Below are 230,686 nucleotides of genomic sequence, written 5' to 3'. Positions count from 1 at the left end.
AGTCGAGGACACCAAGCTCGCGCGTTCGGAGAAAGTCACCGCGGTGCTGCAGCTCGCCGCGTACGCCGAAGAACTTACGAGGGCCGGCGTCGACGTCGACGACACGGTCACGCTCCTTCTCGGCAATGGAGAGCCATCGCATCATCGGGTCGAGGAGCTCCTCCCCATCTACCGAGTCCGGCGTCGGCGGCTGAAGACGATCCTTCGATTGCGAGATCAGGAGGGTGTCTCGGGGTTACCGATTCTTTGGGGCGACCAGCGGTTCTCGATCTGTGGCTCGTGCGAGCACTGCGCGGCCGAGATCAATGCGTCCGACGATGTGCTGAAGGTCGCAGGTCTCACGCGCAGTCAACGCGAGAAGCTCCGGAGTGCCGGCGTCGAGTCGGTGACAGAGCTCGCGGCGTCCGAGGGCGATATTCCGGGGATCGGATTGCGCACGCTCGCGTCGCTGCGACTGCAGGCGCGACTTCAGCTCAGGGCAGTGGTCGGAGAAGAGCCGCCGTACGAGATCATCGACGCGGCGCCGATCGTTGCGCTTCCAGCGTCAGACGCCGGAGACATTTTCTTCGACTTCGAAGGCGACCCGCTGTACACGGAAGGCGACGGCAGTGTGTGGGGCCTCGACTATCTCTTCGGGCTCGTCGAAGCGGATGGCACCTTCCGCGCGTTCTGGGCTCATGACTTCGCCGAGGAAGCCGTCGCGCTGCGGGAGTTCCTCGACTATCTGACGACTCGGCGATCGCAGCATCCTCGGATGCACGTCTACCATTACGCGTCGTACGAGCGCACGCACCTCGCGAGTCTCGCCATTCGGCATGGATACGGCGAGGACGTCATCGACGATCTCTTCCGACAGCACGTGCTCGTTGATCTCTACCCTGTCGTCCGAGGTTCAATCAGGGTGGGTTCGCCGTCCTATTCGATCAAGAAGCTCGAGCCCCTGTACATGGGCGACGATCTGCGGGATGACGAGGGCGTCACCACTGCCGGCGACTCGATCGTCGAATACGCGCGTGCGATCGAACTGCGCGAGCGCGGCGACTATGACGCTTTCGACCGCAAGCTGAGGGATATCGCCGAATACAACGAGTACGACTGCCGCTCGACTCTGCGTCTCGACGAATGGCTCCGATCGCAGATTGCGAGCGACGGCGGTCAACATGAATCATCGCCCAGTGGTCAACCCCGGGAGCCGAGTGCAGACGCCGTCGCGGAAGCGGAGCTCGCCCGGCGTCTCAACGGCATGGCTGGCGATCTGGCGACCCTTCACGATGACCCAGACCGTCTGGCGCTCGCATTGGCGGCCGCCGCCGTTGGGTACCACGTCAGAGAGGACAAGAAGCAGTGGTGGGAGCACTTCGCTCGGCTGCTGCAGCCGCTCGACGATTGGGTCGACACCCGTGGAGTATTTGATGTCCACACGGTGACGGTCGACCGGGACTGGTACAAGGAGGGACAGCAGCGAAACCTGCGCAGGGGGCTCACGCTCCGCGGGTCTGCGGCTCCGGGGTCAGCATTTAGGGCTGGTGATCGCGCGAGTGCCTATTTGTTATACGAGCCTGACAGCAGCCTCTCGAGAGGGATCGAGGACCCCGGTGCAAGAATCCCGCGCGAAGTGAGGATCACTAATGTCGGAGAGGATGGGCTCTCCGTCGAGGAAGTTCTCAAAACGGGACATGATCCGCACTCAGAGCTGCCGATGGCGCTTGTCCCAGGCGGCCCGATCTCCTCCAAGAGCCAGCGTGTGGCGATCTTCGAATGGGCCGGCCACGTCGCGGACCGATACCCTGACTGGCCCATGGGCGCGGCGTCTGACATCCTGCGGAGGGTGCCTCCGCGCACGCGGACCGGCAGTCTTCGTGCTATCGAACAACTTGATCCTGCAGGCCTCGCTGCCGCGATACGCGATCTCGATCGGTCGTACCTCGCGGTGCAGGGCCCGCCAGGTACCGGGAAGACATACGTCGGAGCTCGCGCCATCGCGGCGCTGGCAGATGACCTCGCGATCGGTGTCACGGCCCAGTCACACGCAGTTATTGGGAACTTCCTCGAGGGCGTCGTCGACGCAGGCGTCTCCTCGGATCGGGTGGTCCACATCGGAGAAGACTGCGGACGGGGACATACTCACGTGGACTCTGCGCGGATCGCAGCATGGATCAGCGAGCACTCTGGCGCAGGATATGTGATCGGCGGCACGGTCTGGGCCTTCTCTAATCCGAACCAGATCGCGCGTATGAGTCTCGATCTCCTTGTCATCGATGAGGCAGGTCAGTTCTCCCTCGCCAACACAATTGCAGCCGTCGCAGCAGCGAGCAACGCCCTCCTTCTCGGCGATCCGCAGCAGCTGCCTCAAGTGACTCAGGGGTCACACCCTCAGCCCATCGACGAGTCGGCGCTCGGATGGATCATGCGCGGTGCCGATGTGATGCCGGCTGCGCACGGCTACTTCCTCCCGACGACGAGGCGCATGGTGCAGGAGCTGACGGATCCTGTCTCTCGCCTCTCCTATCGAGGTAGATTGCAGGCGCACGAGTCAACGCGGGGCCGGGCCCTCGAGGGGATCGCTCCCGGCCTCCGTACCGCGCCGATCGCGCATCGGGGCAGCTCGGTGTCCTCTCAAGCCGAAGCAGACGCCGTCGTCTCGATCGTGCAGGACCTCATCGGCCGATCATGGACCTCTCCCTCTGACGAGCGTGAGGGCGACCCGCTCGGTGAGTCGGATTTCATCGTCATTACGCCGTACAACGCCCAGCGTGAGCTGATCGTGAACGCCCTTCGACGCGCAGGCCTCGCGGATGTACCGGTGGGTACCGTCGACAAGTTTCAGGGGCGTGAGGCGGTCATCGCCATCGTCTCTCTCGCGGCATCCGACGCGGCCGAGGTGCCGCGAGGGATGGAATTCCTCATCAACCGGAACCGTCTGAACGTCGCGATCTCGCGGGCGAAGTGGGCCTCGTGGATCGTCTACTCACCCGCACTCGTAGAGCACTTGCCTGCGAGTGTGAGCGGTGTGAAGGAGCTCAGCGCCTTTATCGGTTTGGTCGGAGCAGATGGCAACGACTGACGGATGGAAGGTACCGTCACCGCCGACTCATTCGGGCAACCGATTCTCGTTATCGACGACACCGGCCGAGCGAGCTGTCGCCACGTCAGAGTCAGCATCCCTTCGAGCACTCACCGCGTGTGATGTAGAACTCGCGGAGCTAATGCTCCAGAGTCGATAGGAGTCAGGGTGCCTTGATAACCCGCTGTAGGTACTCGTAGAGGTCGTCGAAGAACGCCTTGACGTTGGTGTGATCACCTTGCCATTCCTGCGCAGCGGTCGAGGTCCCGGCAAGGGCGGATGGCTTGTCCGCGATCCATCGCCAACAAGCCACTTGACGGATGTCACTGAACTCGACGGCCAGGGGTCCCGGGAGAAGCGGCCGGTTGAGCTCGAACACTCGGCTCACCCCGCGCATCGCCTCGTCCCACCGGCGGGCAACGTCCCCAGCGTCACGGTAGACCTGTCCGCGACCGATCTGGACTGTCGCTCGCAAGTCGTTCTCGGAACACGCCCAGGTCCACGCGTACGAGTTCGCGCCGTGCCCACCCATGGACACGGCGAAGCCCTCGGTCACCTCGTCCGCACGGAGCCGATTGGTGATCGCGTCGAAGGTATAGAGGTCGTTAGCGGTCACACCGCTCCATGCGGAACTGTGGAACAGCATCCCTTCTCCCCACACGATGTCGAAGTCCTCTTCTAGGGGCACGTACGGCAAAGCGATACCATCCTCGATGAAGCTGGCGAACATCTCGGCTCGGGTTTCCTCATCCGATGTGAGCCACCCGGGTGCCGCTTCGGTCCAGCGGACGCCCTCGAGGACGCACTCGTCGAATCGCGTCCCTTGAAACTCTGCGGCTTCCCCATTGGCATCGGTCAGATCGCAGCGCAGGAGGATCGCCCCGTTGAGGCGTGCGTTGGTCAGGTTCGCGCCGCGGAAGCCGACGTCCCGCAACCGCGCTGTGCGCGGTTCGGCGGGCATGAGGAAGATTGCCGCGGGCGAAGGCGCTGCGTACGATTCGGTGAAGTCGGCGCGGGAGAGGTCGGCATCGTCGAAGATAACGTTCGACAGCACCGCGTCCGTGAAATCGGCATCTGACAGATCCGCGTGGGCGAAGACGGCGCGGTCGACCGATGCCGCAGTGAAGTTTGCCCCGTCCAGCCGGGCTCCCGGCCAGGTTATTCCCTGGATCTTCGCCCCCGAGAAGTTCACGATCGGCAGGACGATGTCCAGCGTGCCCTCGTCCGCCCAGGTGAGTTCGTCTAGCACCGCCTCCCGAAAGTCCGCAGCCTCGCCTCGGATGAAGTTGAACCCGGAACCGACGAGCCGGGCGAACCGGAACGATGCCCTGTCCACCCGGGCGCCGTCGATCACCGAGTCGCTCATGCGGATCATCGTCAGATCCGCGGCGGTGAGATCTACCTCGGCGAAGCGTGCTCTAGAAATGACGGCGCCTTCGAGCGAGGCACCGCGGAGGTCCACGCCCTCGAGACGTGCACCGCTGATTGAGGTGAACGCCAGCGACGCTTTCATGAGGCTTCCGCCGATGAACTGGGTGTCGTCGAGGATCGCCTCGGTCAGGTCGCGCCCGGACCAAGTGAGATCGATGAACGTGGAACCGGTGAAATCCAGACCCTTGAGGTCGACGCCGTCCAGATCGTTCCCTCGGAACGTGCGGTTCCGGTAGTCATTGATCGCGCCGGTGCCTCCCGTGTCTGGGTGAGACGGCGTCCGAAGGTGCTCAGTCCATGCCGCACCGTCCCAGTACCGCTGGTTTCCGCTTCCGTCCGGGTACCATCCCGCAGGCGCTTGCTGACTCACGGATTCATAGTGGCATGAATGAGAGTCCATCGTGCTGTCTGCAGCCGCGGCATCGTTCGTGAGAACTCGCGGCTGACACAGGCTAACTACCCGGGCACCCGTGCGTTCGCTCTCTCACCCACCCGCCGGCAGCCCGAACGCGACGCTCGCATGGTCGGTCTGGGGCGCTCGTCCGTCGGATGTCGCTGACCGTCTCCCCGACCGAATCCGGTAGCAGCGGATCGTGGTCTATCGAGAGTCATCGGTGCCCAACGTTCGAGTGCTCCTGCCAGAGGTGCCGGGGTTCAGTAGGCTTCTGAGCCTCGCTTCAGCTCGATGACAACGAGCTGGCCGTTGCTTGACAGCGCGAGGGCATCGGGACGCTCGCGCGCCTTCGGCTCATTCTCGAGGCCGGACCGATCCAGCAACGGCAGCGTGTAGCGGCGCTCTGCTTTGAAGTCAGGCACGTGACCGACGTCGAGGCGGTTCACCGCATCCGGTGCCGAGTTCTCCCAACCGCCGCCTTTGCGTAGGTCGCGATCTGTGGCGTGCAGGTACGCGTCGCAGGCGAATCGTCGGATATCGCCCTGGATCACGAAAACATGGCCGGTCATGGTTTGATCATGGCATCGGCATCGGCATGTGCTTCGGCGTCGCTTTCGCCGCAACGAGCGCTTCCCCGTTCGGACCTTCCATGCCGCGGTAAGTAAAGATCCAGAAGCCGTCCACCTGCGTCTCGCTCGTGCACTCGTAGACGGCGAACAGGCTGAACTGATGCGGTTCGCTCAGCGGCACCTTCGACACGGTCCCGGTCAGCTTCTTTCCCGACATGACGGTGGGCAGGTCGCCGGTCTTGAAACCGTCGCGCGGACCGCCGAAGTATGCGCAGTACAGCGTCGGGTCCTGATTCTTCGCGGACTCGTAGGTGGTCATGATGTCTCCTTTTTCTGATCGTTCATGATGCGGCTGACGGCGTCGCGCAGGAACTGCTGCGGGGCGAACTCCGGCAGCGCTCCGCGGATGTCGTCCCATGCGCGGTGTAACGGGATGCCGCGATGTCGAGCGCCGTACAGCGTCGATACCGCCGCGGTTCTGCTGCGCCCCTCGGCGCAGTGCAGGAAGACGATCTTCCCCTCCGCGCGAAGTGCGGCTACAGCATCCGCTGCGTCGGCCAATACGAGGTCGAGGTTCGCGTTGCGGGCAGGCTGGTCGATGAGCCAGACCTGAACGCTCTCGACCTCCTCCGAGAGCTGCGCCGCGCCGACGCGGCACAGCGATACGACGGCATCGATATCGATGGGCAGGCGGTCGAGAGCGGCGAGGGATCCGATCCATACCCGATCGTCGTGCGGATGCTGCTCGAAGGTACCGCGCGATGCGTGACCGGGCTGCGCCAGGCGATCGGCTGTCGGCCAGCCCTCGCCGTCTGCCTGGCCTCCCCGGGCTGCGAGTGCCGCCTGACGCACGAGGTCGTTCGCGGTGTACCACGGCCAGCCGTGCAGCTTCCGCTTCCAACTCAGCGGCACCGCCGATCCGCCCCACAGTGCTCCAGCAAGCGAGCCCGCGATCGCAGCCACAGTGTCGGTGTCGTTCCCTCCGCGGACCGCGCGCTCGACGGCATCCGTAAGCGAGGCCGCTCCTGCGACTGCCGCGAGAGCGCCCTGGAACGCCCGAACCACCCACCCGTTGCTCTGCCTGAAGTCGCGCGGATGGGCACCTGGTGCAAGCGCCTCATCGATCAGGGCGCTCCAACGTGCGGCATCCGAATCCCGGAGTAGAGGGAGCTGTCCTCGTACGTCGAGCTCGCCCGTGAGAATCGCGTGGCGGATCGCAGCCGACCAGATGATGCACGCCGAAGCGCTGTCGGCTTCCCAATGAGTGAGCTCTGACACCGCTCGCGCGGCATCCGCGAGGTCGGTGACCGGGCGGTTCAGATAGCCGAGCGCCACAGGGCCGGTGCGCATCAGAGCTCCGTTGCCCGCACTGCGACCCGTCCGTTCGTGAAGGGTACGCGAGGCCGTGCGGACATCCTCCTCGGAGAAGCTCGCGGGGACACGGGACAGCACCGAGCGGGTCTGGGCGCCGACGTCTTTCGCGGTGCGCGCCCACTCGATCCACCGTCCGGCGATCTCTTCGCGTGAGACGACGTCGTCGAGACGATCTCCGCGGGCGAGTACGTCGAGGATCGGAATGGCCATGCTCGTGTCATCCGTCCACTCGCCGGGGCCATGCCCGAACGCTCCCTGCCCGAACAGCAGGGTCGTGTCGTCCGGCAGCGCGGGGCCGAACTCGTACTGGGAGCCGAGTGCATCGCCGGCGGCGGATGCCAGCACGGTGCCGATCGCCCGGTCGAGCTGGATGCTTGTGAGACTCATGGTGCCCTCCTCGGATTAAAGCTGATTTGCGTTAAATCTGTTGAGATGATCATGCACCCGACCTCAGACATTGCGCAACTATGCGTAAAGTAGTTGTCATGACGAGTTCCTTGGACGCCTTTCCGCGTCCATCCGTGGCCGTCGACACGGCCGTGCTGACGGTCGCGGACGGACGACTCGCGGTGCTGCTGTTGGAGGCGACCGACACGCTGCCGGTGAGACTGCCCGGGACCTTCCTGCACGAAGGCGAGACCCTTGCCGCCGCCGTGCTCCGCTCGCTACACGAGAAGGTCGGCGTGCGGGGGCTCCGGCCGCAGCAGTTGCATGTGTTCGACGCCGTCGACCGCGACGATCGGGGTCGCGTGCTGAGCGTCGCATTCGTCGATGTGGTGCGTGACTCGCTGCTGCCGCCGGAGGCGTCAGTCGTCGCGGTCGACGAGTTGCCGCCGCTGGCGTTCGACCACGACAGCATCGTCGCGTTCGCCGTCGCAGCGGTGCGCTCCTCCTATCTCGACACACCTGACCCGCGGGGCCTACTCGCGGAGCCGTTCACTCTGCGCGATCTGCGCGGCATTCACGAGGCGGTGGCCGGGGAGCGGCTGCTGCCGGATACGTTCCGTAGGACGATGTTGCCGAAGCTGCGCGGGACGGGGGAGCTCTCGCGTGAGGGACGAGGACGGCCAGCAGAGCTGTATCGGCGGGTTTGATGCAGTTCAGGCGCGCGGGAGCGCAGCCAGGTATCTCAGCTGTACGACGGTCGTTCCCGTCAGCGTCTCGTTCACGTTCTCGACCCGGTAGCGGCCGCCCGCGATCAGCTCGCGTTCGGACGACTTGATCTCGGACTCCGTCCACGCGGCGATGGCGGGGAACGAGCCCACCAGTTCGAACTGGAAGCCGGTCCCGAACGAGCGTGCGACGTCTCGGTCGAGGCTCAGACCCCACAGGGGCATGCTCAGGATCCCCGTCGCCAAGGTGGCTCGGATCTGGTCGTCCTGGGCCCCGGGTTCGATGCCACGCCCAACCCATGCAGATTCGTAGGCGACTGTCTTGCCCCAGCCATCGGCGTGCATCTGCGGCGCTGCGTCCAGCGCGTCGAGCAGCGCTGCCGCACGCTGCATGGTGCGCGGATCGGCCGCGGCGTCCCGTTCGTATCGTTCGATGAACTCGGCCTCGAAATAGTGCTTCGTCGCAGTGAGCACACGGGCGGCCGCACGGATCGGTGACGATCCTCCGTCGCGGCCCCCTTGCCATGCGATGCACGCGTCGCGGAGCCCTGATGCAGGTGATTGAGCATCCATCGGTGTCCTCTCGTTGGCAAGACTCTAGGGGGTTCGCGCACTTAGGCGATAGGAGAATTCTCGTCGGATGAGAAGTGGGTGGGGCGCCCCTCCGCCCCACCCGGGTGGACGAGATCCCAGCACCTCGTCCATGGCGAGCGGCCTCCCCCGACCGCCCGCCCGCTCGTACGCCCTACGGCTGAACGAACACCTCGTCAGCCAGCATCCCCGGGCTGACCCGGATCACGATGGTCTCGCCGTCGGGCACGAGGAACGCCTGCGAGCCCGTGGCTGAGGCGCCGTCGTACAGTTCGTCGAGTCCGAACTCGTCCGCGAGCACAACGAGGCTGTCGTAGCTGTTCACGACGTTGCCCGCGCCCGTGACGACGTCGACTCCGACCTCCATCGAAGTGCCCGACTCTTCCCCCGTGTACGTGACCGTGTAGTTCACGAGCTCGTAGTGCGAGCCAGCAGGCGCGGCGTCGTTGAACATGTTGCCTTCTGCGACCGCCGCAGCGCCGTCAGCCGTGTGGCTGTTCACGACGACCGTCCAGTCGGACGAGCTGATCGTCGACCCGAGCGGGTACGGGTTCTCACGCGTGCCTTCGGCCGCAGCATCCGCCGGCTCCTCCTCGGCTGCGGTCTCGGCATCCTCGTCTGCGGGCTGTGAAACCACGGTGTCGCCGCTGCCGAACGCCTCCTGCGCAGCGTTCGCGACCACGGCGAAGAAGACCGCGAAGCCGACGATCGTCCCCACGATCGACAGCACGAGACCGACGACGCCCATCCATTTGCGGTCCCCCTTGAGGAACAGCGACACGATACTGATCACGAACGCGATCGGCAGCAGGATCCAGCCGACGATCAGCGCGCCCGGGATGCACGCGAACAGGAAGCCGACGGCCGCGGTGACCAGCGCGATCAACGCGAGAACGTTCGTCTTCTTCGGTGCGGTCACCGCCTGGTCGACAGGCGGCATCGGAGGGGGCAGCTGCTGCGGCGCGGGAGCTGCGGGAGGGTTGGGTACGGACATGTGATTCTCCTTGTGGAGTGTGCGTGGAGCACCGGCCTGCCCCACGACGGATGCCGCAGGGCGCCGACCGCACGCACGACGAATAACGCCCCAGGCAGGGCGCGATTCGGGAGCTCGAATGGGCTCCGGGGTCCGTGCGGACCGGCTGAATCAGACCATAGAGAAGGGCTCGGACATTCGTCTAAAACCACCTGGCGAAAGGTCAAGACAAGGTCGCGGCAGTGTCCCTTCGGCCCGACCTGGTGAGGTCGGGCCGTCCACGATGGATGCTTTCGTGCTCAGCGCCGGCGAACGTGGTCGTGCTCGCCGGGATGATTCACCCTCGATCCGAGATCCACGACTGCCAGTGCGCCGGCCATCAAGGAGCCGTGTACCCACCATCCACGAGGTGATAACTGCCGGTGATGAAGCTTGCGGCGTCGCTCGCCAGGAAGACGATGAGGTTCGCGACCTCGTCGGCCTGCCCGAGCCGGCCGATCGGATGCTTCGACACGAGGAACTCTCTCGCCTCAGCATCCATCTGCGCCAGTAGAGGGGTGTCGATGAAGCCGGGACCGACCGAATTCACGCGCACGCCCTGCGCCGAGTACTCCAGCGCGGCCGTCTTGGTCATTCCGACGACGCCGTGCTTCGCCGCGACGTACGCGGGGGAGGTGGCGAAGCCGACGCTGCCCAGGATCGATGCGACGTTCACCACAGAGCCGCCGCCGTTTTCGAGGATCGAGGGGATCTGCGCCTTCATGTTGCGGAACACCGCGTTCAGGTTGATCGCGATGACCTTGTCCCAGTCACCGTCCGCATACTCGGCGGTCGGCGCAGCCGCGCCGCCGATGCCGGCATTGTTCACGCCGATGCGTAGAGGGGCTAGATTGTTCGCCTGCTCGACGGAAGAGGCGATCCATTCGGCGTCGGTCGCGTCGCCCGCAGACGCTTCGGCGACACCACCTGCGGCGCGAATCTCGTCGACCACCGACTGGGCCGCCTCGGCATTCAGGTCATTCACGACCACGGACGCACCGTTCTGCGCCAGCAGCAGCGCGGTGGACTTGCCGATGCCACTACCTGCTCCTGTGACGATCGCCGAGCGGTCTGAAACGTCGTACTGAGCCATGACGACTCCCTCCAGGGCGAGCACGGCACCGGGAGAGCTTCTCGGTCGGTCCGCCCTCCTCGACCATACGTTGCGTGGGCATTCGTCGCCGTGGCCTTGACATTGACCGGTGCGCACCGCTCGGCCAGCGGCCGATGCGGCGACGCCCGCCCCTAGTACTGCTCGCCCGGAACCTCCGCCCCGACGAACTCACCCTCCCGGGCCCCGCGCCGGTTCGGCGCTTCGACCTCGGCAGCATCCACGAACGCACGCGCGACGATCGCACCATCGGCATCCGTCGCCCAGATCAGGAACCGTCCGGCGTCGGTGCGGGCAGGAACGGCGAGCGACACCGCATCCGACAGCCGGAACGGCTGAACCTCGACAGACCCGGCCGACACGACTCCGACCTCCGCAACTACGTGGGTCGGTGACCCAGCAGTCACCCACGCGCCATGCACGGTGACTGACAGCCCAGAGCGCCCGTGATGCGAGACCTGCATGCGGAGATCGAATCCAGAGACCGGCGTCGCAACATCCGCGCCGGCCCGTGCCGGGACCATGTCCAGCACGAGCACCGTGTCGGCGTTCACGTTGACGGGGATGAGTCCGCCCCAGTCCTTCGTCCGACGGTCCTCTGTTAGAAGACCCGCGCACTCGTGCTCGACATCCGAGAACTCCGTGTACACGTACCCGGCGTAGCGATCATGGCGGCGCAGCTCCTGCGTCTCCCACCGCAGGTGCCAGGCGCGCTCTAGGCTCGTGAACCCCTCGCCGTACTCGCTGTTGAGGATCGGCACCCCGGTGCGCGGGAACGACGCCGAACCGTAGAACGACTTGTCGACGGTGAAATCGGGGCCGAGCCGCACGGGGAACGTCTCGCGCTCGCCGGCGGCCAGATCGGCGACGGCCTGCTTCCACGTCGCCAGATCCGGCTCGTAGTAGTGCCAGTCGACGAGGTCGCTCTTCACGTGCGACCAGCCGGAGTTCTCCACGATCGGCCGCGTGTCATCGAGCGATCGCAGCAGGTCGTACGCCCGAACGGCAACGTCGGCGCGAGCGGCGCTGCCCGGGATGTCCCAGTCCAGACCCCACTCCTCGTTGTACAGGCCCCAGATGATGATGCTCGGGTGGTTGCCGTCGCGTTCGACCATCGCGGGCAGCTGCGCCTCGAACGCCTCGGCTGCAGCCTCAGAGAAGCGGCTCGGGCAGGCCGGCTCGGCCCACACGAGCATGCCGGTGACATCGGCCTCATGCAGCCAGATCGGGTCTTCGAACTTCAGGTGCTTGCGCACGAGGTTGTAGCCGAGCTCGCGCGCGAGCGCGATGTCGCGCCGCAGCGCCTCGGCATCGGGTGCCGTGAGTCCAGTGTCGGGCCAGTAGCCCTGGTCGAGCACGCCGCGCACGTACAGCCGCGACCCGTTCAGCACGAGCTCCTCGCCGCGCGTCTCGATGCGGCGCAGGCCAGTGGTCGCGACGACGCGGTCCGCGAGCTCGTCGTCCCCGACGGAGACCTCCACCCGGTACAGGTGCGGATCCTCTGGCGACCACAGTCGCGGTTCGGGCAGTTCGATCCTGCCTGACGCCTGGCCGGCGGCATCCGTCGTGATCTCGATCTCGACACCCTCGACCCGTGCGCGCACGACAGCACCGCCGATTTCGTCACCCTGCAGAGCCACCGAGACGTCGATGCCGGCCAGGCTGTCTCCGCGCAGCGCGACCTCACGGGCATAGGTCCGTCCGCGCGCCTCCAGCCAGACCGACTGCCAGATGCCCGACGTCGGCGTGAACGAGACGCCGTCGTAGTCGTCCCGCGGGATCGACCGCTGCTTGCCGTGCGCGATCGCGCGCTTGTCGGCAGGCGCCTCGACCTCGACCTCGATCTCTGACGCGACGCCGGGAACCAGGAAGTCGGTGACGTCGAACTCGAACGACTCGTATCCGCCGACGTGCTCGCCGACGACCGAGCCGTCGATGCGGACGACCGCGCGGTGATGCACGGCTCCGAAGCTCAGCACGACGCGGCGCCCCTCCCACTCGACCGGCACGACGACCTGTCGACGATACGTGCCGCGTTCGAGCCAGACGCGGCGGATGCCGGACGCCTCGCTCTCCCACGCGAACGGCACCGTGATATCCGCCTGGATGCCATCGGCCTCGAAGTCCCAACGCCCGTTGAGCGTCAGCCAGCGCTCGGAGCGGTCGCGATCGGGCCGGGGGTACTCGGGACGCGGGACGCCTCCGGTTTCGGAGGAGACGAGGGCCCGGTCGGTGATGGAGAGTGACACATTCAGCCTTTCACGCTGCCGGCGAGGATGCCGTTGATGAAGTGACGCTGGAGCACGATGAAGAGCACCAGCAGGGGGATGAGGGCGATGGAGCTCGCCGCAAGAAGCTCGCCGGTGACCGTCGCGTAGTCTGCGCCGATCCGGTTGCCGGTGATGTTCTGCGCGAGCGTCGACAGGACGACCTGAAGGGTCGACATTCGCTCGGAGCTGGCGACGATCACCGGCCAGACGAAGTCGTTGTAGATGTTCATGATCGTCAGGACCGCAAGCCCAGCGAGCCCCGGACGGATGACGGGAACGATCACGCGCCAGAAGATGCCGAACTCACTGCAGCCGTCGACGCGCGCGGCATCCAGCAGCTCGTCCGGGACGGCGCTGATCACCTGGCGCATCCAGAAGATCGCGAACGCGTCGATCGCGCCGGGCAGAATCAGCGCCTGGTAGGTGTTCACCCAGCCCAGCGCCTTCATCTCCAGCAGCAGCGGGATGATCAGCACGATCGTCGGCAGCATGAGCGTGATGAGGACGGTGCCGAAGATCAGGTTCTTGCCGATGAAGCTGTACTTCGCGAACGCGAATGCCGCCAGCGGTGCGAAGAACAGCGTGATGCCGCCCTTGACCACGAGCACGATCCCGGTGTTGAGGAAGCCCTGGGCGATCGGGACGTCCTGGAACATCGCGGTGAAGTTGTCGAGTGTGAAGGTGGTCGGGTCGAACCCGAGTGGATCGCGGATGATGTCGTTCGGCTGCTTGAACGATGAGACGATCGCCCACGCGACCGGTGCGAGAAACGCGATCAGCAGCAGCATGAGGAAGACGTGCGATCCGATCCGCAGGCTCGGACGGCGCTCGGTTCGGGTGCGAGGGGCGGATGCCGCGGCAACCGTCTCGGGGCGGGTCAAGGTATCGGTCATGATCAGTCCTTGGCTCTCAGCATCCGGACGAAGAACAGCGACAGCACCATCACGAGGATCACCAGCAGGAAGGAGTTCGCCGCCCCGGTACCGAGATCGCCGCGCGTGATGTGGTTGTAGAGGTAATAGCCCGCCGTGGTCGTGGAGTTGTACGGCCCGCCCTGCGTGACGACGAACGGCTCGGCGAACATCTGGAAGACGGCGAGAGTCTGCAGCACGACGGCGAACATGATGGTGCGACGCAGCAGCGGCACGGTGATGCTCCACAGCTGCCGGAGCTTCGACGCGCCATCGAGCTCCGCGGCTTCATACATCGAACCGTCGATCGACTGCAGACCCGACAGCAGGATGATGATGATGAAGCCGGTCGTTTTCCAGAGGAACAGCAGCGCGAGCGTGGGTTTCGCCCAAGCGCTGGTCGTGAGCCAGCCGATATCCGGGATGCCGAACACACCGAGGAACGCGTTGATCGCACCGTATTGCTGGTCGAACAGCACCACCCAGATCTGGGCGACGGCGACCAGCGGCGTGACGAACGGCACGATGAACGCGACGCGGTACAGGCCGCGGAGCTTGAGCTTCGCCGAGTTGAGCAGGACGGCGACGATCACCGCCAGCACGATCTGGATCGGGACGATCAGCAGCCACAGGACTGCCGAGTTGCCCAGCGAGCTCCAGAACGCCTCACTGGTGAGGAGGTACGTGTAGTTGCCCCAGCCCACCCACTCCGCGGCACCGGATCCGCGCCAGTTCGTGAAGCTCAGTCGCGCGGTGAAGATCAGCGGATAGACGCTGAAGGCGACGAAGATCACGAGGAACGGAAGGACGAAGAGGTACGGCGCTGAGCGTCGTCGGAGCTTCGCCATTCCGTTCCGACGCGTGCGCGACGGGGTCGCGTCACGGCCGGATCGCGGTGGTGCCGCGGAGGGGAGGGTGGAGGTCGTCATCGTCGAAGGTCCGTCACTGCCTGTCGATCAGGTTGGTCTGGATCGCGTCGGTCGAACTGCTGATGACCTCGGCCGGAGTCAGATCGCCGTCGAGCATCTTCTGGAGATCGTTGCCGAGGTAGTCGACGGCGCCGTTCCACCACGAGGGGATCGAGGTGCCGCTGGGGATCTGCGCCCCTGCGGTCGTCGCGACCTCCCAGAGATCCTGCCCGCCCAGAGCCTCGATCGGATCGAAGAGGGGCCCCGCCGGGTCGGCTGCGGGAAGGTACGCGGGGATCGACGTGTTCAGCCCGGCCGGGTAGATGTCATTGATGCCCCACACCGCGCTGTATCCGGCCTCGTCGTACATGAGGAACTCGTAGAACAGCCAGGCGAGGTCGGCGTTCTCCCCCTCCTTTGGCAGGACGAATGAGGACCCGCCCATCGCACCGCTGCGGGCTCCGCCGTCCTCCCAGGCCGGAAGCTCCATGGCTCGCCAGTCGCCGCTGGTCTCGGGGAGCAGCTGCTGAGGGGCGAAGTCGAACCAGATCGCCCAGGGGTAGAACACCTGGTTGCCGTTCTCGAGCTCGGCGATGTCCGTCGGACTCAGGTACTCGGCGCGTGTGCCGAGGCCATCGGACTGCACCGTGTCGAGGAACGTCAGGATCTGTTCGTACTCCGGGCTGTCCAGGCGCAGTTCGCCGTCGGCATCAGCGATCGAGGTGCCCAGTTGGCTGGCGTACATCTCGAGCTGCAGCTGCCCGAGGAACGGGCTCTGCTCGAGATGGATCGGGTGCGACTCCGGCACTGCCTCCTGATACGCACGCGCGGCGTCGAGAAGATCGTCGTAGGTCTCGATCGTCGTGGCATCGACACCGGCCGCTTCCAGCGCTGCTGCGTTGTAGAAGAGCAAGCCGGGGTTGAGGTCGTAGGGAACACCGTAGATGCCATCGCCGACGGTTGTCGCATCGATCTTCTGGGGTGCGATGTCGTCGGCGTACGGAGCGAGCACATCGGTGAGGTCCCAGAGGTGGTCGGCGAACCCGCCGACGAGCGCATCGTCGAGGAAGACGCCGTCGGGCACGTCGGTACCGGTGATCAACGTGTTCTGCAGTTTGGCGTTGATGTCGACGGCCTCATGGTTGACCTTGATGTCGGGGTACTTCTTATTGAAGTCGTCGATCACGGCGTCGAACACCTCGTACAGGTCGCCGGAGCGATCCCAGATGGTGATCTCGCCTTCCGGCTTATCAGCCGAGGGCGCCTGCAGACGGTCGGACGTTGCTTCGTCGTCGGCACCGGCTGTGATGTCGGGGCCGCACGCGGTCAGGGCCAGTGCGGCGACGGCGGTGACGCCGACTGCGGCCAGGCGCAGGGCCGGCCGCTTCGGGTTGCTGTTCATGACACTCCTTTGTGTTTGCGGTACTGGGTGTTGAGAAGGCACGGTCGGGTGTGGTGCAGTTCGTGTTTGCCAACGTATGCAAACTGTAGCCGACGTTTGCATACGTTGCAAACGATATGATGACGACATGCCAGCCACACTTCGCGACGTCGCCGAGAGGGCGCAGGTGTCGATGCGCACGGTCTCGAACGTGGTGAGCGGCTACACGCACGTCAGCGAACGCATGCGCGCGAAGGTCCAGGCCGCGATCGAGGAGCTGGACTATCGCCCGAACCCCGTGGCCCGCACGCTCCGGACCGGTCGGACTGGAATGCTCGCCCTCGTCGTCCCGGAGATCGACGTGCCCTACTTCAGTGAACTCGCTCGCGACGTCATCGAAGCTGCGGCCGAGGTCGGCTATCGAGTGATGATCGATCAGACCGGCCACGATCATGAGCGCGAGCGGCAGTTGCTCACCGGTGAAGACCGGACGATGCTCTTCGACGGTCTGCTGTTCAGCCCGCTGGTCACGAAGTCCGAGCTCCTCGACATGCACGGCGCCTCACGGATGCCGTTGATCCTGCTCGGCGAGCATGACTTCGACGGCCGTTACGATCACGTCGCGATAGACAACGTCGCCGCTGCTCGGGATGCCGTGAACCACCTCATCGCCACCGGGCGCACGAGGATCGCCGCCATCGGATCGCAGCCGTTGGAGGAGTACGCCACACCGCTGCAGCGCTCCGCTGGCTACGAGTCGGCACTAACCGACGCGGGCATGCCGGTTCGCCCGGACTACGTCACGACGGCTGCGCATTACTCGCGCACCGAGGGCTACGAGGCGGCGCGCGCGTTGCTCGAGCTCGACCCGCGCCCCGACGCGATCTTCTGCTTCTCCGACCTGCTGGCGATCGGCGCGATGCGCGCTGTCTTCGATGCGGGGCTCAGCGTGCCAGAGGATGTGGCAGTGATCGGGATCGATGATGTCGAGGAGGGACGATTCGCGCGCCCGTCGCTCAGCACGATCTCGCTGGACACACCGTTCATCGCGCGCGAGTCGGTTCGCCGGATCATCGAGCGGATCGACGACCCCGAGTCGCCCGCGACCGAGATCGTCGCACCGCACAAGCTCGTGGTGCGAGAGAGCACAGGCGGCAGCTGAACACGGCGAACTAGGCTCATTCCCGTGCCCTGGCGATCCATCGAGCTCCGCGTCGACCGCGACAGCGTCGCGATGGGCGATGACGTCCAGCCCCACGCCGGCGTCATGTCCGTCCCCCGCGGCACGTTGCTCAGCGCAGCCCTCGAGCGATCTTCTCCCGAGATCCGGTCCCGGGGCTGGTCGTGGGTCGCCGTCGTCGACCGCGAGGTCACCGCTGTCTGGTCCGTCGACCACGGCGTCCGAATGCTCGTGCCAGACCGCGAACTCACCCGCGGCCCGGTCGACATCCACTTCCGCTACTTCGTTCAGATCGACCCGGCGTGGCTGTTCGATCGGCTGTCCACCGGTGCCACCGCCAACCGGCGAGAACTCGAAGCGGAGTACGCACCGATCGCACGCGAGAAGTACCGCGCCGAACTGCGTCGTCGTGAGCGCGAGATCGATGCCCGCTTGCTGAGCGCTGAGTGCATCGAGGCGATCCGCCATTACGGGGCCGACGTCACCCTGCACGCTGACGTCGCCTGCGACTTCACCCACGCAGGCGAGACATGGGCGGTGCGTCGCGCCGACACGATGCTCCAAGTGTTCCGCGGCAGCGGAGGACCCATCGCTTCCATCCGGCCTCACGCCCTGGGTGAAGCCTGGCTGGTTGGGATGCTCGGCGCCTCAGTGCGCCGCGCGTCGGGTCTGCCGGAGCTGCCTGCCGCCGACCGCCTGCCCGGGCTCGAATTCACGCAGGCCGGCGGGCGATGGATGTCGCGCGGAGCGACCGTCGTTCAGGTCGACTCCGAGCACGCAGCCGACGTCGCAGGCCTCGTGTTCGGGCGGTCGATCGCCGAGATACGGACGCTTCTCGAGGGCTGAGCCCGCTACCCGAGAACGCTCCCGGCATCCGCGCACTCCACGAGCTTGCCGTTCTTGAGCACTGCGACCCGATCGGCGGACAGCAAGAGGCCGCGTCTGGGTCTTTGAAGTCTCCAATCAAAGGGTGTATCGTGAGGCGATACCCGATACACAAATCGATGATCGTCAGTTTCCGACACAAGGGGTTGGAGATGCTCTATCGAGAAGATTCGAAACGTGGCATCCAGCCCGCGCACGCCGCCAAGCTGTCGCGAATACTCGCGGCCTTGGACGTTGCACTGGACCCGTCTGATCTGACGATCCCGTCGTTTAGGTTGCATCCGCTCAAGGGAGCGCTTGCTGAGCACTGGTCGATCTGGGTGAACGGGAACTGGCGAGTCACGTTCCGTTTCACTGGTCAAGATGTCGAACTCGTCGATTACCGGGACTATCACTGAAGGAGAAGCTCATGATGAAGAACCCGCCGCATCCTGGCAGCATTCTTCGCGAGGACGTCATCGCAGAGCTGGGCCTCACGGTTGCTGAGGCTGCGGTACGACTCGGCATGTCGAGAGTTGCGCTCAGCCGGGTGCTGAACCAGCACGCGGCCATCAGCGCGAACCTTGCGGTGCGGCTTGAGTACGCGGGAGTCGGCACTGCACGTTCTTGGCTTTCCATGCAGACGAATTATGATCTCGCCCGCGAGCTGGCAGAGAACGAGCACACTGTGCGCCCGCTCTCCACTGCCGGGTAGGGCGCGCTCGCTCACCGAACGCGAGGTAGGCGAGCAGGAAGATCGCGGCGAACGTGTCGGCGCGCTCGGTCGCGGGGATGCGAGGAGCGAGCATCCAGCTCACGGATGTGCTCTTCGCCCTCAGCGACCCCGATCGTCTCGCGATCGCGCGTCAGCTCGTCGACGGGCCGCTCGACATGGCCGCGTGCCACGCCACCGACCCGAATCTGCCGAAGTCGACCAAGTCGCACTTCATGAAAGTGCTGCGCGAGGCCGGCGTCATCCGCAACGAGCCCAACGGTCGCCAGCGCACGCTGACGCTGCGGCGGGAGGATCTCGATGCCCTGTTCCCTGGGCTTCTGGACTCGGTACTGCGGGGTTAGGCGAGTCGCTTCCGCTCGTGTCGGACCTACTCGTCTGCATCGGGCTCCCACCGCAACAGATCGCCCGGCTGGCACTCGAGTGCCTCGCACAGGGCGTCCAGCGTCGTGAACCGCACGGCCTTCGCGCGCCCGTTCTTGAGCACGGCGAGGTTCGTGGGGGTGATGCCGATGCGTTCGGCGAGCTCGCCGACGGCCATCTTGCGGCGGGCGAGCATGACGTCGATGTCGACGATGACGGGCATCAGATCACCTCGCCGAGCTCGGTGCGCAGCGTCTGAGCCTCGTCCTCGCGGTCGATCGCCTGGCGCAGCAGCGCCTTCATGACGACCATCAGAAGCGCCATGCCGCCGAGCACCAGTGCGGCGCCGCCGACGAGTGTGACGAGACCCGGTGCGATCTCGGTGGGCTTCAACACGAGCGCCATCGCCAGTGCCAGCACCGCGGCCGCGCCGAACGCACCGATGATGACGTCGACGTAGCGGAACGACGACCTCTGGAAGATCGACGCTCGTCGCACCTTCGTCAGTAGCATCCACACGCACACGGCGAACACCTGCATCGTCAGCACGCCCAGGACGACGATGGTCACGAAGCCGACGCGGAACCACGTTGGCGCGCCCACGAGATCGATCCAGATCAGCGGCACGATCACGGTCTGCACGACCAGCGAGCCGGCCAGTGCCAGCGCGATCACCACGCGCAGGATCACGATCGTCGTTCGTCCCATGGTTGCATCCTCTCGTCGACGGACAGAGAGAATCTATCGTTAATCGTTCGATATCGAAAGTCCGTCGATTGAGCGTCTCGCGACGTCGATCCGCCCGCGGAACCCTTCCGGATCCACACGCACCAGCGCAGCAGCCCTCTGACGGCTTCGAAGAAGTAGGCTCGAGGAGAGGTCGAAGACGACCTCGAGGCACCGCCGAAGGGACGATCGGACTCATGGCGAACGCAATCGGATCCGCTGAGCTGCGAGAGGCGATCGCGGCTCTCGACCCCGACGTCAGGTCCGGCGTCGAGAGCCTGATCAGCCGGCTCGACGCCGTCGATCTCGAGGAGCGCGAGCCGCGCGACGTCGTGGGCGCTGCGCTCTCGATGCGCGCTCTCGCCGCCCAGCGCCGTCGCGGCGAGATCAGCGTGTCGGTGTTCACACCGACGCTCAGCGAGCACGGCTGGACCTCGCGCCGCACCATCGTCGACATCTGCACCGACGACGCCCCGTTCCTGGTCGACTCGGTCACCGCGGCGGTCGCGCGACAGGGCCTGGCCGTGCATCTTCTGCTTCACCCGATGGTGTCGGTGCGTCGGGGCGACGACGGCGAGCTGCTCGAGACCGACGCGCACGGCGGCGAGCTCGAGTCGTGGATCCACCTCGAGGTCGACCGCGTGCCCACCGAGGCGGGGCGCGCGGCGCTCACGGAGCGGCTGCTCTCGGTGCTCGGCGACGTGCACGCCGCGGTCGACGACTGGCCGGCCATGCGCCGCGCCTGCCTCGACCTGGTCACCGACCTGCGCACCCAGCCGCCGGTCACCGCCGACCCGGCCAGCGTGGGACCGACCGTCGACTTCCTCAGCTGGCTCGTCGACGACAACTTCACCTTCCTCGGCTACCGCGAGTACTCCCTGGTATCGGATGAGCACGGCGAGGACGTGCTCGTCCCGATAGAGCACACCGGGCTGGGCATCCTGCGCAAGCCCACCACTGCGGTCGCACACCTGCGCCCTGAGGCGCAGCGCACGGCTCGCGAGCCGCGGTTGCTCACGATCACGAAGGCCAACTCGCGCGCCACCGTGCATCGCGACGTCTACCTCGACTACATCGGCGCGCGGATGTTCGACGAGGCCGGCGAGGTCATCGGCGAGCGCCGGTTCCTCGGCATGTTCACCTCTGCCGCCTACGCCGCGTCGGTGACGACGCTTCCGATCGCCGCAGCCAAGGTGCGCGCCGTGCTGGAGGCATCCGGGTTCACACCGCTCTCGCACACCGGTAAGGATCTGCTGCAGATCCTCGAGCAGTATCCGCGGGACGAGCTGTTCCAGGACTCGGTCGACCACCTGCTCAAGGTCGCTTCCGAGGTGAGCCGTCTGAACGGACGCCGGCGCTCCCGCATGTTCCTGCGGAGCGATGAGTTCGGCCGATTCGTCTCGGCCCTGGTCTATCTGCCGAAGGACCGCTACAACACCCCGGTGCGGCTGCGCATCGAGGCGCTGCTGCGGCAGTTGTTCGAGGCCGAGCACGTCGACCACGCCACGCGGGTCACCGACTCCCCGCTCGCCCAGCTGCACTTCGTCGTGCGCGTGCCGCGCGGAGCATCCCTTCCCGACGTCGACGAGCGCGAACTGCAGCGCCCACTGGCCGATGCCGTCCGCGGATGGGATGAAGGCCTCGTCGACGCACTGCACCACGCCCACGGCGATGACGAGGCCGCGAGACTCCTGGCTGACTACGGCGAGGCCTTCCCCGCGGTGTACAAGGAGACGGTCACCCCCGAGGAGGCGGTCGACGACATCCCCCTGCTGGAGAGCCTGGGCGAGCGCGAGCTCGCGGTGCGACTGAACGTGCCAGAGCGCGACGTCCCAGTCAAACGCGTCTTCACACTGGTCTCGCGTCAGGAGTATCCGCTCACTCGCGTGCTTCCGGTGCTCACCGATCTCGGCGTCGACGTGGTCGACGAGCGCCCATACGAGATCTCCCTCGAGGGCGGCGAGAAGCGCTACATCTCCGACTTCGGCCTCACCGCCGAGGGCGTCGAGCGATGGAACGACGCCTCGTGGGGCGGCGTGTTCGAGGACGCGTTCACGGCCTGCTGGACGGGCGCGGCTGAGAGCGACCGACTGAACACGCTGGTGCTGCACGGCGACCTGGACTGGCGCCGCATCGTGATCCTCCGCGCCATCGCGATGTATCTGCGTCAGATCGGGTCGGCGTTCTCGGTGGAGTACATCGAGAACGCGCTGGCGTCGAACCCCGACCTCGCCCGCGACCTGGTGCGCCTGTTCGAGCTGCGATTCGACCCGTCTGTCACCGGCGACCGCGCCGCACAGGTGGAAGCGGCCGAGGCCGATCTGCTGCTCGCGCTTGACCAGGTCGCCAGCCTCGACGACGATCGCATCCTGCGCTCCTTCGTCGGAGTGATCAAGGCGACCTGGCGGACGAACTACTACCAGCCGGCTGCCGACGGCTCGCCGAAGCCGTGGGTGTCGATGAAGCTCGACTGCGCCAACGTGCCAGGGCTGCCGAAACCGCATCCGATGGCCGAGATCTGGGTGTACTCGCCCGAGGTCGAAGGAGTGCATCTGCGGTTCGGAAAGGTCGCGCGCGGCGGCTTGCGGTGGAGCGATCGGCGGGAGGACTTCCGCACCGAGGTACTCGGCCTGGTCAAGGCGCAGATGGTGAAGAACGCTGTGATCGTCCCGACCGGGTCCAAGGGCGGATTCTTCGCCAAGCGGCTGCCCGCCCCGAGCGACCGCGGCGCGTGGCTCGAAGCGGGGAAGGCCGCGTACAGAACGTTCATCCGCGGGCTGCTCGACATCACCGACAACCGGGTCGGCTCCGAGATCATGCCGCCGGCCGACGTCGTGCGCCACGACGGAGAAGACCCCTACCTGGTGGTCGCCGCCGACAAGGGCACGGCCTCGTTCTCCGACATCGCCAACGGGATCTCCGAGGAGTACGGGTTCTGGCTCGCCGACGCCTTCGCGTCGGGCGGGTCGGCAGGCTACGACCACAAGGCGATGGGCATCACAGCCCGCGGCGCCTGGGAGTCGGTGAAGCGGCACTTCCGCGAACTCGGCCTCGACACTCAGTCCGAGGACTTCACCGTCGTCGGCATCGGCGACATGTCGGGAGACGTGTTCGGCAACGGAATGCTGCGATCCCGGCACATCCGGCTGGTCGCAGCCTTCGATCACCGCCACGTCTTCGTCGACCCGACCCCGGATGCGGAGGCGACCTTCGCCGAGCGGGAACGCCTGTTCGCACTGCCGGGGTCGTCGTGGGACGACTTCGACCGCAGCGTGATCTCCGCCGGCGGCGGGGTGTATCCGCTCTCGATGAAGTCGATCACCGTCACGCCCGAGATGGCCGAGGCTCTCGGTCTCGACCACGCGGTGAAGAAGATGACGCCGATGGAGCTGAAGAAGTCCGTGCTGCTCGCGCCGGTCGATCTGCTCTGGAACGGCGCCATCGGCACGTACATCAAGGCGAGCGACGAGAGCGACGCCGACGTGGGCGACCGCGGCAACGACGCCGTCCGCGTCGACGGCGGGCAGCTGCGACTTCGGGTGGTCGGAGAGGGCGGCAACCTCGGCGCCACCCAGCGCGGCCGCATCGAGGCTGCGTCTGCCGGCATCCGGATCAACACCGACGCCATCGACAACTCTGCCGGCGTCGGCACATCCGACCGCGAGGTCAACATCAAGATCCTGCTCGGCATCCTGGAGCGCGAGGGCCGTCTCGACCGCGAGGCGCGCAACGAGCTGCTGCAGTCGATGACCGACGAGGTCGCAGTGCAGGTGCTGCGGGACAACTACGAGCAGAACGTGCTGCTGGGCAACTCCCGGGCCAACGCCGGCGTCATGCTCCCCGTCCATGAGCGGCTGATGGAGTGGCTCGAGGAGCGCGACGAACTCGATCGCGACCTGGAATTCCTGCCCGGCCGCGCCGAAGTGGCCGACCGGATCGCCCAGCAGCAGGGGCTGACCAGGCCGGAGTTCTCGGTGCTGGTCGCCTATGCGAAACTCGCCCTCAAGGGCGATCTCGCCGCGACCGATCTGGCGGATGACCCCTGGTTTACTCGAACGCTGGCCGAGTACTTCCCCGCGCCGATCAGAGAGGCGTACGCCGGCGATCTGGATGCCCACCCGCTGCGCACCGAGATCATCGTCAACTCGGTGGTGAACTCGATGGTGAACCGCGGTGGGATCACCTTCGGCTATCGGGCGGCGGACGAGACGGGAGCATCCAGCGAGGAGATCGCGCGCGCCTACGTGGCCGCGCGCGAGATCTTCGATCTGCACGGCTTCGTCGTCGCCGTCGAGGCGACCGACAACATCGTCTCGACGGATGTTCAGACCGACCTCTATCTCACCTTCCGCCGACTGCTGGATCGCGCCACCCGCTGGTTCGTGCAGCACCGTCCAGACGGCGTGGACATCGGCGCGGAGATCGAGCTGTTCCAGGGGCCGGTGACGCATCTGTCGGCGAACGTCGACCGGTGGCAGCAGGGAGTGGATCTGGAGCGCTTCGGGTCGCGGACGCAGGAGCTCCAGGACGCCGGCGTGCCGGAGGATCTCGCCAGGCGCGGGGCCGGGTTGCTCGACGTGCTCTCGCTGCTCGACATCGCCGAGTTCTCGCGCACAAGGGGCTGGGATCTGGAGGAGCTGGCGGCGCTGTACTTCGCGATGTCGGCGCGGATGTCGTTCGAGCAGACGCTGACGAAGATCAGCGCCCTGCCGCAGGACGACCGCTGGGGATCGATGGCCAGGGCGAGCATGCGCGACGACCTGTACGCGGTGATGATCGAGCTGACCGCGACGGTCGCGCAGCAGACCTCTCCCGGCGAGCCGGACGCGCGTATCGAGGCCTGGATGGAAGCGGGCGGCTCGTCCATGCGGCGTGCCGTGGACGAAGCGATCGCGGCCGCACAGGCGCAGGACGGATCTGGGCTGGCCACGCTGTCGGTCGCGGTGCGGCGACTGCGCTCCCTCGTCAGATGACGCCGGCGCGACTGCATACGCTTGTCCATATGACGTCTTCGGCCACGCTCGACCCTGCCCTCCGCCGCGCCCGGGTCGGCGTCGCGCTGCTGTTCCTCACCAACGGTGCGCTGTTCGCCAACATCCTGCCGCGCTACCCCGAGATCAAGGCCGAGCTCGGTCTGGATGCCGCCACCTACGGCCTCGCGATCGCGGCCTTCCCCGCCGGGGCGATCGTCGCAGGGCTCGCCGCCGCGATGTTCATCCGCCGGTTCGGATCGGCGAGAGTCGCGGTCGCCGGAACCATCATCACGAGCCTCGGCATCCTCGCCGCCGGCTTCGCGCCGTCGGTCCTCTTCTTCGCGCTCGGCCTGTTCCTCGGGGGAGCGGCGGATGCCATCACCGACGTCGCCCAGAACGCCCACGCCCTGCGCGTGCAGCGCGGCTACGGCCGCTCGATCATCAACTCCTGCCACGCGATCTGGTCGATCGGCGCGGTTCTCGGCGGATCGATGGCGGCTGTCGCGATCGCGATCGCTCTACCCCTCGGCATCCACCTGATCATCTCGGCCGTGACCTTCGGCATCGTCTCGCTCATCGCCCTGCGGCTGTGCCTGCCCGGCCGCGACCGCGAGACCGATGAAGATGCGGTCGCCGGCGGCGAAGAGATCGGCGGCGCGCTGCAGCGCATCACGGTGAAGGTCGTCATCATCCTCACAGCGCTCGTGCTGATCTCGATCGCCGGCGCCCTCGTCGAGGATGCCGGCATGTCGTGGGCGACCCTGTACCTGGCCACGTCGCTCGAGGCTCCGGCGGCCCTCGCCGCCACCGGATACATCGCCCTCGTCGGCGCACAGTTCATCGGACGCATCGTCGGCGACGGCCTCACCGACCGGTTCGGGCAGCGCGCCGTCGCGCTCAGCGGTGGACTCATCACCGCGGTCGGAATGGGCCTCGCGCTCGCGTTCCCGTCGATCCCCGGCACGATCATCGGCTTCGCCGCGGCGGGATACGGCGTCGCGACGCTCATCCCGGCCGCCATGCACGTCGCCGACGAGCTGCCTGGTCTCAAGCACGGCGCCGGCCTCACGATCGTGTCGTGGCTGCTGCGACTCGGATTCCTGTTCTCGCCGCCGCTTGTGGGTCTCGTGGCCGACAGTGCCGGACTGCGGACGGGCCTGCTCGTCGTGCCGATCGCCGGGGTGGTCGCCGTGCTGTTCGCGTGGTCGCTGCAGGGGCGGGCGAAGCGTGGGCTCTAGCCCCTCGCGGCATCCGCATCGGCGAGCCCCCGCCGCATCGCCTCGCGCGATGCAGCATCCCACGGGCCCGAGCACGCGAGCGGGATCTCGGTCATGTAGCGGCGCTCAGGTTCCGGCATCCGCTCGGCGAAGCCGGCCGGGTCGGACCCCGCCGTCGCGTACAGGTCGGGTCCATCCGCGAAGTAGAGATCGCAGGCGACGAGGCGGCCGTCGCTGCCGCGCATGATGTTCGACGGATTCTGGTCGAGCGGACCGCACCAGGGAAGCTCGCGGACGGCGTCGGCGTGGATGCGGCGCACGATGTCGACGAGCTCGGCGACGTGCGGTTCACGATCGGCGATCGCGGTGTGGAACGCCACGGCATCCTGCTCGTCGATGTCGCCGAGCCACTCCATCACCTGCAGATCGCCGCCGCCGGCGAGTCGGCGATGCGCGAACAGCTGTGGAACCTGACGGGTGTGCGCCGCCTCGCGATACAGGGCGGCGGTGTACGGACCGACCGGATCGAACGGACTGATCCGCACGGCGGCCGCTCCGTCGGGGGAGCGCAACGCGATCGCCCAGTCGCCCTCCCCGCACGGTGTCCAGCCGGCGTCGCGGAACGCACGCTCGGCGTCGCGGTGGGTGGCGTCTGCGGGCAGGCTGTCGACGATGGCAGTCATGAGTCCATTCTGAACGAAATGCAACATGGCAAGGTCAAGTGCAGACTGAGTTGCATAACAACAATCAATCGTTATCTCAAACTTCACATAATGATGCTCGGTTTTGCGAGCAGGGCCGCGCGGGTCGATACTCATGGCGAAACCAGAGCGCCACCGAAAGCTCTTCTGGCCCACTATGAATCAGACAGACACCCTGAACCCTGCACGCGCGAGCGTCGCCGTCATCGGCTCCGGCCGCCTCGGCGGCGTGCTCGCGCGTGCCCTCCGCGCGGCCGGGCTCGACGTACTGGGACCTTTCGGTCGAGACGGCACTGCTGCCTCGGGTACCGTGCCCGCCGTCGACATCGCGCTGCTCTGCGTTCCTGACGCCGCCATCGCCGTCGCCGCTGACGCCGTGAGGGATCGCGCGCGGTTCGTCGGTCACGTCTCGGGCGCCACGGGTCTGGATGCTGTCGACTTCAGCCTGCACCCGCTGCAGACGTTCACGGGAGATGAGAAGCCGGACGTCTTCCGCGGCATCGGCTGCGCCGTCGATGCGCACACCGATGAGGCGCTCGCCGTCGCGACCGGACTTGCCGAGGTGCTCGGAGCGCGCGCCTTCCGCGTGGGCGATGCGCAGCGCGCCGGCTATCACGCCGCGGCATCCACGGCGTCGAATCTGGTGCTCGCAGTGCTGGATGCCGCCGAGCAGCTCGCCGTGGCCGCCGGCCTTCCGTCGGCCGACACGCGCGCTCTGCTCGCACCGCTCGTGCGCCGCACGGTCGAGAACTGGGCGGATGCCGGTGCCGAGGCATCCCTCACCGGCCCGATCGCACGCGGCGACGAAGGCACGGTCGCACGCCAGCGCGCGGCGGTGGCGGACGCCGGCCTCGACCTTCTGGCGCTGTTCGATCAGCTGTGCGCGAGCACCCGCGGGCTCGCCCACCGACCGCAGGAAGACGCAGCATGAGGATCATCCGCACGATCGACGCGATGCGTGCCGCGGTGCGTGAGGCGCGTCGTGCCGGTCGGAGCGTCGGCCTCGTCCCCACCATGGGCGCCTTCCACGAAGGTCACCTCTCGCTCATGCGCCGCGCGCGAGAGCAGAACGATCTCGTCGTCGTCTCGCTCTTCGTCAACCCGACCCAGTTCGGCCAGAACGAAGACCTCAGCTCCTACCCGCGTGACGAGGCGCGCGACGCGGCGCTCGCCGAGAACGAGGGCGTCGACGTCCTCTTCGCCCCGTCAGCTGCCGAGGTGTATCCGGACGGGTTCGCCACCAGCATCGATGTCTCGGGAATCACCGACGTGCTCGACGGCGCCTCGCGCGGCGCATTCCACTTCGACGGCGTCGCGACCGTCGTCACGAAGCTGTTCGGCATCGTCCGCCCCGACGTAGCGTTCTTCGGACAGAAGGATGCCCAGCAGATCATGGTCGTGCGCCGCGTCGTCAGCGACCTCGATCTCGACGTCCGTATTGAGGCGTGCCCGATCGTCCGCGAGACCGATGGACTCGCGATGAGCTCGCGCAACGTCTACCTCTCGCCCGAGGCGCGCGAGCAGGCGACGGCGCTTTCCCGTGCGCTCGACGCGGCCTCCGCCGTGCGGGAATCGGGCGAGCGCGACGGCGAACGGATCCTGGATGCCGCCCGCCGCGTCCTCGCCGACGCCGGTATCACGCCGGAGTATCTCGAGCTCCGCGACGCTCTCGCCCTGAACACCGTCACCCGCGTCGACTCGGACGCACTCCTCGCCGTCGCCGCACGCGTCGGCGCCGCTCGATTGATCGACAACCACATCCTGAAAGGCGACCGCTGATGCAACGCACCATGCTGAAGTCGAAGATCCACCGCGCTACCATCACCGGAAGCGACCTCAACTACGTCGGTTCGATCACGATCGACGCCGACCTGCTCGATGCCGCCGACATCCTCGAGAACGAGCAGGTCCATGTGCTCGACGTCGACAACGGCGCGCGCTTCGAGACCTACACGATCGCGGGCGAGCGCGGAACCGGTGTTATGCAGGTCAACGGCGCCGCCGCCCGGCTCGTGCACTCCGGCGACACGATCATCGTCGTCTCGTACGCTTCGTACTCGCGTTCCGAGCTCGAGGAGTACGAGCCGGTCGTCGTGCATGTGGACCGCGGCAACGGCATCATCCAGGTCGATGACGCGGTGGACCAGCTGCTCACCGGGGCGTCGGCATGAGCATCCACCCGGTGGCCGGCCGCGCGCGCGTCACCCTCGGTGCGCTCGCGGCGAAGAAGGCCGCCGGCGAGAAGATCGTGATGGTCACGGCGTACGACTATCCGGGCGCACAGATCGTGGATGCCGCAGGCGTCGACATCGTGCTCGTCGGAGACTCCGCAGCGATGACCGTGCTCGGCTACGACTCGACGGTGCCGGTGACGGTCGACGAGATGATCATGCTCACGGCCGCGGTGCGGCGGGGGCTCTCGACACCGTTGCTGGTCGCCGACTTGCCGTTCGGATCGTACGAGGCGTCGGACGAGCTCGCGATCGCGACCGCCCAGCGCTTCATCAAGGAGACCGGCGCCGACGCGGTCAAGATCGAGCGCGGTGGCACGACGGTCGATCGGGCGCGTGCGCTCGTCGCCGCCGGCATCCCTGTCGTGGGTCATGTCGGTCTCACGCCGCAGACCGCGTCGTCGCTCGGCGGGTACCGCGCGCAGGGGCGGACGGCCGACTCCGCTTCTCGGGTGATCGAGGACGCGCTCGCCCTGCAGGATGCCGGATGCTCGCTGCTCGTCGTCGAGGCAGTGCCTTCTGCGGTCACCTCCGTGCTCATGGCGCAAATGGGCATCCCGGTGATCGGGATCGGGGCAGGGGCGGATGCCGATGGCCAGGTGCTCGTCTTCCACGATCTGCTCGGGATCTACGACGGCGGAGCGGCGCGCTTCGTCAAGCGGTACGCGGAGGTGCGCGGGGCGATGGTTGCTGGTGTCTCTTCGTACGCAAGCGAGGTGCGCTCGCGGGTCTACCCCGCGGCCGAGCACACGTACGGGATGCCGGCCGAGGAGGCCGAGAGGCTTGCGGCGCTGTTCGCGGGGCGTGCAGGGGGCGCTCGCAGCGTCGGGTGAGCTGACTGCGCTGGGTAGGCTGACCGCATGCGCATGGATGCCTCATCTTCTTCGGGGCCGATGCCCCGCGTGATCCACACCGGACAGGCCCTGGTCGATGAGGTCATCGAGGTGCCCGCCCTTCCCGCGCGAGGGCAGAACGTCATGGCATCCTCCGTCGCCCAGTACGCGGGCGGGGCTGTCACCGTGCTGCTGGCCGCCGCGCGTCTCGGCGCGGACTGCGTGCACGCGGGTGCGGTGGGCACCGGTCCGCACGGAGACGTGATCCGTGCGGCGTTGGATGCTGACGGCATCGCGGCATCCGCGCCGCCGGCGACCACGCAGGACACCGGCGTCTGCGTCGTCCTGGTCGAGCCGACGGCCGAGCGCACGTTCGTCACGACCCTCGGTGCCGAGCGGGAGATCACGGTCGATTCCCTGGCCAGTGCTTCTGCCGGACCTGGCGATCTCGTCTGCGTCACCGGATACTCGCTGGCGGTCGAGCAGACCCGCGACCCGCTGTTGGCGTGGATGGAGACCCTGCCGCCTGATGCCGTCGTGGTGCTCGATCCCGGCGCGGCGTTCGCCTCGCTTTCTGCCGAGGTGCGCGATGCGATGCTCGCCCGTACCGACGTGTGGACGGGGAACGCGGAGGAGACGACGGATCTGCTGTCCGCGCTGTCCGCTTCTGTTTCTGGGGTCGCTGATTCTGAGCTCGCTGATTCTGGGGCCGATCGCGAGATCGTCGCTCAGGCCGCTGCTGTGCCGGCGCTGCTGCGGGACGGGGCCGTCGCGATCGTCCGGGACGGTGCCGAAGGCTGCGCTGTTTCCGTCGCCGGCGAGACGACATACGTTCCGGGCTTCCCGCAGAAGCCGGTGGACACGAACGGCGCCGGCGATACGCATACCGGCGCGCTGCTGGCATCCGTCGCGACGGGAGCGAGCTGGGTCGACGCGAGCCGGCGCGCCAATGCCGCCGCAGCGATCAAGGTGACGCGCCGAGGGCCGACGACGGCGCCGACCGCGGACGAGGTCGAGGAGTTCCTTCTGAACGCCTGACGCGTTATCCACAATCTCGAATATTATTCCGAGAATGTCGGTGGCCCTGCGTACTCTGGAGGTATGTCGAAGCTGACCGCACTCCACGAGGCAATCACAAGCCTCGAACGGGTGTGGGCGGGCGCCGATGACTCGAACGATCTTACGAGAGAACAGCTCGTTTCTGCGACGGATGCTGTCGCGCTCGTGCAACGGCGATTGGATGCCGTCCAGGTCGACGTGGCCGCAGGTCTCGCGCGCGAATCGCGTCCGGAGCTCGGGGCGGAGTCGCTCGCCAAGCAACAGGGATTCCGCACGCCGGCCAAGATGCTGTCCACGACCATGGGCGTCTCGACGGGTGACGCGCTGCGGCTGATCAAGGTGGGCGAGAGCACGGCACCGCGGTCAGACCTGCTGGGCGCGAAGCTGCCGGCGAAGTATCCGCTCGTTCGTGAGGCGCTGAACTCGGGTGCGCTGAGTGCGCAGGCATCGGCGCTGATCATCGGACTGCTCGATCGCTGCCGCGTGGCTGCGGGTGCCGAGCGCATCGTCGAAGGGGAGCGACTGCTCGTCGAAGCGGCCGTCGGGCTCGGTCTCGACGAGGTCCGCAAGCTGATCGTGCGCGCCGAGGCGTGGCTCGACCCTGACGGCGTCGAGCCGCGCGAAGACGAGCGCCGTGCGCAGCGTTCGCTGACGTTCTTCGAACGCGACGGCTACCTCCACTTCAACGGAAAATGGGATGCCGAAACCGGCGCGCCGATCGCCGCAGCGCTGCGTGGTGCTGTCGGTGCGACATTCGCCGCGCGGAAGGATGCTGTCGACCCCGACGCTCCGGATGCCGATCACCGCACCGTCGCGATGATCCAGGCCGATGCGCTCAGCGCGTTCTGCGCGCACATGCTCGGCTGCGAGGCGAAGGGTCCGGTGCTCGCGGGCGCGACGGTCATCGTCCGGATGAGCCTGGAAGACCTCGAGTCGGGTGTCGGATCGGCGACGATCGACGGCATCGACCAGCCGATCAGCGTCGGAGCGGCGCGGCGTATGGCCGCCAGCGGCGGCGTGATCCCCTGTGTGTTCGATGGCGACAGTCAGATCCTCGATTGGGGGCGCGAGAAGCGGCTCTTCACCAAGACCCAGCGACTCGCGCTCGCCGAACGCGACGGCGGATGCGCGATGTGCGGGCTTCCGCCCGAGATGACCCGGGTGCATCACATCCGATGGTGGCAGCGAGATCGAGGGCCGACCGACTTGTCGAACGGCGTGCTGCTGTGCGAGACGTGTCACCATCGCATCCATGACAACGGGTGGGAGATCCGCATCGACGGGGTCGGAGTGGGCGCGCTGGTGTGGTTCATTCCGCCGCCTTACGTCGATCCGGCGGGGACGCCGCGGCTCGGCGGCAGGGCACGATTCGACATCGCTGCTTGAGCGCGGGGCGCGACGCCGTGCGCCAACCGGCGCCGCATGGTCGATCCCGTGCATTCGCTGGGAAGGCTTTCCGAACGATCTATAGCGATATATCGTTAACGCACTCCGCTCGGCACGAACGGAGCTTGACATGCACGGGCGCGCTGCCGGCGCACCGCGAACCAGGAGGTCATCATGAACGACTCATCCCACAACAGCGGTTTCGGGTCGGGCTCGCCCTTCGGCGGGTTCGGCGGCTTCGGTTCCGGTGGTTTCGGCGGCTCTGGCGGCTCCGGTGGCCCAGGGGCGATGATCTTCGACGCGCTCGACCAGATTCGCAAGCAGTTCGAGTCCCGCCCCGGCGGCTCAACGCGCATGGCGCGCGGAGACGTGCGGGCGGCGGTCCTCTCGCTCCTGGCCGAGGAGCCGATGCACGGCTACCAGATCATCCGCGAGATCGAAGACCGCTCAGGCGGAACGTGGAAGCCGAGCGCGGGGTCCGTGTACCCGACGCTGCAGCTGCTCGCCGACGAGGGACTCGTCGAGGCCGAGGAGCAGAACGGACGCAAGACCTACTCGCTCACCGAGGCCGGTCGTGCCGTGGCCGATGAGGCGGACACTCCGGCCCCGTGGGCGGCCAACGGCGACGGGGCGCGTCGTGACGGTCGCGGTGGAGGAATGCCCGGCGAGCGCCAGCGCGCCCTCGCGAAGGCAGGTGTCGACCTCGCAGGAGCGGCCGCGCAGTTCGCCCGCAGCAACCCAGAACAGATCGACCAGGCCGTCGAGATCCTCGAGGACGCCCGCCGTAAGCTGTACGCGATCCTTGCCCAGGACTGATCCGCTGAAGCATCAGCATCTGACCAGCACGAGCTCGGCATCGCGGGAGGGGCATGATGGCTGACGCGGGACGCCCGGGGCCCCATCGCGCCCGGTATCGCCGAATCCTGCGCTTCGCGTCGCTGCAGCTCGTCCAGCTGTGGTGGTTCGAGCTGTTCCTGCCGCGCATCGGGCTCGCCGGCATCGCAGAGCGCACACGCACCGACCGGATGCGCCGCATCGCACAGCGCTTCCACGTGCTCGCCGTCGACCTCGGCGGCCTCATGATCAAGGTCGGGCAGTTCATGTCGTCGCGCCTCGACGTGCTGCCTCCCGAGATCACCGACGAGCTCGCCGGCCTGCAGGACGAGGTTCCGGCCGTGCCGTTCGCCGACATCAAAGCGCTCGCCGAGGCCGAGCTGGGCGTACCCTTCGACCGCGCGTTCGCTTGGGTTGACGAACGGGCGCTCGCCGCGGCATCCCTCGGCCAGGTGCACCGCGCGCGACTATCCGAACTCGACGCGGCCGACACCGGGCTCGAGAACGTCGTCGTGAAGGTGCAGCGTCCAGGCATCGACGAGATCGTCGCGGTGGACCTCGCCGCACTCCGCAAGGTGGCCGGGTGGCTGCGGCGGGTGCGCATCGTCTCCGATCGTGTCGATGCGCCGGCGCTCGTCGAGGAGTTCGCGCAGACGAGCCTGGAGGAGATCGACTACCTGCACGAGGCGCAGAGCGCAGAGCGCTTCGGCGAGAACTTCGCCGCCGACGCGCGTGTCGCCACCCCCGAGGTCGTCTGGGAGCGCACCACACGTCGGGTGCTGACGCTCGAGGACGTCACCGCGATCAAGATCAACGACACGGATGCTCTGCGCGGGGCGGGCATCGACCCCGACGAAGTGGCGGATGCCTTCGCCAAGGCCATGTTCGAGCAGGTGTTCACGCATAGTTTCTTCCACGCCGACCCGCACCCTGGGAACATCTTCGTGACACCCGGCGCCACTCCCGACGCGTGGCGGCTGACGTTCATCGACTTCGGCATGATGGGTCAGGTTCCTGAGGGGCTGCGCAGCGGATTGCGCGCCCTCGTGATCGCCGTCGCCTCTCGCGACGGCCGCAAGCTCGTGGATGCTGCGCAGGAGGTCGGCGTCCTGCTGCCCTCCGCCGACACCAAGGAGTTCGAGAAGGCGATCACCGCCCTGTTCGCCCGGTTCGGGGGCATGGGATTCGCGGAGCTCGCCACTGTCGACCCTCGCGAGTTCCGTGATTTCGCCAGCGAGTTCGGCGACACGATCCGGGCGCTGCCGTTCCAGCTTCCCGAGGGGATGCTGCTGCTGTTCCGCGCCGTCGCGCTGACCTCGGGCATGTGCAGCGGGCTGAATCCGACGTTCAACGTGTGGGATGCCGTCGAGCCGTTCGCGGCGCAGCTGCTGCGCGATGAGACCGGCAACACCGTTCGTGCCTTCGCCGATGAGGCATGGAGGGCCGCGGTGACGACGGCCCGGTTGCCAGGACGCATCGACGCCGTCATCACTGAGATCGAAGAAGGCACGATCACCTTCGACACCTCGCGGCTCGAACGTCGTCTGGATTCGCTGATCCGCATCGGTCGACGCGTCGTCTCTGCTGTGGTGTTCGCCGGACTTGCGGTCGGCGGGGCGCTGCTCATCGTTCCGACGCCGCCGCTCGGGATCGTGCTGCTGGCGGCGTCCGTCGTGCCGCTCGCGCACGCGCTGTTCGCCGGCGTAGGGCGGCGCTGAAGGTCGATCCCGAAAACCTCTTGACACGGCATCCGTCTCCGCATAACGTACAACCAAATGGTTGCACAATCTGAACTGAGCGAGACGGAGATCGACCGTGTGTTCCACGCACTGGCGACGGCGACCCGGCGTGACATCCTGCGCCGCACGATCACCGAGGAGCAATCCGTATCGACCCTCGCGGGCGACTACGAGATGTCCTTCGCGGCCGTGCAGAAGCACGTCGCCGTCCTCGAGGCCGCCGGCCTCATCATCAAACGCGCTGAGGGACGCGAGCGGCTCGTCCGCGCGAATCCCGAGATGATCGCGCGCGCTCGGGCGCTGCTGGCCCGTTACGAAGAGCTGTGGCGGGCTCGCATCTCCCGCCTCGACGACCTGCTCGCCTCGGATGCACCGAACGCCGAATCCAACGAAGGAGTCTGAAATGCCTGTCACCGATATCACCACCGATCCGCAGAGTCTGACGATGACGCTGACCGCCGAGTTCGCTGCTCCGGTCGAGCGCGTGTGGAACGCATTCACGACCGCGAGCCAGCTCGAGCGGTTCTGGGGCCCTCCGGGGTGGCCGTCCACGTTCCGCGAGTTCGATCTGCGGGTCGGCGGGCGCGCCCAGTACTTCATGACGAGCCCTCGCGGCGAGAAGTCGTCGGGCTCGTGGGAGTTCATCTCGATCGACGAGCCGCGTGGCTTCGAGGTCATCGACTCGTTCGTCGACGACGAGGGCAACCCGCTCGACGGATTCCCTGCGATGCGCATGAGCTTCAACTTCGAAGAGACCGAGGCCGGGTCGCGCATGGTCAACACGAGCTACTTCGACAGCGCCGAGGCGCTCGAGCAGGTCGTCGCGATGGGCGCCGTCGAGGGTTCGCGCATGGCGATGGCGCAGCTGGATGCCGTCCTGCAGGACCTCCGCGAATACGCCGAGGGCAAGGGCACCCGCGTCGAGCTGCTCGACGACACGCACGTGCGCATCACGCGGCTGGTGAACGGCCCGCGCGAGCTCGTCTGGCGCGCGCACCACGACCCGGAACTGATCCGGCAGTGGATGCTCGGACCCGACGGCTGGGAGATGACGGAGTGCGTCGCGACCACCACGGTCGGCGAGAGCTACCGCAACTCGTGGGCACCGGTCGGCGACACCGAAGGTGAGCCGTTCGGATTCGAGGGCGAGGTGCTGCTCAGCGACCCGCCGCGGCGCGCGGTCACCACCGAGCGGATGCAGGGACTGCCGACCGAGACGCTCAACGACCTCAACCTCTACGAGGAGGACGGCGCCACCCTGGTCACGGTGCTCATCGAGTACCCCGACAAGGACACGCGCGACATGATCCTCGCCACCGGCATGGCCGACGGCATGGAGTCGTCGTTCCAGCGACTCGAACGCGAGGTGCTGAGCGCCGCGCGTTCGTAACTCCACAGGAGTTGCTGCTTCGGCCCCGGATCCGGTGGATCCGGGGCCGAACAGCTGCGGTGGTGAGGGCTGTGCCCACGTGAGCGGCCGCGTCGGCGCCGCACAACTCCGGAGAAACTGCGTCCTGGGCTAGTTCGGCACCGGAAACACGCAGATTCTGCGAGAAGCTCCGGAGTTATGCAGGGCGGCAGGCAGAACCTGGCACTTACCGCTGGGCGGCCAACCGGATTGGCGCGTTGGCGCCCCCGTACCCGTCGTAGCCGCCGCGCCGCTCGACCACTTCGAAGAAGACATCGCCGATCGTCCGCGTGTAGAAGTGGATGAACTCGCCCTGCGCATCCCGGTCGTACAGCAGATCCAGCTCGCGCAGTGACGACAGCATCTTGGCCGGCAGATCGAACCGCGCCGCCAGGTCGTCGTAGTAGTTCGCCGGGATCCGCAGGTGATCGATGCCGCGCTCCCGCGCCCGGCGCGCCACCTCGAACACATCCGCGGTCCGCACCGCGACGTGCCGAGCCGGCGGCTTCGCCGTGGGAGGGGCGAGGTTGATCGGCACGCGGATGATGCCGTCGGGCGTCCGCATCACCTGACTGCGGATCAGCCCCTGCAGGCCCGGGACGTCGGCCGGCGGATCGGCCTGCAACGACAACGCGCTCGACATGAACAGCACAGCCTCGTCGAAGTCCTGCCACGCGTAGGCGAGGTTGATGTGGTCGACCTCGCCGACCAGCTCGCCGCCGCCACGGGTGCCGCCGGAGAACTCCTGCAGCCACGACTGCTCGACGGGCAGCGAGCTCCAGAACACCTGCGTGCCGTCGGGCGCCGCGACCCCCTGCAGCTCCTGCTCCCCCTCGTACGTCCGCCGGAACACCGACGGCGACCCGAGTGCGAGCGCGCGCGAGACCGCGGCTTCGGCATCCGCCGTCCTCAACCCGATTCCCGCGAGCACGGCCTCGCCGCTGCGTACCTGCTCGTTCAGGATGATCCGGGCAGCGCCGGCGCTCCACAGGCGCACCGGCTTCGACCGATGACGTCCCTCGAAGGCGAAACCGAGCTGACCGAGCAGCTCGTCGACCTCGGCGAGATCGGCCCCAGCCACCTCGACGAAGTCCAACCCGGACGTCGAGGGTGCAGAGCCGAGGAGGTCCTCAGACCACCCGTTCGCAGCGGCGGTCCGATCCGCCAGCCACACCAGCGAGCGGTGAGCGTGTGCCGCCGTGCGCACCGTGTCGGTCTGCCGGTACGTGTCGTTGAAGACCTCGAGCGACCAGGGCCCGGTGTATCCCGCCCGCATGACGTGCGTCATGAAGCCCACCAGATCGAACGACCCCTCACCGGGGAACAGTCGGTGATGCCGGCTCCACGACAGCACGTCCATGTCGAGCGCCGGGGCATCGGCGAGCTGCAGGAAGAAGATCTTCTCCGCGTCGATCTCCTCGATCGCCGCCGGGTCGTGGCCGAGCGAGAGGATGTGGAAGCTGTCCAGGCACAGACCGAGATTCGGTCGGTCGGCTCGCTTCACGATCTCCCACGTCCGCCGGTAGTCGTCGACGAATCGGCCCCAGGCGAGCGCCTCGTAGGCGAGTCGGATGCCGTGCACCGCAGCCCTGTCGGCGAGCTCGCCGAGCTGCCTGGCGATGATCGCGTCATCATCGACCGTCGCAGTGCCGACGTTGCTGCACACGAGCATGAGGTCGGTCCCGAGACGCTTCATCACCTGGAACTTCGCCTCGGCCCGGCGCAGGTTGTCGGCGAACAGATCGTCACTCACCCCCTCCGCATCGCGGAACGGCTGGAACATCTCGATCTTCAGACCGAGTCGATCGCACAGGGCGCGGATCTCCTCGGGGGACTCTGGGGCGGCGATGAGATCGGCGTCCATGATCTCGACACCGTCGAAGCCTGCCTCAGCGCAGGCGTGGAGCTTTTCGACGAGCCCGCCGGAGATGCAGACGGAGGCAATGGAGGTTCGCATGGCAGTGAACGTACCAGTTTGTACATTAATTTCCCAGAGCTCTTGCTCAATCAATGTACTAACCAGTACATTCAACTTCAGTACCCGAACCACCGAGGACGAAGGCGTCTTGTGACTTCAGATCAGCAACCTCAGCGCACCGGCATCCTGCGCCGGACAGCGCGCTACATCACCGGCATCGAGCTGGTCATCGGCGGTGTCTCCGTCCTGATGATCCTCGTCCTGGTCTTCTATCAGGCGCTCCAGCGCTACCTGCCGTTCGAGAGCCTCGCCTGGACCGGCGAGCTCGCTCGGTTCGCGCTGCTGTGGGCGACCTTCGCAGCCATGGGTGTGCTCGTCACGACCCACGGCCACATCGCCCTCGAGCTCGTCGACTCCCTCCGCAACCCCATGGCCGTCCGGTTCATCCAGGTGATCTCGCTCGTCATCGTGGCGGCTGCCGCCTTCGGCATGACTCTCGAGGCGTGGGCGCTCGTCCAGACGCAGGGCATCGTGAAGTCGCCGGTGCTGCGGGTGCCGATGTCGTGGGTGTACATCCCCGTGCTGATCGGTGTGGTGAGCACCACGATCCGTGCGCTGATCGCCGCCGCCGACATCGCCATCCACGGCCCGATCGTCGCCGAAGTCGATGAGGACCAGCCGGAGGTGGCAGGACTGTGACTCTCCTCCTCCTCGCCCTCGCCATCGCCATCCTGCTGGCGATCCGCGTCCCTGTCCCGTTCGCTTTCCTCGGCCCCTCCCTCGTCTACATGGCGATCGAAGGCCAGTCGCTCGGCATGGCCCTGCGAACGGTCACGAACGCCGCCAGCAGCTTCCCGCTGCTCGCCGTTCCGCTGTTCATCTTCCTCGGCGCGCTGGCCAACCACGCCGGCATCGCCGACCGGCTGTTCCGCTTCGCTCAGGCGCTGCTCGCCAACGTCCGCGGCAACCTCGGCTACGTCGCCGTCGGCACCAGCGTCGGCTTCGCGTGGATGAGCGGCTCGGCTGTCGCCGACGCCGCAGCACTCGGCAAGGTGCAGATCCCCGCGATGATCCGCGCAGGCTACGGCCGCCGATTCGCCACCGGCGTCTCGGCGACCTCAGCGCTGATCGCGCCGGTCATGCCGCCCAGCATCCCCGCCGTCATCTACGCCGGGCTCGCTGCGGTCTCCACCGGTGCGCTCTTCGCGGCATCCGTCATCCCGGCCCTGCTCATGGCCGTCGGCCTGTGCATCGTGGTGTGGATGCTGGTGCGCCGAATGGACCACGTGAAGAAGGGCGTGTTCAACCGCGCCGAGTTCCTCGACTCGACCAAGGGCGTCATCCTGCCGCTGATCGCCCCGTTCATCATCCTCGGCGGCATCCTCGGCGGATTCTTCACCCCGACCGAGGCTGCGGCCGTCGGCGTCGTCTACATCGGCCTCGTCGGCATCCTGCAGCGCTCTCTCACGCTGAAGGGCTTCATCAGAGCGCTCACCGAGACCGTCACCACGACCGCATCCATCATGATCATCGTCGCCTCGGCATCGCTGCTCGGCTACATCCTCGCCCGGGAGCGTCTGCCGCAGATGCTCACCGAGCTGGTGTTCGCGATCACCGACAGCCCCGTCGTCTTCCTGATCCTCGTCACCGTGCTCATGCTGATCCTGGGCACCGTCATCGACGCAACCGCGATCCTCGTGCTCACCGTGCCGATCATCCTCCCGATCGGCAACCAGATCGGCGTCGACCCGATCGTGCTCGGCGTGCTCATGATCCTCTCGCTCATGATCGGACTGCTCACCCCGCCCGTCGGCACAGTCCTGTTCGTCACGGCAGCGGTCTCGAAGACCCGCATCGGCGAGGTGTTCCGCGGCAGCCTGCCGTTCATCGTGCCGCTGATCGTGATCTGCGTGCTCATCATCGCGTTCCCCGACGCTGTGATGTGGCTGCCGGGGGTGCTGGGCCTGTGACGCTCGCCGACCATTCCCGCACCGAGCTCGATCGGCGCCCAGCCGTGCTGATCGGACTGATCGGCGAGGGCGTCACCCCGTCGCTCACGCCACCGATGCACGAGTTCGAGGGCGCTCGCCACGGCATGCACTACGTGTACCGGACGATCGATCTCGCACCGGCGGAGGGCACCCCCGAGTACCTCGAGACCCTGCTGCGGGCGGCGCGGAGGCTCGGATTCGACGGCCTCAACATCACCCACCCCGTCAAGCAGGCCGTCTTGCCGCTGCTCGACGAACTCAGCGACAGCGCCCGCGCGGTGGGTGCGGTGAACACGGTCGTGTTCACGGATGCCGGCACCATCGGCCACAACACCGACGTCACCGGCTTCGGCGCCGCGCTGACGGACGCCTTCGGCACCGAGCCCCTCGGCCGCGTGGTGCTGCTCGGCACCGGAGGCGCCGGCTCAGCCGTCGCCACGGCGCTCGCACAGCGGCCGATCGACGAGCTCGTGCTCATCGACCAGGAGCCGGACCGTGCCGGAGTGCTCGCTGCGCAGGTTAGTGCGCTCGGAGGACCCGCAGCACGCGCGGCGGCCCTCGCCGACCTGCCGGCCGAGCTCGCCGGCGCAGACCTCGTCGTCAACGCGACCCCGATCGGCATGGCCGCCCATCCAGGCACGCCGTTCGACGTCGCGCTGCTGCCGAGCGGCTCCCGTGTCGCGGACATCGTCTACCGCCCTGCGGACACCGCGCTGCTCGCGGCATCCCGTGCCCGCGGCATCCGCACCATGTCGGGCCTCGGCATGGCCATGCACCAGGCCGCAGACGCCTTCGAGATCTTCACCGGAGAGCGCGCCGATCGTACGGCCATGCTCGCCGACCTCCATGACCTGGTCGCCGCGGAGGCGGCCACGACCCCAGCAACACCCGAAACAGCACGACCCGAAACAGCACCACCCGAAACAGCACCACACGCACCAGAAAGAGGAGAGAACCGATGAACGCACGACGCACGCGGCGAACGATGTGGCTCGCCCTTGTCGCAGCACCGGCAATGCTGCTGGTCGCCTGCTCCAGCGGAGGAGAGGGTACCGGCGGCGACGCCGGCGACACCGGAGCGACGCAGAAGCTCACGCTCGCCCACAGTTACAACGAGGACCAGCCCCAGCACCGCTGCGGGGCGCAGGTCATCGCCGATGAGGTGGCGGCGGCCGACGTGGGACTCGAGATCGAGATCTTCCCGTCCAGCCAGCTCGGAGGCGACGCCGACCGCATCGCCTCTGTCGCATCAGGAGACATCGACATCGACATCCAGGGCGCATCCGCCCTCGGCGCCGTCTACGAACCGATCAGCGTGCTCGACGCGGCATACGCCTTCGACGACGCCGACCACCTGGCGCGCTTCATGGCCAGCGACGCCTCCGACACCGTCACCGAGGCGTTCGAGGCCGAAACAGGCGTCCACACGCTCGGCGCCTGGTCGGCCGGTGCTCGCCAGTTCACCGCGAACAAGGCGATCCGCACTCCGGACGACCTGCAGGGGCTGCGGATGCGGTTCCCCGGATCGCCGCAGTTCCTCATGAACGCCAAGGCGCTCGGCGCCGAGGCGACAGAGGTCGCGTACGAGGAGCTCTACCTCGCCCTGCAGCAGGGCACGGTCGACGGCCAGGAGAACCCGATCACGAACATCGTCGCCTCCAACCTCAAGGAGGTGCAGGACTACGTCAGCCTGAGCTCGCACCAGCTCAACACGAACCTCGTCATCATCGGCCAGGTGTGGACCGAGCTGAGCGACGAGCAGCAGGAGGCGCTGAGCGCCGCCACAGAGAAGGCCATCGCCGAGGTCACGTCGTGCGTCGACGAGGACGAGGCGACGGTGCTGGACGAGTGGCGCTCCGGCGGCGACTGGGAGGTCGTCGACGATGTCGACCGCGACGCGTTCAGCGCCACCGCGGAGGAGTACCTCTCCGGGGCCCTGACCGGAGACTCCCTCGCGGTCTACGAGGCCATCCGCTCGACCTCCGAGTGATCACCTGCATGGCGCGTTCGATTCCGACGTTCACGGGGGAGGTGAGCGGGGACGACCTCGGGGTGACCCTCATCCATGAGCACGTCTTCGTCACCGACCCCGAGCTCGACATCAATATGCCTCACCCGGAATGGGATGAGTCGCTGTGGATCGAACGCGCCGTGCAGACCCTCACCGATCTGCACGCCCGCGGCGTCCGGACCGTCGTCGACCTCACGGTCATCGGCCTCGGCCGTGATGTGCGACGCGTCGCCGATGTCGCAGCGCGCGTGCCGGTGCAGCTCGTCGCGGCAACCGGATGCTACGCAGCAGAAGTCCTGCCCCCGTACTTCAGGCTCAACGGACCAGGGCTCGTCGTCGACGGTCCCGATCCGCTCGTGGAGCTCTTCGTCGGCGACATCGAGCGCGGCATCGCCGGCACCGACGTGCGGGCGGGGATGATCAAGATCGCCTCGGGAGACGCAGGACTCACTCCCGACGCAGCACGCGTGTTCGCGGCCGCAGCTGAGACGCACCGACGTACCGGCGTACCGATCACGACGCACTCGCACGCGGCATCACGTGGCGGTGCCCAGCAGCAGGACGCGCTCGAGCGTCTGGGCGTGCCGCTCGACCGGGTCGTGATCGGCCATAGCGGTGACTCGACCGACTTCGCGTACCTGCGCGGTCTTGCCGACCGCGGCTCCTTCCTCGGGTTCGATCGGTTCGGCATGGAGCACGTCGGCCGCGATGAGGATCGGGTGCGGATGCTGCTGCAGCTGCTCGACGCAGGCTACGCCGACCGCATCGTGCTCTCGCACGACGCCGCCGTGTTCAGTCGTGTCACCCCGCCTTCGTGGCGCGCGGCGCACACGCCGTCGTGGAGGATGTCGCATCTGTTCGAGACCGTGCTTCCGCAACTGCGGTCGGCGGGGCTCGATCAGACGACCGAGCATCAGCTGATGGTCGTGAATCCGCGGCGTGTGCTGGCGGGTGGGGCATGATGTGGGGGTGGACAGCGTGAGCGAACCGGTCGTGCGGAAGCGCGATGCCGAGCGGACCAGGGCAGAGCTGCTCGAGGTCGCGACGGAGGCGTTCGCCGAGTCGGGCTACGCGGGGACGCGGGTGGATGAGATCGCCGAGCGCACCCAGACGACGAAGCGGATGATCTACTACTACTTCGGTGGCAAGGAGCAGCTCTACCTCGCCGTGCTCGAGAACGCCTACCGCGGCATCCGCGAGACCGAGCAGTCGATCCACGCCGGCGACCTGCCCCCGGTCGAGGCGCTTCGTCAGATCGCCGAGCTCACGTACGACCATCACCTGAACCACACCGCGTTCATCCGCCTGGTCTCGATCGAGAACATCCATCACGGCGAGTTCATCAAGCGCCTGGGCGCCCTGCGTACGCTGAACCAGCCTGCCGTCGACGTGCTTGAGACGGTGCTTGAGCGCGGCCGCGCCGAGGGGTCGGTGCGCACCGACGTGGACGCCCTCGACGTGCACCTGCTGATCAGCTCGTACTGCTTCTTCCAGGTCGCCAATCAGCACACCTTCGGGTACTTGTTCGACCGCGATCTGCTCGCCGCGGACCGCCGCGAGCACCTGCGCTCGATGATCGGCGATGTCGTGGTCGCCTGGATGACCGCGAAGCCCTGACCTCAGATCAGGCGGCGCAGCGCCTGCTCGAGCGAGATGCCCTGCGCGTCGGCGCGATCGCGTAGGCGTGCGTGCTCGTCGGGTGTGAGTGCCACGTGCAGGTCGATGGCGGATGCCGCGGACCCAGCCGCATCGTCAGGGGTGTCGAAGACGTCGAGAAGCGAGGATGCCTCGGCCCAGAGCGGCTGCGCTGAGGGGGACTCGGACGTCGGGACGGGGACCGGGGCAGAGGCCGCCGCACCCAGGGCGAAGCCCGGACCGCGGTTCGGCTCGCGCTTCGCCTGATACGCCTTCGCGGCGGCATTCGCCCGCTCGTCTGCGGCTTCGTTGAGATCGTGCCCGGCATGCCCCTTGACCCACGCGAACTTCACGTCGCGGTCCTGCATCGCGGCATCCAGCGCCTCCATGAGGTCGCGGTTCAGCACCGGCCCGCCGTCGGCCTTGCGCCATCCGCGGCGCTTCCAGCCCGGCATCCACTTGGTGATCGAGTCGATCACGTACTTGCTGTCGCACATGATCAGCAGCGACTCGCCGGTCGCGGCCGTCGCCTGCAGCAGCTCGAGAACGGCCTGCAGTTCGCCCTGATTGTTCGTGCCGTGGGGGGATCCGCCCGCCGCCCAGTTGTCGTCGTCGATGTACCACGCCCAGCCGTTCGGGCCTGGATTACCGAGGGCTGAGCCGTCTGCCGCGGCGGTGATCGTCATCCTTCAACCGTAACGGGGGACGGCGCGGCTTCACGCCCGCCGGAACACGTAGTACCCGACGACGGCGCCGTGATTCACGACGCCCTCGCCCGTCCCCCACATCCGCGCAGAGGTCGTCGCGCCGCTCTCGATGAACGTGAAGGCGCTCGACTCGAGCCGCCATCCGATCTTCTCGACCTCGCCGAGGAAGTACCCGATGCTCTCATCGTGCGACGCCATGTTCCCGGCCGAGCCGAACGACGACTTCTCTCCCGTGAGCAGGCTGACATCCACGGCGATCTGCAGCAGCGCATCACCCCGGTCATAGGTGTGATGCGCGAGCCCCAGCAGCCGGGACGCCTCTTCAGCAGCAGGCATGGTTCCCCCTCGTATCCGTCTCGCGGGACAGCCTAGGGCTATCGCAGCATCGACCATGCGTGCAACTTCGCCACGAGAGGACGATCCTGGACTCATGAGCACCGAAGCGAGCAGCCAGCGCATCGACACCGACTGCGCGATCGTCGGCGGAGGCCCGGCCGGGCTCATGCTGGCGCTCGCGCTTCTGCGGCACGGCATCCGCGTCACCGTCATCGAGAAGCACGCCGACTTCCTGCGCGACTTCCGCGGCGACACGATCCACCCGTCGACGCAGGAGCTGCTCGCCGACCTCGGCCTGCTGGACGAGTTCCTGGCCCTGCCGCACGACGACATGGAGCGGGTCACCGTCAGCTGGCAGGGGTCTGAGCTCGTGCTCGCCGACTTCACCCGCCTGCCCACGCGCCGCAAGGTCATGACGTTCATGCCGCAGTGGGACTTCCTCGATCTGCTCGCCGAAAGCGCGTCGCGGCATCCGGGATTCACGCTCATCCGCGAGACGCGCATCGACGGCCTGATCCGTGAAGACGGCAGAGACGACGGCCGCGTGACCGGAGTCGCCGGCGCGGGCCCCGACGGCGACGTCACGATCCGCGCACGCCTCGTCGTCGATGCGTCAGGCCGTGACTCCGACGTCCGCTCCGCCGCCGGCCTGCATCCGACGGGCGTCGCCGCCGCGATGGACGTCCTCTGGTTCCGCCTGGCCAAGCGCGACGGTGAGACGTACCCGTTCATCCAGGCGGGCTCCGGGATGATCATCACGATCGACCGCGGCGACTTCTTCCAGATCGCCCACGTGATCCCGGCCGGCACGTGGAGCGGCACGGACGCCGACCTCACGATCATGAAGCAGCGCATCGGGCGGATCTCGCCCCGCATGGCGGATGCCGTCGCCGCCGTCACCACCGACGACGTGCACCTGCTGCGGGTCAGGCTGGAACGGCTACGCCGCTGGTTCACCTCCGGGATGCTGTGCATCGGCGACTCCGCGCACGCGATGTCGCCGGCGGGCGGGGTCGGGATCAACCTCGCGATTCAGGATGCCGTGACCGCTGCCCGCATCCTCGGGCCGGTGCTTCGCGGCGGCGGTGCACCGACCAACCGAGACCTGCGCCGTGTCCAACGTCGACGCTCATGGCCGACACGGGTCACGCAGTTCGTGCAGCGTCGGCTGCAGGGTCCGTTGATCGCGGAGCGGACTCCTGATGCGCCGCTGCCCCTGCCTCTGCGATTGTTGCGCGATCACCCTCGGCTGACGCATCTGACCGGACGCTTCGTCGGCCTCGGAGCGAGGCCGGAGCGCTTCGAGCGGATCGAGCCCGGCGTCTAGGGTCGCGCGATCGCGATCACAGTCGTGCGCTGCATGCCTGATGAACCCGTGCGCTGTATGCCTGCATCGACCCGCGATTCGTACCGCACCGGCATCCCCGGGTGGTTGACCGCGAACCAGAACGTCTCCGGGGCGGCATCCGACGACTCGCGCACCTCGTAGCGCAGGCACTCCACGCGTCCGATCGGCAACTCCAGCGTCTCGGACGACAGCGTCGTCAGATCAGCGGGGAACGCCGCGTGCGCCTGCAGTTCGCGCCAGGTCACGCGCGAACTCGTGATCTCGCCCTGGACGATGCCGGTCGGGCCCGAGATCCAGCGCTCGAGCGTCGCACCCTCGTCATCGGCATCCCGGAACCGGTTGACCCTGATGTGCGATGCGCCATCCGGCTCCTCCACCAGCATCCGGATCGTCTTGCCGCCGCGCGCTGCCGCGTGGATCTCGTCGGCCGTGAACGGCGTCGGCAGCAGGCCTGGGCCGAGCACGTGCGGGTCCGGTTCGGCTGCAGGGTCCTTCGGCGCGGCATCCGACGCATCCGATGCCTCGGGGGCGGGCGGCGCGACGGGGAACACGACTGACGTGTACTGCGCACCGAGACCCACTTCCATCGGGTCGGTGACAGGTGCCGTGTCGAGCACGTCGGCGGCATCCCTCGGCCCGCGCGGCTCACCGGGCAGTGCCGCCCAGGTGTTCTCGTCTTCCTCGCGCTGCGTGAACAGTCCCATTGGCGTCCTTCAGAAATCGGCGATGATGAGCTTCTTCATCCCCATCATCTTCGTGTACGCGTCCGGACGCGACATGAGCTCGCCCATGTTCTCCGGAATGATCTGCCAGCTGAGCCCGTATCGATCAGCGAGCCACCCGCACACCTCGGCCTCCGGCACGGCGGTGAGGGCATTCCAGTAGTGATCGAGCTCGGCCTGGTCGGCGACGCGCACCTCGAGCGAGATGCCGCAGTCGAACGCGAAATCGTGATCGGGGCCGCCGTCCATCATCGAGAACCACTGCCCTGCCAGTTCGAACTCGCCGAACATGACCGTGCCGGGCTGCGCGTGCGTCGACTCCGGCGGGTGCACCGCGATGTAGCCGACCTCTCCGTCGGGGAACAGTGAGGCGTAGAACTCAGCCGCTTCCCTTGCCTTGCCGTCGACCGACTCCGTGAACGTCAACTGCGGAATGAGGAATGGCCGCGACTCGCCCTCGGGGTTCGTGAGGATGAGCTGCCAGTTGACGCCGAAGCGATCCTCGACCCACCCGTACCGAGGGCTGAAAGGGTACTCGCCGAGCTCCATCCGAACAGTGCCGCCGTCGGCGAGCCCTGCCCAGACCTCGTCCAGGCTGGCACGGGCGGCATCCCGATCGCCGTCGAACCGGACCGGATCGAAGTTCAGCATGAACGAGATGGAGGGATTCGGGCGGAACTCGTCCCCCGCATTGATCAGCGACAGCTGGAAGCCGTCGACGTCGACGTCGACCGTGAGCGTCTTGCCGGCGAACTCCGCCTGCCAGTCCGCGACGACGTCCGGATACCGGGCTGTGACCTTCGACCTCGTATGAGGCAGGAGACCGGCGTAGAACTCACCCGCCTCGTCGGCGTTCTGATTGCACCAGATGTTGGGGATGATCTTCTGAGACATCGCGGCTCCCTTGGCGGGCTGATCTCGGGTGATTAGATCGTGCTCCGCGGCGACTGCGGAAGCAAGGGGGTTGCGCCCCCGACTGTTCGTCTGCCTAGGGTGGATCGATGGCTTCTCTCGCAGAGTTCGCGCTCGAATGGACCTCGTGGATCGGCACGCTCATCGCAACGGTCGTTGCGGTCGTGGTCGTCTCGGTGATCGTGATCGGCGTACGGTTCGTCGCGGGTCGCGCGCGCGGCCGCTCAGCGTGGATCGCCGACCTGGAGCGACGCATCCGCGTGCCTGGCATGACCCTGGCGTTCGTGATCGCCGCGTGGATCGTCTGCGCCACGACCGCACCGGCGTCGCTGTCGTGGTGGCCGGTGCTCGATCGTCTGCTGCTCATCGCCACGGTGCTGGTCGGCGCGTGGCTGCTGTCGACGCTGGTGACGTTCGGCATGGAACGGCTCATGCAGTACGACAGCCGCAAGGATGCCACGAGCCCTGAGGCCCGGCGTCGCCAGACGCAGCTCACCGTCCTCAATCGGCTCGCCGTGGTTCTGGTCGGTGTCATCGCGGTCGGGGTGGTGCTGTTCTCATTCCCCGAAGTGCGGGCGGTGGGCACCAGCATCCTGGCATCGGCCGGTGTCGTCAGCATCATCGCCGGTCTCGCCGCGCAGTCGACGCTCGGCAACCTCATCGCCGGGGTGCAGATCGCGTTCACGGACGCGATCCGCGTCGGCGACGTCGTCGTGATCGAGGGCGAGTGGGGGCGGATCGGCGAGATCAACCTGTCGTACGTGGTCGTCTACATCTGGGACGAGCGCCGACTGATCCTGCCCTGCACGTACTTCACATCGCAGCCGGTGGAGAGCTGGACGCGCAGGTCGGACAAGATCCTCGGCACCGTCTACATGGACCTCGATTGGCGTGTTCCGGTGGATGCCGTGCGCGAGAAGTTCATGGAGATCATCGAGGGCTCGGATGCCTGGGACCGCCGTTCGGCAGGCATGGTCGTCACCGGCTCGGAGGGCGGGCATGTCACGCTGCGGTTCACGGTGTCGTCGGCGAACTCCGGTGATCAGTGGGATCTGCGATGCCTCGTGCGCGAGAAGGTCATGATCTGGCTGCAGCAGGAGCATCCAGAGGCGCTGCCGGTCACTCGCGTGATGCTGGATCGCCCGGCTTAGTCGTCCGCGCCGCATCCGCATCGCGGACGGCATCGACGAGATCCCGCCAGGCGCCGCGCAGCTCGGAGTCGGCGAGTTCGCGCTCGCGCTCTTCGCTGGGCATGCGCACCTGGATGCTCCACACGTAGCGATCGGCGCCGGCATCGTGCTCGGCAGGCGCGTTCCACGGGCAGCGATCGATCAGCACCAGCCAGTCATGCGCCTCGGGGCGCGGCGTCTCGACCCGCCAGCGGCGTCGGAGGCCGGCGATCCCGCCCGTCCGGACGACCGCCACGACGAGGAGGTCGTCCTCATCAGCGGTTGCCCGGTCATCCGGTGCGTCGATTTCCTTCGGCATCCAGCACTCCCACGGTCGTCCACGCGTCGCGTACTGCGGCGGTCACCTCCTCACCGTACTCGCGGGAGGCCGCGTCGACAGTGGCATCTGCGAACTCGCGGAATGTCGCCGTCGGCGAGAGTCCGTCGCTCAGCGCGCGGTACCAGACGGTGCCGGCCCGCTCCCAGGCGTTGCCGCCCAGGGCGCGCGCCGCGAGCGCGAACGCACGATTCGGGATGCCGGAGTTGATGTGCACCCCGCCGTTGTCCTCGGTCGTCCGCACGAAGTCGCTCATGTGCGCTGGCTGCGGATCCTTGCCGAGCTCGTCGTCGTCGTACGCCGTGCCCGGCTCGATCATCGATCGCAGCGCCACGCCCTGCACTTCGTCGGTGAAGATGCCCGCACCGATCAGCCAGCTCGCCTGATCCGCCGCCTGCCCCTCGGCGTACTGCTCGGTCAGCGCCCCGAACACATCGGCGATCGACTCGTTCAGCGCGCCGGGCTGGCCCTGGTACTCGAGGTTCGCGGTGTGCTGGATCACGCCGTGCGCCAGCTCGTGGCCGATGACGGTGACCGAACCGGTGAAGCCGCGGAACACCTCGCCGTCGCCGTCGCCGAAGACCATGCGCTCGCCGTCCCAGAAGGCGTTGTCGTAGTCGGTGCCGTAGTGCACCGTCGCGTTCAGGGGCGCCCCCAACCCGTCGAGCGAGTTGCGCTGGAACGCCGAGAGCAGCAGTTCGAACGTGGCGCCGAGGCCGTCGAACGCCTGGTTGACCGAAGCGTCGTCGACTGGCCCGTCGTCTTCGGTGCGCACCACGGCGCCGGGCAGCGTCTCGGTGCCACCGGCATCGCTGATCGTCCGGTTCGGAGCGTCTGTCAACTCGGCGACGAGATCACCGTGCTCGTCGATGGACAGGTTCAGGCGGGCACGGAACTGCGGTCTGCCCGCGAGCAGCGTCTGACGCGCAGCATCCGCAGCCTTGGTGAAACGGCCCGACTGCGCGAGGCGGGCGAGAAGGTATGCCGGGATGATGCCGTGTGCCTGTGCGCTGTGGTCCATGTGGCCGACGATACGCGCGGGTTCCGACAGAGTCACGGGTGCTGCGGTGTTGCGTGATCCGCTGGCCGAATCCCAGACGGCATCCGCTCCCAGGTCGCTCGCGTAAAATCAGCCCAATGACCGATGCCTCTGCCGACAGCTCTGCCGACAGCTCAGCCGACCTCGGCGAAGGCCTCGACCCTGACGATCTCGCCACGACCCTTCGGGTCCTCCAGCAGCTCGACAAGATCAGCGAGCAGCACCCCGATTACATCGCCGTGCGCCGGGCGACCGCCGCGATGTTCAAGGCCGTCAAGCGCGTGCGCCGCAAGGAGATCCGCGACGCGATCGCCGAGGCGGACAAGGCCGTCGTGGCCAGGACCGCGACCGGCGCTCCCGATCGCATCGACGATGAGACGCGCGGCAACGACCTCGCCTCGAGCGTGGATGCCCCGATCGCCGGCGAGCTGCTCAAGCCCCGCAACTGCTACATCTGCAAGCAGCCGTACACGCTCGTCGACGCGTTCTACCACCAGCTCTGCCCTGACTGCGCCCGCTTCAGTCACGCCAAGCGCAACGCCCGCACCGACCTCACCGGCCGCCGCGCCCTGCTCACCGGAGGGCGAGCCAAGATCGGCATGCACATCGCGCTGCGCCTCCTCCGCGACGGCGCGCACCTGACCATCACCACGCGCTTCCCGCGGGATGCCGTGCGCCGGTTCTCATCGCTGCCGGACGCTGCGGACTGGCTGCACCGCCTCCGCATCGTCGGCATCGACCTGCGCGACCCCGCCCAGGTGATCGCGCTCGCCGACTCCGTCGCGGCTCAGGGCCCGCTCGACATCCTCATCAACAACGCCGCGCAGACCGTGCGGCGCTCGCCTGGTGCGTACTCGCTGCTGGCGGATGCTGAGATGCAGCCGCTCCCGGACGGACCTCTGCCCGAGATGGAGACGTTCGGGCACACGGCCGACCCGCATCCGCAGGCGCTGCAGGCGTCGGTCGATGCGAACCCGCTGCTGTCGGTCGCGGCCCTCGGCGGCACCGTCGCCGAGCAGGGCGGGCAGGCACTGACCGCCGAAGACCTCGCACGGCTCGCAATGGCTCCTGGCTCGTCATCGCTCGCCAAGCACGCTGACGGCTCTGCCATCGATGCCGGGGGACTGGTGCCCGACATCGATCACGTCAACAGCTGGGTGCAGTCGGTCGATCAGGTCGATCCGCTCGAGATGCTCGAGGTGCAGCTGGCGAACACCACGGCTCCGTTCCTGCTGATCAGCAGACTCCGGGCGTCGATGCGCGCGTCTGACGCGCACCGCAAGTACATCGTGAACGTCTCGGCGATGGAGGGCCAGTTCTCGCGCCGTTACAAGGGCCCTGGGCATCCGCACACGAACATGGCCAAGGCCGCGCTGAACATGCTCACCCGCACCAGTGCCGGCGAGATGCTCGAGACCGACGGCATCCTGATGACCGCGGTCGACACCGGCTGGATCACCGACGAGCGCCCGCACCACACGAAGGTTCGCCTGGCGGAGGAGGGCTTCCACGCCCCGCTCGACCTCGTCGACGGCGCCGCGCGCGTGTACGACCCGATCGTGCAGGGCGAGGCCGGCGTCGATGTGCACGGCGTCTTCCTGAAGGACTACAAGCCGAACCCCTGGTGAGTTCAGCCGCGCCCGATTTCTGAGTCCGCCATGCACACATGCACGGCCCGGGGACGGATGCACGACCGGATCGCCGGTTCGGCCGTGCAAGTGCGCCAGGGCCGTGCATCTGTGCCAGTGGGTGTGCCGGCGGGTGCGGGGATGCCGTCGACCTCGGCCCGCTGCGCGCCGGATGCGGTGAGGGAGTATCGACATTTGACACATCAGATGTCTGATGTCTAGCGTGAAGGGCATGACTGACTCCGCTCTCTCGCCCCGATCCGAGATCCGCTACGGCCTCGTCGGCACCGGATACTTCGGACTCGCTCTGGGGAGAGGCTTCCTGCGTCTGCCCGGCGCCCGCATCACCCGCGTGTTCGACCCCGAGCACGCGGATGCCGCGGTGAGCGAGTTCGGCGCGACGGCGACTGCGACACTCGAGGAACTGTGCGCGAGCCCCGACGTGGACGCGGTGGTCGTGGCATCCCCGAACTGGGCGCACCGCGAAGCGGTCGTTCTCGCAGCGCAGCACGGCAAGCAGATCTTCTGCGAGAAGCCGATGGCGCTGTCGTACGCGGACTGCTCGGCGATGGTGGATGCAGCGAACGAGGCCGGCGTGATGCTGATGAGCGGCCACGTCATGAACTTCATGAACGGGGTGCGCCGCGTCAAGCGGCTCGTCGCGGACGGTGCGCTCGGCGATATCGTCTACACCCGCGCTGCGCGCACCGGCTGGGAGGACCCGAAGCCGCAGGTGTCATGGAAGAAGCAGCGCGAGTTGTCCGGCGGACATCTCTACCACCACATCCACGAGCTCGACGTCATCCAGTTCATCATGGGCGCTCCGGAGACGGCGACCATGATCGGCGGCAACGTCGCCCACCGCGGCGAGCAGTTCGGCGACGAGGACGACCTGCTTCTGATCACACTCGAGTTCCCCGGCGGAGCCTTCGCGACGTTGGAGTACGGCTCCGCGTTCCGCTGGCCGGAGCACTACCTGCTCGTGCAGGGAACGCTCGGAGCGGCATACATCGATCTGACGAACGGTGGCGTGACCGTGCGCCGCTCCGGTGCGGAAGAGCGCTTCCTGCTGCACCGCAGCGAGGAGGAGGACGCGCAGCGAGCCGCGATCTACGCCTCCCGCGCCGATGCAGGCGGCATCATGTACGGCAACCCGACGAGCACGGCGCCGCTGTGGCTGGTGGGCATCGTCGAAGAGGAGACCGCGTACTTCCACGCTCTGCTGCAGGGAGCCGAGCCGGACCCGGAGTTCGCCGCGCTCACCGACGGGACCGCTGCCCGCCAGTCGATCGCGACGGCGGATGCTCTCACGATGTCGCTGGCCGAGGATCGCAAGGTTCGCGTCGCGGAGATCGTTCAGGGCGGCTGGCAACCTCTCGACATCCACGCGCCATCGGCGGATGCTGGACGCATGACAGCATTCACGGTGGACGGTGCATTCAGCGGGTTCAGCGTCGACGACATCGACGCGGCACGCGACTTCTACGGAACGACGCTCGGGCTCGACGTCGAGGCGAACCCGATGGGCTTCCTCGACATTCGTCTTCCGAGCGGCGGGTCGATCCTCGTCTATTCGAAGCCGAACCATGAGCCGGCGAGCTTCACGATCCTGAACTTCCCGGTCGCGGACGTGGACGCCGCTGTCGACGAGCTCATCTCCCGCGGCGTGCAGACGAAGATCTACAGCGACGAGGAGTTCCCCTCAGACGAACGCGGCATCGTCCGCGGTGAGGGACAGGGCCCCGACATCGCGTGGTTCAAGGACCCGGCGGGCAACGTCCTCGCCGTGATGCAAGCCTGAGCCGTAATGCACGCCTGAGTCGTCAGAGCCGATCCACACCGGTGACCGTGACGACGGCCTCACCGGCTTCGTCCGACCCCGCAAGGTCGACCGTCGCCGAGATGCCCCAGTCGTGGTCGCCGGCGGGGTCGTCCAGGATCTGGCGGGCGGTCCACTCGGCCGCACCCTCCGTCAGCATCAGCAGCTTCGAGCTGCGCGCGTCAGGACCGGTGAGGATCTCATCGTGCTCGGCGAAGTACGCATCCAGAGCGTCGTTCCACCCATCGGCGCCCAGAGCGGGATCGAGTTCTGCGAGCGTCTCGACGTCCTCGAGCGCCGCGAGCTGCACCCGCCGGAACAGCTCGTTGCGCACCAGCGTCCGGAACGCGCGCACATTCGAGGTGAGACGCTTCGGAGCCGGCGGGACGATCGGCTCATCGACGTGGTCCGCGCTCTTCAAGGCGGCGAGGTCGACCTGACCGTTGTCGGTGCCGGAGCGCAGCTCCTCCCACTCGTCCAGGAGTGACGAATCCACCTGGCGGACGAGCTCGCCGAGCCACTCGATGAGATCGCGCAGATCTTCGTTCTTCAGCTCTTCCGGGATCGTCTGCGACGCCGCACGATAGGCGTCGGACAGGTACCGCAGCACCACGCCTTCAGACCGCGCGATCTTGTAGAACGCGACATATTCTCCGAACGACATGGCCCGCTCGTACATGTCACGGACGACGGACTTCGGATGCAGCTCGAAGTCGCGGATCCACGGTTGAGCGGCGCTGTACGTCTCGAAGGCCGCTCCGAGCAGCTCGTCGAGCGGTTTGGGATACGTGATCTGCTCGAGCAGCTCCATCCGCTCGTCGTACTCGATGCCCTCGCGCTTCATCTCGGCGACTGCTTCACCTCGGGCCAGGAACTCCTGCTGCCCCAGCACGGCGCGCGGATCGTCGAGGGTGGCCTCCACGATCGAGATCATGTCCAGCGCGAAGGTCGCGGCATCCGGGTCCAGCAGCTCGAACGCCGCCAGCGCGAACGGCGACAGCGGCTGGTTCAGAGCGAAATTGGGCTGCAGGTCGACCGTGAGGTGGATGCCGCCATCGGCGTCCTGCTCGACGATGCCGGACTCGCGAAGCGTCCGATAGATTCCCAGCGCCCGAAGGGCCAGGAGTCGCTGCCTGGCCCGTGGCTCGTGGTTGTCGTATACCAGCGCGCGCATATTGCCGAACACGTCACCGCCGCGAGCGATGACGTTGAGCATCATGGCGCTCGTGATCTGCATGTGAGACGTCAGCGTCTCGGGGTCGGCATCCACGAGTTTGCGGAACGACGGCTCGCCCCACGACACGAAACCCTCCGGTGCCTTCTTGCGGATGAGCTTGCGCTTCTTCTTCGGATCATCGCCGGCCTTCTTGATCGCCGCGGCGTTCTCGGACTCGTGCTCCGGGGCCTGCGCGACCACGGTGCCTGCGGTGTCGTAGCCGGCGCGTCCGGCACGCCCGGCGATCTGGTGGAACTCCCGTGCGTTCAGCTGCCGCATCCGCGTGCCGTCGAACTTCGTCAGCGCGGTGAGCAGCACCGTGCGGATCGGCACGTTGATGCCGACGCCGAGGGTGTCGGTGCCGCAGATCACGCGCAGCTTCCCTCGTTGAGCGAGCTGCTCGACCAACCGGCGATACTTCGGCAGCATCCCCGCGTGGTGCACGCCGATCCCCGCCCGCAGGAACTTCGACAGCGTGCGCCCGAACGCCGTCGTGAATCGGAACTCGCCGATGAGCTCTGCGATCTCGTCACGCTGCTCTCGCGTGGCGATCTTCGTGCTCGACAGGGCCTGGGCGCGCTCCATGGCCGCGGCCTGCGAGAAGTGCACGACGTAGACCGGCGCCTGCCCGGTGGTCAGCAGGTCTTCGATCGTCTCGTGGATCGGCGTGAGCTCGTAGTAGAAGTGCAGCGGCACCGGCCGCTCGACGCCGGTCACGACGGACGTCTCGCGTGAGGTGCGACGGGTCAGATCGGCCGCGAGCTCGGTGACGTCGCCGAGCGTCGCGGACATCAGGATGAACTGCGCCTGCGGCAGCGTCAGCAGCGGAACCTGCCAGGCCCACCCGCGATCGGGGTCGGCGTAGAAGTGGAACTCGTCCATCACGACCTGGCCGATCTCGGCATCGGGCCCCTGGCGCAGCGCAAGGTTCGCGAGGATCTCGGCTGTGCAGCAGATGATCGGCGCATCCGCGTTCACGGATGAGTCTCCGGTGATCATGCCGACGTTCTCGGGGCCGAAGATGTCGACGAGAGCGAAGAACTTCTCGCTGACCAGGGCCTTGATCGGGGCCGTGTAGTAGCTGCGGCGACCGTCCATGAGAGCCGCGAAGTGTGCTCCGATCGCGACGAGCGACTTGCCGGTGCCTGTGGGAGTGGAGAGGATCAGGTTGTTTCCCGAGACGATCTCGATGACCGCTTCGTCCTGCGCCGGGTACAGCTGGATGCCGGTCGACTCCGCCCATTCCACGAACGCCGTGTAGACGGCATCCGCATCGGAGCCGTCGGGGAGAGTCGCAGAATCGAGAAGGGAAGCCATGTCCCTACGATCCTCCCCCATGCATCGCCGCCCCGCGCCCATCAAGAGCGCGCAGCGCGGCTCCGGCGCGCGCTTCAGGCGGTCGCGGCGCGCAGGGCGATCTCGATCATGTCGCCGAAGGTCTGCTCGCGCTCCTTCGCCGTGGTCTCCTCGCCCGTGACGATGTGATCGCTCACCGTGCAGATCGCGAGGGCGCGACGCCCGTGGTACGCGGCGAGCGTGTAGAGACCGGCGGCCTCCATCTCGACGCCCAGGATGCCGTGCTGCACGAACGGCTCGGTGAGCTCCGGGCGGGTGCTGTAGAACTGGTCGCTGGAGAAGAGCTGCCCCACATGGACGGCAGAGCTGAGCTCCAGCTGCTCACTCGCCTCGACGGCGGCCCGCAGCAGAGCGAAGTCGGCCACCGGGGCGAAGTCCAGCCCGTGGAACCGCACGCGGTTGATGCCCGAATCGGTACTCGCACCGTTCGCGATGATGAAGTCGCGCACATTCAGCTTCTCGGTCAGCGCGCCGCATGAGCCGACCCGCACGATCGTCTGGACCCCATACTCGCTGAACAGCTCGGTGGCGTAGATCGCCATCGAGGGCTGACCCATGCCAGAACCCTGCACCGAGACTCGGTGCCCGTTCCAGGTGCCGGTGTATCCCAGCATCCCGCGGGTCTCGGAATACAGTTCAGCGTCCTCGAGGAAGTTCTCGGCGATCCACTTCGCGCGCAGCGGGTCGCCGGGGAACAGGACGACGGGAGCGATCTGACCGGGCTCAGCGGCGATGTGTGTGCTCATGACCCCAGGTTATCGAGCCGCTAGTCAGCGCCGACGGCTCACGTCAACCCCCGACCGCATTCTCCGTGCCTGTGACAGGTTGATGGCATGGATGCCGTTGCCGTCGCATCCGCATTCCGGAAGAGGTTCCATGACTGCCATCCACGAACGGGTCCGTCCCGCTCGCCGCGGCATCGCGCGCGGACCGCTGAGTGCTGCAGTCATGCAGAAGCTCCAGCTCGATGACCCCAGAGTTGCCCGTGCTGCCGACGGCGCGGCCGCGTCGCGAGGAAGCGACGACCTCGCGGCGATCGCCGGCGATGCTCTCGCCGCCAGCGACGGCGTCGCGATCGACGACGACATCCAGCTCGCTCTCTTCCTCCTCTACGCCTGCGCCTACGGGTCGCTGGACTGGATCGACCCCGAGTGGGAGTGGCACCCCGAACTCCTCGCCGTTCGCCGGATGATCGAGCGTGCCTTCGAACGCGAGCTGCGCCGTGATGTCGTCGTGGGAGAGACCCCGCCGGCGGACGCCGAAGCCGTCGCCGCCGCGCTCTTCGATCTCACGGCGCCGACCCCTGGCCCGTCTCTCGCCCGATACGTCGCCAAGCGGGCGACGCTCGAGCAGCTGAGGGAGTTCGTGATCCAGCGGAGCATCTACACGCTGCGCGAAGCCGATCCGCACTCCTGGGCCATTCCTCGGCTCACCGGTCGCGCGAAGGTCGCGCTCGTCGAGATCCAGTCCGATGAGTACGGAGGCGGACGCCCCGAGCGCATGCACGCGGAGATCTTCGCCCGCACCATGCGCGGTCTCGGGCTCGACGCACGCTACGGCGGCTACCTCGATCGGGTGCCTGCGGTGACTTTGGCCTCGCAGAACGCGATGTCGATGTTCGGCATCAACCGGTCGCTGATCGGCGCGATCGTGGGTCACCTGGCCGCGTTCGAGATGACCTCGTCGCTGCCGAACCGCATGTACGCCGAGGGCGTGCGCAGGCTCGGCTTCGGCGACGACGTGGCCGACTACTTCGATGAGCATGTTGAGGCGGATGCCGTGCACGAGCAGATCGCGGCGCGTGATCTCGCCGGTGGGCTCGGAGAGGATCGTCCCGAGCTCATCCCGGACATCTTCTTCGGTGCCGCAGCCTGCCTGATGCTCGATGATCGCGCGGCCGACCATATCAGGGGCGCGTTCGAGGCGGGGGAGAGCTCGCTGCGCCCCGAGGGCGATGATGTCTGAGCGCGAGGTGCAGATCACCGCGTGCGCCGATGGGCCGCTCCTCGTGCGCGGGGCTGTTCAGGTCATCGGCGAAGACGGGCAGCCGATCGACAATCCGCGCCGAACGGTCGCGCTCTGCCGTTGCGGCGCTTCGGCGATCAAGCCGTGGTGCGACGGCACGCACAAGCTGATCCACTGACTCAGCGATCCAGCCTCTTCGACATCTCGGTGATCCAGATCGGTGCGAACGGAGAGATGCAGCCAGCAGCGGTCGGGTAGTCGGCGAGCACCTGCAGCTCGTTGCCGATCGCGAGAGCCCGAGGCCGCAGATCGGGAATGCGGATGCCGATGTTCGCCAGTGTTTCGTTCATCGCCCATTGCGGCCGGGTGGGGGCATCCTTCATGTCGCGCTCGATGAGGTCGAGCAGGTGCTCGAGATCGAGGCCCTCCGGCTTCTTCACCACGCGCTCAGAGGTCAGCGACCAGGCGGCCGCGCTCACCGTCGGGTCGGCGTCGCCGAACCAGCGCTGGCGCATCTCCTCGGCGAGGGGCGACTTCTTCGCGATGTAACTCACGAACCACTCATTGACCTTGGGCGCCCTGGTCTCGCGCAGCATCGCGTCGAGCTCGTCGGCCGAGAACTCGCGCGGCTTGCTGATGAGCAGCGCGAGCAGGCGCGGAGCCGTTTCGCCGGTCGCCCAGAGCTCCTTGCCGAGTGCATGGTTCGTCTTGACCTGCTTCGCGAGCGCCCGCATCTTCGACAGGTTGATGCCGTGATCGTCGCCTCGCTTCTCGTTCGCGGCGCGAAACTTCGGGTCCTCGAGTGCTTCGAGTTCGGCGAGCACCTCGGGGACGGTCATCGTGTCCGTCATGAATGCCAGCGTACGCCGCGCCCCTACGTCGAGAATTGCGTTGCGCGTCGAGAATCGTGCTGGCAGGGCGATTCTCTGCGGCAAAGCAATTCTCGGGGACGGCGGCTACTCGTCGCCGACGAGTTCGCCGCGGATGCGGCGCAGATCCTCCATGAGGGATCCGACGAGGATCCAATGACCGGATGCCGGCGGCTTCAGCTGCAGCGGTGCGGTCAGGGCGGGGATGGTCGAGGTCTCGGCCGCGGGCTCAGGGGCGATGTCGGCGATCTGCACGGCGAGCCGCACATCGTGCCCCGCCCGCCGGAGCTGCTCGGCGATCGCGTGCACGGTGGGCTCATCGGCCAGTGTGGCGTCGTAGTGGTCGAAGTACGCCCGCGTCATCCCGATGACCTGCGTCACGATCGGTGACAGCGTGTCGAGCAGGCTGCGCATGTCGGCGATCTCGCCGCGGGCGGCGCGGCGCGGGTTGAGCGTGAGCGATTCCTCACCGGCGGAGATCGATGCCTCGGCCGCAGTCTGCATCGGCCGCAGCAGGCGTGCCTCCACCATCAGCCCCTGCAGCTGGGCGGGCGTCCGCGAACCGAGCAGAGCATCGGCCAGCCGGTCCAGACTCGCGGCGATCTCGGTGCCGAGCAGCCCGAGGTCGCGTCTGGCCGGCCCCGTGAGCACCGGCGGTACGACCAGCGCGTTCACAATCAGACCGAACGCGACGCCGATCAGCGTCTCCAGGATCCGATCGAGCGCGTACTCGGGATTCGATGAGCCGAGAGCGAGGACGAGCATCGCCGAGATCGCGACCTGATTGCCGGTCCCCGGTGTCGCACGGAAGACCCAGGCCACGAGCATCGCCACGACGATCGCCAGCAGCACGACCCAGCTCTGCGGGCCCAGCAGCAGGCTCAGCAGCACGGCGATCACGACACCCGCGATCACGCCGATGCTACGCTCCAGCGCCTTCGCGAACGACTGGTTCACGCTCGGCTGCACGACCAGCAGCGCCGCGATCGCCGCGAACACCGGGAGCGGACCGGGGATGAGCCACGACGATATCAGCCAGGCGCCGAGCGTGGCGATCGCCGACTTCGCGACCTGCAGCAGAGGAGCGCGCTTCGCGCTCCGCACCGCCGCCGTCATCTTCATGTCACCACGGTAGCCCCGGGCAGGTGCCGTCATCGGCAACTGAGGACACCCTTACCCCGTGCTACGTTAGGGGAGGCTTACCAAAGCCTGTCGGCCTTCTGGTCGGCATCCCGACCCTCAGATCTGAAGGAAACGCCCGTGCGTATCTCCCGACTTCTCGCTCTCGGCGCCGCCGCTGTTCTCGCGGCCAGCCTCGCCGGCTGCGCCACCTCCGCCCCGACGAGCACCGACGACGCAGCGGTGGGCTCCAACCCGGCATCCGCCGACGCCTTCCCCGTCACGATCAAGCACGTGTACGGCGAGACGACCATCACGGAGAAGCCGGAGCGCGTCGCGACGGTCGCGTGGGCGAACCACGAGGTGCCGCTCGCGCTGGGCATCGTCCCGGTCGGCATGAGCAAGGTCGCCTGGGGCGATGACGACGACAACGGAGTCCTCCCGTGGGTCGAGGAGAAGCTCGACGAGCTGGGCGCCGAGACTCCCGTGCTGTTCGACGAGGCCGACGGTGTCGACTTCGAGGCCGTCGCCGACACGAACCCCGACGTGATCCTCGCCTCCTACTCGGGCATCACGCAGGAGGAGTACGACACGCTCTCCAAGATCGCTCCGACGATCGCCTACCCGGATGTGGCCTGGGGCACCTCGTACCAGGACATGATCACGATGAACTCGACGGCCCTGGGGCTCGCGGATGAGGGCGAGGCACTGAACGCCGACCTCGAGGCGAAGACGCAGGAGGCGCTCGACGCGCATCCCGCCCTCAAGGACGCCAAGGTCCTGTTCACCTACATCGACCCGAACGACTTCAGCCAGGTGGGCTTCTACACGCCGATCGACACCCGCCCCGGCTTCCTGCTCGACCTCGGCCTGCCCGAGCCGGAGATCCTCAAGGAGAACGAGGCGGCGACCGACTTCTACCTGACCGTCAGCGCCGAGGAGGTCGACAAGTTCGACGACGTCGATCTGTTCATCACCTATGGCGATGACTCGATGATCGTAGCCCTGCAGGCCGATCCGCTGCTCGGCAAGATCCCGGCGATCGCCAAGGGGCAGATCGCTATCCTTCCCGACGCCACTCCGATCGCGAACTCCGCCAACCCGTCGCCGCTGTCGATCCCGTGGGGCATCGACGAGTACTTCTCGATCCTCGAGGCACCGCTGACCGGCAAGTGAGCTCAGCCGCAACAGCTCTGAAGCCGGGCGCCGCACACCTGCGGCGCCCGGCGCTGGTGCGCAGCACCTGGCTGCTCATCGGCCTCGTGGTCATCCTCATCCTCAGCATCCTGTCCGTGTCATTCGGCGTCCGCGCCGTCTCATTCGACGACATCGCCGCCGCGCTGGGCGGACACTCCGACACCATTGCTCAGGGCGCGATCATCAAGCGCATCCCCCGCACCGTGCTCGCGATCCTCGTCGGCGCCGCTCTCGCCCTCTCCGGCGCGACCATGCAGGCCGTCACCCGCAACCCGATCGCGGACCCCGGGATCCTCGGCGTCTCCAATGGCGCATCGCTCGCCGTCGTCATCAGCCTCGCCTTCTTCGGCGCGACGGGTGCATCCACGCAGATGTTCGTGGCGATCTTCGGCGCCGCCGTCGCCGCCGTGTTCGTGTACACGGTCGGATCGCTCGGCCGCGGCGGTGCGACTCCGCTCAAGCTCGCGCTCGCGGGAGCTGCGACCTCCGCCGCCCTCGGCTCGCTCATCAGCGCCGTGCTCCTTCCTCGGGTCGACCTGCTGCAGGCCTTCCAGTCCTGGCAGGTCGGCGGCGTCGGCGGGGCGGAGTGGCCCCGCATCGCGATCACGGCCCCGGCCCTCGCACTCGGCGCCCTCATCTGCTTCGCCTGCTCGCGCGGCATGAACTCCCTCGCCCTCGGCGACGACATGGCCGCCGGCCTCGGCGAGAACGTGTTCCGCACACGGCTCGTCTCGGCGCTCGGAGCCGTCATGCTCGCCGGCGCCGCCACGGCGATCGCCGGCCCGATCGGATTCGTCGGCCTGGTGATCCCGCATCTGTGCCGGACTCTGATCGGAACCGACCACCGCTGGCTGCTGCCGTTCTCCGCCCTGGCGGGCGCGGCGCTGCTGCTCGCCGGCGACATCGTCGGCCGCGTCATCGCTCCGAACGGCGAGGAGATCCAGGTGGGCATCATCACCGCGGTCATCGGCGCTCCCTTCTTCATCTGGATCGTCCGTCGACAGAGGGTGAGGGAACTGTGAGCGCCACCGTCACAGCCTCCGCCGCAGCCACCGGCGTGGAGGCCATCGCGGCCGGTCGCCGGTCGCGCCACCGCCGTCACGCCGTCGCGAGCATCGTGCTCGGCATCCTCGTCGTGGCGCTCGCAGCCACGGCGCTCATGGTCGGCAACACCTTCTACACTCCCGGCGAAGTGATCCGCGTCATCCTGGGGGAGACCGTCCCAGGCGCCTCGTTCACGGTCGGAGAGCTGCGACTGCCCCGAACGGTCCTGGCGATCCTCGCCGGGGTCGCGTTCGGCATCGGAGGCGTCGCGTTCCAGACCCTTCTGCGCAACCCTCTCGCGGCCCCTGACATCATCGGTATCACCGAGGGTGCGAGCGCTGCGGCCGTCGTCGGCATCATCGTCCTCGGCCTGAGCGGTCCGGCCGTCTCGGCATTCGCAGTCGGCGGCGCCCTCGTCACGGCGCTCGCCATCTACCTGCTCTCGAACAAGGGCGGCTTCTCCGGCATCCGCCTGATCCTCATCGGCATCGGCATAGCGGCCATGCTGCAGAGCGTCATCTCCTATGTGCTGTCGCGGGCCGCACAGTGGGACATCCAGACAGCCATGCGCTGGATCGCCGGCAGCCTGAACAACGCGTCCTGGGACGATGTCGCCCCCCTCGCCATCGCGAGCCTCGTCATCCTGCCCTTCCTGTTCCTGCAGGCGCGTGCGCTCGGGATGCTGCAGCTCGGCGACGACTCGGCATCCGGTCTCGGCGTCCGGGTGACTCTCACCCGCGTGCTGTTCATCATCGGCGCAGTGGCCCTCCTCGCCTTCGCCACCGCCGGAACCGGGCCTATCGCGTTCGTCGCGTTCATGGCCGGGCCCATCGCCGCGCGCATCACCGGACCCGGCGCGAATCTGCTGCTGCCTTCCGCGCTCGTCGGTGCGGTGCTCGTCCTCGCCGGTGACCTGATCGGCCAGTTCGCGCTCGGCGCGCGCTACCCGGTCGGCGTCATCACCGGTGTGCTCGGCGCCCCGTACCTGATCTACCTGCTCATCCGCACGAACCGGTCGGGAGGATCGCTGTGACCCAAGCGCACACCCTGGAAGCCGAGGCCGTCACGCTCGGCTACGGCGACCGCACCATCATCGAAGGCCTCGACCTCCGGATCGCGCCCGGCAGGATCACCGCGATCGTCGGCGCGAACGGATGCGGCAAATCGACGCTCCTGCGTTCGCTCGCACGCCTCCTGTCGCCGTCGTCTGGTCAGGTCGTCCTCGACGGGAAGTCCGTGCACTCCCGCCCGACCAAGGAGGTCGCGCGCGTGATCGGACTGCTGCCGCAGTCGCCGATCGCTCCGGAGGGCATCGCCGTCGCCGATCTCGTCGGCCGGGGGCGGCATCCGCACCAGAAGGCGCTCGCCCGCTGGACGGCGCACGACTACGAAGTCGTCGCAGACGCCCTCGAGGCCACCGGCATCTCGGACCTCGCCGACCGCAGTGTCGACGAGCTCTCGGGTGGCCAGCGTCAGCGCGTCTGGATCGCGATGGCCCTCGCTCAGGAGACCGACATCCTGCTGCTCGACGAGCCCACCACTTTCCTCGATGTCGCGCATCAGGTCGAAGTCCTCGACCTGCTGACCGACCTCAGCGTCTCCCGCGGCACCACGATCGTGATGGTGCTGCACGACCTCAACCTCGCAGCCCGCTACAGCGACGAGCTCGTCGCGATGCGGCACGGCAGGGTGCACGCGATCGGCGCGCCCAGCGAGGTCCTGACCCACACGCTCGTCGAAGAGGTCTTCGGCATGGCGAATCAGATCACCACGGATCCGGTCTCCGGCAAGCCGATGGTGACCCCGATCGGAAGGCATCATGTCCGCTAGCACTCGTACCCGTCCGCCGTACGTCCTCGCCCGCGCCGAGGTGCGCGCCGTCGAACGCGTGTCGCCGAACTTCGTGCGGGTGACATTCGGCGGCGGCGAACTCGACGAGTTCGGCACGCCCGGCGACGTCTACGACGCGCGGATCAAGCTCGTGTTCCCCCCGGCCTCCGGCATCCTCCCCGACATCGACCGCGACAACGACGACTGGTGGGGTGCGTATCTCGCCGTCCCGGAGGACGAGCGCGGGTCGATGCGCACGTACTCGATCCGGACGCTGAAGGCGACGGATGCAGGCACCGAGGTCGTCGTCGACTTCGTCCTGCACCTGGCTCCTGGCCTCACCGGGCCGGCCTCCCTGTGGGCGAGCCGCGCAGCGGTCGGCGACGAGCTCTGGATCGTCGGTCCTCGCCGCGGCCGCGAGGACCGCAGCGGGATCGAGTACGCGCCGGGGGAGGCATCCTCTGTCGTCCTCGTCGGCGACGAGACGGCTGCCCCCGCGATCGCGCGCATCCTCGAAGACGCACCGCGCGACATGCGCGGCATCGCGTTCATCGAGGTTCCCGTCGCCTCCGATGTGCTGCCGATCGACGCGCCGACCGGTGTCGAGGTGCACTGGCTGCCCCGAGGGGATGCCGCGCACGGCCTGCGCGTGATCCCCACCGTGCTCGACTACCTGGGCGACACCGGGCACCGTGAGATCACGGTTCAGGATGCCGAGGGCGAGGACCTGGTCTGGGAGACTCCGATCTACTCCGGCAGCGGCGAATCGCTCGGCGCCGCCGTCGCTCACGTCGACCGGTACTTCTGGATCGCGGGCGAGAGCGGCGTCGTCACCACGCTGCGCCGGCACCTGGTCAAGGACCTCGGCATCGACCGCGCGCAGGTGGCCTTCATGGGCTACTGGCGCCGCGGTGTCGCCATGCGCGGCTGAGCACTCCGCAGATCGGGGACGGTGACTGCGCCACGTCGCACCTCCGTGATGTGATGAGGGCATGGATGCCGAGCAGCGGATGGCGCAGGAGACCAGGGCGATCTGGGCCACCGTCGTGTGCTTCCTCGTCGGCGCCCTGGCCGGGACGCTCCTCCTGTGGGGCACTCCGCGGCCTGTCGCCGGTGACGGATCGGTGGGGATTCCCGCCTCGATCGTCGCCGGTGCGATCGCCGCGGCATCCTTCGCCGTCAGCTCGAGGCTGTACCGTCGGGGCGACCACTCGACCATGCCCCGCTGGCAGGTCATCGTCTCGTCGCTGTCGGCCGTCGCGCTGACGATCGCGTTCGCCGGAGTCACAGCGCTCGGCGTGCTGCTCACCACCGAGGTGCTGGGCGTCGGGCTGCAGGGCCTCGAGCTGTCCGCCGTCGGCGGGGGCCTCCTCACGGGTGTCGCCAGCGCCGTCGGCGGGCGCCTGACATTCGAGGCCGGCATCGACCTGCGCACCTCGGATCTCGCGAACCTGCTGTTCGGCTACCTCATCATCGGCACACTTTTCGCGATGATCACCGCTGCCGACCCGCGGTGGTGGGAGCTGAACTTCTCGCAGCTCGGCATCGGCGCCGGGGCATGGGCGTTCAACGGGACGCTCGTGGTCGCCGGCATCCTCATCGCCACCGTCGGCTCGTACATCGGTCGCGACCTCCACCGGATCCACGGCGACGCGGCGCTCGGGCGGATCGCCTGGGTCGTCGCCCTGTGGGCTGCCACCGGGGTCGCGCTCGCCGGAGTCGGGGTGTTCCCGCTCGAGCGGATCGTCGTCGTGCACAACGTCGCGGCGTTCTCGACGCTCGGGCTGTTCGTCGTCGCCGGCATCCTGACCACGACCGTCATGCCCGGCCCACCGCGCGCACTGCTGCTGACGACCGCCGGGGTCGCGTCGCTGATCGTGGTGGCAGTCGTCCTGGCGTTCGGCTTCCGGCTGTTCTCGGTCACGGCGCTGGAGGCGATCGTCATCGGGCTGGCGCTGCTGTGGCTGACGACCCTGGTTCGCATGCTCGCCGTGCTGACGCCGGAGCAGACGCGGCCATCTGCGAGGACATCGCTGCTGCGGGGTTGACCTCCGCGCGCGGATCGGTCTGGCCCCCGGCATCCGTCCCTGTCAGTATCGAGGGAACCGATCCGCAACGGAGGGACGACGATGTCCGACCAGATCTTCATCTTCATCGCGCTGGGGTTGTATTTCGCGGCCATGCTCTTGATCGGATACCTGGCGTTCCGCCGGACCACGGATCATGAGGACTACATGCTCGGCGGGCGGAACCTGCCGCCATGGGTCGCAGCGCTCAGCGCAGGAGCCTCGGACATGTCCGGCTGGCTCGTCATGGGACTGCCCGGCGCGATCTATCTGTCCGGGCTCATCGAGGCGTGGATCGCCGTGGGTCTCACCATCGGCGCGTATCTGAACTGGCTGCTCGTCGCGCCGCGTCTGCGCGCCTATACGCAGGTCTCGCGCAACTCGATCACGGTGCCGAGCTTCTTCGAGAACCGGCTGCGGGACTCCTCACGACTGCTGCGGATCCTCGCCGGCGTCGTCATCCTGGTGTTCTTCACGCTGTACATCTCGAGCGGCATGGTCGCGGGTGGCGTGTTCTTCGAGAGTTCGTTCAACTCCGACTACCTGCTCGGCATGCTCCTGGTCGCCGGGATCACGCTTCTGTACACCCTGTTCGGCGGCTTCCTCGGCGCTTCGTTCACGGACGTCGTTCAGGGCCTGATGATGGTGATCGCGCTGATCGTGGTCCCGATCGCCGCGATCATCGCCGTCGGCGGCTTCGGCGAGGTGGCCACCTACGTCGAAGACCTCGCGCCGAATCACATCTCGGTCATCGGCGGCACGGCTCTGACCGGCGGGACGATCCTGGCGATCATCTCCTCGCTCGCCTGGGGCCTGGGATACTTCGGGCAACCCCACATCATCGTTCGCTTCATGGCCCTGCGCAATCCGGGGGAGGCCAAGTCCGCCCGTCGCATCGGCATGACCTGGATGATCATCTCCCTGGTGGGCGCGGTGTTCTCAGGCTTCGTCGGCATCGCCTACATGGCGCATCAGGGCATCGATCTCACGAACCCCGAGACCGTCGTGCTGGTGATGGCGCAGACGCTGCTGCATCCGTTCGTCGCGGGCCTCGTGCTCGCAGCCGTGCTGGCCGCGATCATGAGCACGATCTCGAGCCAGCTGATCGTCGCATCCTCCGCGTTGGTCGAGGATCTCTTCAAGGTGGTCAAGAAGGAGCCATCTCCGAGGCTGCTGGTGATCCTCGGACGATCGACGGTCCTCGCAGTCGGCGTGATCGCGGCGCTCCTGGCGATCGTGCCGAACGACACCATCCTCGGGCTGGTCTCGTTCGCGTGGGCCGGCTTCGGCGCCGCCTTCGGGCCGCTGATCCTGCTGAGCCTGTTCTGGCGCAAGCTCACGAACTGGGGTGCGCTGGCCGGAATGTTCGTCGGTGCTGCAGGCGTCTTCTTCTGGAAGGCGGTGTGGCCGCAGATGTACGAGCTGCTGCCCGGATTCATCTGCGCGACTGTCGTGGCCGTCGTGGTCAGCCTGCTGACGCATCGAGACGGTTCGGAGCGGCAGAACGAGATCCTGCAGGAGTTCACCGACACGGGAACGCTGCTGACGGTCAACGGTGTGGGGCGCGGCGCGCGCACGGACAGGCAGACGCCTTAGCCGTTCGTTCCTGGGCGGCTGACTCCGCCCAGGAAGATAAGGCATCTGCCCGATGCCCGACGGGTGCCTTAGAGCGGAGTGTGGACTCAGATCACCAGAGGAGTTCACACCATGTACGAGCACTTCATCTACGACACCATCGTCATCGAGCAGGAGCGGTTGGAGCGCGAGCTCGAGCGGCAGCGCATCATCCGCGAGAACCCGGACCGCCTGGTCCGTCGCGAGCGCCGCTTCGTCGCTCGGGTGCGTGCGTGGTTCCGCCGGCACGAGCCGGATGCCGCGGCTGCGGCACTCGCAGCGGACAGTCTGCGCGAGATCCGCGACGAGGTCCCCCAACCCGCGTACGCGCGGTGAGCGTTCCGATCGCGATCACGGGCCCCGATGTCGGAGGTGCGTGGCACCATGAACTGGTGACCGTTCCGATTGACAGCTCGGCAATGGTGGGTCGTGACGCCGACCTCGCCGACCTGCGGCGCGCGTTCGATCGTGCATCCGGCGGCGAGCCATCCGCCGTGCTCATCGAGGGCGAGGCCGGCATCGGCAAGACGAGGCTGCTGCGGGAGTTCCGGGGAGTGGTGTCCGGTGTCGCCGACGTTCATGTCGGCCGCTGCTTCGACCTCGGTGCTGCTCGGTCGGCGTACGGCCCGCTGACCAGCATCCTGCGATCGATGGTCGAGCGGCTCGGCGTCGCTGAGGCCAAGGCGGCGATCGGGGTCGGTGCCGAAGCGCTCCGCATGCTCGTCCCCGATCTGGGTGAGGGCGTCGCCGTCCGAGAGAGCACGAGCCCCGACGCCCTGCGCGACGCGGTCGCGACCCTCATCGAGGCGGCGGCGGCCAAGGTACCGCAGATCCTCGTGATCGAAGACCTGCACTGGGTCGACGACTCCACGCTCGCCATGCTCCTCTACCTGCTGCGGACGCTGCAGGAGGGGCGCGTGCTGCTGCTGATCACCTGCCGCACCGACGATGTGCGGCGCGGCGACGCGGTCAGCCGTTTCATCGCCGAGACCACGCGCGCGCGGGTCATCGAGCGGCTGACACTCGAACGCCTCGACCAGGACGCGACACGTCGGATGGTCGAGCAGCTGTACGGCAGCGAGCTCAGCGAGTCGGCGTTCGAGCGTCTGATGGAGCGCGCCGAGGGCGTGCCCTTCTTCATCGAAGAAGTCGCCTGCTGCGCCGCAGGGCCCCTGCCCGACTCGCTGCGGGACATGCTGCTGGTGCGCTTCGATCAGCTCGACGATGATGCGCGTCACATCGTCCGCATGGTGTCGGGCGCTGAGGGGATGCTGTCGCACACGCTGCTGGCCGAGCTCGCCGGACTGCCGGATGATCGCCTCGATGCGGCGATCCGCGCTGCTGCGCGCAACGGCATCCTGTCGGTGCACGACGACGAGTACACGTTCCGGCACGCGCTGCTGCGCGAGGCCGTCCACGATGACCTGCTCCCCGGCGAACGGGCGCGGCTGCACAGGGCGTACGCGGAGGCCCTCGAGGCGAAGTCGACCGCGCTCGACCGATGCGACCGCTCCTCGCTCGCCCACCATTGGCACCTCGCGCAGGTGCCCGACCGTGCCCTCGTCGCCGCGGTCGCGGCGATGCAGGAGGCCAAGACGAGGTTCGCCTTCGCGTCCGCGGCGCGGTTCGGCGAGCTGGCACTGGAGTTGTGGGAGCAGGTGCCGGATGCCGAGGCTGTCGTCGGCCTGCCGCACGTGCGGCTGATGCGGCAGATCGGGTCGATCCTGCGCAATGCCGGAGTATCGGATCGCGCACTCGTCGTCGTCGATCGCGCACTGGACGAGGTCGACGAGAGCACCGACCCTGCCGAGCACGCCCGGCTGCTGCGCGACAAGGCGCAGTTCCTCTCGAACCTCGCCGTCCCGCTGCCCGGAGCGATGGATCTGTTCCTCGAAGCCCTCGAGATCGTCGATCGCGACGTCGACGACGATCAACTGCACGCCACCCTCCTCAACGGTCTCGCCGGCAAGTACATGCTGGCATCGATGCCTCGAGAGGCGATCATCACCGCGACCCGGGCGCTCGAGATCGCGACGCGCGTCGGCGACGCCCGTGAGATGTCGGTCGCGCACAACCTCCGCGGAACCTGCCGCACCTACCTCGGCCAGCTCGACGAGGCGTTCACCGACTACACCGAAGCAGCACGCCTCGCTCCTCGCAGCAACGGCGGCGCCGAGCTGCGCTACTTCGTCAACTACTCCGACATGCTCGCGCTGCTCGGCCGGCACCGAGAGGCGTTCGAGGTCGCGGAGGCCGGTGTCGCGCGGGCGCGCGAACTCGGTGTGGAGAGGGCCTCCGGCACGCTCATGGTGCAGAACATGGCCGAGCCGCTGCTGACGCTCGGCGACCTCGACGGCGCGACGACCCGGCTCGCGGCGGTGCCGATCGGGCGGCCGCAGGTGCTCAACGACCAGTACGTCATGCTGACTCGCATCAGGGCTCTGGCCTGGCAGGGCGACATCGACGAGGCCGGGCGACTGTACGAGGAGTGGAGCCCAGCGCTCCGCCGCACCGGAGACTTCGAGCGGCAGGCCTGGTACCGCATCGTCGAGAACGACATCGCCCTCGCGGCCGCCCGCGGTCAGTGGCAGGAGGCGCTGAACGCCGTCGTCTCGATGACCGAGTATCAGGGATTCGTCCTGCTGCACGCGTACCGGCTGCTGCTCGAGTCCGGATGGGTGGTGGCCGAGGTCCGCGCCGCCGGTGGAGACGTCGATGGAGCCGTCGCGGCGATCCGCCGGCTCTGGGCCGAGATCCCCGAGACAGTCCGCGACGGCGCCTGGGCGGCGATGCTCGAGGCGATGCTCGACCCGTCCGTCCCGACGCTTCGTTCTGCCGCCGCGCTCGCCGACGGCGAAGACGTCCCCGCCGTCATGCGCGGCGTCACGCGCCTCGAACTCGCGCGCGTGCTGGTCGCCGCCGGCGAGCGGAGCGAGGCGCAGGCCGTGCTGGCGGATGCCGCTGCCGCCGCCGCCGAGATCGGACACGTGCCGCTGCAGCACAGCATCGAGGCCTTCGGCCGCGCGAGCGGGGTGGCCGTGCGGGATATGGGCGGCGGCGGCGACGAGCTCGAGCTCACTGCCCGCGAACGCCAGGTGGTGGACCTCGTCGCCGAAGGACTGAGCAACAAGCAGATCGGTGAGCGGCTGTTCATCAGCTCGAAGACCGCGAGCGTGCATGTGTCGGCGATCCTGCGCAAGCTCGGCGTCTCCACCCGCACCGAGGCGGCCCTGGTCGCTTCGCGACGGTGAGCATGGTCGCTTCGCGACGGTGAAGTCTGGTCGCGCCGCTACAGCACCAGCCGGTACCCCATCCCCGATTCGGTGAGCAGATGCACGGGTTCGGCCGGCGACGCCTCGAGCTTCTTGCGCAGCTGCGACATGTACAGCCGCAGGTACCCCGAGTCCGTCACCTGGTCGCTGCCCCAGATCTCCTTCAGCAGATCCTGCCGGGTGACCAGGGCCCCGGGGTTCCTGGCGAGGTGCTCCAGCATCCGCCATTCCGTCGGAGTCAGATGCACGCGGTGACCGTCGCGGGCCACCGATTTCGAGGCGAGATCGACGACGACATCGCCGAACGACACCACCGATTCCCCGGTCGATCCAGGCGTCCGACGCGACAGCGCCCGCAGGCGCGCGAGCAGCTCGTCGATCTGGAACGGCTTGGTGACGTAGTCGTCGGCGCCGGCATCCAGCGCCTCCACCTTGTCGGCCGACCCCGTGCGTCCGGAGACGACGATGATCGGTGCGTTCGTCCAGCCGCGCAGCGCCTGGATCACCTGGATGCCGTCCAGCTGGGGCATACCGAGGTCGAGCAGGATGATGTCGGGCCGTGCCTGGGCGGCCGAGGTGATCGCGGCTGCCCCGTCGGAGGCTTCGACGACGTCGTAGCCGTGCGCGCCCAGAGTGATCCGGAGCGCCCGGACGAGCTGCGGGTCATCGTCGGCGATGAGCAGCTTCACGACCTCACCGCCGAGACGTCGGGCGCCGACAGCGGCAGCGAGATGATCATCGTCAACCCGCCGCCCGGAGTCTCCTCAGGCAGGAGTGTGCCGCCCATGCCCTCGGTGAAGCCCTGCGACAGGGCGAGCCCCAGGCCGAGACCCGTGGTGTTGTCCGTGTCGCCCGAGCGCTGGAACGGCTGGAACATCGACTCGCGGCGGTCAGCCGGCACACCGTCGCCGTGATCGACGATGCGGATCTCGGCGCGCGCGCCGGTGGCGTTCGTCGACACCGTCACCTTGCGATCGGCGGGCGAGTGCCGATGCGCGTTTGCGAGCACGTTCACGAGCACGCGCTGCAGCAGAACGGGGTCGGCCTGCAGCGGCGGCAACGGGGCGTCGAGGTCCAGCTCGACGTCGGCGGGCCCGAGCGACAGCTCATCGAGCGCCGCGACGACACTGCCGGCGGCATCCACCGGCGCGAGGGAGACCGCGAGGACCCCCGCTTGAACCCTGCTGACGTCGAGCAGATCCGTCACGAGCGCCGACAGCGTCGCCAGGCTCTCGTCGGCGGTGGCGATCAGCTCCTGGCGATCCGATTTCGACAGCCGGCCGTCGTCGCGCAGGCCGCCGACGGCCGCGACGGCCGAGGCGAGCGGACGGCGGATGTCGTGGCTCACGGCCGAGAGCAGGGCGCTGCGCACCTGGTCGGTCTCGGCGAGAGCATCCGCTTCGCGTGCGGTGGCGTCCCGCTCGAGTGCGGCCGCGAGCTGGGCGACGATCACATCGAGCAGACGACGCGACGGCTCGCTCAGCGGACCGCCGTGCAGTTCCAGCAGGGCTTGCGGCGCGCCGGCGCCGCGACGACCGACCGGCACGACCGTCGACCGACCGTCGCGCACGGGCTCGCCGTCCAGGGCGATGACCTCGCCGTCGGACGACACGAGCCGTACGCCGCTCAGGGCGAAGGCCTCGCGCGTCCGGCTCACCAGCGCGAGGACCGCGCTGTCGCCGCGCAGCACGTTGCCGGCGACGGATGCGAGCAGTTCGGCCTCGCGCGTCGCGCGCTCCGCGTCGCGTGCCCGGCGCGCGGCGACCGCGACGATGAGACCGACGATCACGGCGATGATCACGTACAGCGCGAGCGCGACCACGTGCAGCGGATGCGCGATGGCGATCGTGAACGCCGGGGCGACGAACAGCAGATCCAGCGTGATGCCGGAGAGCACTGCGGCCGTCACCGCTGGTCGCAGCCCGCCGATGAGCGCGACGATCACGACCAGAAGCTGGTACGAGAGCACCTCGTACGTGATCGACTGCGGGCTGCTCAGCGCGAACAGCAACCAGGTCAGCAGCGGCCCGAGGATGAATGTCGCGGCGAAGCCCCACAGCTCGCGCCGCCACCCGAGGGCGGCGCCGCCGGTGATGCGGAGGAGCATCGGCGGCTGGGCCGGCTCGCCGAGCGGGAGAGTGCTCATGATGACTGAATCCTAGACTCCGACATGACCGGCACGGTCCTGACCGGGCACGGGACGCGAACGCCGCCCGTAGATCAGCTCCGACGAATCGAGCAGCCACGGCACGAGGGTGATCGAGACGCCGTGCACGAGCATCAGCTGGTTGCCGATGCGGCGCGCACGCCTGTTGTGCAGCAGACGTTCCCACCAGTGGCCGACGATGTACTGCGGCAGATACACCGTCACGACCGACGATCCGTGCTTCTCGCGGTAGCGCTCGATGAACTGCGCGACCGGCTGCGCGTAGGTGCGATACGGCGAGTCGAGGATGACGAGCGGCACGGGGATGCCGTGAGCCCGCCACTCGCGATGCAGCTGCTCGCCGTCCTCGGCGGCGAAGGCCACGTGCACCGCGAGCGTCTTGTCGTGATCGGCCGCGATGGCGTAGTCGAGCGCCTTCAGGACCGGCTTCTGCAGCCGGTTCACGAGCACGATCGCGACGTCTCCGGACGCTCCGAACCGTGTTTCATCGTCGACCGCCACCTCGTGCTCGACGTCGCGGTAGTACCGCTTGACGCCGACCATCAAGACGGCGAGCACCGGGATGGCGAAGAACACCAGGTAGGCGCCGTGCGTGAACTTGGTGACCGTCACGATCACGAGGACGAGAACGGTGAAGACCGCTCCGACCGCGTTGATCACGAGGCCCGAGTGGGCGGATCGCCGCGCCGACGCCGTCGTCGCCGTCTTCCGGCGGAGCGGGCCGCGCAGCATCCGCCGCCAGTGCCGGACCATGCCGATCTGGCCCAGCGAGAACGATACGAACACGCCGATGATGTACAGCTGGATGAGCGTCGTCAGTCGCGCCTGGAACACGATGAGCACGGCGATCGCGGCCAGCCCCAGCAGGATCATGCCGTTCGAGAACACCAGGCGGTCACCGCGGGTGTTCAGGGCCTTCGGTGCGTAGCCGTCGCGGGCGAGGACGGCCCCGAGCAGCGGGAATCCATTGAACGCGGTGTTCGCCGCGAGCAGCAGGACGCAGGCGGTGGCTGCCTGGATGATGAAGAACGGGACGCTGGCGCCGCCGAAGGTCGCGGCGGCCACCTGCGCCATGAGGCTCGGCTGCGGGTTCGCGCAGTCGAAGCCGATGAGGTCGCACGGGTTCTCGGCGTAGTGCACCCCGGTGATGAGGGCGAGCGCGGTGAGGCCGGCGAACAGGCAGATGGCGATCGAACCCATCAGGACGAGCGTCGACTGGGCGTTGCGCACCTTCGGCGTGCGGAACGCGGGGACGCCGTTGGAGACGGCCTCCACACCGGTGAGGGCGGAGCATCCGCTCGAGAACGCGCGGAGGATCAGCAGGATGACCGCGGCCTGGCTGAGACTCTCGGCATGCACGGTGAACTCGGCGCTGGCGGCGACGGGGGCGTCGCCGAGGAAGGTGCGCACGAGACCGGTGACGATCATGACGCCCACGGAGCCGATGAAGACGTAGGTCGGGATCGCGAACACCGTCGATGCCTCGCGGACGCCGCGGAGGTTGACGATGATGATCAGGACGACGAATCCGACCGCCAGCTCCACGCGCCAGGCGTTCAAGCCGGGCAGGGCCGAGATGATGTTGTCGACGCCGGATGCCACGGACACTGCCACAGTGAGGACGTAGTCCACGAGGAGTGCTGCTGCGACGACGACTCCGGGGATCTCCCCGAGGTTCGTGCGCGCCACCTCGTAGTCGCCGCCGCCGGAGGGGTATGCCTTGATGAGCTGCCGGTAGCTGAGCACCACGACGATCAGCAGCACGATGACGGCCGCGGCGACCATGGGGCTGAACGACAGGAACGTCAGCCCGCCGATCAGCAGGATCATCACAAGCTCCTGCGGTGCGTACGCCACAGAGCTCAGCGCGTCGGAGGCGAAGATCGGCAGGGCGCGGCGCTTGGGCAGCAGCTGCCCTTCGACCTGCTCCGAGGTGAGCGGGTCGCCGATGAGGAGCCGTTTCGCGAGGGGCGGGGCATCCGGTGTCTGGTCTGTCACGAATGACGACCGTACGCTCGCGCGGAAGGCGCGGACGGCATCCTCACGGAATCCCTACGCCCCGTTCCCGGATGCTGACGGGATCCTCACGTCTCAGCGGGCGGTCGGCCACTCCTCGGCGAGCAGACCGTAGTTCATGCCGTCCATCCACTCGCCGGAGCGGTGCAGCGCGGTCTTGCGGCTGAACTCCTCCCGGCGCATCCCGAGCCGCTCCATCAGCCGCCACGACGGCTCGTTGTCGGCGAAGCATCCGGCGTGCACGCGGCGCAGGCCCAGCGGGCCGAAGCAGACGTCGATGACGGCGCGCACCGCCTCGGACGCGTAGCCCTTCCCCGAATGCTCAGGGACGAGCGTCCAGCCGAGCTCGGCCACGGTGCCCTTGGCCTGATCGACGACCTCGCGCTGCGCCCAGGCATCGCCGATCTTGAGCATGATGTCGCCGATCACCGAACCGTCGTCGAGCCGGGTGAGGATCAGCGTGGTGGCCAACCGATCCGGGTCGAGGTACAGCTCGTCGAACGCCTCGCGCGTCTGCGGCGCGGGGCCGAGCCAGCGGTAGACCTCGGGCAGCCGGCGGTAATCCCAGACGGCACCGAGGTCGTCTGCGGTGGCCGGCCGGAGCTCCAGCCGGTCGGTGCGCACGGGCCAGATGTCGCTTCGCTGCGATTCGGTCATCGTTCGATCCTACGAGCGGTTCGCCATGCAGCGGCATCCCGTCCGCTCATGACGAACGCACAGCCCGTTCCGATCACGAACCCGTAACGTCGAAGCCATGACGACCATCGAGGTCACCGAAGACGCCATCCGCCAGACCCGTGAGCTCCGCGACGAGTTCCAGCGCTTCCTCCGCGAGTACGAGTTCGGGATGCGCGAGGTCGAGACGAAGATCTCGATCCTGCGGGACGAGTTCCTGCACGATCACTCCTACAACCCGATCGAGCACGTCAAGAGCCGGCTGAAGACTCCGGACAGCATCGTGGAGAAGATCGCACGCAAAGGCATCGAGGAGCCGGACTTCGAGCGCATCCGCACCGAGATCACCGACATAGCCGGCGTGCGGGTGACCTGCAGCTTCGTCGCGGACGTCTACCAGCTGTTCGATCTGCTCACCCAGCAGGACGACATCACGGTCCGCGCCGTCAAGGACTACATCGCCGAGCCCAAGGCCAACGGCTACAAGAGCCTGCACGCGATCATCGAGGTTCCTGTGTTCCTCTCGACCGGTCCGCTGCTCGTGCCCGTCGAAGTGCAGTTCCGTACGATCGCGATGGATTTCTGGGCGAGCCTCGAGCACAAGATCTACTACAAGTTCGCCAACCAGGTCCCGTCGCACCTCGTCGACAGCCTGACCGACGCCGCCGAAGCCGCGTCCGAGCTCGACGCCCGCATGGAGCGACTGCACCGCGAGGCGCACGGCGTTCCGCGCCGTCAGTTGCTGCCGCCCCCGCCGCCGCCCCGCGTCGTGCAGGTCTAGTTGGTTCGCCGCTTGAGAACGCTCAGGCCATGAACTCCCGCACGGCGGTCACCATCGCCGTCACTCCGACCTCGATCGTGGGGTGGGGAACGGGGGCGAAGTACGCCGAGTGGTTGGTGGGGATCGATGCGGCCAGCGTGCCCGCGGCCTCCGCCGCCGCGTAGGTCGCCGCATCCACCCCGCCCCAGAACCAGAACACCAGGGGAGCGCCGGCATCCCGCGCGAACCACGACACGTCCTCGCTGCCGGTGAACATGCCGGGGTCGATGACGGTGCCCTCGCCGAGCACGCGGGTCAGCGCCGCCGTGACTCGGGCCGTGGCATCCGCGTCGTTGATCGTCGGGGGCAGCGTGTGCTCGGTGTGGAACTCTGGTTCGACCTCGGCTCCGGATGCCGTCGCCTCGGCCCGCACGATGCGCTTGACCGAGGCCATCACCTTCTCGCGCGTCTCGTCGTCGGGGTAGCGCAGGCTGAGTTCGAGTGTCGCATCGGCCGCGATGATGTTGCTCTTCGTGCCGGCATGGATCGATCCGACCGTGACGACGCCGACCCCTTGCGGGTCGAGCTCGCGCGACGCGATCGTCTGCAGACGCATGACGGTGGCCGCGGCCATGACCACCGGATCGATCGTCGTGTGCGGACGCGAACCGTGCCCGCCGCGGCCGTGCATCGTGACCCGGATGCCGTCGGCCGCAGCCATCTGCGGGCCTGGACGCACGCCGATGATGCCGGCCGGCAGGGGAGTGACGTGCTGTCCGAGCACGATGTCGGGCTTCGGGTAGCGCTCGAGCAGTCCGGCATCCAGCATCGCGCGGGAGCCGGCGCCGTACTCCTCGGCGGGCTGGATCAGCACGACGAGCGTCCCCGACCACGAATCCCGTTCGGCGACCAGTCGCTCGACGGCGCCGATCATCGCGGTGACGTGCATGTCGTGGCCGCACGCGTGCATGATCGGGACGGCGTGGCCCGCCGGGTCGATGCCGGTCGCCGTGCTCGCGTACGGGAGTCCCGTGAGCTCCTCGACGGGGAGGGCGTCCATGTCGGCCCGTGCCCAGACGACAGGGCCGTCGGCGCGCCGCCCTGAGCCCGTCGAAGGGTTGCGGAAGACGCCGACGACGCCCGTGATGCCGACGCCCTCCTCGACCTCGAGTCCGAGATCACGGAGGTGTCCGGCCGCGATGCCGGCCGTGCGCGTCTCCTGGAAGGACAGCTCGGGGTGCTGGTGCAGGTCGGTGTACAGCGCTTCGAGGTCGATGCTCATGGCCCGACTCTAGACCTGCGGCGGCCACGACCTCAGGCGCTGCGCGAGTAGCTCGACAGCTCGGGGCCGGGGTTCAGGACCGAGTTCACGATGGCCCGGATCGCGAACTCGCTGGTCTCGCCGAGTTCGACGACTCCCGGATGCAGCAGCCATTGCAGCTGCAGGCCGTCCATGACGGCCAGGATGGCGGCGGATGCCGCGGCCACCGTGGCGGGTTCGGCCACGCCCTGCTGCGCGCACAGCTCCGCGAAGGCGTCGGTGATCTCGCGGCGCAGCGTCGTGTAGCGCTCCTCGAAGAACCCGCGCGCCGGGTGGTCGTCGGTGATGGACTCCGCCGACAGCACGGTGTAGGCCTGCACGATGCCCGGCCGCTGCGCATTGACGAACGCGGTGCGCACGAGGTGCAGGAAAAGCTCAGGTCCGCCGGGGATATGCTGCTCGTCGAGGTCCTGCACGTCGGCCTGGTCGCGGTAGGCGAGCATCTCGAGCAGCAGATTCTGCTTGGACCCGAAATGGTGCAGGATGCCGGCGTGCGTCATGCCCACCTGCTCGGCCACGTCGGCGAGCGTCCCGTTCGCCGAGCCCTTGTTGCCGAAGATCTCGACGGCGGCTTTCAGGATCTCGGTGCGCTTCCGCCTCGTCGCGGGGCGCGTGCGGGTCTGGCTCTGTGCATCAGTGGCCACAGCATCCCCCTTTTCTGGCGAGTGTAACGGTCTGGCAACCGTCGCTTGCAAAGCTTACTTACTTGTCGGTAATCTCACTGCAGTTTACTTTCTCATGAGTAAGCTAATCAACATCCCGGCACTCCAGCCCTCACACAAAGACCCGTGTCCTAGGAGAAGCAATGAAGCTCAGCAGATCTCTGATCGCCGTCGGTGCGATCACCGCCCTCAGCGTCGGAGCCCTCGCCGGCTGCTCGACATCCGGCACCACCGACAACGGTGATTCCGGCGGCGCAGGCACCGCGGCCCTGACGATCGCCAAGCCCGACGGAGCGATCACCACCGAGTCGCACAACCCGTACCTCGGCGACTCGTCCGCCTCGAAGTACGGCTACGCGAAGGTGATCTTCGAGCCGCTCGCGCTCGTCAACCCGACCGGTGACCTGAGCACCACCCCGTGGCTGGCCGAATCGGTCGAATGGAACGACGACTACACCGAGCTCACCGTCGTGCCGCGCAGCGGTGTGAAGTGGAGCGACGGCGAGGACTTCACCGGCGAAGACATCGTCTTCACCTTCGACCAGTACCTCAGCGGCAAGCTCGCCGACTCCTCCGGCCTGCACTACGAGGGCTCCACCGTCGACGGCGACAAGATCACCCTGAAGTTCGCCGACTCGAAGTTCACCGCCCAGTCCCGCGTGCTGCACACCCCGATCGTCCCCAAGCACATCTGGGAGAACATCGAAGACCCCAACACCGACCCGCTGACCGGCGAGGGCCTCGCCGTCGGCACCGGCCCGTACGTGCTCGACAACTGGACCACCGAGTCCGTGACCCTGAAGGCGAACGAGGACTACTGGGGCGGCGAGCTCGCCGTGCCAGAGCTGCACTACGTCTCCTACGGCGACAACGCCGCGCTGACCACGGCCCTCGCGTCCGGCGAGGCCGACTGGGCACAGGCGTTCCTCCCGCAGATCAAGGAGAGCTACCTCGACGTCGACCCGGACAACAAGTTCCTCGTCTCGCCGACCGCCGGTGCCGGCACGCTGTTCATGAACATGCAGACCAAGCCGTTCAACAATCCCGCCCTGCGCGAAGCGCTCGCCTGGACGATCGACCGCCAGGCGTACGTGGATATCGCCCGCGAGGGCGCGAGCGAGGCGGTCTGGAACGTCACCGGCCTCGGCACGCTCCTCGAGGACGAGATCGTCCCCGAGTACAAGGACGTCAACTACTCGGTCGACGTGGACAAGGCCAAGGACATCCTGACCGACGCCGGCTACACCTGGGAGAGCGACAAGCTCATCGACCCCGACGGCGAGGCCGTCTCGTTCTCGATCTCCGTCCCCGCCGGATGGAGCGACTGGAACACCGAGCAGGCCCTCATCGCCGAGGAGCTCGACGAGGCACTGGGCATCGAGGTCAAGGTCGACCAGCCCGACTGGGGCGGCTGGGATGCCGCGCGCCAGGAGGGCACCTTCCAGGCGATCATCCACTGGCTCGAGGACACCGGCAACGTGTACGGCCTGTACACCTCGACCATGGACCCGAAGTGGATCGTGGACGGCAAGGCCCAGTACAACTTCGGCCGCTTCGACGACCCGGCTGTCACCGAGGCGCTGAACACCTACGCCAACGCCTCCTCCGACGACGAGCGCGCTGCCGCATCCGAGGTCATGCAGAAGGCGTTCGCCGAGAACGTGCCGGCGATCCCGCTCGGTGCGCACCCGTTGCTGGGTGAGTTCAACACCCGCAACTACGTCGGATGGCCGAGCGAGGACGACCAGTACGCCTCCGGCGACCCGACGCAGCCGGGCATCGTCCAGGTCCTGACGAACCTCGAAGCGAAGTAAGTCGCGACGGATGGATGCCGGGGCCGAGGTCCCGGCATCCATCATGGAGGAGTGAAACCATGACAGACCCCCTGCTGTCCGTCCGCGACTTCTCGGTCGTGTACGACGTCGACCCGCCCGTCGCGGCGGTGAAGAACGTCATGCTCGAGCTGCAGCGCGGCGAGATCCTCGGCCTCGCCGGAGAATCCGGCTGCGGCAAGACGACGCTCGCCTACGGCATCCAGCGCCTGCTCAAGGCGCCGGCCGTGATCACCGGCGGATCCGTCGTCTTCCACGACGCCGACGGAGAGGACATCGATGTGAACAGCCTCGGTGTCGAGGCGATGCGGCGCTTCCGGTGGGACAAGGTCTCCATGGTCTTCCAGGGCGCGATGAACGCCCTGAACCCGGTCGCCACGATCGGATCGCAGCTCGAGGACGTCTTCGAGGTGCACCGCCCAGGCATGAATCGCAAGCAGCGTCGGGATGCCGTCGCCGAGCTGCTCGAGATCGTCAAGGTCGGCGCACAGCGCGCCCGTTCCTTCCCGCACGAGCTCTCCGGCGGCATGCGCCAGCGCGTCATGATCGCGATGGCGCTCGCCCTCCGACCGCAGCTGATGGTCATGGACGAGCCGACCACCGCGCTCGACGTGCTCGTGCAGCGCGAGATCCTCCGCCAGATCTCGCAGCTGCGCCGCGAGTTCGGCTTCTCGGTCATCTTCATCACCCACGACCTGCCGCTGCTGCTCGAGATCAGCGACCGCATCGCGATCATGCGCGAGGGCGAGATCGTCGAACTGCAGACGGCAGAGGGGATCTGGCGCGACCCGCAGGATGTGTACACGAAGACGCTCCTGTCGTCGTTCCCGCGCCTCACCGGCGAGAAGGGGGTGGTGGTGCGATGAGCACCCTCGAAGTCAGCACCCTCGAAGTCCGCCATGTCAGCAAGGTCTACAACCTCCGCGGCGCCGGTCAGCTCACCGCGCTCGACGACGTCAGCTTCACGATCGACTCCGGCCAGACGATCGGCCTGGTCGGCCAGTCCGGCAGCGGCAAGTCCACGATCGCCAAGATCCTCACCCAGCTCGAGACGCCGACCACCGGCGAGGTTCTGCTCGACGGCAAGCCCATCCCGCGCCGCGGTGCGGGGCTCCGAAGCTACCGCCAGCAGCTGCGGATGGTCTTCCAGGACCCGTTCGCCTCGCTCAATCCGTACCACTCGATCCGCTATCACCTCGAGCGTCCGCTGCGACTGGACAAGGTCGTCCCCAAGGACGAGACCGAGGCCGAGGTCCGCCGGCTCCTCGAGCGGGTGCGTCTGATTCCGGACGCCGTCATCGATCGACGCCCGCATGAGCTCTCCGGCGGTCAGCGCCAGCGCATCGCGATCGCCCGTGCCCTGGCATCCCGACCGAAGATCCTCGTCGCGGATGAGCCGGTCTCGATGCTCGACGTGTCCATCCGCCTGGGCGTGCTCAACCTGCTCGCCGACCTGCAACGCGAAGAGGGGCTCGGTGTGCTGTACATCACGCACGACCTCGCCACCGCCCGCCACTTCAGCGACGAGATCATCGTCCTCAACCAGGGCCGCATCGTCGAGCAGGGCACGGCGGACGACGTGATCCTGCGTCCGCAGGATCCCTACACGCAGGAGTTGCGCGCAGCATCCCCCGATCCGGAGCGGTTCTTCGCGACGACCGGTTCCGCCGGTGACCTTGGAGGCGCCCGATGACCGCCGTCGAACCCCAGCTGCCGACGCCCGAGACACGCCCGGCCGTGGATGCCGTCGAGGCGGGCACCACCGCGACCCAGGTCGTCGCCGGTCACTCCCGCATCCCGTGGCGGTTCCTCGGCGGACGCGCCGCGTTCTACCTGTTCACGCTCTGGGCCGCGCTCACCATCAACTTCTTCCTGCCCCGCATGATGAAGGGCGATGCGGTCTCGCAGTACCTCTCGCGCAACCGCAACGTCTCACCGGAGGCCGCCGAGGCGCTGCGCGCGCTGCTCGGCCTCGACACGGACAAGAGCCTGTGGCAGCAGTATCTCGACTACTGGGGCCTGCTGCTGCGCGGCGACCTCGGCGTCTCCCTGCTGCACGGGCTGCGCCCCGTCACCGAGGTGATCTCCCAGGCACTGCCGTGGACGATCGGCCTGGTCGGGCTCGCGACCATCGTGTCCTTCGCGATCGGCACGATCGGCGGTGCGTTCATCGGCTGGCGCCGCGGCAGCAAGCTCGACGCCTTCATCCCGATCACGACGTTCCTCAGCACGATCCCGTACTTCTGGCTCGGGCTCGTCGCGATCGCCGTGTTCTCGGTGAACCTGCGCTGGTTCCCGATCGGCAAGGCGTACGGCGTCGGCATGGCGCCCGGCTGGAACCTCGAGTTCATCGGACAGGTGATCCATCACGGCACGCTCCCGCTCCTGACGATCGTGATCGCCTCGCTCGGCGGGTGGATGCTGGGCATGCGAAACATGATGCTGACCGTCCTGGACGAGGACTACATCACCGTCGCTCAGGCCAAGGGCATGCCGAACCGCCGGGTGCTGTGGGGCTACGCGGCTCGCAACGCCGTGCTGCCGCAGATCCAGAGCTTCGCGCTGTCGATCGGCTTCATCGTCGGCGGAACGATCGTCATGGAGATGGTCTTCAGCTACCCCGGCGTCGGCAAGCTGCTGCTGGATGCCACGAACGCCAAGGACTACGCGCTCATGCAGGGTGTCTTCCTCGTCATCACGCTGTCGGTGCTGGTCGCGAACATCCTCGCCGACATCGCCTACGCATTCCTCGACCCGCGCACGCGCCAGACGGAGGCCTGAGCCATGACCGCCACAGACGCCACTCAGCGCCGGAAAGCCGCCGGTACGCCGGAGACGCTGCTGCTGCGAACGACAGGACCAGGGGGACACCGGCCCGACCAGAGCTTCTGGTCGAAGCTCGTCTCTGCGTTCGCGATGTTCCGCAACGGCAAGTCGATCGCCGGTCTCGCCATCCTCGGCTTCTTCGTGCTCGTCGCGATCTTCGCCGATGTGCTCGCGCCCTACTCCCCGACGAAGGTCGACAACTCGGCCCGCCTCCAGCCGCCGTCCGCCGCGCACTGGCTCGGCACCACCCACATCGGCGAGGACGTGCTCAGCCAGGTGATCCACGGAACCCGCGGCGTCATCGTCGTCGGCTTCCTCGCGGCGGTCATCGCCACGCTGATCGCGATCACGGTCGGCGTGATCGCCGGGTATCTCTCCGGCTGGAAGAGCGAGGCGCTCTCGGCCCTGACCAACGTGTTCCTCGTGATCCCCGGGCTGCCGCTGATCATCATCGTCGCCTCGATGTTCGAGGAGCCGCCGCTCGTGCTGATCGCAGCCGTGCTCGGCATCACAGGGTGGGCGTGGGGTGCTCGTGTGCTCAGGGCCCAGACCATGTCGCTGCGCAACCGCGACTTCATCCAGGCCGCCCGCGCGAACGGCGAGCCGCTGAGCCGCATCATCACCGTCGAGATGCTGCCGAACCTCATGGCGCTGATCGCCGCGAGCTTCGTCGGAACCGTGACGGCGGCGATCCTCGGCCTCACGACGCTCTCGTACATCGGCGTGATCCCCGTGACCACCTACAACTGGGGCACGATCCTGAACTGGGCCTCTGCGCAGGGCGCGTTCGGTCGCAACCAGTGGTGGTGGTTCCTTCCTCCCGGGCTGTGCATCGCCGCGATCGGCGTCGCGCTGTCGCTGATCAACTTCGGCATCGACGAGTACGTCAACCCGCGCCTGCGCTCCGCCGGCGAGCGAGCACGCGCCATGAAGAAGAAGGGTCTCGACGTCAACGACGCCGTGACCACGGTTCGCAAAGACACCGTTCGCACCGATCTCGCCAGCACCGATCTCAAGAATCCTGGAAATGACTGAATCCCTCGTCGACACCTACCCGTATCGAGACACCGCTCTCACCATCTCCGAACGCGTCGCCGACCTCCTCGGGCGCATGACGCTCGAGGAGAAGGTCGGGCAGATGCTGCAGCTCGACGCGCGGGACGACCTCGACGACCACGTGCTGCGTCGGAACGTCGGTTCGATCCTGCACACCTCGCCGGAGCGCATCGTCGCCGCGCGCGAGCTGACGCTGCGCACTCGCCTGCAGATCCCGCTGATCGTCGGCGAGGACTGCATCCACGGTCACTCCTTCTGGCCTGGCGCCACGATCTACCCGACCCAGCTCGGCATGGCCGCGTCCTGGGACGCAGGCCTCGTCGAGAAGGTCGCGCGGGCGACGGCCGTCGAGGTCGCTGCCACCGGCATCCACTGGACCTTCTCGCCGGTGCTGTGCATCGCCCGCGACCTGCGCTGGGGACGCGTCAACGAGACCTTCGGCGAGGATCCGCACCTGATCGGCGAGCTCGCGAGTGCCATGGTGCGCGGCTACCAGGGCGAAGGGCTCGATGACCCGAGCGCGATCCTCGCGACGGCCAAGCACTTCGCCGGATACTCCGAGACGCAGGGCGGTCGGGATGCCTCGGAGGCCGACATCTCGCGCCGGAAGCTGCGCTCCTGGTTCCTGCCGCCGTTCGAGCGCGTGGCGCGCGAGGGATGCCGCTCGTTCATGCTCGGCTACCAGACCACGGACGGCGTGCCGATCACGCTCAACGAGTGGCTGCTCAGCGACGTGCTGCGCGGTGAGTGGGGCTACACCGGCACGCTCATCACCGACTGGGACAACGTCGGCCGGATGGTCTGGGAGCAGCATATCCAGCCCGACATCACGCATGCCGCAGCCGCCGCCGTGAAGGCCGGCAACGACATGATCATGACGACGCCCGCGTTCTTCGAGGGCGCGCTGGATGCCGTGGCCCGGGGCATGCTCGCGGAGGACGCCTTCGATGCCGCCGTCGAGCGGATCCTCACGCTGAAGTTCGAACTCGGCCTGTTCGAGGACCCGCGTCAGCCGCGCGAGGACGTCTCGTCCGTCGTGGGCACGGCGGAGCACGCGGAGCTGAACCTCGAGGTCACCCGTCGCTCGCTCGTGCTGCTGGAGAACGACGGACTACTGCCGTTGTCGCCGGCGCAGGCGAAGCGCATCGCCGTCGTGGGCCCGCTCGCGGACGACGACCAGGAGCAGCTCGGCGACTGGGCCGGCGGCTCAGGCCAAGCCGGATGGCTCGACGGGCAGCCGCGCGAGATGATCGCGACCGTGCTCGACGGGTTGCGTGAGATCGCCCCGTGGGAGGTCGTGCACGCGCGCGGCGCAGACATCCTGAGCCTCGAGCCGGATCCCGCCGGCGCCACCTGGCCCGATGGTCAGCCGCGCCCGCCGGTGGTCAGCCCGATCCCGGCCGACGAGGCGCAGATCGCCGAGGCGGTCGCTGCGGCTGCGTCGGCGGATGCCGTCGTCGCGGTCGTGGGCGATGCGCGGGGTCTGTATGGAGAGGGCCGCTCGACGGCCACGCTCGAACTCATCGGCGGGCAGGTCGAACTGCTCGACGCGCTGATCGAGACGGGGAAGCCCGTCGTGGTGGTGCTCATGGCATCCAAACCGCTGGTGCTGCCGGCATCCGTGCAGCGCGCCGCCGCCGTGCTGTGGGTCGCGAACCCGGGCATGCGGGGTGGGCGCGCGATCGCCGAGCTGATCACCGGGGCGATCGAACCGACCGGCCGCCTGCCGATCTCGTTCGCCCGGCACGCCGGTCAGCAGCCGACGTACTACAACCAGATTCGCGGACAGCACGGCGACCGCTACGCCGACCTCACGCAGTCCCCGGCCTGGGCGTTCGGCGAGGGGCGCTCGTACACGACGGTCACCTACGACGACCTCGTGATCGAAGAGGCTGCGCTCGCGGCATCCGACACGGTCACGGCGCACGTGACCGTCACCAACACCGGTGAGCGGCCGACCGTCGAGACCGTGCAGGTCTACGTGCGCGACCGGGTGACGAGCGTCAGCTGGACCGACAAGGAGCTCAAGACCTACCGCCAGGTCGCGCTGGCTCCGGGGGAGTCCGCACGCGTGCGCGTGGAGGTGCCGGTGGCCGAGTGCACGATCGTGGATGCCGCAGGCACCCGCGTCGTCGAGCCGGGAGAGTTCGCCCTGCTCGTCGGTCCGTCCTCGCGCGAGGACGCGCTGCTCGAGGCCGGCTTCACCGTCGCCTGAGCGTCGAGGCCCTCTCCCGCCGCGACTACAGTTGACCTGCCCCACTCGGGGCGTTCCCCCTGGAGTCCGCATGAGCATCCTCGACGATCGCGCCCGTTTTCGGCCGAACCCCTCCGTCCTCACGGCGCTGAAGAGCCCCCGCATCCTGACCCGCGAGGTGCTCGCCGGGCTCGTCGTGGGGCTCGCGCTCATCCCCGAGGCCATCGCTTTCTCGGTGATCGCCGGCGTCGACCCGAAGGTCGGGCTGTTCTCGTCGTTCATCATGGCCGTGTCGATCGCGTTCCTCGGCGGACGCCCGGCCATGGTCACCGCGGCCACCGGAGCGGTCGCCCTCGTGATCGCCCCGGTCGCGCCGACCTACGGCATCGACTACTTCATCGCGACTGTCCTGCTGGCGGGAGTCTTCCAGATCGTGCTCGCCGTGCTCGGCGTCGCGAAGCTCATGCGGTTCATCCCACGCAGCGTCATGACGGGATTCGTCAACGCTTTGGCGATCTTCGTGTTCAGCTCGCAGGTGCCGCATCTGCTGGGCGTGCCCTGGCTGGTGTACCCGCTCGTCGCGCTCGGCATCATCGTGATGATCGTCATGCCGCGCATCACGAAGGTGATTCCGGCGCCGCTGGTCTCGGTGATCATCGTGACGGCCGTGGTGATCGTTCTCGCCATCCAGGTGCCGACGGTCGGCGACCAGGGCGAGCTGCCGCGCAGCCTCCCGCAGCTGTTCATCCCTGACGTGCCCCTGACCTGGGAGACCTTCACGATCATCGCGCCGTACGCACTCGCGATGGCGGTCGTCGGGCTCATGGAGACGCTGCTCACCGCCAAGCTCGTCGATGAGATCACCGACACCCACTCCCGCAAGACCCGGGAGTCGTGGGCGCAGGGCGCAGCCAACATCCTGTCGGGCATCTTCGGCGGCATGGGCGGATGCGCCGTGATCGGCCAGACCATGATCAACGTCAAGGAGTCGGGCGCCCGCACGCGCCTGTCGACGTTCTTCGCCGGTGTCTTCCTGTTCCTGCTCGTGGTCGTCTTCGGCGATTTCGTCGCGACGATCCCGATGGCCGCGCTCGTCGCCGTGATGATCATGGTCGCGATCGGCGCGTTCGACTGGCACAGCGTGCGCCCGTCGACGCTGAAGCGGATGCCGAAGAGCGAGACCGCGGTCATGGTGCTGACCGTGCTCGCCGTCGTCGTCACGCACAACCTCGCGATCGGCGTCGTCGTGGGGGTGATCGTGGCATCCGTCCTGTTCGTCCGGCGCGTCGCGCACTTCGCGACGGTCACGAGGACCGTGACGACGGATGCCGCGCACTACGCCGTCGACGGCGAGCTGTTCTTCGCCTCCAGCAATGACCTCACGACGCAGTTCGAGTACAGCGCTGACCCGGACCGCGTCGTGATCGACCTGTCTCGTTCGCACGTGTGGGATGCGTCGACCGTCGCCGCACTCGACGCCATCGAGACCAAGTACGCCCGGCACGGCAAGACGGTGGAACTCATCGGCCTCAACGAGGCGAGCGGCCGCTTCCACGGACGACTCAGCGGCGGGTTCCCGCCGGCCTGATGCCGCCGGCTCTCACCCGGACGAGCGTTCAGGATGACTCTTGCGGGTGATGCCGGATCGTTCCGGACCGGGCACTGTGGGGGTATGGAGACCATGACGACATCGGTCCGAGACCGCGCCCGCCTGATCGGCATCGTCGCGACCGCGTCGGGAGCGGCCCTGTTCGCGGTGATCGGCTCCGGGCTTCTGGGCACCACCGCGCCGGGAGAACCGGACTTCGTGGCGCAGAATGTGCTCGGCCTTTCCGCAGCCGCCCTGCTCGGGCTGGGGATCATCGGCCTGCGACCGAGCCTGCAGCGACTCGCGGGCGGACGCCTCCTGAACTGGGGCCTGGTCATGATCTGGATCGGACTCGGCGCGTTGGCGGGTGGGCAAATTCTCGCGATCGCAGCGGAGGATGCGCAGGGAGCTCTGCTTGAGACCGCCGCGATCGCCGGCATCCCGCTGACCGTGGCGGCCCACCTGATCTACCTCGGGACGAGCCTCGTCGGGCTCGCTCTGCTGCGCGGACGCCGCGCGCCGATCGCACTGGGCGTGCTGCTCACGGCGAGTCTGCCGCTGCTGCTCGTCGGCGTCCCGCTCGGACTCGCGCTCGGCGACGGACCTCTCGGCGACGTGGTGACGTGGGTGTCGACCGAGGGGCAGGCCGGTGCGGCCTGGGTTGCCGTGGCGGTCGTCGAGATCAGTCGCCTGAGATCAGGAGGTTCCCCCGGATCAGGAGCCTTCGCGCCGAATCATCCTGATCTCGGTCACCTGTCCTGATCCCGGCGCCGCCGGTACCGCCGGTTGCGTACCCCCAGCAGGACGGATGCCAGGGCGGCGGCCACCACCGACGCCGTGAGCACGGCGACCTTGGCATGATCTGCGGCCGCGCTGCCTGCGGCGAAGCTGAGCTCGGCCACGAGCAGTGACACGGTGAATCCGATCCCGGCGAGGATGCCGACCCCGGCGATGTCGATCCAGCGCAATGCCGGGTCGAGGTCGATCCGCCGAATGCGGGTGATGATCCATGTCGCGGCCGTGATCCCGAGCGGCTTGCCGACCACGAGCGCGACGATGATGCCGATGACGATCGGGTCGGAGAACGCGGAGGCGAACCCGTCGGCGCCGCCGACCGCGACGCCGGCCGAGAAGAACGCGAACACCGGCACGGCGAACCCGGCCGACAGCGGACGGAACCGGTGCTCGAACTCCTCGGCGAGGCCGGGGCCGGCATCCTCGCCGCGGTCGGCTCTGCGGTGCAGCACGGGCACCGTGAATCCGAGCAGCACGCCGGCGATCGTCGCGTGGATGCCGGAGGCATGCAGCAGCGCCCACGCGACGAGCCCGATCGGAAGCAGGATGAACCAGGCCGCGGTGGGGCGCAGCCGGAAGAAGCGGCGGTACAGCTGCGCGATCGTGCCGTAGACGGCGATCACTCCGAGCGCGAGCAGGAGCGGCACCACCTCGACCGTCTCGGTGTAGAAGATCGCGATGATCCCGATCGCGATGAGGTCGTCGACCACGGCGAGGGTGAGCAGGAAGATCCGCAGGGCGCTGGGCAGGTGCGAGCCGATCACGGCGAGCACGGCGACGGCGAAGGCGATGTCGGTCGCGGTCGGGATCGCCCATCCGCGGGATGCCTCGGCGGAGCCGGCCGTCACGGCCAGGTAGATCAGGGCGGGCACGGCGACGCCGCCGACGGCGGCGACGATCGGCACGACCGCCGTGCTGAAACGGCGCAGGTCGCCGCTGACGAACTCGCGCTTGAGCTCGAGACCGACGAGGAAGAAGAAGATCGCCAGCAGACCGTCCGCCGCCCAGGCCCCGATGCTCAGGCGCAGGTGCCAGGGCTCGTATCCGACTTCGAAGTCACGGACCGCGAAGTACGTCTCGGCCCATGGCGAGTTCGCCCAGACCAGCGCGACGACGGCGCAGGCGACGAGCAGGATGCCGCCGACGGTCTCCTTGCGGAGGATCTCGCCGATGCGGATCGACTCCGAGGCGGAGGACGAGGGGAACAAGGAGCGGATGCGCGACATGGGCGCCTTTCGGGTCGACAGCAGTACATGTCGACCAGGCTTCCCGACGCTCCGCGGACCAGTTTAGCGGGGAGCTGTGAGGCTTGCGACTCGCTGAGCGACTTCCGGGGTCAGGCCTTCGGAAGCCGGGCGGTCGTGCCGCGGACGATCAACTCGAACGGCAGTTCGCCGTGCGCGGTGGGCTCGTCGCTCGCCTCGAGCTTGGCCAGTACGGCATCCGCCGCCCGCTCGCCCTGCGCGAGAGGGAACTGGTCGACCGTCGTGAGTCGGAAGAACTCGCCGAGCTCGTGGCCGTCGATGCCGACGACGGAGAGATCCTCCGGCACGCGATAGCCCAGGTCGCGCGCCGCGAGGACGGCTCCGATCGCCATCTCGTCGGACGCCGCGAACACAGCGGTCGGGCGCGGTCCAGGACGCCCGAGCAGCTGCTTCGCCGCTCGATACCCGCCGTCGACCGTGAAGTCGGCCGGCTCGAGATACGCGGACTTCGGCGTGATTCCGGCATCCGCCAGCGCCTGCTCGAAACCGAGCCTGCGGTTCGTGGGGATGTGGAAGTCGATGTCGAACTCCGGGTTCGCGCCGATGTGCGCGATCTCGGTGTGGCCGAGTGCCAGCAGATGCTCTGTGGCCAGGCGCGCGAGCGCGAAGTCGTCGACGGTCAGAGTGTCGAGCCGCGGGTTGGGCCCGCCGATCGCGATCACCGGCAGGTCGAGTGCGAGCAGCTGCTCCGTCTCCTCCTCGTCGAGCTCGATGGCCACCGCGATGACCGCATCCACCCGCTGACGACGAAGCGCGACGTCGAAGACGTCCTTGCGGACGGCTTCGTCGGCGGTGATGTTGTACAGCGTGATGTCGTAGCCCTGACGCATGAGCGCACTCGAGACGCCCGAGAGCACGGTGCTGAAGAACCACCGGTCGAGGAACGGCACCACGACGCCGACGTTGCGCGTGCGTCCTGACGCCAGGCTCGATGCCCGCGAGGACACCACGTAGCCGAGCTGCCTGGCCGCGATCGTCACGCGTTCGCGGGACGCGGCGGACACGTAGCCGCGACCGCTGAGGGCGCGCGAGACCGTGGCCGTGGACAGCCCGGCCAGACGCGCGACCTCATCGATGCTGACCATGGGCCGGTGTCAGGCCTTCGTGTACCAGGCTGCGTGGTCGGTCGGCAGCGCCGTGCCCTCGAACGGCTGGCTCTGCGCGACGAAGGCCACGCCTTCGCCGAGTTCGAGCGGCTCTGCACCGAGGTTGACCGCGACGTGCAGGTCGCCTCGGCGGAAGGCGACCGCGCTCGCGCCGAGGTCCTCCCACACCAACGAGCCGATGCCGAGCTCGCGCTCGCGACGCAGGGTGAGCAGGTGCTTGTACAGGTTGAGGGTGGATGTCGCATCCGACGCCTCGGCGTCGCGGGCGAAGGATGCCCACTCGGCCGGCTGCGGCAGCCACGAGTCGCCGGTGGTGTTGAAGCCGAACGCCGGAGCGGCGGCCTCCCACGGCAGCGGCACGCGGCATCCGTCACGGCCGTAGCGCTCGCCGTTCGTGCGGAACCACGTCGGGTCCTGACGGAACGCGTCGGGGATCTCCATGGCCTCAGGCAGTCCGAGCTCCTCGCCCTGGTACAGGTACGAGGACCCGGGCAGCGACAGCATCACGGTCGTCGCGGCGCGCGCGCGGGCGAGCCCGGTGGCCTGGTCCGGCTTGCCAGCGGACAGCGGCCCGATGCCGTCGCCCTGCGGGCTGTCGGCCGTCAGCGCCAGGCGCGACGCGTGCCGGATGACGTCGTGGTTCGACAGCACCCAGGTGCTGGGCGCTCCGACCGAGCCGAACTCGTCGAGCGATTCGCGGATGATGTCGCCGATCTTCTCAGCGTCCCACTCGGTCATCATGTACGGGAAGTTGAACGTCTGGTGCATCTCGTCCGGGCGCACCCACAGCGCGGTCTTCTTCAGCGTGGGGAGCCACGCCTCGCCGCACAGGGCGCGGTCGCCGTCGTACTCGGCGAGCACCTGGTGCCAGTCGCGGTAGATGTCGTGCACGCCGTCCTGACCCCAGTACGGCACGTCCTCCTCGCCGCCGCCCATCGAGTCGGCCTCGATCGGGGGCGTGTAGTCGGGCAGTCCGTCGGCCTTGATCATGCCGTGCGCCACGTCGACGCGGAAGCCGTCGACGCCGCGGTCGAGCCAGAAGCGCAGGACGCCGCGGAACTCCTCGCGGACCTCTTCGTTCGTCCAGTCGAAGTCGGGCTGCGACGGGTCGAAGATGTGCAGGTACCACTGGCCGGGGGTGCCGTCCGGTTCGGTGACGCGAGTCCACTGCCCGCCGCCGAACACGCTCTCCCAGTTATTCGGGGGCAGCTCGCCGTTCTCGCCGTTGCCGTCGCGGAAGATGTAGCGCGCCCGCTCCGGGCTGCCTGGTGCCGCCTGCAGGGCCTGCTGGAACCATACGTGCTGGTCGGAGGAGTGGTTCGGGACGAGGTCGACGATGACCCGGATGCCACGGGCGTGGGCCTGCGCGAGCATCTCATCGAAGTCGGCCAGGGTGCCGAACAGCGGGTCGACATCGCGGTAGTCGGCGACGTCGTACCCGGCGTCCTTCTGCGGGCTGGTCATGAACGGGCTCAGCCAGATCGCGTCGATGCCGAGCTCGCCCAGCGCGTCGAGGCGGCTCGTGATCCCCGGCAGGTCGCCGATGCCGTCGCCGGAGGCGTCGGCGAAGGAACGCGGATAGATCTGGTAGATCACGGCACTGCGCCACCACTCGGAACCGGGCGCGGCGAACTGTTCGAGCTCTGTCATGGGGACGAGCCTACTGCAAACGCTTACAGGTGCGCTAGATCGCGGATCGAATCGGTTCGAGAGGTGCCCAGGATCAGCCGCCGAGGACGATGTTCGCCGGCGTCTCGCCGCGCAGCATCCGTTCGATCTGCTTGCGGATGAGGCGGGTGATGCGCGGGTTCATCGCGGTGGATGCTCCGCCCACATGCGGTGCGATGAGGACGCCATCGGTCGTCCAGAGCGGGTGCTCGGCGGGAAGCGGCTCTGGGTCGAGAACGTCCAGCGCCGCACGGATGCGACCCTTCTCGCGTGCCAGCGCATCGGTATCGATGAGCGTTCCGCGGCCGACGTTGACGAGCAGGGCGCCGTCGGCCAGACGGCCGAGCATCTCGTCGTCGAAGAGGTGGTGGGTCGCGGCACCGCCGGGCAGCGTCAGGATGACGATCTCGGCATCCGCGACGAGGTCGGGCAGCTCATCGATCGCGTGCACCTGCACGCGCCCGAGGCGCTCGTGCCACACGGGGCGGGCTGTGCGGGCGACCACGGTGAGGTCGACCTCGAAGGGCTCCAGGCGCAGCGCGATCGCCTCGCCGACGCCGCCGAATCCGACGAGCAGCACCTTGCGGTCGGCCAGGCTCTCTGCGAACACCGGCGACCACGCGCCGCTCTGCTGGGCGAGCACGAATCGGGGCAGCTGCCGCTGCGCGGCCAGCGTCAGCGCGAGTGCGAGCTCTGCCGTCGAGGTCTCGTGGACGCTCGCGGCATTGGCGAAGGGGATGCCGGCCGGCAGGGCGTCTTCGACGCCGTCGTAGCCGATCGACTGGCTCTGCACGAGGCCGATGTCGAGACCTTCGAGCGCGCCGAGCGCCTTGGCGCCCTCCATGTACGGTCCGACCACGAGGTCGATGCGCTCGCGCGGGGCCGGCGACTTCAGATCCCAGACCTCGAGATCCACCCCCTCGGGGAGCGCGCCGAGGTTCTCGGCGAGGCGTGCGGTGGGGACGGTGACGAAGAGACTCACCCTCCGAGCCTATCGAGGCGGTGAGCCTCTCGACCGCCGGACAGCACGCGGAGTACGCTCGGCCTCAGTTCCCCCAACCCGAGGAGACACCATGATTCCCGAGATCAACTACTGGGCCGTGCTGCTCGCGATGCTCTCGAGCATGGTCGTCGGATCGCTCTGGTACACGCCGAAGCTGTTCGGCACGCGCTGGGCTCGACTCGCGAACGTCGACATGACCGGATCGGCGCGCAGCGCCGTGTGGCCGATCGTCACCACAGTGATCGTCAGCTTCATCACCGCATGGGTGCTCGCCGGGGCATCCGCCATCGCCTGGCACTTCTACGAAGGATCGTTCTTCATCGGCACGATCGTGACGGCGATCCTGCTGTGGGCCGGGTTCACGGCCGCGCGATTCATCACCCACGACGCGTTCGAGGGCCGCCCAACCGCACTGACCACGCTGAACATCGCGCACGAGCTGGTCACGGTGGTCATCATGGCCATCATCATCGGCGTCTGGCCGCCCGCTGGCACCGTCTGAAACGGGCGACGCTTCGACTCGCTCGACGACCTGCGCGAGCCGGACGTGGCTAAGCGGCGACGCGGACGATCGCGGAGATCGCGCTCGTGAAGAAGCCGAGGCCGTCGGTGCCCGAGCGCATCGCAGCCGAGGTGTCAGGGCCGAAGCCCGGCTCGGTCGCGTGCTCTGGGTGCGGCATGAGGCCGACGACGTTCCCTGCCTCGTTCGTGATCCCCGCGATGTCGCGCAGCGATCCGTTCGGGTTGAGGCCCGCGTAGCGGAAGGCCACCAGACCCTCCCCCTCGAGGCGATCGAGCGTCTCCTCCGAGGCGATGTAGCCGCCCTCGCCGTTCTTCAGCGGGATGACGATCTCCTGGCCGGTCTTGAACTGATTGGTCCAGGCGGTATCGGAGTTCTCGACCGTGAGCTTCTGGTCGCGACGCACGAAGTGCTGGTGGTCGTTGCGGATCAGTCCGCCGGGCAGCAGATGCGCCTCGACGAGCATCTGGAATCCGTTGCAGATCCCGAGCACGGGCAGGCCGTTCGCCGCGGCGTCCTTCACCTCGGTCATGATCGGCGAGAGCGCGGCGATGGCGCCGGAGCGCAGGTAGTCGCCGTAACTGAAACCGCCGGGCAGCACGAGCGCGTCGACACCGTCGAGGTCGTGCGAGCCGTGCCACAGGGCGACGGGCTCTGCGCCCGCCAGGCGGACGGCGCGCTGCGCGTCGCGGTCGTCCAGCGATCCCGGCCAGGTGATGACGCCGATGCGGACCGTCATTCGACGACCTCGATGCCGACGACGTCCTCGATCACGGCGTTCGACAGCACGTCTTCGGCGATCTTCTTCGCCTCGGCGAGAACCTCGTCGGTGACGTCGCCCTCGACGGTGAGCTCGAAGCGCTTGCCGATGCGCACGTCGCTGAAGCTCGTCACGCCGAGTCGTGAGAACGCGCCGGAGACGGCCTTCCCCTGAGGGTCGAGCAGTTCGGACTTGGGCATGACGTCGACGACGATGGTGGGCATGAACGGCTCCGGATGTCGCGGGAAGGCGGGCACGCCAAGTCTAGCGGCCGTGCGTGCACTCACCCCCGCCGGGGCGGGAAGGCAATGCCCAGGCGGACGACGTACCCCCCGGCTGCGTCCGCCCGGGCATGTCGAGAGTCTGACTCATCGACGCTCCAGCACCCTGTTACCCCAGCGGCGAGAAGTGTCCCTGCACTGGCAGGCTAGAGTCAACGCACAGATGTCGCACCGTGGAGAGTGACGGGGCTCGCCACTCTCCAACAGTCGTCCTCGGGGGGGAGTGGCGCGTGAAGCTCAATGAACTGGCGGCTCGGAGCGGAGTCAGGAGAACCACGCTCAAGCACTGGATCAGGGTAGGGATCCTGCCTCCGGGGCGACTGCGCAATCACACCACAGCGGTCTACGAGCAGCGTCACGTCGATCGGGCGCAGCTCATCGCCGTGCTGCGGGACTCGTACGGAGCATCCACCGCCGCGATCAAGTCGCTCACCGATCTGATCGACTCCGAGGGTGTGCTGACGCTCGACGTCATGAACGCCTGCCAGGCGTTCGCGCTCGGAGTGCCGGAGGAGGGCGTCTCCGACCCCGACTACGAGATCTATCGCGAGCGCACCTACGAGCTGATGCGTCGCCGCGACTGGCGCGGCTACCCCGGTGCGGCCGAGCAGGGCCTCGCGCATGCACTCGCGCAGGCTTCGGCGGTCGGCCTCGCCTACGACGTCGACGAGCTCATGGCGTACGCCGACGCCCTGGAGCCGCTCGCAGCCCCGAACGTCGCCGCCCTCCAGCCGGACGGCTCGCCCGACGTGGTCGCGCGGCGGATGCTGCTCGCCATCAACGCCCGCGCGCGACAGCTCGTCGCGGTGAGCAGTCTGGCGCATGCGGCGATCGCCATCCGCTCCGCGATCGAGCGCGGCGTCGCTCCGCCGGATCTCGCAATGCCGCCGCCCGCGCCGGAGCGGTAGCGCAGACGAAGAGCAACCGCGCAGCCGCCGGAGCGTCAGCGCCGCGGCGTCAGGCCGAGTGGAAGACGGTGTGCAGGTCGCCGATCGCCTCGCGGCCGCCGAGACCGTCGATCTCGAACAGCACCGAGATGCCGGAGACGTGCGAGCCCAGGCGCTCGATCAGCTGCCGACCCGCGGCGAGGGTGCCGCCGGTGGCCAGGACGTCGTCGATGAGAAGCACGCGCGAGCCCGCCGGGAGATCGTCGTGCATCTCGACCGTCGCGGTCCCGTATTCGAGTGCGTAGTCCACGGATGCCGCAGGGCGCGGGAGCTTGCCCGCCTTGCGGATCGGGATCAGGCCGACACGGGCCGCGATCGCAGCGGTCCCCGCGATCAGGAAGCCTCGCGCCTCGATCCCCGCGACATAGTCGAACTGACCGGCGAACGGCTCGATGATCGCCTCGGTCGTGACGCGCAGCGCCTCGGCGTCGGCCAGCAGCGGCGTGATGTCGCGGAACAGGATGCCGGGTTCCGGGTAGTCCGGGATGCTGCGGATCAGCGATTCGGCGCGGACGAGGGCGGGAGACAGCTCGGCTGAGGGCACCGTCTCAGGCTACCGGAGCCGTTCAGGGCGCATCGCGCAGCTGTTCGATCCCGCGGATCAGCGCATCGCGGCCGAAGCGATAGGAGCGCTCGGCGTCGCCGAGTCCGTAGTCCTCGCCCGCGGCCTGTCCGACGCGGCCAGAGACCGGGCAGTGCTGTTCCTGGACGAGCCGACCACGGCCCTGGACCCCGCGGATGCGCCGAAGTGTGGCTGGCCGTGCAGGAGGCCGCCGCGCGCGGACCGCCGTGCTGCTGACCACGCACTGTCTGGACGAAGCGGATCGCCTGGCCGGTCGCATCGCGGTGATGCAGAGCGGTCGGGTGATCGCCGAGGGCTCGCCCGCAGAGCTGAAGCGGTCGATCGGCGGTGACCGCATCGTCGTCACACCGTCGGCTCCCTCCGAGCTGGATGCGGTCGAAGGCGCGATCGTCGGTGCCGGCCTCGTACCCGACGTCGACTCCGACGCCGGATGGGTCACGGTGGCAGCCCCTGGTGGCACCGCCGAGCTCGTTCGCGTGGTGAGAGCAATCGATGAATCCGGCATCCCGTTGGCGGACTGCGAACTGCGCCGCCCACCCTCGACGATGTCTTCCTCGCCCTCACAGCGAAGGAGTCCCGATGAACGCCACACTCACCCACGCCTGGGTCCTAACGCAGCGCGAGCTGCTGCACTGGGCTCGGCAGCCGATCATGCCGGTGTTCAACCTCGCGTTCTCGGTGATGCTGCTCCTCATGTTTCGGGTTGCTCTTCGGTGGCGCGATGGACGTGCCCGGCGGCGCGGATGGCCGCAGACGCCAAGCGGGGCATCACCGACCGGTTCCGGTCGTTGCCGATAGGCGGCTCAGCGGTTGCTCTCGGGCGCAGCGGCGCTGCTCGCGCTGCTTCTGCTGCTCTGGCTGCGCTACTCGCTCATCTGGTTGGGAATCTTCCTCGGGCTCACTTTCCGGACCGAGGGAGCCTCGACTGCCATCCAGGTGCTGGTGTGGCCGATAGCGTTCGCCTCGAACGCGTTCGTGGCGCCCGAGACGATGCCCGCCTGGCTGCAGCCGGTGGCCGACTGGAATCCGATCTCCGCCACCGCCACGGCGACGCGGGAGCTGTTCGGAAACGCCACAGGCATCACCGCGGCGTGGCAGGTCGACGCATCCATGTGGCTCGCCATCGCCTGGCCGCTCGTCATCACGCTCGTGTTCCTGCCCCTCTCGGCGCGCGCCTACCGGCGACTTCGTCACTGACGCTTGACAGTCGTGGGAGCGATCCCATACATTGGCTCAAGAAGACGTGAGAGCGCTCCCACGGACGACTCACCGCACCATCCTGCTGCACCAACCACTGCACTACATCCACCGACACAAAGGAGTGACCTGTGAACACGCATGCCCGCCGACGGATGCTGGCGACAGCTGCCGTCGCATCCATCTCGGCCCTCGCCCTCGCCGGCTGCGCCGCCACCACCGGCGACGACCAGGGCGCCGGCCCCGACGAGGACGTCACGCTGACCATCACCACGTTCGGAACGTTCGGCTACGACGACCTCTACAAGGAGTACGAGGACCTGCACCCGAACGTCACGATCGAGGCGACCAACATCGACACGGGCGGCAACGCCCGCACCGACGCCTTCACGAAGATCGCTGCCGGCTCAGGACTCAGCGACATCGTCGCGATCGAGGAGGGCTGGCTCGGCGCGATCATGGACGTCTCCGACACCTTCGCCGACCTGCGCGACTACGGCATCGAGGACCGCAAGGGCGACTGGGTCGACTGGAAGTACGCCCAGGGCACCGATGCGGAAGGCCGCGTCATCGGCTACGGCACCGACATCGGCCCGAGCGGTATCTGCTACAACGGCGCGGCCTTCGAGGCTGCAGGGCTCCCCAGTGACCGCGAGTCCGTCGCCGAGCTGCTCACCGGCGACTGGGAGAACTTCTTCGCCGTGGGCCAGGAGTACACCGACAAGACCGGCAAGGCCTGGTACGACCACTCCGGATTCGTCTGGAACGCCATGGTCAACCAGCTCGAGGAGGGCTACTACACGGCTGACGGCGAACTCAACGTCGACGGCAACGCCGAGCTGCAGCAGCGATTCGAGCTGCTGGGCGCTGCGACCGAGGGCGGGCAGTCCGCTGCCCAGGCCGCATGGGACTGGAACGGCGGCAAGTCATTCGTCGACGGCACGTTCGCGACCTTCGTGTGCCCCGGCTGGATGCTGGGCGTCGTGCAGGGTCAGGTCGAGGCCGGCGGCGGTGACGCAGGGACCGGCTGGGACTTCGCCGACGTGTTCCCCGGAGGTGCCGCGAACTGGGGTGGCGCATGGCTGTCCGTTCCCGAGAGCTCCGCGCACAAGGAGGCAGCAGCGGCCCTCGCCGACTGGCTGACCCAGCCCGAGCAGCAGGTCAAGCAGTCGGCAGCGGCCGGCAACTTCCCCTCGACGGTGAAGGCGCAGGAGACCCTCGCGGCGGATGCGACGCCGAACGCGTTCTTCAACGATGCACCCACCGGCGCGATTCTCGCCGAGCGTGCGAAGGGCGTCGTGGCGCAGTTCAAGGGCGCTGACGACTCCGTCATCCAGGAGAACGTCTTCGGTCCGGCGCTGAGCGCACTCGATCGCGGCGAGACCGACACCCAGGGCGCCTGGGATCAGGCCATCCAGCTCCTGAACGAGCTCGTCGGCTGACCTTTCCGCCACACTCAGGTCGCAGTTTCTGTCGCTCCGGTGCCTCCGTGCCGACAGAAACTGCGACCTGACCTCGCCCGGAGACGGGAGGAGACAGGACCAATGACTCTCACCGCACCACGCAGGACGGCATCAGCCCGTCTGCAGGATCCGGGATCGGATGCCGCGCCGAAGCGCTCCTGGCGCCACCGCCTCTCGCGGTTCGACCAGAACGCCTCCCCGTACTTCTACATCTCGCCGTTCTTCGTCCTCTTCGGCCTGGTCGGCCTGTTCCCCCTGCTGTACACCGTGTACGTCGCGGTGTTCGACTGGGACCTGCTCAAGGGGCAGGGCGACTTCGTCGGCGCCGGCAACTTCGCAGAGATCCTCGGCGACGGGATGTTCTGGAACTCGATCCTCAACACCCTGAGCATCTTCGTCCTCTCCGCCATCCCGCAGCTCACGGTCGCGCTGGTGATCGCCTATCTCCTGGATCGCGGCCTCCGGGCCCCGACGTTCTGGCGGATGAGCGTGCTCATCCCGTTCGTGGTCACCCCGGTCGCCGTGGCGATCATCTTCTCGAGCGTCTTCAACGAGGCCGACGGCCTCGCCAACAACCTGCTGAACCTCATCGGCATCGTCGATCAGGAGTGGAAGCACGACACGTTCCTCTCGCACATCGCGATCGCGGTCATGGTGAACTTCCGCTGGACCGGGTACAACGCCCTGATCCTGCTCGCCGCGATGCAGGCCGTGCCGCGCGATCTCTACGAATCGGCGGCGATCGACGGCGCCGGCCCCGTGCGGCGGTTCTTCTCGATCACGATCCCGACGATCCGGCCGACGCTGATCTTCGTCATCATCACCGCCACGATCGGCGGGCTGCAGATCTTCGCCGAACCCCGACTGTTCGACGTCTCCACGGCCGGTGGGATCGGCGGCAGCGATCGGCAGTTCCAGACCACGGTGCTGTTCCTGTGGGAGATGGCGTTCTTCCGCCGCAACCTCGGCGAGGCATCCGCCGTCGCGATCCTGCTGTTCCTGCTCATCGTCGTGATCGGGCTCGTCAACTTCCTCATAACGAGGCGGATCTCGACCGGCGACGCCCCCAGCGGACGCGCGGCACGACGACGAGCGCGCACGCAGACGAGAGGAGTCGAGCGATGACCGCGACCCAGGCACTGAGCGTGCCGGAGAAGATCCGCCGGCGCCGCGGCGCCGCGGCGGGCGCAGCCGGGATCGGCAGCCGCCCCGGATTCCTGACCTACGGGCTCCTCGCGGCGTTCATCATCGGCAGCGTGTATCCGCTGTGGTGGTCGGTCGTCGTCGCCAGCGGCACCAACGCCACCCGCGGCGAGACGCTGCCGCTGATCCCCGGGGGCAACTTCTTCGCGAACGCGGCGAAGGTGCTCGACGCCATCCCGTTCTGGCTGGCTCTGGGCAACTCGTTCCTCGTTTCCGCGATCATCACGATCTCTGTCGTGAGCTTCTCGACGCTCGCCGGGTACGCCTTCGCGAAGCTGCGGTTCAAGGGCAGGGACGGGCTCATGATCTTCGTCGTCGCGACGATGGCGATCCCCACCCAGCTCGGCATCATCCCGCTGTTCATGGTCATGCGCGAGCTCGGATGGACCGGTTCGATCGGTGCCGTCATCGTGCCGACGCTGGTCACCGCGTTCGGGGTGTTCTTCATGCGCCAGTACCTGGTCGACGTCATCCCCGACGAACTGATCGAGGCGGCCCGCATGGACGGCGCGAACCAGTTCCGCACCTTCCTCACCGTCGGCGTGCCGGCCGCTCGTCCGGCCATGGCGATCCTCGGCCTGTTCACCTTCATGACGGCGTGGACGGACTACCTGTGGCCGTTGATCGTGCTCTCTCCCCAGAACCCGACGCTGCAGACGGCCCTCAGCCAGCTGCAGTCCGGCTACTACATCGACTACTCCATCGTGCTCACCGGAGCGGTGCTCGCGACCCTGCCCCTGCTCGTCCTCTTCGTGGTGGCGGGCAAGCAGCTGGTCAGCGGCATCATGGCCGGCGCGGTGAAAGGATGACATACATGACCACCAGGCGGTTCCCGGACGGATTCCTCTTCGGAGCGGCGACAGCCGCCTACCAGATCGAAGGAGCGGCCTTCGAGGACGGCCGCACCGCCTCGATCTGGGACGCGTTCAGCCGTGTGCCAGGAGCCGTGATCGCCGGCGACAACGGCGATGTCGCATGCGATCACTACCACCGCTACGGCGACGATGTTGCCCTCATGCGCGAGCTCGGACTGCAGACCTACCGCTTCTCGACCTCCTGGTCGCGCGTGCGTCCGGATGGCGGCGCGGTCAACACGCAGGGCGTCGACTTCTACAGCCGTCTGGTCGACGAGCTGCTGGGTGCCGGCATCCTGCCGTGGCTGACGCTCTATCACTGGGACATGCCGCAGGCCCTGCAGGACAACGGCGGCTGGACGAACCGCGACGTCGTCGAGAGGTTCCTCGACTACGCGGGCACCGTGCACGACGCGCTCGGCGACAGGGTGAACGTCTGGACGACGCTGAACGAGCCGTGGTGCTCGTCGTTCCTCTCCTACACGGGCGGGGAGCACGCCCCCGGGCACACGAGCGTCGCCGAGGGTCTGCTCGCAGCGCACCACCAGTTGCTCGCGCACGGCGAGACGATCCGCGAGCTGCGCTCGCGCGATGCAACACTCGACCTCGGCATCACGCTCAATCACACGGTCGCAGACCCCGCCGATCCGCAGAACCCCCGTGATGCGGATGCCGCCCGCCGCGTTGACGGCCAGTTCAACAGATGGTTCCTCGATCCCATCTACCGCGGCGAGTACCCCGCCGACATCGTCGAAGACATCAGGGCGGTGGATGCGGATGCCGTGGCGCGGTTCGAGGCCGCGGTCCGCGACGGCGACCTCGAGACGATCTCGCAGCCGATCGACACCCAGGGCGTGAACTACTACCACGGCGACCTGCTCGCCGGAGAGGCGCCCGCTCAGCCGCCGGTCTCCGGAGGGCCGTCGACCGAGCGCACCGGTCGCAGTCCGTATCCGTCGGATCACGGCATCCACGCGGTCGAGCGCGGCCTGCCGCGCACGGCGCAGAACTGGGAGATCCAGCCGGAGGGCCTCACCCGGCTGCTGCGCCGGTTGTCCGACGAATACACCGCCGAGCGGGGCGTGACTCTGTACGTCACCGAGAACGGTGCCGCTTTCGACGATGTCGTGGACGAGGACGGCCAGGTGCACGATGCCGACCGCGCGGAGTTCGTACGGCAGCATCTGGCAGCGGTGCTCGACGCCGCAGACGCCGGCGTCGACGTGCGCGGCTTCTTCTACTGGTCGCTGATGGACAACTTCGAGTGGGCCTGGGGCTACGACAAGCGCTTCGGAATCGTCCGAGTGGATTACGACACGCAGCAGCGCACGGTCAAGGACAGCGGCCGCGAGTACGCTCGGATCATCGCCGCTCGCGCCCTCTGAAGCGCGGGGGAACGCGGCAGAAGGGAAGCACGGTGACGTCGAGGGCGACGATCGAAGAGGTGGCCGCGGCCGCCGGGGTATCACGGTCGACGGTCTCGCGCGTGGTCAACGGATCGACGGCGGTGAGCCCAGAGGCCCGCGACTCCGTGCACCGTGCGATCGCGTCCCTGAACTACGTTCCCAACCGCGCCGCCAGGTCCCTGGCTTCGCGGCAGACGAATGCGATCGCGCTGATCGTCCCCGAGGACACCACGCGTTTCTTCGGCGATCCGTTCTTCGCCTCGATCGTCGCCGGGATCACGGGCGCGCTGCGCGGCTCCGACTATCTGCTCAACCTGCTCATCGCCAGCGACGACCCCGGCGACAAGATGTCGAGCTTCGTGCGTCACGGCGGCGTCGACGGCGCTCTGATCGTCTCGCACCACACCAGCGACGCGTTCGTGGAGACGATCGCCTCATCGGTGCCCGTGGTGTGGGGCGGTCGTCCGCCGCAGCGCCGTCACGGAGAGTACGCCGTCGACGTCGACAACATCGCCGCTGCCAGGACGGCGACGCAGCACCTGATCGACACGGGCCGAACCAGGATCGCCACGGTCACAGGCCCCATGACGATGCACGTGTCGTCCGACCGCCTGCAGGGCTTCCGCGACGCGCTGGCGGATGCCGGTCTCTCGTCTGCGGCGGAGCTCGAGGGCGACTACGGCGAGGAGAGCGGGGCGGATGCCGCGCGTCGCCTGCTAGCCGCAGGCCTGCCGGACGCGATCTTCGCAGCCAGTGATCTGATGGCGCGGGGAGCGCTGCGCACGCTCCGCGCTGCCGGCGTCCGCATCCCTGAGGACGTCGCGGTGGTCGGCTTCGACGACTCGCCCGTCGCCCTCAGCTCCGACCCGCACCTGACGACCGTGCGTCAGCCGATGTACGCGATGGGTGAGACGATGGCAGCGGTGCTGCTGTCACGGCTGGCCGGCAACGAGCCGCCGCAGATCACGATCCTGCCGACCGAACTGGTCGTGCGCGAATCGACGTGAGCGGCTGATCAGCCCCTGTTCATCCGCGCGAAGGCCCCGAGCACCAGGCGCTCGGACTGGATCAGATAGCGCTCAAGCGCATCGGCCGCGGCATCAGGCCCCTCGCTGAGCAGCGCCTCGAGCACGATGCGATTGCGCCGGACGAACGGTTCGTGGAGCGCGCGGGGGTCGTCGATCTCGAGGAAGACCAGGCGCAGCTCGGCGGACAGGTTGCGGTATGTACGCGCCAGGCGCGGACTGTCCGCCAAGTCGACGATCGCGACGTGGAACGCCATGTTGGCGCTGCCGACCCGCTGCCAGTCCTCCTCCGCCTGCCGGCGCTCTGATTCGGCGAGGGAGTCGCGCATGCGCTGGACGGCCGGATGCTCCGGCTCGCAGTCCCGCATGACGGTGCACTCGATCGTGCGCCTGGCGCGGTAGATGTCGATCACGTCGGCGATCGCGGGCGCCGCGACGGAGACGCCGCGGTGCGGAGTGTGCTCGATGAGCCCCTGTTCGGCCAGAACGCGGAACGCCTCGCGCACGGTGTTGCGGGAGGCTTCGAATCGGGTGGCGAGCATCGCCTCGGACAGCTTGGACCCGGGAGCGAACTCGCCGTCGATGATGCTCTGCCGCAGCGAATCTGCCAGCACTCCCTGTTGGATCACGCCTTCATGTTAGGCCGCCGAGACGGTTTCGTAGCATCCCGGAAACAAAGTTGTAGAACAATCTGACCCACAAGTGTTCTACACTCGGTGTCAATCGACACCCAACAACGATGATGGGACTCCCTCCATGTCAGAGCAGACTCATGACGAAGCCCGCCTCGCGGCGGTGAAGAAGCGCGCCGGCCGCAGTGCCGTCATCGGCGCGATCTTCCTGATGGCGACCAGCGCCATCGGCCCCGGCTTCATCACCCAGACCGCGACGTTCACCGCCACGATGGGCGCGGCCTTCGCGTTCGCCATCCTCATCTCCGTTCTCGTCGACATCGCCGTCCAGCTGAACATCTGGCGGATGATCACGTCCTCCGGCAAGCGCGCCGGCGAGCTCGCCAACGCCGCCATCCCCTTCTCGGGTCACGTCATCGCGATCCTCGTCGTCATCGGAGGCCTCGCGTTCAACATCGGCAACATCGCCGGCGGCGGCCTCGGGCTGAACGCACTGCTCGGCATCGACGCCAAGTGGGGCGGCCTCCTCACCGGCGCGCTCGCGATCGTCATCTTCCTGATCAAGAAGGCGGGGAAGGTGATGGACATCGTCCTCGTCGTCCTCGGCGTCGGAATGATCGTGATGACTGTGATCGTCGCCATCATGTCGCAGCCGCCGATCGGCGACGCCCTGCGCCAGACGTTCGTGCCCGACACGCTGAACTTCGCCACCATCACCACGATCGTCGGCGGCACGGTCGGCGGATACATCACCTATTCGGGTGCGCACCGGTACCTCGATTCCGGCCACACGGGTCCGGAGCATGCCGGACCGGTCATGCGGGCTGCGGCCAACGGCATCCTCGTCACCGGCATCATGCGCTACGTGCTGTTCCTCGCGATCCTCGGCGTCGTGGCATCCGGCGTCGCCCTCGATCTCACGACCCAGGCCGCCAACCCGGCCGGCCAGGCGTTCGGCGCCGTGCTCGGAGAAGCCGGGCTGCGGATCTTCGGCGCGATCTTCTGGGCCGCCGCGATCAGCTCGGTGATCGGCGCCGCCTACACCTCGGCGACGTTCCTCTCGACCTTCCACAAGCGCTTCCTCGGCGGGTGGTCGCTGCAGTGGGCGACGATCGCCTTCATCGTCGTCTCGCTGATCGTCTACCTGCTGATCGGCACGGCGCCCGCCGCGATCCTCGTCTTCGTCGGCGGCTTCAACGGATTGATCCTGCCGATCGGGCTGACGGTCTTCATGTACATCGGCTGGTTCCGTCGTGACCTGCTCGGCACGCGCAAGTACCCGATGTGGCTGCTCATCGCGGGCACGCTGGTGACCCTGCTCACCTGGTACATGGGTATCGTCTCGGTCGGACCCATCTTCGCCTTCCTCGGAACTGGAGCGTGACCATGCCGACCATCGATCTGAACTCCGACCTCGGTGAGAACGTCGCCGATCGCGTCGTCAGCGACGATGCGGCGATGCTCGAGATCGTGACCAGCGCGAACGTGTCGTGCGGCTTCCATGCGGGGAGCCCTGAGGGCATCCGGGAGACGCTCGCCGCGGCCGTCCAGCGGGGGGTCGTGATCGGCGCCCACCCCGGCTACCGCGATTACGAGAACTTCGGCCGCACCAACGTCGAGATCGATTCCCCGACCCTTCAGGCCCACGTCGAGTACCAGCTCGGTGCCCTGATCGGGCTGGCATCGGCCGTCGGCGGTCGCGTGGCCTACGTGAAGCCGCACGGCGCGCTGTACAACACGATCGCCCGCGATGAGCGGCAGTCGGCGGACGTGGTCGCGGCGATCAGGGCGATCGACCCGAGCCTCGTGCTGCTGGGACTCGCCGGCGGCGTCGTGCTCGATGTGGCCTCGAAGGCCGGGCTCGCCGTCGCCGCCGAGGCATTCGCCGATCGCGCCTACCAGCCGGATGGCCAGCTCGTCTCGCGCACGCAGGAGGGCGCTGTGCTGCACGACCCCGCCGCGGTCGCCGAACGCATGGTGCGGCTCGCCGACGAGGGAGTGATCCGTGCGATCGACGGCACGGACGTGCGGGTCGACGCGCAGTCGATCTGCGTGCACGGCGACAGCCCTGGTTCGATCGCAATGGCCGCCGAGACGAAGCGGATGCTGCAGGACGCCGGCATCACGATCGCACCGTTCGCCTCAACGACACCGTTCGCTTCAACGACACCGTTCGCTGGAGTCTGACATGTCGGTCCTCGCCTCCCCGGACCAGCTCGCCTCCGCGCGGGCGGCTCGTGCCGCCTACCGCGAAGGACTCGCCGAGCCCACCAGCGGTGTCGCCCCGGGGCTCACCCAGGCGAACCTCATCGCAGTGCCGGCCGACTGGGCCTTCGAGACGCTGCTCTACGCGCAGCGGAACCCCAAGCCGTGCCCGGTGATCGATGTCATCGAGCAGGGTGCCGTCGAATCCGCACTCGCTCCCGGGAGCGACATCCGCACCGACATCGGCGCATACCGGATCTGGCGCGACGGCGAGCTCGTGTCCGAGCAGACCGATGCACGCGACGCGTGGGAGGAGCATCCAGACCTCGTCGCGTTCCTGATCGGCTGCAGCTTCACGTTCGAGACAGGACTCGTGGAGGCGGGCATCCCGATCCGTCATCAGGAGCTCGGCCGCAACGTGCCGATGTACCGGACGAACATCGACTGCACCCCCGCAGGGCGCCTCCGCGGCGAGCTGGTCGTGTCGATGCGTCCGATCCCGGCCGGGCGAGTGGCGGATGCCGTGCAGATCTCGGGTCGCACGCCCGCAGTGCACGGGGCTCCGGTGCACGTCGGCGATGCGGCGTCGCTCGGGATCGCCGACCTGTCCCGCCCCGACTTCGGAGACGCCCCCGAGCTGCGCGACGGCGAGGTCCCGGTGTTCTGGGCCTGCGGCGTCACCCCGCAGGCGGCGATCATGGCGTCCAAGCCCCCCTTCGCCGTCACCCACGCACCCGGCTTCATGTTCATCACCGACGTCCCGGACGCGGAGTACATCGTCTGATGCGCATCCTCACGGCATCCGACCGGTCCCTGCTCGTTGAGGCGGCGGACCTCGACGAGGCGATGCGCCTGAACCTCGCATGGGACGGCATCCCCGGCATTGTCGAGCGCATCCCCGGTGCACGCACCGTGCTCGTACGCTTCGATCCGGTGCGGACGTCTGCGCGCGATCTCGCTTCGGTGCTGTCGGCGACCGCGGTGGATGCGGAGCACGTCCCGCACACGCGCGAGGTCACCATCCCGGTGCACTACGACGGCGAGGATCTCGCCGAAGCGGCTTCGCTGCTGGGCGTCTCGGCGGATGAGCTCGTGAGCCGGCACCTCGCCGCCGACTGGCAGGTCGCCTTCTCGGGCTTCGCGCCGGGCTTCGGGTACGTCGTCAGCAGCGATCCGCTGTTCGATGTTCCGCGGAGGTCATCGCCGCGCACGCGCGTGCCGGCAGGGTCGGTCGCGCTCGCCGGAGCCTTCACGGGGGTGTATCCGCGGGAGAGCCCCGGTGGGTGGCAGCTCATCGGACGCACCGATGCCGTCATGTGGGACATCGACCGCGACCCGCCCGCGCTGCTGGCGCCGGGGACCTCGGTGCGGTTCATCTCTGTTCATGAAACTGTCACGGGGAGCGCTGCGCAAGGGATGCCTCGGGACGTCTCCGCGATGGATGCCTCCGGCCGAGACATGCCCCCGCACGCCTCCGGCGTGCTCCCGCCAGACCCGATGCCAGCTCGGCCAGAGGCATCCATCGCTCCGCTCGGTGCGGACGCGGATACTGGGGAGTCGAAGCCTGCTCCCTCCATCGAGGTCGTCCGGCCGTCACTGCAGCTGCTCGTCCAAGACCTCGGCCGCCCCGGCCACGCGGCCCTCGGAGTCTCCGAATCCGGAGCAGCCGACCGCACAGCAATGCGCGACGCGAACCGAGCTGTCGGAAACCACCGCGGAGCGGCTGTGCTCGAGAGCGTCGGCGGGCTGACGTTGCGCTTCCATGGTGAGGGCGTCGCCGTCGTCACCGGAGCCGTCGGCGATCTCAGCCTGACCGACGCAGACGGCGACGCGCGCAGCATCCCGCACGGCATCCCGTTCGCCACTGCCTCCGGCGACGAGCTCACCCTCGGCCACCCGACGCACGGGCTGCGCTACGTCATCGGTATTCGAGGCGGCATCGACGCAGCATCCGCCCTCGGCAGTCGATCCAGCGACACGCTCGCCGGGCTCGGTCCCGCCGCGCTCGCCGCGGGCGACGTCCTCGAGGTCGGCGATGCGGCGGTGGCCGCCGTGGATCCGGACCCGCAGCCGCGCGACCTGCCGGCATCCGGCGATCTTGTCGAGCTCGACATCACGCTCGGTCCACGAGACGACTGGTTCACGGCAGCCGCCATCGACGCGCTCACGGCGCAGGAGTGGTCGGTCACGCCGCGCTCCGACCGGGTCGGCATCCGGCTGCAGGGCGACGTGCCGCTCGAGCGCGCGACCACCGGTGAACTGCCGAGCGAGGGTGCGGTGACCGGCGCGATCCAGGTGCCGCCGGACGGGCAACCCGTGCTCTTCCTGCCCGACCACCCGCTCACCGGCGGCTACCCGATCATCGGCGCGCTCACCGACCGCTGCCTGGATCTCGCAGCCCAGCTGCCCCCCGGCGCCCGCATCCGCTTCCGCATCGAAGAAGGACAGTCATGAACAAGGTTCTGATCGCCAACCGCGGCGAGATCGCCGTGCGCGTCATCCGCGCGTGCGCCGAGGCGGGGTACACCTCCGTCGCCGTCTACGCCGACCAGGACGCCGAGGCGCTGCACGTGCGTCTCGCGGACGAGGCCGTGGGGCTGGGCGGCGCGACGGCCGCTGAAACCTACCTGTCGATCTCCTCCCTTCTGCAGGCCGCCGCCGCGTCGGGCGCGGATGCCGTGCATCCCGGATACGGGTTCCTGTCCGAGAGCGCGGAGTTCGCGCGCGCTGTCGAAGATGCCGGGCTCACCTGGATCGGACCTGCGCCCGATAGCATCGACGCGCTCGGCGACAAGATGACCGCCCGCCGCATCGCGCAGAAGGTGGGCGCTCCGCTCGCCGCCGGCACCGACCAGCCGCTCTCCGGTCCCGCCGAGGCTGTCGCGTTCGCCGAGGAGCACGGCGTGCCGATCGCGATCAAGGCCGCATACGGCGGCGGCGGGCGCGGCATCAAGGTGGTGCGCGAGCTCTCCGAGGTCGCCGAGGCGTTCGATGCGGCGACGCGCGAGGCGATCGTCGCGTTCGGACGGGGTGAGTGCTTCGTCGAGCGCTTCCTGGAGAGCCCGCGGCACATCGAGGTTCAGGTGCTCGGCGACGGGCAGGGCGGCGTCGTCGCGGTCGGCGACCGCGACTGCTCGATGCAGCGCCGCAACCAGAAGCTCATCGAAGAGGCGCCGGCGCCGGGGCTCACGCCCGAGCAGCGCGCGGAGTTCCACGAGGCCGCGCGGCGCATCTGCGCCGACGTCTCGTACCGCGGCGCCGGGACGGTCGAGTTCCTACTCGCCGCCGACGGCACGATCTCGTTCCTCGAGGTGAACACGCGGCTGCAGGTCGAGCATCCGATCACCGAGGAGGTCACCGGCGTCGACCTCGTGCGCGAGCAGTTCCGCATCGCCTCCGGTGACGGACCATCGTTCACGTCGACGCCCGAGCCGCGGGGCCACGCGTTCGAGTTCCGCATCAACGCGGAGGACCCGGGGCGCGGGTTCCTGCCGAGCCCCGCGCTCGTGACGTCATTGAGCGTTCCGGGCGGGCCGGGAGTCCGCTGGGACAGCGGCATCGAAGCCGGGGATGCCGTGCAGCCCGCGTTCGACTCGATGATCGCGAAGCTCATCGTCCACGCCGATTCGCGGGATGCCGCGCTGGTGCGCGCGCGCCGCGCGCTGCGGGAGCTTCAGATCGAGGGGCCCGCGACGGTGATCGGGTTCGACCGGCTCGCGGTGGACGAGCAGGAGTTCGCCACCGACACGTTCAGCGTGCACACGCAGTGGATCGAATCGACTCTGCTTCCGCGCCTCGCACCGCAGCTGCGTCCTGCACCGCTCGAGGATGCCGGCATGCAGCGCTTCGGCGTCGAGATCGACGGGAAGCGCGTGGTGCTCGGGGTTCCGGCAGCGTTGCTGCGCGGGTTCGCTTCTTCTTCGACATCGGGTGGGCCGGCTGTGGAACCGGCATCCGCCGATCCGGCCGACCTGCGGGCGCCCGCGCCCGGCAGCCTCGTGCGGTGGCTCGTCGACGACGGCGCAGAGGTGGAGGCAGGGGATGCGGTCGCGGTTCTGGATGCCATGAAGATGGAGACCCAGGTCACCGCACACCGCGCAGGAACGCTGTCGCACACGGCATCCGTCGGCGACATGGTCAGCGTGGACGCCGTGCTCGGCCGCATCGCCTGACGCGGCACGTCGTTCACAACTCCTCAAGAATCGGCCCGGAACCGATGCTTCTGTCCTCGGAGCGCCGATCGCGCTGTTCTCTTGAGGAGTTGTGAACCCGGATCGTGCCTACTCCGGGTCGCCGCCCAACGGCCCGACGGCCGGGATGGGCCCGCCGTCGTCCGCACCGGTCTTGCGCGCCCTGGCGATCGCGTTGCCCAGGTGGTAGATCAGCAGCGCCGCGACCGTGCCGAGCACGATGGCGCCGAGTTGGAACGCACCCCAGTTCATCGCGAAGCCGCCGACGGCGATCACGAACGACACCGCGACCGTGTACTGGTTGACGGGACGGGAGAAGTCCACGCGGTTGTCGACCCAGATCTTGATGCCGATGACGCCGATCAGGCCGTACAGCGCGGTGGTCACGCCGCCCAGCACTCCCGGCGGGATGGAGTTGAAGATCACGCCGATCTTCGGAGAGAAGGCGAGCAGGATCGCAGCGCCGCCTGCCACCCAGTACGCCGCGGTCGAGTAGACGCGGGTGGCGGCCATCACGCCGATGTTCTCGCCGTAGGTCGTCGTCGCCGATCCGCCGAAGCCGCCGGCGAGCGTGGTCGCGAGCCCGTCCGCGACGAGTGCGCGGCCGGTGTGCTTGTTGATCGACGGGTCGTTCGTCATGGTGGCCACTCCCCGGACGTGCCCGACGTTCTCGGCGATGAGGACGAGCACGACCGGCAGGAACATCGGCACGTACAGCCAGGCGGCAGGGTCGGTGATGCCGGCGAGGTGGAAGTCGGGCAGGCCGATCCAGGCCGCCTCGTCGATGCCGGTGAACTTCACCTGTCCGGTGAAGATCGCCACGATGTAACCGACGATGACGCCGAGGAAGATCGAGATTCGTCCGAGGAATCCGCGGAACAGCACGCTGAACAGGATCACCGCGACGAGCGTCACCGAGGCGAGCTCCGGCTGCAGGGTGAAGTTGTTCCAGGCGGCGGGCGCCAGGTTGAAGCCGATCAGCGCGACGATGGACCCTGCGACCACCGGCGGCATGAACCGGTCGATCCACTGGACGCCGACCGCCTGCACCAGGAAGCCGATTCCCGCCAGCAGCACGCCGACCACCACGACGCCGACGAGAGCCTGAGCGATCTGCTGCGGCGACTCGAGTGCCTGGCCGGCGTTGATCGCAGTGATCGGGGCGAGGAACGCGAACGACGAGCCGAGGTAGCTGGGCAGGCGGTTGCGCGTCAGCAGCAGGAACAGCAGCGTGCCCACACCCGAGAACAGCAGCGTCGTCGAAACCGGGAATCCGGTGATGATCGGGACGAGGAACGTCGCGCCGAACATGGCGATGACGTGCTGAGCGCCGATCGCGAACGTCGCGGGCCAGCTCAGCCGCTCTTCGGGTCGGACGACCTTCCCAGGGGCGACGTTGCGACCGTCGCCATGAATCTTCCACACCGGCATACGGGTGCTCCTCTTCGTTTTCGGGTCGGAGACACACTACCGATTCCTGGGGGTTCGCTGTGCGCGGGCGCGCAGTGAGCGCGGCGAGCCCGCGGCACCCCGCGGCAACCCGCTTACGCGGTCAGGCGCGCGATGAGCTCGCGGTACCGGTCGGCGGTGCGCTCGACGATCTCCTTCGGCAGCACCGGCGGCTCGCCCTGCTTGTCCCAGTTCGACGCCAACCAGTCCCGCACGATCTGCTTGTCGAACGACGCCATCCGCTCGGAGGGCGTGGAACCGGACTCCCACGCGGCGGCATCCCAGTACCGTGACGAGTCGCTGGTGAGCACCTCATCGGCCAGACGCAGCGTGCCGTCGGCATCCGTGCCGAACTCGAACTTGGTGTCGGCGAGGATGAGGCCGTGCTCCTCCGCGATGGATGCCGCGCGTGCGTAGATCGCGAGCGATGTGTCGCGCAGCTCGGCCGCGCGCTCCGCGCCCACCAGCTCGACCACACGATCGAACCCGATGTTCTCGTCGTGCTCGCCCATGGGCGCCTTGTAGGCGGGCGTGAACAGCGGTTCGGGCAGACGGTCGCCGTTCTCGAGGCCCACCGGCAGCGGGATGCCGCAGATCGTGCCTCTCTCCTGGTACTCGACCCAGCCCGAACCGGTGATGTACCCGCGTACGACGCACTCGATCGGCAGCATCTCGAGAGACTGCGCGAGCATGGCGCGGTCGGCGACGGCGGCCGGGATCTCGCCATCGACGAGGTGGTTGGGGTACTCGCTCAGCTGTTCGAACCACCAGCGGCTGAGCTGCGTGAGCAGCGCGCCCTTGTCGGTGATGCCGGGGGAGAGCACGAAATCGAAGGCGCTGACCCGATCGGATGCCACGACGAGGATGCGCGTGTCAGCCGGGTCCTCGGAGGCGTAGAGGTCGCGGACCTTGCCGGAGTAGAGATGACGCCAGCCGGGGATGATCGCGGGAGTGCTCATGCGCCCATTATCCCGGTTGACGTGGTCGTGCCCGACCAGCGTTGCGGACGCCGGAAGCGCGCCCGGCACCCGCAACGCACGGCACTACGCCTGGGGAACAGCGGCGACCACGTCGATCTCGACGAGGATGTTCGCCAGCTGCGAGCCGACGGTCGTGCGCACCGGGTACGGCTCGGAGAAGAACTCCTTGTACGCCTCGTTGAACTCGGCGAAGTCGGCGAGATCGGCGAGGTGAACGGTCGACTTCACGCAGTCATCGAGCGTGAGCCCGTGCTCGGCGAGCACGGCACTGACGTTGCGCAGCACCTGACGCGTCTGCTCCGCGACCGAGTCGGCGACGGCACCGGTGGCCGGGTCCTGCGGGCCGAAACCTGCGGTGTAGAAGAAGCCGTTCGCGAGGACGCCCTGGCTGTAGGGGCCCGCCGGCTGGGGTGCGTTGGTGGTGTGAACAGCGGTCTTGCTCATGTGATGCTCCGTTCTGTGGATGGGTGATGGTCCGGTTCCGCCCGACGCAGGCCGCGCCCGGGAAGTTCGAGGGAGGGAGTGTCGAGATCGGATGCCGCGCCGACGAGTTCGCCGGCCGACAGCACCTGGATGCCGGCCACGAAGACGTCGTCGATGCCGACGGAGTCCCGCAGCGGCTGCTCGTACGTGGCGGCGTCGGCGACGGCATCCGGATCCACGACGATCACGTCGGCCACCGAGCCGGGCTCGATCGCGCCGCGTCGGCCGAGGCCGAATCGGGCGGCCGGCGCCGCGGACAGGTGCTGCACGGCATCCGACCACGACCATGTCGCGCTCTCGCGCACGAACTCGCGGAGGAAGCGTGCGAAGGCGCCTCGCGCACGCGGGTGCGGATGGGCTCCGATGAAGATGCCGTCGGACCCTCCGACGTGTCCTGGGTGGGCGAAGATGCGCGCGAGCTCGGCGACCGGCCGGTCGTACCGCACGGCCATGATCACGTTCGCCCGCAGCCGGCATGCCAGAAGGGTGTCGAGGACGAAGTCGATGACGTCGACCCCGGCGCGCTCGGCAGCCTGCGCGAGGGTGAGGCCGTGGGCCCAGGACAGTTCGGGTGCCGACAGGTGCGACAGCGAGATCATGCGCGGCCAGTCGGGGCCGAGGCTCGGGTTGCGCGCGACGCGGGGGAACCAGTCGCGCCGCAGCCGATCGCGTTCCGCGGGATCGGAGAGCGCCAGCAGGACGTCGTCGACCGGCTGCGCAGAGAGCTCCGGCGGCAGCAGCGGCATGCTCATCAGGCTGCAGCCGCGGATGTACGGGTACGCGTCGAAGGTGGCGTCGACGCCGGATGCCGCGAGCTCGTCCAGCTGCGCGAGGAGGATGTCGGCTTCGGCATGGAAGTGCGACACGTGCACGCGCAGCTCGGCGCCCGCCAGGGCTCCCGCGCCGCGCGCGATCGCCGCGATCTCGTCGATCCCGGCTGCCGAGTTCGCCTCGTAGCCGCCGCGCATGTGACTGACGTAGACGGCACCGGCCGCGGCGACCGGTGCGCAGAGCGCGGCGATCTCGTCGATGCCCTGGAAGATTCCCGGCACGTAGTCGAGCCCCGTGGACAGCCCGACGGCCCCGTCGCGCATTCCTTCGCGCACGAGCGCGGACATCGCCTCCAGGTGTTCGTCGTCGGCTGGCCCCTGCGCACGACCGCACACTTCGAATCGCACGGTGCCGGCGGGTACGAGGTATGCCGCATTGACGCGCGAGGTGCCGTCCGCTGCGGCGAGGTAGCCGGCGACGCCGTTGCCCGAATACGTCGGGTGGGGGCCGTTCACGGCGGCGAAGTACTCGCTGGCGTACGCGCCGTCGCCCGGTGCGTACGAGACGCCGTCCTGCCCGGTGATGACCGACGTCACACCCTGACGCAGCAGCGACCGCTGCACGCTCTCGTCGTGCAGCAGACCGTCGACATGCGAATGGGCGTCGATGAAGCCGGGCATCACGAGCCGACCGGTGCAGTCGACCACCGTGTCACCGGCCTGAGATGCCGCCTCGCCCACGGCGACGATGCATGCGCCCTCGATCACGACATCGGCGCGTCGTTCGCCGGACGCGTCGACGATCGTGCCGCCGCGCAGGACGACACGGGCGGATGCCCCGCGGATCGCTGCGTCCGTCATCAGAAGTACGTGCGCACCAGGTCGGTCACGACGCCGGAGTCCCAGGAGTCCACGACGGGCAGCACGCGCCACTTGTCGAAAGCAGTGCACGGGTGCGAAAGGCCGAGTGCGACGACGGCTCCGACAGCCAGGTCGCCCTGCATCCGAACGAACGCGTGCTGGTCGTTCAATGCCGTCACCGTCGCGCCGTCGAGCGCGCGCCACTGCTCGCCGAGCTCGGTTGCCGTCTGCCGGGGGATCGGGAGGCCTTCGTCGTAGGGGAAGTCGCGCTTGCCTCCGTCCACGAGAGCCAACCCGTGCTCGGGTTGCGAGACGACTCGAGCGATCCCGTGCATGGCGGTGCGCAGCCGCGGGGCATCGGCGGAGGCGCGCGCCTCGTCGAACGGGGAGATCTGCCGGTAGAAGCCGTCGTCGTGAACGATGTACGCGCCGGAGCGCAGCGTGAAGTGCGTGCTCGGGTCCGTGCCGGCGCCGGCCTCGGCGTACACCTCGGCCACGATGTCGAAATAGGCGCTGCCGCCGGCCGTGATGTAGATCTCGCCCGGCCCGTACAGGCGGCGGATGCTCTCGTGCAGCCGCACCTGCGACTGCAGGTATTCGCGCACCACGTGCTGCGCGTTGTCGCTGCGGTCGTGCGCGAGGGCGCCCTCATAGCCTGCGACTCCGGCGAGCCGCAGGGTGGAGGTCGCGGCGATCCGCTCCGCCACTCGGGTGGCGGCCTCGATCGTGCGCGCTCCGGTGCGGGCCCCCTCGGCGCCGAGCTCGACCAGCACGTCCACCGGCCGGGGGGCGCCGGCGGCACGCAGAGCGCGGTCCATCGCGTCGACGGTCTGCAGCGAGTCGGCCCAGCAGAGGAAGCGGAAGGACTCGTCCTGCAGCTCACCCGCCAGGTAGCGCAGCGCGCGCTCGTCGACAGCGCTGTTCGCGAGCATGATCGATGAGACGCCGAGGTTGCGCGCTGTGCGGACCTGGCCCATCGTGGCCAGCGTGATCCCGGCGGCGCCGGCATCGAGCTGGCGCTGCCAGAGCGTCGGGGCCATCGTGGTCTTGCCGTGCGGCATGAGTTCGAGTCCACGGTCAGCGCACCAGGCTGCCATCGTGGCGACGTTGTGGTGCATGGCGCTGTCGTCGAGGACGACCAGCGGTGTCCAGAACTCGTCGAGTCGGGGCCTCGTGGCGACGAAGTCGGCGATCGTCATGCCGATCGCGCGCTCCGGGATGCCCTTGTCGGTGGAAGTCAGGACATCGCTGGCGTGCAGCAGATCATCGTTCATCATGGCGCTCAGCCCAGCAGCTTCGCGAGGGCGGGCAGCTGCTCCGGATCTTCGAGCGCCGAGCCGACGGCGACCACACGAACGCCGGCATCCAGGTAGGCGGGTGCGTTCGTCGCATCCATTCCGCCGGTCGCCACGAACGTGACGCCGGGGAACGGGCCGCGCATCGCGCCGAACCATCCCGTGCCCAGTTGCGACGCCGGGAAGGCCTTGAGCCAGGTCAGGCCCTCTTTCACCGCAGCTTGAACCTCGGTCGCCGTCGAGACGCCGGGGAGGGACGGCATGCCGGCCTCGTGCGAGGCGCGGACGATCTCGGCATCGAAGCCAGGGCTGACGGTGAAGGCGGCGCCGGCATCGCGGGCCTGGCGCACATGCTCGAGAGAGACGACGGTCCCGGCGCCGACGCGCAGACCTCGCGGGGCGGCGGCGTCCGCGAGAACGCGGAGTGCTTCGACGTCGGTCGGCGTCTGCACTGGCACCTCGACGGCCGTGATCCCGAGGTCCCACGCGGTCGTCGCGACGGCCAGGCTGCGCTCGACGCCCATGCCGCGGAGGATCGCCATGAGGGGCACCTCTCCGAAGAGGTCGCGGAAGGAGGAGTTGTCGGTCATGATCGCCCTTTCACTGGATGTTGTCTGCGACGAAATCGCTCGTCGAACGGAGCACGAGGTGTGCGCGTGCGTGCCCGGCGCTCAAGCGGCCCGCCGCGTCCTCGCCGCCGAGGTGGGCTGCGAGATAGCCGGCGGCGAACGCGTCACCGGCGCCGACCGGCTCGACGACCTCGGTCGGGATGGCTGGTACGAACGTCGTGGAGTCCTGCGAACCCTCGGTTGCGAACTCGCTGGCGCCGACGTCGCCGTCCTTCACGACGAGTCGCGCCGGCTCGGGCAGCAGCTCGCGCACGTCCTCCACCGTTTCGCATCCCCACACGGTCTGCGCCTCGTCGAGGCCGACGAACACGATGTCGGCACGGCGCGCGAGCGCCAGAAGCGTCGGAGCAGCCTCGCCCGGAGCCCACAGGGCCGCGCGGTGGTTCACGTCGAAGCTGAGCCGCCCGGAGCCTGCTCCGACTCGATCGATGACCGTGTCGACGAGGTCGGAGCAGGTCGGCGACAGTGCGGGTGTGATGCCGGAGATATGCACGATCTCGGCGGCTTCGAGCGGAACCTCGGCGACGGCATCCGGCGTCATGCGCGATGCCGCGGAGCCTGCGCGGTAGTAGAGCACGCCGTGACCGGGGTCCTTGAAGTAGACGCCGGTGGGTGCGCCCGAGTCGGTGCGCACCCACGTGACGTCGACGCCGCGCGCCGCGATGGCGTCGCGCACGCGGTCGCCGAGCACATCGGCGCCGACGGCGCTCACCCACGCCGCGTCGATGCCGAGAGCGGCGGCGTGGGTGGCGACGTTCGACTCGGCGCCGCCCACGTGCACCTGCAGTTCGGCGGCAGCCGCCAGCGAATGCCCGCGCCCAGGCGTGAGCATCACCATCGTCTCGCCCAGCGTGATCAGACGCGGGGCGATCAGGGGCGACTGCGTGGCCGTCATCGGGATGCGGCCTTCGCCTTGACGGTGGGGATGTTCTGCGTCGCTGCCAGCACGTGCAGGCGTCCGGCATCCTCGCGGTCGGGGCGGACGGATGCCGCGAGCGTCGCGATCACACCGACCACGGCGATCACCGCCGAGTAGACGACCACGGGCCAGAAGGCTCCGCCCGCCGCGGCGACGATCGCGGTGCAGATCAGCGGTGCGAAGCCTCCGCCGAGGGTGTTCGAGAACTGGTAGCCGATGTTCACGCCGGTGGTGCGCGCCTCCGCGTCGAACATCTCGACCAGCATCGTCGAGAGCGTCGCCTGCATGGCGACGCCGAACACCACGAAGCCGAGGATCTGGCCGAGCCAGATCAGCCACATGTTGCCGGTCGTGAAGAGCATGAACGTCGGGTAGACCATGGCGGCGAAGCCGAGGCAGCCGATGATGTAGACGGTGCGCCTGCCGATGCGATCCGAGATCGCGCCCCAGAGCGGGGCGACGAAGATCTGCAGCATTCCGACGATCATGGTGCCGGCGAAGCCCATCCACGCGGGGAGGTGCTGGTCGGAGACCATGAAGCTGAGACCGTAGGTGAGGACGACGTACCCGGCGATCGACTGGGGGAGGCCGATGAGGATTCCCATGATCGCGTTCTTCGGATGCCGGAACACCTCGATGAGCGGGTTGGCCTTCTTGCCCGCCGCGGCCAGCTGCTCGTTCTGCGTCTCGATGAACTCGTCGGACTCCTCGAGCTTGTGCCGCAGGATGACGGCGACGATCGCGAGCACGAGCGAGAACACGAACGGGATGCGCCAGCCCCACTCGATGAACCAGGAGCCCTCTCCGAGGCCGAGGGCCGCCATGAATCCGCCGGAGACGACGTTGGCGATGCCGGCGCCGCTGATGAGGAATGCGCCGTACATGCCCTTCTTCCCGATGGGGGCGTTCTCGACGACCATGGTCGCCGCTCCGCCCATCTCGCCGCCGACGAAGAAGCCCTGGAACATCCGGAAGACGATCAGCAGGATCGGGGCCGTCGCGCCGATCAGGTAGTCCGGCGGGATAAGGCCGATGGCGGTCGTCGCGATGCCCATGCCGACGACGGTGATCATGAGCACGGCCTTGCGACCGACCCGATCGCCGACGATGCCCCAGATGATGCCGCCGACGGGGCGGAGCAGGAATCCGACCGCGAACGTCGCGAACGAGGACAGCTGCGCGATGACCGGGTCGTTGCTGGAGAAGAAGACAGCGGGGAAGACTGCGGCCGACGCGAGGCCGTACAGGTAGTAGTCGTAGTACTCCATCAGCGTGCCGATGGAACCGCCGGCGATGGTGCGCCGCTGCTTGGGAGTGAGTCCGCTGGGGGTGCTCGCTCGGGTCATGAGAGCTTCCTTACTCAACTGGATCGTGGATCAGACACAAGCTAGCGCAGGCTGAACAGATTGTCTAGATGAGATACATTTAGTTCAGATGAGGAGCGGGGGTGCAGAGTGGTAGACGTGGAAACGCAGACGCATGACACGTACGAGGGCGCGGCCGAGGTGCTCGAAGTCTTCCGCCCCGTCATGCACGCCATCGCGGCGGCAGGCGGGCCGGCCTGCGAAGTCGTGCTGCACAACCTCGACGGCGCTGACGTCGATCTCGGCCACACGATCGCGGCGATCGAGAACGGCCACGTCACCGGCCGTGAGGTCGGCGGCCCCTCGACCAGTCTCGGACTGACGGTCCTGCGCAATCGGCAGGAGGACCACGACGCGTTCGGGTACCGCGGCTTCACCGATGACGGGCGCGAGTTGCGCTGCTCGAGCGTGTACTTCCGCAATCGGGCCGGCGACATCATCGCCGCCCTGTGCATCAACGTCGATCTGAGCGCGATGCAGCAGGCGCGTTCGCTGCTCGATGCCCTGCTGCCCGCTCAGGGGCCAGCGGCGAACACCTCGCCCGACGAGTACTTCGGGCGGGATCTCGTCTCTGTCATGGACACCATGATCACCGAGGCGATCCGCGAGGTCGGACGCCCGCTCTCGCAGATGACACGCGACGACAAGATCGGCGTGCTCGAGAGGCTCGATGAGCGCGGGGCGACGCAGATGCGCAAGTCGGTCGAGACGATCGCCGTTCGCCTGGGCATCTCGCGCGTCACGGCGTACGCGTACCTCGACGAGGCTCGTCGCGCCGCGAACTGACCCGGGTCCTGCCGCTCGATCGTCGGTGTCCGCCGACGGGTGTAGCGTTGCCGGGTGACCGACGCCACCGCACCCAGCGCAGCATCCACTCAGGCTCCGGAGCGCAGCCCCTGGCCGGCCCTCTGGGCACTCGTCATCGGGTTCTTCATGATCCTCGTCGATACGACGATCGTGACCGTCGCGAACCCCGCGATCAAGGCGGCGCTCGACCCCGACACGCCGAACCTCGACCGCGTCGTCTGGGTCACCAGCGCCTACCTGCTCGCGTACGCCGTGCCCCTGCTGATCACCGGGCGCCTCGGCGATCGCTTCGGCCCCAAGAACATCTACCTCGCCGGCCTCGCGATCTTCACCCTGGCGTCCCTGTGGTGCGGGCTGTCGACGAGCCTCGACGGACTCATCTGGGCGCGTGCGGCCCAGGGCCTCGGCGCCGCGCTCCTCACGCCGCAGACCATGGCCGTCATCACCCGCACGTTCCCGCCCGAGCGCCGTGGTGCGGCGATGGGGCTGTGGGGCGCGGCATCCGGGGTCGCCATGCTCGTCGGTCCTCTGGCCGGCGGATTCCTCGTCGACGGTCTCGGCTGGGAGTGGATCTTCTTCATCAACCTGCCCGTCGGCGTCGTCGGATTCGTGCTCGCCTGGATGCTGGTCCCGAAGCTCGAGACGCATTCGCACCGCTTCGACGTGCCAGGCGTCTTCCTCAGTGCGATCGCGATGTTCCTCATCGTGTTCGGCCTGCAGGAGGCCGAGGCGTACGACTGGGGTGTGATCTGGGGACCGATCTCGGTCTGGAGCCTGATCATCGCCGGCGTCGTCGTGCTCGCCCTGTTCCTCTGGTATCAGGCCCGAACGAAGAACGAGCCACTCGTCCCTCTCGGGCTCTTCCGCAACCGAAACTTCGCCTGGTCGAACATCACGATCGCACTCGTCGGGTTCACCGTCACGGCGCAGGGCCTGCCCCTGATGTTCTTCCTGCAGCTCGCCCGCGGACTCACCCCGACCGAGTCCGCGCTTCTGCTGATTCCGATGGCGCTCGCAGCCGGCATCGTCTCGCCGTTCGCCGGCCGTCTGCTCGACCGCATCGACCCGCGCATCATGCTGGTACCCGGGTTGCTGCTGGTCGCGATCTCGTTGTTCCTGTTCGCCGTGATGATGAACACCGACACCCCGATCCTGTGGATGCTGGTTCCGTCGCTGATCCTCGGCTTCGGCAACGCCGGCATGTGGGGTCCGCTCGCGACCACCGCGACCCGCGACCTGCCCATGCACCAGGCCGGCGCCGGTGCCGGCATCTACAACACGATGCGCACGATCGGCTCAGTGCTCGGATCGGCGGCGATCGCCGCCTTCATGCAGAGCAGGCTCGACGCGAACCTGCCCGGTGCCGACCAGGCGTCAGGCGGTTTCGGGGAAGGCGCCCTGCCGGACGTCGTCGCCGGCCCGTTCGCGGATGCCATGGCGCAGACGATGCTGCTCCCGGCGGTGTTCATCCTCCTCGGCGTCGTCGCGGTTCTCTTCCTGCGTCGGCCGGCGCATCTACGCTGAGAGCATGACGATCGAACTCACCCGACCCACCGCTGACCTGTTCGACTCCTGGGCTGCGGCGGTCGACGAGTTCGGCGGCATCCACATCGACGGTTCGGGTATGACCACGCCGACGCGGGGCGACAGGGCGAGCTTCGACGAGCTCGTCGCGAATGCGGAGCGCATGGCCGACACGAGCGTCGCCCCGCCGGAGGGCCGCGTCCACAACGACCTCTACTGGATCACCGACGGAGGCGACGTCATCGGCTTCGTCTCGCTGCGGCACGAACTGAACGAATGGCTGCGCCACTTCGGTGGACACATCGGGTACTCGGTGCGGCCCACTCGGCGTCGGCAGGGCTACGCGCACGCGGGCCTCGCGCTCGCGATGGACCGCGCCCGCGAGCTCGGGCTCGAGAGCGTCATGCTCACCTGCGACGACGACAACCCCGGTTCGTACCGCACGATCGAGGGCGCCGGTGGCGTGCTTCAGGACGTGGTGGATGCAGCCGAGCAGGGCCACCCGCGTCTGCGCCGCTACTGGATCGAGCTGTAGCGCGCCTCAGCGCGTGGAGAAGGCGCTTACCTCGTCGAGAAGGCGCTGTCGAAGGCGGCGTCCGCCGGCCGGTACGACGACAGCTTCCGCACGAACTCCAGCGCCTCAGGAGCACCGACGAGCCGGTCCATGCCGGCGTCCTCCCACTCCACGGACAGGGGGCCTTGGTAGCCGATCGCGTTCAGCATCCGGAATGCGTCCTCCCACGGCACGTCGCCGTGGCCTGTCGAGATGAAGTCCCAGCCGCGCCGCGGATCGGCCCAGGGCAGGTGCGAAGAGAGCCGGCCGTTGCGGCCGTTGCCGAGTCGCTTCTTCGTGTCCTTGCAGTGCACGTGGTAGATCCGGTCCTGGAAGTCCCAGAGGAACGCGACGGGGTCGATGTCCTGCCACACCATGTGCGACGGGTCCCAGTTCAGCCCGAACGCCTCGCGATGCCCGATCGCCTCGAGCGCGCGCTTGGTCGTCCAGTAGTCGTAGGCGATCTCAGAGGGATGCACCTCGTGAGCGAACCGAACGCCGACCTCGTCGAACACGTCGAGGATCGGGTTCCAGCGGTCGGCGAAGTCCTGGTACCCGGCATCCAGCATCTCGTCGGTGGCCGGCGGGAACATCGCGACGTACTTCCAGATCGAGGAGCCGGTGAAGCCGGTGACGGTCTTCACGCCGAGCTTGGCCGCCAGACGGGCGGTGTTCTTCATCTCCTCCGCCGCGCGCTGACGCACGCCTTCAGGATCGCCGTCGCCCCAGACGCGGTCCGAGACGATGTTGCGGTGCCGCTCGTCGATCGGGTCGTCGCACACCACCTGCCCCTTGAGGTGGTTGGAGATCGTCCAGACCTTGAGCCCGTTGCGCTCGAGGATCGCCAGGCGATCCGCGATGTACGCGTCGTCGTCCCAGCGCCAGGGATCGAGGTGATCGCCCCAGCAGGCGATCTCGAGGCCGTCGTAGCCCCACGATCCTGCGAGCCTGGCGACCTCTTCGAAGGCAAGATCGGCCCACTGGCCGGTGAACAGGGTGATCGGTCGTGACATCGTCGTCCTCTTCTCGTGCGTTCGGTTCTTGGTCAGACGTCGGTCCAGGCGGATCCGCCCTGCGCGCTGCGCTCGACGGCGTCGAGCACCCGCTGCACGCGGAGTCCGTCGGCGAACGTCGGCTGCGGGTCAGTGCCGGCGGCGATCGCCTCGGCGAGGTCCTTCACCTGGTGGGAGAAGCCGTGCTCATAGCCGAGCATATGTCCGGTGGGCCACCAGCCCGCAAGGTACGGATGCTCCGGCTCGGTGACCAGGATGCGGGTGAACCCCTGCTCGCCGGACGGGCGCGTGGCGTCGTAGAAGTCGAGCACGTTCATGTCCTCGAGGTTCCAGTGCAGCGCACCGGCGTCGCCCGAGATCTCGATGTCGAGCGCGTTCTTGCGTCCGGTGGCGAACCGGCTCGCCTCGAAGGTGGCGAGGGTGCCCGATTCGAACCGGCCGATGAACAGGGCGATGTCGTCGACGGTCACCGTGCCGCGCTCTGCGCCGGCAGTGCCGCTGAGACCCACGGATTCGGCGAGCACAGGTCGCTCCTCGACGAGCGTCTCCATGACGCCGGAGACCCGGGTGAGTGACTGACCGGTGATGAACTGCGTCATGTCGACGATGTGCGCTCCGATGTCGCCGAGTGCGCCGGAGCCTGCGCGATCCTTGTCGAGCCGCCAGGTCATCGGTGATTCAGGGTCGGCGAGCCAGTCCTGGCGGTAGCTCGCGCGCACCTGCCGGATCGTGCCGACGCGGCCTGAAGCGATCATGTCGCGCATGAGGGTGACCGCCGGGACCCGGCGGTAGGTGAAGCCGACCATGGCACGGACGCCGTGCGCCGCGGCATCCCGCGCAGCCTGTTCCATGGCCTCGGCCTCTTCGACCGAGTTGGCCAGCGGCTTCTCGCACAGGACGTGCTTGCCGGCCGCCAGCGCGGCGATGGCGATCTCGGCGTGCGAGTCGCCGGGGGTGACGATGTCGATGAGGTCGATGTCGTCGCGTTCGATGACGCTGCGCCAGTCGGTTGACGTCTCCGCCCAACCCCACTTGGTCGCAGCGGCCGCGGTCTTCTCGGCATCACGACCGACGAGCACTGCCATCCGCGGTGCGATCGGCAGGTCGAATGCGGCCGGAGCCTGGCGCCAGCCGACGGAGTGGGCCGCTCCCATGAATCCGTGGCCGATCATGGCCACACGCAGCTCAGTTGTCATCTCTACTCCCCGGGGCGTCTCGGTCAGATACAGTGCGGGGCGAGCGCGTTCGACGGCGCTCGCCCCGCAGATGATGGTCAGGACTCGAAGGCGAGCTTGATGAACTCGTCGACGTTGTCCTTGGTCACCACGGGTGCGTCCAGCACGATGCGGTACGGGACGCTCGGCGTGATCAGGTCGCTCATGGTCTTGTCCTGAGCGATCAGTCGCGCCAGGGCGATGCCGTCGGCAGCCTGCGTGGACGGGTAGATGACCGTGGCCTTGATGACGCTGTCATCCGACTTGATCAGGTCCATCATGTTGACGCTGCCCGCGCCGCCGACGAGGAAGAACTCGTCACGGCCGGCCGCGTCGATGGCAGCCATGACGCCGACGCCCTGGTCGTCGTCGTGATTCCAGATGGCGTCGATCTCCGGGTTGGCCGAGAGCAGCTGGGATGCTGCGCTCTCGCCGCCGGCGACGGTGAAGTCGGCGGCGACGCGCGGGCCGACCTCGAGGCCGCACGAGTCGAGCGCGTCCTTGAAGCCCTGCGAGCGGTCCTGCGTGAGCGGCAGGGAGTCGATGCCCGCGATCTCCGCGACCACGGCATCGCTCTGGCCGTCGAGCTGCTCGCAGATGTACGTGCCGGCGCTGACGCCCATCCCGTAGTTGTCGCCGAGGATCGTCGCGCGGGACGCGAAGGTGCTCGAGAACTCGCGGTCGACGTTGATGACCGGGATGCCGGCATCCATGGCCTTCTGCGCGACCTGGGTGAGAGCGGCACCATCCGTCGGGAGCAGCACGATGGCGTCGACGCCGTCGTTGATGAACTTCTCGACTGCGGCGATCTGCTGATTGGCGTCGTTCGTTCCCTCCGCCTGGCGCAGCTCGACATCGGCGAAGCCCTCGGCGGCGTTGATGGCTCCGCTGTTGATGGCGCCGAGCCAGCCGTGATCGGCCTCGGGGCCCGACCAGCCGATGACGACGGTGTCGCCGCTGGCGGCGTTCTCCTCGCTGGTGGTTCCCTGGTTGGTTTCCGGGTCGCCTTCCTCGCCTGAACTGGTGCAGCCGGCCAGAAGGCCGACGGCGAAGAGTGCGGCGGCGCCTGCCATGAGCGGGCGAAGGCTCCGTGAGCGCATGCGGTGCATGTGTTTCCTCCTTGAATGTGATGCATCTCAGCGTCCGTCACGGCCGTCGCGGGTGAACTGCACGGCGTCGCGGGGACACGGTCAATGTAGCAGAAGCAGAAACAACTCGCGCAACTTTTGTTTGAACAATCGCAAAAGTTCTTGCGGCCCTTGAAATCAAGGCAATCGGACACGTCTGAACAGTGACGTCGTACGTGTCGAGCGGAGGATCCCAGGCTCGTACAACCGTCAAGCCCTGTGTTATCGTCCTCTCGTGATCAAAGATGACCAAACGTCGGCATTACTGGAGATGCCCCTGCTGGAGATGCGCGGGGTCGAGAAGACCTTCGGTGCTGTCCGCGCGCTGCGCGGAGTGGACCTGGAGATCCGCGCGGGGGAGGTGCACTGCCTGCTCGGCCAGAACGGTGCGGGCAAGTCGACCCTGATCAAGACGCTGGCCGGAGTCCACCAGCCCGACGCCGGAGAGATGCGCTGGAACGGCGAGGTCGTCACGATCGACAACCCGCAGGCCGCCATCGATCTCGGCATCGCGACGATGTACCAGGAGCTCGATGTCGTCGACGACCTCACCGTCGCCGAGAACATCTTCCTCGGGCACGAGCTGTCCAGGGGAGGGTTCACCCGTCGCAGCGAGACCACGGCTCAGACGCGGGCTCTGCTGAAGCGGCTCGGTCACGAGAAGCTGTCGCCGCACGCGGAGGTCGCCTCGCTGAGTGCGGCGCAGAAGCAGATCGTGAGCATGGCCAGAGCGCTCTCGCACGACATCAAGCTGATCGTGATGGACGAGCCTTCGGCCGTGCTCGACTCCGAAGAGGTGCGCAACCTGTTCGGAGTCGTGAAGGAGCTCACGGCACAGGGGATCGCTGTCATCTACATCACCCACCGTCTCGAAGAGATCCGCACGATCGGCGATCGGATCACGGTGCTCAAGGACGGAGCCAGCACCGCCACGAACCTGCCGGTCTCGGACACCCCGACCCCGACGCTGATCAAGCACATGACGGGCCGCGTCGTCGAGAACGTGTTCCCGGCGGCTGCGCCGATCGCGGCGGATGCGCCGGTGCTGCTCGAGGTCGAGAACCTCAGCCTGGCCGGTGTCTTCGAGGACGTGTCGTTCTCGGTGCGCGCGGGCGAGATCATCGGACTCGCCGGTCTGGTCGGCTCCGGCCGATCCGAGATCGTCGAGACCGTCTACGGAGCGCGACCCTCCACCTCGGGCACGGTGCGCGTCGAGGGCAAGCCGCTGCCGCGCGGCTCGGTCTCGGCCGCCGTGCGCGCCGGACTCGGACTCAGTCCCGAGGAGCGCAAGTCGCAGGGCCTCGTGCTCGGCGAGCCGATCTTCCGCAACATCACGATGTCGTCGTTCTCCCGTGAAGCGAAGGCCGGCTGGCTCGATGAGCGCGCCGAACGCCGGATCGCTCGCGAGCAGATCGCGGCGATGGAGCTTCGACCGGCCGACCCCGACCTGCCTGCCGGCACCCTGTCCGGCGGCAACCAGCAGAAGATCCTGCTCTCGCGGTGGCTGGTGCACGGCAGCCGCATCCTGCTGCTGGACGAACCGACCAGAGGCGTCGACGTCGGTGCCCGTGCCGAGATCTACGCGCTGATCCGCAACCTGGCAGCTGACGGCCACGCGATCGTCATCATCTCGAGCGAGATCGAGGAAGTCCTCGGTCTGGCCGACACCGTGCTCGTCGTCGGCGACGGGCGCGTGCTTACCTCTCTTCCCGCTTCTGAGATCGACGAGCACGGTGTGCTCGATCTCGTCATGAAAGGAACCGCCGCGTGAGCGAGCAGACCCAGACCCTCACCGCTGAGCCGAAGCCGTCGCCGCTGAAGGCGCTGTTCTCGGGTGCAGCGGGACGCAACATCGGCCTCGTGCTGGCGCTGCTGGCCATCGTCGTGGTCGGCATGCTCACGGCGTTCGACAACTTCTTCAACTTCGGCAACGCACTGGTCATCCTGCGCCAGGCGTCGATCATCGGCGTCATCAGCATCGGCATGACATTCGTGATCATCTCCGGTGGCATCGATCTCTCGGTCGGAGCGGTGCTGGCGCTGGCATCCGTCGTGGCGTCGCTCGCGGCGATCCAGGACATCGCGAAGTCGTCGCACTGGATCGTCACCGTCATCATCGCCCTGCTCGTCGGAGTAGGGGCCGGGTTGATCAACGGCGTCGTCATCGCCTACGGAAAGGTCGCCGCGTTCATGGCGACCCTGGCCATGCTGGTCGGCGCGCGAGGGCTCGCCGAGGTGCTCGCGAACAATCGCACGCTCGTCGTGTCCGACCGCGACTTCCTGAAGGCCATGAACGTCGACCTGCTCGGCATCGACATCCTCGTGTGGATCTTCGCCGTCGTCGCCGTCGGCGGCTGGCTGCTCCTCAACCGCACGACGTTCGGCCGCCGCACTGTCGCCATCGGCGGCAACCGCGAGGCCGCTCGCCTCGCCGGTATCAAGGTGAAGCAGCACATCATGTGGCTCTACGCTCTGTCCGGACTGACCGCGGGTATCGCCGCGGTCATGATCCTCGGCCGTACGAACGCCGGCACCTCCACGCACGGCAACCTCTACGAGCTGGATGCCATCGCCGCCGTGGTCGTCGGTGGAACGCTCCTCATCGGAGGCCGCGGCACGATCACCGGCACCGTCTTCGGCGTGCTGATCTTCGCGACGCTGTCGAACGTGTTCGTGCAGAACAACATGTCCTCGTCGCTGCAGGCGATCACGAAGGGCGTGATCATCGTCATCGCGGTGCTGCTGCAGCAGCAGTTCGCCGTGGGACGCGTCAAGAAGGTCCGCAAGCGCTCGGTCGTGGATGTGCCGACCGCGTAGACTTTTCGATTCCAGCCCCAGAAGTGAACAGACGCTCTCGCGACGCGTCGGTGGCAGCCGTTTCATGAGAAGCACAGAGGAAGAATGCCCAGCAATCCCAGCGTCGCCGGTGTAGGTCAGCTCTTCCAGCTGCTGCGGGACGGCGTGCCGCGTACGCGTGCCGAACTGGCGAAATCGTCCGGTCTCGCCCGCTCGACCGTGGCGGCGCGCGTCGACGAGCTCATGCGCATGGGACTCGTCGCTCCGGTGGCGGATGCCGCATCGACCGGTGGGCGTCCGCCGTCGCAGTTCGCTCTGAACCCGGCTGCGAAGGTCGTGATCGCCGCCGACATCGGCGCTTCGCACACCACTGTGGCCGTGACCGACCTCGCCGGCACGATCCTCGCCGAGCGCACCGGGCAGATGGCGGTCTCCCTCGGGCCGGAGCCGGTGCTGACCTGGATGGTCGACACCGCGAACGAACTGATCACAGAGGCCGGGCTCGCGCACGATCAGATCGCGGCCATCGGCGTCGGCGTCCCCGGACCGGTCGAGTACTCGACGGGAAGGCCTGCGAAGCCTCCGATCATGCCTGGATGGGACGCGTTCGACGTTCCCGGGTGGGTGCAGCAGCACCTCGAGGTGCCCGTGCTCGTCGACAACGATGTGAACATCTCTGCGCTCGGCGAACGGGCGGCCGCCTGGCCGGCCACCGACCACCTCATCTTCGTCAAGGTCGCCACCGGTATCGGTGCCGGGATCATCTCGGACGGGCGTCTGCTGCGCGGTGCGCAGGGCATCGCCGGCGACTTCGGGCACGTGCGGGTCGCCCGAGGCGCCGATGTGCCCTGCCACTGCGGGAACACCGGATGCCTCGAGGCGCTGGCGTCCGGACCGGCGATCGCCCGGTCGCTGACGGCGAAGGGCATCGAGGCGAAGGACGGCAACGACGTCGTCGAACTCGTGAAGAACGGCAGCCTTGAGGCGATCCAGGCGGTGCGGCAGGCCGGGCGCGACCTCGGAGAGGTGCTCACGGCATCCGTCAGCCTGCTCAACCCCTCGGTGATCTCGATCGGCGGCGCCATGGCGAGAGTGGGCGAGCACCTGATCGCCGGCGTCCGCGAGGTCGTCTACACGCGGTCGATGCCGCTCGCCACCGAGCACCTGGCGATCGTGCAGTCCGTCACCGCCGGCGAGGCCGCGGTGCGAGGCGCGAGCATGCTCGCGGTCGAGTACGCGCTGTCGCCCGAGATCCTTCCGCAGAGCTTCGGCCTCGACGACTGACCCGGGCCGTCGCGCGAACTATTCGGCGACGGCCGCGGCGATGTCGTGGCGGTAGTGCGCGCCGTCCAGGCTGATGCGCCCCATGGCGTCGTAGGCGCGCGCTCGAGCGGTGGCGAAGTCGGTGCCGACGGCGACGACGTTCAGCACGCGGCCCCCGGTCGCGACGAGGTCGCCGCCCGGAGCATCCGGTCCCGCCGTCGCGGCGTGGACGATTCGCACGCCCTCGACGCTCGCGGCATCCGCGAGGCCTGCGATCTGGCGACCGGTCTGCGGAGCCTCCGGGTAGCCCTCGCTCGCGAGCACGACCGTGATCGCGACGTCGTCGGAGAACTCCGGCTGCGGCTGGCCTTCGAGATTCCCGGATGCCGCGGCCAGCAGAAGCTGCGACAGCGGGGTGCGCAGACGCGGCAGCACGATCTGCGTCTCCGGGTCGCCGAATCGTGCGTTGAACTCGATGACCTTCACGCCCGCCGGGGTGAGGATGAGGCCGGCGTAGAGGAGGCCGATGAACGGGGTTCCCTCGGCATCCAGTTGGCGGATGACGGGCATGGCGACCTGCTCGGTGACGAGGTCGACGAACTCGCGCTCGCTGCCGAACTGCTCGGCCAGCCACGGCAGCGGCGAGTAGGCGCCCATGCCGCCGGTGTTCGGTCCTTCGTCGCCGTCGAAGGCGCGCTTGAAGTCCTGTGCGGGGCTGAGCGCCCGCACGGAGTCACCGTCGGACAGGAAGAAGAGCGACACCTCGGGGCCGGAGAGGAACTCCTCGATCAGCACCGGACCCGCGGGCAGATAGTGCTCGGCGTGCGCGAGCGCCTCGGCGCGGTCGGAGGCGACGATGACGCCCTTGCCGGCTGCGAGCCCGTCGGCCTTGACGACGTAGGGTGCGCCGAGCTCGTCGAATGCGCCCTCGACGTCGGCGACGGATGCTGCGCGCACTGCGCGTCCGGTCGGCACGCCGGCGGCATCCATGACCCGCTTCGCGAATGCCTTGGAACCCTCGAGCTGGGCCGCAGCCTTCCCGGGGCCGAACACGGGGATGCCGCGCTCGCGCAGGGCGTCGGCGACGCCGGCGACGAGGGGTGCTTCCGGACCGATGACGACGAGGTCGATGGAGTGCTCGTTGGCGTACGCGGTGACCGCCCGGCCGTCGAGCTGGTCGACGGTGACGAGGGTCGCGTCCGCGGCGATGCCGGCGTTGCCGGGGGAGCAGAACAGCTCGTGCCCGGCGCCTTCTGCCTTGAGGGCGAGGATGATCGCGTGCTCACGGGCACCGGAACCGAGGACGAGGATCTTCACCCGTCCAGACTACCGAGCCGTGTCCGCTGCGGTCACACGGTGACGGGCCGCTCGACCGTCGCATCCCACGGCACGGTCCACCCGCATGCGTCGAACAGCCGGTCGAGAACCATGGCGGTGAAGCCCCAGACGATCGTGCCGTCGACGTCGAACGCCGGGCCCCTGAAGGTCATGCCTGCACGGGTGATCGTCGACGTGAAACGCGTCGCCGGGTCGAGCAGCTGCGCCACCGGCACCCGGAACACCTCGACGGTCTCTGCGTGATCCACCGCCGCCACCTTCGAGGGCTTCGTCCACCAGCCGAGCACCGGAGTGACGTGGTGATTGCTGACGGCCAGGGGGAGCGCGGGCAGCGCGGCGAGGATCTCGACGCCGGTCGGGTCGAGCCCTGTCTCCTCCTCGGCCTCGCGCAGCGCGGTGTCGATGTCATCGCGGTCGGCCGCCTCGCGTCCGCCGCCGGGGAACGACACCTGCCCCGGGTGCGACGACAGCGTCGGAGCGCGTCGCTGCAGCAGCACATCGAGGTCCTTCGCGACGGCGGCGTCGGGCGTCGTCGCCGGGATGCTGTCGAGCACGCCGAACAGCACGAGAACGGCCGACCTTCGGGCTTGGACGCCCTCCGGCAGCTGCGGCAGCGCCGGCGGATTCCAGTCGTCGCGGCGCGCTGCGGCGAGCAGCTCGGCGCGGGCGCCGTGCGCGGGCTGGTCGTCGGTCATGGTTCGAGGCTAATCGCTCTCGCGTCGCGCGGCGCGGTCGTCGCTATGCTCCGGGGTATGAATCGTCTGCGGGGACCTGCTGTGATCGGAGCCGCGCTGATCGTGGTGAGCGGCGGCATCGCTCTGAGCGGATGCTCGGCTCAGCATTCGCAGTCGGACACCTCCGAGGAGGTCCAGCAGTGGCTGGATGACTTGGACATCGACGGCGGTGACGTGCTGACCAGTTTCCGCGGAGGCGCAGCTCTCGACTGGGGAGATCTCGACGCCATCCACGTGGCGTTCGCGGACGACATCGACGCGAGTGTGTCTCATGCCGATGTCTACTGCTTCGGCGAGGATCGGGTGAGCGTCGAGGTCCGGCTCGAGGGAGTGACCAGCGCCACGACCCTTCGTGAGGAGGATGTGCCCTGCGACGAGAGTCCACACACGATCGACCTGACGATGGACGGCGTGAGCGCCGTCGGCGCGAGTGCGATCAGCTTCGAGGGAGCGGCCGGGTGGGCTGTGGCCGTCCACGGTACAGAGAGCCCGAGCGCGGAGAAGTGACGCCCGCCATAGGCTGAGCAGATGGCTCGCAAGATCGACACCGCCGAGGGGCGCCCTGCGCTGGATGCCGTGCGCTCAGCGACCGCGTCGGGGGAGAAGCCCGCTCGGACCGCACTTGCGACAGCCGTGCGGTACCTGCTGCAGCTGCTGGACGAGAAGGCGCCGGGCAACAGCGTCGAGGTGCGTGTGCCGCCGTTCGGTGCGGTGCAGGTCGTGCAGGGGCCCCGGCACACCCGCGGGACGCCGCCGAACGTGATCGAGATGGATGCCGCGACCTGGATCGCCCTCGCCACCGGTGAAGAGGAATGGGCCGATGCCGTCGCGGCCGGCCGTGTGCAGGCATCCGGAACCCGCGCCGACCTGCACGGTCTTCTTCCGCTGCGACCCTGAGCCCAGGTCCTACCGCCGGGCGACGACCAGCGGCACTCCCGTCGCTGGATGCGGGAACACATCGACGCTCTGCTCGTACACCTCGGCGATCCGCTCGGCCGTGAGAACCTCGGCCGGCTTCCCGGTCCCGACAACGCGACCGGCGGTGAGCAGCGTCACACGGTCGGCATGCGCCAGTGCAGCGTTGAGGTCGTGCAGCACGACGGCGACCGCGGCGCCGGCATCCGCGCTCGCGCGCACCAGGCGCATGACGTCCTCGTGATGCTTGAGATCGAGGGATGCCGTCGGCTCGTCCAGCAGCAGGATCGGCGTCGCCTGCGCGAGCACCCGAGCCAGCGCGACCCGCGCGCGCTCTCCGCCCGACAGCGACGACACCGAGCGGTGCGCGAGCCCATCGACCTCGGTCGCTCGCATCGCCGCGGCTACAGCGGCATCGTCATCCGCCTCGCTCGGCGTGCGCGCCCACGGCGCGCGCCCCATCCGCACGACCTGCTCGGCTGAGAACGGGAACGACACCGCGTTCTCCTGCAGCAGCACGGCCCGCGTCCGCGCGAGCTCGCGCGGACGCATGGCGCGCACCGACCGTCCATCGATCGACACCGACCCGGCCTCGGGTGCGACATCCCCCGCCAGCACCCCGAACAGCGTCGATTTGCCGGCGCCGTTGGGCCCGACGAGCGCGTGCACCTCGCCGGCCCGCACCTCGATCGCCGCGTCCTCGAGGATCGGCTTCGCACCTGAGACGGGGCGGACCGTGATTCCGGATGCCGTCAGCACGCTCACGCCCATCCTCCCGATCGGCGTCGCGTTCGCACGAGCAGCCAGAGGAAGAACGGTCCGCCCACGAGCGAGGTGATCATGCCGATCGGCATGTCGGCCAGCGGCACCACGGTGCGCGCGACGAGATCGGCGAGCGCGATCAGCAGCGCGCCACCCGCCGTCGACGCGATGATCAGAGGCAGGTGCGCCGGGCCGATCAGCATGCGCATGAGGTGCGGGATGACGAGACCGACGAAGCCGATGATCCCCGCGAACGCGACGGCCGCGCACACGAGCACGGCGACCGTGACGATCACGATGATCCGCAGCAGTTCGACGTTGAGGCCGAGATGGCGGGCGGTGCGCTCGCCGAGGGCGAAGAGATCGAGGCGGTGAGCGACGAGCAGCGCCACCACGATCCCCACAGCGGTGAGCGGAGCGACGATCGCGATGTTCGGCCAGAGCGCGCCGTTCAGCGAACCGAGCTGCCAGAAGACGATCTGCTCGCGCGTCGACGTCGTGCCCAGGAACGTCAGGAAAGCCATGCCCGCCCCGCCGATCGCGTTGATCGCGATACCCGTGAGCAGCAGCGTCACGACTTCGGTCCGCCCGCCTGATCGGCTGATGAAGTACACCGCGAACACCGCCACGAGGCCGCCGATGAACGCCATGGCCGGCGTCGTCCACATCCCGAACGTCGCGAGCCCGAACGTGAGGCTGGCCGCGGCGCCGAGCGCTGCGCCCGACGAGACGCCCACGACGCTGGCATCCGCGAGCGGGTTGCCGAAGATCGCCTGCATCAGCACGCCCGAGACCGCAAGCGCCGCCCCCACGAGCACGCCGAGAACGAGACGGGGGAGCCGGATGCTGAGGATCACCCCGCTCGCTGAGGCATCATCCGGCGCCCACCCGGACGGGACGCCGATCTCGCGCAGCAGGATGCCGACGATCTCGGTCGGCGACAGCGAGTACTGGCCGCTCCCGAGCGACACCAGGCAGGTGATCACGAGGGCGATCACGAGAATCGTCGTGACCACGGCGAAGCGCAGCCCGCGATGCCGGGTCGGCGTCGCGGTGACGACCTCGCCCGTCATTCGGCGGTCTCGCCGGTCGCGCCAGAGGCCGGGGCGTACAGGGCGCGTGCGATCGCCCGGACGATCTCGGGCGATCGCGGCCCGAAGCTGAGGATCTCGGCATCCGCCATGTCGATCACCCGCCGGTTCACGCCGGCCGGCGTCTGGGCGACGGCAGGGACTCGCTCGATGAGCCCGTCGATGCCGCCGACCGATTCCAACCCGTCGGTCATCATCACCAGTACGTCGGGCTGCGCGGCGACGAGTGCCTCGGCGGTCATCGGCTTGGTGCCCTCCCAGCCGATCTCGCCGGCGACGTCGATGCCGCCGACGGATTCGATGAGCGCGTCCGCTCCGGAGTCCTTGCCGAAGATGTAGTACACGTTGGCACTGCCGCGGACGTACAGGAAGAGCATGCGAGCACGGTCGGCCGGATCGGGCGGGATGACGGGCGCGATCTCGGAGAGGGCGGCGTCGAGATCCCCCTCGACCTGCGCGCTCAGGGCCTCGCCCCGCGATGGGATGCCGAGGGCTGAGGCGACCTCGGTGATGAGCTGATCGGTGGTCTCCAACCTCAGCTCGTCGGACACGATGACGATCGGGATGCCGGCGTCGCGCAGCTGCTGACGCACCTCCTTGGGCCCGATCGTCGTGTCGGTGAGGATGACGGTCGGCGCGAGCTCGAGGATCGCTTCGGGGTTCAGCGAGTGGCCGGTCTTGGTCACGACGGGCAGATCCTCCGTGCCGTCGAACGTCGTCGACGAGTCGCGCCCGACCACGTTGTCGCCCATCCCGAGCGCGAACACCGTCGACGCGATCGTGCCGGAGATGTCGATCGCGAGGATGCGATCGACATCCGTCACCTCGACCTCGCGACCCTCCGCGTCGGTCACGGTGACAGGGAGCTTCGGAGCGGTCGTATCGGCGACCGGGGCGATCGCATGGTTCGGCAGGCAGGCGGTGGAGCCGCCGGTCGCCGCGCGCACGTCATCGACGAGCTGCAGGTCGGACAGCTGCTGTGCGGCCGCGGGGCAGGAACCGGATGCCGCCTGCTCGGGGTTCGCGGTCGCAGCCGGGGCCGTGCAGCCGGTGAGAGCGGCGACGAGGACGGCCGCGATGAGCAGAGGGAGACGCGAGCGCATTAGGAAAGCCTGTCCTAACCTTTGACGTGGAGACGATGATCAGTCTATGGTCAGAAACGTAGGTTAGCTAAGCCTAACCACATTCACCCGCAGCAGCATCCGGCCCCTGAAGAGGGGCCCCTCGTCGCGCCCGGCATCGACAGCGCGACCGCACGCCTGGAGGCATCCGTGAATCACCCTGAGTCCCCCGCGACGAGCAGTCGCACACGAACGGCGCTGGCGGGCCTGCTCGCCGTGCTCATGACACTGTTCGGCACGTTGACCGCTCCGGCGGCCTTCGCCGCTGACAGCGCGACGGTCGCTCCGCAGGTCACGGCGGCGTCCGAATCAGGCGTGACCATCGCGGTAGCGGGGTCAGGGCTCTCCGAAGGCGTGACCGGCGCGTACGCCGCCCTCATCGTGCAGGGCGAGGACGAGGCGCTCAACAGCATGCAGTACGTGGCGTTCGCCCTGCCGTTCCCGGCGGTGAGCGCCGGATCGACGACCTTCACGCTGACCGCTCCCGCCGCGAAGCTGGATCGTGCGCTGACCTACGAGGTCGTCATCTGGAAGCAGCACAGCGCGTTCACGCCGGAGAACCTCTACGGCCGCTCGGTCGTGCAGATCTCGGACGCGCAATGGGATGCCGTGTTCCCACCGGCACCAGAGCCAGAGCCAGAGCCGACGCCCGAGCCGACACCGGAACCCACACCTGAGCCCGAGCCGGAGCCGGTCTTCGAGCCGGCCCTGCAGGTCTTCCTCGCCGATGGCGTGACCCCCGTCGGCGACGCCGAGCTGTACGCCGGGGACGAGATCGTCGTCCAGGGCACCGGCTACGACCCCGCCGCGAACGTGGGCGGCCGTGGCGTACCGATCCCGAACACGCTGCCGCAGGGCACGTACGTCGTGTTCGGCGACTTCGCCGCGAACTGGCAACCGTCCAAGGGCGCAGCATCCAGCGCCCGCTCCGTCGCTTCGCAGCTGTGGGCGCTGGCCGGGGGCGTCCTCGACCAGGTCCCGTCCCAGTACCAGGGCGCGATCCGTGCCCAGTGGGTCAACATCGCTGACGACGGAACGTTCCGCGCGACGCTGACGCTGAAGGGCGCTCCCGCGGCCCCGGAGGGCGGCTCGTACGGCGTCTACACCTACGGTGCGGGCGGCGTGACGAACGCCGCGCAGGAGCAGAGCATCCCGGTGAACTACTCGACCGAGCCGAAGCCCGAGCCCGAGACGACCATGTCGAACTCGGCATCCGTCGACGGCACCGACCTCGTCGTGACCGCCTCGGGGCAGGGCTTCGTCGGCGTCCCCGGCGTCTACGCCGCGCTGATCGAGAAGGGTACAGAGGCCGAGGTGACCGCCGGCGGCGGGTTCCTCGCGATGCAGTACGTGCGCACCATCACCGGCGGCGCCTTCACGACCGAGCTCGTCGCCGCAGGCGAAACGCTCGATGCGTCGAAGACGTACGAGGTGCTCGTCTGGCAGCAGCACACGATGCCGAACATCGACACCATTCACGCACGCGGCGACGTCACGATCACCGCTGAGCAGTGGCAGAAGCTGAAGGGCGAGAAGCCGACGCCGCCCACCGAGCCCACGGGCCCGCCGAAGCCTCCGGTGACCCCGGCTAAGCCGGTCGCAGGTGGATCGCTGCGCTGGGCGATCTCGTCAGCGTTCGCGAACTACGTCACCGGCCCCATCGCGCAGGGTGAGATCTTCGTCTCGGGCGGGGCGACCCGCTCGGGAAGCCAGTTCCAGTTCGGGCAGGCGACGGGTACGACCTACAAGCCGTCCACGGGGCTCGGCGCGGTCGGCTACAACGGCTCGGTCCGGTTCACCGGCCACCACGGGGCACTGGACGTGACGGTCTCCAGCCCGCGCGTCGAGATCACCTCGGCATCCACGGCCACGCTCTACCTCACCCACGCCGGATCGCGGGTCGCTTTCGCCACGTTGAATCTCGCGGGAGGAGCGAGGACGTCGGCTGACGGCGCAGTCACCTATACCGCCGTACCGGCGATGCTCACCGCGGCGGGTCGTGACCAGGTGCTCAGCGGCTTCAGCACGGCACTGAACCCCGTCACCTTCACGATCGGAACCCCTGCCCCCGCGCCGAACGGGACGGTCGGCACGGTGGCGGCGGCATCCGTGAACCCGAAGGCCGAGATCCCTGCTGCGCCGCCCGCGACGACGGGCATCGACGCTGACGCCGACGCTCTCGATGCGCTGCAGTCCGGCGCGACGGCGACGGTCACAGCATCCGGATTCGCCTCGGGTGAGCAGGACATCCAGGTCGTCGTCTACTCGACGCCGGTGCTGCTCGGCACTGTCGAAGCGGACGCGAACGGCGTCGCCACGTGGACCGGATCGCTGCCGGCGACCCTCGAGGACGGCGAGCACACGCTGACGTTCCAGGGCTCCGTCGACCGTGGGCTCGCGTTCACCCTCGACCGTGCTGCGACCGCAGCGATCGGCGAATGCACGGTCGATGGCGCGACGCTGAACTGGGGATACAAGGAGAGCTTCCGCAACTACATCGAGGGCATCGCCCACGGCGGATGGGATCTCACTGATGTGGCCTACGAGTTCCCCGAGTTCGTGTGGGCAGGTGGCACCGGTTCCTACGACGACGAATCCGGCGCGGGCCTCGCGGACTTCGGCGGCACGATCGCCTTCCACGGACACGACGGCGCTCTCGACACCCGGATGAGCGACGCGCGCATCGAGCTCGCCGGCGACACGGGGTACATCGTCTTCGACATCAGCGGCACCACCCAGGGCGGCGAGGCGGTGGACGCGCAGGGCGTGCGCTTCGTCGAGTTCTCGATGGCGGATGCCGCCACCGCAGACGGTGTGCTGACGCTGGACGCTGCGGCCACGACACTGACCGACGCCGGGGCCGCGGCCTTCGGAACCTATGCGGCAGGGGAGTCGTTCGACCCGGTGTCGTTCTCGATCCCGGTCGGGGCGGACTGCGGTGCGGTGCCGGCGACTGACGAGGCGGGGGCCGAGGAGACCCCGGTCGTCACCGCGGCGATCGAGCCGATCTCGACGAGCGAGGGCTTCCCGGTCTGGGCGTGGATCGTCATCGGCCTGCTCGTCGTCGGCGCCGGAATCGGCACAGGGGTCGCCGTGCAGCGACGCCGTGCTGCGGCATCCGCGATCGTCAGCGAGGATTGAACCATGGCATCCACCCAGCGTCCACAGCGTCCGCAGATCGTGCTGGAGGTCATCGAGCGCATCCGGCTGACGCCGCACCTCGTGCGGATCGTCGCCGGCGGCCCCGGCATCGCGGGCGTCGAGGACAACGGCTTCGCCGACGCCTACACGAAGATGCTGTTCGCGCCCGCCGAGGCGGGGATCACGCCTCCGTATGACATGGAGCAGTTGCGCCAACAGCTGCCGATCGACATGCTGCCGACGCGTCGCACCTACACGATCCGCCGCTTCGACCTCGAGGCGGGGCAGGTCTGGATCGACTTCGTCACGCACGGCGATGAGGGCGTCGCAGGTCCGTGGGCGGCGAACGCCGAACCCGGTGACCCTGTCGTGCTCGGTGGGATCGGTGGCGGATACGCCCCGGATGCCGCGGCCGACTGGCACCTGCTCGTCGGCGACGAGTCGGCGATCCCCGCCATCTCGTCCGCGCTCGAGGCGATGCCGAGCGATGCCACCGGCTTCGCGCTGCTCGAGGTGCAGAACGAGTCGGAGCAGCTCGAGCTGACGGCGCCGGCCGGCATCGAGGTCCGCTGGCTGCACCGCGGAGAGCGGGCTGCTGGCACCACCGACCTGCTGGTCGACGCGGTGCGCGGGCTGGAATGGTCAGGAGGCCGGGTGCAGGTCTTCGCGCACGGTGAGCGCGGGGCGATGAAGCGGCTCCGACCGCACCTGACCGATGACCGAGGGCTCGACCGCACACAGCTGTCGCTGTCGGCGTACTGGGCGCTCGGGCGCCGCGAGGACGCGTTCCAGGCGGAGAAGCGCGAGGCGATCGGCCAGATCTGAGGCGCGGCTCCTGTGGGAGAATGGAGGCATGTCCTCCCCCGAACCCCGTGAGACCGTCGAAGCGACCGTTCGGCGTGTGCCGCGCTACGGCGTGTTCATGGCGATCGGCGTCGTGCTCGGCATCATCGCCGCCGGCATCCTGACCATGGTGGGCAGCTACGAGCCGTCGACGACACTCGACGTCGTCTACCCGCCGGGCCAGGTCTTCGGGTTCGCGCTGCTGTGGACGGTGCCGATCGGCATCGCCCTCGGCGGAGTCGTCGCGATCGTGCTCGAGCGGATCGCTCGCCGCCACGACCGTGTCGTGCGCGTCGACCGCGAGACGGTCATCGAGCAGGACTGACTGCTGCGCTGCGCCATGCCGTATGCATTTCGTCGGTTCTGAGCGCGCGACACCGACGAAAAGCATCCAGCATCGGGATCGATCGCGCTAAGCCAGTTCGCCGATGATCGGCCGGATGGCCGAGTCGAAGGCCACGACGTCGCGTCGCATCCCGTCCGTGACGGCGACCGTGAGTGCGCCGATCCACCAGATACCGCGCTGCGAGAACGGCAGCACCTGCACGTTCAGCTCGAATGAGTGAGCCCGCCGCCCCACCTCGCGCTCGAACTCGGCGATCGCGCTCGCATACGCACGGTAGGCGCCGCCGCCGGTGGCCGTCTTCATGGTGTCGAAGTATCGCTTGCGGGCCTTCTGCGCGTACAGCAGAGCGGCCGGCGCGAGCGGCGCTATCGCCTCGCGGAGCTCGTCGGCACCGGTGGCAGGCAGAGCCACCAGGGTGTCGAATCCCTCGATCAGCTCGAGCGGCACATCAGAGGGATGCGCGCGCGGTTCGACGGTCATGTCCCAGTACTCGCGCCACTGCGCTTCGAGCGCGGGCGTCGCGTCGACGGCATCCGGAGCGCGCACCTGCAGATCGCGCAGCGCAGGGAGGTCGTCCGGCACGCGGATGCCGAGCATCTGCCGCAGCGCGAGCGCGATCAGCACCGGCACCCCGGCGTCTTCGCGGATCAACCACTGCGGCTTGTCGGCCATGGCCCCATCCTATGGAGGTCCATCCGTCGTCGGCGAGGCCCTCAGCCTGGACGCAATGCGAAAGTCGGGGCCTCCCGCGGCCGGTAGTCTGGTCTCGTGGCTGCCTCCTCCACCAATCCCTATTCCGAAGCCGGTGTCGACACCGCTGCCGGTGATCTCGCCGTCGAGCTGATGAAGTCGTCCGTGCGCGCGACGCACGGCCCCGAAGTGCTCGGGGGAGTCGGCGGCTTCGCCGGCCTCTTCGATGCGAGCGCGCTGCTCGGCTACACCAAGCCGCTGCTCGCGACCAGCACCGACGGCGTCGGCACGAAGGTCGCGATCGCGCAGGCCATCGACAAACACGACACGATCGGGCAGGACCTGGTCGGCATGGTCGTCGACGACATCGTCGTGGTGGGTGCGAAGCCCCTCTTCATGACCGACTACATCGCGTGCGGCAAGGTCGTCCCCGAGCGCATCGCCGACATCGTCCGCGGCATCGCCGACGCGTGCACCGCGACCGGCACGGCGCTCGTCGGCGGCGAGACCGCGGAGCACCCCGGACTCCTCGGCCCCCGCGACTACGACGTCGCCGGCGCCGCGACGGGCGTCGTCGAGGCGGATGCCGTGCTCGGGGCCGACCGCGTCGAGGACGGCGACATCGTCCTCGCCCTGGCATCCAGCGGACTGCACTCCAACGGCTATTCGCTCGTGCGTCACATCATCACGAACGCCGGGATCGGCTACGGCGACAACGCCGCCGACTTCGGTCGGACGTGGGGCGAGGCCCTCCTCGAGCCCACCCGCCTGTACACGCTGCCGCTGCTGCGCCTGATCGACGCGCTCCCCGAGGGCAGCATCCACTCGCTCAGCCACGTCACCGGCGGAGGCATCGCTGCGAACCTCGCCCGTGTGCTGCCGGTCGGCAGCTGGGCCGAAGTCGACCGCTCGACATGGTCACCGAGCCCGGTCTTCCGCGTGCTCAGCGACATCGCCGGCTCCACCCTGGAGTCGGCGGAGGGCACCTGGAACCTCGGCATCGGCTTCCTCGCCGTGATCGACGGAGCTCGCAAGGACGCCGCGATCGCAGCCCTCGCTGGCGAAGGCATCGACGCCTGGCAGGTCGCGACGGTCTCCACCGGCGCGCGACCGGCCGGAGACTTCGAAGAGGGCGCCAAGGGCGTCGACGGCGGTGCGGTCCGTCTGGTCGGCGCGTACTCGGACAGCGCCCGCAGTCACTGAAGAACGGATCAGACAACACCCCATGTGCGGAATCGTCGGAGCGGTCGCAGGCGGCCCGGTCAATCAGGACATCTACGACGCGCTGCTCCTCCTGCAGCACCGCGGTCAGGATGCCACGGGCATCGCGACAGCGGAGCCGAACGGCGTCATGCACACGGCCAAGGCCGAGGGGATGGTGCGCGAGGCGTTCCGCACTCGTGACATGCGCTCCCTGCTCGGCAACGTCGGCCTCGGTCACGTCCGCTACGCCACCAAGGGCACGGCATCCAGCGAGGAGGAGATGCAGCCGTTCTACGTGAACGCGCCCTACGGCATCGTCCTCATCCACAACGGCAACCTCACCAACACCCGTGAACTCACCGCCGATATGGCGCAGCGCGATCGCCGTCACCTCAACTCCTCCAGCGACACCGAGCTGCTGCTGAATGTGCTCGCCGGCGAGCTGCAGGCCACGACCTCCGATGTCGACCTCGACCCCGAGCGCATCTTCGAGGCCGTCAGCCGCACGCACGAGCGGATCGAGGGCGCCTACGCGGTGATCGCCGTGATCGCGGGCTACGGCCTGCTCGCGTTCCGCGACCCGTTCGGCATCCGTCCGCTGATCCTCGGACGTCGTGACGGCAAGGATGCCGACGGCGAGAAGCGCGACGAGTGGATCGTCGCGAGCGAGTCGCTGGTGCTCGAGAACGCCGACTACGAGGTCGTCCGCGAGGTCGCACCCGGCGAGGCGGTGTTCATCACAGAGCAGGGCGAGCTGTTCACGCAGCAGTGCGCCGCCGACCCGAGCCTGTTCCCGTGCGCGTTCGAGTACGTCTACCTCGCCCGCCCCGACTCGATCATGAACGGCATCGCCGTCTACGAGTCGCGACTGCGGATGGGGGAGCGCCTCGCCGACACGATCGCCAAGCACGTGCCGCGCGACAAGATCGACGTCGTCATGCCGATCCCGGACTCCGCTCGCCCGTCGGCCATGGAGGTCGCCCGCAAGCTCGGCATCGAGTACCGCGAGGGCTTCTACAAGAACCGCTACGTCGGACGCACCTTCATCATGCCGGGGCAGGCGGTGCGCAAGAAGAGCGTCCGCCAGAAGCTCAACGCGATGTCCAGCGAGTTCCGCGGCAAGAACGTGCTGCTGATCGACGACTCGATCGTGCGTGGAACGACGAGCAAGCAGATCATCCAGATGGCTCGGGATGCCGGCGCCCTCTCCGTCACCTTCGCATCAGCCGCTCCTCCCGTGCGGTACCCGCACGTCTACGGCATCAACATGCCCTCGAAGCACGAGCTCATCGCCCATGGGCGCACGATCCCGGAGATCGCCCAGGAGCTCGGCGTCGACCACCTCGTCTACCAGGAGGTCGAAGACCTCAAGGCAGCCATCATCGAGGGTTCGGATGTCACCGACCTCGACATGAGCTGCTTCGACGGGCGCTACGTAACCGGCACCGTCACCGAGGAATACCTCGAGTGGGTGGAGAGCTCCCAGTCTTCGTGACCGGGTCTGTGAACACCTCGATCCCCCGGCCGCTGTGGCGAGGGCGAGCACTCGCGATTCTCGGGATCCTGCTGTGCGCGTTCTCGCTGCGCTCGGCGGTCGCTTCGCTCTCGCCCCTGCTCGACCATGTGTCGGCCGACTTCGCGCTGCCGACGGCGATCGTCGGACTCATCGGCACCGCCCCGCCGGTGTGCTTCGCGATCTTCGGCCTGTGCACGCCGCTGCTCGAGCGGCGGCTCGGCCTCGAGCGGGTCACGGTCATCGCTCTCGTCGTCATCGCGGCAGGACTCATCCTCCGCGGTCTCTCGGGAGGAGCGGTTCCGCTGCTGCTGACGTCTGCGCTGATCTTCGCCGGCGTCGGTATGGGCAACATCCTCCTTCCGCCGCTGGTGAAGAAGTACTTCCCCGACCGGCTCGGGATGATGATGACGCTCTACACGACCGCAATGGCGCTGTCGACGTTCCTTCCGCCGCTGGTGGCGGTTCCCGTCGCGGATGCCGCCGGATGGCGCGTCTCCCTCGGACTGTGGGGCGTGTTCGCGATCGCAGGCGCCGTGCCGTGGATCCTGATGCTCGTCACGGGGCGGACGGCCGGGATGCCGGGTCCCGTGTCCGCGGCATCCCGAACCGTCGCCCCGGAACGCGAGCAGGACCCAGCAGAACTCGCCACCGGACCGATCGCCGTCGCCGCGGCGAACACGCGCGCCTTCTCACGGCTGCTGCGACTGCCGCTCGCCTGGGCCATCGCCGTGGTGTTCGGCACCTCGTCGACCATGGCGTACGTGTCGTTCGCCTGGCTGCCCGCCATCGTGACCGATCTCGCCGGAGTGTCTCCGTCGATCGCCGGCCTGCTGCTGTCGCTGTTCGCCGTGATGGGGCTTCCGGCGTCGCTCCTCGTTCCTGTGCTGGTGGTGCGATTCCAGGCCACCCGGTCGCTGTTCGTCGTGGCGGTGACGTGCGGACTCGTCGGCGCCGCGGGCCTTCTGCTCTTCTCGAACGAGGCCACCGTGTGGCTGTGGGTCGCGATCTTCGGCGTCGTGGGCGTGCTGTTCCCGCTGGCGCTGGTGCTCATCAGCATCCGTGCTCGGACTCCCGAGAGCGCCGTCGCGCTCAGCAGTTTCGTGCAGAGCACCGGCTACGTCTTCGCCGCGGTCTTCCCGCTTCTCATCGGCGTTCTGCATGAGAGCACCGGCGCGTGGACGCTGCCCATCGTGACGATCGGAATCGTCCTCGTCGTCGCCATCCCGTTCGGACTCATCGCGGGGCGCCGGCGCACGATCGAGGACGAGTGGGAGGCCCGGTACGGACGCTGGTGATCAGCCGGATCGGCGGAGACGACAAAGACCCCGTTGCCGAGGCAACGGGGTCGAGCATGCCGAGAGGTCAGGCCTTCTCGAGCTCGTCTTCGTCTTCGTCCGCGTACTCGTCGGCCCACTTGTCGACGTAGGCGTTCTCGTCATCCGACGGGTGAGCCAGCTCGCGCTCGAGCGCGGAGTAGTTCACCGAAGGACTGTACGACTTGAGTTCGCGGGCGATTTTGGTGTGTTTCGCCTTCTGACGGCCACGGCCCATGCGCGAGACCCCCTAACGAGTTCAGCTGCCGGGCGATCGAGCGCCCGGGGCATTTCACGACACCGGCGTGCGGCCGGTAAGAGTAGCATTCAGAATAGCACGAGGGCCAGGTCCTCTGGCCTTCGCCGGCAGGTGAAGGGAACGATTCTCAATGACTGACGCAACCTCCTCCCCGTCCGACGAACTGGCCCAGAACGCCGCGCTTCAGAAGGCCGTCATCGTGGGGATGCAACCCGACCAGTCGTCCCACGTCCTCGACGAAGCCGCGCGGTACGCGAAGCTGCTGAGTGCGCCCCTGGTCATCGCTCACGTGGACGTCACGCGCTTCGTCACCTACGAGGATCCGGACGGTTATGTGCATTCGGCGCCGATCGACCTGAACATCGAGGCCGGCGCCGCCGAGTTCGAGGCAGTCCAGGCGGCCGCTGCCACGTCGTTGCGCGACAGCGGCCTCAACTGGACCGCCCGTCAGCTCGTCGGCGACCCCGCTCTGGCGATCAAGCAGCTGGCGAACAAGCTCGACGCTCAGCTCATCGTCGTCGGCACCCGCAAGCGGGGCCTCGGCGAGTCGATCCGCGAGTTCTTCACCGGATCGGTCGCCGCCCGCCTGGCGCACCGTCAGCACCGTTCCGTGCTCGTGGTGCCGCTGGAGGATGCCGTTCCCGACGACCAGGCCGAGATCTGGACCGAGTAGGCTCCCTCAGCGGTCGGAAGAGTTGAGCGCTCGGGTGACGGCCTTCGCCGCGGCGTCCAGGGCGCCCTCGAGCTCGGTCACGACCTGCTCTGCGAGCGCTCCGCCACGGGCGACATGCGTCCGCAGATCGGTGCGCACCTGGGCGCGGAACGCGTTCACCGCGGCATCTGCCCGATGAAGGTGCTCACGGCTGGTGACCCGCTCGTCGTTCATCGGTCGTGCGGTCGACGGCCGCGCCTTGGCCGACGCGCGCTCGTCGTTCGCAGCAGCGGCGAGATCGGCCCGAAGGCTCTTCATCGCATCCTGCACGCTCTGGCGCACCTCGTTGGCGATCAGCCGCACGGAGTCGGCAAGACCCGACTCGATGCCCGCGAGGTCGCCCTCGCGGCCGGCGAGTTCAGCGCGCCCGGCATCCGTGATCGCGTAGATGGTGGTGCGGCCGTCCACGGTCTTGGAGACCAGGCCCTCCTCCTCGAGCTTCGCGAGCCGAGGGTAGATCGTGCCGGCGCTCGGCGTGTAGGTGCCGCCGGTGCGATCGGTCAGAGCCTGGATGATGCCGTAGCCGTGCTGCGGCGCCTCGGCCAGAAGCGACAGCAGGTACAGACGCAGGTCGCCGTGCGAGAAGACGGCCGGGGTCATGAGTCCCACTCCTCGTCGTCTGCGACGGTGGTGAGCGCGCTGCGCAGCACCGTCGTGTCGCCCGATACCGAGTTCGAGCGGACGTCGACGAACGATCCGGCGAGCTCGCCGGTCGAACCGGTGAAGTTCGTCGGTCCGGAGGTTCCGCGGTCGACGCCGTCGATCGTCACGCGGCCGCTCATGGAGCGCACCACGTAGTTCGCCGGCAGCGTCTCCTCGAGACGGATCGTGCTGTTGCCGGAGACGGTGTTCAGGTTGATCGTGTTGACGGCACCGGTGGCATCCACCCAGATGCTTCCGGAGACCGTGTCGACGGTCGCCTTGCGGACGGAGCCGGTGAGTGCGACGTCGCCTGAGACGCTGTTCGCGTTCGCGGCGCCGGTCAGGCCGCGCACCTGCACGTCGCCGGAGACGGAGTTCAACGTCAGATCACCCGAGTGGGTGTCGACGATGATGTCGCCGGAGACGGTGTTGAGACGTGCGTCGTTCGCGAGGCCGGACACGAGTGCGCCGGCGCTGACGACACCCAGGTTCAGGGCGATGCTGCGGGGGACGGCGACGCTGACCTCTGCGCGAGGCCCACCGGAGCCGAAGTTGCGGAACACCTCGAGGAAGTTGTCCCAGCCCAGCTGCGGGTGGTCGATCTCGATCTGGGTGCCGTCGGATTCGATCCGGAGGTCTTTCACGGTCACGCCGCTCACTTCGATGCGGATGCCGGGTTCGTCGTGGGCGATGACGTCCACCTGTCCGCCGACCAGACCGACCTTGAGTCGGGTGGCCTGGGCGATGTCGATGACGCGTTCCTCGCCGGGGGCGATGAGCCACTTCTCGGTCATGGGGTTCTCCTTGGTCGTCACGGGGTTCGTGATCGCGATATATCGCGTTGAAGAAGGGTAACACGATATATCGCGAGTTTGTCAAGGGGGATCTGAATTCCCGTGCGTCGGTCGTGCGTGGGGCGGGCCTCAGCGCGTGAGATCGAGGACGCGTGCATTCGGTAGGGATGCGAGTGCGCTGCCCTCCACGAGCAGCTTCGCCGAGCAGCTTGACCTTGACGTAGCGTCAACTTCTACGGTGGAGACATCGAGAACGGAGGAAGCCATGAGCGCACTTGACTGGTCGATCCAGGAGATCGCCCGACTGGCGGGAACCACGAGCAGGACACTGCGTCACTACGACGATATCGGACTGCTCGCCCCATCGCGCATCGCGCACAACGGCTACCGGCACTACGACCAGGCAGCCCTCGTCCGCCTGCAGCGGATCCTTCTGCTGCGTGAGCTCGGGCTCGGGCTGCCGCAGATCGGAGAGGTGCTCGCCCGCGAGGGTGCACACGAAGCATCCGCTCTCGAGACGCACCTCGCGTACCTGCGCGAGGAGCAGAACCGGCTGACGCGGCAGATCGCGTCGGTCGAGACCACCATCAACGCATTGAAAGCAGGTGAATCTCTCATGGCAGAGAACATGTTCGACGGGTTCGACCACACCCAGTACAAGGAAGAGGTCGAGGAACGCTGGGGCAACAAGGCGTACGCCGACAGCGACCGCTGGTGGCGGGGGATGACGGATGCCGAGCGCGCCGAGTGGCAGCAGCTCGTCTCCGACCTCGGCCGCGACTGGATCGCCGCCGCCGAGAGCGGTGTCGACCCGGGGTCCGATGAGGCGCAGGCGCTCGCCAAGCGGCACATTGACTGGCTGACGGGCGTGCCTGGCACCCCGGCATCCGTCCCCGGCGGCGACGTGAAGGCCTACGTCACCGGTCTCGGCGAGATGTACGTCGCCGACCCGCGCTTCGGCGCCAACTACGCCACGGCCGACGGCGGCACCCGCGGCGCGGAGTTCGTCCGCGACGCGCTGCGCATCTACGCCGAGGCGAACCTCTGATCGCTCTTTGAACGCCCCGGCCCGGCGACCGGAGCGTATGGTCGTGACATGCGCGTGAGACCGGGAGTGGCGACAGCTGCACCGGTCTTCGCCGCCGCGGCGCTGATGTACACCGCGAACTGCCTGCTCGGGTCGGCTGTCGCGGCGAAGCTCATCGACACGAGCCGCTTTCGGTGGCTGCATCACGCGCTGTACATCGCCACCTGCGCGGCCGCAGCCGCCGCACTCAGTGCGGCATGGTGGGGCGAGCCGCGCCGCGCGAGCCGCTCCGCCGCGCTGGCTCTCGCACCCGCCGCTGTCCCCCTCACCGCAGTCGCCTTCGCGGGAACGCGCGGTCGTCGGCATCCGATCGTCGCACTCAGCGCTGCCCCGTTCGTCATAGCGGGTCTCATTCGCGCGTACCGTCCCGATGACAGGAACTGAACGATGGAACTACTCGATGCGATCCGCCGCCGCAAGACCACGAACGGCGCTTTCCTGCCCGATCCGGTCAGGGAGGAGGACCAGCGGATCCTGCTCGAGGCGGCCGGCCGTGCGCCGTCGCAGCTGAACAGTCAGCCCTGGCGCTTCGTCATCATCGAGAGCCCAGAGACGATAGACGAGATCGCACGCATCTCGGGCGAGAGCATGACGGAGGCGATGTCGAACGGCACCTTCTTCGAGCGCTACAAGCCCTACTTCCGCTTCAGCCAGGCCGAGATGGACGACAAGCGCAGCGGGATGCTGTTCGACAAGCTGCCCGCGGCGCTCCGCCCCTTCACGGGGCAGGTGTTCACCAAGCGCGGGCAGAAGCTCATGAACGCGTTCGGCGTTCCTCGCACTCTCGGCGAGGAGAATCGCAAGCTCGTCGCCGGGTCACCGCTGCTTCTCGGAGTGATGCTCGATCGCAGCGAGTACCGGCCGGGCGAACTGTCGTCGTTCTACTCGGTGTTCAGCATGGGCGCTGCGATGGAGAACATCTGGCTCACCACCGTCGAGCTCGGCATGGGCATCCAGTTCATCTCCTTCCCGATGGAGGTGCCAGGGCGCTGGGACGAGATCGTCCGTCTGCTGCAGGTTCCGGACGAGCTGGAGCTGATGGCGGTGTACCGGCTGGGGTATCTGCCGCCGGAGCAGCGCCGCCCCGCCATCGACTGGTCGAGCAGCCAGCGTCGGCTGGTGTCGCAGTACGTCTTCCGTGAGACATGCGAGACGCCGCAGCAGGGCTGGGATGCTCCGCCTGCAGACGCCGATCACTGACCGCCGTGATGCGGTCGGCTCTTCAGATCGCGTACCGCCGGTCCTTCGATGCGTGTGCCGTCTGGCGCGAAGCGCGAGGCGTGCAACGGGCAGTCCCAGGTGCATTCGGCGTCGTTCCAGTCGAGCACGCCGCCGAGGTGGGTGCACACCGCGTCGACCGCCCTGGTGACGCCGTCGACCGTGGAGACGCCCACCGGACGGCCTGACGTGTTCGCGACGACGCCGTGGCCCTCGGAGGGACGCGCGACCGGAACGGACGTCGATTCGGCATCCCTCCACCCTGATGCGAGTTCTGCGGCGACCTTGGCGCCTTCGATCGCGCCGCGCCCGAGATCGGCCGGCACGGTCAGGCGCGTGCCGATCGTCGTCATCCAGCGCGAGCGCTCATGGCGGGGCGTGCCGAGGATCTCGGCGGTGAGGCGCAGCGCTGCCGCCGGGGCGTTCGACAGTCCCCACTTCGCATAGCCGGTCGCGAATCGGATTCGCCCGAGGCTGCGGGGCATCGCTCCCACGAACGGGATCAGATTGTGCGACTCGTAGTCCTGCGCCGACCACCGGTGGGTCTCCTCCGCACCGGGGAAGAACCGCGTTGTCCATTCGATGAGATCCTCGACCGCTGCCTTCTCGCCGTCGGATCGACCGACAGGGTGGCCGCTGCCGCCCACGACGAGCTGGGCTGTTCCGGCGGGACCGTCGGAATCGGAGACCGGGCGGATCGACCGGGTCTGACCGTCGATCGAGATGAAGGTCGCCTCTGGAAGCCGGCCGGGAACGCGGAACGAGACGCAGTACGACCGCATTCCGCGGACCTTGGCGAAGTACAGACCGCGGTCGATCGTCGGAGTGCCGGTCGCGAGCACGACGTGGTCGGCGAACAGCGAACCCGCTGCCGTCTGAATCCGCGGGTGCGGCAGTGCGTGAGTGCCGATCACGCGAACGCCGGTGTGCAGCGTGCCTCCGGCTGCGAGCAGCTCGCCGACAAGCGCCTGCGCGACCCGGACGGGATCGATCGTCACCTGATCGTCCAGCGCGACGGCGCCCGCCGCCGGGAACGGCGATGTCGACAGGTCGCCCGCCGCCAGCATCCGCACGGGCAGCCCCGCCTCCCGAGCCGCATCATGGACGCGCTGCAGTGCATCCATTCCGTCGGTGCTCGCCGCATAGGAGTGGTCGGTCCGGCGCAGGTACGGGACGCCGGCCTCATCGGCGAACGACGTGAGCCACCGCATGCCGGCGCGATTGGCGTCCACGTACGCCCGGACGAGGGATGCGGGATGGTGACGGCGTATCCGAGACAGTCGATCCCCCTGGAGCACCGAGAGCTTGCCGGTGTTTCCGCCCGATGCGAGCTCGGCGATCGCCCCGGCCTCGACGACCGCGACGTCCCGGCCCTCGCGTGCGAGCATCACCGCGGTGGACAGGCCGGTGAGGCCGGCGCCGACGACGATCACGTCATGGTGCGCGTCCGGTGCGAACGGTGTGCCCTGAGACGCGGAGGGGAGGGTTTTCCACAGCGGAGTCATGGCCCCAGTACACGGGGTCCCCGCTGCGACTCATACCGGCTTGACATCCGCGTTCTTCTGCGCCCCATCCCACCAGTCGAGCACCCGCGTGCCGATGAGGGTGAGCCAGCGCGACGGCTCGCCCTCCGCGACGTCGACATCGAACCACGTCCGTCCGGCGAGGGGAGTCGTCTGCAGCCAGGAGCCGGGAAGCGCAGTGCCGCCCTCCTGCCGCTTCGAGCGAACGAGTTCGACGGCATCCGCCAAGCGCTCGTCCGGCGCGGAACCCTCGAACACCGACGCCTCGCGGAAGTGGTCGAGCGCGGCCAGCGCGCTGTAGCGATGCCGATTCGGGTAGACGAATTCCGTCACGAAGTCACCGACGATCTCACCCGTGGATGCTCGTCGCATGAGCCCGCGCTCGAGCAGATACTCCTCGCCGCCGTGCCGCGCGTCTCTCATCGACAGGTCTCCTGTGATCCGTTCGTAGGCGAGGATGCCGCGCACCGCGTTCAGCGTCGAGTGGAACGACGACCGCACGGAGTCGCCCTCCTCCGCCTCGCAGTTCCACCCGCCGTCGGCGAGGCGGTGTTCGGGGAACCACGCCACCAGCCTCGACACGTCAGCTCCCAGCCACGCGCCTGAGGCGAGAGTGAACGCATTGATGCAGACGTCGACCTCGCCGCCCCAGAAGGGCATGTCGTCGTATTCCCAGTGACAGTTCGCCGCGAGCTTCTCGGCCGTGCCGGCGAGGGCCGCGGCATCCACACCCCATTCGCGCAGGTCCCTGAGCGACCAGCTCGTCGCGACCCACGGCTGGCCGGTGTCCTCACGTTCTGGGCTGTCGAAGAACCCGGCCGGGAAGTGCGCGCCGCCGGCCCACTGGCCGTCCGGGTCCTGCTTCGCGAGCAGCGCAGCGCCGAAACCCTCGGTCGCCACGCGCTCGCGCGTCGCCTGCCACACCTCCTCGGGGGCTCCGACCACGTCGCGTTCGACCTGCCATCGGATCGCGGGGTCGGAGTCGAGCAGCCATTCGAGTGTGCGCGCGTCGGTGACCATGCCCGGAACGATACGCCGCCGACTGCCGAAAGCGGAGGTGAGGCCCGGACTAGAGTTGCCGAGTGACCCTCCGCCGTCTGCTCCTCGTCATCGCGGGCGGGATGCTGGGCACAGCGGCCCGCCTCGGCATTGGGCTGCTGATTCCGAACGCGGGTCTGCTCCCGGTCGCCACCCTCGTCGCCAACGTCGTCGGAGCTCTGCTCATCGGCGTGCTCGCCGCGCGCCTTCCCTTCGACAGGCTCAGGGATCGAGGGGGCGACATCCGAGTGTTCCTCGGCACCGGCATCCTCGGCGGATTCACCACCTACAGCGCGTTCGCCGTCGGATCGGTTCAGCTGTGGACTGATGCCCCGCTCCTCGCCGTCCTCTACGTCGTGATGACTCTGGGAATCGGCCTGGCCGCAGCAGTGCTCGGCATGCGCTGGGGCAAGACGAAGCGCCGCGCATGACGCCGCTGATCTTCCTCCTGGCATCGATCGCCGGCGGCGTGGGCGCCGGCCTCCGCTACCTCGTCGACATCGGAGTCATGTCGCTGACCAGGGGCCGGTTTCCGTGGGGGATCGTCGTCGTGAACATCACGGGTGCCTTCGCGCTCGGAGTGGTGACGGCATCCATCCCCGACGCGGCGCTCGTGATCGGCGCCGGCCTCCTCGGCGGGTACACGACCTTCAGCACGGCGATGCTCGACGCCCTCGCGCTGTGGCGTGACGGCGAGAGGCCGGCCTCGATCGCGCACCTGTTCGGGACCTTCGCAACATCCGTCGCCGCGGCACTCGCCGGGCTCGGCGTCGGCACGCTGGTCTGAGAGCGGCCGCACTCAGTCCGTCCACAGCAACCGTTCTGTACAAAAGTACATGTACAGACGTCCAGGAGGACCATGCCCGACTCGCCCCGTCGCAGACGCGACCCGGAGGCCCGCCGCAACGCCATCGTGCTCGCGGCCGCCGAGCTGATCGTCGAGGTCGGGGTCGACGCCATCACGCACCGCAAGGTCGCCGCACGCGCGGACGTCCCCCTCGGCGCCACGACCCAGTACTTCGCCACACTGGACGACCTCCGCGAGGCCGCGCTGCAACTTCTGGTCGCGCACGTCGAGGAGCAACTGCAGAGGATGCGCGATGCGCTCGCCGTCGACGGCTCGACACCCGCGGCGATCGCAGCCTTCCTGTCCGCGGCGATGGCGGACGCACCGGCGGTGCGCGCCGATCGCGCCGTCGTCACGGCCGCTGTGCACGACCCGAAGCTGCGCGAACTCGCCCGCACCCTGTCGCTCGAGCTCGTCGCGATCCTCGAGCCGGTCCACGGATCCGAGCGGGCCATGGCCGCGGCCGTCTTCCTCGACGGCGTACTGTGGCACTCGCAGATCAACGACGTTCCGCTGCCTCGTCACATCATCGAAACCGCACTCGCCGGCATCCTCGGCGACGACAGCCGCACCACTGATCGCACAACTGATCCGAGAGAGAACTAGCCGTGTCGAACCTCGCCGTCCTGAGCCTGCGCAACCGCGCGCTGATCGCGCTCATCACGATCGTCGCCGCCGTGTTCGGCGGTCTCGCGCTGACCAACCTCAAGCAGGAGCTCATCCCCTCGCTCGAGCTCCCATCGCTGGTCGTCATGACCACCTACCCCGGCGCCTCGCCCGAGGTCGTCGAGAACGACGTGTCCACGCCGATCGAGACGGCGATCCAGGGTGTGCCCGGTCTCGAGTCGACCAGTGCCACGAGCACGACGAACGCGTCGATCATCCAGGCCACGTTCACCTACGGTGAGAACCTCGCCACGGCAGAGCAGAAGATGCAGCAGGCGATCAACCGCATCTCCTCCCAGCTGCCTGAGGACGTCGAGCCGCAGGTGCTGTCGGTGTCGATCGACGATTTCCCGGTGATCCAGGTCGCCGTGACCGGATTCGCCGACGCCGAGACAGCGCAGGCCGACCTCGAGAACGTCGCGATCCCCGCCCTCGAGGACGTGGACGGCGTCAACGCCGCCGAGATCGTCGGCGGGCTCGGTCAGCAGATCACCATCACCCCCGATCAGGCGAAGCTCGCCGCCGTCGGCGTCAGCAGCCAGGCGATCCGCGACGCGCTGCAGCAGAACGGCACCCTGTTCCCCGGCGGGGACATCACCGAGGACGGCCAGACCCTCACCGTCCAGACCGGCGCCAAGATCGCCTCGGTCGATGAGATCGCAGCCCTTCCGCTCGTCGGGACGCGTATTTCAGGCACGGATGTCGCAGGTGCGCCTGCGACGATCGCCGATGTTGCGACCGTCGAACTCGGCACAGAGCCCGTCAGCTCGATCTCGCGCGTCAACGGCGAGGACGCCCTGTCGATCTCGATCACCAAGCTGCCGGCCGCCAACACCGTCGAGGTCTCCGACGGCGTGATCTCCGCGATCGACGACCTCAAGGCGAGCTTCCCCGACGCGAAGTTCACGGTCGTCTTCGATCAGGCGCCGTTCATCGTCCAGTCGATCGACACACTGGCCACCGAGGGTCTGCTCGGACTCGTTTTCGCCGTCATCGTCATCCTCGTGTTCCTGCTGTCGATCCGTTCGACGATCGTCACCGCGATCTCGATCCCGACGAGCGTGCTCATCACATTCATCGGCCTGCAGGCGTTCGGATATTCGCTGAACGTGCTCACCCTCGGCGCACTGACGATCGCGATCGGCCGCGTGGTCGACGACTCGATCGTCGTGATCGAGAACATCAAGAGGCACTACGTCGGCGATGCCGACAAGGGCGATGCGATCCGGCTCGCGGTGCGCGAGGTGGCTGCGGCCATCACGGCATCCACCATCACGACCGTCGCCGTCTTCCTGCCGATCGTGTTCGTCGGCGACATGGTCGGCGAGCTGTTCCGGCCGTTCGCGATGACCGTCACGATCGCGATGGTCGCCTCGCTCCTGGTCGCGCTGACGATCGTGCCGGTGCTCGCCTACTGGTTCCTGCGGCCCGGCAAGGAGCTCAAGGACGAGAGCGGCGAGGTCATCGATCCAGAGCATCCGGATGCTCCGCCCACAGCCCTTCAGCGCGGATACCGTCCGATCCTCACCTGGACGCTCAAGCACTCCGGTCTCACCGTGATCATCGCCGTGGTCGTGCTCGGCGCTACGCTCGCCGCGGCCCCGCTGATGAAGATCAACTTCCTCAGCGACACCGGCCAGAACACCATGACCGTCACGCAGGACCTCGGCCCGACCGCGAGCCTGGCGGCCAAGGACGAGGCCGCAGCGGTCGTCGAGGACGCGCTCGATGGCATCGACGGCATCGAGAACGTGCAGGTGTCGATCGGTTCGAGCGGCTCGGCGCTGCGCGATGCGTTCTCCGGCGGGGCCGGCGTGACGTACTCGATCATGACCTCGTCAGGCGCCGATCAGGAGAAGCTCCGCGCTGACGTCCTGGACGCCGTGGAAGACCTCGAGGGCGTCGGCGAGATCAGCGTCGCGGCCTCGGCCGGGTTCGGCTCCACCGACATCGAGGTCGACATCACCGCCCCGAACGGCGAGGCGCTCGCCGAGGCGACGGATGCCGTGATGGCAGAGCTCGACGGACGCGACGGCATCGGCCAGGTCACGGACAACCTCGCGGCATCCCTGCCGTACATCGCCGTCGTGGTCGATCGTGAAGCAGCAGCCGAGCGCGGTCTGTCGGAGGTCGCGGTGGGTTCGCTCGTCTCGAGCACGATGCGTCCGCAGCAGATCGGCAGCGTCGAGCTCGACGACACCGCGCTCACGGTCTACCTCGCGGCATCCGAGCCTCCGGCGACGATCGACGACCTCCGCACTCTGACGATCCCGACGGCGACCGGGCTCATCGAGTTGCAGGACGTCGCATCTGTCGATCAGGCCGAGGGGCCGACGTCGATCACCACGGAGCAGGGGCGCCGCACGGCCACCATCACGGTGCCGCCGTCGTCGGACAACCTCGCCACCGCGACGGCATCCGTGAACGCGGCTCTCGAGGCCGTGGATCTGCCGGACGGAGCCTCCGCCGAGGTCGGCGGTGTGGCCTCGCAGCAGGCCGACTCGTTCTCGCAGCTGGGGCTCGCGATGCTCGCGGCGATCCTGATCGTCTATGTCGTGATGGTCGCGACCTTCAAGTCGCTGCGCCAGCCGCTGCTGCTGCTCGTCTCGGTTCCGTTCGCGGCGACCGGTGCGATCCTGCTGCAGATCGTCACGGGTGTGCCGCTCGGTGTCGCATCCCTGATCGGCGTGCTCATGCTGATCGGCATCGTGGTCACGAACGCGATCGTGCTCGTCGACCTCGTGAACCAGTATCGCGAGAAGGGTCTGTCGACCGCTGAGGCCGTGATGGCCGGCGGCGAGAAGCGCCTGCGGCCGATCCTCATGACGGCGCTCGCGACGATCTTCGCGCTGACGCCGATGGCGCTCGGGATCACCGGTCACGGCGGATTCATCTCGCAGCCGCTCGCGATCGTCGTCATCGGCGGCCTGGTGTCCTCGACCGTGCTGACGCTGATCGTGCTGCCGACGCTCTACAACCTCGTCGAGGGTGCGCGTGAGCGTCGCAGGGCGCGGAAGGCGGGACCGGATGCCGGTACCGCAGAGTCCGGCGACGACGAGCCGACGCCGGACGCGCCGGACGCCGCAGAGCACGCGCTGACTCGACGGGAGCTGCGCGAGCACCAGGCGTAGGCGCCGGCTTCGACTCGTCGCCTTCGACTCGTCGCCTCCGCCTGCTCGCTCAGCCGAGCTCGATGCCCCATTCGAGCGTCCACGTCTCGCCAGGCGCGAGGCGCCGGACGCCGAGTCCGCTGTTGAACGCATCGGCCGGAGCCGTCATCGGCTCGATCGCGACGGCGAGCTCCTGCCCGGGGTAGCCCGTGCTCGTGTACACCTGCACGTAGTCGAATCCTTCGCCCTGCCACAGCGTCAGACGGCGGCCGTCCGGCGCGGTGAGGGTGTGCCGCACGCGGCCGTCGGCGTCGCGGGAGAGCTCGGTGAACCCGGTGTCGAGTGCGACGTCCCCGAGGCGCACACCCTCGCGCAGGGACTCCGGCGCGGGCGAGGTGCCGGTCGGCAGCATCCGCTCGTCGGTGTCGAACCGGGTCGCAGCCGGAACACGCAGCACGAGGTCGTGCGGATCGGCATCGCCGATCGTGACGAACGGGTGCGTCCCGAGTGCGACCGGCGCGCTCTCGCCGGAGCGGTTCGTGAGCGAGTGCGTGACGTGGATGCCGGCATCCGTCAGCGCGTAGTGCACCGTGGTCTCGACGAGGTACGGATAGCCGGTCTGCGGAACGACCGCTGCCGCGAGCGTGATCGCGTCGTCATCCTGTGCGGCGATCTCGTAGGCCGTGAACCGGAGCAGCCCGTGGCTGGCGTTGTTCAGCTTCGGCTCGGTGATCGCGAGCTGCCGCACGTCCGCGCCGTCCTGCCAGACGCCGTCGCGGACGCGGTTCGGCCATGGCGCGAGCACGATGCCGGACGCCATCGGCGTCGGCCGATCCGCGGGGTACGGCGGCACGAGATCGACGTCATCGATGGTGAGATGCCGCAGCGACGCGCCGACCTGCGCGATCTGCGCGGTCACGGTCCCGTGTCGCAGGTGAAGCTGGATGCCGGTGGGGGAGGTGACAGCACGATCGACGGACATGGGGGCAATCGTATGACCAGGCGAGGGCAGGGGGATTCCCAGGAGCGGCCTGTAGACTCCTCATGTCGGCTTCGGGCACCCGCGATCTCGCGGGAAGTTCTGAATCAAGTGTGAGCCCAGGGGCCGATGGTTCATAAACCATCACATGAATGGCCCCGGCCGATGGATGCTCGGGTATGTCCGCCGTGCGCTGATCTCTGTGCGCCGCCTGCGGATGCTGTTCTCGTGTCAGAGACAGTCAGGAAACACCATGCCCAAGAATGGCAAGCCCAAGGGCGGTCGCCCGTCCCGCAATTTCGAGCCGCGCTTCGCGAAGAAGACGTCGTTCCATGACCGTCACGCTGGTGGCCGGCCGGCAGCAGGTCGTCCAGATCGCGACGCTCGCGACGGCCGCGACGCACGCACGGATGCCGGCGACCGCGGCTTCTCCTCCGACCGCAGCCGCACGTCCGATCGCGGTTTCGACCGCCGCCCCGGCAGCAAGAGCCCCAGCCACCGCGGCTACCGACCTGCCGATTCCGAGGGTGGCGCTCCGAAGCGCCGCTGGTCGGATCAGGACCGCGCCGGTCGCGACGAGGCCCGCGGCATCCGCGGTCGCGCCGTGTCCGGACGCCGTGAGGCACCGCACCATCGCGACGAGCGGTCGCAGGATTCGCGTGGCTCGTACGGCGAGCGTCCGCGCTACAACAACGACCGTCCGGCGGGCGAGCGTCGCTACGACGACCGTCCCCGTCGCGACGAACGCGGCGGCGACCGTCCGCGTTTCCAGGGGGATCGCCCGCGCTTCAACAGCGATCGGAACGAGCGCCCTCGCTACAACGACGATCGTGGTGGCGACCGTCGTCCGTTCAACCGGGATGAGCGTCCGGCTCGCGACGAGCGTCGTCCGTTCAACGATCGCAACGATCGTGGTGGCGACCGTCGTCCGTTCAACCGGGATGAGCGTCCGGCCCGTGACGAGCGTCGTCCTTTCACGAGCGACCGCAACGAGCGCCCGCGTCAGAACGGCGAGCGTCCTCGCTTCAACCGCGACGACCGTCCCCGTCGTGACGACCGCGGCTCGAACGACCGCCCCCGCCGCGACGACCGCGCGCAGCGCCCGAGCCGCGACGACTGGAACAAGCAGGCTCCTGCCAAGCGCTTCGAGCCGACCGAGGACGTCGTCCATGAGCGTCTGAAGGCGAACGTCGTCGCAGCGCCCGAGGTCGAAGGAACCACGTTCGCCGATCTCGGACTCGGTTCGAACATCGTCGAGACGCTGAAGAACATGGGCGCAGAGTCCCCGTTCCCGATCCAGGCCGCGACGATCCCGTCGATCCTCGAGGCGCGCGACGTGCTCGGCCGTGGACGCACCGGCTCCGGCAAGACCATCGCCTTCGGCGCCCCGCTCGTCGAGAGCATCCTGAAGGCGCAGGCCGGCAAGCGCCGCGAGTTCGGTCGCAACCCGCAGGCGATCATCCTGGCTCCGACGCGTGAGCTCGCGCTGCAGATCGACCGCACTGTGCAGCCGATCGCCCGCAGCGTCGGCCTGTTCACCACGCAGATCTACGGCGGCGTTCCGCAGGCCCGTCAGGTCGGTGCGCTGAAGAAGGGCGTCGACATCGTGATCGGCACCCCCGGCCGCATCGAGGACCTCATCAACCAGGGCAAGCTCGACCTGTCGGACTGCCGCATCGCCGTCCTCGACGAGGCCGACCACATGTGCGAGCTCGGATTCGTCGAGCCGGTGCAGCGCATCCTGCGCCACACCCGGGAGGGCAGCCAGAAGCTGCTGTTCTCGGCGACGCTCGACCGCGAGGTCGCAGCGCTCGTCGACGAGTTCCTCGTCGACCCGGCGGTGTACGAGGTCGCGGGTGAGGACCAGGACTCCAGCACCATCGACCACCGCGTGCTCGTGATCGACCACCGCGACAAGGCCGAGATCCTCACCTCGATGGTCGACCGCGATGGCAAGACGCTCGTCTTCGCGCGCACCCGCGCATTCGCCGAGATGCTCGCAGAGCAGTTCGAGGATGCCGGCATCCCGGCCGTCTCGCTGCACGGTGACCTGAATCAGGCCAAGCGCACACGCAACCTGCAGAAGATGACCTCGGGTCGAGTGAACGTGCTCGTGGCGACAGATGTCGCGGCACGCGGCATCCACGTCGACGACATCGATCTGGTGATCCAGGCCGATGCTCCGGACGAGTACAAGACATACATGCACCGCTCCGGCCGTACCGGTCGCGCGGGCCGCACCGGCCGCGTCGTCACGCTCATCACCCGTCAGCGCGAGCGTCGCATGAGCGAGCTGCTCAGCCGTGCGGAGATCGATGCACCGTTCGAGCAGGCGCGTCTCGGCGACGACATCCTCGAAGAGGTCGCAGGACGGATGCCGAGCTCGGCCGAGCTCACGGCCTGATCGCCGTCAGCACGCGCACCCCGCTCTCACACGGCGGAGTGCGCGTGCACGGCCGAGCTCAGCGTCGTGCCGTTGAGGTCGAGGTACAGCTGCCGCTCGGTGACGGTCAGGGTGACGGTGCTGCGCCGCTCGAGCAGGCGAACCGCGTCGTCGATGAAACCGGGGTCGAAGCTGAACACCTCGATGGCCTCGGCGTTGTGGATCCGCTTGCCAGCCCACGGGGCGATGACCTTCGCCGGATCGCGATGCGTGTAGACGGCGACGCGATCAGCGAGCCTGCTGCCGTGATGCAGCCGTTCGGCGTCGGGTGCTCCGACCTCGATCCACGCCGTGACCGCGCCGGTGAGGTCGCGGACGATCACCGCCGGCTCATCGGCCTGTGAGATGCCCTCGCCGAAGGCGATCCCCTCGGTGTACTCGAGGCAGTACGCGAGCAGACGCGTCACCATGTACGCGTCGGTCTCGGACGGATGCCGCGCCACGCGCAGCGTCAGGTCGTCGTAGACCCCGCGGTCCATGTCGGCCAGCTGCACCGCGAACGTGTAGATCGTCGAACCGATTGCCATGATCATCGAGCCTACGCGCCGCCGGGCTTCGACGCCCCGTCTTGTCATCGAGGAATCTAGACGCGAACCTGGGCGATGACTTCGCCGAATTCCGTCTCTCCGACCGGTTCAAATCCCATGTTGCGGAAGAAAGCGTCCGGGCCGGGCTCGCCGGCTTCGTACATGACGTTGACGTGGTCGAACCCGCGTTTGCGCGCTTCCTCTTTCAGTTTTTCCACAGCGAAGCGGCCGATCCCCCGGCGCTGTTCCTCGGCGTCGACGTTGATGCGCCAGAGTACGGAGCGGAAGTGCTCGTAGGGGGCGTCGGTTTCGAAGTTCGCGCTGAGGAAGCCGACGACTTGGTCGCCGTCGAGTACGACCCGCTGCCATGACGTGAGCGGGTTCACTACCGTGGCGGCGATGCCGTAGCTCACAGGGGAGAGAAACTCCTCTTGCCCGGGCTTCAGCGACATGTTGTTTACATCGACGATTGTCGAGGGGGAAAGCTCGACAAGTTGGAGCATCCTCCTCATCTCCTCTCTGCGTTGATCGGCGGACATTCAGCTCTCCGCGGGAGCGTGCCAGGCGCGGCCCGGAGCCCTCCGGTGGGGCTCCGGGCGCTTGATGAAGGTCATGACCGGTCCGGGGGTGATCGAACTCTCGATATGACCCTCGCAATCGCGAGTCGATCGAGGGAACGCCATCGGGGGTTCCTGTCGCGGACCCGGGAAACGTGATCGTATGGCGGGTCGGGGAGAGTTCCAAGGATGACGCGATCACCGAAGCCGGAGGCGGTCATGATCGCCGCGAACTGGGCCTGCACCCACTCTCGGTCCTGCAGCAGTAACTCGAGGGTGGCCTGTTGGGTAGCCGCGGTGGTGTCGGCGGCCGTTGCGGTGGTGTCGGGGATCATGTATTCACCTCCCGTCGGGACTGGAGAGTGCGATTCGGAGAGTGCGCTCCGGTCACGCGTTGATGCTCTTGGCCTCCTTCCTCTGGATGGCGTCCCGGCTGTTGACGTTGATCTTGCGAGGCTTGGCCTGTTCCGCAATGGGGATCCGCAGCCGCAGCACGCCGGCGGTGTAGTCCGCGTCGACCTTCTCGGTATCCAGCGCATCCCCGAGCACCAGCTGGCGACTGAAGACGCCCCATGGGCGCTCCGCCGCCACGGTATTGGCTGCGTCGGGGATGTGGCTGAGTCGCTCCGCCGTGATCGTGAGGACATTGCGCTCCACATCGATATCCAGCTTCTCCGAATCGATACCGGGGAGGTCGAGCTCAACTACGAACTCATCTCCCTCGCGCCACGCGTCCAGGGGCATACCGGATGGCCGGGCGACCGTTCCGAACACCTGCTGTGTGAGCCGGTCGAGGTCACGGAATGGGTCATGTTGCAACAGCATTTCTGCATCTCCTCCATTTCACTGTGGTGTTGTGGACCACTCGATAATCTGTGTTGAGTGGTATAGGTTTTATACCTCCAGGCACACAGGTAATGCAAGCCGGAAGGACGAGATACTTTGGATGACGCATCGGAGACGTTGAGCGCGCGTGGCGTGTACGGCATCACCGTCGCCGCAGAGCTCGTCGGCGTCGGCGAACAAACCTTGCGACTGTATGAACGCAAAGGCCTGCTCGAGCCCAGCCGCACCCCCGGCGGAACCCGCCGTTACAGCGAAGATGACCTGTCCACCCTTCGACGAGTGATCGAGTTGCTCGACGCCGGCGTGAACCTCGTCGGCGCCCGCCACGTGCTCGCACTAGAGGCTGCCAATCGCCTTCTACGCGCCCAGCTGGACGAGGCCGAAGAGCGAGCCGACGACGATTCTCAACGCGCCGAGACAGTCGAATGACGGGTCAGAACAGCATCGGCTGCGCCGGCGGAGCGGTGGGCGTCAGTACAGCCGGTCTCGTCAACTGCCTCGTCGGGTAGGCGTCATCGGAGTGCCGTGCTTCGAGCCCATGGGCGCGGATCAGCGGCCGGATCCGCTTCGCCAGCCACTGCCGGTACGCCTTGGGAGCATCGGCGGCGGCGCCGGGGTAGAGCCCGCCATACGAGGACATCAGCTCGGGATGCTCGCGCTCCAGCCACTGCATGAACCAGGGCTTCACCCCGGCACGGAGGTGCAGAGCGCCGTAGATCACGTGGTCGGCGCCGGAGTCCTTGATCCGCCGGAGCGCGTGGTCGATGTGTTCGACCGAGTCGGTCAGATGCGGCAGGACCGGCATGAGGAACACGCTGACGCGGAATCCGGCACCAGCCAGCGCGCGAACGGTGTCCAGGCGCGCCTGGGTCGACGGGGTCCCCGGTTCGATGGAGTGCTGCAGCTCGTCGTCGTACATCGCGATCGACATCGAGATGTCGACGGGTACGGACCTGGCGGCTTCCACCAGCAGCGGGATGTCTCGCCGGATCAGCGTGCCCTTGGTGAGGATGGACATCGGGGTGCCGGACTCGGCCAGGGCGCGGATGATGTCCGGCATGAGCCGGTAGCGGCCCTCTGCCCGCTGATACGGGTCGGTGTTCGTCCCCAGTGCCACCGTCTCGTGGTTCCAGGAGCCCCGCCGCAGCTCGCGCTGCAGCACCTCCGCCACGTTCGTCTTCACGACGATCTGCGAGTCGAAGTCCGTGCCGCCGTCGAGGTCGAGGTACTGATGCGTTCCGCGGGCGAAGCAATAGGTGCAGGCATGAGAGCATCCGCGGTACGGGTTGATCGTCCAGCTGAACGGCATCCGCGATCCGCCAGGAACATGATTCAGCGCCGACTTCGCAAGCACTTCGTGGAAGGTCATGTCCGCGAACTCGGGTGTCGTCACGGAGCGCACGATGCCGGTGCGATTCTCGAGGCCGGGCAGCGCCGCGGCATCCGCATCGTCGATCGTCTGTCCCTGCCACCGCATACGGCCATTCGAACAAAACGGCGAGATAAAGTCAATCAGGTTTAAGAAATATGTTCGATTCGAGTTAAGCAAGAATGGAAGCATGAGCGACGCCCGGTACCCGCGGCACGCGTCGCGTCCACGCCGTGCGCTCTCGGTCGCCCTACCGATCGGGCTCGCGGTCACCGCGTTGGGTGCGATGTGGGCGCTGGCGGACGTGCCCGCGCCCGTCGACGCGTCCGTGCCTCCGGTTCCGGCTGCGGCCGCTCAGCTCCCCGGGGTGCACGTCGCGGCCGTGCCGGCTGCCGATCCGTGCGCTGAATCGGCGGTCGCCGACGCCATCGCGGCGGGGGACGATGAGGCGGTGATCGCCGCCTTCGGCGGAGGCGCGGCGTTCCGCGATGCTGTCGTCGTCGGCAACGCGCCCTGCATCTCTCTGATGGACCCTGCCCGCATCTGGGTCGTCGTGAACAAGACCCATGAGCTGAACCCCACTGACTACGTTCCCGTCGACCTGATCGAGTCGCCCATCCAGCAGACGACGTCGTCGCGCATGATCCACCAGGGTGCCGCAGCCGCTCTCGGCGACATGGCCGCAGACCTCGAGCGGTCGGGATCGGGCGTGCTCGGAATGAACAACGCCTACCGTTCGTACCTGCTGCAGGTCTCGAACTACACCGGTCTGGTGAGTGCAGAGGGGCAGCGCACGGCAGACCTGGGATCGGCGCGCCCTGGGTTCAGCGAGCATCAGACCGGCCTCGCGGTCGACGTCGTCGCGTGCAGCCGCGGCTGCGGTGAGATCGCGAACTTCGGCGGAACCCCGGAGAGCGACTGGGTCGCCGCCCATGCGTGGGAGTACGGGTTCGTCGTCCGCTACGAGGCCGGTGCGACTCCGACCACCGGGTATGAACCCGAACCGTGGCATCTGCGCTACATCGGTCCCGCGCTCGCCGAGACCTACCACGAGGGCGGGTACCGGACTCTCGAGGAGTTCTTCGGCCTGCCGGCCGCTCCCGACTACGCGCACTGACGCACGCCGTCGGGCGGCCGCATCCCGGGGGTGGATGCACGGATCTGTGGCATCCCACAAACGCGGAACCCAGTGTCACGCATCGTGGGATGCATTCTCACAATGCCCGGCCTCGGCATCCGCTCTCCGGCATAGACTCGGCGGAGCAAAGACGCCAGACACGTTCGGGAGGACGGCATGGAACGCGACATCTACGACGAGGACCACGAGGCATTCCGCGACCTGGTCAAGGACTTCGTCAAGCGGCACGTGAGCACCGAGAGCATCGAGAAGTGGGATGCCGCGGGCGAGATCGACCGCGAGACCATGCTCGCCGCCGGCGAGGCCGGTCTCATCGGACTCTCCGTCCCCGAAGAGTTCGGCGGCGCGGGCATGCTGCAGGACTACCGCTTCCGCACCATCGTGATGGAAGAGGTCATCGCCTCAGGAGCCGGTTCCCTGGCCGGGGCCTTCGGCATCCAGGACGACCTGGCTGTGCCCTACCTCGTGCACATGGGCACGCAGGAGCAGAAGGAGAAGTGGCTGCCTCGCATGGCCACCGGCGAGGTGCTCGGCGCGCTCGCCATGACCGACCCCGGTGCGGGCTCGGACCTCCGCGGCATCAAGACCAACGCGAAGAAGGTCGACGGCGGCTACATCGTGAACGGTGCCAAGACCTTCATCTCCTCCGGTACGACGGCCGACATCGTCGTCACGTTCGTGAAGACCGGTGAGGGCAACCGCCCCGATGCGTTCAGCCTGCTCATCCTCGAGAAGGGCATGGAAGGGTTCGACCAGGGCAAGAAGCTGCGCAAGATGGGCTTCCACGGCTGGGACACCGCTGAACTCAGCTTCACCGACGTGTTCGTCCCCGACGAGAACCTCATCAGCGGCAAGGAGGGCCAGGGCTTCATCCAGCTGATGATGAACCTGCCGCTGGAGCGCCTCTCGATCGGCGTCGCGGCAGCAGCGGCGGCACAGGCTGCGACCGACTGGACCATCACCTACACCAAGGACCGCGAGGCGTTCGGCGAGCGGATCGCGGATTTCCAGAACACGCGCTTCCAGCTCGCCGACATGGTCACCACGACCGAGGTCATGTGGGCTTACATCGACCGCGCGCTGCTGGCCTACAAGGACCAGAAGCTCACCGCAGAGGATGCCGCGAAGGTCAAGTACTGGGCGACCGAGCGCGAGTGGGAGGTGCTCGACACCGGCGTTCAGCTGCACGGCGGCTACGGCTACATCATGGAGTACCCGATCGCCCGCGCGTTCACCGACGCCCGAGTGCACCGCATCTACGGCGGCACCAACGAGATCATGCGCGATCTCGTCGGTCGCCAGATCGTTGGCAAGCGCTGATACGCCATCGCTGAGTGCTGCAACCTGAGGTGCAGCGCTCAGCGGCGTCCGACGCCTGCGGCGCGCAGCTTGTCGGCGATGAGGATGCCGAGCGCCGTCGCCCCAACGCAACTTGCGAAGGTCACCGCGAAGAAGAGGATCTGCGACCACAGCGGCTGCGATCCCATGTGGAAGAACTCCCAGGAGAACAGCGGGTAGACCACGCCGAGCACGGCCGCCCCGGCATAGTGCATCCAGGTCTTCCAGAAGCGCCACAGCACGATCATGAACGGCAACTCGGCCGGCAGCGCCCAGGACGCGTTGGTGATCACGCTGTAGAAGCCGTATCCGGAGAACGGCGCGATCACGAGCCCGGCGATCACGCCGACGAGCAGCCCGACCAGCGGCCGGCGGAGCAGCCGCAGTGCGATCACCGACGGCAGCACCCACAGCCCGGTGATCGCCACGGACAGCACCGGATTGCCCAGCGTCAGGAGCACGGTGGACAGCCAGTTCGCTGGGGCCAGCAGCAGGCCTCCGGCGACGCCGAGCGCTGCGCAGGTCAGCAGCAGGGTCGTCGAGATCCGCGGCATGCGTCGTGCCTCGCTCATGCCAGCGGCTCCGCCGCCAGGTCGCGAGCGGCCTTCGAGGTCGGCGATGCCGCGCCGATCTTCCAGTAGCCGCAGAAGCTGACGGTGTTCTTGTCGACACCGCGGTCGGTGACGAGCTGCTTGCGCACTCCGGACGCGAGAGCCTGCTCTCCTGCCGCATACGCATGGAACGGAGCATTCGGCAGCGCGGCATCGCGCAGCGCGGTCAGCGCGAGCGATCCGGGGTCGACGGCGTGCGGACGCACGATCCATTCCACGGAGATGCCCTCCGGATGCGCGAACTCGAGGATGTCGTCCTCGGACGGCGCCTCGATGATCGCCATGCCGGATGCGGCCTCCGGCAGCGACGCGCAGATCGAGGCGATCGCCGGCAGGGCGGTCTCGTCGCCGACGAGCACCACGCGGTCGACGCCGCGCTCGGGGTTGAACGTGAGTCCCTCGTCGATGATCAGCACGCGATCGCCTTGGCCGCACGTCTCCGCCCAGCGGGATGCCGGGCCGGCGGTGCCGTCGGCCGCAGAGCCGTGCAGCACGAAATCGACGTCGATCTCCGCGCCGTGGTCGCCCGTGGCCGGTCGGTACTCGCGAACGCTGTAGTTGCGCATCACCGGTCGCTCCCCGTCGGGTATCCGCAGGAACTTCAGATACCCGAAGAGCTTGTGCGCCTTCGCCGGAACGCGCTCGAGCCCGGCGTCGCCGGTGACGGGGATGAAGAGCCGGAACCACTGGTCGTAGCCCATCGGCCGGAACTTCGAGATCTCGCCGCCGCCGAGGGTCACGCGCATCCAGTGCGGTGCGAGCCGCTCGGTGCGCAGCACTTCGAGTGGAAGGAGGTCGGTGGTCTCGGGCTTGACCATCTTGCTGAATGCCATCGGTCGCCTTTCAGGTGTCGGGCTGCTCGGAACGGGAGTCAGAGCTGCCAGGGGAACGTGAGTGCGAAGATCGCCGCCGATGCCGCGATGAACATCACGACGAACACGGTGTCGCGCGTGCGGAAGGGCACCAGGTGCCGCTCGGTCCGCGTCGGATGCGCGCCGAAGGCACGAGCATCCATCGCCAGCGCCACGCGCTCGGCGTGCCGGATCGCGCCGGCCAGCAGCGGGACGATGTATCCCCAACCGCGGACGATGCGCGCGAACGGACCGCGGCCTCCGTGCTGACCGCGCACCCGGTGCGCGGCGCGGATCACGCTGAGCTCGTATCCGAACCGCGGCACGAAGCGATACGCCGCGAGTGCCGTGTACCCGATCCGGTACGGCACGCGGAGATGCTGGATGCCGGCGCGGACGAGGTCGGGTCCGGTCGTCGTGAGCCCGCCGATCAACGCGAGCGCGAGGATGGAAGCCAGCCGCAGCGCGGTCGCGAATCCGATCTGCACGGCTCCGCTGAACAGGGTCCAGCCGCCGATCTGCAGGAACGGCGCCGTGTCGTCGACGCCGGAGGCATCGACCCAGAGTGAGAAGCCGAAGCCGATCGCGATCACGCCGAGGGGAACGGCGAGGAACAGCAGTGCAGCCGTCCGCGCGGTGAGGCGGGCGCCGATCACGATCAGTGCGTAGGCGATCGCGGTGAACCACAGCGGCGTCGCGAGATCGCGCACGAAGATCAGCAGCACCATCGCCGGGAGGACGGCGCCGACCTTGGCGAGGGGATTGAGGTGATTCAGGAACCGCCTGGCCGGTGCCGGCGCCCCGGGGGCGTACGGGTCGACCGTGGCGGTGGGGGAGGTGATGGCGGTCATCGCGTCGTCTCGGTGAGGATTCCGCGCAACTGCGGGTTCAGCGCTCGGTGCAGTGCCGGCAGCCGGAGGCCTGCGGTCTCGAAGAGCCCTTCGGTCGCGAACAGCTCGTCCGTCGATCCTGCGGCGTGCACGCGGCCGTCGGCCAGAACGACCGTGTGGGTGGTGTGGTCGGCGACGAGCTGCAGATCGTGCGTGACGATGACGATCGTCGTGCCCTCCGATCTCAGGGACTTCAGCAGCCGCAGCAGTTCGTCGGCGCGGGCACGATCCTGGCCGAAGGTCGGCTCGTCGAGTGCGAGGACGGCGGGACGCGTGATGAGCGCGGTGCCGACGGACAGCCGTCGCTTCTCTCCGCCGGAGAGCAGGAAGGGATGCACGTCCGCCTTGTGCTCGAGCCCGAACCGGCTCAGCATCTCGCCGACGCGGTCGGAGATCTCGGCATCCGAGGCGCCGCGGAGGCGCAGGCCGTGCGCGAGCTCGTCGAAGACGGTGTGCGCGATGAACTGGTGCTCGGGGTTCTGGAACACGAAGCCGACGCGGGCGGCGAGGTCGCGAGGGGAAGCGCGGCCGGGGTCGATGCCGTCGATCGTGATCCGGTTCCGCGGCGGAGGCACGACGCCGGCGAGGGCCTGGATGAGCGTGGTCTTGCCGGCGCCGTTCGCGCCCACGATCGCGGTGAGGGACCCTGCGGAGATGTCGAGGTCGATGCCGTGCAGCACCTCGGCGCGTCCGCGCTTCACGCTGAGGTTCCTCGACCGGACGATCATCGGTGACGATTTCGACCCGCCTTCGGCTCGCTCAATCCGTCTCGTCTCGCTGCGCTCGCTCAACGTCCCGAAGCCGTTCACCACCCCCGCCAACTCCTCCGGCGTCAGTGGGAGAGGTGTCTCGGCATCCAGGACGCCGCGTTCGCGCAGCATCCGTCCGGCGAGGGTCGCGGCCGGCAGCCACACGCCCATGGCGATGAGCTCCTCGGTGTGCTCGCGCAGGATCTCGGCGACGGGGCCGTCGAAGGCGAGCCGGCCCTGCTGGTCGAGCACGATCGCGCGGGTCGCGAAGCGCATCGCGGCATCCAGATTGTGCTCGACGAGGATGACGGCACGATCACCGGATGCCACGAGATCGGTCAGGGCGTCGTAGACGTCGTCGATGCTCTGCGGGTCGAGGTTCGCGGTGGGCTCGTCCAGAACGATCAGGGGGGACCCCATCGCGACGGCGCAGGCGATCGCCAGACGCTGGCGTCCGCCGCCGGACAGGCGATCGGGGTTCCAGGCGCGGCGCTCCCAGAGGCCGACCCGGCGCAGCGCCTGCTCCGATCGCGAGAGCACCTCGGCGACGGGAAGCAGCAGGTTCTCGAGGGCGAACGCCACCTCGTCGAGGAGCGTGCCGGTGACCAGCTGCGCGTCCGGATCCTGGAACACCATCGCCACGTCCGAGCTGAGTTCGGCCACCGGGGTGTCCACGGTGCTCCGTCCTCGGACCTCTACGGTGCCTGCGACGTCGGCGGGGACCGACTGCGGGATGAGCCCGTTCAGCGCGAGCGTCAACGTCGACTTGCCCGATCCGCTCGGTCCGAGCACGAGGACGACCTCGCCAGGCTGCACGTCGAAGCTCACGTCGCTGGGCGACGGGTGCGTTGCGCCTGCGTGTGTGAGCGAGAGGTCGCGCACGCGAAGCAGGGGCACGGATGGGAGCACGTACCCAGGTTAGCCGACCCTTACCTGGTTGCGACGCCCGCTCGTCGCAGCGATGCGCCGATGCGCGCGCCGATGAAGGTCCACGCGACGGGCCCGACGATGAACATCACGAGGTACAGCACTCTGGCCCAGGGCTCGAACCGGTCGAGATCGACGGCCAGTCCGATCGGCACGGCGAGGATGATTCCGACGATCACCGCCGAGATCATGAACCGACCGAGGCCCCAGTAGCGGTACCGGCCGATCGCGGTGATGCCCTCCTGGATGAGACCGATCAGCAGTGCAGTGCCGATGTAGCGCAGTACCCAGGCCGGAGCGAAGGCACTCGAGACCAGGGCTGCGAGCACGTGCGCGACCAGCGCGACACCGGGTACGCGCAGCAATGACTGGGCGACGATGCCGGGCAGGACATGCGAGCCGAGGATGAGCCCGTACAGCACCGGCACGGCCGCGGAGACCGGCACGCTGAGGTAGCCGGCGCCCGCCGAGACGAGGCCCGTGGCGACACCGACAGCGGCGCAGATGAGCAGCACGCGGGTCGTCAGGACACGGGTCTTGGGCACCTGATCAGCCTAGTCGCGCGGCGGGCGCACGGTCCCCTCCGAGACCGGGGAAAACCATGCTCGAGCAGCGCGATCGCACCGTTCGTCGCCCCGGCGGTGCCGCTCGTCGCATCCGTCGATCAGGCGACGGGTGCGCGCGGTCACGAGTTCCTAGCGTTGGGACACGCAATGACGCGCACACAAGGAGCATCCATGTCATCACCTTCGTCGCGCCGCTCGCAGTCCCGAGCAGGCGCTGTCATCGACGGCGAGCCCGTACTCGTCAGCGATCCGAATCTCCCACCCACATCTCTCACTCCGGAGCAGGACGCCAAGGCCGGCCGCTGGACCTGGCCGAAGATCGCGCTCTGGGCCGCGATCGCGCTCCTCGGAGCCGTGGCCTGGACGATGCTCGCCATCGTCCGCGGCGAGACGGTCAACGCGATCTGGTTCGTGTTCGCCGCGGTCTGCACGTACCTGATCGGCTACCGCTTCTACTCCAAGGTCATCGAGCGGTACCTCCTTCGACCGAACGACAAGCGCGCGACGCCGGCCGAGGTCAAGCAGGACGGCAAGGACTACGTCCCCACCGACCGCCGCGTGCTCTACGGCCACCACTTCGCCGCCATCGCCGGCGCCGGCCCGCTCGTCGGGCCAGTGCTCGCAGCGCAGATGGGCTACCTCCCCGGCACGATCTGGATCATCGTCGGCGTCGTGCTCGCCGGTGCCGTTCAGGACTACACCGTGCTGTTCTTCTCGATGCGCCGCGGTGGCCGCACCATCGGTCAGATGGCCCGCCAGGAACTCGGCAGGATCGGCGGCACGGCCGCGATCATCGCCGCGCTCCTCATCATGATCATCATCGTGGCGATCCTCGCCCTGGTCGTCGTCAATGCACTCGGCGAGAGCCCGTGGGGCGTCTTCTCGGTCGCGATGACCATCCCGATCGCGCTGTTCATGGGCGTCTACCTGCGCTTCCTCCGCCCCGGCAAGGTCACCGAGGTCTCGATCATCGGCTTCGTGCTGCTCATGGCCGCGATCGTCGGAGGCGGCTGGGTCGCCGGCACCGAGTGGGGTGCAGAGGTGTTCCACCTCGACCGCGGCGTGATCGCCTGGGGCATCATCATCTACGGCTTCATCGCCGCGATCCTCCCCGTCTGGCTGCTGCTCGCACCGCGCGACTACCTGTCGACGTTCATGAAGATCGGCGTGATCGTGATGCTCGCCGGCGCGATCGTCATCGTGCGCCCTGAGATCTCGGTTCCCGCGGTCACGATCTTCGGCGAGAACGGCATGGGGCCGGTGTTCTCCGGCTCGCTGTTCCCGTTCCTGTTCGTCACGATCGCCTGCGGGGCGCTCTCCGGATTCCACGCGCTGATCTCCTCCGGCACGACGCCGAAGCTCGTCGAGAAGGAGCGGCAGACGCGCTTCATCGGATACGGCGGAATGCTCATGGAGTCCTTCGTCGCGATTATGGCCCTCGTCGCCGCGATCTCGATCGACCAGGGGATCTACTTCGCGATGAACTCGCCGACGGCTCTGACCGGAGGAACGGTCGAGGGCGCGGTGGCGTTCGTGAACTCGCTGGGTCTGACCGGCGTGAACATCACTCCGGAGATGCTGACCGGCACTGCGGCGGATGTCGGAGAGCCGTCGATCGTGTCGCGCACCGGCGGTGCGCCGACGCTCGCGCTCGGCCTCGCGCACATCATGCAGCAGGCTCTCGGCGGTCAGGCGCTCATGGCGTTCTGGTACCACTTCGCGATCATGTTCGAGGCGCTGTTCATCCTCACCGCGGTGGATGCCGGAACCCGCGTCGCCCGCTTCATGCTGCAGGACACGATCGGCACCTGGTTCCCGAAGTTCCGTGACGTCTCGTGGCGCCCGGGTGTGTGGATCTGCACGGCGATCATGGTCGCCGGCTGGGGCTACATCCTGATCCTCGGAGTCACCGACCCGCTCGGCGGCATCAACACGTTCTTCCCGCTGTTCGGCATCGCCAACCAGCTGCTCGCCGCGATCGCGCTCGCCGTGGTCATGGCGATCGTCGCCAAGCGCGGCAAGAACTACCTGCGCTGGCTCTGGATCGTGGCGGCTCCGCTCGCGTTCACCGCCGTCATCACGATCACCGCCTCGATGTACAAGATCTTCTCGCCGGTGCCGGCTGTCGGCTACTGGGCGAACAACTTCAAGTACCAGGAGGCGCTGGACACGGGAGACACGAGTCTCGGAGAGCCGGCGGTCGTCGAGGCGGTCATCCGCAACACCGCGGTGCAGGGCAGCCTGTCGATCATCTTCGTCGTCCTCGCGATCATCGTGATGATCGTCGCGGTCGTCGTGACGATCAAGGCGATCCGCAACGGCGGCGGCGAGAACACCGAGGACGAGCCGATCGCGTCGAACCGCTATGCGCCCTCGGGGTTCATCCCGACTCGCGCCGAACGCGAACTCGAGAAGGAATGGGAGCCGATCGTGGAAGAGGAGCGCCGGACGACGGCGCACCACTGAGCGGATCGCCTGTCATGACGAATCAGACGGATGCCGTGACCGACCCGCTCCGCGCGCTCGCCGCGTGGGTGGCCAGGGCCGGCCGCGGCATCCGCTGGTACATGCGCAACCTCATGGGCGACAGCGCCTATGAGACCTACCTCGCGCACCACCGGCGCCGGCATCCGGACGAGGAACCCATGACGGAGCGTCAGTTCTGGCGGGACCGCATGGACGAGCAGGACCGCAATCCTGGCGCGCGTTGCTGTTGAGAATACGTGCTGTTGAGGGTGTCTTCTAGGCTGACTGCATGACCGATCCCGTCGTGCTCGCCGCAGTCCTGGGCGTGCTCGGCGGGATCGCCGTCACAGTGCTGCTGCTCCTCGCGCGCAGGCTCGCGCGCGGTTCGGCAGACCTCGGGAGCGCGGCCGAGCACGCGTCCTACGAGGTCATGCACCACGCGAGCCTCGCCGCGCGAGATCTTCGGGGCGGGCTGAGCAGTCCCGACGTCGTCCGCGCCGCTCGGCACTTCCGGGCTCTGCTCGGCAGCGCGGCCGTCGCGATCGTCGGTGACGGAGACACCGTCGCGATCGACGGGGCGGCCGACGGGCTGGAGGCATCCGCCGTGCGCATCGCCGGGCTGATCCGCGAATCGGGGCGGCGGCAGGTCTTCCCGCACCCCGACGGCGAGGAGCTGGAGGCGGTCGGCGCTCCGATCGTCGTCGACGGCCAGGTCGCCGGGGTGGTCGTCGCGTTCGCCGCGCCGGTGCGCGCCGCGCTCGTCCGCGCTGCCGGCGAGGTCGCCGACTGGTGCGCTGCGCAGGTCGAGCTCGGAGAGCTGGATGCTTCGCGTACGGCCCTCGCCGAGGCCGAACTGCGGTCGTTGCGCGCGCAGATCTCGCCGCACTTCATCTACAACGCGCTCACGGCGATCGCGTCGTTCATCCACGCCGACCCCGAACGCGCGCGCGACCTCGTTCTCGAGTTCGCGGACTTCACCCGCTACTCCTTCCGCCGGCAGGGCGATTTCACGACGCTTGCGGAGGAGCTGCAGAGCATCCATGCGTATCTGACCCTCGAGCGCGCGCGGTTCGGCGACCGGCTCGAGGTGACTCTGCGGATCGCGCCGGAGACGCTTGCGACCGTCATCCCCTTCCTGTCCGTGCAGCCGCTGGTCGAGAACGCGGTGCGGCACGGTCTCGAGCCGGGGGAGCGCGGCGGAACGATCAGGATCGATTCGGCCGATGACGGCACGCACACCGAGATCACGATCGAGGACGACGGCGTCGGCATGGACCCTGAGATCCTGCGCACGCTGCTGACCTCGGCGGTCGACGGCGCGCACGTGGGGCTGCGCAACGTCGACACCCGGTTGCGTCAGCTGTACGGAAGCGATGGCGGACTGGTCGTGGAGACGAACACCGGCGCCGGTACCCTGGTGCGGATGCGGATCCCGAAGTCGCAGCCGTTGCACGATCCGCAACGGGGCTGACACATCTGAGGAAGGGTGCGATGATCGACGTCCTGGTGGCGGATGACGAGCAGCCGGCGCGCGACGAGCTCGCACACCTGCTGCGCCGTGACGCGCGCATCGGCGAGATCGTCCTGGCGGGCTCCGGCGCTCAGGCGCTGCGCGCGCTCACCGAGCGCGCCGTCGCGATCGCCTTCCTCGACATCCACATGCCGGGGCTCGGCGGCATGGAGCTCGCGCGTGCGCTGACGGGGCTCGCGGAGCCGCCGGCCGTCGTGTTCGTCACCGCAGACGACGCGCGTGCGGTCGACGCCTTCGAGCTGCGCGCAGCCGACTACCTGCTCAAACCCGTGCGCACCGACCGACTCCGCCGTGCCATCGACCGCGTCGTCGAGCTCGGCGGAGCGGCGACGGATACCGAGGACGAAGTGCTCTCGGTCACGGTCGGGTCGAGTGTGCGTTTCGTTCGGCGGAGCGAGGTGCAGTGGGTGCAGGCGCAGGGCGACTACTCGCGGCTGCACACGGGTGACGCGATCGGCCACCTGGTGCGAATCCCGATCTCGGAGCTCGAACTGCGGTGGGCGGATGCCGGGTTCGTGCGCGTGCACCGCTCGTACCTCGCCGCGGCGGCCGCCATCGGCGAGGCCAAGCTGTCCGGCAGCGAGCCGTCGGTCACGGTCGGCGCGGTCGTGCTGCCGGTGAGCCGCCGCCTGCTGCCCGCTGTTCGGGAGGCGCTCGTGCGCCGGGAGAGCGCACGGTGACCCAGCATCCGCCAGGGCAGAATCCACCCCGGCGCGTGCGCGTGACCGGGGCGCCGACGACCCGCTCCGTGACGCTTCGTCCGGGCCAGGGATCGAGCGGTGCGGCGGCGACCAGAGGCATCGCGCTGCCCGGCTCACCGGTCGATGACGCGGATGCCGTCTACGCGCGCGCCCTGCGTCGCAGTCAGCTCCGGCTCGCGCTCGGCACCGTCGCCGGATTCATCGTGATCGCCGCGACGCTGACCCTGGTGATCTCACTGATCCCCGAGATCGACCAGGTCGTGATCGCCGGGCTTCCACTGTCGTGGATCCTGCATGCGTTCGCGTTCTACCCGGTGATCGTGGGCTTCGCGCTGCTCTACGTGCGCGGGGCGGCCCGCAACGAGCGCCGGTACCGAGCCCTCGAGGAGCGCGGATGAACCCGGTCTTCGATCTGGTCGGCATCGCGCTCGTGATCGTCGCGACGCTTCTCATCGGCGTCTACGGACTGCGGGTCTCACGCACCACCGGCGACTTCTTCGTGGCCTCCCGCACCGTGCGTCCGGTGTGGAACGCGTCGGCGATCAGCGGCGAGTACCTGTCGGCCGGCACGTTCCTCGGTCTCTCCGGGCTCGTGCTGCTCGAGGGCGCTCGAGGGTTCTGGTTCCCGATCGGATACGCCGCGGGCTATCTGCTCGTGCTCGTGTTCGTGGCGGCGCCGCTCCGGCGCAGCGGCGCGTACACGATCCCCGACTTCATCGAGGCGCGACTGGAGTCGGTGCGTGCGCGGCGGATCACGAGTCTGGCGGTGCTCGTGATCGGCTGGCTGTACATCGTGCCGCAACTGCACGGCGCCGGCCTCACGCTGACCGTCGTCGCCGGGTTCCCGCCGTGGGTCGGCGAGGTCGCGATCGCCGTTCTCGTCGCCGGGTCGGTCGCCGCCGGAGGCATGCGGGCGATCACCTACGTGCAGGCGTTCCAGTACTGGCTGAAGCTGTTCGCGCTGCTCGTACCGCTCGTCTGCATCGTGTTCGCACTCACCGGCGGGCCGCACGACATCGACCCTGTGACGATCTTCCCCGCCGAGGCGGGGCCCGCCGGCTTCGGACTGTACGAAACGGTGTCGCTCATGCTCGCGCTGCTGCTCGGGACCATGGGGCTGCCGCACGTGCTCGTGCGGTTCTACACCAGCCCGACCGGCGTCTCCGCCCGGCAGACGACGGTGCTCGTGATCGTCATGGTGAGCGCCTTCTACGCGGTATCGAGCGGGATGGGCCTGGTCTCGCGCATCGTCGCGCCCGACCTCGCCGACCCCGCGGTCGCCGACACTGCGGCGCTGGTGCTGCCGTCGCGCGTGTTCCCCGGGCTGTTCGGCGAACTGCTCACTGCGCTGGTCGTCTCCGGTGCGTTCGCCGCGTTCCTGGCCACGTCGGCCGGGCTCATCGTGTCGCTGGCAGGCGTCGTCAGCCAGGACGTCTTCTCCGGATCGGTGCGCTCTTTCCGCCTCTCCGCTGTGCTGTGCGCGGCGGTGCCGCTCGCTGTCGCGCTGCTCACGACGCCCGCCGGGCTCGGCTCGAGCGTCGGCATGGTGTTCGTGTTCGCGGCATCCATGCTCTCTCCCGTCGTCCTGCTCGGGGTGTGGTGGGCAGGGCTCACGGCCCGAGGGGCGGTCGCCGGGATGGTGACCGGCGGGGTCGCCTGCACGCTGTCGTTGATCGTGTACGCGGCCGTCGACGGGGTGGGTCTCGCGGCTCCGTTCCTCGCCCAGCCGGCGGCGTGGACGATCCCGCTCGCGACCGCCACGACGATCGGCGTCTCGCTGCTCGACACCCGCGGCACGCCGACGCGCGTCGACCGCTATCTCGCCCGGCTGCACACTCCGGAGCGGGTATAGGCTCTGATCCCGATCGACCGAATGGATGCTCCGATGCCGCAGTACGCAGTCCTGATCTACTCCGACGACTCCGCCCACGCGCTGGACGCCACGGACGAGGATCTGGCCGAGCCCAACGGACACGGCGATGAGCTCTCCGCCGCCGGCGTGATGACCGCCGCTTGGGCTTTCACGCCTCGAGACCTGGCCCGCTCGATCAGGGCCGACGGGGTCGCGGAGGGGACGTTCGTCGACAGCCCTCAGGTCGTCGCGGGTGTCTACATCATCGAAGCGGACGGCTGGGATGCCGCGCTCGCCATCGCCGGCACCAACCCGGCGATTCGCGGAGCTGGTGGCGTCGAAGTGCGCCTGGTGCACAGCGGCGGCTTCGTCGATCCGTCCCGCACGAACTGATCGATCCGGAGCGGGCCGACCGGCCATAGGTCGGATCGCCTCTGGCGGAACGGCCAATGGTGCCCCTGTGCGCTCCGGCGTTAGGTTGAGCGACGGCGCGGCAACGAGGCCGTGCAGGATCATCGGAGCAGATACATGGGTCGATCACCCCTCCGGTTGACAGTGGGCGTCACACTCGCCGCACTCGTCATCGGGACTTCGGCAACCGCAGGCTACGCAGGCGTCGAGGAGGTGACGCACCCCGCACCCGTCGAGGGAACGCCCGGCCACTACATCGTCGTCATGAAGGCCGATCCGCTGGCCACCTACGAGGGCGACACGAAGGGCCTTCGGCGCACCAAGCCGAATCCGGGCAAGCCGCTCGACGCGCACTCCGCCGACTCGCAGAAGTACGTCGCGCACCTGGAGAACGAGCAGCGCAAGCTCGCTCAGGCCGAGGGCGTGACGCCGGACGTCACCTACCAGGTGACGCTCAACGGCTTCAGCGCCGACCTCAGCGGCGATCAGGTCGACGCGCTGCGATCGTCGAAGGACGTGCTCGGGGTGTTCCCCGACGAGATCCGGCACCCCGATGCGCAGTCCTCGACCGACTTCCTCGGGCACGGCGACGACAAGCGCGGCAAGGGCGGCATGTGGGAGGCAACTGGCGGCGTGAAGAAGGCCGGCGAGGGCGTCGTGGTCGGTGTGATCGACACCGGGATCGCCCCCGAGCATCCCTCGTTCGACGGCGACAAGCTGAAGAAGAAACCGAGGAAGAGCAAGGGGGAGCCGTACAGCGACGGCTCCTACGTCTACTTCGACAAGTCGGACGGCACGCAGTTCCGCAGCGCCATCGTCGGCGGTCAGGACTGGGACAAGCACGACTACACGACCAAGCTCGTGGGCGGACAGTACTTCTCGACGGGGGCCGCGGCGGCCGGTTTCGATTTCCAGTACGACTACCTCTCGCCGCGCGACGGCGACGGCCACGGGTCGCACACCGCGAGCACAGCCGCCGGAGTCTTCGGAGTCAAGGCGCAGGTCGAGGGCGTGAAGCTGGGGACGATCTCCGGTGTGGCCCCGGCCGCCAGGATCTCCGCGTACAAGGCCTGCTACGTCGGGCCCGACCCGCTGGTGACGACGGATGACATCTGCGCGCTGAGCGACCTGATCGCGGCGATCGACCAGTCCGTGGCCGACGGGGTTGACGTCATCAACTACTCGATCGGCGGAGGCGCAGCCACATCGGTTCTGCAACCGGACGACATCGCGTTCCTGAACGCAGCGGCCGCCGGTGTGTTCGTGTCCGTCAGCGCTGGCAACTCCGGTCCGGATGCCGTAACCGCCGACCACGCGTCGCCCTGGTACACGACGGTTGCGGCATCCACGATCCCGACGTGGGAGGGAACCGTCAGCTTCGACGGGTTCGCGCAGGCCGGAGCATCCGTCTCGGTTCCGTTCGGCAAGACCGTCACCGGTCCGTCGATCTATGCGGGTGACGCGGCGGCCGCAGGTGCAGTCGACGCGCGACTCTGCATGCCGGGAACGCTCGACCCCGCGAAAGTCTCGGGGCACATCGTGGTCTGCGACCGTGGCGTCAACGCGCGTGTGGAGAAGTCGCAGGTCGTGAAGGATGCCGGCGGTGCGGGCATGGTGCTGGTCAACGTGCCGGGCGAAGCCGATTCGCTCGACAACGACTTCCACGTCGTGCCGACCGTGCACCTGTCGTCCGCGTACCGCGAGGCCGTCCTCGCGTATGTGCAGGGTGGAGCAGATCGACCGATCACGCTCACCGGCGAGAACACGACTGATGAGACGACGCCGGTGCCGCAGATCGCGGGCTTCTCGAGCCGCGGTCCCATGCACGCCGACGGCAGCGATGTCATGAAGCCCGACATCGCTGCTCCTGGCGTGGCGATCCTCGCCGCGACCAACAACGCTCGCAAGGACAAGCCGACCTTCGGCATCCTGTCGGGCACGTCGATGGCGTCACCGCACATCGCCGGTCTCGGCGCGCTGTACCTCGGCGAGCGGCCGACCGCGTCGCCGGCTGAAGTGAAGTCCGCGATGATGACCACCGCGTACGACACCGTGAACGCAGACGGGTCGAAGAACACCGACCCGTTCGCGCAGGGTGCAGGTCAGGTCGATCCGACCAGGTTCTTCGAGCCGGGTCTGCTGTACCTCAACGGCGTGGCCGACTGGGCGGCGTTCCTCGAGGGCAAGGGGCTGGCGGAGTTCGACGGCGTCGAGCCGATCGACGGCAGCGATCTCAACCAGGCATCGATCTCCATCGGCACCCTGGCCAGCGCTCAGACGGTCACCCGTACGGTGACGTCCACTGCTGCAGGCACGTACACCGCGAGTGCTGATGTGCCTGGGGTGAACGTCACGGTCGAGCCGTCGACGCTGTCGTTCGGCGCAGCGGGTGAGACGGCCACGTACACGGTCACGTTCGACAACGCGTCGGCGCCGGTCGAGCAGTGGGCGACCGGCTCGCTCACCTGGACCGGTGAGGCCGGCGAGGTGCGCTCGCCGATCGCGGTCTTCCCGGTGACGGCGGATGCTCCGGCCGAGGTCGCAGGAACAGGCGTCGACGGTTCGACCACGGTCGAGGTCACTCCGGGTGTCGACGGCGAACTGCCGCTGAACCTGTCGGGTCTGACGCCGTTCACGCTGCTCGCCGATCCGGACCACCCGGTGCCAGGTCACTCCGGCGATGAGAACTCGGGCGATGCGAACAAGGACGTCGCGTGGATCGTGGACGTGCCGGAGGGCACGACGCTGTCGCGCTTCGATCTCGATTCGTCTGACGACGAGGGCAGCGACCTCGACCTGACCGTCTACCGCGTGGTCGCACCGGATGATCTGCGGTACTACGAGATGTGGCAGTCGGCGACCGCATCCGCTGACGAGCAGGTCACTGTTCCGACCCCGGCGCAGGGCACGTATCTCGTCGTCGCGAACGTGTACTCGACGAGTGCGCCGATGACGTGGGACATGACCTACGCCAACGTCGGTTCGTCCAGTGAGGGCGCGTTCACGGCGACCCCGAACCCGCTGGCTGCGGTTCAGGGTCAACAGACGAGTTATGACCTCAGCTGGTCGGGTCTCACCGCGGGTACGCGCTACCTCGGTGTCGTGCAGTACGGCGACTCCGACGTGCGGACGATCGTCTCGGTGGACGCGGAGTAGCTGTCACGGGGGCGCCTCGTGCTTCGGCGCGGGGCGCCCTCTCAGTGTCTTCAGGCGAACGGTGCAGTCAGACGAACATCACACGCAGCGGAGGCTCGTCCGTGTACGTGCGCCCGAGCGGACTGGTCCAGAGGATGACGCCGCCATCGAGCTGTTTCGCGGACCATCGATCACGATCATCCACGTCGGGATGCTTGAGCGGATGGTGGCTGGTGCAGAACAGGGCGAGGTTGTCCAGTGCTGTCGGTCCGCCTTTGGCGTGGTCGTGGTTGTGGTCGTTCTGGCAGCGGTGCACGGGCGCGCGGCATCCGGGGAAGCGACAGTGCTGATCCCTGGCGCGCAGATATCGTTTCATCCCCGCCGTCGGGACGTAGTTGTCCGTCTCCACCACCATGCCGCGGGGGTCGACGAAGACGCGGTCCCAACTGGTGGCGTGGCCGGCGAGGATCCGGGCGGCGTCTGTGGTCATGGGGCCGTGGCCGTCGAGGAGCGCGAGGCTGTCGTCGCTTGCGTCCTCCCTGCTGCTGAGGGCTGAGGCGGGGATCGTGACTTGCACGGTTGCCTTGATCGCTTCGAGCGACGTCTCCGTGACGCTGGAGGGGGTTGTGGTGAGAAGGATGTCGGCGAGGAGGTCGGCGCGCAGCTGATCGAGGGTGCGGGTGTCGTGTTCGAGCGGGCCGTACCCGTCGTGCGTCGGCGTGGACTCGTAGAAAGCTGTGATGTCGTCGTCATCGCCGGTCGGGCAGGACTGGTCGAAGCGGTCGATGTAGGCGTCGTCGATGTGGGTCGGCGGAATGGACGCGGCGACGGTGGCGGCCGCGTCACCGCTGTCCTCCCACGGCGGGGTCTCGTCGAACTCGCGTTCCAACCTGCGCAGGAGCTCGTCTTCGAGGGCGTCAGACGGGGGAGGGCCGGAGGGTTCCTGCTGCGCGAGCGCGGTCTCGCGTTCGGCGCGGATCTTCTCGAGTGTGGAGCGTCGGGGGCGGCGCTGGCCCTTCGGGCGTGACTGGATGACCTCGTTGCCCATTGTCGTGAGCCGGTCGTGGATCGCGTAGGCGAGGACTTCGGGGAGGATCGCGATGAGCACCGCCATCCCTTCGCCGTCGGGCTTGACGGCCACGGCGCGGTCGCCTCTGGCCCGCCGGTGCTGCTCGACGGTGCCCTCGGGGAAGACGGCTGCGGCGACCTCGCGCGCTGCAGCCCGGGTGCGGGCCGGGGTCTCCCGCTCGGCGAACGGGACGACCCGATCCTCGTACTCCGCCCGGATGCGGTCGGCGTCGGCATCCCCGGACACTTTCGGAGCTGCGGCCACGATGACATCGGCGTGACGCTTGCTGATCGTTCCGGCGCGGAGGGCCTCGAACGTCGCGGGGAGTGTACGCGCCAGCATCCACGCTGCGGTGATGTGGGCGGCGAACGTCGACGGGGAGAGATGCCCGGCCGCGGCGTATTCGGCGCACATCGACCGGAACGCCATCTCGTCACCGGCCAACCGGTCCTGCGCGAGCAGATCCAGGCGTCGCGCCAGCAGTTCTACGCGCTCCGCTTCCAGCGCTCCGATCCGGGCGCCGACGCCGACCCACTCGTCGAGCAGCTCGCCCTGAAGCACGAGGGAATCCTCGATTGCTTGAGTAGTCGGGCTGAGCGTTGCCATGTACTCAGTTTAGAACATACGTACGAGATTGACAAGAGGAAAATGTGATCGTTTCGGCGCGAAAAGGCCTGGTCTCCGTGCAATCTGCCCTCGGTCGGATGTCGCGCTGGGCTTGTGTGAGTTGAACGCCGACGCGTTGCCGCAGCGAGATGCAGCGTGGACATTCCGTTGAGTCAGAAGAACGAGCGACCTCGTCAGATATGCCGCCGCCGCGGCTTCAGGGTCACGTGGGGCAACTCGGGCGCTGGGATGCGCTCGTCGCCGTGATTCACGACGCGGCCGAATCGTGCGGCCGAAGCATCCGGCGTCTCCCAGTCCGAGCGCGCCTGCGCGATCTCATCATGCGTGCGGGCGGCGAAGTTCCACCACATCACGAGGTCCTCCTCGAACGGCTCCCCGCCGAGGACGAAGATCAGCGCGCCGGCCTCGCTCGACACCGTCACGGACGTGCGGGAGTCGCCGAGATAGAGCATGTCGTTGTGCGACAGCATCCGCTCGTCGTCTTCAGCGTCCACAGCGACCGCCACGTCGCCGTCGACCAGGACGACGGCGTGCTCCCACGCCGCATCGAGCGGCAGAGTGACCCGACTGCCGGCGGCGAGAGCGATCTCTGCGCCAACGATCGGCGTGTACACCGTCGCGGGCGAGCGCACGCCGGCGAACTCGCCGAGCACGACGGTCGCGGTGGCGTCCTCTCCCGAAGCCGCCGGCAGAGTCACCGCAGGCAGCGACGTATGCTGCTCGAACCCGGGCCCGCCGTGCCGCGCCGACTCGGGCAGCACCACCCAGAACTGCAGGGCATCCAGCGGCGCCGGACCGTCGCCCAGCGAGTACTCCGAATGCGAGATGCCGTCGCCGGCGGTCATCAGGTTCAGCTGGCCGCGCCTGAGCGTGACGTCGTTTTCCTCCGAGTCGCGGTGGCGCTGCTCGCCGACCAGCGGCCACGTGACCGTCTGCAGGCCGATGTGCGGATGCGGCTCGACGCGCATGCGCACCTCATCCGGCCCGAACCGGTCGAGGAAGCACCACGCACCGACGGTCGGGATGTCGCGGTTGGGAAGTGTGCGCAGCACGTTCATCGCCCGGACGCCGCCGAGGGGCACCTCGCGCGGTTCGAGCAGGATGCTGCGCCGGCCGATCATTCCGCCGCCGCGGTCGGGTCGTCCGGAAGCTGGGGCCAGCGGATCGTCGCGCCTTCGACCTCGTTGCGCTTCAGATAGCGGGCGATGTACGGGCAGTACGGGACGATCGTCGCACCGGAGCTGACGGCATCCGCCAGCGCCTGCGCGGCGAGGATCGGCGCCAGGCCCTTGCCCTGAAACGCCGGATCGAGCTCGGTGTGCACGAACAGGATCTCGCCCGGACGCTCCTTGTACTCGGCGAACCCGGCGAGTACGTCGCCGATGTGGATCTCGTAGCGCGAGTTGTCTGCGTTGCGGGTGACAGTGGGCTCGTCGGTCATGGCTGCTCCCTTGCTCTATCCCCACCCTAGATCCGCCTGTGTCGGCGCGGGTCGTTACGCTGGAGGGATGCCCCAGAACCCCGATGGCCGGTCACCCCGTGACCCGTACGAGGATCTGCCCTGGCCGGATGCTCCGTGGGACGACGCCCCACCACCCGAAGACATGGACTGGGAGCCGCAGGGCGCCGGCTACGAACCGCCCCTCGACTGGGGCGACGGCCCGTCGACTCCGGTTGCGGCCGCCGTGCCGGCATCCGCCCAGAAGGAAGCGACGCCGTCGCGCTACGCGACCGCCGCCGAGGCGCTGCACACGGTCTTCGGCTACGACGCGTTCCGCGGTGACCAGGCCGCGATCGTCGAGCAGGTGATCGGCGGCGGGGATGCCGTCGTCCTCATGCCGACCGGTGGCGGCAAGAGCATCACCTACCAGGTGCCGGCGCTCGTCAGAGAGGGCACGGGGCTCGTGATCAGCCCGCTCATCGCCCTGATGCACGATCAGGTCGACGCCCTGCGCGCCAACGGCGTGAACGCCGCGTACCTGAACTCGACGCAGGCGGCCTCCGAGCGCGCCGAAGTCGAGCGCGCGTATCTCGCCGGCGAACTCGACCTCATCTACGTCGCGCCGGAGCGGTTGTCTTCGCCGGCCACCACCCGCCTGCTGCAGCGCGGTGTCCTCAGCGTCATCGCGATCGACGAGGCGCACTGCGTGTCGCAGTGGGGCCACGACTTCCGCCCCGACTACCTCGCGCTCGGCGACCTCGGCGAGCGGTTCCCCGGGGTGCCGCGCATGGCGCTGACCGCCACGGCGACCCGCGCCACGCACAAGGAGCTCACCGAGCGTCTGAACCTGGACGACGCCCAGCACTTCGTGGCGAGCTTCGACCGCCCCAACATCCAGTACCGGATCGTGCCGAAGGTCGATCCGCGCAAACAGCTGGTGTCCTTCATCCGCTCGATGCCCGAGGGCGCAGCCGGTATCGTCTACGCCCTCAGCCGCAAGTCCGTCGAGCAGACCGCGAGCTATCTCGCCGCTCAGGGCTTCGACGCGCTCCCGTATCACGCTGGCCTTCCCGCCGAGGTGCGAGCGACGAACCAGTCGCGGTTCCTTCGTGAGGACGGCGTCGTCATGGTCGCCACGATCGCGTTCGGCATGGGAATCGACAAGCCGGACGTCCGCTTCGTCGCCCACATCGACCTGCCGAAGTCCGTCGAGGGGTACTACCAGGAGACCGGTCGCGCCGGCCGTGACGGCGAGCCGTCAGTGGCGTGGATGGCGTACGGGCTCGGCGATGTCGTGCAGCAGCGCCGGCTGATCGATCAGAGCCCCGGCGATCGCACGTTCAAGATGCGGATGGGGCAGCATCTCGACGCCATGCTCGCCCTGTGCGAGACAGTCGAGTGCCGCCGCCAGAACCTGCTGAACTACTTCGGCCAGAATTCCGGCGCGTGCGGCAACTGCGACACCTGCCTCGAGAAGCCGGAGACGTTCGACGGCCTCGTCCCGGCGCAGAAGCTGCTCTCGACGATCGTCCGGCTCAAGCGCGAGCGCAACCAGGCCTTCGGCGCCGGGCACCTCATCGACATCCTGCGCGGCTCCTCGAATGACCGCATCCGCCAACAGAAGCACGACGGGCTCGCGACCTACGGCATCGGCGCCGACCTCTCCGATCAGGACTGGCGCAGCGTCGTGCGGCAGCTGCTCGCACGCGGCATCCTCGTCGCCCAGGGCGACTACGGCACCCTCGCTCCCGGTGAGGCGTCGGGCGGCGTGCTGAAGGGCGAGACCCCGGTGCCGCTGCGCAAGGACACCATGGGGCGGGTCAGCGGGGGCAGTCGCGCTCGTAAGACGTCGGCCGCATCGGATGCCGTGGCAGAAGGCGACCGCTCGCTGTTCGAGGCGCTGCGGGCGTGGCGAGCCGAGACAGCCCGCGAGATCGGCAAACCGGCGTACATCGTGTTCGGCGATGCGACCCTGCGGGCGCTCGCCGAGCTGCGCCCGGCATCCATGGGGGATCTCGACGGAATCACCGGCATCGGTGAGAAGAAGCGCGAGGCGTACGGCGACGCCGTCCTCTCGGTGGTCGCCGCGAACTGAGCTGTGGCGGGGATGCGGAGGTTTCGACCCGCGGGATGTCAACCCGAGTGCGGCTCCGCGTGCACGGCGACGGTCGCGGCATCCTTCAGCAGCTTCGAGACGGGGCAGCGGGCGTGTGCCTGGGCGAGCACGTGCTCGGTCTCCGCGGCATCCGCCCCCTCCACCGACAGATACGCGTCGACGTGGAACTCGTAGCCGGGCCCATCGGACGCATCGTGCAACTCGACCTCGACGCGCACGGCGGTGCGCTGCTTGCGCGTGACGAACACCCGCGCTGTGGCGTTCAGGCACGTCGCCCACGCGAGGGCGAGCAGCTGTTCCGGGTTGCTCGCCTCCGGATCGCGATCCGGGTTCAGCGGTGACGCCACCGCGACACTCATGCCGCCCGCGACGCTGCTGACGCCGACTCCGCCGTCACGGTTGCTCGCCTGTGTCCGGTATCTCATGCCCACCCCTCCACCGTACGCCGCGGTCTCGGCCCTCCGGGCCGCGGCCGGATCGATGGAAGAAGGAGTTCGCCGGCTCCGCGGCGTGAGCAGCCGCGAAACTCTTCTCCCATCGCGAAGTCCGCACCGCGCAAGCACGCCCCGAACGCCCACAACCTGTCGGCTCGCGACAACCCACCTGTGCCACGCCCGCAAGAACGGTTGGAGGGACCATACAGGCGCGTTGGATCCTGGTTGGAGGAGTCCTACGGTTGAAGCATCCTTACTTCTCTCTGAGAGGAACACCATGGTCGACGCCGCCGTCCGCACTTCGCAGAAGACCGAAGACACCAGCCCGCGCATCGATGTGAAGCGCGTCGAAGACCTGCTGCTCGGAACGTGGGCCGACACGCGTCGGACGGCGCGCGAGATGATCAAGGACTCCGCGTTCTGGCGCGATGACTCCCTCGGCAAGGACGATCACCGAGAGCGCGTCCTCAGCCAGCTGCACCTGCTCGTGCAGAACAAGGCCGTGCACCGCGCGTTCCCGAAGCGGTTCGGCGGCGAGGAGAACAACGGCGCCAACATCTCCGGATTCGAAGAGCTCGTCGCCGCCGACCCGAGCCTGCAGATCAAGGCCGGTGTGCAGTGGGGGCTGTTCGGTTCTGCCGTGCTGCAGCTCGGCACGCAGGAGCATCACGACAAGTGGCTCCCCGGCATCATGGATCTCTCGATCACCGGCGCCTTCGCGATGACCGAGATCGGCCACGGCTCCGACGTCGCAGCCGTCGGCACCACCGCGACGTTCGACGCAGAGACCGACGAGTTCGTCATCAACACCCCGTTCCGCGGCGCGACCAAGGAGTACCTCGGCAACGCCGCTCTGCACGGCATCGCCGCCACCGTCTTCGCGCAGCTGATCACCAACGGCGTGAACCACGGCGTGCACTGCTTCTACGTGCCGCTGCGCGGCGAGGACGGCAACGACCTTCCAGGCATCGGCCGCGAGGACGACGGGCTGAAGGGCGGACTCAACGGCATCGACAACGGTCGCCTCTCCTTCGATCACGTCCGCGTCCCCCGCACCAACCTGCTGAACAAGTACGGCGACGTCGACGAGAACGGCGTCTACACCAGCTCGATCGACAGCCCCGGTCGGCGGTTCTTCACGATGCTCGGCACTCTCGTCCAGGGGCGCGTGTCCCTCGACGGCGCGGCATCGTGGGGTTCCGCACTCGGCCTCTACATCGCGATCACCTACGCAACGCAGCGCCGCCAGTTCGACGGTGCCGACGGGCAGGAGGTCGTGCTCCTCGACTACGGCAAGCATCAGCGCCGACTTCTGCCGCGACTGGCGACCACCTACGCGCAGATCTTCGCGCACGACGAATTCCTGCAGAAGTTCGACGGCGTCTTCTCCGGTCGCACGGACACCCCGGATGACCGCGAGGACCTCGAGACGCTCGCGGCGGCCCTCAAGCCGCTGTCGACCTGGCACGCGCTCGACACCCTGCAGGAGGCCCGAGAGGCCTGCGGCGGCGCCGGCTTCATGTTCGAGAACCGTCTGGTCGGGCTCCGCCAGGACCTCGACATCTACGTCACCTTCGAGGGCGACAACAACGTCCTGCTGCAGCTGGTCGGCAAGCGCCTGCTCACCGACTTCGCGAAGCAGTTCAAGGACAAGGATGCCGCGGCCCTCGCGAAGTACGCCGTCGGCCAGACCGCCGGAAAGGTGTTCCACGGTGCTGGCCTGCGCCGCTTCGGTCAGAACATCGCTGACTTCGGTCAGGTCGCCCGTTCGGTCGAGAACGGTCTGCGTGCCGAGCAGCAGCACGAGCTGCTCGCCGACCGCGTGCAGCAGATGGTGGCCGACATCGCCGGCCGTCTGCGTCCGGCGGGCAAGGACAAGGTGCTGGGCGAGAAGCTCTTCAACGAGAACCAGGCAGACCTCATCGAGGCCGCGCGTGCTCACGGCGAGCTGCTGCAGTGGGAGGCGTTCACCGACGCCGTCAACAGCATCCCCGACGAGGACACCCGTCAGGTGCTCACCTGGCTCCGGGACCTGTTCGGCCTGCAGCTCATCGAGAAGCACCTCGCCTGGCACATCATCAACGGACGCCTCTCGACGCAGCGTGCGGCAGCGGTGTCCAGCTACATCGACCGGCTGTGCCTGCGTCTGCGCCCGCACGCGCTCGACCTGGTGAACGCGTTCGGATACGAGCCCGAGCACGTCCGCGCCCCCATCGCCAGCGGCATCGAGCAGCAGCGCCAGGACGAGGCCCGCGCCTACTACGCCGACCTCGAGGCATCCGGCGAGGCGCCCGTCTCGGAGAAGGCGCTCAAGAAGGCCGCCAAGAAGTAGTGAGACACCATGTGCGGCGCGAGACACCATGACTGAGGTGATGTCTCGCGCTCCAGGTGATTTCTCGGGACGTACGCTGGGGGAATGACCTCCCTCCTCACCGGCGCTGACGGACGTGCGCGCTGCGCGTGGGTCGGGGCGGATGCCGAATACCAGCGCTACCACGACGAGGAGTGGGGCGTCGCGCTGCACGGCGATCGCGCGCTGTTCGAGAAGATGGCGCTGGAGGGCTTCCAGGCCGGGCTCAGCTGGATCACGATCCTGCGCAAGCGCCCGCGGTTCCGCGAGGTCTTCGAGCGGTTCGAGCCCGAGAAGGTCGCGGTCTTCGACGACGACGATGTCGAACGCCTGATGCTGGATGCCGGCATCATCCGCAACCGTGCCAAGATCCTCGCCACGATCGGCAACGCCCGCCTCGTGACAGAGATGGCGGATGGCGAGCTCGACGAGCTGATGTGGTCGTTCGCGCCGACGGCATCCAGAGCGCGGCCCACCGCGTTCGCCGACGTGCCCGCCGTGACGGCGGAGTCGACGGCCATGAGCAAGGAGCTGCGTCGTCGCGGATTCCGATTCGTCGGGGCGACCACGATGTACGCGCTCATGCAGTCCGCCGGCATGATCGACGATCACATCGATGGATGCTGGCGCGCGGCCTGATCAGATGGGTAATTCTGCCCGTCGTACGGTTCAGAACTGGCGGTTAGGATGTACCGGTGCGCCCGGGTCGTGACAGATCCGTCATGCACCTACGAAGTACACCGGGGGGATACCGAGGATGAAGGCGCTGTCGTGGTTGCGCGCGAAACCGAAGACGGCTGCATCCATTGCGGCCGTGACGGCGGGGTTCCTCGCCATCGGCACCCTCGCATTCGCCTATGAGGGCAATCCGACCACCAAGGTCGACCTGAACGACGGCGGCGTCTGGATCACGAAGTCCTCGTCCCTGATGGTCGGCCACTTCAACAACGAGTCGACGCTGCTCGACGGCGGGCTGCGCACTACGGGCGAGAGCTTCGACATCGTGCAGGACGAGTCGACCATCCTCGTCACCGATCGCTCGAACGCGACCCTCACTGCCGTCGACCCTGCGCGCGTACTGCTCGGGGACAGCACCACGATCCCCGGCGACGCCAAGGTCGCGCTCGGCGAGCAGACCACCGCGATCCTCGACGCTCAATCCGGAAACCTGTTCGTCGTCCCGGTCAAAGGCATCTCCGGATTCGAGCTCGAGGGTGCAGAGCCGACCGTCGAGCTCGGCAAGAACTCCGACGTCACCGTCGGCCAGGACGGCACCGTGTACGCGGTCTCGGGTGAGAAGGACGAGGTCGTCACGATCCCCGTCGACAACGAGGGCGAAGCGCTCGAACCGTCGACGTCGTCCCTGGGCGAGCTGGATGATTCGGTGGCGCCGAGCATCACGGCGGTGGGCGCGACCCCCGTCGTGCTGTCGCCGGCTGACAGCGCGGTCATGACCCCAGGGGGATTCCGCACCGAGATCCCCGAGGCGGACTCGGCCGTCCTGCAGTTCGCGTCGGCCGAGACGGATGCCGTGACCGTCGCGACGGCGTCGCAGTTCATCGAGGTTCCGCTCGACGGCAGCGAGCCGAAGTCGACGGATGCCGGCGGTCAGGGAACACCTGCCGCCCCGGTCTCACTGCTCGGCTGCACGTACGGAGCCTGGGCCGGCAGCGGTCAGTTCGTGCGCGACTGCCCCGGCGACGGCGATGACGTGCACGAGGAGATCCCCGGCATCGACGCCTCGGCGTCCCTGACGTTCCGCGTCAACCGCGACGTCATCATTCTCAACGACACCGTCGGCGGCGCCGCCTGGCTCACCGACGAGAGCCTGCAGCAGGTCGACAATTGGGAAGACCTCACCCCTCCGGAGGGCGAGACCGAAGACGAAGAGGACACCACGGAGGAGACGGTCGAGACCACTCTCCCGGTGCGCACGGACGTCAACACGCCCCCGGTCGCCGAAGACGACACATACGGGGTGCGTCCGGGCCAGACGACGGCGCTGCCAGTGCTCGACAACGACAACGATGCGGACGGCGACGTCCTGGTCGCAGCCCTCGCGGGCAATCAGCCGTCGATCGGCGACGTGCAGCCGATCTACGACGGCGGGTCGCTGCAGATCGCCGTCGGCGAGGACGCCTCCGGGTCGGCATCCTTCACCTATGAGGCCACCGACGGCCGCCCGAACGGCAAGGACACCGCCACCGTCTCGCTGACGGTGAAGGACTGGGACACCAACACGGCGCCCAAGCCGAAGCGCACCACGACGCTGGCGATCGAGACCGGTGGCACGATCTCGTACAACATCCTCCCGGATTGGATCGACCCCGAGGGCGACGACATCTACCTCCGTGAGGTCACCGCTGCCCCGGGCGACGAGGTCGAATTCACGACCGACGGCCAGATCACCTACCGCGCGACGGCCAGCCTGCAGGGTCGAAAGGAAGTGCAGGTCGTGGTGGCGGACGCCCTGGGCGAGGCCGCCACTGGGACGCTCGTGCTCGACGTGCGTCCGGCGGGATCGACGCTGCCGAAGACCAACGCCGACCACGTCACGACCCGCGCCGGCGAGCAGGTCACGGTCTCGCCGCTCGCGAACGACTCGAGCTCCGGGCGCGAACCGCTGCGCCTGACCCGCGTCAACGGCGCCGAGTCGCCGAGCGCCACGATCGACCCCGACTACTCCAACGCGACGTTCACGTTCAGCGCCCCGACCCCCGGCACCTACTACGTGCTGTACGAGGTCGCGGCCGGCCCCAACGGCGTGCCGGGCATCGTGCGCGTCGACGTCGAGGATGCCACGGCCGAGGATCGTCCGCCGATCGCCGTCCGCGATGTCGCGCTGCTGCCCACGGGCGGCGAAGTGCTGCTGGGCGTGCTCAACAACGACACCGATCCGTCCGGTGGAATCCTCGTCATCCAGTCGGTCAGCGTCGAGCCGGGCAGCGGGATCTCGGTCTCGGTGCTGAACCACGAGTCCCTCCGCATCGGCGACCAGGGTGCGCTCGATGAGCAGGTGCGCATCAGCTATCGGATCTCGAACGGGTCGAAGACGGCTGAGGGCGAGGTGATCGTCATCCCGATCCCGGCGCCTGACAAGATCCTGCCGCCGATCGCGAATCCCGACAAAGCGGTCGTCCGCGTGAATGACGTCGTTACGATCCCCGTTCTGGAGAACGACTCCAGCCCGGTGGGCGACGCTCTGACTCTCGAGTCGGATCTGATCGAACCGCTCGTCGACCCCGAGGACGGCGAGATCTTCGTCTCGCAGGATGCCGTGCGCTTCAAGGCGGGCCCGGAGGCGAAGACCGTCTACGCGACGTACGAGGTCTCCGACACCCGCGGCAACAAGGTGGGCGGGTACATCACGATCCAGATCGTCCCGGAGCAGGACGAGAACGCCGCCCCGCGCCCGAAGGACATCACGACCCGCGTGCTCAGCGGGAACAAGATCAACATCGCCGTGCCACTGGACGGCATCGATGAGGACGGCGACTCCGTCGAGCTGATCGGTCCTGCCACGAGCCCCGTCAAGGGTCGGATCCTCGAGGTCGCCCAGAACTACTTCGTCTACGAGGCGTACGCCGACTCGTCAGGCGTCGACACGTTCTCGTACCGCGTGCGCGACCGCCTCGGCAAGGAGGGCACCGCGACGGTGCGCGTCGGCATCGCAGCGCCGGAGGACGTGAACCAGGCGCCGTATGCGGTGAAGGATGCCGTCGTCGTGAGGCCCGGTCGTGAGATCGCCGTGCCCGTCATGCTGAACGACTCCGATCCTGAGGGCGATGAGATCGCGCTCGTCAAGGACGACGGACTGGTCGTGCCGGATCTCGACGGGCTGGGTGCGCGTGTGTCGGGTGACCGTGTGCTCGTGCAGGCGCCGAACCGCCCGGTCGAGACATCGCTGCAGTACACGATCAGAGATGCACGCGGCGCCTCGGCACAGGCCGTGCTGCAGATCACGGTCGACGAGGACGTCCCGCTGCTGGCGCCCATCGCCCGCGACGACCGCGTGCTCCCCGCAGACCTCACGGACGGCGGACTCACCACCGACGTCGACATCCTGGCCAACGACGAGGATCCAGACGGAACGACCGATGGGCTCGACATCGCGGTCGCGAACGGTGGAACGCTGCTCGAAGACGGCAAGGTGCGGGTCACCGTCAGCGAGAAGATGCAACTCATCCGCTACACGCTCACCGACCGCGACGACCTGTCGACCTCGGCGTTCATCTTCGTTCCGGCGGTGAAGGACCTGCGCCCTGCACTCACCTCGACCAAGCCGGTCGAAGTGATCAGCGGCGAGACCAAGGAGCTCCCGCTCGACGAGTACGTCACGGTCGCCGGCGGCGGCACCGTGACCATCACCGAGCACGCCAAGGTCAGCGCATCGCACGCCGACGGCGCCGACCTGGTCAAGGACGGCAGCACCCTCGTCTACACGTCGGCCGCCGGATACTTCGGCGAGGACGGCATCTCGTTCGAGGTAACAGACGGCTCGGGACCGGACGACCCTGAGGGCCGGAAGTCCGTTCTGACGATCCCGATCACGGTGCTGCCACCAGACAACCAGCAGCCGACTTTCACTGGCGGTGAGGTGAACGTCGCGCCGGGTGAGGATGCGAGCACCCTCGACCTGGCTGCATTGACGACCGATCCGGATCCCGAGGATCAGGGTGAGCACTCCTACGACTTGATCGGCAGCGCCGACGGAGGCGTGAGTGCGCGCGTCGAAGGCTCCACGCTGTCCGTCGAAGCCGCGTCGAACGCGAAGAAAGGTACGTCGCAGACCCTCACGATTCGGGTCTCGGACGGCGAGACCGACCCGATCGAGGGCACGGTCGTCGTCAACGTGACCGCGTCGACGCGTGAGCTCGCCACCGCGAACACTGACACGATCGACCAGGCCGATCAGGGCGAGACCATCATGGTTCCGGTGCTGGCGAACGACTTCAACCCGTTCCCCGACACCCCGCTGGATGTCCTCACGGTCAACACCGAGACGGGTGTGGGCACAGCCGAAGTCGTGGGCGATCAGGTGCAGGTGACGCCGGGTGCGAAGTTCGTGGGAACCCTCGTGCTCCGTTACACGATCGAGGATGCCACGGAGGACTCCGACCGCCACGTCGATGGCCGTATCGTCCTGACCGTGCAGGGCGTGCCAGAGGCGCCGGGGCGACCGCAGGTCACGAGTGTTCAGGACCGCACAGTCGTGGTGTCGTTCTCGGCGCCGTCCAACAACGGCGCCGAGATCACCCGGTACACGGTCTCGAGCACGTCGGGCAGCGCTTACAGCAAGGAGTGCGCATCGACCACGTGCACGCTCGACGGACTGACCAACAACGTGGAGTACACGTTCCAGGTGGTCGCGACCAACCGCGTCGGCGACTCCGAGCCGTCCGGGGCCTCGGAAGTCGCTCGTCCTGACGCGCGCCCCGACACTCCTGTCGCGCCGACGCTGGTCTTCGGCGACAAGAGCCTCGCTGTCGCATGGACGACTCCGACGACGCCCGGTTCGCCCGTGGAGTCGTACAACCTGCAGATCTCGCCGGCGCCGCCGTCGGGTGTCACCGAGAAGACTGGTGTGACCGGCAACTCGCTCACCTGGGAGGGCCTCGAGAACGGCACCTCGTACCAGGTGCGGGTGCAGGCCGTGAACCGTGCCCCGGAGCCGTCGACCTACAGCGGCTGGTCTCTGGCCGAGATCCCGGCGGGTCCGCCCATGCAGCCCGGCGCGCCGACGACCGCCGAGCTCGCCCCGGTGGGGGACCAGGCCCAGATGCAGGTGAACTGGGTTGCTCCGGACAACAACGGCGCACCGATCTCGGGCTATCAGTTGCAGGTTCTCGAGGGTGGAACGACGGTACGGACCGTCTCGGTACCGGCAGGGCAGACGAGTCAGGCCGTGGTCGTGCCGACCTCTGAGTCCGGGTACTCGTACATCGTGCGCGCACAGAACAAGGCCGACTGGGGTCAGTGGAGCCCGGCGTCCGCCGAGCGCCGCGGCGCGATCCGCCCTGATGCCCCGAACACTCCGAAGATCGCCGTGGGCGACCGCCAGCTCACGATCACCTCGTCGTACGAGCTGTCGGCCGAGCAGCGCAACGGTGCCAAAGCATCCGAATTGACCTACCAGTACAGCCTGAACAGCGGCGGCTGGCAGAACCTCACCAGCACTACGATCGGTGGACTGAACAACGGCACACCGTACACGCTGCAGTTGCGCGCTCTGTCGAACACCGGCACCGGCAGCTACACCGGCGCCGAGTCCGCCAGGTCGAACTCGGTGACCCCGTACGGCGTCCCGCCGCAGCCGAGCGCCGGTGCGCGGAACAACGGCTCGAACGTCACCGTTTCGTGGGGCAACAACGGCAACAACGGCAAGGCACTCACCGACACGCAGATCAGGGTCAGCGGCCCAGGGGCTTCGGGCAACTGGGAGGGCGTCAGCAACACCGGTTCGCGAACCGTCGGCGCCCCGTACTCGCAGAAGTTCACGATCGACGTGCGGGTGAGCAACGACAACGGGAAGAATTGGTCGTCGGTCGCGAGCGACAGCGCGACGACCGATAAGAAGCCCGAGCCCACGGCTAAGACTGTCAAGGGGACGCCCGGCAGCTGGCCTCCCGGCTGGGGCGGGTCCGGCGCCTGCAACACGTCATCGTGCGCCTATGTGGCGCTGCAGGTCACGAACTTCCCTGCGGGCAACTACCGGTTGTTCTGCAACGACGGCGGCGAGTTCGGCGGAAGCAGCAAATACGTCCCGGCCAACGGCAAGGTCGAGCTCTCGTGCTTCTACGGAAGCCCTGGGCACTCGATTCGAGTCCGCATCGAGGGCTGGGGCTACGCAGACGCGATGACCTGGTACTAGCGAGAGAAAGAAACAGCACACAATGACAATGACTCCTGAGCAGGCGACCTGGTTCCAGGGCACCTTCACGCGCCTCGTCGAGAACATCGACAAGGCCGTGCAGGGAAAGCACGAGGTCGTCAGCCTGGTTCTGGCATCCATGCTCGCCGAAGGCCATGTCCTTCTCGAGGACGCGCCAGGCACTGGCAAGACCAGCCTCGCGAAGGCGCTCGCGGCCACTGTGCAGGGCACCAGTTCGCGCATCCAGTTCACGCCCGACCTGCTGCCCTCCGACGTCACCGGTGTGACGATCTACGACCAGCAGGCGCACAAGTTCGAGTTCCACAAGGGCCCGATCTTCGCCTCGATCGTGCTCGCCGATGAGATCAACCGCGCGTCTCCCAAGACGCAGTCGGCGCTGCTCGAGGTCATGGAAGAGTCACGCGTGACCATCGACGGTGTCACGCATGAGGCCGGCCGCCCGTTCCTCGTGATCGCGACGCAGAACCCCGTCGAGCAGGCGGGTACGTACAAGCTCCCGGAGGCGCAGCTCGACCGCTTCCTCATCAAGACGTCGATCGGCTACCCCGACCTGGCGATCACCGAGAGCATCCTGGCCGGAGCATCCGACCGCAACCCGTCGGCGCACCTGACGCCGATCATCACGACCGGAGCCGTCGCCGACATGGCAGACCTCGCGGCGACCACGCACGTCGAGCCCGCCGTGCTGCGCTACGTCGCAGAACTGGCCGAGGCGACCCGCGATGACAGCGGCGTCCGGCTCGGGGTCTCGGTGCGTGGAGCCATCGCAATGGTCCGTCTCGCCAAGGTGTGGGCTGCCTCCCGCGGACGCCACTACGTGCTGCCGGACGACATCAAGGCGCTCATCGCTCCCGCATGGCAGCACCGCCTGATGCTGGACCCGGAGGCCGAGTTCTCGGGAACCACCGCTGACGCGGTGATCACCCGCGTGCTCGAGCGGGTTGCTGCACCCCAGGCCCGAACGGCGGCTTGATGACCGCAGAGACGCTGCCGGCGACGTCGCAGAGCGCCCGTGACGCCGGTTGGCGTGACATCGTGGCGCTCATCGGCGTGCGCATCGGAAGCCGTCTCCGCAAGGTCGCCGCCGTCATCCGCCCCCTCGCCTGGGTGCTCATCGCACTCGCCGTGGTGTTCTGGATCGCAGGCCTCACCCTCGGCTGGCGCGAGCTCACGGTCACGGCCGTGATCGTGACGATCACCCTGTTGGTGTGCGCGGTGTTCCTGGTCGGACGCACCGAGTACGACGTGAACCTCGACCTCGCCCGCACCCGGGTCGTCGTCGGCGAACGCGCGGTCGGCGCACTGACCCTCGCCAATCCCGGCGGTCGGGCGATCCTCCCATCGCGGGTCGTGCTGCCCGTCGGCGCAGGCCGCGGAGAGTTCGGCATCCAGCGACTCGCGCCCGGAGAGAAGGCCGAGGAGCTCTTCGCGATCCCCACGCAGCGGCGCGGTGTCGTCAAGGTCGGGCCGGTCAGCGTCGTCCGCGGCGACCCACTCGGTCTGTTCGAGCGCGCGCACCGCCGTGACGACCCCGTCGATCTGTTCGTCCACCCGCAGACCGTGCTCTTCGACGGTCAGTCCCTCGGCTTCCTGCGCGACCTCGAAGGTCTGCCGGCTGCAGACCTGTCTCGTGACGACGTCTCATTCCACGCGCTCAACGAGTACCAGCCGGGCGATGACCTGCGCCACGTGCACTGGCGATCCACTGCCCGCACCGGCGTGATGATGGTTCGTCAGTACGAAGAGACCCGTCGCTCGCACTTCGTCATCGGCCTCTCTCGATCGACCGGCGACTACGCCAATGACACCGACTTCGAGTTGGGCATCTCGGTGGCCGGGTCCATCGGACTCCGCGCACTGCGCGACTCGCAGCGCGTCGAGGTGCGGGTGCAGGGGCGCGAGCTGCGCTCGGGCACGGGGAAGCAGCTGCTCGACTCGCTCGCCGCGGTCGAGGGCAGCAAGCCGCGCGACGGCGGCATCGCCGAGCTCAGCGGCGTGATCGCGGCGACGATGCCGCTCGCCAGTGTCGTGGTGCTCGTGTGCGGCTCGAAGGTGTCGGGCGAGAACCTCCGGGTGGCCTGCGCACGCCTGCCGTTCGGAGCGCGAGTCATCGCGATCGTCGCCGACACCTCTGTCGAGGTCCCGGCTCTCCGCCGCATCGGCGATGCCGATGTCGTCAGCGTCGGCACCCTGCAGCAGATCCCCCTCGCACTTCAGAAGGTCCTCGCATGAGCGCGCCCGCCCTCTCGTCGGTCGCAGCGCTTCCTCTGCGTCGCTGGGGACTCGACGTAGCAGCCGTCATCGTCCTGCTCGTCGCCTCAGCAATCGGGTTCTGGCCCACGTTCGCCGGGGGCAGCTTCCTCGGAGCGGCGATCGGAGGCGCCCTCATCGGCATCGCGATCGCGGTCGTCGCGGCCTGGCGTCGCTGGGGGATCCTCATCATCGCCGGGCTCACCGTGGCGGCCTACTTCGTCTTCGGCGGCGCGCTTGCTCTGCCGCACACCGCGATCGGCGGCTTCATCCCTTCGCTGGAGACGCTGCAGCAGCTTGCAGTCGGCGTGGTCACGTCGTGGAAGCAGATGCTGACGACCGTCGCTCCGGTCTCCGGCTCAGATGGGCACTTCCTCGTGCCGTTCCTGCTCCTCCTCGTGGCGTCGGTGGTGACGGCATCCCTCGCCCTCCGCCTCACCCAGCCCGCATGGGCCCTGCTTCCCGCAGGTGCGCTGCTCGCCGCTGTGATCGCGCTCGGCACGCCGGAGACGGCCATGCCCCTCGTCCAGGGTGCGGTGTTCGCCCTCGCGAGCATCGCCTGGCTCGCGGTGCGGCAGATCTGGGCGCCGCAGAACGCGGCCGTGTCGGTCAGTGAGATCGACCCGTCGCGCGCCAACCACATGCGGATGCGACGCCTGCTCGCCGGCGGCGCCGTGCTCGCGGTGGCCGCAGGCGCAGGAATCGCGACCAGCGCGTTCACCGCACCCACCGAGGTGCGTCACGTCCTGCGCGACACGATCATCCCGCCGTTCAACGTGCGCGACTACCCGAGCGCCCTGCAGGCGTTCCGCGGCCACGTCCGCGACAACAAGGAGGCGACGCTGTTCACGGTCCGCGGGCTCCCCGAGGGGGCTCGCGTCCGGATCGCAGCCATGGACGAGTTCGACGGCCAGGTGATCAACGTCGTCGACGGGGGCCCTGGTACCTCCAGCGCGTTCTCACCGATCCGCTCCAACATGTCGCCGAATGCGGAAGGGCTGCCGGTGACGCTGGAGTTCGACATCGGCGACTACAGCGACGTGTGGGTTCCGCAGGCCGGCCTCGTCTCGGAGTTCCGGTTCGCTGGAGGCGACGCCGAGGCGCTTCGACGGGGAACGTACTACAGCAGCGGGTCATCGACCGCGGTCGCGACGACGGGGCTGCGCAAGGGCGACAGCTACGCGGTGCAGACCACCATCCCCGCCGAGGTGACGGACGAGCAGCTCGCCGACGCCGATTTCGGCGCCGTGCGCATGCCGAAGAACGACAACGTTCCCGAAGAGCTGTCGACCCTCGCCGGTGAGATCACCGCGGAAGCCGAGACGCCGGTCGAGCAGACGCAGGCGATCGCCGACTACCTGTCCGAGGAAGGCTTCTTCAGCCACGGGCTCGAGGGCGAGGTCATCTCGCGTGCCGGCCACACCTCGGAGCGCATCTCCACGCTCATCGGCAGCGATCAGATGATCGGCGACGACGAGCAGTACGCCGTCGCGATGACGCTGCTCGCCGGAGAGCTGGGGATCCCCGCACGCGTGGTCATGGGGTTCTATCCCGACGAGAAGGATGCCGGCGCGGCGTCGTTCGCGGCGACGGGCGACGCCCTCCACGCGTGGGTCGAGGTGAACTTCGACGGGTTCGGGTGGGTTCCGTTCGACCCGACGCCGCCAGAGGACCAGGTTCCCAACGACCAGAACACCAAGCCCCGCGCCGATCCGAAGCCGCAGGTGCTGCAGCCGCCGCCCCCGCCCCAGGAGCCGGTCGATCTGCCGCCGACGCTGCCAGACGATCGCGAAGCAGAGGACGAGTCGCTGAACATCGCGGCGATCATCGGTGCGATCCTGGCCATCGGCGGAATCTCGCTCGCGATCATCGCGCTGATCGCCTCGCCGTTCATCGTGATCGGCGCGTGGAAGGCGTCGCGGAGACGCGCGCGCCGGTCGGCCGATCACACGGCCGACCGGATCGCCGGCGGCTGGGACGAGCTCACCGACCGCGCAGTCGACTACGGCGCGCGGCTGACGCCCGGCGCGACCCGCGGCGAGGAAGCGGTGCTCGTCTCAGACTCGCTCGCGGTTCCGACCGTGACGGCGCTCGCCGACCGGGCCGACGCCGAGGTGTTCGGCCCGCACGACCCGAGTCAGGAAGACGTCGACGCCTTTTGGAAGGAGGTCGACGAGATCGTGGTCGGCCTCGGCTCCGAGGCCGGATTCTGGAAGCGGATGAAGGCGCGGCTCAGCCTGCGCTCGCTGCTGGGAGGATCCGCGATCCAGTCCGGTTTCCAGGGGCTGAAGGATGCCGCGACCGCGCGCGTTCGCCGAGAACCTGGCACGATCGACACAGGCACGACAGAAGCACCCGAGAGCGAGACATCATGACGCAACCGTCGTTCGGCACCGTCGCCCCGACCTCACGACGACCGGTGGCCTACATCATCGATGCCGCGATCGCGGCCGGAATCGGCATCGTCCTGTCGATCCTGCTCGTGGTTTTCGCGGTCATGGCCGGTCCGGAGGGGATGCTGGGCGTCATCGGCATCGGAGCCCCCGTGGTGTCGCTGATCCTCATCGGCTGGTTCGTGTTCTACACGTTCATGCAGTCCCGCGACGGTTCGATCGGCATGCGCACTCAGCGACTCCGCCTCGTGCGCGAGGACGACGGTGCACCCCTCGGGTTCGGCAAGGCGCTGCTGCGCAACATCATCTTCGGGCTCGCCGCCGGCATCGTCGTCGGATACTTCACTCCGCTCTTCGACGGATCGGGGCGGTTCCAGGGGTGGCACGACAAGGTCGCACGCTCGCTGATGATGGATGCCGGCGCTCGCGCCAGTGCAGCGCCGCCGACCATGGCATTGCACGTCCCGCCGCGCCCGTCGATGCCGAACGTCGCCCGGCAGGCGACCAGCGCTGCTCCGTCGATGCCCAATGGCGCCCCGCCGATCCCGGGCCTGGCCACACCGACGATGCCGCAGTCGTTCACTCCTTCTTCGCTGTCGACGCCGACCGGCCCCGCTGCGCCCTCTGCTCCTGTCGCTCCGGCGATGCCCGCTGCTCCCGCGTTCCCTTCGCCGTCCACCCCTGCGCTCGATGAGACCGTGCGGGGTCCGGAACCGGCTCGCTCCGCGCAGCCGATCGCCCACCCCACGGCTCCCGCCGCCGACTCCCTGATCGCCTTCGTGCCGGGGATCACCCAGGACGGTCCGCCTGAGCGGAACACGCCTGCGCCGCCGGCCCCGGCGGCTCCCGCGGCTCCCGCCGTGACGACTCCGTCCGACGACGCCCCGAACGGAACTGCCCTGAACGGCGGCTCCGGCGACGTCGGCGACATCGAGGACACCCGCATCAGCATCCCCGGGCACCGCCTGGTGTTCACCTGGGATGACGGCACCCGCGTGACGGTCTCGCGCCGCACACTCTTCGGGCGCAACCCGGCGCCGGAGGAAGGTGCCGCGGTCGTCTCCGTCCGCGACGAGACGCTGTCGCTGTCGAAGACGCACTTCGAGGCGGCGGCCGAACCGTCCGGCGGGTGGATCATGGACCGTCATTCCACCAACGGCACGGCGATCGTCCGCGACGGGCACCGCATCGTGTGCGAGCCGGGCGAGCAGGTGCGCATCCGCCTGGGCGACGCCGTCGAGATCGGCGACCGCATCGTCACCATCGGGGGCTACGCATGACCGCGCCGCTGATCGTGACGGCCGGCTGCTCGACGCACGCCGGGCTCCGTCGCACTCTGAACGAGGACGCGCTGCTCGCCAGCGCTCCGGTCTTCGTCGTCGCCGACGGCATGGGAGGCCACGAGGCGGGCGAGCGGGCGAGCGCCGCCGTCGTCGCCGAGTTCTCCCGTTACATCGGCAGGCAGAGCCTCGAGTTGGACGACGTGCTCGACGCGCTCGCCCGTTCGCGCGAAGCGGTCGATGCGCTCTCGGTGTCGGCAATGGGGCGCGCGGGAACGACCCTCAGCGGGCTCGTGCTCGCCGAGGTCGACGGCATGGGCTACTGGCTCAGCTTCAACATCGGCGACTCGCGCACGTACCGCCTGTCGGGTACTGAGCTCGAGCAGATCAGCGTCGACCACTCGGTCGTGCAGGAGCTCATCGAGTCGGGCGAGCTCAGCATCGCCGAAGCCGCGTCGGATCATCGTCGCAACATCATCACGAGGGCGATCGGCGCCGGCAGCACCGGCGATGCGGACTTCTGGATGTTCCCCGCCGAACTCGGCGATCGGATGCTGATCTGCTCCGACGGCCTCTCGTCAGAGGTCCCGGATTCGTTGATCCGCGAGATCCTGACGACGGAGTCAGACCCGCAGACCGCCGCCGCAGCACTGGTCAGCGAGGCCGTCGCCGCCGGGGGCAGGGACAACATCACCGTCGTGGTGGTGGATGCCGTCTCCGTGGCATCCCGCCCCGGCGTGCAGATGCGCGCCGACGACGACATCGATGAGAACACCCGGCCGCGTGCGGCCGCGGCAGGAGGGATGAGCTGATGCAGACCACATACCGCCCAGGTCAGTGGAACGTGCTGGTGACCCCCGGTGCTCTGATCGCGCTGTCTCCGGATGCTCCGGCCGAACTGCTCACGCGACTCTGGGAGCGCGAGCGCACCGCCGGCGACCTCGCCGCGGTCATCGACGTGCTCACCGAGCACGCGTCCGGTTCGTTCGCGGACATGCTGGGTTTCGCAGCGGTGGTCCTCGAAGGGGCTGACGCGCGCATCGCCGTTCGCGGCGCAGCGATGGTCGAGGTGACAGGATTCGAAGGGCGCGAGAGCTTCAGCGGCGCGAACGTCACTACCTGGAGCGAGCGCTTCGTCGCCGGTGCGAGCCGTATCGAGATCACGACGGATGGCGACGAGGATGCCGTGAGCCTGCCGGTCTCAGCCGGCATCGTACGTGCCTCCCACGCCGCCGCCGACATCGAACCGGCGGACGTCACGATTCCGGATGCGGCTGCCGCGGTGGTCCATGACGCCGACGAATCCGAGCGGATCGAGGACGCGCCCGTCGAGGAAGTTCCTGTTGAGGAAGTGCCGGTCGCAGACGTGCCGGTCGAGGAGGCGCCCGTCGAAGAGCCGGTCTCCGAAGAGCCGGTGATCGACGAGCAGGCCGCAGACGAGCCCGTCGCCGACGAGCCGAGCACCGACGAGCCGAGCACCGACGAGCCGGTCACCGAGCAGATCGAGACACCGGCCGAGGCGGTGGCGGACGAGGTCGACGGCAACACGCTGATGCCGAACGATGAGACGTTCGCGAGCGACGCGGACGAGTTCGATCAGCTGTTCGGCGCGACGATCGCGTCGCCGAACGCGGTCACTCCGCCGGTGCCGCCCGCTCCGGCTCCACTCGACGGCGACCACGACGGAGCGACGATCTCGGTCGCCGAGGCACGTGCGCTCCGGCAGAGCGCGCCGACCGCTGCACCCGATGCTCCCACGGCCGTTCTGCCCGTCGTCTCCAGCGGCTCGGGTCGCGTCCGCGTCTCCACCGGTCAGGTCGTGGCACTCGACCGCACTGTGATCATCGGGCGCCGCCCGCGGTCCACGCGGGCCAGCGGAGCCGACCTGCCCCACTTGATCGCGGTCGAGAGCCCGCAGCAGGACATCTCGCGCAGCCACCTAGAGATCCGCCCCGAGGGCGACACGGTCGTCGTCATCGACCTGCACACCACGAACGGCTCGACGCTGCTGCGCCCCGGTGCAGACCCGTTGCGCCTGCACCCCGGTGAGCCGACGCTCGTGCTCTCGAGCGATGTCGTCGACCTGGGCGACGGCGTGACGGTCGTGTTCGAGGATCTGCCGTGAGCAGACCCCCCTCACCTCCTCCCGAGCTCCCCGGTTTCACCTTCGTGGAGCCGCTGGGCACGGGTGGATTCGCCGATGTGTTCCTGTACGAGCAGCAGATGCCCCGGCGCCGCGTCGCCGTGAAGGTGCTGCTCGCCGACCGGATCTCGAGCGGCGCGGCGAAGGAATTCGCCGACGAGGCGAACGTGATGGCGATGCTGTCGACGCATCCGGCCATCGTCACGATCTACCAGGCGGGCATGGCCGGCGACGGCAGACCATACCTCGTGATGGAGTACTGCCCCCGTCCGAACCTGCAGATCCGTGCTCGCAAGGAACCGTTCTCGGTCGCCGAGGCGCTGCGCGTCGGCATCCAGGTCGCCGGTGCCGTCGAGACCGCGCACCGCGCCGGGGTCCTGCACCGCGACATCAAGCCGGCGAACATCCTCGTCACGGAGTACAACCGGCCGGCCCTCACCGACTTCGGCATCGCCTCGACGACGGGCGCCGTGAGCGAGGCGACCGGCATGTCGATCCCCTGGTCGCCGCCGGAGTTCTTCGCGGATCCGCCGCAGAGCGGGCAGCGCTCGGACGTGTTCGCGCTCGGTGCCACGCTGTACACGCTTCTCGCCGGCCGGTCGCCGTTCGAGCGACCGGGGGAGCGCAACACGAGCGCCGACCTCATCGAGCGCATCGAGCGATCACCGCTGCCGTCTCTGTCGCGACCCGATTCGCCCGGAAGCCTTCAGCAGGTGCTCGAGCGGGCCATGGCGAAGAACCCGGATGCCAGATACCCGAGCGCTGTTGCGTTCGCACGCGCGCTGCAGAAGGTACAGATCGAGCTCGCGCACTCGGTCACGCCGATCGACATCGTCGACGACCATCCGCTGCCAGAGGATCTGGAGGACGAGGACGAAGGTCTCACCCGCGTCCGCGACATCGTCAGCATCGAGCCGGATGCCGGGAACACCCGCCCGTCCGCCACGACCCGTCCGTTCGGCTCGCCGCAGCCGCAGCGCGCTACCGCGGGGGATCCGGGCCCGCGCTTCGAGCCAGTGGCATCCACGTCCGCGTCCGCGGTCGAAGACACCGTCATGCGCCCCAGCGCGGCGCCCCCGCCCGCACCTGTCGACGAGGACCGGACGGTTCTGCGCGGCCCGCGCGCCCTCTCGCCCGAGGCGCCCGCGGTGCCGTTCCCGCCGTCAGCCGAGTTCGCACAGGCACCCGACCAGGCAAAGGCGAAGCCGAAGCCGCGGGTGGGCATGTGGATCGGCGTCGCCGCTGCGGCGGTCGTCCTCGTCGGCGGCACGATCGTCGGCGTGAATCTGCTCCAGGGCGGCGGAGCGCCCGACCCTGTAGCAACGCAGGAGGGGGCGGCCCCGAAGGATCCCATCTCCGACGCGGTGCCAGCGGTCGACGACCTCGCCGGCACACGCGAAGGCTCGACCATCACGTTCACCTGGACGAACCCGGCCGAGGAGGACGGCGACCTGTATCTGTGGAACACCGTCAGCCTCGATGGCCCCGGCGTTCCCGAGCCCACCGACGAGCCGACCGTGACGTTCGAGGGAGCCGCCACCGGACAGGTGTGCATCGATGTGCTGCTGCGCCGCGAGGACGGCCGCGCGTCGGAGCAGGTGCGGGGGTGCGTGGAGTGAGCTCACGCGGTGATCGGTCGATGTCCTCCGAGCGCATGATCTGGGAGATCGAGGACGCGAAGGACGAGATCGAGGGCCTCGACGAGAACGGGCGCCCCGACCCGGCATACGCGGCCGCACTCGGCATGCTGTCGGCGCCCCTCGGCCGGCGTGCTCTCGCGCTGGTGATCGATGTCGCGGTCTGGCTCGTGCTGCAGCTGCCGTTGTGGCTGGGCACTGTTCCGCTGCTGCTCAAACTCGCCACCGGCTCGATCTCGCCGTACGGGCTCGTCAACCACCCGTCGTTCGTCCTCGCGATCGTCACGGCGTCGGCGACCGTCGTCCTGACCCTCGTGGTCAGCATCGTCCAGCTCGTGATGCACGGACGCGGCGGCAGGACCATCGGCAAGGCCGTCGTCGGCATCCGTTCGGTCAACGTGCGCACTCTGGGGCGCCCCGGCGTCGGCTGGGTGCTGCTGCGCTACCTGCTGATGGGCGGATCCGGGATCGTGCCGCTGATCGGACCGGTTCTGCTGCTCGCGTCCCCGACGTTCGATCCGGAGCGCCGCGGCCGAGGCCTGCACGACAAGGCGACGCACGTCTGGCTCGTCGACGTGCGCAAGGGACTGAACCCGTACGACGACAAGCGCATGCGCGTCGCCCGCAAGCTCGTCAAGGCCGAGCCCGCCCCGGAGCGGTCCTCGCTGCCGTCGCTCGCGACGCCGCAGGATCCGGCGGTGGCTCCCCAGTACCGGCCGGGCACCCGGGTGAGCGCCGGTGTCATCGGCATCGCCCGTCCGCACACGCCCGATTCCCGCCCTGAGATCGGTGTGCCTCCCATCGCCGCTCCGGCGACGCCTGCGCCCGTCGAGGCCGGCAAGCCGGTCATGGGCGGGTATCGCCCCGCCGGTGAGAACGCCGCTGCGCCGGAAGCCGCCCCGCAGGCTCCGGTCGCGCAGGAAGCCCGGGCGGCCGCGCAGGTCCCGAACCCGCAGCCGACCCCGCAGGCCGCTCGGCCGCAGCAGCCCGTGGCTGCAGCTCCGCAGCCAGTGGTCTTCGGCCTCCGCCTGGACACCGGCGAGAGCATTCCGGTCGCGGCGCCCGTGCTGCTCGGACGCAATCCGGATGCCGCCGGGCACCCCGGCGCCCACACGGTCGCCCTCGAGGACGAGAGCAAGTCGCTGTCGAAGACCCATCTGCTCGTCCGCCCCGTGGAGGGCGGACTCGAGATCATGGACTGCGGATCGACGAACGGATCCGGTCTGGTCCGCGGCGGCACGGAGTACGAGGTCGTGGCCGGAGCACCGGTCGTGACGATCGAGGGCGACACGGTGCGGCTGGGCGACAGGCTCGCCGCGGTGATCCGGGTGTGATCGAGGGAGAACCATGAGACTGAAACTGACCCTGCACCGCCCGGTCGGCGATCCTGTCGACATCGTGATCACCACGGATTCCACGGCGACCGCCGCCGACGTCGCCCGCCACGTCGCCGAGGCCGATCCCACCCGTTCGGTCCCGGTCTCCGAGGGCGACGTGCTCACCCTCGCGGTCGCGCCGCCCACCGGTGAGCGACTCGTTCCGCTGCATCCGGAGATCCCGATCGGCGAGGCGCCGATCGGCTCCGGGTTCGCGGCATCCATCCTCAACCACGGCCCGGACTACTCCGGAGCGGGCAAGCGCGAGATCGTCGGTGTTCTGCGGGCGACCGCCGGACCCCTGGCCGGACAGGAGTTCCCGATCTCATCGGGCCAGATGGTCATCGGACGAGATGCCGCCGGCGACGTCGTCCTGGCGGACCCGATGGTCTCCAAGCGTCACGCGCGACTCGAGGTCGGCCAGCACATCGAGGTCATCGACCTCAACTCAGCCAACGGCGTCCTCGTCGACGGCGTCGCCGTGCAGCGCATCCGGCTGGAGGACGGCACCCCGTTCGTCATCGGCGCCACGACGCTCGTTCCGCACCTGGCGCGCTCGTTCGACGGCACCGCCGCGGAAGAGCCCATCATCGAGCGCGGCGGCGGACTGCTGTTCAATCGCAGCCCGCGCGTCGAGGTGCGCTATCCCGGTACAGGTTTCAAGGCGCCGCGCATCCCGACCGAGAAGCTCGGCAAGATCTTCCCCTGGCCGATCCTCGTCGCGCCGATCCTCATGGGCATGGCGCTGTACGTGCTCAACGGCAACCCGCGCTCCCTGCTGATGATCGTCATGACGCCGCTGATGGCGCTCGGCAACATCATCAACCAGTCGCGCTCGGAGAAGAAGAGCTCGAACCACGAGTACATGCTCTTCGAACGCCAGTACGAGCAGCTCGAGGAGGACTTCTTCCGCGGCAAGCCGGAGGAGGAGGAAGCGCGCAACGCCGAGGCGCCGCCGGTCGCCGAGGTGTTCGATCACGCCATGCGGCTCGGGCCGATGCTGTGGACCAGGCGCCCCGAGCACTGGAACTTCCTGGGGGTGCGACTGGGCAGCTGCACGCTCCCGGCGCGCAACACGATCGCCGAGATGGACACCCCGGAGGGACTCCCGGAATTCCTCGAGCGGGTCGACCGGCTTCAGGAGCGCTACTCGGAGGTCGACGACGTGCCGGTCTTCGAACTGCTGGCGGATGCCGGATCCATCGGCATCGCCGGCCCCCAGGGGCTCGCCGCGGACGCCATGCGCGGCATCGCCGTTCAGCTGTTCGGCCTGCACGCCCCGAACGACGTCGTGGCCGTCGCCTTCGCGGACTCGGCATGGACGGCCGAGTTGGACTGGCTCAAGTGGATGCCGCATACCTCCAGCGAGAAGAGCCCGTTCCGCGACGTCGCCCTCGCCGACTCGGCCCCGACGGGAGCAGCGCTGCTGAGCATGCTGGAGGACTACGTCCAGCGCGAGGCGTCCGGCGGCGCGGAGAGCCGGGAGCCGCGCGGGCCGTTCAAGGACGAGTGGAACCCGCTGCTCTACGGCACCGATGTGTCGAGGGCGGCCGGCGACCACAAGAGGACCCCCGCAGTATCGGTCATCGTCTTCGTCAGCAGCGATGCGCCCGTTGACCGAGGGCGTCTCACCGACGTGCTCGACCGCGGCGCGGACCACGGCGTGCACGCCGTGTTCGTCTCGCCGACCGTGGAATCGCTTCCGGCGGTGTGCCGCAGTTACATCGACGTGACGAACGGACTGGAGTCCGCTCGGGTGGGGCTCGTCCGCACCGGCGACACGTTCGACGACACCAGGGTCGAGGGTGTCTCCAACGCCTACATGCACATGCTCGCGCGGCGCATGGCCCCCGTCGTCGACGCCAGCACCGTGGTGCACGACGCGTCCGACATCCCCAGCACAGTGGGATTCCTGCAGCTCGTGGATCCGGCGATCGCCGAGGACCCGAAGGTCGTCGTCGAACGCTGGCGGCAGAACAACACGATCGTTGACCGGTCCCCGACACCTCGCCCGCGGCTGAAGAAGGCCGGCAACCTGCGCGCGATCATCGGCCAGGGCGCCAGCGACGCGATGGCCCTCGACCTGCGCACGCACGGTCCGCACGCCCTCGTCGGCGGAACGACCGGCGCCGGAAAGTCCGAGTTCCTGCAGGCCTGGGTGCTCGGCATGGCCGCAGCGCACAGCCCGGACCGGGTGACCTTCCTGTTCGTCGACTACAAGGGCGGATCCGCGTTCGCCGACTGCGTCGACCTGCCGCACTGCGTGGGTCTGGTCACCGACCTGAGCCCGCACCTCGTGCGCCGCGCGCTCACGAGCCTCCGAGCCGAACTGCAGCACAGGGAGCACCTGCTCAACCGCAAGAAGGCGAAAGACCTGCTCGAGCTGGAGAAGCGCCAGGATCCGGACTGCCCACCGGCCCTCGTCCTCGTCATCGACGAGTTCGCGGCGCTCGCCTCCGAGATGCCCGAGTTCGTCGACGGGGTCGTCGACATCGCACAGCGCGGCCGCTCGCTCGGCATCCACCTCATCATGGCGACGCAGCGTCCAGCCGGCGTCATCAAGGACAACCTGCGCGCGAACACCAACCTGCGCATCGCTCTGCGCATGGCCGACGAGGCCGACTCCCGCGACGTCGTCGACGATCCGGTGGCATCGACCTTCCCGGCGTCGATCCCCGGCCGGGCGATCGCGAAGACCGGGCCCGGACGGCTCGTGCCGTTCCAGTCCGCATACGCGGGCGGATGGACGACGGAGGACGAAGGCACCGCCGTCGAGGTCCGCGTGTCCGAGCTGCGTTTCGGAGCCAGCGCGGAATGGGAGCCCGAGCGCCCCGCCGAAGCGGAGACGCACGAGGAGGACCTCGGCCCCAATGATCAGAAGCGGATCGTCTCGACGCTGATCCGCGCTAGCGAGGTCGCCGGGCTGCAGGCGCCGCGACGGCCATGGCTCGACGATCTCGCCCCGGTCGTGGAGCTCGCGGACCTGCCCAACGACGGCGATACCCGCATCCCTCTCGCCCTCATGGATGTGCCAGAGAAGCAGATGCAGGAGCCAGCGGTCTTCGTGCCGGATCGCGACGGATCGCTGGTGGTCTACGGCACCTCCGGCTCGGGCAAGTCCACGGTGCTGAAGACCATCGCGACCGCAGCCGGGATGCAGCCGGATCGCGGCCGCGTCCAGGTGTACTGCCTGGACTTCGCATCCGGAGCGCTCGGATCGCTCGCCGACCTGCCGCATGTCGGCTCCGTCGTCGACGGCGCGGATGCCGAGCGCATCCAGCGCCTGTTCCGGACTCTCGATCGCGAGATGGACCGCCGCGCGGCCTCGTTCTCGGCGGCGAGCGCGGCGACCGTGCAGGAGTACCGGGAGATCGCAGACCCGAACATGCCGCGCATCCTGCTGCTCATGGACAACTTCCCCGAGTTCAAGAAGGACTGGGAGTACGCGCCGGGGCGTGCGCCGTTCTACCGGACCTTCATGCGCATCCTCGGTGAGGGGCGAACGCTCGGCGTGCACATGGTCATCACGGCCGATCGCGGCAACGCGGTCCCCAGCGCCGTCGCCTCCAACATCTCCCGCCGAGTGGTGCTGCGTCTGGGCGACCCCGGCCAGTACATGCTGCTCAACGCGCCGCGCGACATCCTCGACGAGCAGTCGGCACCTGGGCGCGCCATCATCGACGGCCACGAGGCCCAGATCGCGGTCCTCGGCGGCACGCCGAACGTGGTGGAGCAGACGAGGGCGCTCACCGCCCTGGCCAAGACCCTCCGAGCGGAGGGCGCACGCGACCTCCCGGAGATCGGCGCCCTGCCGACCATGGTGCCCGTCACGGATATGCCGGCGATGGTCGACGGGATGCCCGTCTTCGGCATCGCCGACGACACGCTCGCACCGCGAGGCTTCGAGCCCATCGGTTCGTTCGTCATCTCCGGACCGCCTGCATCCGGGCGCACGAACGCGCTCAAGGCGCTGGTCGTGGCGATGGAGCGGTTCGATCCGAATGTGCGGATGTACCACTTCGGCAACCGTCGCTCGCAGCTGAAGGACTTCCGCCCGTGGGTGCGCAGCGCGATCAAGCCGGAGGAGGAGAAGGAACTCGCCGAGCAGTTGACCGAGCTGGTCACCAGCGACACGACCGAGGGTCGCATCATGATCGTCATCGAGGACATCCCGCACCTCGCCGACGGCCCTGCCGACCGGCAGATGCGGACGCTGCTGCAGGCGATGAACAACAGCGACCATCTGCTGATCGCCGACGCCGAGATCAGCCGTGCCAGCGGAAGCATCGGTGTGCTCGGCGAATGGAAGACGGGGCGTCAGGGCATCATCCTCAAGCCGGACACATACGACGGCGAATCGATCTTCAAGACGGCCTTCAGCCGGATCAAGAGGAGCGACTTCCCGGTGGGGCGCGGCATCTTCGTGCAGGCGGGCCGCCTGGTCACGATGCAGATGCCGTTCGTCCCCGACGCGCCGCCGGTGGGCAGGACTGACATGGGTACCGCTCCCCGTTTGCGTGAGCGGGTTCGTTGACTAACCTCATTCAGGAGGCCGCAGGGGCCTGACGAGGGCCACACCGGCCGGAATACCACGAACGCGGAGGGCAGTTCTCATGGCACATGACTTTGGTGCAACGTACAGCGAGATGGAAGACGCGGCACAGCGTCTGCGCGACGGACGCACGTCGATCGGTGACGCGCTGAAGGACCTCCAGGGCGTCATCGACGACCTGGTCCAGGACGGCTTCAAGACCGAGAACGCGTCGGAGCAGTACTCCACCGCCTACAACGACCTGACCACCTCGCTGGACGACGCCACCGAGGCCGTCAACGACATGGCGACGGCGCTGGACCAGATGGCGGACAAGATCCGCGACACCGACCAGCTCTGATCGGGTCGCACCGAAGGCCGTGGGGCCAGTTCGACAGGACTGACTCCACGGCCTTCGTCGTTCCCCCAGACTGCGCAGACGCTACGAATAGAATCGGGATCATGACCGGACAGCAGAGCTACTGGTACAACCTGTCGACCCAGACCGTGGTGCGCGCCGACGAGCGCCCCTCCGAGGACACGATCGGCCCGTTCGCCACAGCCGCCGAGGCCGAGGACTCGCCTGCGGTGCTGCTCGAGCACGCGCGGGCGTGGCTCGAGAGCGAGGAGAGCGAACCGTTCCGGGCGATGGCCGAGGAGAGCGGCGAAGACACCGACTACGCGTGACGGCCGGGGAATGAGGGGGAGACGCCGCGTCGCGGCACTGACTGCGCTCGCGCTCGCCGCGGGGCTGACGGCCTGCGCGCCGGCCATGCCGGAGTCGGTGATCCCCGGAACGAAGGTCGTCGTCGGGTGGACGGGGGCGTTGACCTCGACCAATGCGGCCGCATCCCCGACGAGCGGCAACACCGACATCGCCGCGCTGACGCGAGCGCGTTTCGGCGACGTGATCGACGGCGACTTCGTCGCGGATGAGAGCTTCGGCACCGTGACGATCCTCGAGGAGGAGCCGTTCACCGTGCGCTACGACCTCGCCGAGCCCGCGTGGTCGGACAGCATCCCGCTCGATGCCGCGGACCTGCTGCTGGGCTGGGCGGGAGCCGCGGGGTACTTCCTGCCCGATGAGGCATCGGTCCCGGATGTCCCGATCCCGGTCGCGGATGAGTTCGCACGGTCGATCGACGTGACCTATGCGCAGCCGGTGAGCGACTGGCAGAGCTTCGTGACTGTTCCGGTGCCCGCCCATGTGCTGGGCGAGCGCGCATTGGGCATCGACGATCCGATGGAGGCCAAGCAGGCGGTCATCACCGCGATCCGCACGGGCGATGACAGCGCCCTCGAGAAGTTGCGGTCCGCCTGGAACGAGGGGTTCGAGATCGGCGAGGGCGCCGTCGCAGGCGACCTCCTCCTCTCGAGCGGACCGTTCGTCGTCGCCGCTGATGGTGTGGATGCCGACGGAGCAGTCGAGCTCGTCCCGAACTCCGAGTTCCGCGGAGCGGTCACCCCCCAGGTCGCGCGCATCGAGCTGACGCCGCCCGGTGAGGATCCGCTCGCCGCTGTCGGCGAGCAGGTGGATGCCGTGCAGGTGCGCCCGGTCGCCGCGAACCGCGATGCCATCCGCGAGCTCGAACGCAAGGACTTCACCGTGCAGACGACGAACGACGGCACGCTCTGGTCGATGCTCCTCCGGCCGAACGGCGTGTTCAGCGACGTGCGTGCGCGGACGTCGTTCATGCACTCCGCCCCGGCACGCGACCTCATGGATGCCGGTGCAGGGGTGTGGACGACCGCATACGCCCCGAGCACGTCGATGACCGCGATACCGAACTCGCGCGCCTACGACATCGTCAACGAGGACTCCGGATTCGCGCAGACGCTCGGTGCGACCGACGCCGATCCGGTCGCGGAGCGGGCGGCGGCGGGTCTCCCCTCCGGCACGCGCGTGTGCGTGCTCTACGACCGGGGCAGCGAGTTCGCGAGAGGCGCCTTCAGCGCGCTGCGGACGGCCGCGGGGGAGGCAGGGTGGCGCGTTGCGGACTGCGGGAGCGACGACCTGCAGGCAGCACTCGAGAAGCGCGACTGGGATGCGGTGATCATGCGGGTGCCGATCCCGCAGTCGCCGGCGGATATCGCGGCTCAGTGGAGCACCGGGGGTGCCGCGTCGATCACCGGGCAGACCGACCCCGCGCGGGATGAACTGATCGCGCAGCTCGCACAGACAACGGATGTCTACGAGGCGCGTGAGATCCATGCGCAGATCGAGGCGACGATCGTGCGCGCAGCGGTCGCTCTGCCGATCGCTGCGAACCCCGTCGTCACGATCACGGACCGCAACCTGTCCGGTGTCTCGGTTCGTGGCGGGGCGACGGCGCCGTTGATGTCGGATGCCGCCCAATGGGCGGTCGTGCCGTGAGTGCTCCTCAAGTCGATCCGTGGGGTGTTCTCCCCATCGCGAGGGTATCCGCGGGGCCTCTAATCTCTTCAATGGAGGTTGTGCCGTGGGAATGATGTTGCCGAATGAGCTGATCTGGGTCATGGAGAAGCTCGGGTTCGATTGGCCCGATATCGATGAGGACGAAGTCCGCAAGGGCGCGGTTCTCGTGCGCAATCTCGGGACCGATCTGGAGTCTGTGGTGCAGTCGGTGGACCGGAAGATGAACGGCGATCTCGCGGCGGCGATGCGGGGGCAGACCGGCCCGGCAACGGTGAGCGCCTGGAACACGAACCGTTCGTCGAACCTGCAGAAGCTCATCGACATCATGCCTCCGGCGGCGACGGCGATGGATGTCGGCGCTGAGGCGATTCTGGCGCTGAAGATGAAGGTGATCTTCGACGTCACCACCACGATGATCACGTTGGTGGCGATGCTGACGAATCCGATCAGCGCACTCGGTGCCGGCCCGATGCTCATCATCAAGAAGAAACTGCTCAACGCGGCGGTGGACATCGCCGTGGAGCAACTGCTCGAGCAGCTTCTGCCGATGGCGATCGAGCCGATGTCGGAGCAGCTGCCTGCAGTGATCGACGCGATCCTGGACGCTCCGATGGTCGAGGCCGCTGCGGGTGACTCAGACGAGTTCTATGCGGACCTGCAGGCTCTGGAGGACGCCCAGTCGGCAATGAAGATTCACGGGGCGGATATCTCGACGCTGACGTCGAATTTCTTCATGGAGTTCTCCGCTCTGGACTTCGGGGGGGACGACTGATGAGTTCTATCAAGCCGGTGATCCGTGAGCTCAAGCAGGCTGTCCTGAACGGTATGGGAAAGACCAAGGACAACCTCCATCACTTGGCGGACAACATCGTCCGTCACGTCGATGACTTCGCGTTGCGGGTCAGGGGGATCGACAAATACGAGCCCAAGCACAAGAGCCCGGTCCAGCGTGACTGGCGAGGCAACTGGAACATCGATCGAAACGCGCAACAGGATCTCATCGATCGCAAGGCCAACGGCGAGACGTTGCCTGATCCTGACCGCATGCTGCCGGAGCGCTATCGCAGCGAACATCTGGCCCAGTTCGACAACGGCGGATCCCGCATCCAGTCGAAGTCGGGATACGACGCGTATGGTCCATTCCGATCCGACGGCGACAACCAGACCTTCCTCATGCCGACCGACCAGGTTCAGCACGTTCTCGACAACGCGAACGGCGACATCAGTCTCATCGAATCCCAGCTCGGGTTGAACCCGGGAGACCTGCAGGCCCCGCTCGTGCACGTGGAATTCCCGACGCTCACGTCCGCCGATGTGCACATGCCGAGCGGTAACGAGACCGGGGCGAACAGCAGCTGGCTTCCGTTCGGGCATCTCCCGACGGGAGTATCGGAGGCCGTGCATGCCGACAGCGGACTCCCTCAGGTCGTCCATGACATCCCGCTCAAGTGATGTCGGGGCGCACGACTACTCTGAAAGGGCTGGCGGCGCGGCATCGCCGCGTGCCAGCGTTCTGAAAGGCATGACACCATGACTGAACCGTCTGACTTCGCCGCTGTGCGCGAGCGGCTGCGGCTGCAGGTATTCGACGCCACTGAATTGGGCATCCTCGAGCTGTCGATTCCGGCCGAGGAGAGGCCGCGGGTCCAGTTCGTGGCCGCGGAGCTCTACGTCGGTCTTCGGAACGGTGACGAAGGATTCGTGACCGTCGAACAGGCAGACACGTGGAACGTGCCGTTCACCGATGCGCTGAAGGCGGCTTTCGACTCGGTGCCTCCGCTCGAGATCGGTGACGCCCGTGAGGTGATGGAGGTCACTGACGAACAGCAGGTCGCGGCGCTCTTCCTCGATCCGTCGCGCGCTGCGCCGCTGGCGGTCATCGGCGACCTGGCGATCGTGCCGCTGGCTCAGACACGAATGATCCTCACTGGTACGGACGACGAACGCGGATTCGCGCAGGCTCTCACCGTGGCCGACGAACTCCTGGCAGACGGAAGCCGTCTGGCGAGTATCCACCCGGTCGGGGACAAGAACGGTCAATGGTTCCCCTTCCCGTGGCGCGATCGATTCCCGGCGCTGGCGAATGCGATCAGTCGCATCACACGCGAGTTCGGCGTGCGCGGATACAAAGAGCAGGCCGGTGCGCTCAACGCCGGTGACGTGCGAGTGCTCGAGCCGAAGCTCGACAAACTCGAGTCGGGCGTCACCGTGACATTCGCCACCTGGCTCAGCGGCACCGCAGCGTTGCTGCCGGTTGTCGACAACGTGTTCGTCGTCAGCGCCGAGGGAAAGATCGGTGTGATGGGTTTCGCACAGTTCATCGAGCAGGCCGGGAGCGCCGTGGTCCGCACGGAGCTGGCACCCATCCGGTACTACATACCCGAGACTCTCCGGCTCGACGCGGCGTGACTTCCCGACGGAACCAGCCGGCGTGACGCGACGATGTGCGAGGTGCTCTCAGCGCGGATGAGGCCATCGCCTGATGGGGAGATCACCCCATCGCGCGCGGCACGATGCTGTCAGTAGCGTCGCTGACGGAGGTGCCGACGTGGGAATGATGCTGCCGAACGAGCTGATCTGGGTCATGGACAAGCTCGGACTGGAATGGCCCGATATCGATGAGGACGAGGTCCGGAAGGCCGCGCAGCTGGTGCGCACGTATCGCGACGACATGGAGACGCTCGTCCAGGCGGCCGATCGCCGCATCAACGGCGACATCGCAGCGTCGATGAGAGGGAACATCGGCACCGGCCACGTCGCCGCGTGGAATCGCAACCGTTCCGAGAACGTCCAGCAGCTGCTCGACATCCTGGGCCCGGCGTCGACCGGCATCGACATCGCCGCAGACATCGTCCTCGCGCTCAAGGTCAAGGTGATCGTCGAGGTCACGCTCACGCTCGCCCAGCTCATCCCCCTTCTCGCGGCCGGGCCGTTCGGAGCCGGCGGAGCGGCCCTTCTGATCCTCGCCCGAAAGAAGCTGTTCTCGATGGCGATGGAGGCCACTCTCGAGCAGGTGATCAACCAGGTTCTGCCGCTGGCGCTCGACCCGCTGGCCGAGCAGGTGCCGGGGCTCGTGCTCCGACTGCTTGAGGCGCCTGTGGTGGAAGACAGCATCGGCGACGTCGACGAGTTCTACGCCGACCTCCAGGCGCTCGATCAGGCAGCCGACGACATGGACGCGCACGCCGCGGACGTCGAGGACCTGACCGACCGCCTTCTCGCCGACCTCGCCAACCTGCAGATCTCAGGAGACTGACAATGCAACTGAAGAAGCTGATGAAGGACCTCGTCGATGCCGTCGACGGAGCGGGGCGCGAGTTCAAGACAGGTTTCGCCGGAGCGTTCCGCAAACGCGGCGGCCGGCATCGTGCGGATGCCGATCGCGTGCGCGGCACGGACCGCAGCGGTGCGGACAGCGTGCCTCGTCATCGTGCTGAGAAGCCGACTTCGCACGCGAAGAAGTACGACATCCTCACCGACGTCTCCCGCGGCATCGAGACACATGGACACGTGCCCCGTCACGCCGAGCCGGACTACAACCTCGTACAGGACCTCGGCCGGTCGGTGGGCAAGAGCATCCGCGACATCCCCGGAGACATCGTCGACGAGGTCAAGGGCGTACCGAAGAAGGTGCCGGGTCAGCTCGTCGAGGAGCTCTACGAGGATGCCATCGGGCAGGACGACCCCGACAAGTACGGCCGGCAGGACGGCGACATGCGCTTCCTCGCGCCGGCGAGCGAGGCGAGCGACCTGAGCCGACTCGGCCAGAGCGACCTCGAGACGCGATTCGGGCTGGAATCGGGAGCACTCGACGGCGCCACCGTGGAGATCGAGGAGATCCCGGACTCGCGCTTCGTCAGCGTGAAGGTCGGCCACCCCGGGCGCGACTGAAGCCTTCGGGCAGATCCACCCGGGAAGCAGTACCCATCGTCATCTCGGTGATCGTTGCCTACAGTCGTGTGCAGGAGGGGGTGCCACCGTGGGAATGATGTTGCCGAATGAGCTTGTCTGGGTGATGGAGAAGCTGGGATTCGACTGGCCGGATATCGATGAGGACGAGGTTCGCAAGGGCGCGACTCTGGTCCGCAATCTCGGGACCGATCTGGAGTCGGTCGTCCAGGCGGTCGACCGCAAGATCAACGGTGATCTGGGTGCGGCGATGCGAGGGCAGACCGGACCCGCGACGCTGAGCGCCTGGAACACCAATCGTTCGCAGAACCTGCAGAAGCTGATCGACATCATGCCGCCCGCGTCGACGGCGATGGATGTGGGTGCCGAGGTGATCCTCGGGTTGAAGATGAAGGTGATCTTCGATGTCACGACGACGATGATCGCCCTGGTGGGAATGCTGACGAATCCGATCACCGCGATGGGCGCGGGGCCGATGCTCCTGATCAAGAAGAAGCTCCTGAACGCTGCGGTCGACATCGTGGTGGAGCAGTTGATCGAGCAGCTCGCGCCGATGGTGATCGAGCCGATGGCCGAGCAGCTGCCGGCGGTCATCGACGCGATCCTGGATGCGCCGATGGTGGAGAGCGCGGTCGGGGACACAGATGAGTTCTACGCGGATCTGCAGGCGCTCGAGGATGCGCAGACGGAGATGAAGCTTCACGGCGCGGACATCTCGACGCTGACTTCGAACTTCTTCACGGAGTTCTCCGCTCTCGACTTCGGAGGAGACGACTGATGAGCAAGGCCGCACGCGAGGTCATGCGCAAGGTGAAGAACTCGGTCGACGACGCCGGTGGTGATCTCAACCGCAGGCTCGCCCAGCTCACCGACCGGATCAACGAGCATCTCGACAGCGTCGTGAAGAAGGTGCGCGACACCGACAACTTCGACAGCATCGACACGACGCGTGGCAGGAACTCGAAGACGACGCACTTCGATCCCGACAGCAGGCGTCCGGTGCAGGAGAACGGCACCATCCTCGACGACTTCGGCAGCAGCGACCGCGGTGACAACGCGACCGCGATCGGGCAGCTCGGCCGGGACGGCGATGACGGCGGTCATCTCGGTGGTCATCGCTTCTTCGGAGACACGCCCGACGAGGGAATCGTGCCGCAGGCCGCGAACCTCAATCGCGGGGCGTGGAAGAAGATGGAGAACGAGTGGGCGGACTGGACGGCAGAGGGCTGCCGGGTCGACTACCGCATCTCCGTCGACCCTCCGGGTGCTGTGCGGCCTGATAGGTTTCAGGTGGCGTACGTGGTGTCAGATCCTTCGACCGGTGAGATTCTCGAGACGCGCAGCCCGTCCTTCGATAACATCTCCGGCGAGACGTTCGACCGCATCAACCGCCGCTGAACCCCGTCGAAAGGAACCTCGTGTCAGAGAACGTGACCGCCGATCTTCTCCACGCCCTGGTGGACAACCTGGACGGACCGGACATCGATCGGGAGGGCTGGGCGTCGATGTCCATGATCCTCGAGTTCCCCGAAGGCGCATTCAACGAGGCGCACGGGTACCTGTACTCCCCGGACGGCACGATCTCCGCAGTGGCGGCGGACGCGTGGGCGGTCAAGCCGGCGGTGGACGCGTACCTGGCGAGCTACTTCAAGGATGGAGACGCGTTGCCGGTGCAGGTGCTCGTGCAACTGGACCGCACCAACGGGAAGTACAACGTGACGTTCGAGGACACCGATGAGACGCGGTGGAAGATGACTCCGCGGAACCGCAAGGTTTTCCGCGAGGAGCTCCGACCGAAGTTCGACTGACGGCCTCCGCTCTCCTGCGCCCGAACCGGGCTTGACGCGCATCCGGCTTTGCCCGTGGCAAGATATTCGCCGAGGGGGTCGACACGTGACCGAGCTGAATCCTGCCTTGACGGTGGAAGAGGGCCACAGGCCGAAGACGAAGGAAGCTGCGCCACCGTTGCGCCTCGAGTTCGCGGGGGAGTGGCACGAGCTGCCGTCGGACAGGCCGTTCATCATCGGACGCGAGGGCGACCTCGAGATCGACGACAACCCGTACCTGCACCGGCACTTCCTCGAGCTTCAGCATCATGACGGGCTGTGGTGGCTGGCCAACGTCGGGGTGCGCCTTGCGGCGACGGTATCCAGTGCGGGTGGTGCCGTGCAGTCCTGGCTCTCGCCCGGTGCGCGCATGCCGCTCGTGTTCGAGCGCAACGTGATCGTGTTCACAGCCGGACCCGTCACCTACGAGCTCAGCCTGCACACCGAAGAGGCGCCGTACGAGGTCTCCAGTCAGGTCGAGGCGTCGATGAGCGGCGAGACGACCGTGATGCCCGTGAGCTTCACCACCATGCAGAAGCAGCTGATCGTCGCTCTCGCCGAACCGATGCTGCGCCGGGAGGGCGTCAGCATGAATGAGCTGCCGTCGTCGAGCGATGCGGCGAAGCGCCTCGGCTGGAGCATGAGCAAGTTCAACCGCAAGCTCGACAACGTGTGCGACAAGCTCGACCGCATGGGAGTGCAGGGCCTGCGCGGCGGGCCCGGCAAGCTCGCCACCAACCGACGCGCCCGTCTCGTCGAGTACGCCGTCACGTCGCAGGTCGTCACGCGCGCCGATTTGCCGCTCCTCGACGACGAGGCGCTGCGGAGTCAGAGCGACGCGGACGACTGATCGGAACGTTTGGGTTGTGCTGCGGGCATGGGCACTCATGCCCATGCCCGCGCGTGCGTGACCGCCCTAGTCTGTGAGCGACAGTGAGCGGCGTGTGATCACGGGAGGGCAGCATGGCCGATGTCGAGATCTTCCGCGCAGAGCTGACGGCGGCCTCCCAAGCTGCTCAGACTGCCACCGGAGACTTGACGATGCAGGCGGCCGATCTGCAGTCGGAGGATGCCGGCGTCGAGAACCCCGACTCGCGGGCGACTCTGCGTTTGGAGCTGCACCGACGACTGAGCGCATTGCACACGGAGGCGCTGAAGCGCGCGATCTCCGGGGCGGAGCTGTCCGCGACGACGCGCGCCATAGCGGACAGTTTCACGCAACTCGATGAAGAGTTGACGGGACCTGAGACGCCGTGACGAGCGCGGGTTCGGGCCGGCTCTCGGTGCCTGTGCGCATCGAGGGCGACGCGGGGACGATGTCGTGGTGGGGCATGCAGCTGACACGGGTCGCCGATCGCCTCGACGACCTGCACACAGCCGCAGTGCTCGCGAAGAACCTGCCGGGCGCGGGAGTGCGGGTGACCTCGGCGCGCGGCGACGCTGAGGCGCTGCTCGACGCACTCACCGCAGACATCAGTGAGGCGACGCTGCTCGGGATGGTTCTGCAGGAGTACGCCGATGCATACGAGCGGTACGCGCAACCGGCGAACGCTCTGATCGATGACATCGAGGTCGCCCATGGCGAATGGGCGCAGAGCAGCGCAGCCGCCGACGACGCCGCGACCCTCGCTCTGTCGACCGTCGGCAGCGCGTGGGACGGTCTCGCCGCGCTGACGCAGAACAACGCGACCGAGGCGGCCCAGACCCGCGACCTCGCCTGGCAGCGGCTGTCGAGCCTCATCGCCGAGCACGGGGAGTACTTCGCCCAGTGGTCGTCTGCGTACGACGCCGCGCTCGCCGCGCTCGCCTCCGCGGGCTCGGCCGGAATGACTCCCGAGGCGCGTGCCGTCTTCGAGCGTCTCATCGGTACCAGTGACCCCGCCCACGTACGCGCACTGTGGAACGAGCATCCGGAGATGCATCCCGAGTTGATCGCGGCGCATCCCGACCTCCTCGGAAATCTCGACGGCATCCCGTACGACGTTCGGAGCACGCTGAACCGTGATCGTCTCGACGCGATGCTCGCCACAGAGCCGGACGGCGACAGGCGCGAGGAGCTCGAGGCCATCAGACGGGCACTCGAGACGGAGGGATCTCCGCCGCCGAGCCTGATCTCGTTCGACCCCGACGGCTCTGAACAGGTCACCGCCGCGATCGCGCATGGCGATCTCGCGACGGCTTCCGAGATCAACACACTCATCCCCGGCATGAACGGGAATGTCGGCGACATGCATGCATGGGGCGAGTCGGCCAGAGCCCTCAACCGAGCGGCGGGCGATGGAGCGGCCACCGTGGTCTGGTTCGGATACGACACCCCGAACCTCCTCGAGGAGCCGGGCATGGGGCGTGCGCAGGATGGCGCCGCCGCGTTGGGCTCCTACCTGCGAGGGCTGAGCACGCTGTCGCCGGCAGCCGACATCAACGTGATCGCCCACTCCTACGGCAGCACGACCGCCGCTCTCGCGATCGGGTCAGCGTCCGACGGACTCGGCGTCACCAGCCTCATCGCCGTCGGCTCGGCCGGTTTCCCGAACGACGACGCGGTGATCGCGAACCTCACCGACGGCGATCCTCCTCGCGTCTACGCGACCGTTTCCGAAGACGACGCGGTCGCCCGCATCGGGCGGGGGACCGCCATCGGCCACTCGGTGTCGCCCGAGCGGCTGACCGACGTGACTGTGTTCGACAGCGACGGCGGCGTTGACAGCGACGGGCGGCCGCTGCCTGCCGCTACCGGGCACGATTCGCTCGGCCCCGGTGCGTACCTCGAGCCAGGAAGCGAGTCGTTCTACAACGTGGCTGAGATCGTCCGGACGGGCGAGCCGGGTACGGAGCGCGACGGCGAGGGAAGCGAGCGCGGCTTCTGGGACGAGGGCAACTGGTGGATCAGCGATGAGTATGCTTTCGTGGACCTCTGAGCGGACGGTGGACAGATGCGCGGTGCATTCCGAGGCGGAGTGATTGCGGCCCTGGCCGCAGGAATGGCGGTTGTGATGACGGGCTGCGGGTCTGCGGCGCCGACGGGTGACGCCCTGTACCGGGATGGCGAGGCGCGTTACGTCGAGTATGCGACGGTGATGCACTCGGTGATCATGGCGATCCACGAGGGGGAGTGGACGGTGGAGTCCTACGGCGCATCGCCGATCGCCTGCCGGATCGACGGAGGCGCCGACCGCGGGTACGCGTTCTCCTGGGTGCGCACGCTCGCCATGGACGGGGTCGATGCGGATGCCGTCGCAGCGGACGCCTCATCCGCTTTCGAGAGCGCGGGGATGGAGCCCTCGACGACCGTTCTCGGCGAGGGCGAGAACGGTGAGATCAACGTCATCGCCACCGACGCGACGGTCGGTCGCGGCGTGGTGACCGTGCGGCCGGCGCGCGGCATGGTGGAGGTATCGGCGACAACCGGGTGCTTCCCCGGCGATGCGGGTGACCTGTCCGACATGGTGTTCGATGGTCTCATCTACACGGGTGCCGCGCAGCGGTTCCCGGCGTTCGAAGGGCCGGACTGGCAACCGCGGTTCTACTTCCCGCAGGACGGCAGCCCGATCTACCGCAACGAGGACGGCACGCCGGTGACGCCGCAGCCGGCCGACACCGATCTCCCGGTCGCGCCGTACGACGCCTGAGTCCGCTCAGCGCGCGGCGTCGGCGAGGTGCCGGGCGTGATGCCCGAGCACCTTCACCATGATGCCGCGACTGCGGAGCGCCGCCGCGGTGCGGGTCTCCTCATCGCGGTCGCGTCCGAGCGCGTGCACGTTCGCGACGACGACCACGTCTCCGCGCTGCAGGGTGTCGAGCAGACGGGTGACGCGGTCCTCCCAGCTTTCGAGGATGTCGGGGGCCGGGTGCCGGAATCCCTCGATCGGCACCCCGAACCGGGTGAGATCCTCGCGCTGCTCGGTGACGGACGGCATCCCGTCACGGGCCACCACCAGGCCGACCAGGCGCGTTCCCTCCGGGCGTGCTGACCACCAGCCGTGGTCGTCGTTCGCCAGACACTTGGGACACTCCGCCGCCGCGTGCGGAAGGTGCAGCGGGCTCGTCAGTGCAGCATCCACTGTCTCGTTCACATCGCTCATCGCCGAACCTCCAGGATCCATTCTGCCCTGATTCCGCGGCGTCAGAGCACCCCGAGTGCGCGCACAGTGTCGCGCTCGTCCACGAGCTCCGCCACGGACGCGTCGATGCGCCCACGGGCCCACTCATCCAACTCGAGGCCCTCGACGATCTGCCACTGACCGTCGACAGACCGCACAGGGAAGGACGACACCAGGCCCTCGGGGACGCCGTATTCACCGCGGGAGACGACACCGGCACTCGTCCAGTCGTCCGTGCCCAGCACCCAGTCGCGCGTGTGCTCGATCGCCGCGTTCGCTGCGGATGCCACCGACGACGATCCGCGCACCTCGATGATCTCCGCGCCCCGCTTCGCGACCCGCGGGATGAACGTCCCTTCCAGCCAGGTCCGCACGTCGCCTACTCGCTCGGCGAGCGCGTCGAGGACGGGCCGCCCCTCGACGGTCGCGTGGGTCACGTCGGGGAACTGGGTCGCCGAGTGATTGCCCCAGATCGGGACGCGCCGGATGCTGGCGACCGGAGCATCCAGAACGGCGGCGAGCTGCGCGCGCGCCCGGTTCTCGTCGAGGCGGGTCAGGGCCGTGAATCGGTCGGCCGGCACTCCGTCGGCGGATGCCGCGGCTATCAGCGCATTGGTGTTGGCGGGGTTCCCCACCACCGTGACGCGCACGTCCGAGGCGGCACGGTCGGCGATCGCCCTCCCCTGCGGGCCGAAGATCCCGGCGTTGGCGGCGAGGAGGTCGCCTCGTTCCATTCCAGAGCCCCGCGGCCGAGCGCCGACCAGCAGGGCGACGTTGCAGCCGTCGAACCCGGTCGCCGCGTCATCGGTCACCTCGACGCTCTCGAGGAGATCGAACGCGCCGTCCTGCAGCTCGAGCGCCGCGCCCTCGGCGGCTTTCAAGCCCTGCGGGATCTCGAGCAGCCGCAGCCGAACCTTCTCGCCCTGGCCGAGCATGTCGCCGGCGGCGATGCGGAACAGCAGCGCGTATCCGATCTGTCCGCCAGCACCCGTGATCGTGATCGTGGTAGCCATACGCCGAGCCTACGTCCGCGCGCATCCGCGGAGTACTCTCATCCCATGACGTTCAACCCTGATGCGGACATCTCCAACACCCGCACGCGTCGGCCCGGTCGCACAGCGGCGATCGCGGGTGGCGGCGTCGGCCTGCTCGGCATCGTCGCGCTCATCGCCAGCCAGCTCCTCGGCGTCGACCTCACCGGTCTCGTCGGCGGTGGTCAGCAGAGCGGCGGCGAGCCCGGCGCAGGCAGCACGGTGCTGTCCTGCCAGACCGGCGAGGACGCGAACACGCAGGACGAGTGCCGCATGGCCGGGGCGCAGGTGCTGCTCGACGAGTACTGGGAGACGCACGTCGACGGCTACATCCCGCCGCAGCTGTACGTGTTCAACGGGCAGACGTCCACGCAGTGCGGCACGGCATCCAACTCGGTCGGCCCCTTCTACTGCCCGCCGGAGCAGAGCGTCTACATCGATCCGGCGTTCTTCCAGATCATGCGTCAGCAGTTCGACGCCTCGGCAGGCGAGCTCGCGCAGCTGTACATCGTCGGTCACGAGTGGGGCCATCACATCCAGAACATCACGGGGATCATGGCCGATCACCCGAACAACGGCTCCGGGCCCGACAGCAACAGCGTCCGCACCGAGCTGCAGGCCGACTGCTATGCGGGTGCCTGGCTGAAGGACGCAGCCACGCTCACCGACGACAACGGCGAGCATTACCTGGAGACGCCGACCGAAGCGCAGATCACGGACGCTCTCAATGCCGCGTTCGCCGTCGGAGACGACCACATCCAGGAGCAGGCCGGCTTCAACAACCCCGAGTCGTGGACGCACGGGTCGAGCGAACAGCGTCAGTTCTGGTTCGCGAGCGGGTATCAGAACGGTTTGGGCAGCTGCGACACCTTCTCCGTTGACGGCAGCAGACTCTGACCGGACGGCGCGTTCGTCGCCGTCTGAACGCCGTGGTTGCGCGGATGCAGCGGGCCTGCACGGTACGGTGAGATGGCCGCCTGAACAGGCGGGATTCGCATTCACCCGGGGGATGAGCATGAACACGGATGCACTGTATCCGCCGATCGAACCGCACGAGCGCGGCATGCTGCTCGTCGGCGACGGCCAGCGCATCGCGTGGGAGGTCAGCGGCAACCCAGAGGGCAAGCCGGTCGTCTTCCTGCACGGTGGTCCAGGCGGCGGAACAGCGCCGTGGCATCGGCGCTTCTTCGACCCGGACAAGTACCGCATCGTGCTGTTCGATCAGCGCGGCTGCGGACGCAGCACGCCGCACGCCAGCGCCCCCGACGCCGATCTGCGGTTCAACACCACGGCGCACCTGATCGCCGACATCGAACTGCTGCGCAAGAACCTCGGCATCGAGAAGTGGCAGGTCTTCGGCGGATCCTGGGGGAGTGCGCTCGCCCTCGCGTACGCGCAGGCGCACCCGGATGCGGTGACCGAGCTCGTCCTGCGCGGCATCTTCACCCTGCGCCGTGAAGAGCTCGAATGGTTCTACGAGGGCGGCGCCGGCGCGCTGTTCCCCGATCTCTGGGAGGGGTTCATCGCCCCCATCCCCGTCCTCGAGCGCAATCGCATGATCGACGCGTACCACCGCCGGCTGTTCGACCCGGACCCTGCCGTACATGTCCCGGCCGCACGGGCGTGGTCGAAGTGGGAGGGATCGACGATCACGCTCCTGCCGGACGAGGACACCATCGAGCGGATGACCGAGGATGCCACCGCCGTGGCCTTCGCGCGCATCGAGAACCACTTCTTCGTCAATCGCGGCTGGTGGGCCGAGGGCCAGCTGATCGCGGGGGTCGACGCCATCCGCCACATTCCCGCCGTGATCGTGCAGGGGCGCTACGACGTCTGCACGCCGATGATGACGGCGTGGGATCTGCACCGGGCCTGGCCCGAGGCCGAGTTCGTCGTGGTCGACGACGCCGGGCACGCCGCGTCGGAGCCGGGGATCCAGCAGGCTCTCCGCGACGCGACCGACCTCTTCGCCGACGACTGAGCTCAGGCGCGCAGGGCCTGCAGCAGGGTCTTCACCAGGCCCACGGCGCCGCCGTTCGCGCGGAAGCGGGTGAGCCCCTCGCTGACGACGGCCCCGGTCCGCGCGCTCACGAACCACGGCGGCTTCGGCAGGATCGTGAATCGACCGCCGCCGCTGACGACGGGGAGCGACCACGGGAACGGGCGGAAAGGGCCGTGCAGCACAGAGCGCTCGACACGGTCGAGCAGCAGCGCGTTGTGGACGACGCCGATACCGCTGCCGACGTCCTGCAGCGTGTTTCCGGGAAAAGCGCCCCACGTTAGCGTCGGGGTGATGAACCCGAACGCGGTCCAGGCGTTGATCGCGATCGACCCGTAGCGCAACTCGGCGACAGCGCGCTCGAACCCGGTGCCCAATGACTTCTGGGTCGCCGGGTCGATCAGCAGGTTCGCGCCGAGCGTCCCCTGCAGCTTGTCGTTCGCATGGGCGACCGCGGCATCGAGGAACTGCTGCCCGGTGCCGGGGATCGCGACGACGCCGAGCACCGGCGCGAAGTACTCGGTGTTCTGCAGCGCCGTGGGATCGTCCTCTTCGCCGATCTCGACGAGCAGCCGGTCGCCGAGCACGAGGGCGTCGGGGTAGTCGTCGTTCGCCTGCTGCATCCGGTCATCGGAGTGCGGGTACCAGATCGGGCGCTCCGGAGCCTTCGCGTAGGCGCGACGCAGCGCGGCTCGGAAGTCGTCGGCCTGCGCCCAATCGGACGACATGATCACGACCTGGCCGGCGATGCAGTTGTGCCCGCAGTTCTGCAGGCGCATCGTCGCGATGTGCTCGGCCTGGAAGGTGAGGTCGGCTTGTGTCCATTCGCCGGGGACGACGATGATCGGCGAGACGCCGCCGAGCTCAGCGGTGATCGGCTTCAACAGCTGCGGCCGGTTCTCGCGTCGTCTGCGGGTGGTCGCGCTCCCTGGTGCGCCCCAGGTGATCGCGTCGAACGTCGCAGCAGACCCGGTGATGTGCACATGGACGAGTCGCTGGTGGCCGGTGAGGTACGCACCCACGTCACCGCCGCCGCGGACGATGCGCAGGAATCCGGGCTCGATCAGCGCCGCGAAGGCGTGCTCGTACACGGCTACGAGCGCATCCTGCGTCGGGTTGACCTTCAACAGCACCGTGCGATTGTGCGCGAGCAGTTCGTACAGCACATCCAGCACCGGGATCGAGGTGACGTTGCCTGCGCCGAGCACCAGGCCGACGCCGCCGGACTCGGCAGGCGTGCGCTGCCCGAGACCGGCCGTCGCACGGGCGATCCGCGGTGTGGTTCCCGGCTCGAGCCAGACCTCGCCGGTGAAGCCGGACAGGAGCGCCTTGTCGAGGCCGGTCAGCGGGAACGCGTGCACGCGTGCGCGCCCGCCAGGGGCCCTGTCGATCCGGATGCCCTCGAGCGGATTGCGCCCGTCGGCCAGGCGGTAGAGCGTCTCGACGTAGGCGTCCAGCGCGCCGAGGACGCTGTACGGCCCCGCCAGCCACTCCTCGCCGCGGAGCGGATGGCTGCCGTTCAGGCCCTTGGATGCCGCCGCCGTGTGCGCCCACTCCTCGGCGGTCGCCGCGACCGCAGTGCGCACCGCGCGCAGAAGCGTCGCGCGCTGCCCGACGCTGAGCGCCGACCAGGTGCGAGCCCCGGCGTCGAGGTCGTCGATCGCGGCGTCCAGGTTCGCGCGCTGATCGTCGTCGAGACCGGAGGGGGTGGAGGTCGCGGTCGTGGTGGCAGTTGACGTCATCGGCATCTCCTCATGTGAAGCACGCTCACGGGTGCGTCCAGCCTATGCGGCGTGCTCGGGCATCGCATCGATGTCGCTGCGGCGCAGGCGGTATCGGGTCAGGGGCAGGATGCTCAGCGCCATGAGAACGGCCGGCAGGATGCTGAAGCTCAGCACGATGCCGGTGACAGCGGCGTCGGGCTGCACTGTCTCGATGGCGGACGTGGTCTCCACACCGGCGACTGTCGACACATAGCCGGTCGCAGCCAGCACGAGGGACACCGCCGTCGCGCCGAGCGCGAAGCCGACGGTCTCGCCGGCGGTCCAGATGCCGGTGAAGGTCCCGGCCCGGCCGTGCCGGTCCGGATCGCCGCCGCCCACGCGTGCGTCGTGCGAGATGACATCCGGCAGCATCGCCATCGGCAGGGACTGCAGTCCGGCATAGGCGACCCCGGCGACGGCGACGGCCGCGTAGAGCCAGGCTCCGGGTTCCCACACGGCGAGGGTGATGCTCGCCGATGCGAGCAGGAACAGGATGCTGGCGCCGAGGAATGCCCGCTCCTTGCCGACGCGCTTCGAGATCGCCGTCCATGCCGGAGTGGCGATCAGGGCGGGGCCGACGAGTGCGACGAAGAGGATCTCCACTGCGGCCTCGTCGCCGAGCACCCAGCGTGCGACGTATTGAGCGCCGGCGAGCATCGTTCCGGTGGCGAGGGCCTGCAGCACGAAGGTGCCGAGCAGGGCGCGGAACGGCGCGCTGCGCCGCAGCGCACGGAATCCGGAGAGATACTCCGCCCTCAGCCTGCGGGGGCCGTCGACGGCGGGGGAGGGCTCGCCGATCCGGCGGACGGCCGAGCGTGCGGTGCGGCTGGCGATCAGCATCCCGACTCCGATCGCGACGCCGGCGACCACGCCCATCAGCAGGTATCCGCTGACCTGCTCTCCTGTCGCGCGGCGCAGCATCGGCCCGCCGGCGCCGAACAGCAGGATCGCTGCGGTCAGAACGACGACACGCCATCCGAGCAACCGCGTCCGCTCGTCGTAGCCGTCGGTGAGCTCGGCCGGCAGAGCGACGTACGGCACCTGGAACAGGCTGAACGCCGTGGCTGTGCCGAGAAACGCGAGCAGGACGGAGATCGCGCTCGCAGCCGGCCCCCAGGACGGCGGCACGGCGAACGTCAACGCGAAGAAGACCGGAAGTGTCAGTGCGCCGATCACCATGAAACCGCGTCGTGACCCGGTGCGGGCCACCTGCCGGTCCGACGCCGCGCCGATCAGCGGATCGATGACGACGTCCCACACCTTCGCGACAGTGACGATCAGCCCGGCGGCGAGGGCCGCGACGCCCAGATTGTCCGTGAGGTAGTAGGTGAGGACGAGACCGGGGAGGGTCGCGTATCCGCCAGTGCCGACGGAGCCGATCGCATACGTGACGATAGTGCGCGCCGGCAGGCGGGAAGAGGCTCGTTCGGGTCGAGCACCGTTGCTCATCGCGCCAGTGTATCGGCGCCCTGCGACGGGCTCGGGGACCGGACGTCAGATCAGCGACAGCTCGCGCAGCTTCGCGGCGACGTCGTCGTTCGACGGCTCCACGTGGTGGGTGGCATCCGGGTAGACCACGACGGGGA

Annotated in this window: 206 protein-coding genes and 2 pseudogenes (2 of these 208 running past the window's edge); 127 read left to right on the top strand and 81 right to left on the bottom strand. The window is 68.2% G+C overall.

Going from position 1 to position 230,686, the window contains the following annotated elements:
* Positions 1-3,064: the 3' portion of a TM0106 family RecB-like putative nuclease gene (locus tag KHB019_RS08850; RefSeq protein ID WP_337458710.1), read on the top strand. It extends 410 nt beyond the left edge of the window; only the last 3,064 of its 3,474 coding nucleotides appear in the window; the start codon falls outside the window, past its left edge; the stop codon is at positions 3,062-3,064.
* Positions 3,065-3,227: 163 nt separating this feature from the next.
* On the opposite strand, the gene KHB019_RS08845 is transcribed toward KHB019_RS08850, so the two are convergent.
* The 4 genes from KHB019_RS08845 to KHB019_RS08830 all read right to left on the bottom strand — a co-directional run bounded on the left by KHB019_RS08845 (position 3,228) and on the right by KHB019_RS08830 (position 7,219).
* Entirely contained in the window at positions 3,228-4,865 is a 1,638-nt protein-coding gene (locus tag KHB019_RS08845; protein WP_337458709.1) for a pentapeptide repeat-containing protein, read from the bottom strand.
* Positions 4,866-5,149: 284 nt separating this feature from the next.
* Complete coding sequence (locus KHB019_RS08840) at positions 5,150-5,458, bottom strand: hypothetical protein (protein WP_337458708.1); 309 nt, start codon at positions 5,456-5,458, stop codon at positions 5,150-5,152.
* Positions 5,459-5,465: 7 nt separating this feature from the next.
* Positions 5,466-5,777: a hypothetical protein gene (locus KHB019_RS08835; protein ID WP_337458707.1), complete on the bottom strand. Its 312-nt coding sequence runs from the start codon at positions 5,775-5,777 to the stop codon at positions 5,466-5,468.
* Positions 5,774-7,219, bottom strand: a complete 1,446-nt coding sequence (locus KHB019_RS08830; protein WP_337458706.1) for an ADP-ribosylglycohydrolase family protein — start codon at positions 7,217-7,219, stop codon at positions 5,774-5,776. Before KHB019_RS08830 ends, KHB019_RS08835 begins: the two co-directional genes overlap by 4 nt.
* 98 nt (positions 7,220-7,317) lie before the next feature.
* Between KHB019_RS08830 and KHB019_RS08825 the strand changes: the two genes are divergently transcribed.
* The gene (locus tag KHB019_RS08825) at positions 7,318-7,926 is read left to right on the top strand and encodes an NUDIX hydrolase (protein ID WP_337458705.1); all 609 of its coding nucleotides are present in this window, start codon (positions 7,318-7,320) and stop codon (positions 7,924-7,926) included.
* Positions 7,927-7,932: 6 nt separating this feature from the next.
* Here KHB019_RS08825 and KHB019_RS08820 read toward each other — a convergent pair whose 3' ends face one another.
* From KHB019_RS08820 to KHB019_RS08790, 7 genes are all read right to left on the bottom strand, one after another.
* On the bottom strand, positions 7,933-8,418 hold the full coding sequence (locus KHB019_RS08820) for a hypothetical protein (protein WP_337458704.1): 486 nt from the start codon (positions 8,416-8,418) through the stop codon (positions 7,933-7,935).
* A gap of 271 nt (positions 8,419-8,689) precedes the next feature.
* Positions 8,690-9,529, bottom strand: a complete 840-nt coding sequence (locus KHB019_RS08815; RefSeq protein ID WP_337458703.1) for a hypothetical protein — start codon at positions 9,527-9,529, stop codon at positions 8,690-8,692.
* Between the two features lie 358 nt (positions 9,530-9,887).
* Positions 9,888-10,640, bottom strand: a complete 753-nt coding sequence (locus KHB019_RS08810; protein WP_337458702.1) for an SDR family NAD(P)-dependent oxidoreductase — start codon at positions 10,638-10,640, stop codon at positions 9,888-9,890.
* 152 nt (positions 10,641-10,792) lie between these two features.
* A complete protein-coding gene (locus KHB019_RS08805; RefSeq protein ID WP_337458701.1) occupies positions 10,793-12,907 on the bottom strand; it encodes a glycoside hydrolase family 2 protein in 2,115 nt (704 codons plus the stop codon).
* A 2-nt stretch (positions 12,908-12,909) separates the two neighbouring features.
* Entirely contained in the window at positions 12,910-13,821 is a 912-nt protein-coding gene (locus KHB019_RS08800; RefSeq protein ID WP_337458700.1) for a carbohydrate ABC transporter permease, read from the bottom strand.
* A gap of 2 nt (positions 13,822-13,823) precedes the next feature.
* Positions 13,824-14,687 carry a carbohydrate ABC transporter permease gene (locus KHB019_RS08795; protein ID WP_337458699.1) on the bottom strand — a complete coding sequence of 288 codons (864 nt, stop codon included), beginning with the start codon at positions 14,685-14,687 and terminating at the stop codon, positions 13,824-13,826.
* Between the two features lie 94 nt (positions 14,688-14,781).
* The gene (locus tag KHB019_RS08790; RefSeq protein ID WP_337458698.1) at positions 14,782-16,149 is read right to left on the bottom strand and encodes an ABC transporter substrate-binding protein; all 1,368 of its coding nucleotides are present in this window, start codon (positions 16,147-16,149) and stop codon (positions 14,782-14,784) included.
* A gap of 127 nt (positions 16,150-16,276) precedes the next feature.
* On the opposite strand from KHB019_RS08790, the gene KHB019_RS08785 reads away from it, so the two are divergent.
* From KHB019_RS08785 to KHB019_RS08765, 5 genes are all read left to right on the top strand, one after another.
* Positions 16,277-17,290 carry a LacI family DNA-binding transcriptional regulator gene (locus tag KHB019_RS08785; protein WP_325471036.1) on the top strand — a complete coding sequence of 338 codons (1,014 nt, stop codon included), beginning with the start codon at positions 16,277-16,279 and terminating at the stop codon, positions 17,288-17,290.
* A 24-nt stretch (positions 17,291-17,314) separates the two neighbouring features.
* Entirely contained in the window at positions 17,315-18,154 is an 840-nt protein-coding gene (locus KHB019_RS08780; protein WP_337458697.1) for a hypothetical protein, read from the top strand.
* Positions 18,155-18,312: 158 nt separating this feature from the next.
* Positions 18,313-18,591, top strand: a complete 279-nt coding sequence (locus tag KHB019_RS08775) for a type II toxin-antitoxin system RelE/ParE family toxin (protein ID WP_230101829.1) — start codon at positions 18,313-18,315, stop codon at positions 18,589-18,591.
* 11 nt (positions 18,592-18,602) lie between these two features.
* Positions 18,603-18,887: a HigA family addiction module antitoxin gene (locus tag KHB019_RS08770; RefSeq protein ID WP_230101828.1), complete on the top strand. Its 285-nt coding sequence runs from the start codon at positions 18,603-18,605 to the stop codon at positions 18,885-18,887.
* A gap of 77 nt (positions 18,888-18,964) precedes the next feature.
* Positions 18,965-19,249, top strand: coding sequence for an ArsR/SmtB family transcription factor (locus KHB019_RS08765; RefSeq protein WP_230101933.1), 285 nt, complete (start codon positions 18,965-18,967; stop codon positions 19,247-19,249).
* A gap of 26 nt (positions 19,250-19,275) precedes the next feature.
* Here KHB019_RS08765 and KHB019_RS08760 read toward each other — a convergent pair whose 3' ends face one another.
* Both KHB019_RS08760 and KHB019_RS08755 read right to left on the bottom strand, forming a co-directional pair.
* Positions 19,276-19,491 (bottom strand): helix-turn-helix domain-containing protein, encoded by a 216-nt coding sequence (locus KHB019_RS08760; protein WP_337458696.1) that lies wholly within the window; start codon positions 19,489-19,491, stop codon positions 19,276-19,278.
* Positions 19,491-19,976 carry a DUF2975 domain-containing protein gene (locus KHB019_RS08755; protein WP_337458695.1) on the bottom strand — a complete coding sequence of 162 codons (486 nt, stop codon included), beginning with the start codon at positions 19,974-19,976 and terminating at the stop codon, positions 19,491-19,493. The genes KHB019_RS08760 and KHB019_RS08755 overlap by 1 nt, the downstream gene beginning before the upstream one ends.
* Before the next feature lie 215 nt (positions 19,977-20,191).
* Between KHB019_RS08755 and KHB019_RS08750 the strand changes: the two genes are divergently transcribed.
* Together KHB019_RS08750 and KHB019_RS08745 are read left to right on the top strand one after the other, a co-directional pair.
* On the top strand, positions 20,192-24,967 hold the full coding sequence (locus KHB019_RS08750) for an NAD-glutamate dehydrogenase (RefSeq protein WP_337458694.1): 4,776 nt from the start codon (positions 20,192-20,194) through the stop codon (positions 24,965-24,967).
* A gap of 29 nt (positions 24,968-24,996) precedes the next feature.
* Positions 24,997-26,205 (top strand): MFS transporter, encoded by a 1,209-nt coding sequence (locus KHB019_RS08745; protein ID WP_337458693.1) that lies wholly within the window; start codon positions 24,997-24,999, stop codon positions 26,203-26,205.
* Here the strand turns inward: KHB019_RS08745 and KHB019_RS08740 are convergent.
* The gene (locus KHB019_RS08740; RefSeq protein ID WP_337458692.1) at positions 26,202-26,867 is read right to left on the bottom strand and encodes a hypothetical protein; all 666 of its coding nucleotides are present in this window, start codon (positions 26,865-26,867) and stop codon (positions 26,202-26,204) included. The genes KHB019_RS08745 and KHB019_RS08740 overlap by 4 nt on opposite strands.
* A 175-nt stretch (positions 26,868-27,042) precedes the next feature.
* Between KHB019_RS08740 and KHB019_RS08735 the strand changes: the two genes are divergently transcribed.
* The 10 genes from KHB019_RS08735 (at position 27,043) to KHB019_RS08690 (ending at position 36,357) form a co-directional block, all read left to right on the top strand.
* Complete coding sequence (locus KHB019_RS08735; protein ID WP_337458691.1) at positions 27,043-27,816, top strand: Rossmann-like and DUF2520 domain-containing protein; 774 nt, start codon at positions 27,043-27,045, stop codon at positions 27,814-27,816.
* A complete protein-coding gene (gene panC, locus KHB019_RS08730) occupies positions 27,813-28,664 on the top strand; it encodes a pantoate--beta-alanine ligase (RefSeq protein WP_337458690.1) in 852 nt (283 codons plus the stop codon). Before KHB019_RS08735 ends, panC begins: the two co-directional genes overlap by 4 nt.
* On the top strand, positions 28,664-29,056 hold the full coding sequence (gene panD, locus KHB019_RS08725) for an aspartate 1-decarboxylase (RefSeq protein WP_325471027.1): 393 nt from the start codon (positions 28,664-28,666) through the stop codon (positions 29,054-29,056). The genes panC and panD overlap by 1 nt, the downstream gene beginning before the upstream one ends.
* Positions 29,053-29,949: a 3-methyl-2-oxobutanoate hydroxymethyltransferase gene (gene panB / locus KHB019_RS08720; protein ID WP_337458689.1), complete on the top strand. Its 897-nt coding sequence runs from the start codon at positions 29,053-29,055 to the stop codon at positions 29,947-29,949. Before panD ends, panB begins: the two co-directional genes overlap by 4 nt.
* A gap of 27 nt (positions 29,950-29,976) precedes the next feature.
* Positions 29,977-30,987: a PfkB family carbohydrate kinase gene (locus KHB019_RS08715; RefSeq protein WP_337458688.1), complete on the top strand. Its 1,011-nt coding sequence runs from the start codon at positions 29,977-29,979 to the stop codon at positions 30,985-30,987.
* A gap of 63 nt (positions 30,988-31,050) precedes the next feature.
* Positions 31,051-32,394, top strand: coding sequence for an HNH endonuclease (locus tag KHB019_RS08710; protein WP_337458687.1), 1,344 nt, complete (start codon positions 31,051-31,053; stop codon positions 32,392-32,394).
* 174 nt (positions 32,395-32,568) lie between these two features.
* Positions 32,569-33,210, top strand: coding sequence for a PadR family transcriptional regulator (locus tag KHB019_RS08705; protein ID WP_230101816.1), 642 nt, complete (start codon positions 32,569-32,571; stop codon positions 33,208-33,210).
* Between the two features lie 56 nt (positions 33,211-33,266).
* A complete protein-coding gene (locus KHB019_RS08700; protein ID WP_337458994.1) occupies positions 33,267-34,946 on the top strand; it encodes an ABC1 kinase family protein in 1,680 nt (559 codons plus the stop codon).
* Positions 34,947-35,003: 57 nt separating this feature from the next.
* A complete protein-coding gene (locus tag KHB019_RS08695; protein WP_337458686.1) occupies positions 35,004-35,369 on the top strand; it encodes an ArsR/SmtB family transcription factor in 366 nt (121 codons plus the stop codon).
* Between the two features lies 1 nt (position 35,370).
* Positions 35,371-36,357, top strand: a complete 987-nt coding sequence (locus tag KHB019_RS08690; protein ID WP_325471022.1) for an SRPBCC family protein — start codon at positions 35,371-35,373, stop codon at positions 36,355-36,357.
* 205 nt (positions 36,358-36,562) lie between these two features.
* On the opposite strand, the gene KHB019_RS08685 is transcribed toward KHB019_RS08690, so the two are convergent.
* On the bottom strand, positions 36,563-38,332 hold the full coding sequence (locus KHB019_RS08685) for a sugar phosphate isomerase/epimerase and 4-hydroxyphenylpyruvate domain-containing protein (protein WP_337458685.1): 1,770 nt from the start codon (positions 38,330-38,332) through the stop codon (positions 36,563-36,565).
* A 111-nt stretch (positions 38,333-38,443) separates the two neighbouring features.
* Between KHB019_RS08685 and KHB019_RS08680 the strand changes: the two genes are divergently transcribed.
* Genes KHB019_RS08680 through KHB019_RS08655 form a run of 6 tightly spaced genes read left to right on the top strand, consistent with a single transcriptional unit; the run spans position 38,444 to position 43,912 of the window.
* On the top strand, positions 38,444-38,992 hold the full coding sequence (locus tag KHB019_RS08680) for a TRAP transporter small permease (RefSeq protein WP_337458684.1): 549 nt from the start codon (positions 38,444-38,446) through the stop codon (positions 38,990-38,992).
* The gene (locus KHB019_RS08675) at positions 38,989-40,263 is read left to right on the top strand and encodes a TRAP transporter large permease (protein WP_337458683.1); all 1,275 of its coding nucleotides are present in this window, start codon (positions 38,989-38,991) and stop codon (positions 40,261-40,263) included. The genes KHB019_RS08680 and KHB019_RS08675 overlap by 4 nt, the downstream gene beginning before the upstream one ends.
* Positions 40,260-41,246 carry a shikimate dehydrogenase gene (locus KHB019_RS08670; RefSeq protein WP_337458682.1) on the top strand — a complete coding sequence of 329 codons (987 nt, stop codon included), beginning with the start codon at positions 40,260-40,262 and terminating at the stop codon, positions 41,244-41,246. The genes KHB019_RS08675 and KHB019_RS08670 overlap by 4 nt, the downstream gene beginning before the upstream one ends.
* On the top strand, positions 41,243-42,274 hold the full coding sequence (locus KHB019_RS08665; RefSeq protein WP_337458681.1) for a DctP family TRAP transporter solute-binding subunit: 1,032 nt from the start codon (positions 41,243-41,245) through the stop codon (positions 42,272-42,274). Before KHB019_RS08670 ends, KHB019_RS08665 begins: the two co-directional genes overlap by 4 nt.
* 8 nt (positions 42,275-42,282) lie before the next feature.
* On the top strand, positions 42,283-43,257 hold the full coding sequence (locus KHB019_RS08660; RefSeq protein WP_337458680.1) for a phosphotriesterase family protein: 975 nt from the start codon (positions 42,283-42,285) through the stop codon (positions 43,255-43,257).
* A 16-nt stretch (positions 43,258-43,273) separates the two neighbouring features.
* Positions 43,274-43,912, top strand: coding sequence for a TetR/AcrR family transcriptional regulator (locus KHB019_RS08655; RefSeq protein ID WP_337458679.1), 639 nt, complete (start codon positions 43,274-43,276; stop codon positions 43,910-43,912).
* A gap of 2 nt (positions 43,913-43,914) precedes the next feature.
* Here the strand turns inward: KHB019_RS08655 and KHB019_RS08650 are convergent, their stop codons facing one another.
* Both KHB019_RS08650 and KHB019_RS08645 read right to left on the bottom strand, forming a co-directional pair.
* On the bottom strand, positions 43,915-44,616 hold the full coding sequence (locus KHB019_RS08650) for a ribonuclease H family protein (RefSeq protein ID WP_230101806.1): 702 nt from the start codon (positions 44,614-44,616) through the stop codon (positions 43,915-43,917).
* Positions 44,617-44,646: 30 nt separating this feature from the next.
* Positions 44,647-44,973 carry a hypothetical protein gene (locus KHB019_RS08645; RefSeq protein ID WP_230101805.1) on the bottom strand — a complete coding sequence of 109 codons (327 nt, stop codon included), beginning with the start codon at positions 44,971-44,973 and terminating at the stop codon, positions 44,647-44,649.
* Positions 44,974-45,067: 94 nt separating this feature from the next.
* Between KHB019_RS08645 and KHB019_RS08640 the strand changes: the two genes are divergently transcribed.
* Positions 45,068-46,300 carry an FAD-dependent oxidoreductase gene (locus KHB019_RS08640; RefSeq protein ID WP_337458678.1) on the top strand — a complete coding sequence of 411 codons (1,233 nt, stop codon included), beginning with the start codon at positions 45,068-45,070 and terminating at the stop codon, positions 46,298-46,300.
* Here the strand turns inward: KHB019_RS08640 and KHB019_RS08635 are convergent.
* Together KHB019_RS08635 and KHB019_RS08630 are read right to left on the bottom strand one after the other, a co-directional pair.
* The gene (locus KHB019_RS08635; RefSeq protein ID WP_337458677.1) at positions 46,297-47,025 is read right to left on the bottom strand and encodes a hypothetical protein; all 729 of its coding nucleotides are present in this window, start codon (positions 47,023-47,025) and stop codon (positions 46,297-46,299) included. The two genes, KHB019_RS08640 and KHB019_RS08635, sit on opposite strands and share 4 nt — an antisense overlap.
* Before the next feature lie 9 nt (positions 47,026-47,034).
* Positions 47,035-47,937 carry a VOC family protein gene (locus KHB019_RS08630; RefSeq protein WP_337458676.1) on the bottom strand — a complete coding sequence of 301 codons (903 nt, stop codon included), beginning with the start codon at positions 47,935-47,937 and terminating at the stop codon, positions 47,035-47,037.
* Between the two features lie 107 nt (positions 47,938-48,044).
* Between KHB019_RS08630 and KHB019_RS08625 the strand changes: the two genes are divergently transcribed.
* The gene (locus tag KHB019_RS08625) at positions 48,045-49,106 is read left to right on the top strand and encodes a mechanosensitive ion channel family protein (RefSeq protein WP_337458675.1); all 1,062 of its coding nucleotides are present in this window, start codon (positions 48,045-48,047) and stop codon (positions 49,104-49,106) included.
* On the opposite strand, the gene KHB019_RS08620 is transcribed toward KHB019_RS08625, so the two are convergent.
* Positions 49,075-49,443 (bottom strand): protealysin inhibitor emfourin, encoded by a 369-nt coding sequence (locus KHB019_RS08620; protein ID WP_230101800.1) that lies wholly within the window; start codon positions 49,441-49,443, stop codon positions 49,075-49,077. The genes KHB019_RS08625 and KHB019_RS08620 overlap by 32 nt on opposite strands.
* Complete coding sequence (locus tag KHB019_RS08615) at positions 49,415-50,482, bottom strand: M4 family metallopeptidase (RefSeq protein ID WP_230101799.1); 1,068 nt, start codon at positions 50,480-50,482, stop codon at positions 49,415-49,417. Before KHB019_RS08615 ends, KHB019_RS08620 begins: the two co-directional genes overlap by 29 nt.
* A gap of 116 nt (positions 50,483-50,598) precedes the next feature.
* Between KHB019_RS08615 and KHB019_RS08610 the strand changes: the two genes are divergently transcribed.
* The 3 genes and pseudogenes from KHB019_RS08610 (at position 50,599) to KHB019_RS08600 (ending at position 53,929) form a co-directional block, all read left to right on the top strand.
* Positions 50,599-52,128 carry an SDR family NAD(P)-dependent oxidoreductase gene (locus tag KHB019_RS08610; protein WP_337458674.1) on the top strand — a complete coding sequence of 510 codons (1,530 nt, stop codon included), beginning with the start codon at positions 50,599-50,601 and terminating at the stop codon, positions 52,126-52,128.
* Positions 52,129-52,342: 214 nt separating this feature from the next.
* Positions 52,343-53,458, top strand: a pseudogene (locus KHB019_RS08605) (Gfo/Idh/MocA family protein); the annotation flags it as partial.
* Positions 53,459-53,539: 81 nt separating this feature from the next.
* Positions 53,540-53,929, top strand: a complete 390-nt coding sequence (locus KHB019_RS08600; protein ID WP_230101931.1) for a VOC family protein — start codon at positions 53,540-53,542, stop codon at positions 53,927-53,929.
* Between the two features lie 22 nt (positions 53,930-53,951).
* Here KHB019_RS08600 and KHB019_RS08595 read toward each other — a convergent pair whose 3' ends face one another.
* Together KHB019_RS08595 and deoD are read right to left on the bottom strand one after the other, a co-directional pair.
* A complete protein-coding gene (locus KHB019_RS08595) occupies positions 53,952-56,480 on the bottom strand; it encodes a DEAD/DEAH box helicase (protein WP_337458673.1) in 2,529 nt (842 codons plus the stop codon).
* Between the two features lie 74 nt (positions 56,481-56,554).
* The gene (gene deoD, locus KHB019_RS08590) at positions 56,555-57,265 is read right to left on the bottom strand and encodes a purine-nucleoside phosphorylase (protein WP_337458672.1); all 711 of its coding nucleotides are present in this window, start codon (positions 57,263-57,265) and stop codon (positions 56,555-56,557) included.
* Positions 57,266-57,395: 130 nt separating this feature from the next.
* On the opposite strand from deoD, the gene KHB019_RS08585 reads away from it, so the two are divergent.
* Together KHB019_RS08585 and KHB019_RS08580 are read left to right on the top strand one after the other, a co-directional pair.
* Positions 57,396-58,484, top strand: a complete 1,089-nt coding sequence (locus tag KHB019_RS08585) for an iron-containing redox enzyme family protein (protein ID WP_337458671.1) — start codon at positions 57,396-57,398, stop codon at positions 58,482-58,484.
* A gap of 7 nt (positions 58,485-58,491) precedes the next feature.
* Complete coding sequence (locus tag KHB019_RS08580) at positions 58,492-58,662, top strand: CDGSH iron-sulfur domain-containing protein (RefSeq protein ID WP_325471009.1); 171 nt, start codon at positions 58,492-58,494, stop codon at positions 58,660-58,662.
* 1 nt (position 58,663) lies between these two features.
* On the opposite strand, the gene KHB019_RS08575 is transcribed toward KHB019_RS08580, so the two are convergent.
* Together KHB019_RS08575 and KHB019_RS08570 are read right to left on the bottom strand one after the other, a co-directional pair.
* Positions 58,664-59,335 carry a DNA alkylation repair protein gene (locus tag KHB019_RS08575; protein WP_325471008.1) on the bottom strand — a complete coding sequence of 224 codons (672 nt, stop codon included), beginning with the start codon at positions 59,333-59,335 and terminating at the stop codon, positions 58,664-58,666.
* Between the two features lie 105 nt (positions 59,336-59,440).
* Complete coding sequence (locus tag KHB019_RS08570; RefSeq protein ID WP_230101792.1) at positions 59,441-60,475, bottom strand: FUSC family protein; 1,035 nt, start codon at positions 60,473-60,475, stop codon at positions 59,441-59,443.
* Between the two features lie 138 nt (positions 60,476-60,613).
* On the opposite strand from KHB019_RS08570, the gene KHB019_RS08565 reads away from it, so the two are divergent.
* From KHB019_RS08565 to KHB019_RS08525, 9 genes are all read left to right on the top strand, one after another.
* Entirely contained in the window at positions 60,614-61,648 is a 1,035-nt protein-coding gene (locus KHB019_RS08565) for an iron-siderophore ABC transporter substrate-binding protein (RefSeq protein ID WP_337458670.1), read from the top strand.
* Positions 61,645-62,691, top strand: coding sequence for a FecCD family ABC transporter permease (locus KHB019_RS08560; RefSeq protein WP_230101790.1), 1,047 nt, complete (start codon positions 61,645-61,647; stop codon positions 62,689-62,691). Before KHB019_RS08565 ends, KHB019_RS08560 begins: the two co-directional genes overlap by 4 nt.
* Positions 62,688-63,746, top strand: coding sequence for a FecCD family ABC transporter permease (locus tag KHB019_RS08555; protein ID WP_230101789.1), 1,059 nt, complete (start codon positions 62,688-62,690; stop codon positions 63,744-63,746). Before KHB019_RS08560 ends, KHB019_RS08555 begins: the two co-directional genes overlap by 4 nt.
* Entirely contained in the window at positions 63,743-64,543 is an 801-nt protein-coding gene (locus KHB019_RS08550; protein WP_230101788.1) for an ABC transporter ATP-binding protein, read from the top strand. The genes KHB019_RS08555 and KHB019_RS08550 overlap by 4 nt, the downstream gene beginning before the upstream one ends.
* A complete protein-coding gene (locus KHB019_RS08545) occupies positions 64,533-65,474 on the top strand; it encodes a siderophore-interacting protein (protein WP_337458669.1) in 942 nt (313 codons plus the stop codon). Before KHB019_RS08550 ends, KHB019_RS08545 begins: the two co-directional genes overlap by 11 nt.
* 61 nt (positions 65,475-65,535) lie before the next feature.
* A complete protein-coding gene (locus tag KHB019_RS08540) occupies positions 65,536-66,591 on the top strand; it encodes a DUF998 domain-containing protein (RefSeq protein WP_337458668.1) in 1,056 nt (351 codons plus the stop codon).
* Between the two features lie 81 nt (positions 66,592-66,672).
* The gene (putP, locus tag KHB019_RS08535) at positions 66,673-68,205 is read left to right on the top strand and encodes a sodium/proline symporter PutP (RefSeq protein WP_337458667.1); all 1,533 of its coding nucleotides are present in this window, start codon (positions 66,673-66,675) and stop codon (positions 68,203-68,205) included.
* A gap of 111 nt (positions 68,206-68,316) precedes the next feature.
* Entirely contained in the window at positions 68,317-68,559 is a 243-nt protein-coding gene (locus KHB019_RS08530; RefSeq protein WP_337458666.1) for a hypothetical protein, read from the top strand.
* Between the two features lie 56 nt (positions 68,560-68,615).
* Positions 68,616-71,474, top strand: coding sequence for a helix-turn-helix transcriptional regulator (locus tag KHB019_RS08525; RefSeq protein WP_337458665.1), 2,859 nt, complete (start codon positions 68,616-68,618; stop codon positions 71,472-71,474).
* A gap of 38 nt (positions 71,475-71,512) precedes the next feature.
* Here KHB019_RS08525 and KHB019_RS08520 read toward each other — a convergent pair whose 3' ends face one another.
* The 4 genes and pseudogenes from KHB019_RS08520 to KHB019_RS08505 all read right to left on the bottom strand — a co-directional run bounded on the left by KHB019_RS08520 (position 71,513) and on the right by KHB019_RS08505 (position 76,335).
* A complete protein-coding gene (locus KHB019_RS08520) occupies positions 71,513-72,184 on the bottom strand; it encodes a response regulator (RefSeq protein ID WP_337458664.1) in 672 nt (223 codons plus the stop codon).
* Positions 72,181-73,599, bottom strand: a pseudogene (locus KHB019_RS08515) (sensor histidine kinase); the annotation flags it as partial. The pseudogene KHB019_RS08515 and the gene KHB019_RS08520, both read right to left, overlap by 4 nt.
* A gap of 54 nt (positions 73,600-73,653) precedes the next feature.
* On the bottom strand, positions 73,654-75,660 hold the full coding sequence (locus KHB019_RS08510) for an APC family permease (RefSeq protein ID WP_337458663.1): 2,007 nt from the start codon (positions 75,658-75,660) through the stop codon (positions 73,654-73,656).
* Between the two features lie 93 nt (positions 75,661-75,753).
* On the bottom strand, positions 75,754-76,335 hold the full coding sequence (locus tag KHB019_RS08505; protein WP_337458662.1) for a GNAT family N-acetyltransferase: 582 nt from the start codon (positions 76,333-76,335) through the stop codon (positions 75,754-75,756).
* A 97-nt stretch (positions 76,336-76,432) separates the two neighbouring features.
* On the opposite strand from KHB019_RS08505, the gene KHB019_RS08500 reads away from it, so the two are divergent.
* Entirely contained in the window at positions 76,433-77,134 is a 702-nt protein-coding gene (locus KHB019_RS08500) for a GTP pyrophosphokinase (RefSeq protein ID WP_230101779.1), read from the top strand.
* Positions 77,135-77,156: 22 nt separating this feature from the next.
* Here KHB019_RS08500 and KHB019_RS08495 read toward each other — a convergent pair whose 3' ends face one another.
* Positions 77,157-78,395 (bottom strand): amidohydrolase, encoded by a 1,239-nt coding sequence (locus KHB019_RS08495; protein ID WP_337458661.1) that lies wholly within the window; start codon positions 78,393-78,395, stop codon positions 77,157-77,159.
* Positions 78,396-78,427: 32 nt separating this feature from the next.
* A complete protein-coding gene (locus KHB019_RS08490; RefSeq protein ID WP_230101777.1) occupies positions 78,428-79,078 on the bottom strand; it encodes a TetR/AcrR family transcriptional regulator in 651 nt (216 codons plus the stop codon).
* A 161-nt stretch (positions 79,079-79,239) separates the two neighbouring features.
* Here KHB019_RS08490 and KHB019_RS08485 point away from each other — a divergent pair, with 161 nt between their 5' ends.
* The 8 genes from KHB019_RS08485 to KHB019_RS08450 all read left to right on the top strand — a co-directional run bounded on the left by KHB019_RS08485 (position 79,240) and on the right by KHB019_RS08450 (position 89,354).
* The gene (locus KHB019_RS08485) at positions 79,240-80,910 is read left to right on the top strand and encodes an ABC transporter substrate-binding protein (protein ID WP_230101776.1); all 1,671 of its coding nucleotides are present in this window, start codon (positions 79,240-79,242) and stop codon (positions 80,908-80,910) included.
* A gap of 59 nt (positions 80,911-80,969) precedes the next feature.
* On the top strand, positions 80,970-81,794 hold the full coding sequence (locus tag KHB019_RS08480) for an ABC transporter ATP-binding protein (RefSeq protein ID WP_337458660.1): 825 nt from the start codon (positions 80,970-80,972) through the stop codon (positions 81,792-81,794).
* On the top strand, positions 81,791-82,621 hold the full coding sequence (locus KHB019_RS08475; protein ID WP_337458659.1) for an ABC transporter ATP-binding protein: 831 nt from the start codon (positions 81,791-81,793) through the stop codon (positions 82,619-82,621). The genes KHB019_RS08480 and KHB019_RS08475 overlap by 4 nt, the downstream gene beginning before the upstream one ends.
* Entirely contained in the window at positions 82,618-83,709 is a 1,092-nt protein-coding gene (locus KHB019_RS08470; RefSeq protein ID WP_230101773.1) for an ABC transporter permease, read from the top strand. The genes KHB019_RS08475 and KHB019_RS08470 overlap by 4 nt, the downstream gene beginning before the upstream one ends.
* Before the next feature lie 3 nt (positions 83,710-83,712).
* A complete protein-coding gene (locus KHB019_RS08465; RefSeq protein WP_414684016.1) occupies positions 83,713-84,789 on the top strand; it encodes an ABC transporter permease in 1,077 nt (358 codons plus the stop codon).
* Entirely contained in the window at positions 84,782-87,025 is a 2,244-nt protein-coding gene (locus KHB019_RS08460) for a glycoside hydrolase family 3 N-terminal domain-containing protein (RefSeq protein WP_337458658.1), read from the top strand. Before KHB019_RS08465 ends, KHB019_RS08460 begins: the two co-directional genes overlap by 8 nt.
* Positions 87,026-87,095: 70 nt before the next feature.
* The gene (locus tag KHB019_RS08455) at positions 87,096-88,592 is read left to right on the top strand and encodes a SulP family inorganic anion transporter (protein WP_337458657.1); all 1,497 of its coding nucleotides are present in this window, start codon (positions 87,096-87,098) and stop codon (positions 88,590-88,592) included.
* Positions 88,593-88,676: 84 nt separating this feature from the next.
* Complete coding sequence (locus KHB019_RS08450; RefSeq protein ID WP_337458656.1) at positions 88,677-89,354, top strand: hypothetical protein; 678 nt, start codon at positions 88,677-88,679, stop codon at positions 89,352-89,354.
* Here the strand turns inward: KHB019_RS08450 and nhaA are convergent.
* The 4 genes from nhaA to KHB019_RS08430 form a co-directional block, all read right to left on the bottom strand.
* Entirely contained in the window at positions 89,342-90,613 is a 1,272-nt protein-coding gene (nhaA, locus tag KHB019_RS08445; protein ID WP_337458655.1) for a Na+/H+ antiporter NhaA, read from the bottom strand. The two genes, KHB019_RS08450 and nhaA, sit on opposite strands and share 13 nt — an antisense overlap.
* Positions 90,614-90,723: 110 nt before the next feature.
* Complete coding sequence (locus tag KHB019_RS08440; RefSeq protein WP_337458654.1) at positions 90,724-91,737, bottom strand: LacI family DNA-binding transcriptional regulator; 1,014 nt, start codon at positions 91,735-91,737, stop codon at positions 90,724-90,726.
* A 9-nt stretch (positions 91,738-91,746) separates the two neighbouring features.
* Positions 91,747-93,408, bottom strand: a complete 1,662-nt coding sequence (locus KHB019_RS08435; protein WP_337458653.1) for a glycoside hydrolase family 13 protein — start codon at positions 93,406-93,408, stop codon at positions 91,747-91,749.
* Between the two features lie 73 nt (positions 93,409-93,481).
* Positions 93,482-94,408 carry an NAD(P)-dependent oxidoreductase gene (locus KHB019_RS08430; protein ID WP_337458652.1) on the bottom strand — a complete coding sequence of 309 codons (927 nt, stop codon included), beginning with the start codon at positions 94,406-94,408 and terminating at the stop codon, positions 93,482-93,484.
* A 91-nt stretch (positions 94,409-94,499) separates the two neighbouring features.
* Here KHB019_RS08430 and KHB019_RS08425 point away from each other — a divergent pair, with 91 nt between their 5' ends.
* Positions 94,500-94,931, top strand: a complete 432-nt coding sequence (locus KHB019_RS08425) for a DUF1761 domain-containing protein (RefSeq protein WP_337458651.1) — start codon at positions 94,500-94,502, stop codon at positions 94,929-94,931.
* A gap of 49 nt (positions 94,932-94,980) precedes the next feature.
* Here the strand turns inward: KHB019_RS08425 and purQ are convergent, their stop codons facing one another.
* Positions 94,981-95,688, bottom strand: a complete 708-nt coding sequence (gene purQ / locus KHB019_RS08420; RefSeq protein ID WP_337458650.1) for a phosphoribosylformylglycinamidine synthase subunit PurQ — start codon at positions 95,686-95,688, stop codon at positions 94,981-94,983.
* Positions 95,685-95,933, bottom strand: a complete 249-nt coding sequence (gene purS, locus KHB019_RS08415; protein WP_325472258.1) for a phosphoribosylformylglycinamidine synthase subunit PurS — start codon at positions 95,931-95,933, stop codon at positions 95,685-95,687. The genes purQ and purS overlap by 4 nt, the downstream gene beginning before the upstream one ends.
* Positions 95,934-96,220: 287 nt before the next feature.
* Here purS and KHB019_RS08410 point away from each other — a divergent pair, with 287 nt between their 5' ends.
* The gene (locus KHB019_RS08410) at positions 96,221-96,898 is read left to right on the top strand and encodes a MerR family transcriptional regulator (protein WP_230101730.1); all 678 of its coding nucleotides are present in this window, start codon (positions 96,221-96,223) and stop codon (positions 96,896-96,898) included.
* Positions 96,899-96,947: 49 nt separating this feature from the next.
* Here the strand turns inward: KHB019_RS08410 and KHB019_RS08405 are convergent, their stop codons facing one another.
* Together KHB019_RS08405 and KHB019_RS08400 are read right to left on the bottom strand one after the other, a co-directional pair.
* Positions 96,948-97,481: an adenine phosphoribosyltransferase gene (locus KHB019_RS08405; protein ID WP_230101729.1), complete on the bottom strand. Its 534-nt coding sequence runs from the start codon at positions 97,479-97,481 to the stop codon at positions 96,948-96,950.
* Positions 97,482-97,503: 22 nt separating this feature from the next.
* Positions 97,504-97,866, bottom strand: a complete 363-nt coding sequence (locus KHB019_RS08400; RefSeq protein ID WP_337458649.1) for a hypothetical protein — start codon at positions 97,864-97,866, stop codon at positions 97,504-97,506.
* A gap of 464 nt (positions 97,867-98,330) precedes the next feature.
* Here KHB019_RS08400 and KHB019_RS08395 point away from each other — a divergent pair, with 464 nt between their 5' ends.
* The 6 genes from KHB019_RS08395 to KHB019_RS08370 all read left to right on the top strand — a co-directional run bounded on the left by KHB019_RS08395 (position 98,331) and on the right by KHB019_RS08370 (position 104,650).
* Positions 98,331-98,717: an ABC transporter permease gene (locus tag KHB019_RS08395; protein ID WP_230101726.1), complete on the top strand. Its 387-nt coding sequence runs from the start codon at positions 98,331-98,333 to the stop codon at positions 98,715-98,717.
* A gap of 131 nt (positions 98,718-98,848) precedes the next feature.
* Positions 98,849-100,159, top strand: a complete 1,311-nt coding sequence (locus tag KHB019_RS08390; protein WP_337458648.1) for an ABC transporter substrate-binding protein — start codon at positions 98,849-98,851, stop codon at positions 100,157-100,159.
* Between the two features lie 102 nt (positions 100,160-100,261).
* Positions 100,262-101,305 (top strand): carbohydrate ABC transporter permease, encoded by a 1,044-nt coding sequence (locus tag KHB019_RS08385; protein ID WP_230101724.1) that lies wholly within the window; start codon positions 100,262-100,264, stop codon positions 101,303-101,305.
* Positions 101,302-102,192 carry a carbohydrate ABC transporter permease gene (locus KHB019_RS08380; RefSeq protein ID WP_337458647.1) on the top strand — a complete coding sequence of 297 codons (891 nt, stop codon included), beginning with the start codon at positions 101,302-101,304 and terminating at the stop codon, positions 102,190-102,192. The genes KHB019_RS08385 and KHB019_RS08380 overlap by 4 nt, the downstream gene beginning before the upstream one ends.
* Positions 102,193-102,197: 5 nt before the next feature.
* Positions 102,198-103,622: a GH1 family beta-glucosidase gene (locus KHB019_RS08375; RefSeq protein WP_337458646.1), complete on the top strand. Its 1,425-nt coding sequence runs from the start codon at positions 102,198-102,200 to the stop codon at positions 103,620-103,622.
* 32 nt (positions 103,623-103,654) lie between these two features.
* On the top strand, positions 103,655-104,650 hold the full coding sequence (locus KHB019_RS08370) for a LacI family DNA-binding transcriptional regulator (RefSeq protein WP_337458645.1): 996 nt from the start codon (positions 103,655-103,657) through the stop codon (positions 104,648-104,650).
* Positions 104,651-104,658: 8 nt separating this feature from the next.
* On the opposite strand, the gene KHB019_RS08365 is transcribed toward KHB019_RS08370, so the two are convergent.
* Complete coding sequence (locus KHB019_RS08365) at positions 104,659-105,297, bottom strand: GntR family transcriptional regulator (protein WP_230101720.1); 639 nt, start codon at positions 105,295-105,297, stop codon at positions 104,659-104,661.
* A 127-nt stretch (positions 105,298-105,424) separates the two neighbouring features.
* Between KHB019_RS08365 and KHB019_RS08360 the strand changes: the two genes are divergently transcribed.
* Genes KHB019_RS08360 through KHB019_RS08340 form a run of 5 tightly spaced genes read left to right on the top strand, consistent with a single transcriptional unit; the run spans position 105,425 to position 111,677 of the window.
* Positions 105,425-106,684: an NRAMP family divalent metal transporter gene (locus KHB019_RS08360; protein ID WP_230101719.1), complete on the top strand. Its 1,260-nt coding sequence runs from the start codon at positions 105,425-105,427 to the stop codon at positions 106,682-106,684.
* A gap of 2 nt (positions 106,685-106,686) precedes the next feature.
* Positions 106,687-107,487 (top strand): LamB/YcsF family protein, encoded by an 801-nt coding sequence (locus tag KHB019_RS08355; protein ID WP_337458993.1) that lies wholly within the window; start codon positions 106,687-106,689, stop codon positions 107,485-107,487.
* A gap of 1 nt (position 107,488) precedes the next feature.
* Positions 107,489-108,289, top strand: coding sequence for a putative hydro-lyase (locus KHB019_RS08350; RefSeq protein ID WP_337458644.1), 801 nt, complete (start codon positions 107,489-107,491; stop codon positions 108,287-108,289).
* Positions 108,289-109,959: an urea amidolyase family protein gene (locus tag KHB019_RS08345; protein ID WP_337458643.1), complete on the top strand. Its 1,671-nt coding sequence runs from the start codon at positions 108,289-108,291 to the stop codon at positions 109,957-109,959. Before KHB019_RS08350 ends, KHB019_RS08345 begins: the two co-directional genes overlap by 1 nt.
* Positions 109,956-111,677, top strand: coding sequence for an acetyl/propionyl/methylcrotonyl-CoA carboxylase subunit alpha (locus tag KHB019_RS08340; RefSeq protein WP_337458642.1), 1,722 nt, complete (start codon positions 109,956-109,958; stop codon positions 111,675-111,677). The genes KHB019_RS08345 and KHB019_RS08340 overlap by 4 nt, the downstream gene beginning before the upstream one ends.
* 108 nt (positions 111,678-111,785) lie before the next feature.
* Here KHB019_RS08340 and KHB019_RS08335 read toward each other — a convergent pair whose 3' ends face one another.
* From KHB019_RS08335 to KHB019_RS08300, 8 genes are all read right to left on the bottom strand, one after another.
* Complete coding sequence (locus tag KHB019_RS08335) at positions 111,786-113,126, bottom strand: uracil-xanthine permease family protein (RefSeq protein WP_337458641.1); 1,341 nt, start codon at positions 113,124-113,126, stop codon at positions 111,786-111,788.
* Positions 113,127-113,239: 113 nt separating this feature from the next.
* Positions 113,240-114,103, bottom strand: a complete 864-nt coding sequence (locus tag KHB019_RS08330) for a phosphoribosylaminoimidazolesuccinocarboxamide synthase (RefSeq protein WP_230101713.1) — start codon at positions 114,101-114,103, stop codon at positions 113,240-113,242.
* Positions 114,104-114,187: 84 nt separating this feature from the next.
* Positions 114,188-114,568, bottom strand: coding sequence for a RidA family protein (locus tag KHB019_RS08325; RefSeq protein ID WP_230101712.1), 381 nt, complete (start codon positions 114,566-114,568; stop codon positions 114,188-114,190).
* A complete protein-coding gene (locus tag KHB019_RS08320; RefSeq protein ID WP_337458640.1) occupies positions 114,565-116,238 on the bottom strand; it encodes an N-acyl-D-amino-acid deacylase family protein in 1,674 nt (557 codons plus the stop codon). The genes KHB019_RS08325 and KHB019_RS08320 overlap by 4 nt, the downstream gene beginning before the upstream one ends.
* Positions 116,238-117,515 carry an amino acid aldolase gene (locus tag KHB019_RS08315; protein WP_337458639.1) on the bottom strand — a complete coding sequence of 426 codons (1,278 nt, stop codon included), beginning with the start codon at positions 117,513-117,515 and terminating at the stop codon, positions 116,238-116,240. The genes KHB019_RS08320 and KHB019_RS08315 overlap by 1 nt, the downstream gene beginning before the upstream one ends.
* A 5-nt stretch (positions 117,516-117,520) precedes the next feature.
* Entirely contained in the window at positions 117,521-118,123 is a 603-nt protein-coding gene (locus KHB019_RS08310) for a bifunctional 4-hydroxy-2-oxoglutarate aldolase/2-dehydro-3-deoxy-phosphogluconate aldolase (RefSeq protein ID WP_337458638.1), read from the bottom strand.
* 10 nt (positions 118,124-118,133) lie between these two features.
* Positions 118,134-119,057, bottom strand: coding sequence for a sugar kinase (locus KHB019_RS08305; protein WP_337458637.1), 924 nt, complete (start codon positions 119,055-119,057; stop codon positions 118,134-118,136).
* Positions 119,054-120,427 (bottom strand): MFS transporter, encoded by a 1,374-nt coding sequence (locus tag KHB019_RS08300; protein ID WP_230101707.1) that lies wholly within the window; start codon positions 120,425-120,427, stop codon positions 119,054-119,056. Before KHB019_RS08300 ends, KHB019_RS08305 begins: the two co-directional genes overlap by 4 nt.
* Positions 120,428-120,544: 117 nt before the next feature.
* On the opposite strand from KHB019_RS08300, the gene KHB019_RS08295 reads away from it, so the two are divergent.
* Genes KHB019_RS08295 through KHB019_RS08285 form a run of 3 tightly spaced genes read left to right on the top strand, consistent with a single transcriptional unit; the run spans position 120,545 to position 123,311 of the window.
* Positions 120,545-121,231 carry a helix-turn-helix transcriptional regulator gene (locus KHB019_RS08295; protein WP_230101706.1) on the top strand — a complete coding sequence of 229 codons (687 nt, stop codon included), beginning with the start codon at positions 120,545-120,547 and terminating at the stop codon, positions 121,229-121,231.
* A 54-nt stretch (positions 121,232-121,285) separates the two neighbouring features.
* Positions 121,286-122,776 (top strand): DHA2 family efflux MFS transporter permease subunit, encoded by a 1,491-nt coding sequence (locus KHB019_RS08290; RefSeq protein ID WP_290368235.1) that lies wholly within the window; start codon positions 121,286-121,288, stop codon positions 122,774-122,776.
* A gap of 4 nt (positions 122,777-122,780) precedes the next feature.
* Positions 122,781-123,311, top strand: a complete 531-nt coding sequence (locus tag KHB019_RS08285; RefSeq protein ID WP_325472273.1) for a GNAT family N-acetyltransferase — start codon at positions 122,781-122,783, stop codon at positions 123,309-123,311.
* A gap of 26 nt (positions 123,312-123,337) precedes the next feature.
* On the opposite strand, the gene KHB019_RS08280 is transcribed toward KHB019_RS08285, so the two are convergent.
* The 3 genes from KHB019_RS08280 to KHB019_RS08270 all read right to left on the bottom strand — a co-directional run bounded on the left by KHB019_RS08280 (position 123,338) and on the right by KHB019_RS08270 (position 126,656).
* Positions 123,338-124,342: a sugar phosphate isomerase/epimerase family protein gene (locus KHB019_RS08280; protein ID WP_337458636.1), complete on the bottom strand. Its 1,005-nt coding sequence runs from the start codon at positions 124,340-124,342 to the stop codon at positions 123,338-123,340.
* A gap of 32 nt (positions 124,343-124,374) precedes the next feature.
* Positions 124,375-125,538: a Gfo/Idh/MocA family protein gene (locus tag KHB019_RS08275; protein WP_337458635.1), complete on the bottom strand. Its 1,164-nt coding sequence runs from the start codon at positions 125,536-125,538 to the stop codon at positions 124,375-124,377.
* Positions 125,539-125,615: 77 nt separating this feature from the next.
* A complete protein-coding gene (locus KHB019_RS08270; RefSeq protein WP_230101927.1) occupies positions 125,616-126,656 on the bottom strand; it encodes a substrate-binding domain-containing protein in 1,041 nt (346 codons plus the stop codon).
* Positions 126,657-126,954: 298 nt separating this feature from the next.
* Here KHB019_RS08270 and KHB019_RS08265 point away from each other — a divergent pair, with 298 nt between their 5' ends.
* The 3 genes from KHB019_RS08265 to KHB019_RS08255 all read left to right on the top strand — a co-directional run bounded on the left by KHB019_RS08265 (position 126,955) and on the right by KHB019_RS08255 (position 130,763).
* Positions 126,955-128,454 carry a sugar ABC transporter ATP-binding protein gene (locus tag KHB019_RS08265; protein ID WP_325472274.1) on the top strand — a complete coding sequence of 500 codons (1,500 nt, stop codon included), beginning with the start codon at positions 126,955-126,957 and terminating at the stop codon, positions 128,452-128,454.
* Positions 128,451-129,500 (top strand): ABC transporter permease, encoded by a 1,050-nt coding sequence (locus tag KHB019_RS08260; RefSeq protein ID WP_230101702.1) that lies wholly within the window; start codon positions 128,451-128,453, stop codon positions 129,498-129,500. Before KHB019_RS08265 ends, KHB019_RS08260 begins: the two co-directional genes overlap by 4 nt.
* A gap of 84 nt (positions 129,501-129,584) precedes the next feature.
* Positions 129,585-130,763, top strand: coding sequence for an ROK family transcriptional regulator (locus tag KHB019_RS08255; RefSeq protein ID WP_337458634.1), 1,179 nt, complete (start codon positions 129,585-129,587; stop codon positions 130,761-130,763).
* A gap of 18 nt (positions 130,764-130,781) precedes the next feature.
* Here KHB019_RS08255 and purD read toward each other — a convergent pair whose 3' ends face one another.
* Both purD and KHB019_RS08245 read right to left on the bottom strand, forming a co-directional pair.
* Positions 130,782-132,059 (bottom strand): phosphoribosylamine--glycine ligase, encoded by a 1,278-nt coding sequence (gene purD, locus KHB019_RS08250; protein ID WP_337458633.1) that lies wholly within the window; start codon positions 132,057-132,059, stop codon positions 130,782-130,784.
* Between the two features lie 32 nt (positions 132,060-132,091).
* Positions 132,092-132,775: an NUDIX hydrolase gene (locus KHB019_RS08245; protein ID WP_337458632.1), complete on the bottom strand. Its 684-nt coding sequence runs from the start codon at positions 132,773-132,775 to the stop codon at positions 132,092-132,094.
* 57 nt (positions 132,776-132,832) lie between these two features.
* Between KHB019_RS08245 and KHB019_RS08240 the strand changes: the two genes are divergently transcribed.
* Positions 132,833-133,321 (top strand): hypothetical protein, encoded by a 489-nt coding sequence (locus KHB019_RS08240; protein WP_337458631.1) that lies wholly within the window; start codon positions 132,833-132,835, stop codon positions 133,319-133,321.
* A 21-nt stretch (positions 133,322-133,342) separates the two neighbouring features.
* Positions 133,343-133,711 carry a sterol carrier family protein gene (locus KHB019_RS08235; protein ID WP_325472276.1) on the top strand — a complete coding sequence of 123 codons (369 nt, stop codon included), beginning with the start codon at positions 133,343-133,345 and terminating at the stop codon, positions 133,709-133,711.
* A gap of 9 nt (positions 133,712-133,720) precedes the next feature.
* On the opposite strand, the gene KHB019_RS08230 is transcribed toward KHB019_RS08235, so the two are convergent.
* Genes KHB019_RS08230 through KHB019_RS08220 form a run of 3 tightly spaced genes read right to left on the bottom strand, consistent with a single transcriptional unit; the run spans position 133,721 to position 136,685 of the window.
* Entirely contained in the window at positions 133,721-134,500 is a 780-nt protein-coding gene (locus KHB019_RS08230; protein WP_230101696.1) for a heme ABC transporter ATP-binding protein, read from the bottom strand.
* Positions 134,491-135,564, bottom strand: coding sequence for a FecCD family ABC transporter permease (locus tag KHB019_RS08225; protein ID WP_230101695.1), 1,074 nt, complete (start codon positions 135,562-135,564; stop codon positions 134,491-134,493). The genes KHB019_RS08230 and KHB019_RS08225 overlap by 10 nt, the downstream gene beginning before the upstream one ends.
* The gene (locus KHB019_RS08220) at positions 135,561-136,685 is read right to left on the bottom strand and encodes a heme/hemin ABC transporter substrate-binding protein (protein ID WP_325472277.1); all 1,125 of its coding nucleotides are present in this window, start codon (positions 136,683-136,685) and stop codon (positions 135,561-135,563) included. Before KHB019_RS08220 ends, KHB019_RS08225 begins: the two co-directional genes overlap by 4 nt.
* Before the next feature lie 168 nt (positions 136,686-136,853).
* Between KHB019_RS08220 and KHB019_RS08215 the strand changes: the two genes are divergently transcribed.
* From KHB019_RS08215 to KHB019_RS08205, 3 genes are read left to right on the top strand one after another with little or no spacing between them, the layout of a single operon-like run.
* The gene (locus KHB019_RS08215) at positions 136,854-139,844 is read left to right on the top strand and encodes an HtaA domain-containing protein (RefSeq protein WP_337458630.1); all 2,991 of its coding nucleotides are present in this window, start codon (positions 136,854-136,856) and stop codon (positions 139,842-139,844) included.
* Between the two features lie 3 nt (positions 139,845-139,847).
* Entirely contained in the window at positions 139,848-140,669 is an 822-nt protein-coding gene (locus KHB019_RS08210) for a siderophore-interacting protein (protein WP_337458629.1), read from the top strand.
* 28 nt (positions 140,670-140,697) lie between these two features.
* Positions 140,698-141,012 carry a potassium transporter Trk gene (locus KHB019_RS08205; RefSeq protein WP_230101691.1) on the top strand — a complete coding sequence of 105 codons (315 nt, stop codon included), beginning with the start codon at positions 140,698-140,700 and terminating at the stop codon, positions 141,010-141,012.
* 87 nt (positions 141,013-141,099) lie between these two features.
* Here KHB019_RS08205 and KHB019_RS08200 read toward each other — a convergent pair whose 3' ends face one another.
* Positions 141,100-141,705 (bottom strand): zinc-binding alcohol dehydrogenase, encoded by a 606-nt coding sequence (locus tag KHB019_RS08200; protein ID WP_337458628.1) that lies wholly within the window; start codon positions 141,703-141,705, stop codon positions 141,100-141,102.
* Positions 141,706-141,801: 96 nt separating this feature from the next.
* Between KHB019_RS08200 and purM the strand changes: the two genes are divergently transcribed.
* Genes purM through KHB019_RS08185 form a run of 3 tightly spaced genes read left to right on the top strand, consistent with a single transcriptional unit; the run spans position 141,802 to position 145,737 of the window.
* The gene (gene purM, locus KHB019_RS08195; protein WP_325472280.1) at positions 141,802-142,926 is read left to right on the top strand and encodes a phosphoribosylformylglycinamidine cyclo-ligase; all 1,125 of its coding nucleotides are present in this window, start codon (positions 141,802-141,804) and stop codon (positions 142,924-142,926) included.
* Between the two features lie 22 nt (positions 142,927-142,948).
* Positions 142,949-144,421, top strand: coding sequence for an amidophosphoribosyltransferase (purF, locus tag KHB019_RS08190; protein WP_230101688.1), 1,473 nt, complete (start codon positions 142,949-142,951; stop codon positions 144,419-144,421).
* Entirely contained in the window at positions 144,418-145,737 is a 1,320-nt protein-coding gene (locus KHB019_RS08185; RefSeq protein WP_337458627.1) for an MFS transporter, read from the top strand. The genes purF and KHB019_RS08185 overlap by 4 nt, the downstream gene beginning before the upstream one ends.
* A 67-nt stretch (positions 145,738-145,804) precedes the next feature.
* Here KHB019_RS08185 and KHB019_RS08180 read toward each other — a convergent pair whose 3' ends face one another.
* Positions 145,805-145,993: a DUF3073 domain-containing protein gene (locus tag KHB019_RS08180; protein ID WP_230101686.1), complete on the bottom strand. Its 189-nt coding sequence runs from the start codon at positions 145,991-145,993 to the stop codon at positions 145,805-145,807.
* Positions 145,994-146,144: 151 nt separating this feature from the next.
* On the opposite strand from KHB019_RS08180, the gene KHB019_RS08175 reads away from it, so the two are divergent.
* Entirely contained in the window at positions 146,145-146,687 is a 543-nt protein-coding gene (locus KHB019_RS08175; RefSeq protein WP_230101685.1) for a universal stress protein, read from the top strand.
* Between the two features lie 6 nt (positions 146,688-146,693).
* Here KHB019_RS08175 and KHB019_RS08170 read toward each other — a convergent pair whose 3' ends face one another.
* Positions 146,694-147,326 (bottom strand): PadR family transcriptional regulator, encoded by a 633-nt coding sequence (locus tag KHB019_RS08170; protein ID WP_337458626.1) that lies wholly within the window; start codon positions 147,324-147,326, stop codon positions 146,694-146,696.
* Positions 147,323-148,162 (bottom strand): DUF4097 family beta strand repeat-containing protein, encoded by an 840-nt coding sequence (locus KHB019_RS08165; protein ID WP_337458625.1) that lies wholly within the window; start codon positions 148,160-148,162, stop codon positions 147,323-147,325. The genes KHB019_RS08170 and KHB019_RS08165 overlap by 4 nt, the downstream gene beginning before the upstream one ends.
* A gap of 265 nt (positions 148,163-148,427) precedes the next feature.
* Between KHB019_RS08165 and KHB019_RS08160 the strand changes: the two genes are divergently transcribed.
* From KHB019_RS08160 to KHB019_RS08150, 3 genes are read left to right on the top strand one after another with little or no spacing between them, the layout of a single operon-like run.
* Positions 148,428-149,210 carry a MerR family transcriptional regulator gene (locus KHB019_RS08160; RefSeq protein WP_337458624.1) on the top strand — a complete coding sequence of 261 codons (783 nt, stop codon included), beginning with the start codon at positions 148,428-148,430 and terminating at the stop codon, positions 149,208-149,210.
* A gap of 48 nt (positions 149,211-149,258) precedes the next feature.
* Positions 149,259-149,633, top strand: a complete 375-nt coding sequence (locus tag KHB019_RS08155; protein ID WP_337458623.1) for a hypothetical protein — start codon at positions 149,259-149,261, stop codon at positions 149,631-149,633.
* 3 nt (positions 149,634-149,636) lie between these two features.
* Positions 149,637-150,449 (top strand): nitroreductase family protein, encoded by an 813-nt coding sequence (locus tag KHB019_RS08150; protein WP_337458622.1) that lies wholly within the window; start codon positions 149,637-149,639, stop codon positions 150,447-150,449.
* On the opposite strand, the gene KHB019_RS08145 is transcribed toward KHB019_RS08150, so the two are convergent.
* Positions 150,443-151,972 carry an FAD-dependent oxidoreductase gene (locus KHB019_RS08145; RefSeq protein ID WP_337458621.1) on the bottom strand — a complete coding sequence of 510 codons (1,530 nt, stop codon included), beginning with the start codon at positions 151,970-151,972 and terminating at the stop codon, positions 150,443-150,445. The two genes, KHB019_RS08150 and KHB019_RS08145, sit on opposite strands and share 7 nt — an antisense overlap.
* A gap of 30 nt (positions 151,973-152,002) precedes the next feature.
* Positions 152,003-153,010 carry a squalene cyclase gene (locus KHB019_RS08140; protein ID WP_230101678.1) on the bottom strand — a complete coding sequence of 336 codons (1,008 nt, stop codon included), beginning with the start codon at positions 153,008-153,010 and terminating at the stop codon, positions 152,003-152,005.
* 62 nt (positions 153,011-153,072) lie between these two features.
* Here KHB019_RS08140 and KHB019_RS08135 point away from each other — a divergent pair, with 62 nt between their 5' ends.
* From KHB019_RS08135 to KHB019_RS08120, 4 genes are all read left to right on the top strand, one after another.
* Positions 153,073-153,459: a fluoride efflux transporter FluC gene (locus KHB019_RS08135; protein WP_325472284.1), complete on the top strand. Its 387-nt coding sequence runs from the start codon at positions 153,073-153,075 to the stop codon at positions 153,457-153,459.
* Positions 153,456-153,815: a fluoride efflux transporter FluC gene (locus KHB019_RS08130; RefSeq protein ID WP_337458620.1), complete on the top strand. Its 360-nt coding sequence runs from the start codon at positions 153,456-153,458 to the stop codon at positions 153,813-153,815. Before KHB019_RS08135 ends, KHB019_RS08130 begins: the two co-directional genes overlap by 4 nt.
* 72 nt (positions 153,816-153,887) lie before the next feature.
* Positions 153,888-154,481, top strand: coding sequence for a TetR/AcrR family transcriptional regulator (locus KHB019_RS08125; RefSeq protein WP_230101675.1), 594 nt, complete (start codon positions 153,888-153,890; stop codon positions 154,479-154,481).
* Between the two features lie 2 nt (positions 154,482-154,483).
* Entirely contained in the window at positions 154,484-157,672 is a 3,189-nt protein-coding gene (locus KHB019_RS08120) for an efflux RND transporter permease subunit (RefSeq protein ID WP_337458619.1), read from the top strand.
* Between the two features lie 49 nt (positions 157,673-157,721).
* Here KHB019_RS08120 and KHB019_RS08115 read toward each other — a convergent pair whose 3' ends face one another.
* Complete coding sequence (locus KHB019_RS08115; RefSeq protein WP_337458618.1) at positions 157,722-158,633, bottom strand: aldose 1-epimerase family protein; 912 nt, start codon at positions 158,631-158,633, stop codon at positions 157,722-157,724.
* Between the two features lie 250 nt (positions 158,634-158,883).
* On the opposite strand from KHB019_RS08115, the gene KHB019_RS08110 reads away from it, so the two are divergent.
* Positions 158,884-161,034, top strand: coding sequence for a DEAD/DEAH box helicase (locus tag KHB019_RS08110; RefSeq protein ID WP_337458617.1), 2,151 nt, complete (start codon positions 158,884-158,886; stop codon positions 161,032-161,034).
* A gap of 26 nt (positions 161,035-161,060) precedes the next feature.
* Here the strand turns inward: KHB019_RS08110 and KHB019_RS08105 are convergent, their stop codons facing one another.
* From KHB019_RS08105 to KHB019_RS08095, 3 genes are all read right to left on the bottom strand, one after another.
* Positions 161,061-161,600 carry a YaeQ family protein gene (locus KHB019_RS08105; RefSeq protein ID WP_230101671.1) on the bottom strand — a complete coding sequence of 180 codons (540 nt, stop codon included), beginning with the start codon at positions 161,598-161,600 and terminating at the stop codon, positions 161,061-161,063.
* Positions 161,601-161,656: 56 nt separating this feature from the next.
* Entirely contained in the window at positions 161,657-162,103 is a 447-nt protein-coding gene (locus KHB019_RS08100; RefSeq protein WP_230101670.1) for a GNAT family N-acetyltransferase, read from the bottom strand.
* Positions 162,104-162,544: 441 nt separating this feature from the next.
* Complete coding sequence (locus tag KHB019_RS08095) at positions 162,545-162,982, bottom strand: Hsp20/alpha crystallin family protein (RefSeq protein WP_230101669.1); 438 nt, start codon at positions 162,980-162,982, stop codon at positions 162,545-162,547.
* 117 nt (positions 162,983-163,099) lie between these two features.
* Between KHB019_RS08095 and KHB019_RS08090 the strand changes: the two genes are divergently transcribed.
* Positions 163,100-163,432, top strand: coding sequence for a MerR family transcriptional regulator (locus tag KHB019_RS08090; RefSeq protein ID WP_337458616.1), 333 nt, complete (start codon positions 163,100-163,102; stop codon positions 163,430-163,432).
* 4 nt (positions 163,433-163,436) lie between these two features.
* Here the strand turns inward: KHB019_RS08090 and KHB019_RS08085 are convergent, their stop codons facing one another.
* The gene (locus tag KHB019_RS08085; protein WP_230101667.1) at positions 163,437-164,480 is read right to left on the bottom strand and encodes an Rv2578c family radical SAM protein; all 1,044 of its coding nucleotides are present in this window, start codon (positions 164,478-164,480) and stop codon (positions 163,437-163,439) included.
* A gap of 82 nt (positions 164,481-164,562) precedes the next feature.
* On the opposite strand from KHB019_RS08085, the gene KHB019_RS08080 reads away from it, so the two are divergent.
* Positions 164,563-165,489 carry a M15 family metallopeptidase gene (locus KHB019_RS08080; protein WP_230101666.1) on the top strand — a complete coding sequence of 309 codons (927 nt, stop codon included), beginning with the start codon at positions 164,563-164,565 and terminating at the stop codon, positions 165,487-165,489.
* Positions 165,490-165,666: 177 nt separating this feature from the next.
* The gene (locus KHB019_RS08075) at positions 165,667-166,830 is read left to right on the top strand and encodes an acyl-CoA dehydrogenase family protein (RefSeq protein ID WP_230101665.1); all 1,164 of its coding nucleotides are present in this window, start codon (positions 165,667-165,669) and stop codon (positions 166,828-166,830) included.
* Positions 166,831-166,868: 38 nt separating this feature from the next.
* On the opposite strand, the gene KHB019_RS08070 is transcribed toward KHB019_RS08075, so the two are convergent.
* The 5 genes from KHB019_RS08070 to KHB019_RS08050 are packed head-to-tail and all read right to left on the bottom strand — an operon-like array spanning position 166,869 to position 171,421.
* The gene (locus KHB019_RS08070; RefSeq protein ID WP_230101664.1) at positions 166,869-167,420 is read right to left on the bottom strand and encodes an ECF transporter S component; all 552 of its coding nucleotides are present in this window, start codon (positions 167,418-167,420) and stop codon (positions 166,869-166,871) included.
* Positions 167,417-168,292, bottom strand: coding sequence for a siderophore-interacting protein (locus tag KHB019_RS08065; RefSeq protein WP_337458615.1), 876 nt, complete (start codon positions 168,290-168,292; stop codon positions 167,417-167,419). Before KHB019_RS08065 ends, KHB019_RS08070 begins: the two co-directional genes overlap by 4 nt.
* 38 nt (positions 168,293-168,330) lie before the next feature.
* Entirely contained in the window at positions 168,331-169,161 is an 831-nt protein-coding gene (locus KHB019_RS08060) for an energy-coupling factor transporter transmembrane component T (RefSeq protein ID WP_337458614.1), read from the bottom strand.
* On the bottom strand, positions 169,158-170,858 hold the full coding sequence (locus KHB019_RS08055) for an ABC transporter ATP-binding protein (protein ID WP_337458613.1): 1,701 nt from the start codon (positions 170,856-170,858) through the stop codon (positions 169,158-169,160). The genes KHB019_RS08060 and KHB019_RS08055 overlap by 4 nt, the downstream gene beginning before the upstream one ends.
* A gap of 20 nt (positions 170,859-170,878) precedes the next feature.
* Positions 170,879-171,421, bottom strand: coding sequence for an ECF transporter S component (locus KHB019_RS08050; RefSeq protein WP_230101660.1), 543 nt, complete (start codon positions 171,419-171,421; stop codon positions 170,879-170,881).
* A 192-nt stretch (positions 171,422-171,613) separates the two neighbouring features.
* On the opposite strand from KHB019_RS08050, the gene KHB019_RS08045 reads away from it, so the two are divergent.
* The 8 genes from KHB019_RS08045 (at position 171,614) to KHB019_RS08010 (ending at position 181,559) form a co-directional block, all read left to right on the top strand.
* The gene (locus tag KHB019_RS08045; protein ID WP_337458612.1) at positions 171,614-173,908 is read left to right on the top strand and encodes a carbon starvation CstA family protein; all 2,295 of its coding nucleotides are present in this window, start codon (positions 171,614-171,616) and stop codon (positions 173,906-173,908) included.
* A 14-nt stretch (positions 173,909-173,922) separates the two neighbouring features.
* The gene (locus KHB019_RS08040) at positions 173,923-174,159 is read left to right on the top strand and encodes a YbdD/YjiX family protein (protein WP_230101658.1); all 237 of its coding nucleotides are present in this window, start codon (positions 173,923-173,925) and stop codon (positions 174,157-174,159) included.
* 38 nt (positions 174,160-174,197) lie between these two features.
* On the top strand, positions 174,198-175,379 hold the full coding sequence (locus KHB019_RS08035; protein WP_230101657.1) for a sensor histidine kinase: 1,182 nt from the start codon (positions 174,198-174,200) through the stop codon (positions 175,377-175,379).
* Between the two features lie 20 nt (positions 175,380-175,399).
* Positions 175,400-176,119 carry a LytR/AlgR family response regulator transcription factor gene (locus KHB019_RS08030; protein ID WP_230101656.1) on the top strand — a complete coding sequence of 240 codons (720 nt, stop codon included), beginning with the start codon at positions 175,400-175,402 and terminating at the stop codon, positions 176,117-176,119.
* A 68-nt stretch (positions 176,120-176,187) separates the two neighbouring features.
* Positions 176,188-176,538, top strand: a complete 351-nt coding sequence (locus tag KHB019_RS08025; RefSeq protein ID WP_337458611.1) for a heavy metal transporter — start codon at positions 176,188-176,190, stop codon at positions 176,536-176,538.
* Positions 176,535-177,992, top strand: a complete 1,458-nt coding sequence (locus KHB019_RS08020; RefSeq protein WP_230101654.1) for a sodium/solute symporter — start codon at positions 176,535-176,537, stop codon at positions 177,990-177,992. Before KHB019_RS08025 ends, KHB019_RS08020 begins: the two co-directional genes overlap by 4 nt.
* Before the next feature lie 33 nt (positions 177,993-178,025).
* Positions 178,026-178,385: a YciI family protein gene (locus KHB019_RS08015; RefSeq protein WP_337458610.1), complete on the top strand. Its 360-nt coding sequence runs from the start codon at positions 178,026-178,028 to the stop codon at positions 178,383-178,385.
* Positions 178,386-178,520: 135 nt separating this feature from the next.
* Positions 178,521-181,559 carry a S8 family peptidase gene (locus KHB019_RS08010; protein WP_337458609.1) on the top strand — a complete coding sequence of 1,013 codons (3,039 nt, stop codon included), beginning with the start codon at positions 178,521-178,523 and terminating at the stop codon, positions 181,557-181,559.
* A gap of 67 nt (positions 181,560-181,626) precedes the next feature.
* On the opposite strand, the gene KHB019_RS08005 is transcribed toward KHB019_RS08010, so the two are convergent.
* The 3 genes from KHB019_RS08005 to KHB019_RS07995 all read right to left on the bottom strand — a co-directional run bounded on the left by KHB019_RS08005 (position 181,627) and on the right by KHB019_RS07995 (position 184,675).
* A complete protein-coding gene (locus tag KHB019_RS08005) occupies positions 181,627-183,213 on the bottom strand; it encodes an HNH endonuclease signature motif containing protein (protein WP_337458608.1) in 1,587 nt (528 codons plus the stop codon).
* 194 nt (positions 183,214-183,407) lie between these two features.
* Entirely contained in the window at positions 183,408-184,355 is a 948-nt protein-coding gene (locus KHB019_RS08000) for a pirin family protein (RefSeq protein WP_230101650.1), read from the bottom strand.
* Positions 184,352-184,675, bottom strand: coding sequence for a GNAT family N-acetyltransferase (locus KHB019_RS07995; protein WP_230101649.1), 324 nt, complete (start codon positions 184,673-184,675; stop codon positions 184,352-184,354). Before KHB019_RS07995 ends, KHB019_RS08000 begins: the two co-directional genes overlap by 4 nt.
* Before the next feature lie 67 nt (positions 184,676-184,742).
* Between KHB019_RS07995 and recQ the strand changes: the two genes are divergently transcribed.
* Positions 184,743-186,770, top strand: a complete 2,028-nt coding sequence (gene recQ, locus KHB019_RS07990) for a DNA helicase RecQ (RefSeq protein ID WP_337458607.1) — start codon at positions 184,743-184,745, stop codon at positions 186,768-186,770.
* Positions 186,771-186,808: 38 nt separating this feature from the next.
* Here the strand turns inward: recQ and KHB019_RS07985 are convergent, their stop codons facing one another.
* Entirely contained in the window at positions 186,809-187,216 is a 408-nt protein-coding gene (locus tag KHB019_RS07985; RefSeq protein WP_337458606.1) for an OsmC family protein, read from the bottom strand.
* A 286-nt stretch (positions 187,217-187,502) separates the two neighbouring features.
* On the opposite strand from KHB019_RS07985, the gene KHB019_RS07980 reads away from it, so the two are divergent.
* From KHB019_RS07980 to KHB019_RS07850, 27 genes are all read left to right on the top strand, one after another.
* Positions 187,503-189,557 carry an acyl-CoA dehydrogenase family protein gene (locus KHB019_RS07980; RefSeq protein WP_325472299.1) on the top strand — a complete coding sequence of 685 codons (2,055 nt, stop codon included), beginning with the start codon at positions 187,503-187,505 and terminating at the stop codon, positions 189,555-189,557.
* 84 nt (positions 189,558-189,641) lie between these two features.
* Positions 189,642-190,214: a DNA-3-methyladenine glycosylase I gene (locus KHB019_RS07975; RefSeq protein WP_230101645.1), complete on the top strand. Its 573-nt coding sequence runs from the start codon at positions 189,642-189,644 to the stop codon at positions 190,212-190,214.
* 118 nt (positions 190,215-190,332) lie between these two features.
* Positions 190,333-196,446: an Ig-like domain-containing protein gene (locus KHB019_RS07970; RefSeq protein ID WP_337458605.1), complete on the top strand. Its 6,114-nt coding sequence runs from the start codon at positions 190,333-190,335 to the stop codon at positions 196,444-196,446.
* 22 nt (positions 196,447-196,468) lie between these two features.
* A complete protein-coding gene (locus KHB019_RS07965) occupies positions 196,469-197,440 on the top strand; it encodes an AAA family ATPase (protein ID WP_230101643.1) in 972 nt (323 codons plus the stop codon).
* Positions 197,440-198,699, top strand: a complete 1,260-nt coding sequence (locus tag KHB019_RS07960; RefSeq protein ID WP_230101642.1) for a DUF58 domain-containing protein — start codon at positions 197,440-197,442, stop codon at positions 198,697-198,699. The genes KHB019_RS07965 and KHB019_RS07960 overlap by 1 nt, the downstream gene beginning before the upstream one ends.
* Positions 198,696-201,092 carry a transglutaminase-like domain-containing protein gene (locus KHB019_RS07955; RefSeq protein ID WP_337458604.1) on the top strand — a complete coding sequence of 799 codons (2,397 nt, stop codon included), beginning with the start codon at positions 198,696-198,698 and terminating at the stop codon, positions 201,090-201,092. Before KHB019_RS07960 ends, KHB019_RS07955 begins: the two co-directional genes overlap by 4 nt.
* A complete protein-coding gene (locus tag KHB019_RS07950; protein ID WP_337458603.1) occupies positions 201,089-202,390 on the top strand; it encodes an RDD family protein in 1,302 nt (433 codons plus the stop codon). The genes KHB019_RS07955 and KHB019_RS07950 overlap by 4 nt, the downstream gene beginning before the upstream one ends.
* Positions 202,387-203,202, top strand: a complete 816-nt coding sequence (locus KHB019_RS07945; protein ID WP_230101639.1) for a PP2C family protein-serine/threonine phosphatase — start codon at positions 202,387-202,389, stop codon at positions 203,200-203,202. Before KHB019_RS07950 ends, KHB019_RS07945 begins: the two co-directional genes overlap by 4 nt.
* A complete protein-coding gene (locus KHB019_RS07940; RefSeq protein ID WP_337458602.1) occupies positions 203,202-204,515 on the top strand; it encodes an FHA domain-containing protein in 1,314 nt (437 codons plus the stop codon). Before KHB019_RS07945 ends, KHB019_RS07940 begins: the two co-directional genes overlap by 1 nt.
* Positions 204,512-206,152 (top strand): serine/threonine-protein kinase, encoded by a 1,641-nt coding sequence (locus KHB019_RS07935; RefSeq protein WP_337458601.1) that lies wholly within the window; start codon positions 204,512-204,514, stop codon positions 206,150-206,152. Before KHB019_RS07940 ends, KHB019_RS07935 begins: the two co-directional genes overlap by 4 nt.
* A 20-nt stretch (positions 206,153-206,172) precedes the next feature.
* Complete coding sequence (locus KHB019_RS07930; RefSeq protein ID WP_337458600.1) at positions 206,173-207,504, top strand: RDD family protein; 1,332 nt, start codon at positions 206,173-206,175, stop codon at positions 207,502-207,504.
* Positions 207,505-207,517: 13 nt separating this feature from the next.
* Complete coding sequence (locus KHB019_RS07925) at positions 207,518-212,080, top strand: FtsK/SpoIIIE domain-containing protein (protein ID WP_337458599.1); 4,563 nt, start codon at positions 207,518-207,520, stop codon at positions 212,078-212,080.
* 79 nt (positions 212,081-212,159) lie between these two features.
* The gene (locus tag KHB019_RS07920; protein WP_250646152.1) at positions 212,160-212,438 is read left to right on the top strand and encodes a WXG100 family type VII secretion target; all 279 of its coding nucleotides are present in this window, start codon (positions 212,160-212,162) and stop codon (positions 212,436-212,438) included.
* A gap of 101 nt (positions 212,439-212,539) precedes the next feature.
* Complete coding sequence (locus KHB019_RS07915; protein WP_230101634.1) at positions 212,540-212,764, top strand: hypothetical protein; 225 nt, start codon at positions 212,540-212,542, stop codon at positions 212,762-212,764.
* Positions 212,765-212,774: 10 nt separating this feature from the next.
* Entirely contained in the window at positions 212,775-214,451 is a 1,677-nt protein-coding gene (locus KHB019_RS07910; RefSeq protein ID WP_337458598.1) for a hypothetical protein, read from the top strand.
* Positions 214,423-215,244, top strand: a complete 822-nt coding sequence (locus tag KHB019_RS07905) for a WXG100-like domain-containing protein (protein WP_337458597.1) — start codon at positions 214,423-214,425, stop codon at positions 215,242-215,244. Before KHB019_RS07910 ends, KHB019_RS07905 begins: the two co-directional genes overlap by 29 nt.
* Positions 215,244-215,924 (top strand): hypothetical protein, encoded by a 681-nt coding sequence (locus tag KHB019_RS07900; RefSeq protein ID WP_230101631.1) that lies wholly within the window; start codon positions 215,244-215,246, stop codon positions 215,922-215,924. Before KHB019_RS07905 ends, KHB019_RS07900 begins: the two co-directional genes overlap by 1 nt.
* A 78-nt stretch (positions 215,925-216,002) precedes the next feature.
* Positions 216,003-216,881, top strand: a complete 879-nt coding sequence (locus KHB019_RS07895; protein WP_325472310.1) for a hypothetical protein — start codon at positions 216,003-216,005, stop codon at positions 216,879-216,881.
* Between the two features lie 145 nt (positions 216,882-217,026).
* Positions 217,027-217,728, top strand: a complete 702-nt coding sequence (locus KHB019_RS07890) for a WXG100-like domain-containing protein (protein WP_325472326.1) — start codon at positions 217,027-217,029, stop codon at positions 217,726-217,728.
* Between the two features lie 2 nt (positions 217,729-217,730).
* Positions 217,731-218,363: a hypothetical protein gene (locus KHB019_RS07885; RefSeq protein ID WP_337458596.1), complete on the top strand. Its 633-nt coding sequence runs from the start codon at positions 217,731-217,733 to the stop codon at positions 218,361-218,363.
* A 124-nt stretch (positions 218,364-218,487) separates the two neighbouring features.
* Positions 218,488-219,159 (top strand): WXG100-like domain-containing protein, encoded by a 672-nt coding sequence (locus KHB019_RS07880; protein ID WP_230101924.1) that lies wholly within the window; start codon positions 218,488-218,490, stop codon positions 219,157-219,159.
* Positions 219,159-219,779, top strand: a complete 621-nt coding sequence (locus tag KHB019_RS07875; protein WP_230101628.1) for a DNA/RNA non-specific endonuclease — start codon at positions 219,159-219,161, stop codon at positions 219,777-219,779. The genes KHB019_RS07880 and KHB019_RS07875 overlap by 1 nt, the downstream gene beginning before the upstream one ends.
* Positions 219,780-219,799: 20 nt before the next feature.
* Positions 219,800-220,189 carry a hypothetical protein gene (locus KHB019_RS07870; RefSeq protein WP_230101627.1) on the top strand — a complete coding sequence of 130 codons (390 nt, stop codon included), beginning with the start codon at positions 219,800-219,802 and terminating at the stop codon, positions 220,187-220,189.
* Positions 220,190-220,346: 157 nt separating this feature from the next.
* On the top strand, positions 220,347-221,057 hold the full coding sequence (locus KHB019_RS07865) for a hypothetical protein (RefSeq protein WP_230101923.1): 711 nt from the start codon (positions 220,347-220,349) through the stop codon (positions 221,055-221,057).
* Between the two features lie 113 nt (positions 221,058-221,170).
* The gene (locus KHB019_RS07860) at positions 221,171-221,464 is read left to right on the top strand and encodes a hypothetical protein (protein WP_230101626.1); all 294 of its coding nucleotides are present in this window, start codon (positions 221,171-221,173) and stop codon (positions 221,462-221,464) included.
* 26 nt (positions 221,465-221,490) lie between these two features.
* Positions 221,491-223,125, top strand: a complete 1,635-nt coding sequence (locus KHB019_RS07855) for an alpha/beta hydrolase (RefSeq protein WP_337458595.1) — start codon at positions 221,491-221,493, stop codon at positions 223,123-223,125.
* Between the two features lie 15 nt (positions 223,126-223,140).
* Positions 223,141-223,836, top strand: a complete 696-nt coding sequence (locus KHB019_RS07850) for a hypothetical protein (protein ID WP_337458594.1) — start codon at positions 223,141-223,143, stop codon at positions 223,834-223,836.
* A 6-nt stretch (positions 223,837-223,842) separates the two neighbouring features.
* On the opposite strand, the gene KHB019_RS07845 is transcribed toward KHB019_RS07850, so the two are convergent.
* Both KHB019_RS07845 and KHB019_RS07840 read right to left on the bottom strand, forming a co-directional pair.
* The gene (locus KHB019_RS07845; RefSeq protein WP_337458593.1) at positions 223,843-224,289 is read right to left on the bottom strand and encodes a dehydrogenase; all 447 of its coding nucleotides are present in this window, start codon (positions 224,287-224,289) and stop codon (positions 223,843-223,845) included.
* A 41-nt stretch (positions 224,290-224,330) separates the two neighbouring features.
* Positions 224,331-225,320 (bottom strand): malate dehydrogenase, encoded by a 990-nt coding sequence (locus KHB019_RS07840; RefSeq protein WP_337458592.1) that lies wholly within the window; start codon positions 225,318-225,320, stop codon positions 224,331-224,333.
* A gap of 45 nt (positions 225,321-225,365) precedes the next feature.
* Here KHB019_RS07840 and ypfJ point away from each other — a divergent pair, with 45 nt between their 5' ends.
* Positions 225,366-226,235, top strand: a complete 870-nt coding sequence (gene ypfJ, locus KHB019_RS07835; protein WP_337458591.1) for a KPN_02809 family neutral zinc metallopeptidase — start codon at positions 225,366-225,368, stop codon at positions 226,233-226,235.
* Between the two features lie 112 nt (positions 226,236-226,347).
* A complete protein-coding gene (gene pip, locus KHB019_RS07830) occupies positions 226,348-227,319 on the top strand; it encodes a prolyl aminopeptidase (RefSeq protein WP_443193199.1) in 972 nt (323 codons plus the stop codon).
* A 2-nt stretch (positions 227,320-227,321) separates the two neighbouring features.
* On the opposite strand, the gene KHB019_RS07825 is transcribed toward pip, so the two are convergent.
* The 3 genes in view from KHB019_RS07825 to KHB019_RS07815 are tightly spaced (at most 45 nt apart) and all read right to left on the bottom strand, a layout consistent with a single transcriptional unit that may run on beyond the window.
* Positions 227,322-229,079: an aldehyde dehydrogenase family protein gene (locus tag KHB019_RS07825; protein WP_337458589.1), complete on the bottom strand. Its 1,758-nt coding sequence runs from the start codon at positions 229,077-229,079 to the stop codon at positions 227,322-227,324.
* A gap of 42 nt (positions 229,080-229,121) precedes the next feature.
* Complete coding sequence (locus tag KHB019_RS07820) at positions 229,122-230,549, bottom strand: MFS transporter (RefSeq protein WP_337458588.1); 1,428 nt, start codon at positions 230,547-230,549, stop codon at positions 229,122-229,124.
* Between the two features lie 45 nt (positions 230,550-230,594).
* On the bottom strand, positions 230,595-230,686 hold the end of the coding sequence (locus KHB019_RS07815; protein WP_230101617.1) for a glutaredoxin family protein. The gene runs 172 nt beyond the window's last position; the window shows 92 of its 264 coding nt (coding positions 173-264); the start codon falls outside the window, past its right edge; its stop codon occupies positions 230,595-230,597.

Source organism: Microbacterium sp. KHB019, from assembly GCF_037285405.1.
Taxonomy (GTDB): domain Bacteria; phylum Actinomycetota; class Actinomycetes; order Actinomycetales; family Microbacteriaceae; genus Microbacterium.
The sequence above is the reverse complement of the archived record's forward strand: the minus strand, read 5'-3'. Positions and strand labels throughout refer to the sequence as shown.

Coding starts and splice junctions, on each gene's coding strand:
- KHB019_RS08840 (WP_337458708.1), bottom strand. CDS start 5,458: ATGACCGGCCATGTTTTCGTGATCCAGGGCGATATCCGACGATTCGCC.
- KHB019_RS08835 (WP_337458707.1), bottom strand. CDS start 5,777: ATGACCACCTACGAGTCCGCGAAGAATCAGGACCCGACGCTGTACTGC.
- KHB019_RS08830 (WP_337458706.1), bottom strand. CDS start 7,219: ATGAGTCTCACAAGCATCCAGCTCGACCGGGCGATCGGCACCGTGCTG.
- KHB019_RS08825 (WP_337458705.1), top strand. CDS start 7,318: ATGACGAGTTCCTTGGACGCCTTTCCGCGTCCATCCGTGGCCGTCGAC.
- KHB019_RS08815 (WP_337458703.1), bottom strand. CDS start 9,529: ATGTCCGTACCCAACCCTCCCGCAGCTCCCGCGCCGCAGCAGCTGCCC.
- KHB019_RS08810 (WP_337458702.1), bottom strand. CDS start 10,640: ATGGCTCAGTACGACGTTTCAGACCGCTCGGCGATCGTCACAGGAGCA.
- KHB019_RS08800 (WP_337458700.1), bottom strand. CDS start 13,821: ATGACCGATACCTTGACCCGCCCCGAGACGGTTGCCGCGGCATCCGCC.
- KHB019_RS08795 (WP_337458699.1), bottom strand. CDS start 14,687: ATGGCGAAGCTCCGACGACGCTCAGCGCCGTACCTCTTCGTCCTTCCG.
- KHB019_RS08790 (WP_337458698.1), bottom strand. CDS start 16,149: ATGAACAGCAACCCGAAGCGGCCGGCCCTGCGCCTGGCCGCAGTCGGC.
- KHB019_RS08785 (WP_325471036.1), top strand. CDS start 16,277: ATGCCAGCCACACTTCGCGACGTCGCCGAGAGGGCGCAGGTGTCGATG.
- KHB019_RS08775 (WP_230101829.1), top strand. CDS start 18,313: ATGATCGTCAGTTTCCGACACAAGGGGTTGGAGATGCTCTATCGAGAA.
- KHB019_RS08770 (WP_230101828.1), top strand. CDS start 18,603: ATGATGAAGAACCCGCCGCATCCTGGCAGCATTCTTCGCGAGGACGTC.
- KHB019_RS08765 (WP_230101933.1), top strand. CDS start 18,965: ATGCGAGGAGCGAGCATCCAGCTCACGGATGTGCTCTTCGCCCTCAGC.
- KHB019_RS08760 (WP_337458696.1), bottom strand. CDS start 19,491: ATGCCCGTCATCGTCGACATCGACGTCATGCTCGCCCGCCGCAAGATG.
- KHB019_RS08755 (WP_337458695.1), bottom strand. CDS start 19,976: ATGGGACGAACGACGATCGTGATCCTGCGCGTGGTGATCGCGCTGGCA.
- KHB019_RS08750 (WP_337458694.1), top strand. CDS start 20,192: ATGGCGAACGCAATCGGATCCGCTGAGCTGCGAGAGGCGATCGCGGCT.
- KHB019_RS08745 (WP_337458693.1), top strand. CDS start 24,997: ATGACGTCTTCGGCCACGCTCGACCCTGCCCTCCGCCGCGCCCGGGTC.
- KHB019_RS08740 (WP_337458692.1), bottom strand. CDS start 26,867: ATGACTGCCATCGTCGACAGCCTGCCCGCAGACGCCACCCACCGCGAC.
- KHB019_RS08735 (WP_337458691.1), top strand. CDS start 27,043: ATGAATCAGACAGACACCCTGAACCCTGCACGCGCGAGCGTCGCCGTC.
- panC (WP_337458690.1), top strand. CDS start 27,813: ATGAGGATCATCCGCACGATCGACGCGATGCGTGCCGCGGTGCGTGAG.
- panD (WP_325471027.1), top strand. CDS start 28,664: ATGCAACGCACCATGCTGAAGTCGAAGATCCACCGCGCTACCATCACC.
- panB (WP_337458689.1), top strand. CDS start 29,053: ATGAGCATCCACCCGGTGGCCGGCCGCGCGCGCGTCACCCTCGGTGCG.
- KHB019_RS08715 (WP_337458688.1), top strand. CDS start 29,977: ATGCGCATGGATGCCTCATCTTCTTCGGGGCCGATGCCCCGCGTGATC.
- KHB019_RS08710 (WP_337458687.1), top strand. CDS start 31,051: ATGTCGAAGCTGACCGCACTCCACGAGGCAATCACAAGCCTCGAACGG.
- KHB019_RS08705 (WP_230101816.1), top strand. CDS start 32,569: ATGAACGACTCATCCCACAACAGCGGTTTCGGGTCGGGCTCGCCCTTC.
- KHB019_RS08700 (WP_337458994.1), top strand. CDS start 33,267: ATGGCTGACGCGGGACGCCCGGGGCCCCATCGCGCCCGGTATCGCCGA.
- KHB019_RS08695 (WP_337458686.1), top strand. CDS start 35,004: ATGGTTGCACAATCTGAACTGAGCGAGACGGAGATCGACCGTGTGTTC.
- KHB019_RS08690 (WP_325471022.1), top strand. CDS start 35,371: ATGCCTGTCACCGATATCACCACCGATCCGCAGAGTCTGACGATGACG.
- KHB019_RS08685 (WP_337458685.1), bottom strand. CDS start 38,332: ATGCGAACCTCCATTGCCTCCGTCTGCATCTCCGGCGGGCTCGTCGAA.
- KHB019_RS08665 (WP_337458681.1), top strand. CDS start 41,243: ATGAACGCACGACGCACGCGGCGAACGATGTGGCTCGCCCTTGTCGCA.
- KHB019_RS08660 (WP_337458680.1), top strand. CDS start 42,283: ATGGCGCGTTCGATTCCGACGTTCACGGGGGAGGTGAGCGGGGACGAC.
- KHB019_RS08650 (WP_230101806.1), bottom strand. CDS start 44,616: ATGACGATCACCGCCGCGGCAGACGGCTCAGCCCTCGGTAATCCAGGC.
- KHB019_RS08645 (WP_230101805.1), bottom strand. CDS start 44,973: ATGCCTGCTGCTGAAGAGGCGTCCCGGCTGCTGGGGCTCGCGCATCAC.
- KHB019_RS08640 (WP_337458678.1), top strand. CDS start 45,068: ATGAGCACCGAAGCGAGCAGCCAGCGCATCGACACCGACTGCGCGATC.
- KHB019_RS08635 (WP_337458677.1), bottom strand. CDS start 47,025: ATGGGACTGTTCACGCAGCGCGAGGAAGACGAGAACACCTGGGCGGCA.
- KHB019_RS08630 (WP_337458676.1), bottom strand. CDS start 47,937: ATGTCTCAGAAGATCATCCCCAACATCTGGTGCAATCAGAACGCCGAC.
- KHB019_RS08625 (WP_337458675.1), top strand. CDS start 48,045: ATGGCTTCTCTCGCAGAGTTCGCGCTCGAATGGACCTCGTGGATCGGC.
- KHB019_RS08620 (WP_230101800.1), bottom strand. CDS start 49,443: ATGCCGAAGGAAATCGACGCACCGGATGACCGGGCAACCGCTGATGAG.
- KHB019_RS08615 (WP_230101799.1), bottom strand. CDS start 50,482: ATGGACCACAGCGCACAGGCACACGGCATCATCCCGGCATACCTTCTC.
- KHB019_RS08610 (WP_337458674.1), top strand. CDS start 50,599: ATGACCGATGCCTCTGCCGACAGCTCTGCCGACAGCTCAGCCGACCTC.
- KHB019_RS08600 (WP_230101931.1), top strand. CDS start 53,540: ATGACAGCATTCACGGTGGACGGTGCATTCAGCGGGTTCAGCGTCGAC.
- KHB019_RS08595 (WP_337458673.1), bottom strand. CDS start 56,480: ATGGCTTCCCTTCTCGATTCTGCGACTCTCCCCGACGGCTCCGATGCG.
- deoD (WP_337458672.1), bottom strand. CDS start 57,265: ATGAGCACACACATCGCCGCTGAGCCCGGTCAGATCGCTCCCGTCGTC.
- KHB019_RS08585 (WP_337458671.1), top strand. CDS start 57,396: ATGACTGCCATCCACGAACGGGTCCGTCCCGCTCGCCGCGGCATCGCG.
- KHB019_RS08575 (WP_325471008.1), bottom strand. CDS start 59,335: ATGACGGACACGATGACCGTCCCCGAGGTGCTCGCCGAACTCGAAGCA.
- KHB019_RS08570 (WP_230101792.1), bottom strand. CDS start 60,475: ATGAAGATGACGGCGGCGGTGCGGAGCGCGAAGCGCGCTCCTCTGCTG.
- KHB019_RS08545 (WP_337458669.1), top strand. CDS start 64,533: ATGTCCGCTAGCACTCGTACCCGTCCGCCGTACGTCCTCGCCCGCGCC.
- KHB019_RS08540 (WP_337458668.1), top strand. CDS start 65,536: ATGGATGCCGAGCAGCGGATGGCGCAGGAGACCAGGGCGATCTGGGCC.
- putP (WP_337458667.1), top strand. CDS start 66,673: ATGTCCGACCAGATCTTCATCTTCATCGCGCTGGGGTTGTATTTCGCG.
- KHB019_RS08530 (WP_337458666.1), top strand. CDS start 68,317: ATGTACGAGCACTTCATCTACGACACCATCGTCATCGAGCAGGAGCGG.
- KHB019_RS08505 (WP_337458662.1), bottom strand. CDS start 76,335: ATGACCGAATCGCAGCGAAGCGACATCTGGCCCGTGCGCACCGACCGG.
- KHB019_RS08500 (WP_230101779.1), top strand. CDS start 76,433: ATGACGACCATCGAGGTCACCGAAGACGCCATCCGCCAGACCCGTGAG.
- KHB019_RS08495 (WP_337458661.1), bottom strand. CDS start 78,395: ATGAGCATCGACCTCGAAGCGCTGTACACCGACCTGCACCAGCACCCC.
- KHB019_RS08485 (WP_230101776.1), top strand. CDS start 79,240: ATGAAGCTCAGCAGATCTCTGATCGCCGTCGGTGCGATCACCGCCCTC.
- KHB019_RS08480 (WP_337458660.1), top strand. CDS start 80,970: ATGACAGACCCCCTGCTGTCCGTCCGCGACTTCTCGGTCGTGTACGAC.
- KHB019_RS08475 (WP_337458659.1), top strand. CDS start 81,791: ATGAGCACCCTCGAAGTCAGCACCCTCGAAGTCCGCCATGTCAGCAAG.
- KHB019_RS08470 (WP_230101773.1), top strand. CDS start 82,618: ATGACCGCCGTCGAACCCCAGCTGCCGACGCCCGAGACACGCCCGGCC.
- KHB019_RS08465 (WP_414684016.1), top strand. CDS start 83,713: ATGACCGCCACAGACGCCACTCAGCGCCGGAAAGCCGCCGGTACGCCG.
- KHB019_RS08460 (WP_337458658.1), top strand. CDS start 84,782: ATGACTGAATCCCTCGTCGACACCTACCCGTATCGAGACACCGCTCTC.
- KHB019_RS08455 (WP_337458657.1), top strand. CDS start 87,096: ATGAGCATCCTCGACGATCGCGCCCGTTTTCGGCCGAACCCCTCCGTC.
- KHB019_RS08450 (WP_337458656.1), top strand. CDS start 88,677: ATGGAGACCATGACGACATCGGTCCGAGACCGCGCCCGCCTGATCGGC.
- nhaA (WP_337458655.1), bottom strand. CDS start 90,613: ATGTCGCGCATCCGCTCCTTGTTCCCCTCGTCCTCCGCCTCGGAGTCG.
- KHB019_RS08440 (WP_337458654.1), bottom strand. CDS start 91,737: ATGGTCAGCATCGATGAGGTCGCGCGTCTGGCCGGGCTGTCCACGGCC.
- KHB019_RS08435 (WP_337458653.1), bottom strand. CDS start 93,408: ATGACAGAGCTCGAACAGTTCGCCGCGCCCGGTTCCGAGTGGTGGCGC.
- KHB019_RS08425 (WP_337458651.1), top strand. CDS start 94,500: ATGATTCCCGAGATCAACTACTGGGCCGTGCTGCTCGCGATGCTCTCG.
- purQ (WP_337458650.1), bottom strand. CDS start 95,688: ATGACGGTCCGCATCGGCGTCATCACCTGGCCGGGATCGCTGGACGAC.
- purS (WP_325472258.1), bottom strand. CDS start 95,933: ATGCCCACCATCGTCGTCGACGTCATGCCCAAGTCCGAACTGCTCGAC.
- KHB019_RS08385 (WP_230101724.1), top strand. CDS start 100,262: ATGACTCTCACCGCACCACGCAGGACGGCATCAGCCCGTCTGCAGGAT.
- KHB019_RS08380 (WP_337458647.1), top strand. CDS start 101,302: ATGACCGCGACCCAGGCACTGAGCGTGCCGGAGAAGATCCGCCGGCGC.
- KHB019_RS08375 (WP_337458646.1), top strand. CDS start 102,198: ATGACCACCAGGCGGTTCCCGGACGGATTCCTCTTCGGAGCGGCGACA.
- KHB019_RS08360 (WP_230101719.1), top strand. CDS start 105,425: ATGTCAGAGCAGACTCATGACGAAGCCCGCCTCGCGGCGGTGAAGAAG.
- KHB019_RS08355 (WP_337458993.1), top strand. CDS start 106,687: ATGCCGACCATCGATCTGAACTCCGACCTCGGTGAGAACGTCGCCGAT.
- KHB019_RS08350 (WP_337458644.1), top strand. CDS start 107,489: ATGTCGGTCCTCGCCTCCCCGGACCAGCTCGCCTCCGCGCGGGCGGCT.
- KHB019_RS08345 (WP_337458643.1), top strand. CDS start 108,289: ATGCGCATCCTCACGGCATCCGACCGGTCCCTGCTCGTTGAGGCGGCG.
- KHB019_RS08340 (WP_337458642.1), top strand. CDS start 109,956: ATGAACAAGGTTCTGATCGCCAACCGCGGCGAGATCGCCGTGCGCGTC.
- KHB019_RS08335 (WP_337458641.1), bottom strand. CDS start 113,126: ATGCCGGTGTGGAAGATTCATGGCGACGGTCGCAACGTCGCCCCTGGG.
- KHB019_RS08330 (WP_230101713.1), bottom strand. CDS start 114,103: ATGAGCACTCCCGCGATCATCCCCGGCTGGCGTCATCTCTACTCCGGC.
- KHB019_RS08325 (WP_230101712.1), bottom strand. CDS start 114,568: ATGAGCAAGACCGCTGTTCACACCACCAACGCACCCCAGCCGGCGGGC.
- KHB019_RS08320 (WP_337458640.1), bottom strand. CDS start 116,238: ATGACGGACGCAGCGATCCGCGGGGCATCCGCCCGTGTCGTCCTGCGC.
- KHB019_RS08315 (WP_337458639.1), bottom strand. CDS start 117,515: ATGATGAACGATGATCTGCTGCACGCCAGCGATGTCCTGACTTCCACC.
- KHB019_RS08310 (WP_337458638.1), bottom strand. CDS start 118,123: ATGACCGACAACTCCTCCTTCCGCGACCTCTTCGGAGAGGTGCCCCTC.
- KHB019_RS08305 (WP_337458637.1), bottom strand. CDS start 119,057: ATGACGGCCACGCAGTCGCCCCTGATCGCCCCGCGTCTGATCACGCTG.
- KHB019_RS08300 (WP_230101707.1), bottom strand. CDS start 120,427: ATGACCCGAGCGAGCACCCCCAGCGGACTCACTCCCAAGCAGCGGCGC.
- KHB019_RS08285 (WP_325472273.1), top strand. CDS start 122,781: ATGACGATCGAACTCACCCGACCCACCGCTGACCTGTTCGACTCCTGG.
- KHB019_RS08280 (WP_337458636.1), bottom strand. CDS start 124,342: ATGTCACGACCGATCACCCTGTTCACCGGCCAGTGGGCCGATCTTGCC.
- KHB019_RS08275 (WP_337458635.1), bottom strand. CDS start 125,538: ATGACAACTGAGCTGCGTGTGGCCATGATCGGCCACGGATTCATGGGA.
- KHB019_RS08270 (WP_230101927.1), bottom strand. CDS start 126,656: ATGCGCTCACGGAGCCTTCGCCCGCTCATGGCAGGCGCCGCCGCACTC.
- KHB019_RS08265 (WP_325472274.1), top strand. CDS start 126,955: ATGCCCCTGCTGGAGATGCGCGGGGTCGAGAAGACCTTCGGTGCTGTC.
- KHB019_RS08255 (WP_337458634.1), top strand. CDS start 129,585: ATGCCCAGCAATCCCAGCGTCGCCGGTGTAGGTCAGCTCTTCCAGCTG.
- KHB019_RS08245 (WP_337458632.1), bottom strand. CDS start 132,775: ATGACCGACGACCAGCCCGCGCACGGCGCCCGCGCCGAGCTGCTCGCC.
- KHB019_RS08240 (WP_337458631.1), top strand. CDS start 132,833: ATGAATCGTCTGCGGGGACCTGCTGTGATCGGAGCCGCGCTGATCGTG.
- KHB019_RS08235 (WP_325472276.1), top strand. CDS start 133,343: ATGGCTCGCAAGATCGACACCGCCGAGGGGCGCCCTGCGCTGGATGCC.
- KHB019_RS08230 (WP_230101696.1), bottom strand. CDS start 134,500: ATGGGCGTGAGCGTGCTGACGGCATCCGGAATCACGGTCCGCCCCGTC.
- KHB019_RS08225 (WP_230101695.1), bottom strand. CDS start 135,564: ATGACGGGCGAGGTCGTCACCGCGACGCCGACCCGGCATCGCGGGCTG.
- KHB019_RS08220 (WP_325472277.1), bottom strand. CDS start 136,685: ATGCGCTCGCGTCTCCCTCTGCTCATCGCGGCCGTCCTCGTCGCCGCT.
- KHB019_RS08210 (WP_337458629.1), top strand. CDS start 139,848: ATGGCATCCACCCAGCGTCCACAGCGTCCGCAGATCGTGCTGGAGGTC.
- KHB019_RS08205 (WP_230101691.1), top strand. CDS start 140,698: ATGTCCTCCCCCGAACCCCGTGAGACCGTCGAAGCGACCGTTCGGCGT.
- KHB019_RS08200 (WP_337458628.1), bottom strand. CDS start 141,705: ATGGCCGACAAGCCGCAGTGGTTGATCCGCGAAGACGCCGGGGTGCCG.
- purF (WP_230101688.1), top strand. CDS start 142,949: ATGTGCGGAATCGTCGGAGCGGTCGCAGGCGGCCCGGTCAATCAGGAC.
- KHB019_RS08180 (WP_230101686.1), bottom strand. CDS start 145,993: ATGGGCCGTGGCCGTCAGAAGGCGAAACACACCAAAATCGCCCGCGAA.
- KHB019_RS08175 (WP_230101685.1), top strand. CDS start 146,145: ATGACTGACGCAACCTCCTCCCCGTCCGACGAACTGGCCCAGAACGCC.
- KHB019_RS08170 (WP_337458626.1), bottom strand. CDS start 147,326: ATGACCCCGGCCGTCTTCTCGCACGGCGACCTGCGTCTGTACCTGCTG.
- KHB019_RS08165 (WP_337458625.1), bottom strand. CDS start 148,162: ATGACCGAGAAGTGGCTCATCGCCCCCGGCGAGGAACGCGTCATCGAC.
- KHB019_RS08160 (WP_337458624.1), top strand. CDS start 148,428: ATGAGCGCACTTGACTGGTCGATCCAGGAGATCGCCCGACTGGCGGGA.
- KHB019_RS08155 (WP_337458623.1), top strand. CDS start 149,259: ATGCGCGTGAGACCGGGAGTGGCGACAGCTGCACCGGTCTTCGCCGCC.
- KHB019_RS08150 (WP_337458622.1), top strand. CDS start 149,637: ATGGAACTACTCGATGCGATCCGCCGCCGCAAGACCACGAACGGCGCT.
- KHB019_RS08145 (WP_337458621.1), bottom strand. CDS start 151,972: ATGACTCCGCTGTGGAAAACCCTCCCCTCCGCGTCTCAGGGCACACCG.
- KHB019_RS08140 (WP_230101678.1), bottom strand. CDS start 153,010: ATGGTCACCGACGCGCGCACACTCGAATGGCTGCTCGACTCCGACCCC.
- KHB019_RS08130 (WP_337458620.1), top strand. CDS start 153,456: ATGACGCCGCTGATCTTCCTCCTGGCATCGATCGCCGGCGGCGTGGGC.
- KHB019_RS08125 (WP_230101675.1), top strand. CDS start 153,888: ATGCCCGACTCGCCCCGTCGCAGACGCGACCCGGAGGCCCGCCGCAAC.
- KHB019_RS08115 (WP_337458618.1), bottom strand. CDS start 158,633: ATGTCCGTCGATCGTGCTGTCACCTCCCCCACCGGCATCCAGCTTCAC.
- KHB019_RS08110 (WP_337458617.1), top strand. CDS start 158,884: ATGCCCAAGAATGGCAAGCCCAAGGGCGGTCGCCCGTCCCGCAATTTC.
- KHB019_RS08105 (WP_230101671.1), bottom strand. CDS start 161,600: ATGGCAATCGGTTCGACGATCTACACGTTCGCGGTGCAGCTGGCCGAC.
- KHB019_RS08100 (WP_230101670.1), bottom strand. CDS start 162,103: ATGCTCCAACTTGTCGAGCTTTCCCCCTCGACAATCGTCGATGTAAAC.
- KHB019_RS08095 (WP_230101669.1), bottom strand. CDS start 162,982: ATGCTGTTGCAACATGACCCATTCCGTGACCTCGACCGGCTCACACAG.
- KHB019_RS08085 (WP_230101667.1), bottom strand. CDS start 164,480: ATGCGGTGGCAGGGACAGACGATCGACGATGCGGATGCCGCGGCGCTG.
- KHB019_RS08080 (WP_230101666.1), top strand. CDS start 164,563: ATGAGCGACGCCCGGTACCCGCGGCACGCGTCGCGTCCACGCCGTGCG.
- KHB019_RS08075 (WP_230101665.1), top strand. CDS start 165,667: ATGGAACGCGACATCTACGACGAGGACCACGAGGCATTCCGCGACCTG.
- KHB019_RS08070 (WP_230101664.1), bottom strand. CDS start 167,420: ATGAGCGAGGCACGACGCATGCCGCGGATCTCGACGACCCTGCTGCTG.
- KHB019_RS08065 (WP_337458615.1), bottom strand. CDS start 168,292: ATGGCATTCAGCAAGATGGTCAAGCCCGAGACCACCGACCTCCTTCCA.
- KHB019_RS08060 (WP_337458614.1), bottom strand. CDS start 169,161: ATGACCGCCATCACCTCCCCCACCGCCACGGTCGACCCGTACGCCCCC.
- KHB019_RS08045 (WP_337458612.1), top strand. CDS start 171,614: ATGTCATCACCTTCGTCGCGCCGCTCGCAGTCCCGAGCAGGCGCTGTC.
- KHB019_RS08040 (WP_230101658.1), top strand. CDS start 173,923: ATGACGAATCAGACGGATGCCGTGACCGACCCGCTCCGCGCGCTCGCC.
- KHB019_RS08035 (WP_230101657.1), top strand. CDS start 174,198: ATGACCGATCCCGTCGTGCTCGCCGCAGTCCTGGGCGTGCTCGGCGGG.
- KHB019_RS08030 (WP_230101656.1), top strand. CDS start 175,400: ATGATCGACGTCCTGGTGGCGGATGACGAGCAGCCGGCGCGCGACGAG.
- KHB019_RS08020 (WP_230101654.1), top strand. CDS start 176,535: ATGAACCCGGTCTTCGATCTGGTCGGCATCGCGCTCGTGATCGTCGCG.
- KHB019_RS08015 (WP_337458610.1), top strand. CDS start 178,026: ATGCCGCAGTACGCAGTCCTGATCTACTCCGACGACTCCGCCCACGCG.
- KHB019_RS08010 (WP_337458609.1), top strand. CDS start 178,521: ATGGGTCGATCACCCCTCCGGTTGACAGTGGGCGTCACACTCGCCGCA.
- KHB019_RS08005 (WP_337458608.1), bottom strand. CDS start 183,213: ATGGCAACGCTCAGCCCGACTACTCAAGCAATCGAGGATTCCCTCGTG.
- KHB019_RS08000 (WP_230101650.1), bottom strand. CDS start 184,355: ATGATCGGCCGGCGCAGCATCCTGCTCGAACCGCGCGAGGTGCCCCTC.
- KHB019_RS07995 (WP_230101649.1), bottom strand. CDS start 184,675: ATGACCGACGAGCCCACTGTCACCCGCAACGCAGACAACTCGCGCTAC.
- recQ (WP_337458607.1), top strand. CDS start 184,743: ATGCCCCAGAACCCCGATGGCCGGTCACCCCGTGACCCGTACGAGGAT.
- KHB019_RS07985 (WP_337458606.1), bottom strand. CDS start 187,216: ATGAGATACCGGACACAGGCGAGCAACCGTGACGGCGGAGTCGGCGTC.
- KHB019_RS07980 (WP_325472299.1), top strand. CDS start 187,503: ATGGTCGACGCCGCCGTCCGCACTTCGCAGAAGACCGAAGACACCAGC.
- KHB019_RS07975 (WP_230101645.1), top strand. CDS start 189,642: ATGACCTCCCTCCTCACCGGCGCTGACGGACGTGCGCGCTGCGCGTGG.
- KHB019_RS07970 (WP_337458605.1), top strand. CDS start 190,333: ATGAAGGCGCTGTCGTGGTTGCGCGCGAAACCGAAGACGGCTGCATCC.
- KHB019_RS07965 (WP_230101643.1), top strand. CDS start 196,469: ATGACAATGACTCCTGAGCAGGCGACCTGGTTCCAGGGCACCTTCACG.
- KHB019_RS07960 (WP_230101642.1), top strand. CDS start 197,440: ATGACCGCAGAGACGCTGCCGGCGACGTCGCAGAGCGCCCGTGACGCC.
- KHB019_RS07955 (WP_337458604.1), top strand. CDS start 198,696: ATGAGCGCGCCCGCCCTCTCGTCGGTCGCAGCGCTTCCTCTGCGTCGC.
- KHB019_RS07950 (WP_337458603.1), top strand. CDS start 201,089: ATGACGCAACCGTCGTTCGGCACCGTCGCCCCGACCTCACGACGACCG.
- KHB019_RS07945 (WP_230101639.1), top strand. CDS start 202,387: ATGACCGCGCCGCTGATCGTGACGGCCGGCTGCTCGACGCACGCCGGG.
- KHB019_RS07940 (WP_337458602.1), top strand. CDS start 203,202: ATGCAGACCACATACCGCCCAGGTCAGTGGAACGTGCTGGTGACCCCC.
- KHB019_RS07930 (WP_337458600.1), top strand. CDS start 206,173: ATGTCCTCCGAGCGCATGATCTGGGAGATCGAGGACGCGAAGGACGAG.
- KHB019_RS07925 (WP_337458599.1), top strand. CDS start 207,518: ATGAGACTGAAACTGACCCTGCACCGCCCGGTCGGCGATCCTGTCGAC.
- KHB019_RS07920 (WP_250646152.1), top strand. CDS start 212,160: ATGGCACATGACTTTGGTGCAACGTACAGCGAGATGGAAGACGCGGCA.
- KHB019_RS07915 (WP_230101634.1), top strand. CDS start 212,540: ATGACCGGACAGCAGAGCTACTGGTACAACCTGTCGACCCAGACCGTG.
- KHB019_RS07910 (WP_337458598.1), top strand. CDS start 212,775: ATGAGGGGGAGACGCCGCGTCGCGGCACTGACTGCGCTCGCGCTCGCC.
- KHB019_RS07905 (WP_337458597.1), top strand. CDS start 214,423: ATGCCGCCCAATGGGCGGTCGTGCCGTGAGTGCTCCTCAAGTCGATCC.
- KHB019_RS07900 (WP_230101631.1), top strand. CDS start 215,244: ATGAGTTCTATCAAGCCGGTGATCCGTGAGCTCAAGCAGGCTGTCCTG.
- KHB019_RS07895 (WP_325472310.1), top strand. CDS start 216,003: ATGACTGAACCGTCTGACTTCGCCGCTGTGCGCGAGCGGCTGCGGCTG.
- KHB019_RS07890 (WP_325472326.1), top strand. CDS start 217,027: ATGATGCTGCCGAACGAGCTGATCTGGGTCATGGACAAGCTCGGACTG.
- KHB019_RS07885 (WP_337458596.1), top strand. CDS start 217,731: ATGCAACTGAAGAAGCTGATGAAGGACCTCGTCGATGCCGTCGACGGA.
- KHB019_RS07880 (WP_230101924.1), top strand. CDS start 218,488: ATGGAGAAGCTGGGATTCGACTGGCCGGATATCGATGAGGACGAGGTT.
- KHB019_RS07875 (WP_230101628.1), top strand. CDS start 219,159: ATGAGCAAGGCCGCACGCGAGGTCATGCGCAAGGTGAAGAACTCGGTC.
- KHB019_RS07860 (WP_230101626.1), top strand. CDS start 221,171: ATGGCCGATGTCGAGATCTTCCGCGCAGAGCTGACGGCGGCCTCCCAA.
- KHB019_RS07850 (WP_337458594.1), top strand. CDS start 223,141: ATGCGCGGTGCATTCCGAGGCGGAGTGATTGCGGCCCTGGCCGCAGGA.
- KHB019_RS07845 (WP_337458593.1), bottom strand. CDS start 224,289: ATGAGCGATGTGAACGAGACAGTGGATGCTGCACTGACGAGCCCGCTG.
- KHB019_RS07840 (WP_337458592.1), bottom strand. CDS start 225,320: ATGGCTACCACGATCACGATCACGGGTGCTGGCGGACAGATCGGATAC.
- ypfJ (WP_337458591.1), top strand. CDS start 225,366: ATGACGTTCAACCCTGATGCGGACATCTCCAACACCCGCACGCGTCGG.
- pip (WP_443193199.1), top strand. CDS start 226,348: ATGAGCATGAACACGGATGCACTGTATCCGCCGATCGAACCGCACGAG.
- KHB019_RS07825 (WP_337458589.1), bottom strand. CDS start 229,079: ATGACGTCAACTGCCACCACGACCGCGACCTCCACCCCCTCCGGTCTC.
- KHB019_RS07820 (WP_337458588.1), bottom strand. CDS start 230,549: ATGAGCAACGGTGCTCGACCCGAACGAGCCTCTTCCCGCCTGCCGGCG.